This is a genomic window from Acinetobacter beijerinckii CIP 110307, assembly GCF_000369005.1.
GTDB classification, from domain to species: Bacteria; Pseudomonadota; Gammaproteobacteria; order Pseudomonadales; family Moraxellaceae; genus Acinetobacter; species Acinetobacter beijerinckii.
On the sequence record NZ_KB849764.1, the window covers coordinates 315,086 to 545,771 of the forward strand.

A 230,686-nucleotide genomic window follows, 5' to 3' on the forward strand; every position below is an offset into this window, starting at 1 on the left:
GGCGATAAAGGTGATGTTGGCGCAACAGGCGCGACTGGAGCCCAAGGCGTTCAGGGTGACAAAGGCGATAAAGGTGACGTAGGTACGACAGGAGCTCAAGGTATTCAGGGTGACAAGGGCGATAAAGGCGATGTAGGCGCAACTGGAGCTAAGGGAGACAAAGGTGATACTGGGGCTAACGGTAAGAGTGCATATGAAGTTGCGGTAGCTAATGGTTATAACGGTACCGAAAAAGAATGGTTAGCAACGCAGGGTGGTAATAATCCGTATCTTGATGCAAATCCGAATGCTACTTCAACGGGTGCTAAAGCGACTGGAACAGGTGCGACAGCATTAGGTGATGGAGCAGTAGCCGATGGGAATAATAATACTGTTATAGGTTCAGGGGCTTCTGCCAAAGGTGAGTCAAATACTGTAGTGGGCAAAGGAAATAAAGTTGAGGGTAATCGTTCAGGTGCATTTGGCGATCCAAACTTAGTTCAAGGTGATGGAAGTTACGCCGTTGGTAACGATAATACGGTTAAAGGTGATAACAGCTTTGTTGTAGGCAATAATGTTAATACTTCAGCCAAAAACTCAGTTGTGTTAGGTAATGATTCTGCATCTGATCGTGACAATACAGTATCGGTAGGGGCATCAGGTAAAGAGCGTCAAGTGATTCATGTTGCAGCAGGTGTTCAAGATACTGATGCGGTTAATGTGAAACAAATGAAAGATGGCAATGCTAAAGTATTAACAGATGCTAAAACGTATGCTGATGCTGGTGATCAGGCAACATTATCGAGTGCTAAAGGCTACACTGACAGTCGTGAGGTTGTGATGCGTCAAGAATATAAAACTGCTGATGCTAAAGTGTTATCGGATGCTAAAGCATATACCGATACTAAAGTTTTGGATTTAGAAAATAACTTTAGAGACGTTTCAAATCGGTTAGACCAAACGAACCAAGATGTGCGTAAAAACCGTGAAATTGCTGCACAAGGTATTGCAGGTATTACTGCAATGACTAATATTCCGATGCCAGCAGAACAAGGTGCATCCACTGTAGGGGTTGGTATGGGGCATTACGATAGTCAATCTGCAATTGCTGTGGGTGCGAGTCATTATTTTGAAAATGGCGTTGCAGTTAAAGGTGCTTTCTCAACAGGGTTTAACAATGGCAATACTACTGCCGTAGGTGCAGGTGTTTCTTATTCTTGGAAATAACTAATCCATTAAAAATATAGTAAATAGCCAAGCTTCTTTTTACAGCTTGGCTATTTACTTTTTGAAATTTAAGAGAGGATCACATACTTATAATTAGGAATTGTTTAATCTAAAAGCATTAAAGCAAAGACTCTACAAAATAAGCCTATGTCAAGCATGGTGTTTTGTTTAGCCTAAGCCTATAATACTGCTACTTGGAAATCAGTAGACTGTGATTGGTATGTTATATTCATTGGCTCGCCCTTTGTTGTTTACTTTAGCACCAGAGCGTGCACATGAACTTACACTTTCAATGCTTGATAAAGCTCATAAATTTGGACTGATGCATCAAAAAGTTGCACATAAACCTGTGACTTGTATGGGAATCGAGTTTCCAAATCCAGTTGGCTTGGCTGCTGGTCTAGATAAAAATGGAGCACATATTGATGCTCTTGCTGCTTTAGGTTTTGGTTTTATTGAAATTGGAACCATTACTCCTCGCCCTCAAGCAGGTAATCCTTTACCTCGACTATTCCGTATCCCAGAAGCAAAAGCCATCATCAACCGTATGGGATTTAATAATGATGGTGTTGATAAGCTCATTGAGAATGTAAAGGCATCGAAATTCCGAGGTGTTTTAGGAATTAATATCGGTAAGAATGCTGATACGCCTGTTGAAGATGCTGTCTCAGATTATTTAATTTGTTTAGAAAAAGTTTATAACTACGCTTCTTATATCACAGTAAATATCTCATCACCGAATACAAAGAATTTACGTAGTTTACAAAGCGGTGATGCGCTCACAGAGCTGTTACAAACTTTGAAAGATCGACAACTAGAACTTGCTGAACAATACAATCATTATGTTCCTTTGGCACTTAAAGTTGCACCCGATTTAGAATCAGAAGATATTCGCTTTATCTCAATGCAATTAATTAAATTTAAGATTGATGGATTGATTGTGACGAATACAACCTTAGGTCGAGAAGGTGTTGAAAATTTTCATAATGGTAATGAAGCAGGGGGATTGTCTGGCGCACCAGTCTTTGAAAAAAGTACAAAGTGTCTAAGCCAATTTGCAGAGATTCTAGCTGGAAAGATACCTTTAATTGGTGTTGGTGGAATTGTATCTGGAGAACAAGCTGTAGCAAAACAGCAAGCAGGTGCAAGTTTAGTACAGGTCTATAGCGGACTCATTTATACAGGTCCAACCCTTGTAAAAGATTGTATTGATGCGATGACAGTGTGAAATGAACACCCTTGATATCATCATCCTGATCATATTGCTCATTGGAGGGCTTAACGGTTTGCGTCAAGGATTTATAAAAGCCTTTGCGAACTTGATCGGGTGGATATTCGCATTGATCATTGGGGCAAAATACGCAGTTATGTTGGCACCGGCTATGAGCAGTTTGAGCCAAGACCCTGTTGTGCAAAAAATTGCAGCGTTTGCTTTTATTGTCCTGATTATTGTTGTGTGTACTTGGGTCGTTACCGCGCTGTTAAATGGGCTCTTGAAAAGTTTAAAATTGGGCCCATTAAATCGTTTAGCAGGTGGAGCATTTGGCTCATTAAAAGGTTTATTGATTGTTCTAGTTACAATGCAGGGTGTAGGACCTTGGGTTGATAGTTCTCCCCATTGGAAACAGTCCAAATTTGTACAAATTCTTTTACCGTATGCACCTGTAGCAACTGAAATATCTAAAGATGCTGCAAATGAGGCATTAAATCAAATGACATCCGAAGGCGCGTTATTACATCGCCCTTCAACTGAAATGGAAGATTCAGAACAAGCTTCAGTAGATCAACGTTCTGATCATTCTACCAAGAATCCTTTTTATTAATTGCTAGCTCGTTGCGAGGTTGCTATGTGTGGAGTTGTTGGGATTGCTGGTAAATCACCAGTAAACCAAATGTTATTTGATGCCTTGACGATGTTACAACATCGCGGACAAGATGCAGCAGGGATTGTAACTTGCGATCAAGGGCGTTTATTTCTCCGCAAAGATAACGGTATGGTCCGTGATGTATTCCATACTCGTCACATGCGTGCCTTACTTGGTAATTACGGTATTGGGCATGTTCGTTACCCAACCGCTGGTTCATCGAGTAGTGCAGAAGCGCAACCCTTTTATGTCAACTCTCCTTACGGAATTACGCTTGCACATAATGGTAATTTAACCAACGCAGCAGAAATTCATGATGATCTGTTTAAAACAGATCTACGACACATGAATACCGATTCTGATTCTGAAGTTTTACTGAATGTATTTGCACATGAACTACAGAAAATCGGCACATTAAATCCAACACCTGAAGATATTTTTCATACCGTAACGCGTGTTCATGAGCGTTGTAAGGGTGCTTATGGTGTAGTGGCGATGATTACCGGACATGGTTTAGTTGGCTTCCGTGATCCAAATGGTATCCGTCCATTGATTTATGGTTCTAGAGAAACTGATCAGGGTCTTGAATACATTATTGCATCTGAATCTGTTGCTATTACAGCATTAGGTTTCAAAATTGAGCGAGATATCGCGCCTGGCGAAGCAATTTTTGTTGATAGCAAAGGGCAATTATTTACTAAACAATGTGCGGTAGAACCTGAGTATCGCCCTTGTATTTTTGAATATGTGTATTTTGCGCGTCCAGATGCGATTATAGATGGAATCTCTGTTTATAAAGCTCGTTTAAAAATGGGTGAAAAGCTTGCCTATAAAATTTTAAAAGAATGGAGTGAGCAACACGATATTGACGTTGTGATTCCTATTCCAGATACGAGTCGTACTTCTGCATTAGAGTTAGCAAATATTTTAGGTGTGAAATTCCGTGAAGGGTTTATGAAAAACCGCTATATCGGACGTACCTTTATTATGCCTGGTCAACAGCAACGCAAAAAATCAGTGCGTCAAAAGCTGAACCCTGTAGAACTTGAGTTTAAAGGTAAAAACGTTTTACTGGTCGATGACTCAATTGTACGTGGTACAACTTGTAATGAAATTATTCAGATGGCACGTGATTCTGGTGCGAAAAAAGTATTTTTTGCATCTGCTGCACCTATGGTGAAATATCCAAATGTGTATGGTATTGATATGCCAGCAAAATCTGAACTTATTGCATCTGATCGTACTGTTGAAGAAATTCGTGACATCATTGGTGCGGATCGCCTTATTTTCCAAGATTTGGAAGATCTGAAAGATGCAGTTCGTACTAGCAAAGTTCCAGATTTAAGAGAGTTTGATTGCTCTGTTTTTGATGGTGTTTATGTCGCTGGTGGAATTGATAGTGACTATTTGATTAATCTTGAGCAGAAGCGTAATGACACAGCTAAGAAGAAAGCTGATGGTTATATCGATGTTAATATCGATGCTTCTTCTGTTGATTTGACAGGGATTAAAGAAGAGTAATTACTTTAATCAGTAGAAAAGCGGGAATTTCCCGCTTTTTTATTTTATGATAGGTAAGGCAATTAAGCCGTTGACGAAGACAATGTAATAAGGAAAATTTACATTGAAAGAAATGAGCCATTACTTAATTGAAAATAAAAATATTGCTTGGTCAGTAAGCTTTTGCATTCTTGCAATGTTGCTCACTGTTTTTATTCTGAACTTAATTCTGGGTTTGGTGGTTCATTTTTTTGATTATACGCAACCGATTTGGTGGCATGTTCTTAGTCCGTATTTTATTGCAATTTTATTTTTAGTACTTATCTGGTCGGTGGGAGCAGAACTTTATGTTTTGCGCGAAGGCGGACACTCACTTGCAAAGCAACTTAAAGCAAGACGCTTAGTCTTTGATGAAAGCACACCAGAGGAAAGTACTGCTTTAAAAGTTGTCGAAAAAGTTGCCCAAAGTTTTGCGATTGATACCCCCGCTGTTTATGTCTTACCAGATGAAGTCGGTGTTAATGCTTTAACGGCTGGTTTTAAATCACAGGATATTGTGATTATTTTAACTTGGGGAGCATTACAAAATTTAGATGAATTAGAGCTTTATGGTTTATTAAGCTATGAATTTAATCAAATTTTGTCAGGTGAAGCGGTTGAAAATACCAAATTAAAAATACTATACAGTGGTCTAACCACCTTTAGTCAGTGGGGCAGTAAATTAGCTCAAGCAGGGTATAGTCCTTATGCAACATCTTATCGTAATAAGTTTGAAACTATTTTTGTTGCGATTGGTGGTGTGATTTGGTTGATCGGTAGTTTAGGCATTTTAATTACTCGATTGATTAAATATTTAACATTGAGCGGCCGTACTTTCCGTAATGATTTAAAAACTATGCGTTTGATGAATAATAATGCCAATATTCAAACCTTGTTACGGATTTATGTGCATCATTCAGGTTCACAAATTCATAGTGCTTACTCAGAATCGATTTCACATATGTGTTTTGCAAATTCGCTTAGTCCACAAAGTTGGATGAATATTCATCCAAATATTAAAGATCGAATTTATGAGTTGAATCCAACACTATTACAGGATTTACAGCTAGAAAATTTAAGAAAATTACGTAATCGCCCTTTATTTAGTCTATTTCGCTCTTTAGAAGAGGAACTAACAGATCTCAGCGTACCTTGGAGCTCGCCTCAGCCATTACCGTTGTTGCGATTATCTCCAATTAGCTTTGCATTGAATGATGCAATTAAGCCACTTAATTCCGAAATGCGAAAAAATAAAAAACGCCCTGAACTAATTCAGCGCGCCATGCAAACGGCAACTGGTTCAAGAGAAGTGATGGTTGCGATTTTAATGATACGACAATATCGTGAATTTATTCCGCAAGATGCTGCTGTGAGCCATGCAATTGTCGATGCCTTATTAAATCTAGATGGTCGAATTCATGTGCAGATTTTTCATGATGCTTGTAAGAATATTGGGCATATGCCAACCAGTATTGCACGTCAATTTTTGACGAAACTCGCATGTATTATTCAAGAAGATGGTGAAGTGGGTTTGCTTGATGCTTTGTTGCTTGAGCGAGTCAAACATGAACTTAATTTGATGCCAGCGCATCTACCAACTTCTTTTGAAGACGTAAAGTCGCAAATAGTACATTTAATTGATGCTTTATTGCATGTACAACAAATTAATAGCCCAAATCAACTTGAAGTCAGAGAGCGGATTCTACAGCAAATATTAGCACCACATGAGATGCGAATTTATGCAGATATTTCTGATGAACCGCTTGATTTAGCTGAAATATTAAATGATGTTTCTGGATTGCTGCTGAGAGATCGTTTAAATATTTTATCTATAGCCGAACGTTGTTTGTGGAGCGATCGTATTATCACGCAAGATGAGTTAGATGTTTTAGAGCTATTGTACTGGCGTTTGGGTTTTGACACGCGTGAAGTTGTGGAACAAATGCAGAAAAAAAATAGCTTAATGATTATCTAAATATAGTGATCTTTGGATAAATGATTCATTAAAACGTTACGTGACAGTCACATAATTTGATTTAAATTCGGGTTAAGCTTGCCTCTAATTTTTTTAGCTATTTTATATTACGTGCTTTTGAGTAAGTTATGGAACATATTGAAATTTTAAAGGCCTTATTTTTAGGTTTTATTGAGGGTCTCACTGAGTTTTTACCTATTTCGAGTACAGGGCATCTGATTTTATTTGGTCATATGATCGATTTCCATTCAGACGATGGTCGTGTATTTGAAGTTGTTATTCAACTTGGGGCAATTTTAGCTGTATGTTGGTTATATCGTCAGAAGATTTTCGATTTACTTAAAGGCTTTTTTAGTGGCGACGCAGAAGCACGTCATTTTGCATTTAGTGTTTTAATTGCATTTTTCCCTGCAGTTGTGATTGGGATATTTGCAGTAGATTTTATTAAGAGTGTTTTATTTAGTCCCTTAGTCGTTGCTGTCGCATTGATTATCGGTGGTTTGATCATCTTCTGGGTAGAGTCCATTAAATTTGAACATAAAACCACAGAAGCAACCAAGATCACTTATAAGCAAGCATTTTTAGTGGGCTGCGCGCAATGTGTGGCGATGATTCCTGGAACTTCACGTTCTGGTGCAACCATTGTCGGAGGGATGTTCTCTGGTCTATCTCGAAAAGCTGCAACAGAGTTCTCTTTTTTCTTAGCAATGCCAACAATGCTTGGTGCAGCGGTTTTTGATTTGGCTCGTAATGCAGATGTACTCACACAAGACAATATGTTGAATATCGCTGTAGGCTTTGTGGCAGCGTTTATTGCGGCATTGTTGGTTGTCAGTGCATTAGTAAAATTTGTTGAGCGTCATACATTACGTGTTTTTGCATGGTACCGAATTGTACTTGGTATCATTTTATTATTTATTTTTCTATAAAATAATACATCTCCCTTTTAGGAAAATGACTAAAAGGGAGCACTTCTAAGATAAAATTGCGGTTCTTTATTTTTATATCTCACTAATGGTTCAACTGTAAAAATGACAATAGCAAAAATGAATGCACGAGATTTAATTATTGATTTACTTCTTGGGCTACAGGGTCGTGAGATCTCAATTAAGCAAATAATTATTGCAGCGAAACTTTTCGACATTAGTGAAAATAGTATTCGTGTAGCGGTTACTCGCTTGTCAAATGAAGGTGTAATTGAAGCTATTGAACGAGGAATATATCAGTTCACGGCTCAATCACATGAGTGGGCAGACGTGATGCTCAATCGAAAGAATGGTATTAAACAAACTAAACCGTGGAATCATCAATATCTTGCTGTTTTAACTGGGGTGCTCGGGCGAGTCGACCGTACCGCATTGAATCGTAGAGAAAGAGCACTGAAGCACTTTGGTTTCAAAGAGCTTGAGCAAGGAATTTATATACGCCCTGATAATTTGGCAATTCCTTTTAAAGCACTTTTTTTAGAATTACAGACATCTGGTTTAGAGAAAACAGCAAAAATTTGTCAAATTAATGATTTTGATGAATCAACGTTATTCAATATTCCAAAATTGTGGCCGACTCAAACTTTGAATGAAAACTACAAAAAATATAATGGAATGATTCAAAAATGGTTGGATACCGTAGATCAATTAACTCTAGATATTGCCGCTAAGGAATCATTATTACTTGGTCGACAAACGATTTCCTTGCTTATGAATGATCCTTTGTTACCTCAAGATTTTGTCGATGTTGAGTTGCGTCAGGAATTTGCATCAAGCGTACAACGATTAGACCAAACGGGATTGCTCTTATGGCAAAAATTTTATGAGTCTCATTTAATCTAAAATATTACAATAAAATTAATTTTAATATATTGACAGAAATATTACTTGTTTTAAAATAAAACTATAAATTTTGTATTTTTTAAAAATTAAAACAAATATAGGTTAAGGATATGAATACACGTACCGCGATTAGTGATTTATTTTCACGAGAAGAAATCACTGAGTTAACATCAAAGTCTGATATACATGGCAGTTGGGCTGTTTTATCAACATGGGCGGTTATCGGTGGAATTTTCGCAGCTGTAGCAAGTACATGGGAGTATTTACCTGCATGGGGTAAACTACTGATGTGCATCGCTGCTTTAATCGTTTTAGCAGGTCGTCAGCTAGCGCTTGCTATTATTATGCATGATGCATCACACCAAAGTTTATTTAAAACAAAGTGGTTGAATGATGTCGCGACAGATTGGCTATGTGCACGACCAATTTGGAATGATTTGAAAAAGTATCGCGTACATCATATTCGTCATCATAGTAGAACTTCTACTGTGGATGATCCTGATTTGTCGCTAGTAGCTGGTTTTCCAACGTCTAAAAAATCGTTAATGCGTAAATTTTTAAGAGATATTTCAGGAATTACTGGTTTTAAATTTGCTGTTGGTCGTGTTCTAATGGATACAGAGAAAATGGAATGGACTGTGTCGAATGATCGTCGTTGGATTTCCCAAGAAGGTCGACATTGGGCTGACTACGCAAAAGCTTTTTTAAAAAATAGTGGCGGCGCTATTGCAACCAATGCGGCATTATTTTCTGTGCTTTGGGCAGCAGGACATCCAAAATTATATGCACTTTGGGTTTTAGCTTATTTAACACCATTTCCACTATTCCTACGTGTACGCTCAATGGCAGAACATGCAGGTATGCCAACCAGTAATAGTGCTTTGACCAATACTCGTACTACTAAAGCAGGCTACATTGCACGTGCTTTGGTTGCACCAATCCATGTCAACTATCATAAAGAACATCATTTGATGGCAACGGTTCCATATTTTAAATTACCTCGAATGCATCAAATGCTCAAAGATAGAGGTTATGTGTCTGAGCCACCAACTTATTGGCAAGTCTTAAATGAGTTATCAAATAAAGCTGAATAATGATTGCGGTGAATTTTTTAATCAAAATAAATTTTAAAATGTGGAATAAAAAAATGGCGATTGATAAAAACGAAATCATTAATTTTTTAGCGCAAGAGTTTCCTCAAGCGCTCGAAAAAACCAGTATTCAAGAAATAACGGATAGAGGTGCTGAATTATTATATCGTGTTGATCAGAATGATTTACGACCAGGGCAAACAGTTTCTGGCCCGACATTAATGTTAGTTGCAGATTTCGCCCTTTATGTCGCAATCATGGGGCATCTAGGTTTAATTGCGATGGCAGTAACCACAAATATGACGATAAATTTTTTTCGCAAACCGAATGGAAATCAAAATATTCGTGCAGTGTGTAAATTAATTAAGGTCGGACGAACACTAGTTACAGGTGAAGTTTGGTTATATTCAATCGGTGATGATGAACCGGTAGCACATGTGATAGGAACTTATGCTATCCCGACAAAACCGATCCAATAATTGAGTTTCCAAAACAATCATTTTATCAACATGCTTAGAAACGATTTTATCAACCCATGAAATAACAATTAAAACATATGCTTAAAAACAATTGACTTTAATTGGTCTGAAAATATTTATGATGTCATAGGAACATATTTGAAAATGGAGTGAGATGGATATCTATAAAAATCTTTTTCGGGAGGAATGAGATGATAAATAAAAAATTATTGGTCGGTGTGCTATTTTCAGGTTTGGCGTCTTTTACTCAAGCGAAACAAATTGTTTGCATCTTTGATCCAGTTGGTAAATCAGGTGATGCCTTTGCATTAGCTAAAGATTATGCTTTAGAAGCGAAGAAGTGGGGTGCAGATATCGAATTACGTGCTTACGTAGATGAACGGATTGCAGCAGAGAATCTCAAAGTTGGTCATTGTGACGGAGCAATTATTAGTGGTTTACGAGGCAGGCAATTCAATAAATATATCGGCTCATTAGATGCAATTGGTGCATTAACAGATATGAAAACCGCAATTCTTGCATATCAAATTTTGTCTAAACCTCATGCAGCTCAAAGCATGATCAATGGTTCTTATGAAATTGCAGGTTTAGGTACAATTGGTCCAGCGTATCTATTTGTCTCAGATCGAAACATCAATACTTTAGCGAAAGCTGCGGGTAAAAAAATAGGTGTATTTGCTTATGATGAAGCTCAACCTCGTTTAGTAGCTCAGGTTGGGGCGCAAGCTGTATCTGTTGATGTCACAACAGCCGGGCCAAAATTTAATAATCATCAAATTGACATTGTGCCTGCTCCGATTGTTGCTTATAAGCCACTTGAGTTGCATAAAGGGTTGGGTGAAAACGGTGGTATTGTTAAATTTCCACTGACGCAAATATCAGCTAATTTTATTATTCGAAAAGAAAAATTTCCTGAGGGTTTTGGGCAGAAATCAAGAGAATGGGTCGCTGGTCAATTGGGTCGAACTTTCAATATTATTTCCAAATATGAAAAAGAGATTCCAGCGAAATATTGGATGAATATTTCAGCTGAAGAACAGGTTAATTATATGAAAATGATGCGTGAAGCACGGATTTCATTAACTAAAGCTGGCGTTTACGATCCGAAAATGATGAGTTTCCTTAAAAAAGTTCGGTGCAAACAAAATCCAAATAGTTTTGAATGCGCATTAAATGATGAATAGTCGATGAGATGATTCGGTAATAAGCCTTCTTAACTTATTGTGGTTGAGAAGGTTTTGCTCAGAATAGCTAGGACAATATTAAAAACATAACAACATTTAAGTATGCGAAAAATCAATAACATGCTAAAACTAAATATGTTCAGATTTCTTTGTTGTTACTCGTTTTAATGATATGGCTACAGCACTCGACTTAACACCTTTATCGCAAATTGAGTCAAATCAAGACCATATTTTGGCGATTAAGCGTAATGATTTATTGCCTTTGCTCAATGATCCTCATCTTTTAAATCATTATGCCGATCATTTGGTACAGGCTCAAAGTGTATTGTTGAATGGTGTTGATCCTAAGCTGAATCAACAACTAAGTGAAGTAATTACACAAATTATTCAGCAATTATCAGTGTCCAAAAAATATTTAGGTGGTCGTCGCTTTAACGCATTGCAAAAATGGTTGGGCATTGATATTGAATATGATGCCGGGCAAGTGAAATATATTAAAGACTTAGATCGCTTAATTAATGAAGCCAATCATTTAAGTCAAAAATTACAGATTGAAATTCAAAAATCACAATCGAGATTACAACAAGCACTTGGCTTAAGGGAACAAATGGCAGCTTATATTTTTGCTGCTAATGAGTTTCTAAATGAATATCCGCAGTTTAGCAAACAACAAGTGCTTGATCATTTTGTGGAGCGCTTATCAAAAAAAATTAATACGTTACAAACTTTACAAAGCAGTAATGACATTGCGATGAAACAAATGCAATTGTCACAGCATTTATCATTTAGCCTATTAGATCGTTTTAAAGAGGCTCAACAAGTTTTGATTCCTGCATGGCAATATCATTTGAAGCAAAGTCACGAATCTCATTCAGCTGCGACGCTTGAAGAGTTAGACAAGAGTAGAGAAAAACTGATCCAGAATTTGAAAAAATCATTACAGAAATAAGAGGGGAATATGATGTCAGATTTAGAACTTAATAAAGTCTCAAATGAGGTTGTACTAAAAGAAGAGCAACGCTTTGAGCAACTGAACTTAAAAGAATTAGGATTGCAACCGCAAGATTTTTCAGAAGTAATGGATGCTCATAAAGAACTTGCAGATATCAGCACAACAGTAGTTGCTGAGTATGGTAAAAATATTGCGAATAAAACCTCTACTTATACAGATGAGTTATTAAATCTTGTTCAAAATAAAGACTTGGATGCGACAGGTCAAAAATTGAATGAGGTTGTGCAAGTGGCTCAGCAATTGAACACTTCAAGTATCTTGAATAAGTCTAAAAACTCTGGCTTTTTCGGAGGCTTACTGAGTAAGTTTAAAGGCGCTAAACAAAGTTTTGATCAGCATTTTAATACCACGAAAGAACAAATCGATGTGTTGGTGAAAGAGATTGAAAGCTCACAGTCTGGTTTAAAAGCACGTGTTGGAACGTTGGATAAAATGTTTGATGCTGTCCAAGAGGAATATAAACAGTTGGGTGTTTATATCGCTGCTGGGCAATTAAAACAACAGGATATTCAACAACAAATATCAAGCTTGACGACACTAGAGCAAGATCAAAAAACCACGCAGCAAATTTATGATTTTAATCACTTGGCAAACAACCTTGAAAAAAGAGTGAGTGATTTACAAGTTTTACAGCAGTCTGCGATGCAAACTTTACCAATGATTCGTATTATTCAATCAAATAATTTGATGTTAGTTGATAAGTTCTATGCAATTAAGAATATTACCTTACCTGCATGGAAGAATCAGATTAGTTTAGCGATCTCTTTGCAAGAGCAAAAGAATAGTGTGCAGCTCGCAAAAGCTATTGATGACACCACAAATGAATTGTTACGACGAAATGCAGAATTATTACATCAAAACTCAGTTGATACTGCTAAAGCCAATCAGCGTTCAGTAATTGATGTGGAAACACTTGAACATGTTCAAAACACCCTCATTAAAACAGTAAATGATGTTATTCAAATTCAGAAAGAAGGTATGCAAAAACGAGCAGAGGCAACAACGCGGTTACGTGCATTACAAGAGAGTTTGAATCATTTAGTTCTGGAAAATAGCGGACAAAATACCCCTAAGTCTTAGATTAAATTTACTGAAGGAAAGATCATTGTCACCCATAGATGAATTTAGTGTGCAACCCATTGACCAACGTTTGGATGTTTTAAAAAAGCGTCAACGTCATTTGATGATCTGGTTTTTTCTAACCGGTGCGTTAGCAGTTGTTACTATTGCATTTTTATTTTTGCAAAAAGAATTTATCTATCGTTTCTATGATCTTTCAATTTATGTACAAGCTTTAGATCTACCTTATCATGTTCAGGAATTAGTTCCTTTTAAACAGCCTATTGATTATTTTTTTAATTTAATCTCATGGTTTGGTTGGCTATTTCTCAAAATATTTGGTGCATTTATTGGTGCATTTGTTGTCGTCAGTTTGCTAAAAAAAATCAGTTTTTTAAAGAGACGCTTACAGGGCTGGACTCAAAAGATTTTGGCATGGGTGATTGGTTTTATTTTGATTTGGTCCAGTTTGGCTTATATCCAATATGACTGGAAAGATGAAACTAAGCAGGCATATCAGCAATGGATGAGTTATGAAAATAATATTGCTGAAAGTCAGATCGCGCAAGATTTGTATCAAGCTGATGTTAGCTCAACCGAAAAAGCTTATGTATTGGCTCAAGTCGCTTTATTACATCAGCCTGTAGATCGAAAAACATCAAATATCTATGTTAATCAACTCATTAAAGCCGAAAAAAGTAATCCATCTAAATTTCAAGAATATGATTTTAAGCCAGAACAGTTGTGGGTGATGCAACAACAACTCTATGGCAAAAGTATTACTTCGATAACACAACCTTTAGATTTACGTGCTCAACAAGCTGAGCGTATTTCAATGATTGTGAATGTGATTTTATGGATTTTTACTGTTCTAATGTTAGCTATGTGTGGAATTTTTTATCTACTTGCGAAACATTTAAAAAATCGTCGTTATCGAATTGGGCATAAATTGGAAATCTAATAAATAGATTTCCAATTGATTGTTAAATTTTTTCTAAAAAAGTCTGAATAACTTCACGAGATTTGCTCTCTAATTTTTTTGCATAAAGTTTGTTATCTTCTCTTAATTGAGGGATTGATAAGCCTGCATGTCGTATCTCACAAGTATGGCCAATCAACCACTTCTCAAAACTTTCTTCAATCATTTCAAGATGAAATTGTAAGGCTAGAATATTATTTCCTACTGAAAATGCCTGATTCGGATAAATGGTTGAACTTGCAAGTAAAGTCGCATTATTTGGTAACTCAAAAGTATCACCATGCCAGTGTAAAACTTTGATATTTTCAAGTGATGTTAAGACATTACTATCACTATCTAATGACTTAATTTCTAATTCGCTCCAACCTATTTCCTTTTGATGTCCTGCATATACTTTAACACCAAGTGCATGCGCAATAAGTTGGGCGCCTAAGCAAATACCTATGGTAGGTTTGTTTTCTAGCAATCGCTGCTTCAGACCTTCAAGTTCATCCTTTAGAAAAGGATAGTCCTCTGTTTCATATACACCAATTGGACCACCTAAAATAACGGTGAGTCCTTCATAATTGAGAGCAGGTGTTAGATCATCAACACCAGCTTCAAAATACCTGACACGAAAACCAAAATCATAAAAAATATTTTCTAAGGAACCTAAATCTTCAAAGGCAAGATGTTGAATCGCATATATTGTTTTAGGAAGGGATGTTTGTAGGCTCATATCAATACTTCTTGTTTATTCAGGCTAAATCATAACGGTTCAATACATGATTATATTCAAAAATAAATAAGTATTAATGTTGTTTAGTCGTATTCCAATCAGATAATAATAATCCGTATTGTAATAAATCATGGTGTTGATTTGACCAATAGCCAGCTTCTCTAAGTAAGCCTTCATTCCTAAAACTTAAATTTTCGATTAAACGAAGAGATTGTACATTTTTAGGATGAATGAGCGCTTCGATTCGATTTAACATCATTTCAGTAAAACCCCACGGGATAATTGTATTTAGTGCTTCAAACATGTAGCCATTCCCCCAAGCAGATGAAGCAAGTTCATAGCCAACGCTACATTTTTTCCAATTTGTGTCCCAACGGAACAGACCACAAGTTCCGATTAAATGATCTTCTCCTTTTAGCTGTATACCCCATCTTGTACCTGAATTAGCCTGAATTCTCCAGTTTGCAAAAAGTTCGATAATGCTTTGTGCTTGTTCTGATGATTGGATTGGATTTGTACCAAACCAACGCATTGCTTCAGTATCACTGTAAATTTCAAAAATTTGTTGAATATCAGTCTGAGTAATTTCACGTAGAATCAGTCTTTTGCTTGTAAGCGTAGGAAAGGGAGTCGATGGCATCGTTATTTGTCTTAAAAAAGTAATTGAGATGAATCTGTTTGTTGAATGCTAGGAACTTGATGTTCATCTTTTAAATCAACGCCAGAAAAACCAAGCTGTTTTGAATTTTTCATCAACTTAATCAAGCGTTGTGTTGCAATTGGGATACTCAGTCCAGCGGTTCGAACATTTGAAATACAATTACGTTGGGCATCTGTCGAACCTGTATGCGCATCCCATGTATAGTACACGCCCATGCTATCTGGAGAGCTCAACCCTGGGCGTTCGCCGATGAGCATGACCAGCATAGGTGCTTTCAAAATTTCCGCGACATCATCTCCTAAAGCGACTCTACTGCCAGTTGCAATGATGACAGGAGCAAGTGCCCAATCTTCTTGTTGAATTTGTTTTGCTAAAGACAGAATAAAAGATATTGCATTTGATTCGATTGCACGGGCAGACAATCCATCTCCTACAACAATACAAACATCGTATTTCTCAGCTTTATTGCTAAATTTATTTACTAAGCGTTCTTTTGAGTCTTTCGATAATTGTCGCCCTAAATCAGGTCGCTTGAGATATGTTTGTTTGTCTTTAGCATTACTTTCTACATGGATACTTTCTATAAACTGCTTAGATAAATGTTCAGATAAATAATGAGTGTCTAATTTCTGGTAAACAGCATCCTGAGCTTGAGCATGCGCTAATTGAAAATCTAATAATACTTTGGTTGGCAAACTACATCCCGTACGACCCAAAGCGATTCTTGCATCTGTAAATTGCTTTAGTTTTTCCCATTGATCTTGATGTGTTGATGATGGGTATTGAATATCAGGAGTCAGCTTCATTGTATTGCTCCTAGTTCATGAGTAAACGAGAGAACTGTTCAGGCATTTGTTCTGCCCAATGAATATGGGCATTTTGCTGTTTAAAAATACCTTGTTGTTCTAGCCATTTAGAAAATTCAGGGGTAGGTTTCAGGCCCAATAATTGTCTTAAATACAATGCATCATGGAAAGATGTCGTTTGGTAGTTCAACATAACATCATCCGAACCAGGTATACCCATAATGAAATTCAGCCCAGCAGCACCAAATAGAGTGAGTAATACGTCCATATCATTTTGATCAGCATCAGCGTGATTGGTATAGCAAATATCACAACCCATTGGTAAGCCGAGTAGTTTTCCACAAAAATGATCTTCTAACCCAGCTCGAATAATTTGTTTACCGTTATAAAGATATTCAGGTCCAATAAAACCAACAACTGTATTGACTAATAAAGGTTGATATTTTCTCGCTACTGCATAAGCCCGTGTTTCTAGTGTTTGCTGATCAACTCCATGATGAGCATTACTTGAAAGCGCGCTGCCTTGTCCAGTTTCAAAGTACATGACATTATTTCCTAAAGTTCCTCGGTTTAATGCCAAAGTCGCCTCATAACCTTCTTGTAATAACGCTAATGAGATACCAAATCCTTCATTGGCACGTTGTGTTCCTGCAATAGACTGAAACATCAAATCAATAGGTACATTTCTTTCTGCTAATTGAATTCCTGAGCTAATGTGGGTGAGTACGCATGATTGAGTTGGGATTTGATATTCTTGAATCACATGATCCAAAAGCTTTAAAAGTTCCGTTAGATTATGCAAATTATCCGTCGCAGGATTAATCCCAATAACAGCATCGCCATTGCCATACATTAGCCCATCTAAAATACTTGCAGAAATACCTAATAGGTCATCCGTTGGATGATTGGGTTGTAATCGAGTGGAAAGATGACCTTTTAAACCAATTGTATTTCGAAATTGTGTAATTACTTCGCACTTGCTTGCGACATAGATGAGGTCTTGGTTACGCCTGATTTTACTCACAGCAGCAACCATTTCTGGAGTGAGTCCAGATACTAAAGCAGTAAGTGTTTCTGAAGTTGCCTGCTCGCTAAGTAACCAGTTGCGGAAATCTCCGATAGTAAAATGTGAGATAGGATTAAATGCCTGAGCATTATGCTCATCGATAATCAATCGTGTCACTTCATCGATTTCATAGTCGACGACAGCCTCATTGAGAAATGTTTTTAAGGGAAGATCAGCCAATGCCATTTGTGCGGCAACACGTTCAGTTGCATCGAATGCAGCAACACCCGCAAGTTCATCACCTGAGCGTAAAGGTGTTGCTTTTGCCATAAGTGTTTTCAAATCTGCAAAATGATATTGTTGATTGGCAACTATAATTCGATAGCTCATTTTTCATCCTTAATCTTTATAGTGTTTTCTCGGCAGCTTTAATATTTGCAAATTCTTCTTCTGGCGTACCTTTTACTAAATGATAACGGCTATAGAGTAAAAAGTAAGCAATAAAGCATGCATAAATAAGTGCTGCAATGAACCATATTTTCGGATTAACAACAAAGCCTGCAACGACGGCAGCAATTGCCATGATAAGTGCAAGAGAGGAAGTTATTATTCCTCCTGGCGTTTTATAAGGGCGGGGCATATCTGGTTTGGATAAACGAAGCTTAATATGAGAAAGTAAAATGAGGACATAAGAAATTGTTGCACCAAACACGGCAATTAAGATTAATGAATCACCTTCTTTAGTCAAAGACAGCAAGAAGCCAATAATCCCTGGAATAATGATAGCTAAATAAGGTGCTTTATTTTTATTGGTTAATGATAATGATCTTGGTAAATATCCAGCACGAGACAAGGCAAAAATTTGTCTTGAATATGCGTAAATAATTGAGAAAAAGCTCGCGATTAAACCTGCTAAACCCACAAAATTAACAAATGTAGCAACCCATATTTCAGTTCCATACACTTTGATCAGAGCATCGACTAACGGGGCGCCTGAGTTTTGTATATTACTTGCTCCCGCAGCGCCCACACCTAATATCAAAATAAGCAGCGCGAAAGCAGTTAAAATAAACATCGCACCCATGAGTCCGCGTGGTAAAGATTTCGCAGGATCTTTGGTTTCTTCGGCAGCAAGTGGTACGCCTTCAACTGCTAGGAAAAACCAAATTGCGAATGGTACAGCAGCCCAAATACCGATATAACCATGTGGAAGAAAAGCGCTGGCTCCAAATGCATTACCGACAGGTATATCAAATAAATTTTGTAGATTAAAATGAGGTGCCATAGCGGCAATAAAAACCACTAGAGCAATAACAGCAATAAGCGTAATGGCAAATATAATTTTAAGTGCCTCACCAGCACCTTTTAAGTGAATTCCCATAAAGACGAGATAGCAAAATAGATACACCATCCAACCATTTAAACCAAATAACGACTCACAATATCCGCCAATGAAAACAGCAATTGCAGCAGGGGCGATCGCGTATTCAATTAAAATGGCAGTTCCTGTTAGATAACCTCCAAGAGGACCGAAAGCTGCACGTGCAAAACTATAGCCTCCGCCAGCAGTTGGCATCATCGTTGACATTTCAGACATCGAAACGCATAAACATAAATACATGATCGCAACCAGTACGGTTGCGATAAACATTCCACCCCAACCACCTTGAGCAATACCGAAATTCCAGCCAGCAAAATCCCCAGAAATGACGTAGGCTACACCCAAACCGATCAGAAGAACCCATCCGACTGTACCTTGTTTCAATTGTCGTTGTGAAAAATATTCAGCTGATGAGATTTCAGTTTGGGAGGAGGTGCTTGATACAGTGTTTGATTGATTCATACAAGATTACTCATCAGAGTGAATTTGTATCAAACAGTGCAAAAGTAATGCCCAATTTTGAAAAAAAATCTAATAGTCTGCTTTTTTTATTCCAAATGATAAAAATAGTAATTTTTTCAGAAGCTTTTGATTTTAATTTGATGACTGAATTGAAACTTTAGGAATCAAGCTATCGTGCAACGATCTATAATTTATCTAACAAATATATGGTTGCGCACCAAGATGATGCGCAACACAGAATAAAAAGAACTTCAATATATTTGTATATATGAAGCTCTTTTATAAATTTACTTTTAGAAAAATTAACTCTAAGCGATCTTTTGATCAAGCCAATCAAATAATGCCTGATAGACTTTTTCACGAACAGGAGGTGAGGATAATACAAGGTCATGTAGACCATTGTGTATTGCGAGTGTTTGTATATCACCTTTCATTTTTTTAGCGTTATTAGTCATGTCTTTAACGTCAAGAATGACATCACTTTGTTGGGCATCTAATCCCCATTTTCTAGGATATTTAGATTGATGCGAGTGCATAATCAATGTTGGGATATTTAATCTAATGCCTTGATGTACTTCTTTTTGAGCTTCATGGATTGCGTGTACAAAGCACAATCTAACAAATGGAACCGATTTTGGTTTCCAATTTAAATTGAAGTCCCATTCTCCATAAAAGTCTTGATGTAAACTTGGTGTGTACCACTGATTTAAACCGCTTGGAAATTTTGCGTTGGGTAAACGTTTGCCAATTTCACTTAAAACAGGAATTCCAACTTTTTTCTCTAAGAGACTTTTATAGAAATCATAAAATGGACTATTGGTCCATAAGGCTTTAATCAGACGATGGTCTGGATAATGTGCTGCGTACAAAGTAGTAATTAAGCCACCAGTTGAATGCCCAGCAAGTAAAACTTGGTTGTGGTTTTCTTGACCAATAATTTCCAGTGCTTTGCTTATTTCAGCATCATATTCACGTAAATCAAGGACATAATAAAGCTTTTGATGTGGTAATTTTGAACGTCCATATTTTCTTAGATCAAGAGCGTAAAAATCATAACCATGTTCATTGAATTGCTCAGCCATTTCTTTTTGAAAGAAATAATCAGCAAATCCGTGGATATATAAAACTGCCTTCTTTGTTGCTTGTGCTGCTTTTTTTCTAATTAATGTTGCAATGACTTTACCATCGTAGTCATCAGCAAAATTTAAAGTCATTTGCTGATAAGTATCACCCAATATATCTGTTTGATATGTATAAAGATTTGAAGTAGGCATTTTTATATCAAGTCTGAATTCATTTACAAACACATTAAATGAAAACCTTTGGATGTCAATGTAAAAATGAGATATATCGAGTTCTCAAATACGCTTTGAGTTTTTACTTTTCATAAAAAATCGTTAAGCTATGTGCTGTTGTTTTTGACTGACGAAATTATGAAACAAGAGACTGCACTAAATTTACTTAAAGCTGGAGAAAATGTTTTTTTAACGGGTTCGGCTGGTGCAGGTAAAACGTACACACTTAATCAATATATTCATTATTTAAAAGCACGAAAAGTTCCTGTTGCGATTACTGCTTCTACTGGAATTGCCGCGACGCATATGAATGGTATGACCATTCATACATGGGCAGGCATAGGTATTAAAGATAGTTTGAGTGATGATGATCTCAAGCGTATGAAAGAGCGTAAATATTTAAAAGAGCATCTAGAAAATGCCCAAGTGTTGATTATTGATGAAATTTCAATGTTGCATGCTAAGCAACTGAATTTAGTGAATCAGGTCTTAAAATACTTCAAAGAAAGTGATGAAGCTTTTGGTGGTATCCAAGTTATTGTCGCTGGAGATTTTTTCCAATTACCGCCAGTTGGTAAAAAAGAAGAAAGCAATCGAGATAAGTTTTGCTTTATGTCAGATGCGTGGGTAGAAGCGAAATTTCGAGTTTGTTATTTGTCGGAACAACATCGTCAAGATGATGAAACGCTCAATAAAATTCTGAATGCAATCCGTGCTCAGAATATTCAAGATCATCATGTTAGTGCCTTACAGCAATCACGTCAGCACGATATTGGCGATACCTTTACTCGTCTCTACACTCACAATATGGATGTTGATAACATCAACTATCAACACTTGAATGAGATTGATAACGAAAGCCATCAATTTAATGCTGTACTTGATGGTAATGATAAGTTGATTGAAACGCTAAAATCCTCAGTTCGCGCACCAGAAGAGTTAACGCTTAAAAAACATGCCAAAGTGATGTTTGTTAAAAATAATTTTGATATGGGGTATATCAACGGTAGTTTGGGTGAGGTGATTGGCTTTGAAGAAGATGATAAACAAGGCATTTTACCTAAAGTTAAATTAACTGATGGAACAACGCTATTAGTTGAACCTGAGACGTGGTCAATTGAAAATGAAGCAGGTAAAGCAATTGCAAGTTTTCAACAAATTCCATTACGTCTAGCTTGGGCAATTACCATTCATAAAAGCCAAGGTATGACATTAGAAGCAGCAGAAATTAACTTAACGCATACTTTTGAAAAAGGTCAGGGTTATGTGGCTTTATCACGATTAAAGTCCATGACAGGACTGAAACTGCTCGGATTTAATGAACAAGCACTTGAATTAGATAGTTTAGCGATTAAAGCTGATCGTCGTTTTCAAGAACTATCTAAGGAAGCTGAAGTTAATTTTGAAAATATTGACTTAACCACACAACACAATGCATTTATTCGACATTGTGGTGGTACATTAAATGCGACAGAAATTAATCGTAATGAAAAGAAACTTTCTAAAAGCACGAAGCAAAATTACGCAGCAGCAACACTAGACGAAACGCGTGCATTATTTGAAGATGGATATGAAATTGAAGATATCGCACATGAACGTGGCTTAACCCCAGCTACGATTATTAACCACTTAGCGCGTTTACAAAAAGAACAAGGCTTAGATATTTCAGTTGCTAACCCTGGCGAAGAAGTTATTGAAGAAGTTCGTAAAATTTATAAACGCTTACATAAACGCAAGAATCCTGAACATTTTACCGATGATGGTGCAATCAAGTTGCGTCCAATCGTTGAAGCAACAAGTCCACGCATGGCTTATGATCAAGTCCGTTTAGCGCTTTTATTTATTGAATAGGAAGTTAAAATGCCTCATCTGATTGCTCACTATTCAGCAAATTTAATTGAATTAGATCAGCATGCCTTACTCAAAGTTGTGAATACTGCATTGATTGAAACTGATTTATTCAGTGTTAGTGATATCAAATCGCGCATTTTCAAAGATGACGTGTTTTTGATTGGTTTAGAAGAAAATCAAGAAGCCTATATTCATCTGAAACTTTATCTCTTGAGTGGACGAACTGAAGCGCAAAAACAAGTGGTGGGTGAGGCATTACTTGGTGTACTTGAGCAAAAAAACTATATGAAAGCTAAGATTGAAAACTCAATACAAGTTTGTGTAGAGGTCATTGATATGCCAAGAGAGTTTTATTTTAAAAGCGATAATTGAGCCATAATTAGAAAGTAAAATTCGGAAAGAACTTTGACGAATTGATGTAAAAGTTAGTCCTTTGATCTAAAAAACTTCAAAACTTTGTTTACTATGTACATGAGTCAGATTTTGATTACAAACTTTTATTATTTCAATAATTTGTGAGCTCTGCTAAAACAGAGCTACATTAAAGAATCACGATATCCACATATTGCCGAATCAAATTATCATCCAACATATGTACATAATCTAAAAACGCTACATTGAAGCTACCCACAGTCTGAGCGTGTTCAAATGCCAGTTTTCCTGCAATTGAAAAATGAATATGTGAGGCGAGGGCAGCAATTGTGGGATTGCTTACAGCGTTATATGCTGCTGTTAATGCCCCCAAAGCACAACCTGTTGCTGTGATTTTGGGTTGTAAATAACACCCCCCATTCACCTGAATAACGCTATCAAAATGTTTGGAAATGATATAGTCAGATTCACCAGAAATCGCAACACACTCAGTATGCTGTAACAAGCTTTTTGCTTGAGCATAAACATCTTGGCTATTTAATGTACTGTCTACACCTTTAGATTGATTTTGACTTCCTGCTAGCGCACTTATTTCTGAGGCGTTGCCACGAATGATACTCGGTTTAAATTCTAAAAGTTGCTCAACAGTTTCACTACGCCATTTTAAAATTGCTCCATAACCAACTGGATCAAGTATCCAAGGGACTTGATGTTGTTGAGCAGTTTTAGTTGAAATTAACATGGCTTGAGTTTGTTCAGTTGTTGGTGTCCCTAAATTAATACTCAAGGCAGAACTGATTTTTGTAAAATCTTCAGCTTCAAAAGGATTATCAATCATTGCAGGTGATGCACCAGCTGCAAGTAAAATGTTCGCGACATAATTACTGGCTACGCTATTGGTGATACATTGTACAAGTGGTGTTTGACTCTGCAAGGAATGCCAAGCTTCGATGACTTGTTCAATTAGTTGTTGTTTTTGTGACATCTTGCAGCCCCTTGAATGCACTCAAAAAAGGTATTTTAACGTGTAAAATAATGATCTTGATGTTTACACTTACGACAAATGAGTGAAACATAGTCATCTGCATCATAATCCACAATAAGATCATTTGAACCACAATACATGCAACGTTTGACTGAATAAAAATTAAGTCTAGGTTCTATTTTTCGCCAAGATTTCCAAATCGGCTGAAAGAAAACACTTTCATCATAACCTAGTAATTTAAATAATAAAATCTCACTCATTTTACTCAATGGAATATTGTGTGGTCTTGGTAAAGTTGTGGTTTCCCAGCGTTCTGCTAAGGCACGTTCACGATATTGTTCCAATGTTTTTTTCAGTAAATTGGTATTAATAAATTTATCATTTCTAGGTTGTAATACCTTTTGTTTGTGTAAGTATTCCAATGCTGTTTGGATTAAATAATAAATTTGCCCCACTGCTAAACCTTCCATTAAACGATAGCAAAAGGCTTGGAAGGCGCGATTTCCAGCAATTTGAATCCCCCAAGTTCTACAGTAAAACTGCATGAACTGAACGATTTCTTGATAGAGCACTAAATAAAGTACATCCTTCACTTCATCAGTGCTTTTAAAAGGGATGCCCAAGCTTAAATTTTGATAAAACCAATTACGCAATTGTTGAGTGATACTATAAAGACTGGGATCAGAATACCCATCGAGTCGAATATTTAAATAAAAGTTTTCAGTTTCACTGGTTGATTCTTTTAACTTAAAGATACCAAGTTTAACCAACTCTTGAACGATTTGATTTTGAAATAAATAATTAGGTGTGAAATCATAGTACTTAATTTTTTGCCAATGGATTGTTTCATCATGTTGGACGTCTTCGCGGGCATAATTATCGAGCAAGCTAAGTAAAAATAATTTATGTAAAAAACTCAGCTGATTTAAGCTATAAACCACTTCATCCTTGATTTTGTATTTTCGTTGTTCTTGTAAGATTGTCTGTTGAGTTTGCTTTTTTCTCTGTGCAGTACATTGAGCACAGTGGCAATTTAACTTACTGTCGCTTTTAAAAACGCGGTGCTGACAATGACTGCATTCATGAAATTGAAATTCTTGTGAATATTGTTCTGCTTCGATCCAAAACATGGAGGCTTGGCATAAAGGGCAATGGCTACTTTCATCTAACTGTTTTTGTAGAATCTGTAAATCCATTCAAATAAAACTCACTTGCTATAAACCTAAGATTATACATGTTGAATGATCCTTGAGATGGAAAGTTTATACTTAAAAAAAGAAAACCTAAAATAGGATACAATCCACTGAAATTTATATAAAAGTTATTTAGACTACTTTGTATTTTTTGAAAATATAGTAAATTTCTACGTCAATTAAAATTACATTTGAATCCAAACTTAAAAAATTGAAAAGGAATGGGGAAATGGGCGTATCATCGAAAGTAAAACAGGAAAAGTATATAAAGTAAAAGCAAGTTTAAATAATGATGGGAAGCGTTTAAATATGCGCGGTTATGTTGGGATTTCGGCTCTGGGTCGGACTGTGGTATGGATTAGAACAGACAGTGCCAACCCATAATCATTTATTATTAAATGTGTGAATTGCTTAAAATTTTAATGAATATTAAGCAATTAAATATCCATTAGTCTTGTTGACTGTCAGGGTTCATTAGAATAAAAGTGTATAGGAAGGATTGCTTTGCATTAAGGAGAAATTTATGCAAAAAAACTCACTCATGAAAGGAATCATGGGAATTTCTTTTGCTTTATGTACAACAACAACTTTTGCGATTACTCCTGAGGGTTTTTGGAAAAGTATTGATGATCGTACAGGTCAACAGCTTTCGATTGTAGAAATCAAAAAGAAACCAGACAATACATACACAGGAACGATTGTATATCGTTATCCGGTTTTAGGTGGTGGAACTGTATTGACTCATTGTGTGAAATGCCCTGAGCCATATAAGAATAAACCCATTTTAGGCTTACAAATTGCTTCTGATCTAAAAGAAGATCCAAAAAAACCAAATCATTATATTGATGGTCGTATACTAGAGCCTAAGACAGGCAATATTTATAAAGGCAAAGCTCAACTAAGCCCAGATGGAAAACGTTTGCGTATGCGAGGATACATGGGTATTTCTGCGCTTGGACGCACTCAAGTATGGATTCGAACTGACAGCGCGAACCCTTAGGCTTTGCTAAAATTTATTTGATTAATAATGAGAAAATTATGATAAATCGTATACTTATGAAAGGAATCATAGGCGTTTCGATTGCTTTTATAAACATCACTACTTTTGCAACTTCTATTGAGGGCTATTGGAAAAGTATTGATGATCGTACCAGTGAGCAACTTGCAATTGTTGAAATTAGAAAAGTTGAGGATGGTACATATCGTGGTAAGACCGTTTATATTTATCCAAGCGTAAGAAAAGGAGCAGACGTTACACATTGTGTAAATTGTCCACCGCCTTATACAAACAAACCACGTTTAGGTTTGGAGTTCATGACACAAATTATTCAAGATCCTAAAGATCCAAATAATTATATAAATGGAAAATTGCTAGATCCAGCTACTGGTAAAATTTATAAAGGCAAGGCTCGTTTGAGTAGTGATGGCAAAAGATTGAAGTTAAGAGGCTATATTGGAGTCTCAATGCTAGGACGTTCAATCGTTTGGATTCGTACGAATAGTCCAAATCCTTAATGAGATATATTTAATTTGTACAATGCCTTAAGGATCACTTTTGGCATTTTTTTTCTGCTAAAGAATCATGATTGTTGTATTAAATTTTAAATAAAAACTGTCACTTAGTGTACAAATGAACTGTAGCGTACAGTGTAACTTAAATAAAAATGTGATACTTTTCGAATATTAAACTTATAAAGATGAATAAGTTACTTTTTTAAATGACGGGGTCAATATGCTAAATCGTATACTCATGAACGGAATCATGGGAATAACTATTGCTTGTGCAAGTGTGTCAACTTTTGCTGCTTCTATCGAAGGTTATTGGAAAAGTATCGAAGAACGTACTGGAGAACAGCTTTCTATTGTCGAAATTCGCAAAGGAAGTAATGGACGTTTTCATGGAAAAATTATATATCGTTATCCAAACTCACATGGCATCGCACTCACAAATTGCACTAAATGTGCAGCACCAAACACGAATAAGCCAATTTTAGGTTTGGAGATATTATCTGGATTTAGAGAAGATCCAAATAAACCAGACTCTTATATTGATGGTCGTGTTTTAGAACCGACTTCAGGTCGAGTTTATAAAGGTAAAGGTGTTGTGACTGGCGAAGGTAAGCGTTTACGTATGCGTGGATACATGGGTGTTTCCGCACTTGGTCGTACTGTGGTGTGGATCAGAACTGATAGTCCAAATCCTTAAAATAATTTAAGCCTAAAAAAACCTCGAAGTTTCGAGGTTTTTTGTTGATTGATGATTAAACAGGGCATGGTAAATTTTCGTCCTCCTGACCAATTTTTTTTGCAGCAATGAGTGCTTGTACCTTTTTACTTGGTAATTTTTCTTTACCAAGCGCGTCGTATGTATTCACAATATTAGTTACTTCTAGTGCTGTTAGTTCAATTCCTTCCGCTGTTAAAAAAACCGAGATTACGTGGTGATCAACACCTGCCTTTGCAAGATCGTGGATCGCTTTAATATTTTCTAAACGATATAGATGTGCTTTCAATTCCATAGTCGTAGCCCTCGCTTGTTATTTTATATACCTACATTGGCATATATGATTAAGCAATAACCGTGCACAAAATGTTAAGTTGAAGAAAAAAATGTAAATTAAGCAATGAAAAGGGCGGGCTTCTGTATTTTTTATTTAAGAATAGAAAACTATGTTGTAATTTTGTCTAAACGAACCTTAAATTCTGCTCTTGTATTTGAAAAAAGAACAATAAACATCATAAAACTCTTAAATGAGATAGTTGTGTCTAAAGACAGGTTTTATAAGTTGGCGTATGATTTGCTAATCAAGAAGTCTTGCCAACAAGACCATCTAACGACATGACGAAAGATAAGGAATACTGATGAATATCGCGGCGCAACCTCCTGTACAAGCAGATCAAACCATTTATTTGAAAGACTATCAAAAACCATCTTTTTTAGTTGAATCAATTAATTTAGATATTCAAGTTTATGATGATCATACGATCGTTGATTCAACATTGGTGATGAAGCGTCAAGCTAGTGGAGCATTAGTATTATTAGGACGTGATTTAGAGCTGAAATCCATTCAACTCAACGGTAAATTATTAACTGCTGATCAGTATGAGCTAGATGCAGAGCAATTACAGATCACTGATGCACCAGATGAGGTCATTATTCAAACTCAAGTGATCATTCATCCAGAATCAAATACTCAACTGGAAGGTTTATATAAGGCGGGTGATTTATTTGTTACTCAAAATGAACCCGAAGGTTTCCGTAAAATTACCTTCTATCCAGACCGTCCAGATGTTTTATCCGTTTTTACGACCCGTGTAGAAGCAGACAAAAAATATCCTGTTTTATTGGCAAATGGTAATTTACTTGAAACAGGCGAGGCTGGTGAAGGTCGCCATTTTGCAATTTGGCAAGACCCAACCAAGAAACCAAGTTATTTATTTGCCTGTGTCATCGGTGATTTAGCGGTATTGAGAGATCGTTATACAACTTCTGAAGGTCGTGATGTTGCACTAGAAATTTACGCGATCGAGAAAGATATTCCGAAATGCCATATTGCGATGGAAGCATTGAAGCATTCGATGCGTTGGGATGAGGAACATTATGGTCGTCCTTATGATCTCGACAATTATATGATTGTTGCCGTCAGCCAATTCAATATGGGCGCGATGGAGAATAAAGGTTTAAATATCTTTAATACATCTTGTGTACTCGCTGATGAAGAATTTACGACTGATGCAGCAATCATGCGTGTTCAATCAGTAATTGCACATGAATATTTCCATAACTGGACGGGTAACCGTATTACTTGTCGCGATTGGTTCCAGCTTTGTTTAAAAGAAGGTTTGACTGTATTTCGAGATCAATCATTCTCTGAAGATTTACAGTCGGCAGCAGTACAGCGTATCGATGATGTTGCTGTATTAAAAGCACATCAATTTCCTGAAGATGCGGGTCCATTATCTCATCCCCCACGTCCAGATCATTTTGTCGAAATAAATAATTTCTACACAGCGACGGTTTATGAAAAAGGTGCGGAAATTAACCGCATGATGGCGACACTTTTAGGTAGAGAAAAATACCGTAAAGGCACAGACGAATATTTCCTTCGCCATGATGGTCAAGCGGTGACAGTTGAAGATTGGGTTGCAGCACTCAGCGCAGGATCTGGTGTAGATTTATCAAAATTCCTTACCTGGTATAACCAACCGGGTACACCTAAGCTAGAAGCGAAAGGTGAATACGATGCAACTGCAAAGACTTATCGTTTGAGCTTGAAACAAAGCTTAAAGGCACATCCTAAATATCCAAACTTAAACGCAGTGCCAATTCCTGTAGCGCTTGCTTTATTTAATGCAAAAACAGGTGAGCAGTACACTTTGCATAGTGCTGATCTATTCGTAAATGATGTGAAAGATGGTGTTTACTTATTTGATCAAGACAAAGCTATTATTGAATTTACAGATGTGACCGAACAACCAGTCGCTTCATTACTACGCAATTTCTCTGCACCTGTGAATCTAAGTTTTGATTATTCTAATGATGATCTAGCGTTCTTGATTCAACATGAAACCAATGGTTTTAACCAATGGCAAGCGACTCAAACGTTGCTAGAACGCATTTTATTAGAAGATCACCAAGCAGATACCTACATTCAAGCGATCAAGAATACTTTGCCTGATTTGGTTAATAAAGATCCTTTGCTTGCATCACGTTTGTTTGATGTACCAAGTGAAAGTTATTTGGGTAGCCGTATCGATCAAGATTATGAACCTGAGTTAGTACGCGAGAAACGTGAAGCAGTTATAAATCGTTTGGCGCGTGAACTTGGCTCGTTCTGGAAAGAAACCTATTTAGCGCTTGATCCTGACTTGCAGAAAGAATTTTCTTTGGCAATGGGTGTACGTGCATTGAAAAACATCATGTTAAATATGTTGGCACGTCAAGGTGATGAATCTGCTTTCGATTTGGCTTATCAGCAATATCAGCAAACAGGGAATATGTCTGAGCGTTTAGGTGCTTTGCGTGTTCTCGTGTGGAATGATGCACGTCAAGCTCAATCGGTACTTGATGATTTCTATAATCGTTTTAAAGATGAAGCTTTATCTTTAGATCAATGGTTTACCATTCAAGCATCTAATCCTAATGCCACTGCTGAAACGATTGCATATCTCACCAAGCATCCTGATTACGATTTAGGTACCCCGAATCGAATTCGCTCTGTGAGTGGGGGATTATCGAATAGTCCAGTGAATACATGGAGTTTTGGGGTAGAACATTTCATTAACCTAGCGACTTATTTAGATGAGAAAAACCCAATTTTAGGTTCTCGCTTATTACAAGTGTTGTCACGTTGGTACACCTTAGCTGAACCTCAGCGTTCGCAGGTACAGCAAGCACTTAAAGCGATGCAGACGAAAGTTAAATCGAAGAATGTATCAGAAACATTAAATTCTTTACTCAGTATTTAATCTAAAGTAAGTTTTAGCTTTAACCACAATCGTTTACGGTTGTGGTTATTATTTTTTTATTCAGCATTTATAGAATTTCCCTCAATTAAAAAAATTATAAAAAATAGAAATGGGAGCGTTATAGGAATAATGACACATGGCTTTGAGTGTATTTGATCTTTTTAAAATTGGTGTAGGTCCTTCAAGTTCACATACTGTCGCACCGATGCGAGCAGCATATCGTTTTGTCGAGGTATTGCAACAACGCCGTGATTTAGAAAAGGTCAAACAGATTAAAATTTACTTATATGGTTCATTATCTTCAACAGGAATTGGTCATGCTACAGACAAAGCAACTTTACTGGGGCTAATGGGGAATGATCCTGAGACAATCAATATTTCAGCAAGTGATTTAACGCTAGAGCGCGATTTAAAATCTAAAATTTTAAAAATTGCAGGGATTCACCCAATTCCATTTGATGTGAATCAAGACATGCTCTTCATCGATGAAGCTTTACCTTATCACCCGAATGCAATGAAGATAATTGCGCTTGATCAGCAAGATAATGAAGTCTATGCCAATACTTATTATTCGATAGGTGGTGGTTTTATCTTAGATGAAAGTCATATAGACCAAGGAAGTTTTATTGAAGATAAAACTCAGATTCCATATCCATTTCAAAGCGCAAAAGAACTGTTAGCACTTTGCAAAAAGCATCAGTGCAGTATCAGTCATTTGATGTTAGAAAATGAGAAAAGCTGGCGAACTGAAACTGAAATACGTGCCAAAATCATAGAAATTTGGCATGTGATGCAAGCGTGTATTCAAAGTGGTTTACAACATGATGGCATTTTGGCAGGTGGATTAAATGTAAAACGTCGCGCGAAAAGTATTCATCAACGTTTATTAAGAAAAGAACATACTAATCTGATTGCGACCACCTTTAATGCAATGGAGTGGGTGAATTTATTTGCACTTGCAGTAAATGAGGAAAATGCAGCAGGCGGAAGAGTCGTGACTGCACCGACCAATGGAGCGGCTGGAATTATTCCCGCAGTTTTATCCTATTACGTAAATTTTTCCGAAGATGAATCTGAGGAGACGATTGTAAAATTCTTTTTAAGTGCCGCAGCAGTTGGGATTTTATGTAAATTGAATGCTTCTATTTCTGGAGCAGAAGTGGGCTGTCAGGGTGAGGTCGGTTCAGCATGTGCAATGGCTTCAGCAGGTTTAGCTGAAATTTTAAATGGAACACCTGATCAAGTTGAACATGCTGCCGAAATTGGATTGGAACATAATCTAGGATTAACTTGTGATCCTGTAGGTGGCTTAGTACAAATTCCTTGTATTGAACGTAATGCCATTGCTGCTGTAAAAGCCATTAATGCTGCACAGATGGCGCTCAATGGTGATGGCCAGCATTATGTTTCTTTGGATAAAGTCATTCAAACTATGAAAGAGACAGGTAAAGACATGTCCGATAAGTATAAAGAAACCTCGAAAGGTGGTTTAGCTGTAAATTCGATTGAGTGTTAAATACCATATAGACGATTGCTAAGCTGACATAAAAAAAATTGATAAAAAAGGATATTGATGGATATCCTTTTTTATTTGACAATTTGTATTGTCATAAATAGTATGTGATGAAATCTAATACGAAGATGGATCGCTGAGATGGAAATAAAAACAATCACATTACCCACCCGTGACATAGAAGTAGAAGTTTATGCACCTGCTGAAAAATCAGATAAAGTGCCTGCAATTTTATTGCTACATGAGTTATTTGGCGTACTTGATGTTTATCGTGAAGATGCTCAAGATTTAGCAGATCGTGGTTATTTGGTCTATGTACCCAATTTATTTAGTGGTGGTGCAGTTAAATACTGTATTCGCGCAATGGTTAGTAAGGCTGGGCGTATAAATGCTGCGGATAGTGATGTTAATCAAGAAATTCATGTGCTACTTGATGCATTAAAGGCTGACCCACGCTCAAATGGTCGACTTGGTATGCTTGGTCAATGCTTAACAGGTGGTTACGTTATCCAAATGGCAAAACGTGAGGATATGCTTGCACCTGTGGTTTATCATCATTCTTTGGGCATTCAGGGTGCAGGTGTACCGAAAAAAGAATCCTTGGATGATATCCGAATTCTACAAGGTCATTGGTCAACTGTAGACCCATTTTGCCCAGCATCAAAACGTAATAAACTCATCAATCAGTTAGGTGATCGTGTAGAGGCTTATACTTATAATATGCCACATGGTTTCCGCAGTGTCAGTCGAGGTTTACCCGAGGCGAGAGTCGTTTGGCAGCGAACGGTTGATTTTTTCGATCGAGAATTAAAACAAATAGGCGTATAAATGTTATTCTCAAAATAGATCATGAATAAGTGTTTATTTTTATAAAAAATAAAAGGTGAGAGAAAATGTCTTCTAAATATGAATATGCTGGGTTTTGGATACGCTTGGGCGCCTCTATTATTGATAACATTATTATTATTGTCGCATTAGTACCGATAGGAATGTTGATGGGCTGGAACTCCATGTATTCATCTAATATGACATCAGCCGTAGATTGGATTTGGCAAATTCTAATCGCTGCTTTTTGTATATTCTGTTGGGTTAAATTTGCGGGCACGCCTGCAAAACGTTTACTCCAATTAAAAGTACTTGATGAGAAAACAGGTGAAAATATCACTGTGGTTCAGGGGATTATTCGTTATATAGGCTATTTCCCATCAATACTTGTGTTATTTATTGGTTTAATCTGGGTTGCTTTTGATTCTAAAAAACAAGGCTGGCACGACAAAATGGCAAAAACTGTTGTGGTCAGAGAGCTTTAATTTAGAGCGAAATTTTATCATGTAATAAAAAATTCATATGATAGGGCTTGTGAATCAATTCGCATGTCCTATAATGCCGTTGAGTTTATTCACGGAGATCCTAAATGGGAAGTTGTTCGAGGTTCGGGTTTAATAAAGGATTAAGCCAAAGCGAATACTGAGCAAGTGAGCTATTTAGGTCGGCTATCTTGCAATGAGATAGCTTTGTTAAAAATTATCCAAACCTTCCTATAAAATTTTGCTGTATCCACAAAATTTATTCTATTGACTACGTCCTGTTTAGTTTCTCACCTAAAATAGGGAGAAGCCTATGTTTTTTCATGCTTCCATTCAATGGCTTGTTGTTCTTAACGTATTTATTTTATGTGGATTATTGCTGCCCCAAAAGAGTAAGGCTGGCTCACTCATCAACACCGATGATATTTCTATAACAGCAGCACAGCAGTGTCAGCTAGAAAGTACTTATAATTATAATCGAGACGGAACGTGGTCTTATCAAGTCGTACCTGCCTGTAATCTCAATCAAAATTTAGAAGTATCTTTGGGCTATCATTCAAGTAAAGACCACGATCAGATTCATGGCTTTTCGCTTCAAGCGAAAAGTATTTTAAAGCCAATCGAAAATGATTGGGGTATTGCCAGTAGTTTACAGCTATCCCGTGATGATGTAGCTCATCATGGGGATTTAAACTGGTTTTTGAATGTTCCAGTCAGTTTTCAACTCTTAGATCAACGTTTAGCATTGGATACTAATCTCGGTTATCAACAGGCCGATGAGCGTCTAGTTCGCTGGGGAATTGCTTCAACTTATACGCTGACCGAGCATGTTGGTGTAACACTGAAACTTATAATCAAGACCGTCAAGCGCCATTTTTTCAAACAGCGCTGCAATACAGTTTGATTCCGAATGTACTTACTTTAGAAGCTTCCTTTGGCGATCGTCTACATCGTTTAAAACAGCATTGGTTTGGACTCGGTTTAAGTTATACACCGTCATCATAATTAGCTTAAATTCAGTTGATCTATTATTAGACTTATTGATGAAAATATAGGTGTAAGATGCAATTAAAATTTTTACAAAATATTGATTTATCGAATATTGCTGACACTTTGGTCAGTCTATCTGTTGCTTTTATTCTCGGTGCATTAATTGGTTTTGAACGTCAGTATCGACAACGTACGGCTGGACTCAGAACCAATGTTTTAGTCGCTGTTGGTGCTGCAATTTTTGTCGATATTGCCACAAATTTAACTGGTGCAGAAGGTGCAGTTCGTGTGATTGCTTATGTAGTTTCAGGGATTGGTTTCTTGGGCGCAGGTGTGATTATGCGCCAAGAAGGCAATATTCATGGTTTAAACACGGCAGCAACTCTCTGGTGCTCAGCCGCCGTGGGCGCTTCTGCGGGTTCAGATCTTATTATTGAAGCAATATTGGCAACGGCTTTTATCTTGGCAGCCAATACTTTACTAAGACCGATTGTTCATGCAATAGACCGTCGTCCATTAGATGACGAAACTGAAGTGTTACATGTGATTTATATCATTTGTGATCGTGTACAAAGTAAAGTTGTAATGGATGAATTAAATCTGACGCTGAAACATCATAATTATCCAGCTAAAGATATTGAAGTCACTCCATTTGGTGAAAAGGAAGTGGAAATTGAGGTGACGTTGATTGCGACTTCGATCGAAAGTGAAGATGCACAGCATATTATTAATCATTTGAATGCGATGCCACAGATTCGTCAGACATTCTGGGATAAAAATGCCGTAACATAATATTTGTGTATCACGGTTTATAGATTTTTTAGCTATTTAAAATCATGGATTTGAGATGGATTGTCTCATAAATAATATATAAGTCTTCTATTGTTTCACATAAAATGATTTCAGATTGATAAAAATGAGAACAGTATGAGTTCAGAAGCACATTCAATAAGCTTGATTGCGCCAGTGGTTTTATTGGCAGCTGCTGTTGTCGCAGTACCTATATTTAAGCGTATAGGGTTAGGGTCAGTTTTAGGATATCTAATTGCAGGGCTTATTATCGGGCCATTTGGTTTTGCATTTTTCCATGATTCTGCTTCCATTTTGCATATCGCTGAATTAGGGATCGTGATGTATTTATTTGTGATTGGGCTGGAAATGCAGCCTTCTCATTTATGGGGATTACGGCGAGAAATCTTTGGCTTAGGAACTTTGCAAATTGTGGCATGTTCGTTGGCGCTTACTGGTGTGGGACTTTCATTCGGCTTTACATGGCAAGTTGCATTTATTGGCGCTGCTGGTTTTGTATTAACTTCAACTGCGATTGTGATGCAATTACTTGGCGATCGAGGAGATATTGCTCAACCGCATGGACAGAAAATTGTCTCGATTTTATTGTTTGAAGATTTATTGATTGTGCCTTTGCTTGCGATTGTAGCATTTATGGCACCAAATCATGTTGTCGAAAGCACATCCACTCGCTTAGAAAATATAGGAATAGGACTTATCGCGATTGCTGGATTAATCGCAGCAGGTTATTGGTTACTCAACCCCTTATTTAGATTGCTGGCTGCTGCAAAAGCAAGAGAAGTGATGACTGCGGCTGCGCTTTTAGTAGTTTTAGGTGCAGCTTTGTTGATGCAGGTGAGTGGCTTATCAATGGCAATGGGTGCTTTCTTAGCTGGCGTTCTGTTATCTGAATCTACATTCCGACATCAAATTGAAGCAGATATTGAGCCCTTTAGAGGGTTGTTACTCGGCTTGTTCTTCCTTGGTGTTGGCATGTCGCTTGATTTATCAGTAGTTGCTCAAAATTGGCAGCTCATTATTAGTGGTGTTTTGGCGTTGATGTTTGCTAAGGCACTGATGATTTATGTGATTGCTCGTGTTACTAAGAGCTCTCATTCAGAGGCTTTAGATCGAGCATTATTAATGGCACAAGGTGGAGAATTCGCCTTTGTATTGTTCACCGCAGCGGTGAGTGCACAAGTTATTGATAATACAGTTAAATCTAATCTTACCGCGATTGTTGTTTTATCCATGGTGTTGACGCCAATCATTGGAATTATTTTTAGTCGATTTACCAAGACAGATGAGACAGTTTCATTGGAAAATGTCAGTGTTGCAGAGGGTCTATCTGGCAGTGTCTTAATGATTGGTTTTGGTCGTTTTGGTCAAGTTACAAGTCAATTATTACTAGCGCGCGGCGTTGATGTAACGATCATTGATAATGATATTGATATGATCCAAAACGCAGAAAAATTTGGCTTTAAAATCTATTATGGTGATGGTTGTCGTCTAGATATTTTGCATGCATCAGGTGCAGAGTCGGCACAAGCAATAGTGGTGTGTGTAGATAGTAAAGAAACAACCAATCGAATTGTTGAGTTGGTTACGCATGAGTTCCCACTTGCTAAGCTACTCGTTCGATCCTATGACCGAGAGCATTCACTTTATCTAGTGAAACAAAAAGTTGATTACATGATGCGTGAAACCTTTGAATCAGCAATTAAATTTGGTGAAGTAATATTACAAGAACTTGGTGTAGATGAAGATGAAGTTCGTATTATCTCTGATGAAATTCGAGATCGAGACAATGAACGCTTTGAGACGGAAATTGCAGCTGATGATGTTTATGCAGGTGCGGGTATGCAATATTCGCACACTCATCCTCGCCCAACTGCGCCATTAATTCGTCCTAAACAAGCTGGACGAATCTTAAATGATGAAGAGACACAAAAAGATTTAGACGAAAAATAATTCTTAATATTTTGAATAAGCCTTAGTCTAGTCCAACTAAGGCTTATTTTTTTGTTTAAATTTGAATAAAATTAAAACAAAAATACCTAAGATCAAACCCCAGAAAGCTGAACCAATCCCTAAAAATTGTACACCCGAAGCACTGCATAAAAATGTCAGGAGCGCTGCTTCACGTTCTTCTACATTTGCAAATGCCACAGCGATGTTATGACTAATGGTAGCAAAAAGTGCAATACCAGCAAGGGCAACAATAAAAATTTGTGGGAATGACATCAACAAACTTACAAGTGTCGCCGCAAAAAGTCCCATTAAAATATAAAATAAGCCACAACTAATCCCTGCGATATATCGTTTGCTTGGATCAGGATGCACTTGATCATCTAAGCTTACTGCTGCACTGATCGCCGCTAAATTTATTGAAAAACATCCAAAAGGAGCAAAAATAGTATGTGCAACACCTGTCCAACCGACCAATTGATTTACATGCGGGTGATAACCATAACTTTTGATCATCGCAATTCCTGGTAAGTTCTGCGAGGTCATATTGATCACAAACAGTGGCAAAGCTAAACCAAGAATTGCAGACCATGAAAATGAAGGTTGCATCCATACAGGTTGAGTAAATGACCAAGTAATCGATTGCAATTTAAAATCAATAAACAACGGACAAATTGCTGCGCCTAAAATTACTGTGAGTACGATGCTGTAACGAGGAAACAAGCGTTTAGACACAAGATAAATAATAAGCATGCTCAGAATAAATCCCAAGTGGCCTTCTAAACTGCTAAAAATTTGGATACCGAATTTTAACAAGATGCCAGCAAGCATTGCACAAGTTAGACTTTGAGGAATATGCGCTAATAGTTTCTGAAAAATGCCAGAAAATCCAACCACAGCAATTGCAATACCGCAAACAACAAATGCACCAATCGCTTCATAAAGATCATAATGACCTGTAGATGCAATAATTAAAGCAATACCTGGCGTAGACCATGCCGTTGCTACGGGATATTTATACTTCCAAGATAGAATTAAACCAGATAAACCAATCGCCAGACCTAAAGCCCAAAACCACGAGCTAATTTGTGCAGTATTTGCACCTAGCGATTGAGCGCCTTGAATTACTAATATTGCAGATACACTAATACCAATTAGGAAGGTAATAAAACCAGCAAACACCGCAGGAATTGAAAAATCTTGGATGAGACGTTGCATCTATACATCTACATTTATTTAAAATTTGTTGAAAAGTATATCGTTAATACACACTAAATCGTAGTTCTAAAATCATCAAATCAATAGATCAAATTTAATTTAGGTGAGGGTGGACGTAGCGAGTCTTAAACCAAAACCAAAGAATAGAATACCGACTAAAAAAATCCCACTTGCTGCAAGTTTGTAATTATGTTTAAAAAAGTTAGCTAATTTAATACCTGAGAAAATTAAAGCAGTTAAATAGCTAAAACTAATGATTTGCAAAATAATAGCTAGGATTAAAAAACTAAATGCAGGATAAGCATAACTAGGTTCAACGAATTGAACAAAGAAAGACAGGAAAAATAGGATTGCTTTTGGATTGAGTAAGCTAATACTGAGTGCCGTACGATAAGGGTGAATCTGATCAAGTTTAGGTAAATCAGCGAGTTCGGCGTTATGAATTGGCTTATTCCACGTCTGGTACGCAGATTGTAATAGCTTAAATCCTAAATAAGATAAGTAGCACGCGCCTGAAAGTTTCAGAAGAACAAATAAAATAGGAAAAGCTTTAAGGAGGGAAGCCGCACCTAAAACAGTACAGATAATTAAAATAAAATCACCTGTAAAAACACCACAAGCAGCAGCATATCCTGTACGAATTCCATAGCGCGAAGCGACAGACATCACATACAAAGAATTCGGTCCCGGCAATAACACAATTAAGATTGTACCAATAATGTATGTGGTTAAATCTGTTATGCCAAACACGATGAACTCATTAAAAAACCGATTTTTGCTAATATAACAAAAATCGGTTTTTATAGGTGAAAAATCGACTAATTATGCTTTAATTTCAGCATCAATACCGAAAGACTGACGTAGCAATAAACTCAACTGATCACGTGCTTTGATGAAGCCATCAATTCCACCTTGAAGTAATTGGAAAGCCATCAAATCTTGTTCTAACTCAGCTTTAAAACTTTCTTTGGTTTGCAGCGCGCGTTCAATTTTATCAGCTTGTAGCGCTGCTTCTTTGGTCAATTGCGCTTGAATAGCTAGTGGGTCTTGTTTCAATTGTGCCAATAAATTCGGTGCAATCGTTAATAAATCACAACCTGCCAAACCGAGTACTTGTGCTGTGCTACGGAAACTCGCACCCATAACTTGAGTTTGAATATCATGTTGTTTGTAATAATTATAGATTTTCTTAACAGATAAGACACCAGGATCTTTTTCGATCGGGTACTGATCAACACCTTCAGCTTTCTTATACCAATCTAAAATACGACCTACAAATGGAGAGATCAAAGTGATGTTTGCATCTGCACACGCCTGCGCTTGATGTAAACCAAATAACAAGGTGAGGTTACAAGGAATACCTTCAGCCTCAAGTACTTTTGCTGCTTGGATACCTTCCCAAGTTGAAGCAATCTTGATTAAGATACGTGATTGTTCGATTCCGTATCCTTGATAAAGTTTAGACAGTTCACGAGCTTTAGCGATTGTTGCTTCGGTATCATATGAAAGAGAAGCATCTACTTCAGTTGAAACACGACCATCAATTAACTTTAGAATTTCTACACCAAATTTTACAGTCAAAATATCAATAGTGCGTTCAATCAACGCATCACTTTGATAGCCTTCTTCTTTGGCTTGATAAAAGGCATCTTCAATCAGCTCTTTACTTTCAGGCTGTTCAGCCGCAGCGGTAATGAGTGAAGGGTTTGTTGTTGCATCTAATGGTCGAAACTTTTCAATTGCTTCAAGATCACTACTATCAGCAACAACGGTTGTTAAATTCTTTAATTGGTCTAATGCATTCTGGGTCATTGATATAACGTTCTTAATAAACAATATTATTGGTAACTTCTTTTATAACACAATCTGACTGAAAGCAAAGTACAGCTTTCGTTTGATGGATCAGTATTAAATAAGTGGTTGTTATTTAGCCTTATCATGGCGTTGTGCTCTAATATGATCAATTAAAAAACGCGCCGCAGCACCTAATTCACTTTCTCTACTCCATACTAAATCAACGAAATATTCGAATTTCGGGGTGAAATCATACAGTTCTAAGATTTTCAATTTCTTCTTTAGCTCAGGATTTTCGTTAAACATTTCAAGTGGAAGTACGCCCCAACCTAAATTTCTCACAATCATCATACAAGCAGAGTGATGACTATCAGTACGCCAATAATCTTTAGAAAACAGTAATTCTGGTTTAATACTGTTATCCCGACTTGCGACAACAATTTGACGCGTTTGCACCATTTGCTCGAAAGAAACATTCTCTAGTTGTGCAAGAGGATGATTCTTAGCAAGTACTGGAACCAAAGCTTCTCTTTTTAACTCTACAAATTGTTCCCGACTATCCAGTTGTTCTCGCTCAAACATCAGTGCAAGTTGTGCAGTTTGATCAAGTAACATTTGTAGAGCATCTTCTTGAGGCGCTGAAACGATATTGATTGCTAAACTGGGAAAATTTTGTTCTAGCAAGGTGATGTAATCAGTCCAATTGGTATGGAGTAATTCTGAGACAATAACGATATTTAGTGTTGATTCAAGACCATTGCTCAAGGCATGCGCATGTTGCTTCCATTGATTCATTTCAATCAATAATTGCTGAGTTTTTTCATACAGCACTATTGCCTCGGCTGTCGGTGTTGGTTCACGACCAATTCGTTCGAATAAATTGAGATTGAGATCAATTTCTAAATTGGCAATCGACATGCTCACAGCAGAAGGTACTTTGCCTAATTTACGTGCAGCAGCAGAAAATGAACCTGTTTCAATCACGGTTTGGAACATTAAAAGTTGTTCTTGATTTATATTCATCTGTCAAAAAAACTGAAAGAATCTGATTGGATTAATCAATATTATAAAAATAAAATGGCTCATATCCAAACAAGTGAGTGTTATAGAAATGTTGATTTCCAAAAGAAGACTCGTTCATGCGATGAGCTATGAAGTGATTTTATTGGTCATCATCGCAATCGCGTTAAGTTTTATTTTTAATATGCCTTTAGAAGTCACTGGTGTTTTAGGTGTGATCATGGCGGTGATTTCTGTGGTGTGGAATATGATTTTTAATCATTATTTCGAGAAAGTTGAATATAAATACCAATGGAAAAGGACCATCCCAGTTCGTATTCTTCATGCAGTCGGCTTTGAAGGCGGTTTGATGCTTGCGACCATTCCGATTATTGCCTACATGATGAAAATGAGTTTCATTGATGCATTAATTTTAGACTTTGGTTTAACCATGTGTATTTTGGTTTATACATTTATATTCCAGTGGTGTTATGACTTGATTGAAGAACGCTTCTTTCCGAATGCCAAATTAGCAATGTAAATAGTAATATTCTAATAAAATCATAGTAATAATATTAATTTAAAAGTTGATTCAAAGAAATTTGGATCAACTTTTTTGTGCTTAGTTTAAGAGGAGTCTTTTATTAGACCAAACCAAAACCATTTTAAAAATTTGGGTTTTGAACTAAAACAAAACACGACTATTAACTTTAAGTTAATGAATTTGCATTTAGGTTGATTGATCAAAATCTCGAAAAAGTTTTTTATAAGAATAGATCAAGACATAACCAAGGAAAAGCACATGGAAGGTTCTGTTCAGCATAAAGAACGACTATGGACAAAGCGTCGGCATAGTAAACAACTCAAGTTGGAAATGGCAAAAAAGTATACAGACGGCGTAGTTATTCCAACACAAGATATTATCAAGGTTTTAGAAACCCTTATTACACCTGGTGATCGAGTTGTACTCGAAGGAAATAATCAAAAACAGGCAGATTTTTTATCACGGTCATTGGCAAAAACGAACCCCGATATTTTACATGATCTACATATGATTATGCCCAGTGTAGGGCGTCCTGAACATTTAGATTTATTTGAAAATGGTATTGCACGCAAATTAGATTTTTCATTTGCAGGAACGCAAAGTTTACGTATCAGTCAGTTGCTTGAAGATGGATTGCTTGAGATAGGTGCGATACATACTTATATCGAATTGTACTCACGTTTGCTGGTCGATTTAATCCCAAATGTGGTGTTGTCAGCTGGGTTTATGGCAGATCGACAAGGCAATATTTATACAGGCCCTAGTACCGAAGATTCGCCTGCATTGATTGAACCAGCAGCATTCAGTGATGGAATCGTGATTGTACAAGTCAATGAGCTCGTTGATGACGTGAGTGATCTGCCGCGTGTTGATATACCCGCTTCATGGGTGGACTTTATCGTTGTTGCAGATCAGCCATTTTACATTGAACCTTTATTCACACGTGATCCTAAACACATTAAACCAGTACATGTGTTAATGGCGATGATGGCTATTCGAGGTATTTATGAAAAGCATCAGGTGCAATCTTTAAATCATGGAATTGGTTTTAATACCGCTGCGATTGAGCTTATTTTACCGACTTATGGTGAATCCTTAGGTTTAAAAGGAAAAATTTGCCGTAATTGGACTTTAAACCCTCATCCAACTTTAATTCCTGCGATTGAAACAGGTTGGGTTGAAAGTGTGCATTGTTTCGGTACTGAGTTGGGAATGGAAAAATATGTTGCGGCACGTCCAGATATATTTTTCACAGGTCGTGATGGCTCTTTAAGATCTAACCGAATGATGTGTCAGCTCGCAGGGCAATATGCAGTTGATTTATTTATTGGCGCAACGCTTCAGGTAGATGGAGACGGTCATTCTTCAACAGTAACCAAAAGGCGCTTAGCCGGTTTTGGTGGTGCTCCCAATATGGGACATGATCCACGCGGTCGTCGTCATGCTACACCAGCATGGATGGATATGCGTATTGCGGGCAGTACAGATACTGACACCTATTTGGCGCGTGGTAAAAAGCTAGTCGTTCAAATGGTTGAAACCTATCAAGAAGGCGGCAAACCGACATTCGTTAAAACTTTAGATGCTGTAGATGTGGCAAAAAAATCTGGAATGGATTTAGCGCCGATTATGATTTATGGCGATGATGTTACTCATTTGCTGACCGAGGAAGGCATAGCCTATTTATACAAAGCTCGAAGTTTAGAAGAACGCCGTGACATGATTGCTGCTGTTGCAGGGGTCACAGAAATTGGTCTAAGCCAAGATCCTAAAAAAACACAAAAATTGCGTCAAGAAGGATTAGTTGTATTTCCTGAAGATTTAGGTATTCGGCGCACGGATGCAACGCGTGAGCTGTTAGCAGCCAAAAACATCGCAGATTTAGTGACTTGGTCTGATGGATTGTATCAACCGCCTGCAAAATTTAGGAGCTGGTAATGAACGCGATCCTAAAAACCACTAGCTTTTTTAGCACTACAGAATATCTAGCAGATATGGCTGTAGAAGCATTATTGGCTGAAGTGAATTTAACTCCTAAACCAGCATTGGTCGATCAACGCGGAAGCGGAGCGCATGATGATTTGACGCTTGAACTAATGGAGAAATCAGCACGTAGTTTGTTGCCTATGTTCAAAGCCATGGCTGAAGCTGCTGAATATCATGGTCAAGTTTGTCAGAGTTTAAGAGAGGACATTGGTCAACTCGGTAGACAAGGCGAACAACGGATGTTGCAAGTCACGAAAGGTATCAATACACATCGTGGCGCAATTTGGTCAGTTGGTCTTGTAGTAACTGCTACTGCATTACGAGTTCGAAATCAGCAACCTTTTCTTATAGATAATATTTGTGCCACAGCCAGCCAAATAGCGCAGATTGAAGATCGTTTTATTCCTCAGCAAAGTCTGAGTCACGGTCAAAAAATAAGACAGAAATTTGGCATCAATGGCGCTAAACAACAAGCTCAGCAAGGTTTTCCAATGATTACTCAATTTGGAATCACCCAGTTAAGACTGAGTCGTGAGCAAGGGATTAAAGAGTCTGAGGCACGTTTGAATGCTTTGTTAGCGATGATGGCACAGCTGACGGATACTTGCGTCATCCATAGAGCAGGACTTGAAGGTTTGAATCTAATGCAAACCGGCGCCAAACACATATTAGAGCTAGGCGGTTGTTCGACTGTTCAAGGACGGAATCGACTTGAACAATTAGAACAGGAGTTATTGGCAATAAGAGCTTCAGCAGGTGGAGCAGCAGATCTACTAGCCACACTTTTATTTCTAGATGAAGTTGAACAATACAACTGGGCTTGATAACAGGGAATATATCAATGGAAATACTGAATTTTGAATTTAATGCAAATCAATCTTCACAAAAATCTGCCTTAGTTGGTTGTGTAGGCTCAGGTGATTTAGAAATTTTAATGGAGCCTAGCACCTCAGGAAAAACAACGATTCAAGTGATGACTTCTGTGGATGGCAGCGAGCAACGTTGGAAAAATTTATTTGAACGTATTTTTCTAGATCCAAACACGCCCGCTGTGAATATTGATATTCATGATTTTGGTGCTACGCCTGGGGTTGTCCGTTTAAGACTAGAGCAAGCATTTGAAGAGGTGCAACATGGCTGATATCGAGTATTTACTCAGTAAGCAAAGTTTTATCGAACTCAGTGTACGTGAGCGAGCAAAGTCATTATTTGATAAAGATCAATTTAAAGAACTACTTGATCCGTTCAGTCGCATGATGTCACCTTGGCTATTGAAACAGAATATTGTGCCACAAGCGGATGATGGCGTTGTGATTATCAAAGGTTTGATTCAACAAAAGCCAGTTGTGGTGATTTCAATAGAGGGCGTATTTCAAGGCGGCAGTTTGGGTGAAGTGGGCGGCGCTAAAATTGCTGGTGCATTAGAGCTCGCAATTGAAGACAACCAAAACAATATTCCAACCACTGCAATTCTATTGCTAGAGACTGGTGGAGTCAGATTACAAGAAGCGAATTTAGGTTTGGCTGCGATTGCTGAAATTCAATCCGCTATTGTGGAGCTGAGACAATTTCAGCCTGTTATAGCTGTCATTGCAGGTAGCGTAGGCTGCTTTGGAGGAATGTCTATTGCTGCTGGATTATGTAGTTATCTGATTATGACTCAAGAGGGACGTTTAGGTTTAAACGGTCCTCAAGTGATTGAGCAAGAAGCAGGAGTAGAAGAGTATAACGCCAAAGATCGTCCATTCATTTGGAGCATTACTGGTGGCGAGCAACGTTTTGCAAGTGGTCTTGCGGATGCGTTTGTCGAAGATGATCGTGACCAAATTAAGCAGCAAATTATTCATTATATGCAACAAGGACTCCCTAAAGTTCAACGTAGTACCCAAGCTGCATTTTATTTGTCAAAACTTTCTCAAGTAGATACTTCAGATCAGGTTTCACCGATGCAAGTACAAAAACTATATCAGGGAGAACAAGCATGAACATGGATGTAAATGCGGTGAGAAGTTCAATCAGAGGAAAACATTGGTTCAATGTTTTAACTCAAAATTTTGAAGCTATTGATACTGGTATAGCGTCATTACATGTTGCAAATGGGCAGCTCGATGGGATGGAAATCAGTGTGCTTTCTATCGTAGCTGATGAACATAATCTTTATCCAAGAGCACGACAAGGTGAAGTTGGATTACTTGAAGGTTGGTCTTTAGCGCTTGCCGTAAATCAGATTATTCAAGCTGATCGAGAGCTTGAAAAAAAGCGTGGCATTGTTTGTATTGTGGATGTACCAAGTCAGGCATATGGTCGTAGAGAAGAAGTATTTGGAATTCACCAAGCATTAGCGGGTGCAGTAGATAGTTATGCTCGTGCACGTTTGGCAGGACATCCGCTTGTAAGTTTGCTGGTAGGTAAATCTATGTCTGGGGCTTTTTTAGCACATGGTTATCAAGCAAATCGAATCTTGGCATTAAATGATCAGGGTGTAATGGTACATGCTATGGGCAAAGAATCAGCAGCACGTGTGACTTTGCGAACTGTCGATGAATTAGAAAGTCTTGCTGCCAATATTCCACCAATGGCTTATGACATCGAAAGTTATAATTCATTAGGCTTACTATCAAATTTATTAAATGTGAGTAACGCGGACGAACCGACTGACGAAGATATTGAGTACATACAGCAAGCGCTAAAAAATGCTTTTGAAGATATTACTTTGAGCGGTGTAAATGATTTAAAGCATCGTCTTGATGCAGAGAATCGCAGTATGTCAAAACGAGTTCGTGAGTTGTTGAGGGAGCAATGGACATGATGCATTCTTTCCAACCTCATGATCTTCTGTGGGGCATGACCACAAAGTTATTGCCTGATAGCGCTCCACAATGGGTGGTTGATACGATATCCGAGCAAAAGCCTGTGGTGGTAAGACGTGCTGTGTCAGTGTGTAATATGGTTGCTGTTGGAATACGTGGAATTCAGCGGAGTCAAAGATTTGCAACTGAGGTGCCGATCAATGTCATTACAAAGTATATACGACCAGAGTGCTTAATAGAACAGGATTTAAGCTTATTTCCTCACTTACAGTTGAAGTTGCAGAAAGTTTATAACGTGATGCAAAGCTTTAATATGACATGGGGTTATACAGGTAGTGTTGGATTTGAATTGGCTACTGGATTGAGAACAGTCACAGAAAATAGCGATATTGATTTACTCATTCGAGCAGATGAGCCTGTTTCAAAATCGCTTGCTCAAACTATTTTACTTCAGTTAGATCATCTCAATATGAAGCTTGATGTGCAATTACAAACACCTCAGGGTGGTGTCGCACTTAGGGAATGGGCAGGCAAAAAAGGGAGCGTTTTACTAAAGAGAAACGATGCTGCTGTTTTGGTCGGAAATCCTTGGTACTAAGGGAATAATAACATGAGCTCAATATGGGTATATCCAGGACAAGGTGCTCAAAAGATCAATATGTTACATGATCTTCCAAAGGATGCTTTGGTGAATCAGTATCTTGAACAGGCATCAGATGTTTTGAAAGAAAACGTCATGTTACTTGATCAGGTTGACGCGTTAAAGTCTACCTATGCAGTTCAGCTTTGTTTATACATTGCTGGTGTTATTAGTTCCGCTTTATTACGAGAGCAAGGGTTACAACCAAAGTACGTTGCGGGTTTATCGATCGGTGCTTGGGCTGCGGCAACGGTTGCCAATGTTATTCGCTTTGAAGATGGGCTTACTTTGGTTGCCAAACGCGCAGAATTGATGCAACAAGCATATCCGAATGGTTATGGAATGACTGCAATTATTGGCGCTGATCGTTTTCAAGTTGAGTCATGGATTGCAAAAGTAGCATCAGATAGTCAGAAAGTTTTCATTGCAAATTTGAATACTGAAAATCAAGTGGTGATTTCAGGTTCATTTGATGCAATGCAACGAGTAGCAAAATATGCAAATGAGAGTGGAGCAATTTCTAAAAAAATTGAAATTAGTGTGCCATCACATTGCATGCTTTTGGAAAAACAAGCACAGCAACTCGCGTGTTTGGTGAAAGGATTAAACTCGCAACAACCAACTATTCATTATTTGAGTGGTACTTCTGCACGGTTACTCAGAACAAATACTCAAATTATTGACGATATTGTTTTTAACATGAGTCGGACAGTGGATTGGCAGAGCACCGTTCAGGTCGCATGGGAGCGAGGTGTGCGCTTACAGATAGAGGCTTTACCCGGAACTGTTTTAACGGGTTTAGCTCGGAAAGTATTTAAAGAAGGAACAGTCTTATCCTTTCAAAATACACAACTTGAAAGTCTGATTAATGCAATGCAAAAGGAAGAAGATTTTGTATAAAGCATAATCAAAAAATGATGCAACTCAAAGGATAGAGGAAACGGAAAATGATTATATACGGAACAGCAATTTTAGCGATTTGTCATTTATTGGGTGATTATTTTGGTAATACGCTAGGCATGCTTTTGGGTGTAAAGGCAAATGTTGGTGGTGTAGCCATCTCTATGATTTTACTTATATTGGCGAAAGAGTTATTAGCGAAAAAAGGTTATCTTCCTCAAGTCACACAATTCGGGATTTTATATTGGTCAGGGATGTACATTCCAATCGTTGTCGCGATGTCTGCGGGACAAAATGTTGTCGCGGCACTATCGGGTGGTTTATTAGGAATTATCGTATCTGTTGCTTCACTTATAGGTACAGTGTTGGTTATTCGTTATTTGAACCGTATGAGTGGTGACTATGAAACATATGAATGGTCATTAGAAACAACTGAAAAAACGGCTTAAAAAATAATATAAAGGATTGATGAAATGGAAGATTTAATAGCGGTTCTCAGTAAAAATGCACTTGTCACAGCACTTGCGGTTACTGGCTTGATGATGTTTGTATCGCATTTATTGTCTAAATACTTAACCAAAGGAAAGTTACAGAGTTCAGCAATTGCAATTACATTAGGATTGGTTGTGGCATATTTTGCAGGCGTATATACCAATGGCACCAAAGGTATTTCTGATATTGCAATATTTTCAGGGTTTGCATTATTAGGTGGAGCAATGATCCGCGATCTTGCAATTGCATCAACAGCTTTTGAAGTCGATGTGAAAGAGGTGAAAAAAGCTGGAAAAGTCGGATTAATTGCTTTGACTTTAGGATGTGTTGTGCCATTTGCAATTGGAGTTGTTGTAGCTTGGTGTTTAGGTTACAAAGATCCAATTTCAATGACTACAATTGGTGCCGGTGCGATGACTTATATCGTGGGGCCGATTACAGGTACTGCCATAGGTGCAAGTTCAGATGTAATTGCATTGTCAATTGCGATTGGTTTAATCAAATCGGTGTTCTTTATGGTTGGAACGCCTTTATTAGCAAAGTTTATGTATTTAAAAAGCCCTAGATCAGCAATGGTTTTTGGTGGCTTAGCTGGAACAACTAGTGGAACTGCTGCTGGTTTAGCTGGTACTGACGTCCGTTTAGTTCCATACGGTGCTTTAGTTGCTACCTTTTATACAGGATTAGGATGCTTACTTGGACCTTCAGTTTTCTTTCTAACCGTCAATGCAATTTTTAGTTAATTGAAATTGAAGACTAAAAAGGGTAGTTAATTAAATATTAACTACCCAAATAATTATAAATATTGTCGCGCAAACATCCGACATTCAGCGATTAATGCCAATAGGTTTGGATCCCTTTCTTTACTCTTTAGAAAAACGAGTCCAATTTCCTGTTTGATTTGATAAGGTGCTTGTAATGGAATAAGTTTGACCGAACTTTCATAAATTGTAGAGATACGGCCAGGTAGTAAAGCCATGCCTACACCTGTACTGACCATACTGACCAAGGTGAAAATATCACTTACCTGTAAGAAAACTTTTGGATCAATACCTGCTTTTTCAAACACAATATCGCTGTCATGACGTGTTGCAAAACCTTTAGAAAGTGTTAAAAAAGTTTCGTCTTTCAAGGTACTTAAATCGATTTCCTCTAAAGTTGATAGCGCTGAGTTTTTGTTGACAGCAAGATATATATTGTCCTCAAACATCGCTAAGCTTTCAAAATCAGGATCAGATGTTGTTTGATTTAATGCAACGATAATTGCATCTAACTCGGTTGTTTTTAACTTTTTGACTAGGTCTAGGTTTGAGCTGAGTAGCAATTGAATATCTAATTCACCTCGTCGTAATTTTAGACGACTAATCACATTCGGAATGGTGTTTACAGTCAGCGAGTATAAAGAACCTAAATGTAAAACTTTGGCTGCAAATCCAGCCGCTTCTCTCGTTTTATTAACCGTTGTGACGATGTCTTGCACGATTTTTTGAGCATGCTCTTGTAGTACATAAGCGCTTTTTAATGGAATTAAGTTGCGACCTTCATTTTTAAATAATGGACAGCGCAGACTATTTTCTAGGGAATGCAATGCCTTGTGAACACTGACATTACTGATTTGCATTTCTGTCGCAGTTTTTGAAAGGCTGCCACAGCGCATGAAAGCTAGAAAAATTTGAATTTTTCTTAAGGTTAGGTCTTCATCAATTTCCATATCAATCATGCTCGTAGCGAATTAACTTTACTTTAAATTGACATTTATATTAGGTCTAAAAGCGCTGTTATGTTCATGATATAGACTAAAATCTTTGAATTAATTTAATAGCGCGTAAGTTCTAGTAATGGTTGCATACTTTTAAAAAGCTTTAATTGTGAAAAATAGCCTAAGCATAAATTCAGGATGATGATATTTATCCGCATAACAATTCTGTGCTTATGTTTTTAATTTCTGAGTTGCTCATAAACATATAGTTATATAAATTGTGTGAGTATTGTTCAAGTTTCAAATTGATCAGTTAAGATGGTCTAAACCAATGCGATTAATAATGCTTAAAACTTCCAACTAAGTTTATAACGAAACGGTAGAAATCCTACGTGAGTCAACTGACATCTGAGCAACGATCTGAGCTTTTAAAAAATAAAGATCTTCATATTTTTGGAGAGGATTTATCTCAGTTGGAATTAGTGGGTTGCGAGGAATGCGACACGATCTATCGTAGAGTTGATTTAGCCGCTGGAGAGCGGGCGTATTGCGAGTGTTGTGGTGCAGAACTTTATAGACAACCCAAATCGTTTACTTCACTGTTAGCTTTGGTAATAACTGCTTTTATTATTTTTGTTATTGCTAATAGCTTTCCTATAGTAAAAGTTGAGCTACAAGGGAATTTTTCCCAGACGACATTGCTTGGTGCAGCATGGACAATGTTTCAGATTGATCGAGCTTTTGTGGGTATTTTAATTTTAATAACCACATTTATCGTTCCCTTAATTGATTTGATGCTTTTAATGTATGTACTCACTTCAATCGGAATTTTTAAAACCAGACCTAAATTTTTAAGATTGACATTAAGAGTGCTGTTCTTATTTCGAGTATGGGGAATGGTTGAGGTTTTTCTTATCGGTGTATTGGTCACTCTTGTAAAGTTAGTAGGGATGGTTATTGTCATTCCAGGAATTGCACTTTGGGCATTTGGCATATTAAGTATATTGCTGGTCTATATATCTTCAATAAAAATTAAAGATATTTGGGACGAAATTGATAGGTGTTTATCATGAAAAATCAGCATGTAAGCGCCAACAAATATAATGATGAATCGGTTGGAAATATTAAACTCTACCCAAGAGCGAAAGATTTTTCACTCTTACAATGTCATTGTTGTGGTCTTTTAAATCCGCAACAAAATGTGGATGGTGATGATCAATATTGTTCACGTTGTCATACTGCATTACATCTTCGCAAACCTTATAGTTTAGATCGAACTTTAGCATTAGTAATCGCTGCGAGTATTTTATATATTCCAGCAAATGTATTACCGATGACAATGACGGATTCATTGCTTGGTCGTCAGCAAGATACAATTATGAGTGGTGTGATCTATTTCTGGAAAAGTGGTGACTATTTGGTATCTGCCGTAATTTTTATGGCGAGTATCTTTATTCCTATGTTAAAACTACTGATCTTGTGCTTCCTATTAATTGCAGTACGTATACAATCATTTTCACGATGGAGTTTTTCTCCTGAACAATGCACATTGCTATATCGTGTTGTCGAATTTATAGGTCGATGGTCGATGATCGATGTATTTGTAGTGGCTTTATTAACTGCGCTCATTCAGATTCAATCGCTTGCGACAATTTTAGCTGGACCAGGTGCTGTTGCATTTGGAGCAGTTGTTGTTCTCACTATGTTTGCATCTTTGAGTTTTGATCCGCGAATTATTTGGGACAATTATTACGCAAATGAAACTCGTGATCGCCAGCAATCTATAGAGAAAACTTCGACAGTAATGCACATGGAAAACTCCATTGAATAAACAAATTTTTAACTTTGACCAAGAAAAGAATCATAAGTATGTCTGAGAATACGCCGAATAACGAACAGTCTGTCTTAAGTTCTTCAGAGTCAAATTTGAAAGAGCAAGGATTACCTGAACCTCAGAAAAAGAAAGATCGTTGGAGACCAGCACTAATTTGGTTGATTCCATTTATTGCATTATTAATTGGTCTTTCACTTGCAATAAAAGCTGTTTTGGATACAGGTCCTACGATAGATGTATCATTTAGAACGGCTGAAGGTTTGGTCGCTGGTAAAACAACAGTTCGTTATAAGCAGGTGGATATTGGACTAGTTCGACAGATTGATTTATCTGAAGATCGTTCGCATGTGATTGCTAAAATTGAACTAAGAAAAGATGCCAGTAATTTTGCAGCTAAAGATTCTCGGTTTTGGGTGGTACGACCAAGAGTGGGAGTAGGTGGTATATCTGGTATTGATACTTTACTGTCAGGTGCATATATTGAAGTTGATGGTGGTAAATCGCCTGAAAAAAAAGAAAATTTTTCTGGGCTTGAAGTTCCTCCCGTGATTTCATCCGACGTACCCGGCAAAGTCTTCTTTTTAAAAGCACGTGATTTAGGTTCTCTTGATATCGGTGCGCCGATTTATTATCGCCGTATTAATGTTGGTCAGATTACAGCATATAAATTAGCTCAAGATGGTAAAAGCGTAGAGCTGCAAACATTTGTACAAGCACCCTATGATAAGTTCGTGACAACAGATGCGCGGTTTTGGCAAGCGAGTGGTGTCGATGTGACTTTGAATGCATCTGGATTTAATTTAGACACTCAATCACTTGCAAGTATTGTCGCGGGTGGTATTGCTTTTGGTTATCCTGAAACATCTAGCGCTGCTTCGGCTGAAAATAACAGTCGCTTTAACTTGTGGGATTCACGAACTGAAGCGATGAAAGAGCCAGATGGTAAAGCACATCAAATTTTAATGTACTTTAATCATTCATTACGTGGTTTAGCTGTTGGTGCACCGATTGATTTTATGGGTATAGAAATTGGCAGTGTTAAATCAATTAATGTTGAATTTGCCCCAAGCTATTCACAACTTCGTATGCGTGTTGACGCTGTAATTTATCCTTCACGTCTTGCAAATGGTAAAGAGTTAGATCCAGATGGTGAAATATTTAAACATTTCATTCAAAAAGGCTGGCGTGCACAAATGCGAACAGGGAATTTACTTACAGGGCAAAACTATATCGCTTTTGATATGTTCCCTAAAGCCAAATCAGCAACTTTAATAATTCGTGCTGATGGCAAAGCAGAAGTACCAACTACGCCAACTGAATTAAGTGGATTACAAGCGCAAGTTTCTCAAATTGCAGATAAAGTGAGTAAGTTCCCATTGGTTGAGATTGGTCAGGATGTTCGTAAAACATTGAATAATATGAATACGACCATTGAATCTACAGATAAATTAGTAAAACAGTTAGATGGTAAAGTTGCTCCTGGCTTACAAGCTGCTTTAGACGATGTGCGCAAAACCATGCAATCTACTGAAACAATTTTATCGAGTGATGCACCAATGCAGCAGGATGTGCGTCGAGCACTTCAACAAATGACACGAGCTGCCGCCTCATTACAACTTATGGCAGATTATATTGAACAACATCCTGAATCACTGATTCGTGGAAAAAGACCAGAGGCTGACAATGATAAGTAAAAGCATTAAAAAATCATTTTTCAATGAGAAAGTGATTGTCGATAGTGGTCTAGTTTTAATGACGATAATGTTGAGTGCCTGCTCTAGTTCGACTACACCCAACTACTATACATTGGCGCCTAAAGTGACGCCAATAGTGAGTTCTAATGTTCGTGTGATTGAAGTATTGCCTGTAGGTCTACCTGATCGTTTAAATAGAGCACCTTTGGTAGTTCAAAATAATAATGGACAGTCCAAAGTGTTAGATAATGAACGTTGGACTTCGACATTAAGCGCTGAATTACGAGATGGTTTATCGGCTGGGTTACAGCAAAAATTAGGTGCTGTCGATAGATATAGTAGTGGCATGACAGGTGGTAAAGTGTCATATCGTATTGCAACAGATTTTTCACGTTTTGATATAATCTATAATCATGCTAGTGACAAATATAATCGAGCCGTTGAGATCTCGGTTGCATGGATAATTAAACGAGAAGACCCTTTTAAAGTTTTATCAGAAAAAACCAACCCAAACACGACTAATACGATTCATCAGTTCAGTTGCAGAATGTCATTCACCCAACCTGTTTTAAATGATCTTAATAAAACTCAAGATGTTGTAAATGCTTCAACTATCGGGTTGAGTCGTGTTATTGATGCAGTTGCTGCTTCTGTAAATATGGTGGATGAAAAAAGAATAATGACGATAAATGGTGTGACTTGTTCGTAATATTAATTGGAGTTCAAAGTTTTGCTTATAACAGCAGGTTTAATTTGAAATTGAATGGATTCATTTTCTATAAATGTGATCAGTATGTTTAAATAGAAGGCATTTAAACATACTGATTTACTTCGCTCATGCTTTTTAGAAATGTCATAATAGTCTCAATTCTTTGAATGACATATCCTTAAGCGAATACTCTACAATTATCACTGTCGGTTTCTAAAATTGTAATTCAATTGTTTAATTTAATAGCAAATATCCGTTTTTTTCATTTCTTCTCATTAAAAAAACTTGTATTCCTATTTAAAATTCGCTACCATCCTTTCGGTGTTAAAACTTGCAAATACAAGAGTTTACACTATAAAGGGCCTATAGCTCAGTTGGTTAGAGCAGCGGACTCATAATCCGTTGGTCCCGTGTTCAAGTCACGGTGGGCCCACCATATAAAACAACCACTTAGGTGTACTAATCCTAAGTGGTTTTTTAATATTTGAATTACGAATAAATTTTAATTGTTTACTTAATGCTCGGTATTGAGTGCTTAATTGATTAAATAAATCACATCAAAGTTAACATCAATCGACATGAAGATAAGTTCGGAATTTAAATGTGTATTCACAACTTCTGAGATTTGACTTACTTCATTTTTTTCATAAGCTTTTAATTCTCTGATTAAAATATCACAAGCTGTATTAAACTCGTTAATATTCCAATCTTTATTAAATAAAAATTTAATCGAAGTATTCTCATTTACTTCATACATGAACGTATGATGAAGAGAGAAGCCCTTGTCATCGATGATTTTACGACTTTGGAAAAGAGTAGGTTCGTTCTGATTGGCTTTTATCAATAATAGAGAGTTAACGATTTGATGAGTTAATTCACTATCAAGACTAATAAAGAAACCAAAAGAAAACATTGTAATCACGGCAGCATCCATCCACACAGATACTTTGTTTTTAGTCGGTTCTAATTTTAGGTCAATTAGTTCAGGTTTCGAGTGAAAATTCGCCATTTGTGTAAATAGCGAGTATTCATTTTCATTTTTGAATTTTATTGATGAATGTGGCATGGAACTTACCTGTTCTTACACTATATAACAATACTACTACAAATAAATTTTATCATATATTAAATTTTTATTAATTTTAATTCTTTATTTTTATGAATTTAGATGATTTCAATTGTGAATCCATTTGAAAAAAACGGTAAAATTTAGTTTAAAAGTCTATTAAATTGAAAATATTAAAGTTTTAAATTAAAGATGTGTAAAAATTTGAAATGTATAGGTAATGAAGACAAATTATTCAGATAGGAAACTAATTCTTGACTTTATTAAATGATAATTATTATCATTTGTGAAGTATTTTGTTTTGAGTCAAGTGATTGTGAACAAAACCCCTATGCTTGTAGATCAGTTATACAGAAACCATAGAGGCTGGCTTCATCAATGGTTGAGACAAAAAATAGGCAACACTGAGCAAGCCGCAGATTTGGTGCAGGACACCTTTATTAAATTACTGCAAACACGTGATGAGCTGTTGGGGATTAAAGAACCTCGTGCTTATCTAACTTCTATTGCAAAAAACTTACTCATTGACCAAGTCCGTCGCAAACGTATTGAACAGGCTTATTTAGATGGCTTGAGCCAGATGGAATACATGCTGGATGCGGTTGCTTCACCAGAAGATCAAATGCAAATCATTCAGGCTCTTGACCAACTTTGTAAAGCCTTGGAAGATGTTTCTGCAAAAGCACAACAAGCATATATCTTGCATTATCTAGAAGGCTATACCCATAAAGAAATTGCAGAGAAACTGGGCGTTTCGACCAAGATGATTCAAAAATATCTGGCAAGCTGTCTAATACGCTGTTATCAAACCCGACTAGATATGGATGTGAGCATTTAAATGGCTATCGATAAACAAGATCACAATCAATTGGTCGAGGAAGCGGCATTATGGATTGTGCAGTTAAGTTCAGATGATGAGCCGACACGAAAAAATGCACAATTAAAGTTTAATCAATGGAAGCAACATAGCCAACAACATCAAAAAGTAGCGGCTGATATCGAGCAATGTATTCGCTCAATCCAAAAAGTATCTCAAACAGCACAGCATAAAAAAGTGGTCAAGTCAGCACTCAAAGCAGGTTTGGGTTCTGCAAAAGCATATAAACATGTTCGTGCGGGGAGTGCATTTGTCATTGCATTCGTTATCATCAGCGGTAGTTCTCTGTATGTATCTGATACTTCTATTGCCTATCTAAGCGCTGATGTTCGCAGCGATTCGGCACAGTGGACAACACAAACCTTACAAGATGGTTCTCGCTTAATTCTGCGGGGGAAAAGTGCAGTCAATATTGATTTTCAGGCAAAGCAAAGAGTGGTTGAATTGGTTCAAGGGCAAATCTATGTTGATGTTGCCAAAGATCCGAATCGACCGTTTTTAGTTAAAACCAAACATGGGCAGATTCAAGCACTTGGAACAGCTTTTAGCGTGGCTTTTAGGCCTTCAGCGACAGAGTTAAAAATGTTGCATTCGCGAGTCCGTGTACAGTCTACAGCGCATGGTTATGCAACTCAGCAGGTAATAGTCAATGCAGGGCAAGCCGTCAGTATGAATCAAAATGGCGTGCAATCATTACCCGCACTGAATATTTATAATGAACAACAAAAATGGAATAAACATCAATTGATGGTAGAGGATTTACCGCTTGACCAAGTATTAAAAGAATTAGATCAAAATTATAAAGGCAAAATCGTGTTTAATGCCGAAGCACTGCGAGATATCCAAGTGAATGCCGTGTTGCCATTAGATCAGACACAAGATGCACTTAAATTATTAGCAACTGTATTTCCCAACTTAAAGGTATATCAAGTTACACCATATCTCATTTTTATTTCATTAAAAAAATAAAAAAATCTGTATTTTCATAGCCCAAATGAATGCGTTTTAAAAAAATTTTTAATTTTTTTTCAAATTGAGGTTCCACTTTTTTCAAAGCTATTCGTCATAGTAAGTAGAAGCAATAAATTTGGGATCATTTTATCTTAATAGATTTAATGATTCTTATTTACATTTACTGGGGCGGGCAAAAATGAAGAAAGTCGGAGATGGTCAAATGCGAAGTCGGAATTTATTTCGACTTTCAACACTCGCATTTGCTGTACATTCAGCGTGTATTGCGAGTTTAGCTTTACCCATGCAACATGCTTATGCGGAAACCGTTGCGGCAAAATCTTATAATATCCCAGCGGGAACCTTAGCCAATGTCTTGAATCAATTTGCTGAACAATCTGGTACCGCTATTGCAATTGATGCCCAGCAATTAAAAGGGCAATACAGTTCGGGTTTAAAAGGAAACTATGCAATAGAACAAGGCTTTCAACATATTTTAGCATCTTCAACATTTTATGCAGTCAAGGTGGGACAAGGTTACACGCTGGCGAAAAAAACCACTCAAAATGCCAATACTGCGTCAGTTGCTGCAACTGCGGTTGTGAACAAGACAGCGTCTGTACCAACTCAGGATGATGAAGTTTCAGTTCGTTTGACCCCACTTATTGTTTATGGGCAAGAAGATCGAGATATACAGGGGAGCAACAGGGTTTACGATGCCAATCGATCTTCAGTCTATGCAGGAAAAGATTATATTGAGCGCTTTAAAGGCACTAATCCAGCCGATGTTTTACAAGGTATGGTCGGTGTTTATAGCGGTGATGCCCGAAATAGTGGGGCATTGGACCCGAGTGTTCGTGGCGTACAGGGTGTAGGTCGTGTTCCATTGACTATCGATGGCACTGAGCAGTCGATTGCAGTATGGCGCGGCTATAATGGCGTGAATAACCGAAATTATATCGATCCGAATCTGATTGCTGGCATTGAAGTTATTAAAGGCCCATCGTTAGAACGAAATACCACAACTTCAGTCGGTGGTGGTGTAGTGGTTAAGACCTTGGAAGCGGATGATATCGTTCGCCCAGGTAAAACATTCGGTGCGGAGTTAAAAGTAGAAGGTTCAACCAACTCTATTGACCCATCGTTACCTGATATGAGCAAGGTCGGCAAGAATTATAATGATACGACTCCTTGGAATGATGTGGATGGTAAAAAGTATGATCCCGACATTTACAAAAAGAATCGAACTAAAAATGATAATTCCAACTTCTCGGGGGATGACCTAGCAGGCCGACTTGCGTTGGCAATGAAGCAGGATAAATTTGATTTATTGGCAGTTTATGCGGTTCGTGAACGTGGCAACTATTTTTCGGGTACGCATGGGTCGGGCTACTATAAACGAGCAGAACCAAGTAATAGTCTCGATTTTATTCCTTATTTTGCTCATTCCTATAAGCCAGGTGCTGAGGTTCCGAATACTTCGAGTCAAATGGAGTCTTGGTTATTCAAAGCTAACTATCGACCAACGGATGACCAAGCCCTAAAATTGACCTATCGAGACACCAAAAATAGATTTGGTGAAATCATGCCTTCACGGATTGAATGGGGGCTAACACCTGAAATTGGTGTACCACAGTGGCCTCTCAGTGACATTCGTTCCAAAGCTTATAGCTTGGAGTATAAGTTTAAACCCGAAACGAATCAGTGGGTCGACTTCTATGCCAATATTTGGCAAACCGATACAGAAAGCCAAACCTATACACGCGGTGGTTGGCCAACGACGATTGATTTTCGGGACAATCGCATTATCAATACGGCAATTAGCCATTCTGACAACCGACGTCAGGGCATTAATATCAGCAATAAAGCCCTATTAACAGACAAACTCAATTTAACCTTGGGCGGAAGCTTCTTAAAAGAAAAACTGACTTCTGATGATGTCTATGGTGAATACGGTCCAATGTATAGTCTATTTCAGGCTTTACCGCGTGCAGGCCGACGTGAAGAAAAAACCTTTGACTTTAATTTTAACTATCGTCCTGCCTCTTGGCTTAGTTTTGATGCGGGTATGCGCTATCGCTCATACTGGGCCTTTGATGATTTCTTAAATAAATCCTTGAGAGATGGGGTCGATCCTGCATTAAACCCATTATTTACCAAGAAAAGTAAACTCAAAGAATATAGCTTTGAATATGTAACGATGCCTGAAAGTTACAATGCTCAGCAGCAACGTCTGCTGGATCGGTTCTCACAACGTTATGCCGCCAAAAATCCAGACTGGGATGGTAAGTTAGAAAGTGTTCCTGCATCTGAAACGACTTTGTATAACCTCATTTGGATACAGAAAAATACACTCACTTGGAAAGCAGATGAAAATGGTCATTTGGCTTTGGCTGATAATGTAATAGATCGACTGAATGCCTTAGGTCAAAAATATGTAATTACTGGCAATGGCAATCTTAGCCCTGCGGTGATTGAGCAGGTTCCAATTGAGTCTGTTCAGAAAGTAAGAGACAGTGGTTGGGCACCTCAGCTCGGTGCATCTATTCATTTAACTGATAATAATAGGCTCTATGTACGTTATGCAGAAGAGTATCGCTTACCCAGCTTATTTGAAAGTACGGTCGGTTTCTCTGCGATGATACCATATCAAGCGATTAAACCTGAACACGCTTTTAATTATGAAGTGGGTTATGTCTATGACATGCGTGACTGGTTAAGCTCAGCACGAAATGCCGATATTAAACTGGCATATTACTATAACAAAACCAAAAATGTGATTGAGCGAAATCAAAATCTGCTTTTCACCAATATGGATGAGCAAAAACTTTCTGGTCTAGAACTGCAAAGCCGGTTTGATAATGGTGCTTTCTTTAGCGATTTAAGTTTGGCTTATAACCTCAAAAATGAAGTTTGTGACACTAATAGTGCCATCGATAAAATGATTATCAGTGGGACTGTACAAACAGATCAGGGAATTCAATTTCGTGATGCATACCAACGTTGCGTCGATGATGGTTTTCCCAATGGTTATCTTGTCACCATGTCGACACCAGAACTCAGTGCACATGCCTTGTTAGGCGCACGTTTTCTAGATGAAAGATTGGAACTGGGTGCCCGAGCAACCTTCTACAAAGGCTATGAAAGTCCGCTACGTAAAAATAACGATGCGGGTATCAATAAAGGCTATTACCTCAACGTACCACTGGCTTGGGATGATACTTGGATTTTTGATGCTTATGCACGCTACCAAGTCGATACCTATAACACGGTTGAATTTGTTGGAAATAACCTTTCAAACCAGTTCTATATCGATCCTCTCACTCGGAGTGCAATGGCTGCACCAGGCCGCACGCTAAAAGTCAGCTGGACAACTAAGTTTTAACACAGAATTTAATTTCCTCTTTTAAAAAGTGGGAATTAGATGGATGTAAATAATAAATTTGAATGATTATTATTTACAAAATCAAGAGCAGTAATAGATCCAACTGTTCATACAACTAAATAGATAACGACATCGTTATCTTTATTGAAACAATAACTTAGCTTTAGAAAAATGGAGTAACAATAAATGAAAATCTCTCAACTGTTCATCGGTCTTGTTGCATGTTCTGCTGTATTTGCTCATGCAGGTATTGAAGGTGCTTCGAGTAACGAAGCAAATATCAAAGTCGGTGCGGCAGCAAGTGCTAGTCATCCGGGTGGTGCGGCTGCAGTTTCTGTGCAGGCGGCAGGTGCACCATATAACGCTTTTACTGGCTTTAGTTCACTCAAAGGTTTAGCGCAAGCATTTTCTGCGCAAGGCACAAGTAATACGAATGTCACTGTAGGTGCCAAGACATTTAATATCTCCCATATTCCAGTATCGGCAATGCCGCCTTCACACAGTGCTTTAGGTAATTTTAATTTTGGTCAAGTCGGCACACAAGAAGTTTATTTTGGTGAATGGTGGAAAGCGGGTGATACACCTGCAAGCGCAAGCCATACGGTTTATTACGCGGGTGACAATACCAATACCACAGTACCCACTGCTGGGATTGCGACGTATACCGTTGCAGGGATTAACGGATCAGCAAGCAATCTGTTGAGTGGTAGTTTCACTGCAAACTTTGGTGCAGGTACTTTGGAAGGTTCATTAGCTGGAACAGGTACAACCGTTTCAAACGTAACGCTTGATGGTGTGACCTTTAATCCAGGTTCAGCTGCGTTTAGCGGATTTGCAGTAGCAAATGGTACGGCTGGCTTAAATGACTCAGGTATTGTTCAAGGACATTTCTTTGGTGCAAATGCGGCTGCTTTAGCGGGTATCGCAAAATTTGACAATGTTTCTTATAACACTGCATTTGGCGGTGCGAAGAACTAATTATAGCGAAAGGAATCTACAACTGTAGATTCCTTTTTCTTGTTTAAGACTTGATGATTTTATTTTGTGTTTTACGGTTTTTATGAAAAGAACATTGCTGTGCTGTCTGACTTTATTGGCTGCTTCATCACTCTATGCAGATGATGATACTCAACTGCGCCTGAATCAAAGCTTAGATCAAAATTTATTACAACAACAGCATCAACTACAACAACAAGGCACAATTCGTGATACCGAGAAACTACCCAGTATTCTTATCAATGGCCAAATTTTTGCGGTAGAGAAAAATCAGGATGATTTGGCAAAAGCTCTGTATTTGGCAGTCATGCAAAAACAATGGGGCAATGCTGCGGTTTATTTAAAGCATTATCAGCAATATCAAGACTATGATCAGGCTTTAACTGATTTTGCCGAAGGGGCATTGGCACGTGCTCAGGGGCAACTCAAATTAGCCGAGCAAAAATTTCAAAGCAGTCTCAATAAACAACCCAATAATCTGATTTGTGAACTAGAGTTAGCGCGCGTGCTGTTTGAACAGCAGAAGAACAAAGAAGCAGCACGCCTTTTTACATCAATTCAAAACAAACTGGGACAGAGTGATCGTGCGGTGATACCGCCAGAAGTAGAACAAACGGTTAATCTGTTCGTCAAAGCACTCGATCAGCGGGATTCATGGCAAGGCAGTGTCGCGATAGGTCCATCCTATGCCACAAATCTGAATAGTTCTTCTGAACAAAGTAAAACATGGACGTTATTTGGCATTGACGATAAGGGCAATGCGACTCCCATTCAAGAAATTACCCGTGGCAGCCCTAAAGCAGCATCAGCAACAGGTATGGACTATGAAACCAGTTTAATGAAACGCTTTTCTCTCTACGGCAATCATGGGGTTTCCTTACGTGGGTTAGCTTATGGACAATCTTATGATGATCATGCTGACTATAACGAATCCACCTTAAATATTAATGCAGGCTATAGTTTTTTCGATTTAAAAAATCAGATCAGCATTGCACCATTGTTTGAACATAAACGTTATGCAAATGACGGTTTATATAATGCATGGGGTGTACGTGCTGAATGGATGCGATTTATTGCCGCAGACAAAGCATTCAAACTCGAAGCTGAAATCAAAGATCTGGACTACCAAAAATATAAAACATTAGATGGTAAAGAAAGCTCAGCGATGTTCACGTTTTGGAAGATTCTACCCAAGCAATGGACATTATTTAGTGGACTAGACGTGCTTGATCATGACACTCAAGAAAAATATATGGCGGCCTATCAACAACAAGGGGTCCGTTTAGGGTTGAGGAAGTCTTGGAATGTTGGGTTGAATACCACTTTATTCACTTCGTATCGCTGGCGGCAGTTTGATCGCTATGCTGAAAGTCTAGAAGCCCGTCGTCATGATTTTGAACAAAATTATACCTTTGTTGTACAGATGCCTCGATTTAAATTTTATGGTGTGACGCCAAACCTTACTTATCGTTATAACCAAAACAGTAGCAATGTGGATTGGTTGTATTCTTATGAGAAACATAATGTTAGCTTGAAGCTTGAGCATCGTTTTTAGGGGGATGACGATGAAATCAAAGCTCCAGTATCCAGCTTATGAATTGACCTCAAAACCACCATCTGTTTTGGTTTTGGCACATTCCTATCATAAGTCGATCATTGTATTGCTGGTCATTGTGATGCATCTAATAGGATTATGGTTTCTAAGTCATTTTATTGAACCTTATACTTTGACCGCTTCACCGAAAGTAAATGCACTCAAGATACGCTTTGTGTCTTTAGCCCAATCAGAAAATCCATCTCTTCATACAATGGCTCAGCATGCTATTGCTCAGCCACCCAAGCAACACTTACAAAAAGAATCTGAACTTCCTGCTACACAACAAAGTGCTGAGAGCATAGAGCAAAAGATATTCACCAGTCAAAATGCAACAAATACGGTGCAAAAGAAACAGCCGAATAAAAAAGATCACGCCGTCGCATCTCAATCAGCACAAACTGTTGCCGTTCAGTCATTAGAAAGTAAAGCGTTTAAACAACAGACACAGACTGATCAACAATCTACTGCTACTGCTACTGCTACTGCTACTGCTACTGCTACTGCTACTGCTACTGCGGTGAATGAAAATCAGCAAATGCATAAAGCGCAATCTGAAGAAAATCAATCACGCCCGAGTGGTGTAAAAACACCCGCAGCGCAACAGCAGCTAAGTCGAGCAGCTGAAAGCCAAGTTCAGCATGATGAACCTATCCAAGTCAGTCGTGTCGATGTGCTCAGTTTTGGAAAGTTTAGCTACGATGATCGGGAGCTCAGACAACAAACTCGTATGGTGGAGTTACGTTTACGCATCAATGAAAACGGACAGCCTATCGATATCCAATTAAAACAAAGTTCAGGTATTGCCAGTTTAGATGAGCGCGTTCTAAACGCAGCCCGTCAGTCCAAATTCAAACCCTACAAAGTCAATGGCCGAGCAGTGGCTATTGTCGTTGATTTCCCAGTGCAACTTAACCTCAGTCGGGACAGCCGATGAGCAATATTCTTTATTCAGGAGAATGATAATGAACGCAGCAACAGAACAAATGGTCGCCAATAGCGTTGCTCAACGTCTAAAGCAAGAAACGGCAGCAGAACATGAACGAATGCATCGCTTAATGGCTCAGGCAGATGTCTTTGCAAGCAAAGAAAAATATGCACAATTCACTTTGTCTCAATATTATTTTCAGCAAGAAATTGAGCATCTTTTTGAACAAGAAGGTGTAGCTGGATTAATTCCAGATCTCGGTATTCGTGGTCGCTCTCAGCAAGCTTTTGCAGATTTACAAGATTTGGGTATTCAACCCGCAGGGCAACCGTTGCAAAGTGCAGCGGTTAAATTACCTGAAGCTCTCGGCTGGATTTATGTATCAGAAGGGTCAACTTTAGGCGCAGCTTTTTTATTTAAACAAGCCCAAAAAAGTTTAGGTTTCTCTGAAACATTCGCGGCGCGTAATCTCGCGGCGTATCCAGAGGGACGCGCTAAGGTTTGGAAACGCTTTGTTCAAGCATTGGATGATGCTGACTTTGACTCAGTTTTACAGGATCGAGTGGTGCAAGGTGCTTTAGATGCTTTTGGCTATTTTGGAAATGCATTAATCCAGTTAGATGAGTTGAAATAAACAAGTGCATTGAGCATTGCTAGGGATGGAGAATATTGATCGCATGAATAATGATGTGAAAACAGATATTTTGTCACAACCGCCACAGCCAGCAAGCAAATTAGCACGCTCAGTTTGGTGGCGATTATTATTTATCTGCCTCGCTTGGTTGTGCATTGGACTCGGTATTCTTGGAGTTTTTATTCCGGGTTTACCGACCGTTGATTTTATTTTATTGGCTGTTTTTTTTGCAGCTAGAGGCTCAGAAAAGCTGCGTCAATGGTTTCTAAATCATCGTTTCATCGGCCCAATCATCAAAGAATGGCAAGAAAATAGACGTATTCCCCAAAAAGCAAAATTCATGTCGACGTTCAGTATGAGTCTAGCTGCCGGGATTATGATCTGGACTATTCCACATCCTTGGGTCGTTTATCCTCTTGTGGCATGTATGGTGGTTGTTTTAGGATGGATGTGGCTTAAAGCTTAACAATACTAGACACTATCTAATCAAGTGCAATGCGAATTTATTAGAGTATTTAGAACATAAGGCAACATAGGATCAATCTAGGTTGTTATCGATACTGTCTTAATATGTCTTGTATTGCTATCACTTCAAAGAGTATTTAGTTAGACACACCAAATATCATAAGCTGAATTGCAGCTTTGCTATATTGTTCTAGAAATTTTGCTTCTTGATTTGCCAACAAAAATTGTAAAGCCCCAGCGATAATGATTCCAACAACGGCATGTCCAGTCATCTCGGTATTTAAATTTTTATTTAAATAGCCACGATCAATTCCGTTTTGAAGATAATTCGCCGTGAACAATCCACCCACCTGCAAAAGCTTACTTACTTGCGCTGTCATCTCTTTATCAATTGAGGTTGCTTCTAATAAGATGAGACGAAGTGTCCGTGGATTTTCACGTGCAAATTCCTGAAATTTAAATGAAATTCGTTCACATTGGGCAATATAGTCATCTAAAGTTGATACGGCATTCGGCGCATTTTCATCTGCCAATAAAGCCGTTATTTTGAACATGGTATCGACAATGACTTTATCCAGAATGTCTCTTTTATTCTCAAAATGACGATAGAAAGTACCGTGACCAATACCGAGTCTTTTGGCAATGTCAGAGATTGCAGTTTGATGATAACCGCGTTCAGAAAATTCCAAAAAAGCAGCTTCAATAATTTCTGCTTGTAGTTGAATACGTTGGCGTTCAGCACGCGAGAGAGTTGTTTGATCATTCATGCTAAAAATTTTATCAGAACTTTATTGGAAATACGATAAAACAAAATCAATTAAAATTGACACATAATTCCGTAAATGACATTATGTTCCGTATTGGTGATTTTTTGACTAATTAAAGGAGCTGAGCATGGGAAAAAAATACAGTTTTTTAAATAAAGTGGTGTTGATCACAGGTGGTGGGCGAGGGATTGGTTTAGCCACAGCCGTTGCCTTTAGAAAACTTGGTGCCAAAGTGGCGATTGGCGATATTGATCTAGAGTTGGCTCAGCAAGCTGCTACTAAAGTGCAAGGCTTTGGCGGCTATTTGGATGTACGTTCACAGAACTCATTTCATGACCTCATTGTGCAGATTGAAAAGCAATTGGGTCCCATCGATATCTTGATAAATAACGCTGGGATTATGCCAATGGGAGCGATGGTCGAGGAAAGCCAAGCCATCAGCGATGCGCAAATTGATATCAACTTACGTGGGGTGATTCATGGCATGAAAGCGGTATTGCCTAAAATGCAGGAGCGACAAACGGGACATATCGTTAATGTGGCTTCTCTAGCAGGTAAATATCCGATTCCCGGTGCCAGTATTTATTGTGCGACCAAATTTGCTGTGGTGGGTTTAACTGCATCGATGCAGCAGGAGCTTAGAAACACACCGATTGGCATATCGGCAGTGTTACCGTCCAAAGTCTTGACTGAGTTGTCTTCTGGAACGGGGGACAGTTTGCCGATTCCGACGGTAGAACCACAAGATGTGGCGAATGCGATTATTCAAGCCATCGAACATAATCTTGCCGAAATTGCGGTACCGAATTATTTAACGCATACCTCGAAAGCCTATGGGTTGGTGCCGCATTGGTTAAATACTGGATTCCGAAAACTGATCGGAGATGACCGTATTTTAAAAGGTTTGGATCAGAATGATCGCAAAGCATATAGCCAACGTTTAAGCCAATTGGCACAGACAAAATAAGGATTAAAACTCATGGCGAAGATCGAAAAATTTCATGTGGTGATTATCGGGGCTGGCTTTGCAGGGATTGGTGCAGCAATTAAATTACAAGAAGCAGGTTTTACAGATTTTGTGGTTTTGGAAAAAGCCGATGAAATTGGCGGTGTCTGGCGTGCCAACATTTATCCAGGGTGTGCTTGTGATGTACCATCAGCTTTATATTCTTATTCTTTTGCACCAAATCCACAATGGAGTCGGGTGTTTGCGCAGCAGCAAGAAATTAAGACCTATATACAAAATGTTGCGCAGCAATTCGATGTGAAAAAGTATGTGCGCTTTGGCTATGAAATGCTGGAAAGTGCTTGGGATGATCAGGCTAAACATTGGGTGGTGAAAACCAATCAAGGCCTTATCCATGCCCGTTTTGCGATTATGGCGGGTGGGCCAATGCATCAACCTGTATTGCCTAAAATTAAAGGTTTAGAGACATTTAAAGGGGCTCAGTTCCACTCGGCAGAATGGAATCATGATTTTGACTTAAATGGTAAAAAGGTTGCCGTTGTTGGTGCAGGTGCATCTGCAATTCAATTTGTACCTGAGATTCAAGCCCAAGTTGAGAAACTCACTTTGTTACAGCGTACCCCACAATGGGTATTGCCAAAAATGGATCAAAGCCTACCAAAACTTGCTCAGGCACTGTTTAAAGTGCTTCCAGTCACTCAGCGTTTAACGCGTTATGGCGTTTATGGCGTATTTGAATCGTTAAATTCCAGTATGCACCATCCAAAACTGGTCAGCCAGATTGAACGCCTAGCCAAATTGAATATTCGTTTAGGGGTGAAAGATCCTGAGCTACGAGAAAAACTATTGCCTGACTTTACCATCGGTTGCAAACGGGTATTACAGTCTAATCAATGGTATCCAGCATTGGCAAAGCCGAATGTAGAGGTATTGCGCTGTGGGGTAGAAGAAGTGCGTGGCAATACTTTGATTGCCAGTGATGGATCGCAACATGAGGTTGATGCGATTATTTTTGGCACAGGCTTTGAAGTCAGCAATCCACCGATTGCCAAACAAATCCGTAATAAACATGGCAAAAGCATGGACGAAGTATGGCAAGGCAGTGCCAAGGGTTATTTGGGTACAGTGGTCGAAGGCTGCCCAAATGCCTTTGTCATGTTTGGCCCTAATATTGCGGTCAGTTCATCGGCACTGATTATCATTGAAGCACAATTGACGTATATCTTGGACATGCTGAAAAAAGTACAGGCGCAGCAGATTGAAACCGTTGAAATTCGTGCTGAAGTATTGGAACAATACAATGATGAAATCCAAGCGGCATTAAAAAATACGGTCTGGAATACCGGTGGGTGCAGCAGCTACTTTATCGACCGTAATGGACGTAATAGTACTTTATGGCCGTGGACGACTTTTGAAATGCGATCTCGCTTAGCATATTGTGATCTGAACGATTACTTACTTGGCTTTGCTGAGGCCGAAACCAAGAAAAAAGCCAGTTAAATTCTGATTCGGTATTGTATCTCTAATATAGTCAAGCCTCACCGAGCAGCCTATTCCTCGTGAGCTACTCGGTGAGGGAAACATAACACGCTCTCTTTTTATTAATGATCGTGTGAACTGTGCAGTGGTGCTTCATGCACAGCTGCCGAATGCAGTTTATGTTTGCTATTCAGGGTACGAATCAACACATAGAAGGCAGGAGTCAGGAACAAACCAAAGAAGGTTACCCCAATCATACCAAAGAACACCGCAACGCCCATGGCATGACGCATTTCAGCACCAGCACCTGTTGATGTGACCAGTGGAACTACACCCATAATGAAGGCGATTGAAGTCATCAGGATCGGACGTAAACGTAATCGACTGGCTTCAACTGCAGCATTGAATGCGGTCGCGCCTTGCATTTCCAGTTCTCTGGCAAATTCCACGATCAAGATGGCATTCTTACAGGCCAGCCCGACCAGTACCATCAAGCCGATTTGGGTAAAGATATTGTTATCACCGCCTGTGAGCCAAACGCCTGTTAGTGCAGCCAAGATACCCATTGGGACAATCAGGATCACGGCCAATGGCAAGGTCAGGCTTTCATATTGAGCAGCCAAAACCAAGAACACCAACAGCACACTGATCGGGAACACCCACAATCCGGCATTACCTGCCAAGATCTTTTGATAGGTAAGATCGGTCCATTCAAATTTCACCCCACGCGGTAAGGTTTCAGCGGCAATCCGTTCAACTGCTGCTTCAGCTTGGCTAGATGAATAACCTGGTGCAGGACCACCATTAATATCCGCTGCGGTATAGCCGTTATAGCGCACCACCATTTCTGGGCCATAGGTTTGAGTGACATTGACCAGAGAAGACAGCGGCACCATTTGCCCAGCATTGTTACGGGTTTTAAGCTGTAAAATATCTTCAGGATTGGCACGGAACGGTGCATCGGCTTGAGCACGTACCTGATAAACACGACCAAAGCGGTTAAAGTCATTCACATATTGTGAACCGAGATAAATCTGCATGGTGCTAAATACATCGGTCACGGCAACGCCTTGCTGTTTGGCTTTGACCCGATCCAGATCAACATTTAATTGCGGTACATTGATTTGATAACTGGAGAACATGGGCCCCAATTCAGGTGCAGATTGTGCTGCCTTCATAAAGGATTGCGCTGCGTTATTCAATTCGGCATAGCCTAAAGCACCGCGATCTTCCAGCTGTAGTTTAAAGCCGCCCATGGTGCCGAGACCCATCACCGGTGGTGGTGGAAATACTGCAATATAAGCATCTTGAATCGCGGCGTATTTCTGATTCAAAGCACCTGCAATGGCATTGGCAGAAAGATCAGCTGCTTTACGTTCAGCAAATGGTTTTAAAGTGACAAACACAATCCCTGCACTGGAACTGTTGGTAAAACCATTAATGGATAAACCTGGGAAGGCCACCGCACTTTCTACGCCGGGTTGTTTCAGTGCTGCATCACTCATTTTACGAATCACGGTTTCGGTTCGATCTAGTGAGGCGCCATTCGGTAACTGGGCAAAGCTGATCAGGTACTGCTTATCTTGTGCGGGTACAAAGCCACCCGGAACGATATACGAAATCCCGATGGTCAGGCCAAGCAGGGCTGCATACACACCCATCGCTGAGGCTTTATGGGAAATCACCCGACTGACGCCACGACCATATTGATCCGATGCGCGTGAGAATACGCGGTTAAACAGGGCAAAGAAGCGTCCAAAAACACGGTTCATCACACGGGTCAGGAAGTCAGGTTTGGCATCATGACCTTTCAGCAACATGGCAGCCAACGCAGGAGACAAGGTGAGTGAGTTGAAGGCTGAAATCACGGTGGAGATGGCAATGGTCATGGCAAATTGTTTATAGAATTGCCCTGTTAGGCCTGTCATAAAGGCCAGCGGGACGAACACGGCAACCAAGGTCAAGGCAATGGCAATGATCGGTCCACTGACTTCACGCATGGCACGGTAGGTGGCATCCCTTGGACTGAGTCCTGCTTCAATATTCCTTTCGACGTTCTCGACCACCACGATGGCATCATCGACCACAATCCCGATGGCGAGCACCATCCCGAACAGTGACAGGGCATTGATGGAATAACCAAAGGCCAGCATCAAGGCGAAGGTACCAATGATGGAAACAGGCACTGCCAGTAACGGAATAATTGAAGCACGCCATGTTTGTAAGAACAGGATCACCACCACAACCACCAGTGCAATCGCTTCAAGCAGGGTATGAATCACCGCTTTGATACTTGAGCGTACGAATTGGGTCGGGTCGTAAACGATGTCGTATTTAATTGAAGATGGAAAATCTTTGGACAGTTCCGCCATGGTGCTACGCACTTGGTCAGAGACCTGTAAGGCATTGGCACCCGGTGCTTGGAAAATTGGAATCGCCACCGCCTGTTTATTGTCCAGCAATGAACGTAAACCATATTGTGAAGCGGCTAGTTCAACACGCGCGACATCACCCAAACGCGTTACTGCACCATCCGCAGCCGTTTTTAAAACAATATCGGAAAATTCCTGTTCGGTACTTAAACGACCTTGTGCATTCACCGAGAGCTGTAAGGGTGAATTGTTCGGCGCTGCACCAATTGTTCCTGCAGCCACCTGAATATTCTGTTCACGAATCGCATTGACGATTTCAGTCGCAGTGAGGTTCCGTTGCGCCACTTTTTGTGGGTCTAACCACACGCGCATGGCGTAATCGCCTGAACCAAATAGACCAACTTCACCCACACCTTGTAAACGTGCCAGACGGTCTTTGACATTGAGTACGGCATAGTTACGCAAGTAGGTCATGTCATAGCGATTATCCGGTGAGGTCAGATGCACCACCATAGTCAAGGTTGGTGAACTTTTTAGCGTGGTCACACCGAGACGTTGTACATCTTCTGGCAAGCGAGGCAAAGCTTGAGAAACCCGATTCTGGACCAGTTGCTGCGCTTTGTCTGGATCAATCCCGAGTTTGAAATTCACGGTAATGGTCAGGTTGCCATCGCTGTTGGCCTGAGACTGCATATACAGCATGTTCTCAACGCCGTTGATGGATTCCTCCAACGGAGAAGCAACGGTTTCAGCGATCACTTTAGGGTTGGCACCCGGATATTGGGCACGGACCACGACAGAGGGTGGTACCACTTCTGGATATTCAGAAATGGGCAATTGGAAAAGAGAGAGTAGACCCGCAAGTAGAATCAGGACGGACAGTACCCCAGCAAAGATCGGACGATCAATAAAAAATTTAGAAATATTCATGAGGATTAACCTTTTGCCGAAGTTGGGGTTTTTTCTGTAGGCTGAGGTTGTTGTGCTGTGTTATCAGTGATGATTTGAGGATTCGGCATAGAGACCAGATGTGGACTCACAGGATCGCCCGGACGAATACGTTGTAAGCCATTCACCACGATACGATCACCCACTTGCAGACCACTATTGATGATTTGCAGACCATCTTGTTGTGCGCCGAGTTTTACTTCACGGTATGCAGTTTGATTTTTCACATCAACCACCACCACAAAACGTTTGTCCTGATCGACACCAATCGCAGTTGGGCTAATCAGAATGGCTGCGCGAGGTTGTCCGCCGCCAAGACGAATGCGGGCATACAGTCCAGGGAGCATCATGCCTTTGGGATTATCAAATGTGGCGCGAACACGAATGGTGCCTGAGGTGGTATTTAAATTATTATCGATCGAACTGATAAAACCTTCACGGCTAAAACCAGATTCATTGGCAAGACCTAAATAGACAGGAACTTGGGCTGAATTCCGTTGATTGCTGATGTATTTTAGATAAGTTTGTTCATCAACATCGAAAGAAGCATACAGACGTGACACCGAAACCAAACTAGTGAGGACTTGGGCGCCATTGCCTGCTGAAACCACGTTACCGACTGTGACTTCGGCACGGGAAATACGTCCACTGACAGGTGCGGTAATACGGGTGTATTCCAGATTTAAACGGGCGGTTTCGACTGCGGCTTTGGCTGCTTGCAGGTTAGCATTGGCTGAACGCGCTTCATTTTCCGCTTGATCAAGTTCTTGATGGGCAATCGCATTACTTTGGATTAAGCGCTGGTTACGACCCAAATTTGCTGAAGAGTAAGTGACTTGTGCTTCCGCAGAAGCCAGTTGCGCTTTGGCACGATTCAGCTCTGCTTCAAAAGGACGCGGGTCAATGGTGAATAATAAATCCCCTTTGTTGACCAAGCTACCATCTTTGAAGTGAACGCCAATCAGTTTTCCTGAAACTTGGGGTCGAACATCGACTTGATCAATGGCTTCCAGACGTCCGGAATATTCTTGCCAGTCGGTAATGGTTTGGCTGATAACATTTGCAACATCCACGGTTGCAGCTGGCGGTGCGTTTGCTGTTGAGGTGGCTTTGGCATCTGCATTTTCTTGGAAGAGAATAAAACTGCCGCCCGTTGCAAAAATAGCAACGATGACGGCAGACAGCGTTAGCTGTTTGCGAGAAATTGACATGGGATGCTCCTGACTATTTGAATCCCTGTTTTCAGACTTTTTGTTGTGGTCTGTATGGGAGAAACAGGTTTATGGAATGAAAGGAGCATAAAAGTTTGTCAATTACGAATAAATACATTAAATTTGATAACACTATTCGTATTTTTATAATAATTGATTTGTAAAGTTCCTTTATGCATTGATTAGGAGTGGTTGAGTGGATCTATTTCATGCAATGAAAGTCTTTAATAAAGTGGTTGAAACCAACAGCTTTAGTTTGGCTGCTGATAGCCTTGGACTACCACGTGCATCGGTCACGACCACGATTCAAGCTTTAGAAAAACATCTTCAAGTTCGTTTACTCAATCGAACTACACGTAAACTGAGCCTTACACCTGATGGTGCGGTTTATTATGATCGTACCGCAAGAATTTTAGCCGACGTTGAGGATATTGAATCTTCATTTCACAATGAAGAACGTGGTCCTCGGGGGCGTTTGCGTATTGATGTTCCTGTATCAATTGGACGTTTAGTTCTGATTCCAAGACTGCGTGAATTTCATGCACGTTACCCTGATATTGATTTGGTAATAGGGTTGAATGATCGCCCTGTAGATTTGGTCGGTGATGCTGTTGATTGTGCTATACGTGTTGGGGAATTACAGGACTCCAGCTTGATTGCACGCCGTATTGGCACGTTCCAATGTGCGACAGCAGCATCACCATGTTATTTAGAAAAAAATGGTGAGCCAAATAGCATTGAAGATTTACAAAAGAATCATCAAGCGATTCATTTCTTTTCTAGTCGTACAGGACGCAACTTTGACTGGGACTTTGTTGTTGATGATTTAATCAAAAGTGTCAGTGTTAATGGTCATGTATCTGTAAATGATGGTGACGCTTACATTGATTTGGCATTACAAGGATTTGGTATTATTCAAGGTCCACGCTATATGCTGACTAATCATTTAGAATCAGGTGTATTAAAAGAGGTTTTACCACAATGGACGCCTGCTCCTATGCCGATTTCAGCAGTATATTTACAAAATCGACATTTATCTCTCAAAGTTAGAGTATTTGTTGATTGGGTTGCTGAATTATTTGGGGCTTGTCCATTATTAGGAGGTAGTGCTTTACCTTTAGATCAAAAATGTGAATTTGTTTGTGATCAGAAAACGAATCATGAATATACGCTTCGAACTTTGGTTGAACAGCATAATATTGCAGAGGCGAGAGTACTTAAAACATAGTTAATATATGCCACTAAATCATTTGGTAGATTTTCCATGAGCTGAAAAACTATAAATAGTGATAAAGTGGTTTTGTGAGTTTTTTTGAATCTTTAGTAAAAGTTAAAGATACCATTGTTCTTATAAAATTTTGATATTTAAATTAAAATTAAAATATGTTTTTAATATTGAATCTTTCTAAGTTTTTTCTTTATAGCATTGTGTAATGTTTTAGTAGTTTATCAAGAAAATAAAAAAACTATCGGTACAATCAAATTTCACTCTTTATTCACTTATTAGATACTAAGTTAAATCATAAAGTTAATTACAAATATCTAATTTTTCTCAATTCAAGTTGAAGGCAAAGGAGTAACCATGACTCTATTATTGATATTGCTTAGCTTGTTGATTCAGTTTGTTGTGTTATGGGCTGTATTTTATTTCGAACTAAATCGAACAATCGGTAGTATTGTTTCTATTGGAATCGCTGTTCTCTGTGGCATTTTGATAACACCATGGAGTTTATTGATTGGTATACCTATCATATTAATGAGTGTGGTATTGCTTATTCCAGCGCTCAGAGAAGCTTTAATAAGTAAACCTGCATTTAATATTCTTTCCAAAGCAATGCCTAGCATGAGCACCACTGAGCGTGAAGCCTTGGAGGCGGGTACCAGTTGGTGGGAAAAAGAATTATTTATGGGGGCACCTGATTGGGAGAAATTCGATCAATATCCTTATCCTAAGCTTTCCTCAGAAGAACAATCTTTCATTGATAATGAAGTTCAGCAGCTTTGCGCTATGCTTGATGAATGGAAAATTCATCATCATGACAAAGATCTCCCACCTGAAGTCTGGCAATTTATCAAAGATAAAGGTTTTTTAGGTCTCATTATTCCTAAATCATTTGGGGGTAAGGAATTTTCAGCTTTTGCCCAAAGTCGTATCATGAGCAAAATTGCTTCACGTTCTTTAACTGCTGCGGTAAGTTGTATGGTTCCAAACTCACTTGGGCCAGGTGAATTATTACTTCATTACGGAACGAGTGCTCAAAAACAACGTTACTTACCGGGCTTAGCTAATGGTACAGAAGTCCCTTGTTTTGGATTAACCAGCCCAGAAGCTGGCTCTGATGCAGGCGCGATTCCTGATACAGGTGTGGTTTGTTATGGTTCTTATCAAGGACAAGAAGTTCTTGGTTTAAAAATGAACTTTTCAAAGCGTTGGATTACGCTTGCTCCGATTGCAACAGTGATTGGTTTAGCGTTTAAACTGTATGATCCTGATGGATTGTTAGGTGATAAAACCAAAAATGAATATGGCATTACCTGTGCATTGATTCCTTCTAGTCATGAAGGCATTAAGATTGGCGCACGTCATAATCCAGGTGCTCCATTTATGAATGGAACTGTCGAAGGAACTGATATTTTTATTCCTATCGACTGGATTATTGGTGGTCAGCAAAATGCGGGTAAAGGCTGGCGTATGTTGATGGAATGCTTAGGCGTAGGTCGTGGTATTTCGCTACCAGCATTAGCAACTGCTGCCGGTGAAATGAGTTATCTTTTAGTTGGTGCATTTGCAAGTGTAAGGCAGCAATTTAAAGTGTCTGTTGGGCATTTTGAAGGTGTGCAAGAAGCGACCAGTGATATTGCCAGCGATGCTTATATGCTTGAGTCATTCCGATATATGGTGACTTGTGGTCTAAATCAAGGTGGTACACCAGCAGTGATGACTGCAATGGCAAAATATTATGCTACGGAGACTATGAGAAAGGTAATTAATCATGGTATGGATGTGGTTGGAGGACGAGCAATTCAACTTGGTCCACGTAACTTCCTTGCTCTGACCTATCAATCTATTCCAGTTGCAATCACCGTAGAAGGCGCAAATATTCTCACACGTTCTTTGATGATTTTTGGTCAAGGTTCAATGCGTTGTCATCCTTATCTATTTGAGGAATTGCAATTACTGCAATCTGAAGATAAGGCTTATGCATTAAAACAATTTAATTCATTGTTATTTAAACATCTTGCCTATACCTTCAACCGTGGTGCTAAAGCTGTCGCTTTTGGTCTCACTGGAGGGAATAGCGATGGTTCAGTTCAGTCTGATGATTTTTCTAGACCATACTATGCAACCATAAATCGTATGAGCGCCGATTTCGCCCTTACAGCTGATATGGCGTTGGGAATATTAGCGGGTGATCTCAAACGAAAAGAGATGTTGTCTGGACGTTTGGCTGACATCCATTCTCATTTATTTATCGCGACTGCAATTCTTAAATACTATGAAAATGGTCAAAGAACTGAGGCTGATCAAAAGCATGCTGAATTAGCATTGGGCAAGGCGTTATATAATGCACAAGAAGCATTTTTTGGATTCTATGAAAACTTCCCGATGAAAATTGCTTCTAGCTTAGTGAAATTGATTTGTTTCCCATTTGGTCGTCCAATTGCTAAACCTTCGGATGAGCTTAAACAACAGGTTGCTCAATTGCTGCTGCAAGAAAACTCTTTCAGAGCAGAATTGAAAAAACATGTCTATTACACCACTGATGAAACTGATGTCATGGGGCGCATGGAATCAACATTCCAAATGTTACTCAGTGTGCAGCCACTTTGGGATAAGTTCAAAAAAGCTGAATCAAAAGATAAGTTTAAAGGACTGACTTTTGAAGAGCATATTGCTGATGCGGTTTCAACAGATTTTATTACTACAGATGAAGCACAACAGCTTTTGAAATATAATGCTAAGCGCTATGACAGTATGCTCACTGATGTATTCGATGAGCATTTAGAAAACGATTTACCACTTGAGAACCCTCATCTAAGAAATTAGATGAGGTAATTAAAAAAGCGAGGTAATGATTACCTCGCTTTTTTATAGTCCAAATTTTTTACGATAACGCCATAAGGTTGTGCGACTCATATTCAATGCTTCTGAAGCAAGAACGAGATTATAATCATATTTAACTAAAACATTTTTTAGCGTTTCTTTGTTTAGCTTTTGAGATAATTGTGGCTGTTTGATATGTGTGATCGTTGAACTGGATTGATTGATATGAAAAGGATTTTCTATAATTTCATCTGGTAGATCACAGCTATCAATTTCTAGTTTTTCACTTGCCATTGTTAGAGCATAAAGTAGGGTATTTTTTAACTCACGCACATTGCCTGGCCAATCATAGGCAATTAAAGCTGTTAAAGCACGATCTGATAATTGAGGTAAATGTTTTAAAACAGATTGATGCTGTTGCAGTATATATTCTGCAATTAAAGGAATATCCTCTTTGCGATCACGTAAAGGCGGAATAAAAATGGGGATGACTCTAAGACGATACAAAAGGTCTTGACGAAAACGTCCTTGCTTAGCTTCTTCTCTCAATGCACGATGTGTTGCGGTGATGATTCGCACATTGGCTTTAATCGATTTTTCACCACCCAAAGGCGTAAACTCACCAGTTTCTAAGACACGCAAAAGTTTAGCTTGTAACTCCAGTGGAATTTCAGCAATCTCATCTAAAAACAGTGTTCCACCCGCAGCACGTTCGAAAACACCTTTATGCTCACGAATCGCGCCTGTAAAAGCACCTTTGACATGTCCAAACAATTCACTTTCTAAGATATTTGCATTTAATGCAGCACAGTTGATCGCGATAAATACTTTATTTTTTCGCTGACTGTGGTCATGAATGGCTTGAGCCACAAGTTCTTTACCACTTCCAGATTCACCACGAACTAATACTGGAAATTCAGTAATTGCCACACGTTCAATGATTGAAAACATACGTTGCATTTCAGCTGATTGGCTATGAAATGTTTCTGCTAAGCTTTGAAATCTTTGTTCTATTGGTGTTATTTCAGTCTGTTGTAAGAGCTGGACTAAAAACAATTTTCCAGTGAAATGTTGATCAGAAACATTGATATTGTGTTGATGACATAAAAGTTCAATTGAAGTTGTGGCAGATTGCAGATGAACTTTCCCAGTTTCTAATAGATTGTTCAGTATTTTTTGTTTAGTCAATTCTGCAATAGAAGGATTAAAGCCAGTTGATTTGAAATCATAAATAACAGCTACATTCGATTGATCAACGATAAAAAGGGCACAGTCTGCTATGACTTGTTGTAAATAGCCCAAGAAATTTTCTAAATCCTGTTGAGTTTTAAAACCAATCATTTGATTCATTACATTTCATTTTATGTTTCATATATTGTTTATTGAAACATTATTTGCACCTAATTTGAAACGCTATCGTTAAAAAATAATTAATTATATTTAATAATATATTGTTTTATTTGAATATAATAATTTGTGCATAAAGTTGGCATCTTGTTTGCAATTTAAGAATATATAAATAAGCAAATAGAGATCGATGCGTATGATATTCCATCAATTTTTTGAAAATGAAAGTTCAACATATACTTATCTCATTGCATCTGAGCAAACACGTGAAGCGGTATTGATTGACCCAGTAGCATCGGAAATTGAACGTTATGCGGACATGCTTAAACAAAATAATTTGAAGTTGGTTTATAGCCTTGATACGCATGTCCATGCAGATCATGTCACAGCAGCAAATCTGTTACGTGAACGTTTCGCATGTAGAACCGTCTTACACCGTAACTCAGGTGTTATTTGTGGCGATATTTTCATTACAGATGGTACTGCGATTCGCTTAGGTGAAATTCTAATTGAGGCTCGCTATACACCAGGGCATACCAATGCATGTACCAGTTATGTGGTCGAGGGTATGGTATTTACCGGTGATGCACTACTTATTGACGGTTGTGGACGAACTGATTTCCAAGAGGGCGACGCAGCGACTTTATATGACAGTATCCATCAACAGATATTCACTTTAACTGATGAAACTGTTGTATATCCGGGCCATGACTATAAAGGGCGTTTGTCATCTACCGTAGCACAAGAGCGACTTTATAATTCTCGATTGGGAGAGGGCAAAAGTAAGCAAGACTTCATTATTTTGATGGAAAACCTCAATCTTCCTTATCCAAAGAAAATTGATATTGCTTTACCTGCGAATAAAGCCTGCGGTCAATAATAGGAGAGAGTGGCATGCAATTAAAACAAGTGAATCAAGAATTTTATGTTGCAGATCAAATTTCTCAACTAGATGTGGCTGAACTTGCAAATAAAGGTATCAAAACAATTATTTGTAATCGTCCTGATGGTGAGGGTGCTGATCAACCCAATATCATTGAAATACAAGAAGTCGCATCTACTCACGGGATCCAAGTTGAGTATTTACCTGTGGTCAGTGGTCGTGTGACAAATGAGCAGGCTGAAGAATTTAAATCGCTATACCAAGCAGCTCAGAAACCAATTTTGGCATTCTGTCGTTCGGGTACTCGCTCAATGACGCTTTGGGGTTTATCTCAGGTTTCGGGTTTAAGTATAGATCAGATGTTACTTGTCTCCAAAATGATGGGCTATGATTTGCAAGGTTTAGTGCCAAGAATCCTCAATCAACATCCGACACAATTAAATAATGTGCCTAAATTTTCGGTGGTGATCGTAGGTGGAGGAGCTGCTGGGATTTCGGTTGCTTCAAGCCTACTTGCTCGTCAGCCAAATCTTGATATTGCAGTTATCGATCCTGCGGAAATTCATTACTACCAACCGGGTTGGACGATGGTCGGAGGTGGAATTTTTACGCCCGAAAAAACAGTTCGTACTATGGCGAGTTTGATGCCCAAGCAAGTACAGTGGATAAAAGCGGCTGTGGCTGCCTTTGATCCAGACAATAAACAGGTATTGTTAGAGGGCTGTAAGCCGATCAACTATGAAGTATTGGTAGTTTGCCCAGGTTTGAAACTCAACTGGCATGGTATTGAAGGTTTAGTTGAAACACTGGGAAAAAATGGTGTGACCTCGAATTATCGCTATGATTTAGCGCCATACACTTGGCAATTGGTGAGTAATTTGAAACGTGGCAAGGCTATTTTCACTCAACCACCTATGCCGATTAAGTGCGCGGGTGCACCGCAAAAAGCAATGTATCTTTCTGCTGACCATTGGCAAAAACAAGGGGTATTGAAAGATATTCAAATAGATTTCTTTAATACAGGCGCGGTTCTATTTGGTGTTGAAGCCTATGTGCCTGCACTGATGGAATATATAAAACGCTATAACGCCAATCTGCACTTCAATCATCAATTGATAAAAATTGATGGTGAGAACAAACGTGCTTGGTTCAAGATCAATCAAGGTGAAAGTTCATCGCTGTTTGAAACTGACTTTGACATGATTCATGTTGTCCCACCGCAACAAGCTCCTGATTTTATTCGCGCGAGTAATTTAGTCGATGCCGCGGGTTGGGTGAGTGTCGATCAACATACTTTGCAGCATAGTAAATATCCTTACATTTTTGCACTTGGAGATGTCATGAATGCTCCGAATGCGAAAACTGCTGCGGCAGCGCGTAAACAAGCACCAATCGTTGCGGTGAATGTATTGCAGTACTTAAAAGGTAGTGATCAATTTGCGCGGTACGATGGTTATGGATCATGTCCTTTGACCGTTGAGCGAGGCAAGATTGTACTTGCTGAGTTCGGTTACGGCGGGAAGCTGCTTCCGAGTTTTCCAACGTGGTTTTTGGATGGTCAAAAACCTTCACGTATGGCATGGCTGTTAAAAGAGCAAATCCTACCCCCGATGTATTGGGATGGCATGTTAAAAGGGCATGAGTGGCTGGTAAAACCTAAACTTTAATGTAATTCATTAGATTATAAAATCATTAACTTAGCTCTAAATCTAGAGCTGAGTCAGGTATTTTCACACTTGAAAAAGTGTATCTCATTTCTCATGAGGTCCTTTATGGATATGTGGTTATTAGTCTTAGAAGGTCTAGCAATCGGATGCCTACTTGGCTTAACGGGTGCGGGAGGGGGAATTTTAGCCGTTCCAGCACTGATGGCGAGCCAAGGGTGGACTGTCGCACAAGCAGCACCAGTCGGACTACTTGCTATTACACTTTCATCTTTTGTGGGGAGTGTACAAGGGTTACAAAAAAAAATCGTACGCTATAAAGCTGCAATTTGGATTGCATTAATCAGTATTCCTTCAGCTAGATATGGCGTTCATTTATCAAATATTATCTCGCCGAATTGGTTAAGTTTGGCATTTAGTCTTGTCATGTTGATTGTCGCCTATCGAATTTTCTTCAATAAAGTTCATGATTTTGAAGATCCGCCATGTAAGGTCAATCAATCAACAGGAAAGCTGATTTGGAATGTAAAAACAGCCAGTGTCTTGGGTCTTATCGGTATTGTTGCGGGTTTATTGACTGGACTTTTAGGTGTTGGGGGCGGTTTTGTGATTGTGCCTGCTTTAAAAAAAGCAACTGATCTTGATATGCATAGTATTGTTGCCACCTCTTTAATGATTATTTTTCTGATTGGTGGCGTCAGTATTTCAGCTCATATGATTGATGGTTATCAATATCCAATATTAATCACCACTAGTTTTGTGCTGGCATGTATTGTCGGAATGATTGTTGGAAGAAAATTAATCAATTTGATTGAACTCAATACTGTACAGAAGGTTTTTGCAACAGTTGTAGTTGGAGTTGCTATATATTTAATCTGGTCAAGTATTCGTCTTCTTTGATTGAATATTTGGGTTGAGATATTGGATGAAGCAAATGTATTAGAGTCTAATTTGATATGTATTTAGACTCTAATAAAATAATAAATTTATGTTTATACAAACAATTTATCTTATAATAAAAGATATGATGTAGGTAATAAAATAACGCTTCACATTAATTTCATACTAAACTTACTACTATGATAATTATAAAAAGAGATGGGTCAGGAAGAATCAATGTTTAAATTTTTTCTGCGATGGATAGATAGTTGGTCAATTCCCAATAGGTCTAAATCTAATGAAATTGAAAGTTCAATAGCCATCAAAGATACTCAAATTCAATGGTTGAGAATTATTCCGTTTATTTTGCTGCATATTGCCTGTCTGGCTGTTTTTTGGGTCGGGGTTTCATGGTTTGCACTTATATTCATGTTTGCTTTTTATTTGATTAGAATGTTTGCAATTACAGGGTTCTTTCATCGTTATCTTTCGCATAAAACCTTTCAAACTTCACGACCAGTTCAGTTTTTTTTCCTACTTATTGGCACAATGAGTGCACAGCGTGGTCCGTTATGGTGGGCAGCTCATCATCGTTATCATCATCGGTTCACTGATACTGAACAAGACCCACATTCATCTACACATGGATTTTGGTACAGCCATATCGGATGGTTCTTAAATGACCAAAACTTTACGACAAGAAAAGAGGTCATCAAAGATTGGTTAAAGTTTCCTGAAATCGTATGGTTAGATCGTTTTAGTTTACCCGTGGTGTTACTGACTGCTTTATCAATTTATGGTTTGGGTGAGTGGTTAGCTGCTGCTTATCCCAGTTTAGGTACATCGGGTTTGCAACTATTGGTTTGGGGTTTTGTGGTTTCAACCGTTTTATTGATTCATGCAACTTTATGTATTAACTCTCTTGCTCACTTGTATGGAAGTCGAGATTTTGAGACTAACGACAACAGTCGAAATAATTTATTCCTTTCGATTATTACATTAGGTGAAGGTTGGCATAACAACCATCATTACTATGCGGGTAGCACTCGACAAGGTTTTTTCTGGTGGCAAATTGATATTACCTATTACATTTTAAAAATCATGTCTTATTTAGGTTTAGTTTGGGCGATCAAACCTGTACCGCAACGTATTTATGATGCGCATAAAAGCCATCAATTAAATCTAAAAATGAACAGAAATAAAATTCAAACTGAGGAGTCTTGATGAAGATTGCAATCGTAGGCTCTGGCATTTCAGGTATGTATGCTGCATGGAAATTATCACAGCAGCATCAAGTCACGATCTTTGAAAAAGAAAATTATTTCGGAGGACATACCGACACGCATGATCTTTGGATTGATGATCAAAATGTCGCAGTGGACAGTGGGTTTATTGTATTTAATGACTATAACTATCCTTTATTCAGTGCAATGATTGCTGAACTGGGTATCCAAGCACAGAATAGTGATATGAGCTTTTCTGTGAATAATCAGGTTACTGGTCTACAGTACAATCCATCTAAAAAATGGTCATTATTGACTCGCCCGCAAAATTTTTTAAATAAGAACTTTCGATTGATGGTATCTGATCTGATCAGGTTTTATCAGGAGAATAAAGATGTTGTCGTGGATCAATGTGATGCTGAGTTAAGTATTGAAAATTATCTAAATCGAAATGACTACTCTCAGGTTTTTAGAGAAGAACATCTTTATCCAATGTGTGGTGCACTATGGTCAAGTCCAGTTGATCAAGTTGGAAAGATACCCTACAAATTTGTGGTCAGTTTTTTTCAACATCATCGTATGTTGCAGTTGGCTGATCGACCACAATGGCAGACAGTAAAAGGTGGTTCAGCTTCTTATATACGAGCGATTCAAAAAGCTTGTCCATCGATTATTTGGAAGAAAGCGCAAGTTCAACAAGTGATTCGTGAAAATGATTTTGTTCATATTGTCACGAATCAAGAACAAGAAACTTTTGATTGGGTTGTGTTTGCGAGTCATGCTGATGACACGTTAAAGCTGATTCAAAATCCTTCGGCAGATGAGCGAGATGTATTAGGTTGTTTTGACTATCAAGATAACTTTATGGTGGTACATCGCGATACTTCGATTATGCCGAAGCGTCAATCTCAATGGGCGAGTTGGCATGTGCATGTCACTGCTCAAGAAAAAACTGAAAAAAATAGCAAAGCTCATCAAGTACACTATGGATTTACCTATTGGATGAACAGTTTGCAAAATCTACCGTGTAAAACGCAGGTATTTTCTACACTGAATCCGAATATGCCGATCGCAAAAGATAAGATTTATGTCGAACGTCATTATCGTCATCCTGTTTTTGATAAAAAAGCAATTGAGTCTCAAGCGCTTTGGGAACTGATTAATGGTCAAAACCGCAGTTCATTCTGTGGGGCATATTGGGGTTGGGGCTTTCATGAAGATGGAGCGAGAAGTGCTCAGCGTGTAGTAGATAAGCTATTAAGAATTAAAGACTAATTTGGAGGTGATCACATGTTTGAAGATTCACTTTCCATAGCCAAAGCTCAGATTAGACATCGGCGCTTTCATCCCAAAGTACACGATTTTCAGTCTAGTTTGAGCTATTTATGTTTTGATCCAGATCGTATCGATCAAAACCTAGATCGTTCATGGCTTTGTTCAACTTCGCGTTGGAATATCTTAAATCTTTATGAAAATGATTTTCTAAAAGGCTATACAGGTTCGATCAGAGAACGAATTAAGAAAATCCTTTTGCAGCAAGTGGACACGATTTTATCGACTCAATCAGAAATTCGTGTCCTTGCATTGCCAAGAACTTTAGGATTTAGTTTTAATTCAGTCATCTTTTATTTTGTACTCAATCCTCAAAAACAACCTGTTTTCATATTGAGTGAAATCACCAATACCCCTTGGAATGAACGTAAAGTTTATGTGCATGACTGCCGTCAAAAATTAAAAGAGCACAGTCATTTCAAAAGTTATGAGTTCGAATTTGAAAAGAGTTTTCATGTGTCTCCATTTATGCCGATGGATATTCACTATAAATGGTGCTTTAGCTTTTCAGATGAACAAAATGTGATTCATATGCAGCTTTATCAATCAGATAAATTTATCTTTGATGCAACGATGCGTTTCACTTTAACTAGCATCACAGTTCCTTCACAACTGAATCGTTATGCTATTCATCATATCTTTGAACCTTTCAAGATGTTAGCTTCGATCTACCTTCAAGCTTTTCATCTATGGCGAAAGAAAGTTCCATTTTATCGGCACCCTAAAAAAGATAAGGATTTAAAACAACATGATGAAAACGCTTATTTTCGGTGAACACGATTCACTGCCTTTGGTTCTTCGGAGCTTGCTCAAACTTCGTCATGGTCAAATTCATTTTCGTGGAGAATGGAATGGTACCGTGGGAGAGCTTTCAGATTTAGAAGCTACGATAGATATTCATAATAAAGAATTGATCGATCTCATTTTTAAAAACGGTGTACTTGGTGCGGCTGAAGGTTATATTCGCGGCTATTGGAGCAGTGAACACCTCGTTGAAGTCATTCAAATTTTGGCGAGAAACCGTCATGTGCTTGATAAGATTAATCAGAATGTGATTTCTCAAGCCAGCCAACTTGTATTAAAAGCTTGGTACAAAACACGTAAAAATTCATTGTCAGGAAGTCGAAAAAATATTGCAGAGCATTACGACCTGAGCAATGACTTTTTCAAACTCTTTCTTGATTCTTCAATGATGTATTCCAGTGCAGTATATAAGCACAAAGATATGACTCTAGAAGAAGCTTCTGATTATAAAAAAGAACTGATTTGTCAGAAATTACAACTCAAACCGATGGATCACTTGGTTGAGATCGGTAGTGGTTGGGGCGGATTTGCGATCTACGCTGCTCAGCATTATGGTTGTAAAGTGACCACGATCACCATTTCTCAAGCACAATACGATGAAGCAACCAAACGTATCACCGATGCGGGTCTCAGTCATCGTGTCAATGTTCAGCTTAAAGATTACCGATTGTTAGAAGGCAAGTTCGACAAGTTGGTTTCGATCGAAATGATTGAAGCGGTGGGTGAGCAATATTTATCGACTTACTTTAATAAATGCCGATCCTTATTAAAACCGAACGGTTTGGGATTGATTCAAGCTATTACGATTGAAGATGCACGCTATAAAAAAGCCTTGAATACCGTGGATTACATTAAACGCTATATTTTCCCAGGGAGCTTTATCCCTTGTATCAGCGTTTTAACTCAAGCGGCATCTGAACAACAGCTACGCTTAAAACATCTTGAAGATATTGGTTTGAGCTATGCTGAGACGATTCATCAATGGCGTGAGCGTTTCTTAAATGCTAAAGAACAAGTTTTGGCTTTGGGATTTGATGAAAACTTTATTCGGATGTGGGATTTCTATCTTTGCTATTGCGAAGGTGGCTTTAAAGAAGGGGTGATCAGCGATGTACACCTTTTATTTGAAGCAAGTCCTTATTAATTTCTCATTATTTTAAGCATCAAGGAGGCAGTTATGATATGGCAATTGTTTTTACTTGATGCCCTTGTGATGACGCTTTGTTGGTTGTGGGCAACAGTAAACCATCGTGCAGGTATCGTAGATGTTGCATGGAGTTTCTGTATTGTTCTCAATATTGCCATTACAGCATTGTTTGTTGAGATCGCTCCGTTAAATGTCAGATTGTTTCTCGGCGTATTCAGTTCAATATGGTTCTTGCGGCTAACTTTGCACCTATTCCGTCGTTATTTAGCTGAGCATGAAGAAGATCGACGATATGCCAACATGCGCAGAGCAATGGGCAAATATCAACATTTTGGTTTCTTTCTATTTTTCATGTTTCAGGCTGGATTAGCCATTTTATTTAGCATTCCGATGTGGAGCTTGCTCAATGTGCCAAGCATGTCTTGGAGCATGGATACCAATGATTATCTGATTATTGCAGGTTTAATTATGTTTGTTGCATTCGTTGGCGAGACGGTTGCAGATCAACAATTATATCGGTTCAAGCAGAATCCCAATAATCATGGCAAAACAATGGATCAAGGTCTGTGGAAGTATTCAAGGCATCCAAACTACTTCTTTGAATGGCTGCATTGGTTTGCTTATCCCATCATAGGAGTAGCGGCAGGATTATTAAGCTTGTGGATCTATCCAATTTTGATGTGGTTATTCTTGTATTACATCACGGGTATTCCATTCAGTGAGCAACAAGCATTAAAAAATCGAGGTCAAAATTATCTCGATTATCAAAAACGAACTTCAATGTTTATTCCGTGGAAACCCAAACAGTAGGTACTGCACATGGACTTTATTATTCAAAAATCTTTAAAACTCGTTGAAAGCGGTTTAGTTCCAGATCAGGCGATTCGTGCAGCAATCCGTGCATTGAGTAAAAAGCGTTTGATTCAAGAAGGGCGTTATGATCCTGAGCAAGGTGCACAGCGTTATATGGACGTGCTCAATATGTTGAAGCATAGCGAGATTGCGATTGAAACAGACAAAGCCAATGAGCAACATTATGAGTTGCCGACTGCTTTCTTTCAGGCTGTACTAGGGAAACGTTTGAAATATAGTGCCTGTTTCTTTCCACATGACCACACCACCTTAGATGAAGCCGAAGAATTTGCATTGCAAATATATAGTGATCGTGCACAGTTACTGGATGGTCAAGAGATTTTAGAATTGGGCTGTGGTTGGGGATCATTTACCCTATGGATGGCTGAGCGTTATCCAAATGCGAAGATCACAGGTGTTTCAAATTCGGCAACTCAACGTCAGCATATTTTAGCTGAAGCTGAAAAACGTAATTTGAACAATATTGAAATCATCACTTGTGATGTCAATGTACTTGAATTGAAAACAAATACGTTCGATCGCGTAGTTTCAGTGGAAATGTTTGAACACGTTAGAAATTATCAGAAACTCTTTGAGAAAATTCAATCTTGGCTTAAAGAGGATGGTATGTTGTGGTGTCATATTTTCTGTCATCGCTTCTTACATTATCCTTTTGAAATCAAAAGCGAATATGACTGGATGTCACGTTACTTTTTTACGGGTGGTCTGATGCCATCTACCTCTACATTCTTACATTTCCAAGATCATTTAGAGCTTGCGCAGCATTGGCAGTGGTCAGGCACACATTATGAAAAAACATCTAATGCTTGGTTAGAAAATATGGATCGCCATGCTGATGAGTTAAAACCTTTGTTTGAACAAGTCTATGCACAAGATACAGATGCATGGTGGCAACGTTGGCGTATATTTTTTATGGCTTGTGCAGAGTTATTTGGATTTGAACAGGGACAAGAGTGGGTGGTTGGTCACTTCCTGTTCAAAAAGAAAAGCGTATAATTTAATTACTCTTTAGTGCAGATTAGCCTATGTTTACACGCAATAAAAATGGCGAGCAAAATCACCCATTGGGTGAAATATTCAATCGCCATTATTGGCTGCAAATTGGGCTGATTGCACTTTCAATTATTATTGGAATTGCGTGTAGTGCATGGGTGATTAAAGGTTCTTTACTTAAAACTGCACTTGAACAAGAGATGGAGCATTATTGGATACGTGTTGAGCGCGATCCAAATGCAGATCTTCCAGATACTAAAAATTTATATGGTTATCGTTGGAAGAGTGAAAATCCGCCTTCAGCATTTAAACATCAAGTTTTAAAACAGGGTGTTCACAGAATATTTGTTGATGGCAAAGACCGTATGACCGTATATGGCGAACAAAACGGACAGCATGTATTGCTTGTGTTTGGTGAAAGCAACGTTAATAAAATTGTTTGGATGTTTGGCCTAGCACCGCTTATGTTCAGCTTAATTGTGCTATATAGCATTCTGTGGTGGTCAAATCGCCGTGCCAAGCGTTACTTTTCACCGATTACACGATTAGCAAATGCGTTGGAACATATTGATTGGGCACATCAAAATATAGAGGCATCACCTTTTGAAGGTATAAATACCAATGGCAATATGGAAGCTGAATATTTAAAACAAGCACTGGAAAAATACCATCAAGTCCTCACTGAATTTATTAATCGAGAAAGAGAATTTACGGGCGACGTAAGTCATGAACTCAGAACGCCACTGACGATTCTAAAAGGGAATATTCAACTTTGTCAGGCAAAATATGGTGAGGATAAATCCTTCAATCGCATTTCAAATACCATCGATGATATGCAGTTATTAGTTGATACTTTGTTGGCAATTGCTAGAAATACAACCAATACCTTGAATGCTGAACAGATGCTTTTATCAATTATTATTCGTGATTTAGTCAGTGATTTGGAGCCAGTTAGTCAAACAAAAGGAATTGATATATTTGTCCAATATGATGCCCAAGAATTTCCTAGAGTCATTTATCCATCCATGACGAAAATGGTGCTCAGCAATATTTTACGTAATGCTCTCAATTATTCTCAAGGGACACATATCCATATTATCCAAAGAAAAAATAGTATTGTAATTGCGGATAATGGGATTGGCATTGAGATGCCAAATGAATCAAAAAATAAAGAATTAAGCACGACCAAATTGCAGCTAAATGCCAAAGGACATGGGATTGGTTTGCAGCTTGTTCAAAAACTCTGTAAACAATTAGGCTGGCGAGTTGAATTATTTGATCGTCAATATTATCTCAGCAGCCATAAATATCTTGCACTTGAAAATACTACAGGTCTAATCGTTGTCGTTTATATGAATTAACTTTTAGTTCTGTCCTTCAATTGCGACTTTCAGCCCGACACCAGAAACCGTGTGGATGAGTTTCTGTTCAAATGGTTTGTCGACCATTTTTCGTAAGTTATAAATATGGCTACGTAATGCATCACTTTCAGGTTCTTCGTCTCCCCAAAGTTCAATAATAATTTCTTGCTTAGTAATTACTTTTGGTGAGTTTCTCATTAATATTTTTAAAAGTTTGAATTGAATGCGTGGTAAATCAATCTGTTGACCTGCACGAATAATGGTTTGTGTGGAACTATCTAAAATTAGGTCATGGATTTGAATTTTATTGTTTGAAACCTCGCCTAATGAACGTTTGATTAATGCTTTGATTCTCATCACTAATTCATTGAAGTCAAACGGTTTAACGAGATAATCATCTGTACCCGCAACAAAACCTTTTAATTTGTCATCTAAAGTATCTCTTGCAGTTAGCATGAGCACAGGAATATCTTTTCCTTGGTCGTTTCTCAACCATTCGCAAAGATCATAACCTGAGCCATCAGGTAAGTTGATGTCTAATAAAAGTAAATGATAAGGCTGGTTTTTTAAAAAATTACGAGCAGCATCTAAATTACGAGCATGATCAATCACAAAGCCATGTTGCTCTAAAAACTCGCATACGGTCGCCGCAAGTTCATAATGATCTTCAACCATAAGGATAAATTGATTGCTCATAATAAATTTCAAGTTATTGATTTAGTAATTGTTGCTTTAATTTAGCATTAAATGGCGAACTTCCAAACCAAATTTTGAAATACTGATTAGATTGTTGATCCGTGATTGCACCGAGTGATTTTTGGTTTAGCGATAGGCTAAGTGTCTTACTATTTTGAGTATAACTTAAAGAGTAAAGATCACCTTTTTTTACTGGCCTATAGAGTTCAGTAATCGTATTTAATGAAGAGTCATCAGAAAAAGAGGGAACATTTTTCTTTAAAAAGTAAGTTGCAGCACGTTTAAAAGCCCATTCGGGAATATTTTGGCTATAAGAAAAATCTAATTTTATATTCTGTGTTTCCCAATTTTTTTTACAATCATCTGCATAGTAGGATACAGAACCAACATTTTTTTTAGTTACTATCAGCGGTGCTGTTTTACAGAGTTGAACATTTGCAAATGCTGGATTGAAAATCGCTCCAAAGCCCAAACTACAAGATAATATTAAAATATTCTTTTGATAAGTTTTCATACAAATCTCGCATGTGAAATTGCTATGTTTTTAAAATATCAAAATAATTTTTTAGTTGTGTAAATATTTTTAAGATTAATATTTAAGCAAACCCAATCATTTGATTGGGTTGAATCGCTAGAATTTATATCACATTTAAAAATTAATCGTATTGGATTGTAACTGTTGCCATTGCACGAACAGTACCAGCGGTGACATTGGTTGCTGTCTGATAATAGCGAGCTGATAATGGAATGTTGTATTGAACAGTTTGATTAGAGTTAACCGTTCCAACTTGTAACTTATCACCTTTACGAATAACTTGATTATTGTTTTGATACTTCCACATTAACTGAACACCCACACCATTTGCTTTAGTAGAGTTTGGTGCGGTATTTGCCATGACCTGATTATTAGTACCATCTTGTGGAAAATCAAAGTCTAAGCTAATCTGATTTTTTTCCTCATATCCGGTTGGGTTTTGACCACCATTACAAAGAAGGTTTAAATCAAAAGATTGCTCGCCTTGAGTTGAACCAACACCACTAAAACCTGATTTCATAACAGTGGGAAGTTGAACGACTTTGTTAATATTACCTTGTAGCTCACAAGATGAAGATGCAATCGTAATAGCATTAGCAAGTACTGTACTCGTCAAGAAGGGCTGTTGAGCATTACCATTAGTATAATAACTACTATATTGTCCAGGAACCAATGCACCCGAGCCTGTTTGTTCTGCTATTTTAACAATTTCAACGACAAAATAACCATTGGCTAAGTTATATGTGGTGTTATAGTTCAGCCCGCCACGTGTATAAGGGTAATAACCAGAAAAATTACTGGCATTTTCAGCTTCTCGATAAAGACGAATTCCAATTCCAGGGATATTAGTATTATAGATATTATTCCCCTGAGAACTAAGCGGATAACCTTGATTCAATTCTGCAATAAGGTAGTCGCTAGAATTACAGTAGCGAGCTCTAGTGTTTGTTGGACCTATGGAAAAAGTAGCTTTACGTAAGATTTTTCCAACCTCATCACTTGGACGAACAACCACTCGACCTACAGACATTTTCACATCGTTAGGTTGATAGTTATAAATAGAGCATCTTGCATTTGCTTCACTATAGATACCAAGACCTGCGGTAAGCAAAACACTATTTAAGAGTAATTTTTTCATTTGCATACTGCCTCGGTCATGATCATGCTTTGCTGATCGTTAGAAATTTGTGCTGTAACGTCATAATTAAAATTGCACTTTTCATTGGCATCATCGCCCCATTTTACGTACAAATCACCTTTTGGTTCTTGAGTACGTAAATACACCATACTACCTTGAGCAACGATTCCAATTGCTTCGTCTTTATCGTTAAAGACTTGAGCAGCAAAAGGTAAACTTTCACCAGTTGCAGTTTTTGTATTGATGTAAATGGCATAACCTTTCTTGGTTGAGAAATCAACTTTTGCAATTGCACCTGCAAAAGGAGCAATACGTTGGCTCGTTTCTTCTAATTCAACATTGGTTGACATTTCTTGTGGGTCAAGGGTGATGTCATTCAAACGGTACGGTGTTACGTAAGGAATAACAGCATAACCTGATTTATTAATACTCAAACCAGTCGTATTATTTACTTTTGCCCCAGCAGCATCAGGTGCATAAACCAGTACCATAGTTTGACCTTGTTCTGGACCAAATAGGATACCTTCAGAGTGCGCAACAATATTACCACTAACACTGACCATTGCTTGTTGATATGTATCCGCAACGCTATAAGAACCGCCAACTGTAGCAAAGTTAGTACGATAACGAGCATTGGCGTTAAAGCTTGGGCTCTGTCTATCTTGGTGTGATACCGACGAGCCGTAGCTGAAACGATCGCCAACCATACCACTGAAACCTACTGTACGGCTGTCTTCAGAAACGTTGGCGTTAACATTAACTGAGCTCTTTCTGAAATTAATCGGGAAAGATAGGGTCATCAAATATTCAGTGTCACGTGTTTGACTACGCGAACCATATTCAACTTCACGATTGGTCGCAGAAAGACCATAAGTTAAGCCATGATAGTTATTACTATAACCGATCTGATATTGGCGACTCGTTTCATTTCGATTCCAATAGTCATTCCAAGAACCAACCATATACACGTTACCCCAACCATCAGGTAAACCTTGGTTCAAGGTAATTTGGAACTCGCTACGTTGTTTACCAACTGCAAAAGTATTAACACCTTTATTTTCAAGGTCTCGAATTAATAGTGCATCGCGTAATTTATAATAGTTTTCAGTAGAATAACGATACGCCGCCAAGGTTAAATTGGTGTTGGTTGGAGAAATAAGTTTACTGTAGCTTAAACGGAAACTCTGACCAGATTGTGAACCTTGTTTGTCAAAATCTGCATTTGAATGGGTTGCATCAAGTGATACTGCACCAATCGGGGTAGCAAAGGCTGCACCCAATAATATAGCGCTATAGTCTTCAGCCAACTGAAAACCAGTATATCCTGTCAAATAGTTATTAATACCGCGTTGGTATTTACCTTGAGTTGTCCAAGGGGTTAAATCAATATCGCGATCACGAAATTCACCAGCCGTTAATGAGTAGCGGCTGAGCCCAGGACGTAGCATTTGTACAACTGAAGCATATGGAACAGCGAACTTTTGAACCTCTCCATTTGACTCAATAATAGAAACTTCAAGCTCACCACCAAAACCAGTAGGGTAGAGATCATTAATTTCAAAGCTACCCGGTGCTACAGTCGTTTGATAGATCAATTGACCTTGTTGGCGCACTTCAATTTTTGCATTGGTTTTTGCATTACCACGAATACGCGGTGCGTAACCAAGCATACTATTTGGTAACATGCGATCATCGCTTGAAAAATCTACACCACGATAACCAAATGAATCAAACAATTCACCGTTGGTAAAACTATCACCGAGCGTTAAAACACCACGATATTGTGGGAAAGCACGTTGTAAATAAGTGCTGGTTGATTCGTAATTAGATTTTTTCTTGGTTTTTGAATCGAGTTCACTTTGATTGCCATCTTGCCATTGCCACTGACCATTGTGACGAAGTTGCCAACCTGCAATATTTGCTCCAGCAGAAAGAGCCATGAAAGCATTTGTGGTTTCTTTATTGTCATTTGCACGATTAAAAGTTTTATACGCGCTACCACTATAAGATAAAAAGCCTGCATTAATGCCGCGATCCCAAATACTTGGATCAACATAGCCTTGTGCATTTTTCTGTAGTGCAATTTGTGGAATAGAAATGTCTACACGTAGGCGAGAAGTATCAAAATCATAATACGCATTTTCAATCCATTCTTCGATCTTGTAACAAGCATTTGGAGCGGCTGACTCGGTACGATTGACCAGTACTTCTTGTTTTACACCGTATTCAAGTAATGAACCTGAAGTAAAACAGGTAAATGCATTTTGATTTTGTTCAGTTGAACGGAAAACCATTCTTTTTTTGCCAAACCAGTTGCCATTGATATAAACATCAACGCTATATTCACCGGGCAAAACAGGATTACCGTATTTGAAACGGGAAACATCAACTTTTTGTGCATCACCTATGAGAAAGACAGAATCAAACTCTGCTTCCATTGGCGCTTGTTCTGCTGTCTGTTCTACCGCATATACAGCCATAGGCATCGTAATTGTGATTACCCCAGATGTGAGGTAATAACAAACTCGACGCTTTAAGAATTTAGCTGTTGCATTTTTCTTTGACATAATACATTCGCCTATTCAACGATAGGTACACAATCATCTATTGAGTGGGAGTAAATTTACTTGTTATTGAAGTTTGATTGGGTGTTCGATACGACCACCGTAATCATTAATATTAATAAAACTAAGTTTTTCGATACCTGCAGTTTTCAATTGGACTTTGTCTTCAGAAAACGGCGCGAGCATTAGACCTTTAGGAAGTAGGTCGACAGTTTTTCCTGCATTATGCTGATATATCGATGTCATTGTGACATGAAACGGTGTTGGGTTTTTAACCGTCAAAGTTTGTCCGCTTCTAGACCACTGTAGTTTTTCTCCTGCTAGATTTGCATCTTCTTTAATACTTGCAGGACGATAGAAAAACTTAATACGTGAACGAATCGCTAGTTGGAGAAAGTTATCAGGAACTTCATCTTTTGCACCAGCTTTAGGACGAGGTGGAATATCCAGCACGTTTAACCAATAAACCGTTTCTTTTTTCTGATCGATTTGAGCTGCATTTGGCAGAGCAGTGATACGAAGAGATTGACTCTTGGTTGGATCAACCCGAGAAATCGGTGGTGTAATCATAAATGGAACTTTTGATTGGTCTGGTGTACTTTTAGCATCACCTTCATCAATCCATGCCTGAACAAGAGATGGTTTAGAACCATTGTTACTTACTTGCAAGGTAACTTCACGAGCATCAGAAGGATAGATCACTCGAGTACCATGTAAGATAATTTCTGCATGTGTGCTATTTGCGACAAGAATAGAAGACATCGCTAAACCAAGCAAAAAATTGTAACCGTTCAGTGCCATTTATATTTACTCTACAGTTGCATGTTTTTTATTGAAAACTGCGAGTTTTTAAGTGCATAAAAACTCGCAGAGATTTATCAAAGATTATTGATAAATGATTGTGTACTGAACTGAAGTATTTACTTGACCAGCAGTAGAAGCGCCAGTTGCATAGTATTCAGCATAGTAGTTAAGGTCAGCAGTACCGCCTTCTACAACGTCAACCCACTGAGAGTTAGATTGAGCACCAGAAGCACCAGCAGCAAGTACTGGAATTGCTTGGTTGTTGTCACCTAATAATTGAACGTCAACGTTTTTAGCACCAGCAGCGTTTTGGTTAAGTAAACGACCAGTATTAAAGTCAACAGTAGCACCTGGTTCGAAGTAAGTAGCAACTTTACCTTCTGAACAGTTTCCTAAGTTGATTTGGAATGGTGTACGACCAGCAACATCACCTGCATTAGCAAGAGTTTGTTTAGATACAGTTGGAAGAGTTACAGTAAAATCTTTACCCGCTGGAGTTACGATGTCACAAGTTTTGTCAGTTACTAAACCATTAATCGTAATCGTACCGTCAGCAGCTTGTACGTTAGCAATACCAACAACTGAAAGAGTAGCGATCAAAGCAAGTTTTTTCATAATAATTTCTCGAATACATCAGCTAAAAGTTTGAATTAAATTACTTTTCCAGATATTTTTTTGCGCTGAACAAGTAATGTGCGAAATATACCAGTTATTTGAAAAAATGCAAACTCCATCACAAATTTAATATTTCTTAAAATATTCTTAAGCAGATTAAATTTAACTCATTGTTTATTTTTTATTTTTGCTTTTAAAGTTTTCTTGATTATGTGAATTTTACACAAATATTTGTTGATCTTAGGATTGTTTTTGTAAGTAATGTTGCACTGTTTGTTTGTTTTTTATACAAAATGACTAACTTTTTTTATTAATTTTTTATGACTGTTCACAAAATTGTGACTTTTTTTGCCTATTAGGTCTGACATTTTTTTCAAAATTAACATGGTTACAAAAACGCCAAACTTCTTTTAAGAATTTTTTAAGGTTAAATTCTTACTGTTTTAGTCATGATTAGATGAAAAATCATCCTAACTTAAGGAGCTTTCAATGAACATGCTTTATACCCATAAACCGAATTACTATTTTTTTGCACATAAATTTGTATTGTTCTTAGAAGACCATCTTAAAACGCATTCTTATGAACATGAAACAAGTTTTAATCTACAAACCATCTATGATTTATTTGGACATGACCGCGCTTCAAGTACGACTAATTTAGAAGGTATTTTAAATATTGCTGATGAATATGTACTTGAAACTGATGAAGGGCAGCAGTCATTAATTCGTTCTTATCATGTGCACTTAGATAATCACGTGCTTAATTTAGAATTTAATACTAAAGCGGTTGAAAGTTTAAAAGCGGGTCAAACAATTGTTAGTCCGCAAGCGGCTTAATTAAAACTCGGAAATTTCAGTTCCTCGTTTATACACTTAGTCATCAATCTCCTTTGACTAAGTGTTTTTTTATGCTGTTTAAACCTGTTCTATTGGTTATGATAAACATATCTTGATGTACAAAGAATGATCTATATGACTAAAGATTTTAATTTAGAAACATACACTGTAGACGAATCTACTGCCGATACAATTTTATGGCTTATGCAGCATCAAGATATTTTTGATTCGTTTCATTTTGATGTGCATACCCAAGAATTATCAGTAACACATGCCGCTGGTGTCGATATCATTCGTGTAGGAATGTTTTTAAACGCAAAATATGGAATTTTAGTGACTTCTATTTAATTATGGACAGATCTGAAAAAGCCTTGTCAGACGACAAGGCTTTTTGATTTATGCACTCATGGCATCTATAGAGAGCTCTGAAACTGTAGGTTTCGGTTTTTCTGCAGTTAAACCTAATTTTTCAAATAAAATTTGATCTTTACCTTCGCCTGCATTTGGAGTGGTGAGGAGCTTATCACCAGAGAATAATGAATTTGCTCCAGCCATAAATGCGAGGGCTTGATCAGAATCACTGAGAGATTCACGTCCAGCAGATAAGCGAATATAGCTGTGTGGCATGATAATACGTGCTACAGCAATGGTACGAATCCATTCTGTCACATCAAGCTTTTCTACTTCTGCAAGTGGTGTTCCTTCAATCGGTACAAGCATATTAATTGGTACAGATTCAGGATGTACTGGCATCGTTGCAAGTTCATGTAATAAACCAATACGGTCATTACGGCTTTCACCTAAACCAACAATACCACCACTACATACTTTCATACCCGCTTGACGCACATGATCCAATGTATCAAGACGATCATCAAAAGTACGTGTACTGATAATATGCGAATAGTATTCGCGAGAGGTATCAAGATTGTGGTTGTAGTAATCTAAACCAGCATCTTTTAATCGCTCTGCTTGAGATTGATTTAGCATACCAAGTGTCATACAGGTCTCTAAGCCTAATGCTTTGACTTCGCGAACCATTTCAAGCACGTATGGCATATCACGCTCATGTGGGTTACGCCATGCTGCGCCCATACAAAAACGAGAAGAACCAGATTCTTTTGCAGAAAGAGCTTCACGAATTACCTTGTCAACAGCAATACGCTTTTCAGCTTCTAGTTTTGAGTCATAGCGTGCAGATTGGGAGCAATACTTGCAGTCTTCAGGACATTTACCCGTTTTAATTGAAAGAAGTGTACTGACCTGAATCGTATTTGCTTGGAAATGTTGACGATGAACACCTTGTGCTTGGAATACTAAGTCTAAAAAAGGTTGGTCGTACAAAGCTTGGATTTCGTCACGAGTCCAGTCATTACGTAGGGTCATTGTTATATCCATGATAATTGATTACAAAGATTGAGATTAATCATACAGAAATCGTGCCAAAGCCATAGGGCAAAAAACATCATTTTTCTATTTGGTGAACATTTGATTGATGCATTTGTTGTTGAATTGCCCAATCAATATGAACATTTACAATCTCATCGTGCCAAGTTTTTGCTTCTTGCAATTTGGCTATGATTTTATCTGAGTATGGCGCATTTCCAAGCCCGATTGCAATATTACGTTTAAATGATTGATAGCCTGTGCGTCGTATTGGACTACCTTCTGTATTGGCTAAAAATGTTGCCTCATCCCATTGCCAAATATCTAATAAAAGAATGTTATCTAAACCATGTCTAGGGTCAAAGTCTGAAATGGTAGCGGTTTTGGCAAATCCATTCCAAGGACAAATTAACTGACAATCATCACAACCAAAAATTCGATTTCCTATGCCAGCACGTAATTCTTCTGGAATAATACCTTTATATTCAATGGTTAGATACGCAATACATTTTCTTGCATCTAACATATAAGGTTCAACGATCGCTTGAGTTGGGCATATATCAATACACGCTGTACAAGAGCCACAATGTGCTGTTGCAGGCTGATCAAAAGGAAGATCAAGCGATGTAAATAATTCACCTAAAACAAAAAAGGATCCTGATTTTTTATGGATGAGTAATGTATGTTTTCCAGTCCACCCCATGCCAGCACTTTCAGCCAAAGATTTTTCAAAAATAGGTGCTGAATCAGCAAAAGGACGTGACTCAAAATCGCCCACTTTTTCTTTAATTCGATTGGCTAAGGTTTTGAGTCGTCCACGCATCACTTTATGGTAATCACGACCTCGCGCATAGCGTGCGATAATGGCTGAATTTGGTTCAAATGGTACATAACGGGGCTTGGGTGATGCCACAAGATAGTTCATTCGCACACAGATGATGCTTTTTGTACCTGGAACAAGTAAGGTTGGATCAGCTCGCTTTTCCAGATTTTCCTCTAAATAGTGCATATCCGCATGGTAACCACGTTCCAAATATTCTTTAAAACGTGGCATTTGATCTTGAGCATCTGGTTTAGCAATGACACAATCAGAAAAGCCTAAGTCCAAAGCTTGTGCTTTGATCCACGTTTTGAGCTGTTGAGGATCAAGCTGTTGAATCTCAATCTTTTGAGATGAAGGAGTGAAAGCCATAAACCAATAATAAGGAGAAAACCATGCAACGTTCAGTTTACCATAGTCCAGTTTACGACAGTCAAAGTATACAAGCATGGGAGCGTCGTTGGTTTGCTCAGCACAATTCATCTTTGGGATTAATGCAGCAAGCGGCTTGGACAATATCTCAGCGATTAAATGAACGGTTTCTGCTAAAGGAAATTCAGAATATCGCAGTTTGGTGTGGGCATGGTAATAACGCTGGTGATGGCTATTTTATTGCAGCATTTTTAAAGCAGCAGGGCTATAAAGTAACGATTTTTGCAACTGAGCTAGGTCAATCTTCTGATTTACAACAAGCATTTAAGTATGCACAAAGCCAACAAGTTGATATTCAAACGATTGATTATTTATTGACTGAACATGAAATCCAGCAAGATTTACCAATATTTGACTGCTACATCGATGCTTTATTTGGCATAGGTTTAAACCGAAAACTTGATCAAAAGTGGCAAAATATTATCCAACTTTTTAATAGACAAACAGGATTTAAAGTCTCGATTGATATTCCGAGTGGATTACATGCCAATACGGGACAAGCTTTATCGTGTGCTATTCAAGCAGATCTGACTTTTACAATATTAGGATACAAGGCTGGGTTGTTTACAGGTCAAGGTAAAGAATATGTTGGAATACTCGATCTAGTTAGCCTTATTCCTACTGATTCAGCATTAACACCGATTGCTTATTTATCACCACAAGAAATTGCTCTACGTAAACGCTTAGCTTTTGGTCATAAAGGAAATTATGGTCATGTTCTCGTAGTGGGTGGGCATGCAGATATGGGGGGTGCAGTCATTATGTCTGCTGAAGCAGCTTTTCATGCTGGCGCTGGCAAAGTTACAGTGGTTTGCCATGCTAAACATCATCAAGCAATTTTATCGCGTTCACCTAATATTATGGTTCGAGACATCAATGTTCTAGATCAAGAGGCTATTCAACATCTATTAACACAAGTCGATGCTGTATGTTTTGGTATGGGATTAGGACGCGATCAATGGGCTGAATCAATATATTTAAAATGGTTTGAGTATCTGGATCAGAATTCACATTTAGAATGTGTACTCGATGCTGATGGACTTTGGTTTTTGGCTAAACATCCGCAACAATTAAACAATCATATTTATGCAACACCACATTCAGGTGAGGCTGCAACATTGTTGGGTTGTACAGTAGCAGATATTGAGCAGGATCGAATTGCAGCGATTTATAAGCTTAAAGAAAAATATTCAGCAAAATGGATTTTGAAAGGTGCAGGAAGTTTAACTTTGGATAATCATTTATGGATCTGTACGCAAGGCAATGCTGGTATGGGAAGCGGAGGCATGGGTGATGTGTTAGCAGGAATGATTGCTAGTTTAAAAGCTCAGTTTCATCAACAAATTGCTTTACATCAAATTGTTAGCTTACATGCACAAGCGGGTGATTTACTTGCTGAAAATGGCATGAGAGGTTTACAAGCGCATGACATGAGCAAAGTGATCTATCAAGTAGTGAATAATAATTAGATAGTTAAATATTTATGAGTTGGTTATTGATTTCTAATTTCGAAGGACGACGTATTTTTCAAGTATTTGAGGAGGTATTGTACGCTTTGATAACTAATCGATAACACGAACGATCTAGACAGGATTGTCTACTGTTTATAAAATGCGCGAAATTTAAGCCAATATTCAAAAAAGATGTTCAATAATATATTTCAAGCTTTAGAGAGTTTAGGTCTTACCGCACAAAAACGTGCCATTCATATCCAGTTTTCTAATCAAAAATTAAATACACAAATTTTTTTGCAACGTATCGATGGTCAACATCACCTCAATCAAGGCTTTAAAGCAGAACTGATCTGCCTATCCACCAATGCCACCATTCCCTTAAAACAATTCATTGGTAGTCAGGTTGCGATAGATACAGTGACCGATCAAGGTCAGTTGACTCCTGTCACAGGCATCATCATCCAAGCCCTACAAGGACAATCGGACGGCAGCTTAACACTATATAAACTGACCCTCGAAGACCCCACCACACTATGGAAACAACGCCGTAACAGCCGCGTATTTATGAATAAAAGTGTGCCTGATGTAGTGGAAATCATCTTCAAAGAGTGGCAACAAAAAAGCCCACTGTTTGCTTCAAGCCTAACTTTAGATTTAAGTGGCCTCAGCCAAGACTACGATGTCCGCCCATTCATCATGCAAGCCAATGAAAGTGACTATGACTTCCTAACCCGATTAATGCGCAGTGAAGGTATCAATTGGCTAATCGATGAAGCCGAGCGAATTGTTGCACTCAGCAGCGCTGCTATCCAAGCACAAAAACTTCGACTCATCGATGACAATAGCCAATACCAAGCACTCGAACGAAGACAGATTCGCTACCACCGCAGCAGTGCTACAGAACAATACGACAGCATGACCAGTTTGGTCGGGCAGCGTTCACTACAACCCAGTAGTGTACATGTACAACGCTGGCAAGCCGATGCCTTAGAACAAGAAGAAGGCGCAGGCAGCGTCCAAAGTACCCATCTACACAGTGAGCAACATAACAATGCCAGTCTAGGACTAGAACAAGCATGGCACTTCTCACCCGCATGGATGCAAGACTTGAATGGTGAAGATGGATCAACTCAATCAGGCAATGCTCAAATTGAAAAAATCAATCAGAACCTCAGCCAATACTACGACTTACAATCCAAACAATTTATAGCCCAGACCACCGTTCGAGATACCCATGTCGGTTACTGGTTTGAATTGATAGAACACCCTGAAATAGATCAACACGATGGAGCAGACAAAGAGTTCCTCATTACAGGCAAGCAATTTTATAACCAAAACAACTTACCGAAAGACTTGAACCAACAGATTAATCAACTATTAGCGCAAAGCAATTGGCAGCCAACCCAACCAAATAACACCGAAGAACGCCAAGCCAACCAGTTGACACTACAACGTCGCAATATCAAAACCGTACCCGAATATTACCCATTACAACACCGTCCAGCAGCTTCACCACAACGTGCCAAAGTGGTTGGGCCAAGTGGTGAGGAAATTCATGTCGATGAATGGGGTAGGATAAAAGTAAGATTCCTATTCACAAGAAATGAAGACCATAGCCACGATGGCGGTGCAGGCGCGAATAATAACGACACCGATTCAGCGTGGGTGGATGTACTGACTCCATGGGCAGGAGAAGGCTATGGTGCACGCTTTTTACCGCGTATCGATGAAATCGTAGTGATCGATTTCTTTGATGGAAATATTGATCGTCCATTTGTCACAGGACGGATTCATGAAGCACACCGCAGCCCGACCAAGTTCGATAACTCAGGTAAGCTACCTGATACCAAGAAACTGGCAGGGATCAAGTCCAAAGAATATCAAGGCGAAGGTTTTAACCAACTACGCTTTGATGACACCACTGGTCAAATCAGTGCACAACTACAAAGTAGCCATGCAGCCAGTCAGCTGAACTTGGGTAAACTGAGTCATCCCAAAGACAAGGCTGAAAGCGAAGACCGTGGAGAAGGCTTTGAACTGCGTACTGACCAATGGGGTGCAGTACGTGCAGGGCAAGGTTTATTGCTTAGTACCCAAAAGCAGGATCAAGCACATGGTGAGCATCTGGATGCACAAGTTGCTAAACAGCAGCTTGAGGGTAACCAAAGCAACGCCAAGGCACTGAGCGAAGTTGCTAAGAATCAGCAGACTGATGAGATTGAGTCGATTGAGCAATTGAAAGCTTTTTTCGAATCCATTGAAGCTGATATTGCCAAGTTTAATAAAGCAATGCTGTTGCTTAGCTCACCCAATGGTATTGGACTCAGCACCAATGAAGATATTCATTTATCAGCGGATGGACAAATTAATCAGTTTGCGAGTGATAGTATCAACTTAAGCACCCAAAAGAATCTGATCGCACATGCAAGTGCTAAGGTAAGCCTGTTTGCAGCGCAGAATGGCATTAAGCAAGTTGCGGCAAAAGGTAAGTTTGAGATGTTGGCACAGGCTGATGGAATGGATCTATTAGCCAAGCAAGGGATTCAAATCATCTCGACGGAAGACCGCATTGAAATCACTAGCCCAAAAGAGATTGTGATTACCGCAGGCGGTTCACAAATCAAGATTAATGGTTCAGGTATTTTTCCGACCACGGGTGGTAAGTTTGAGGTGAAGGCGGGGCAGCATTGGTTTATGGGTGGGGCGAAATCGGTATATGAGCTTCCAATATTACCAAGTTCAGACTTTGAGCTAGTTCTAAAAAGTATGAAATTTGATCTAAGTCAATTGGATATGTTATCTGATTTTTCTCAATCAAAATATAGAATTTATATGAATAATGGGGCTTTCCACGAAGGGTTTCTAGATGCAAAGGGTCGAACAAAAAGAATTTCATCTTCTGAGATGGAAGAATTGGAGTTGATTATTGAACATCCTGATTTTGTTGTCGAAGAAGAATTTTTCGTAGAACCAAATGATAATTTGGAGAACTGAAGTTGGCTAAACTAAATTTCCGCATCACATTTTTTTATTTTGGCTCTAAAGAGGTTGTCTCTAACCTTGAGTATAGGATTCAAACGAGTAATGATATTCTTAAATTGACACCTGAATTACAAAAAAAATGGGTAACCCCTACGATAACGCCTCCCAAATTTATGAAAGTAACAAATAAGAAGGGTGAGACAGAACCTTTTACAGTGAGTGGGGTGTGCACCATTGAAGTTTATGTGAAAGGAACACCAACATCATATAGACAATGGACATTGGTAAAAAAAATACACGTCAATGAAAATTATCTTCATATGAAAAGTATTGAATATGCTTTAAGAGTACAAATTCCTTTTAGTAAGCTGGGGAAAGCTGTTACAGCCGATAAAGGTGCATCTAACCATCAGTCTGACTATTACCAAGTACAATCTAGAGATACTTTAAAAACAATTGCTCAGAAATTTAAAAAAGATATCCAAGTGCTTATGAGCAATAATGATATAAAAGATCAGAATAAAATTAAGATTGGACAAAAAATTTATATTGGAGATGCTGTAAAAAAAGAAAAAATATCAATTAAATCAAGTAATCCAAATGATTTTGTAGATATTGTCTATGAAGTTAAGGCAGGGGATACGCTATCGAGTTTAGCAAAAAAGTTTAAAGTTAATCCTAGTCTGATTGCTATGCAGAATAGTATTCCTTTGTATGAGATGAATACACTTCCAGTTGGAAAAATTTTAAAAGTAAAAAATAATCGAGATCGCTATATTCCTGAAATTTTAAAAAAAGAGCTGATGTTTTCAAAAGCAAAAGGTTTAGCAATCACACAGTATCAAGCCAAAGAACCTTCAGTTAAACAAATATTTATAACTTTTAGTGGAGCACTCTATTTTATTGGAAGTGCGTTAGATATTGGGATTGCTTATGATGATAACGGAGACTGGATGCTATTTGTTTCTGTTGGTATAAGTGGTGAAGTTGACCCAAGTAAAGTCCCTCATTTAGCCAATGGTGGAAATATAAATGAATTATCGCAATTACTAAAAGATGAAAAAAAGCTTAAAGAAAGCTTAAAGAAAGATGTGAGTGTTTCTATGGGAAGTACAACGTTGAATGTGAAAGCTAAGCATGTTTCTGACCTGACTGGTAGTGGGCTAACTTTGACTAATACCTTAAACGTTGGTACTTACTCAATCAGTCGAGCAAATAGTTATGCCACAGTAGATGATGTTGATAGCCATGGAAATGCTGTAAAAAGGGATGTAAGAGGACAAGGTTTTACGGCAGGTGCTGCTTTAGAAACGAAAAAAGCAAAGCAAATGGTTAGTAGTAAACCTTTTGGAATAACCCATTCTGTTGCAAAATCATATACCATTCCTATTTTATTATATGATCGAAATGAGCGCCTAATGAAGGGCAAAGGAAAAGGTATTCAATATGTGGATTAAGACTAAAAATAGTGTAACGTTATTTGTTCTCGCTTTCTTCTTGTCTTCATCTCTTTTGGTTGCTTGTGGAAATTCCACAAATACAACGGAACCGAAAAATAATAGTAGCCAACAAGAGATTGATACTTTGTTTAAAAATGCTGAAGTTTTATTTGAGGAAGATAAAAATTTTGAAGCTTACAAAATATTTAAGCAACTTGCAGAGCAAGGTGATGCTAAATCTCAAAATGCTTTGGGGAGTGGTTATCAGCATGGTTTTTGGGGCGAGATTGATCTAAAACAAGCTAAATATTGGTATCAAAAGTCAGCAGATCAAGGTTTTAGAGAAGCTATTTATAATATAGGAGCACTTGATTTCTTAAATGGTAATCATAAACAAGCTTTACCATATTTTGAAAAATCAGCAAAAATGAATGATCCTAATGCTTTAAATATGCTAGGTCTTTATTATAGTAATGGAATTCTCTTTGACCAAGATTACGACAAAGCATTAGAGTATTTTCGTAAATCAGCAGAGCAACAAAATCGTGATGCTGAGTTCAATGTTGGCCAAGCTTATTATTACGGAGAAGGAGTCGAGCAGGACTATAACAAAGCTTTTATATGGATTAATAAATCGGCAAATCAAGATTATAGTCTAGCGCAGATTCAATTGGCGGAAATGTACTTTAGCGGTAAAGGTGTTAATAAAAATGTAGCGAAAGCTATTGAGCTTATTAAGCCTTTGGCAGAGTTAGGTGATCCAAAAGCACAGCAAAACTTGAAGTGGTATATTGGTCATCCAAATTAATTAATATCAGTTGCTTAATGTAAGGAAATTAGGTCGAATATGAAGATTAAGACAAAAAAGGATTTTTTCTTGGTTGTTCTAACTCTGTTTTTATCTTCATTTTCTTTAATGGTTCGTAATAACTCTAGAAATACGACGAATCTGAAAAGATAGTCATAGCCAACAAGATGTTAACCCCATTATTCCAAAAAACACAAAATTTATTTGATCAAGATAAATATGCTTATAAGATATAGGCCTGTAGTAGATAAAGTTAAATTTGACTCCAATTTAATAGTGTTTCCAATTGTCGCTTTGGGCTGCCATATATAAATCGAAACCTTGAGAAGCAGTCTTTCTCATCTTTAATAAACAATGAAAAAGTATTTAAGCTGATACGATTTAATATATCAGCTCAGAAAAACGAAAAATGTGTCTTAGGTTTACTCAGGTTTTTTGTTTAAAACGGTGTTTGCATTTCAGACAAAGATAGTCTTGAAAAATATTCTTATCGATCACTACACCTGCTTTTTTTCCGAAAATATTACCGACAACTCCACCAGTTATCCCGACACTAATCGCCCCTACGAAAGTTCCAATAGTCCCACCAACAATTACCCCTAATGGACCTGCTACAGTACCAATTGCAGCTCCAACGGATGCACCAGTTGCAGCACCACCTACGGTTCCAGCAGTTGTACCAGCAGCAGTCATTAAAACGCCACCTGTTGTTCTCAGTAATTTGTCATGATCACGTACTTCAATTTCTGCAGAACCACATTTGGGACATTGTAGTGTTTTTTCCATAAAACTAACCTTTCTTCATCATTTGGCTAAATCCTTGTAGCGAATAGAGCACTCATTGTTTATGAAACGATAATTTCTTCATTCAAGAAAGAGCTATCTATTTCCATTCTAGCTAAACGTTGGAAAAAAATATTTATAGATCATGTAAATAGAGGTGAAATAAAATTCATTATATTGGGTTTTATAAAATAAGAAATATATCTACAGTTTAGAGACATGGCTTTTACTGGCTGTTGTGATAATTCTTTTTTATATTTAAATTTTAATTGAGTAAGTTCATTAGAGGTTGAATAGCATTAAATATTGATATTTAATGCTATTTTTTAAATTTGATGGATCGCTACTTTATTTTCTTAAAAATAAAGTCATTGATTTTATGCCCCGATTCTAGACCACGACGCTCGAATTTCGTGACTGGACGCCATTCAGGGCGAGGGTAGCTATTGCCTTTACCTGCCAAGTTTTCCATATCTGGACGATTATCTAAAATATCAAGCATCCACTCTGCGTATGGTTCCCAGTCAGTTGCTGAATGGAACGTACCACCAAGTTCCAACTTCTGTTCAACCAATTGCATACGCTCATGAATCACAAAGCGGCGTTTAAAGTGTCGCTTCTTTTGCCATGGATCTGGGAAATAAAGCTGTACACAGTTAATGCTGTTGTCTGGCATTTCACGTAATACTTGAATTGCATCAGCATCCAAAACAAACAAGTTCTTTAAGCCAGCCATACCTGCTTCATAAACACACTGTGCGATACCAGGCACGTGAACTTCGATTCCGACAAAGTTACGTTCTGGATTGGCTTTTGCCATGAGCACCAAAGAACGACCCATACCAAAACCGATTTCAACGGTTAGTGGACGCTCAGGATGTTCAAAATGTTGACGTAAATCACCAACAGGATATTCCAAAATTAAATCACGATAATCTTCTAAAGCAGTGCGTTGTGAGGTATTGAGCGGAGCTGAACGACGCATAAACGTCACAATTTCACGGTGCTCAGGCAAATTGTCGAGTTCCGTAATTTGCGTTTCTAACTGATCGTTTGACATGATTCTGGAGATATAAATATAGAAATGCCGTATTTTAAGTGTTCAGGTGGTCAAGTCAAACTTTAAGTGATTTTATTTAACTGATCATTTCTGAAATTACTTAAAATTTGTCAAAAAAGCTTCATAGAGTTGTCATAGAAGTTGCATAGCCTAATTGCAATTTAAAACACTTAGTAAAAAACTATGAAAAATTTTAATTACCATTCGCTTGCCATCTGTTTAGGTTTGATGGGTGCTTCTTCAACATTTTCTATTGCGCATGCGCAACTCATGTTTAGCCAATATGTTGATGGCAGTAGCAATAAGAAAGGACTAGAAATTTATAATCCTGATACAACAACAGTGAATTTAGCTGATTATGAAATTCAGCAGTTCAATAATGGAGGCACTGTCAAAACAGTTGCTTTTTCGCTACAGGGAACTTTAGCCAGTAAACAAAAATTCTTGATTGGTCGTTCTGAATTAAAGGCACAATTGGGCGATAAGGTTAATCAAGTTGCGGGATTATCTTTTAATGGTGACGATGCCATTGTGTTGCTTTATCGTGGTACACCCGTAGATCGTTTTGGTCGAATTGGTGAGCGTCCAACGGCAGGTTGGGGCACTACAGTGTTGAGTATTGCGAATAGCTTTAAACGCATTCAAACAGATAATCCTGTAGTCAGTGTTGACCCGACCAGCGCATTTGATCTTGATCAATCTTGGCAGGCATGGACAGATCGTAATGACTTTTCGAATTTAACAGGTTCAACCACCACACCGCCTGTGGATGCGGTTAGTTGTAGTAGCAACGATACACCAATTGCAAGTTTGGCAGAATCGTCTCAGAATCAAAACTATACCATTCGTGGTGTGATCACTGCGGACTACCGCTATAGCAATGGTTTCTCAGGCTTCTATGTACAAACGCCTGATAGCAAAGCAACGCCAAATGTCAGCAATGCCATTTTCGTCTATATTCCTGTCAATAGCGCAGTAAAAGGTGGACAAGTTGGTGATGAAGTTATTCTGCGTGGTCGTTTAACCAGTTATCAGAATCAACTTCAAATAGATCAATTACAGCAAGATGTGCAAAGTTGTAACCAAAATATGGCATCGCTAATTCAGCCGCTTGATCTTAATTTGCCATTTACGAGTTTGACTGAAAATACAGGTAACATACCAAAACGCTATCAAGGGATGTTGGTGAAACTACCGCAAACTTTAACCGTCAGCGAGAACTATAATTTGGGGCGTTATGGTGAGTTGTCCCTGAGTCTTGGTCGCCTATTTATTCCTACGAATCTATATCCAGCTTTATCGAATGAAGCAAAGGCGTTGGCGCAACAAAACTTACTTTCTAAGATTATCTTTGATGATGGTTATAACAATCAAAACCGTGCACCGTGGTTGCCACAAAACTTTAGTGCCTTAAATACACTGCGTTCGGGTTATCAGCTAAAGAATACACAAGGGATTCTAGAATATCGTTTTAATGCTTGGCGTGTACAACCCATTGTTGGTGCAAATTTACCTGAAGTCGTGACCAGCTCTAATCCACGTACCACAATTGCTGCAAAACAAACGAAACATATTCGCGCTGCTGCATTTAACGTATTGAACTATGATAATGGTAAGAATGGCTTTCCAACGGAGCGTGGTGCCAACAGTCAGGCTGAATTTGATAAGCAACATGCCAAAATCGTCAATGCATTAAAATCAATCGATGCGGATGTTTATGGTTTGATGGAGATTGCCAATAATGGCTATGGCAGTGATAGTGCAGTTGCTAACTTGACTAAAGCGTTAGGAGCAGATTGGAAATATGTCATTCCAGAAGGACTAAATCAGCTTGGTACTGATGTGATTGCAGTTGCAATTATTTATAACAGTAAACGTGTACAGCCAGTGAATAAACCTGCGGTATTGGATTTAGGTGATAAAAACCGTTCGACTATTGCTCAATCGTTTAAACCTGTACAAGGCGGACAGATTTTTACTGTGATACCAAACCATCTAAAATCTAAAAGTTGCTCAGGTGTTGATGCAAACTCTTTAGATGCAGACCAAAAAGATGGACAAGGTTGTTGGAATCCAACACGTATCAAAGCTATCGAACAGCTAACACAATGGATTGCAAAGAATCCAACTCAAGTCAAAAATCCAAATATATTATTGCTTGGTGATATGAATAGTTATGCCAAAGAAGATCCAATTTTAAGTTTTGAGAAAGCCAACTTTAAAGTTTTGCTCAATGACAGCAAAGTCGGCGAGGGAGCTCAGGCATATAGTTATGTCTTTGGTGTGTCAAGTAATACTGAGGGTTATGGTGGTGCAGGTAACCTTGATCATGCGATTGCCGATGCGAATTTGTATAAGCGTGTGATTAAAGCTTTTGCATGGCATGTCAATGCCGATGAACCAACAGTATTGGATTATAACGAGGAATATAAAACCGATGAGCAAAAAGCGTTGTTCTTTGCAGGAGATGCTTATCGTTCTTCAGATCATGATCCTGTGATTGTTGATTTAGATATGAAAAGTTCAGACGCTCAACTTGAGCCTAATCATCCTAAGAATATTATTGTTGAGTTTTTGGACTCACTATTTAAGTGGTTAGGCAAAATATTTGGTCGGGCGTAACTACGTTTCCGTGACATTGATGTTCGTTCTTTCATAAATTAATCAATCGTCACGGAATATAACTTGCAAGGTAGAAAAAAATTCATTAATAGTAGATGTGTAGATGTTCTTAGCATGAAAGCTATTATAAATTTTTAGTTTTATCTGTTCTCGAGTTTCAATAGAACGTCCTAGAGCATAAGTAGTTAGATAACAAGGATCAATTATGAAGTTGTATTATTCACCTGGTGCATGCTCATTGGCAGCCCATATTATTTTAAATGAAATAAACGTAGATTTTGATTTAGAACGAGTTGATCTAAAAACACATAAAACCTCAAAAGGTGTTGACTATTACGAGATTAATCCTAAAGGTTATGTGCCAGCTTTAGAAATTAATCCAGGTTTGATTTTAACGGAAAATGTTGCAATTTTACCTTTCTTGGCTCAACACGATCCAAAGCAAGATCTTATTCCGCCATCGGGTATGGGGCGTGCTAAAGTATTAGAATGGCTAGGTTATTTGAATTCAGAATTACATGATGCCTATGCTGTATTTTTTGGCGGTAAACTCAGTGATGATGAAAAAACTAAAGCTTATGCAGAAGTAGATCGTTTATTAAAATATATCGATAATTATTTAGCTGAATCTGATTGTGATTATTTAGTTGATGATAATTTTGGTCCAGCGGATGCTTATTTATTTGTTCTCACAAATTGGTCAAATCACATTGAGCATGATTTAACACCGTATATCCATATTATTGCATTGCGTAATAAAGTGGCTGAACGTCAGTCCGTACAAATTGCGATGCGTGATGAAGGCTTATTAAGTTAATTCACACTCGAAAAAAAGCCTCTGTAAACAGAGGCTTTTTTGTTTCAACAGATTATTGTTGAGCTTTTTCTTTTACATCAGCAGCGCCTGATTCTACAGCACCAGCAACTTTAGCAGTTGCTTCACGTGCAGCAGCTTCAGTTTTTGCAGCAGCTTCCGCAGTAGCTGTTGCAGTATGATCAGCAGCAGCATCAATCTGATCACCAGCAGTATCTACAGCAGTGGCAACATTGTTAGTAGCAGCTTCGGTCGCATTTTTAACATCAGCACCAGCTTGATCAGCAGCGTGTTCTAAATGCTCGCCTGTTGTTGCACCTGTTTCAGGTGCTTTATCTTTATTACAGCCTACAAGAGCAACAGTAGCAGCGAGACCTAAAGCAACAAGTAATTTATTCATTGTCATGTTTCCTTTTCATTGTGGCATCCAAATGGTATGGATATGCAAAATATAAACATAAAATGTATGAATAATAAAGTTGAGAATTTGTTGAAAACTTGTAAAAACACGCACTTACATTTTAAAAATGTAAATGCGTGCACATGTTTATTGGTTAAAATTACAGACCAGATCGGATCATATAATCAAAAGCGGAGAGTGAAGCTTTTGCACCTTCACCAGTGGCAATGATAATTTGCTTGTATGGCACTGTGGTACAGTCGCCCGCAGCAAACACACCTTTAACATTGGTTTCATTACGATCATTGATCACAATCTCACCACGATTACTCAGTTCAACCGCACTGTTCTTTAAGAAATCCGTGTTTGGTAATAAACCAATTTGCACAAAGATTCCAGCAAGTTCGACAGTGTGTTCAACATCTGTGGCACGATCTTTATATTTCAATGCAGTGACCTGAGCACCATCACCGACCACTTCCGTACTCAATGCATTTAAGATCACGGTGGTATTTGGCAAACTGTTTAATTTATCTTGCAACACTTGGTCAGCACGAAGTTTGGTATCAAACTCAACCAAAGTCACATGCTCCACAATCCCTGCAAGATCAATTGCAGCTTCGACACCAGAGTTACCACCACCAACCACCGCAACACGTTTGCCTTTGAATAATGGACCATCACAGTGTGGGCAGTACGCAACACCACGAGTACGGTATTCAGCTTCACCCGGTACATTCATTTCTCTCCAACGTGCACCTGTTGAAAGAATGATGGTTTTAGATTCAAGCTTGGCGCCATTTGCCAATTCAACTTCAACCAGACCATTCGCCGTTTGATCAGCACCAGTGATCTTGCTGACACGTTGCAAGTTCATGATATCCACGCCGTATTCACGAACATGCGCTTCCATATCTTGAGCAAACTGAGGACCCACGGTTTTTTGAACAGTGGTGAAGTTTTCAATATCCATGGTATCCATGACTTGACCACCAAAGCGTTCAGCCACGATACCTGTTTTAATGCCTTTGCGTGCTGCATAGATTGCTGCTGTACCGCCTGCAGGACCACCACCAATTACCAACACATCAAATGCATCTTTGGCATTGATCACTGCTGCATCTTTCTCAGCAGAATTGGTGTCCAATTTCGCTACGATTTCTTCCAAAGTCATACGACCTTGACCAATATGTTGATTATCTTGGAAAACCATGGGTACAGCTAAGATTTTACGTTCTTCAACTTCATCTTGGAAGAAACCACCATCAATCATGGTCGCGGTGGTATTTGGATTATTAATCGCAATCAAGTTCAAAGCTTGAACCACATCTGGACAGTTATGGCAGCTCAAAGAGACAAACACATCAAAATTTGCAGTTAAGTTTAAACCTTTGATTTGATTAAGTACTTCATCAGATACTTTAGGCGCATAACCTGAGACTTGTAATAATGCCAAGATCAAAGAGGTAAACTCATGTCCCATTGGTAAACCAGCAAAGAACACACGTGGTTGTTCACCTGCTTTGGCAATACCAAAACTAGGACGGCGAGCGTTTGAACCGTCAAAACGCGCCGTAACTTGATCAGAAAGTTCTGCAATTTCAGTCACGAGTTTTTTGATTTTTGCAGCTTTGTCTGATTCATCTAAAGCAGCAACCAACTCAATTGGACTTTCTAAACGTTCTAAGTAAGCTTTTAATTGCGTTTTAATATTTTGATCTAACATATATTTCTCCATATTCTAAGCAGTACAATCAGCTAAATTCTTTCAATGAGGCTATAGTACGCAAAAATACTAAATAGGTGAAACAGTATGTTTTTATTATTTCAATCGGATTTTTGAATTAAAATATCAATCTGCAAAAATTTTTGTGCAAGCAACAACATAAAAATTTGAATCGAATAAAACTTGTTATATAACTGCAATTATTTCATGGCATATATAAAGGAGCAGGAAATGGTGTTGCAACGTGGTATTTATCAGCACTACAAGGGTCGACTATATCAAGTGTTTAATGTGGCTCGCCATAGTGAAACTGAAGAGCAACTTGTTGTATATCAATGCTTATATGGTGATTACTCAATGTGGGTACGTCCATTATCTATGTTCATCGAAACTGTTGAACTTGAAGGTGGACAAATCATTCCACGTTTTAAATTAATACAAGCAACCTAATTTATGGTCTCGCTTTAAGTATTACGGAGATGAAAGATGACGAGCACGGTTTTTTTACAACGCATTGCTAATTTATACGATGAGTTTAAACAACATGATGCTCGCCAATCCGATCGTTTAAGACGTTACAGAAATATAGAAGCAGAATCTGCAAAGTTGTTGGGAATGTTGGTTCGTACTCAGCAATCCAAGCGAATTTTAGAAATAGGAACGTCGACGGGTTATTCAACTTTGTGGTTAGCTGAAGCTGCAAAAGCTGTTGGTGGTCAGGTTAAAACCTTAGAAATAAATGCATTTCGTAGTGCTCAAGCTAAAAAATACGCAGAAGATTTTGCTTTAGAAGATTTTATAGATTTTTGGGTAGGAGATGCTTGTGATTATTTAAAACAAGCAACCGAATCCTATGATTTAATTCTACTCGACGCAGAGCGTGGCTGTTATGTTAGTTATTGGCAAGATTTAAAACGTTTATTGCAATCTTCTGGAAGTACTTTGATTGTCGATAATGTTATTTCACATGCAGCAGAAGTGAAAGATTTTCTAGAATTGATTAAAGCAGATGAAAACTATATGAGTAGTATTTTAGCTGTCGGTTCAGGGCTGTGTATGGTCGTGTTGAAATAGTGATATTTTATTTAGATGTTCTAGGCGATAGTATTGCGGACTACATCCGACCATTTTATGAAACGCACGAGTAAAATTGGCAGGATTGGAATAACCTAACTCATAAGCAATATGGGTAATAGTAAAATGAGAATTTTCTAGTAAATCGATTGCACGCTCGGTACTGATTTTTTGTTTTAAAGACTGAAATTCGACACCTTGTTGCTGCAAATAGCGTTGTAAAGTTTTGGTGGAAATATTTAAGACCTTGGCACACTCAGTTAGGGTAGGCACTTGATTGGCTTGTCTTAACATCATGCTTACCCATTCAACAATTTCACCTTGATGATAAATTCTTTGAATTTGCTCCTGACAACGTTGTTCGACTACTTTCAAGCTATGCGCATCAGCCAAAGGTAAGGGAAGCGCGAGCTGTTGTCGATCAATCACGACACGAATACCTGCTATCCATGTGTAATTAAAATGAAAACCAGCTTTAACTAATTGTAAATAACGTTCGGCATAAACAGGTTCAGGTACACTCAAATGAATCTGGTAGCGCTGGAGTTGCTGTCCCGCAAGTTCTAATAAACTGTAATAGAAACCGACAGCAATCGCCTCAATATGAAAGTTCAAACATTGTTTATTCATTTGTAAAATCGGTTCGAATAAAAGCTCAACTTTTTGCGGATCAGATGGAAATTGAATACTCAGTTTAAAACTCGGCATGATGAGTCGAAAATATTGCGCAATTAATCTAAGGGCATGCTCTAAGTTTGGACTTGTCATAAGTGCATAACCAACCAAGCTATGTGAACTCAGTTTTAGATTTTTACCGAGTTCAAAAGCTAAATCTTCGGTATTGGGTAAACTCAGTCCCAGTTCAATAAATTGCTCAATCTGTTGAATGGATAACAGTTCAGCTTTAGAAAGTTCATTATGGAATGCGTTTAATAAATCGTTATCGTACTGGTTCGTACCAATCAAAATCTCGATTAGTCGCAAGTAATATCGTGACGGGATAACAGGAATTTGCTGCTTCTGCACAATAAAAATCCAGTAAAGTCTTAAAATGATAATATCAAGTCTTAAAATGATAATATAGAGCTGATTCAAAAGAACACAATCAATTCAAGCAAAACATGATCTGATTGATTGAGGATTTTCTAATGAATATGCATACTCAACTGGATGTAGAGCAAGCTACAACAACTTTTAAAGATAAAAAACGTCATTTGTGGCTATTGGGTTTGGCTGTACCCACCATTGCAATGGGTGGTTTAGCTGGTTACCAATTTGGTCCGAAAAAAACCAAGAAATTTTTCGCGTCTTTTGGTCCATTATTTATTCACGGTGTGATCCCAACTTTAGATAAGTTAATTGGCGAAGACACTGAAAATCCACCACTTGATGCGATTGCAGATTTAGAAGCAGATCCGTATTACGCGCGCATTGTTAAGCTGTTCATTCCATTACAATATGCAACCAATATCTATGGAACTTACTTAGCCAGTCGTAAAGGTACCTCGATTGCTGATCAGGCTTTACTTGGAACATTGGTCGGTATGGTAAATGGTATTGCCATTAATACTGCACATGAATTAAGTCATAAAAATGGTCGACTCGAACATTATTTATCGCATTTAGCATTAGCACCATCAGGTTATAACCATTTCCGTATTGAACATCCATATGGTCATCATCGTCGCGTGGCAACACCTGAAGATCCTGCATCTTCACAACTGGGCGAAACCTTTTGGAAGTTTTTACCTAGAACCGTTATTGGCAGTTTCAAATCAGCGATTGAAATTGAGAAAAATCGTTTAGAGCGTAAAAAATTACCATTCTTCTGTAAAGAAAATGAGTTGATTCATGGATGGGCAATGTCAGCAATTTATCATGCTGCCATGTTCAGTAAGTTTGGTGTTCGTTCTGTACCATTCCAAATGACACAAGCAGCGTATGCAATCACGCTATTTGAATCGGTAAATTATATTGAACATTATGGTTTGATGCGTGCAAAAAAAGCCAACGGTCAGTATGAACGTACTATGCCAGAACATAGCTGGAACAATAATAATGTCGTGACGAACTTGTTCTTGTATCAATTGCAACGTCATTCAGATCATCATGCAAATCCAACACGAAGCTTCCAGACTTTACGTCATTTTGAAGATGCGCCGCAATTACCAGCAGGTTACGGTGCGATGATTTTACCTGCGTTTATTCCATCGTGGTGGTCAAAAATTATGGATGATCGCGTTGTTGAGCATTACAAAGGCAATTTAGAGAAGATCAATGTTTACCCTAAAGCAAAACAAAAAATCTTAGAAAAATATGCAGAACAAGCAGAAATTACATAATGTGATTTAAAAATGAAAATCAGCCCTATGTGGCTGATTTTTGTATTTAAGATGCCAAAAGACAAAGTCGTTTAAAATGAAGGTCAAATTCTAAATATTTTTGAACGAAAGCTGTTTTATCTGTAGTACGCAGTAAATTATTATAAATAAACTCTGGAACAGGATGATAAAGCTCGGCTGTACCATTGTTATAGAAAATTTTTAAATAACGCGAAGAAACATCATATTTCCAAGAGGTTACAACAACAGCATTTTCCATATATTTGTCCCCATTCTAGATCGATTATTTAGTACATATCAAAAAACTCTTTTGCTTCATCATTTGACATTACTCCAAGTTATGAGGATTGACAATTCATGAATGAATTTTGCTATGAAAATATAAGTATAAGAATTGTTAAGAATTTAATAATAAATTGAAGGCTGAAATTGATTTTAGTTTTTATAAATTTTACAAAAAGAAACCACTCTAAAAAGAGTGGTTTCTTGACTGTTTTGTCAAATCTAAAGAATTAGATTTTACCAACTAAGTCGATTGAAGGAGCTAAAGTTGCTTCGCCTTCTTTCCATTTAGCAGGGCAAACTTCGCCTGGGTGGCTAGCTACGAATTGAGCAGCTTTAAGTTTACGTAAAGTTTCTGATACATCACGAGCAATTGCGTTGTCATGAATCTCAGCAGTTTTGATCACGCCTTCAGGGTTGATGATAAATGTACCACGAAGTGCTAGACCAGCTTCTTCAATATGAACATCAAAAGCACGTGTTAATTGGTGAGTAGGGTCACCGATTAATGGAAATTGAGCTTTACCAACAGCTGGAGAAGTTTCATGCCATACTTTGTGAGAGAAATGAGTGTCAGTTGTTACGATATAAACTTCTGCACCAGCTTTTTTGAACTCTTCATAGTTTTCAGCAGCATCTTCAACTTCTGTTGGGCAGTTAAATGTAAATGCAGCTGGCATGAAAATAAGAACAGACCATTTGCCTTTAAGATCTGCATCAGTTACTTGAATGAATTCACCGTTACGGAACGCATCAGCTTTAAATGGTTTAACTTCAGTATTAATTAAGCTCATCATTGTCTCCATGATTGAGGTTTTATTGAGAGGCTTAAAGCCTTACTTGTTTACGGGATCAAGAATAAATAATTTTTAGTTATTGGGGAAATAGTATTTTTACATGACTAAAATCGGAAAATTGAATGGATCAATATGAAACGATTTTCACCCAAAGATATATGCCTTATTTGACTTCACTGAGATGAAGAAAAAATGACAAAAAATCTCAAAACTAACTTGCATAACAACATGAAGTCTAAGCGTATAAAATTCAAGGGTAAAATTGAAAAAAACTAAAAAATATATAGAAAACGATAATATACGATTAAAACACCGTCTAATTTCATTATTTTTTGAGCATTGTACTTAGAATACTGTTTGTTTAAAATGCGCAATATGCCATCGAAATACTTGATCGTATTTTGTGATAAAAATTAAAACTTTATGTGCAAGATACTTTTCTTCTCATGACTAGAGTGAATTGAATACTAAAAATGACTGATCAATTAAGAGCCAAGTTTGAGAACTTAGAACTCAATGCGGGCTTAGGGAAAATAAGTGCCTTTATATCAATGTCTTTGGGTCTTTTAGGCATTTTTGGTGCGCTATGTTTTTTATTTCCGTCCGTGCTAACCATGCCAGAACTACGTCCTGTTTATTCAAAGCATTACGATATTTTTTATTTAAGCTTAATAATTGGTATTGTACTCAGTGTTATTTTTGGTGCTTTCAGTTCCATTGTTCGCCAAAATCGCTACGGTTTTTATGGACTTTGTTTGGCGCTAATTGCAGCAATTTTGGGTTGTGGTTTGATTAAAGCGCCAACTTTACCGAGTTTGCCTTTTTATGCAGGGATTGATTATTTTATATTGACGCTTGTAATTTTAGCGTTGATTTTTATTCCGCTTGAAGGCTTTTTTGCCAAGAATACTGATCAAAAAATTCTGCGAGTTGGTTGGGTGACGGATATGAAATATTTCATGTTTAGTCATGTCGGCATTCAACTTTTTACGTTTTTGACGGTGATGCCAATTCAATATTGGATTACGCATTTACCGAATAATCCAATTGTTCCTTATGTGCAAGCTCAGCCCATTTGGTTGCAATTTATAGAATTACTGATCGTAGTAGATTTTGTGGTGTATTGGCTACATCGAGCTATGCATGAAGTAGATTTTTTATGGCGATTTCATGCAATTCATCATTCAACAGAATATATGGATTGGTTAGCATCCTCACGTTTACATGTAGTTGAAGTGTTGATGACACGGTTTTTAGCAACTTTGCCTATTTTCTTACTTGGTTTTCATACATCAGCAGTGTTTGCTTACCTCATTTTTATTTCTTTTCATGCCATCTTTATTCACTCAAATGTACGTTTTCGTTTTCCCTATTTACGCTGGCTGATTGCTACACCTGAATTTCATCATTGGCATCATTCATCTGAAAAGCCTGCGATTGATAAAAACTACGCTGCATTTATTCCGCTGTATGATGTGATTTTTAAAAGTGTCTATATGCCAAATCATTTGGCAAGTGTTTATGGAACGGTAGGCTATAAAATTCCAAACAGTTTTATTAAACAATTTACGTGGCCATTTAAAAAGTATATCAAAAAACTTCGCAATCGCTTCGATCATTCATCTAAACCATAAATTTATAAAATCGACTACATCAATATTCGTATAGATTGATGTAGTTTCTTTGCATAGCAAGGCTTTAAGGCGTAAAATAGCCGATTATTTTATTTTTCAGGAAAGCTGTTCAGTGCAGAGTCATTTAAATGTAGACCAATGGGTTATGGCACGTGACCGTCACCGTTTAAATCGACTGCGCAAAGATAAAAAGACAGCAACAGCAGAAATAGAAAAGCTGATTGAGCAATCAAACCACAAAGTTAGACAACGTTTAGCGCGACTCCCAAAGATCAAACTCAATCAAGACTTGCCTGTTACTCAATATGCAGATCGTTTGATCGATGCTATTCAAAAGCATCAAGTGATTATTGTGGCTGGTGAGACGGGTTCAGGTAAAACCACTCAGCTTCCTCAAATCGCAATGCTCGCAGGTCGTGGTCTCACTGGCATGATCGGTCATACTCAGCCTCGTCGGTTGGCTGCCCGTAGCGTATCGCAACGTATTGCTGAAGAGGTAGGCGAAAAACTCGGTGAGTCGATTGGTTTTAAAATTCGCTTTAATGAGCAAGGTTCTCAGGACTCTATTGTCCGTTTAATGACGGATGGTATTTTACTGGCTGAATTGACCAACGACCGATTTTTATCTAAATATGACACGATTATTATTGATGAAGCGCATGAACGCTCTCTTAATATCGATTTCATTATGGGATATTTAAAGCAGCTTTTGCCGAAGCGCCCTGATTTAAAAGTAATCGTTACTTCAGCAACGCTAGATGTAAATCGTTTTAGTCAATATTTTAATCATGCTCCAATTTTTGAAGTGGAAGGTCGAAGTTTTCCTGTTGAGTTACGTTACCGTCCGATTTCAGAGCTTAGTATTGTCGGCAGTGATGATGACGAATTTGATGATTTTGAAGAAAACTTACCTCGTGCAGTTGTACAAGCTGTAGAAGAATGTTTTGCTGATGCTGAAAGTAAAGGTCATCCTGAATATGCGGATATTCTAATTTTTGCCAGTACAGAGCAAGAAATTAGAGAGTTACAGGAAACTTTGCAGAAATATGGTCCTCGTCATACAGAGGTTTTACCTTTGTATGCGCGTTTAGCGATTGCAGAGCAACAAAAGATTTTTAGCCCAGGTGGAAAGGGGCGACGTATCATTATCGCAACCAATGTTGCGGAAACAGCACTGACTGTACCAAATATTCGTTATGTGATTGATAGTGGTTTTGCTCGTATCTCCCGTTATAACTATCGCTCTCGTGTTCAACGTTTACCCATTGAAGCCATTTCACAAGCAGCAGCTAATCAACGTAAAGGACGTTGTGGACGTATTGCGGCGGGCGTATGTATTCGCTTATATAGCGAAGAAGATTTCCAAAGTCGTCCTGAGTTTACTGAGCCTGAGATCAAACGAACTAACTTGGCTTCTGTAATTTTACAAATGCAAAGTTTAGGGTTGGGTAATTTAGAAGACTTTGACTTTATTGAACCACCTGATTTCCGATTGGTCAATGATGGGCGTAAGCTCTTGGTTGAGTTAGGTGCATTAAATGAACGTAAGAATGATTTAACTAAAGTCGGTCAAATGATGGCGCGCATGCCGATTGATCCGCGTTTAGCACGAATGCTTATTGGTGGTGCACATTTTGGTGTACTCAAAGAAACATTAATTATTGTCAGCGCACTAGCAATCCAAGACCCACGTGAACGTCCTGCTGATAAACAAATGCAGGCGGATCAAAAACACGCATTGTTTAAAGAAGCCGATTCTGATTTCTTGTTCTATTTAAAGTTGTGGAATACGATTCAAACCAGTCCAGATACACAATCTGAGAGTAAGCGTCGTCAATTTGCACGACAGCACTTTTTAAGTTGGTTGCGGTTGCGAGAATGGAAACAAACTCATCAGCAGTTAGTTGAATTGGCTGAAGGTTTAAAACTAAGCTTTAATGAAAAATCAGCCAATTATGAAAATTTACACCGTGCGCTACTCACAGGTTTACTTTCATTTATCGCCAATAAAACGGATGAACGTAATACCTTTATGGCGGTACGCCAACAAAAAGCAAAAGTCTTTCCAGCCAGTACGTTGCATAAGACCAATACTGCTTGGGTAATGGCATTTGAGATGGTCGAAACCTCTCAAGTGTATTTGCGGACGTTGGCGAAAATTGATCCTGAATGGATTTTGTTGGCTGCTGGTGATTTATTGAAACACCACTATTTTGAACCGCACTGGTCGAAAAAAGCAGGTATCGTCAATGCCTATGATCAGATTTCATTATTTGGTTTAATCATTGAACCAAAACGTCTGGTGAATTTTGAGAAGGTTGATCAAGCTGCGGCGCATGAAATCTTTTTACGAGACGCACTCACTACTGGTAAATTGGGTATTACACCACCGTTCTTAAAACACAACTTGTTAAAACTTGAAGAAGTTGAGCGTGTTGAAGATAAATTACGTCGTCGTGATTTAGTGGTCGATGAAGAAACTATTTATCAATTTTATGCTGCCAAAGTACCGACTGAAATTGCCAGTCGCAGGAGCTTTGAAGATTGGCGTGCCACAGTTGAACCAGAACATCCACGATATTTATTTGTGGATGATGATGCGCTGTGGATGAATGATCGACCAACTACGCAGCAATTTCCTGACTATTTACATAATGGACAACTGCGATTAGCTGCGAGTTATCGTTTTGATCCAAGTCATGATGAAGATGGTGCAACGGTTAAAATTCCTGTGCAAGCTTTGCCTCAAGTGGATGAAAAGCAATGGTCATGGGGAATCCCAGGTTGGCGTCAAGATTTGATTGAGGCATTACTTAAAGCTTTACCAAAAGATAAACGTCGCAATTTAGTCCCAATTCCTGATACAGCCAAAAAGTTAATGCAGGGTGTTGATGCTGTTCACTTACGAGAGCACCTGTTTAATTACCTCGCTTTTGCTCTACGAGGCGAGCAGATTACTGAAAAAGATTTCTCGTTTGAACGTATCGATCAATACCTTGTTGCTTTTATAAAGGTGATTGATGAAAAAGGAAAGTTAATCGCGCAAGGTCGTGACTTAGATGAACTGAAAACAAGATGTCGGGTTGAAACGCATCGACCTGTTAAACAGCAGGCAGGTGAATTTCAGACTTTCCCTGAAAATTTCATTTTTGAAGCGTCACAGAAAGTGACTGGCGTTGTTGTAAAACAATATCAGGCATTAGTTCCAACCAAGCTATTTGTCGATTTAGATGTTAAAGATGAGTCAGGAGTAGTGATTCAAACCTTTAATGATCAAGCTGAAGCGATTAAGCAGCATCGTGAAGGTGTGATTCGTCTAGTGCATATGCAATTAGGCGATTTAATCCGCCAGTTGAAAAAACAAATCTCAAAACCGCTAGCCTTGGCATATTCGCCATTGGGTGATCGAGCCAAACTCGAACAAATGTTGGTGTATGCAACATTGCAAGTTTCAATTAGAGAACTTCCTAAAGACTCACAAGAATTTAATCAGCTATTAACTGAAGTAAAAAAACAATTCTTGCTAGATGGTCAAAAGGTACTTTCTGATATTACAGATATTTTTACCCAATGGCAGCAAATACGCCGTGAACTATTGCTTTTAGATCAAGGGATATTTGGACGAAGTATAGATGATGTTGAAGATCAACTGGATTTAATGTCTTTGGCGAACTTTGTATATAGCCGACCTGCTGAAATTTGGCAGGAATATCCAAGATATTTAAAGGCGTTGCTATTGCGTTTGGAGCGTTTGCCAAATAATCTACAACGTGACCTTGCTGCAATTGATGATGTCGATCCGTGGATGGACAAAGTTTTTAAATTTAAAAATGATTCTAAAATCAAAGAAATGTATTTGATGTTGGAAGAGTTTAGGATTTCTTTGTTTTCTCAACCGATGAAAACAAAGCTGCCTATTTCACCAACTAGATTACAAAAACTATGGGATCGTTTGGCAATCGGTTAAACTGGACAATGATGAAAGTTAGAACCATTCTTTACAGGAGTTTTACATGGGCATCCGTATAACAGGTACAGGTTTATTTCACCCGACAGAATCTATTTCCAATGCAGAGTTGGTTGAAAGCCTAAATGCTTATGTAGAACAATTTAATCAAGAAAATGCTGAGAAAATTGCAGCAGGCGAGATCGAAGCACTACGTGGCTCAAGCCCTGAATTTATTGAAAAAGCATCAGGTATTCAACGTCGTTATGTCGTCGAAAAATCTGGAATTCTTGATCCAAAACGTTTACGTCCACATTTGCAAGAACGTAGTAATGAAGAACTTTCACTTCAAGCGGAGTGGGGTGTCATTGCTGCGAAGCAAGCAATGGAAAATGCAGGTGTAACGGCTGAAGATATCGATGTCGTGATCTTAGCATGTTCAAATATGCAGCGTGCCTATCCAGCGGTTGCGATTGAGATTCAGTCAGCGCTTGGCATCCAAGGTTATGCTTATGATATGAATGTGGCTTGTTCTGCTGCAACCTTTGGTTTAAAGCAAGCATATGATGCGGTGAAATGTGGCGCGCGCCGTGTATTGTTGCTTAATGTCGAAATTACCTCAGGTCATTTAGATTATCGTACTCGTGATGCACATTTTATTTTTGGTGATGTCGCGACTGCTTCAATTATTGAAGAAACAGAAACTAAGTCTGGTTATGAAATTTTAGATATTCATTTGTTTACTCAATTTTCAAATAATATCCGTAATAACTTTGGTTTCTTAAATCGTAGTGAAGATGCAGTAGTTGATGACAAACTATTCCGTCAAGATGGCCGCAAAGTCTTTAAAGAAGTTTGCCCACTTGTTGCCAAAATCATTACAGCTCAGCTAGAAAAATTGGAATTGACACCTGAGCAAGTGAAACGTTTTTGGTTGCATCAAGCTAATGCGAATATGAATGAACTAATTTTAAAATTAGTTGTAGGTAAAGAAGCTGATTTAGAACGCGCACCCATTATTTTAGATGAATTTGCAAATACGTCTTCTGCGGGTGTAATTATTGCGATGCATCGTACTGGTGAACAAGTTGATAATGGTGAATATGCTGTCATTTCATCATTTGGTGCTGGTTATTCTGTGGGTTCAATCATCGTGCAAAAGCATATTGCATAATAATTATCTCTATTTAAATAAAAAACACCACAATCAAAGTTGTGGTGTTTTTTTATGTGTTCTAAGTTCTACTTAAATAAAATTGCTAAATCAATCACTTGAGGTGTGGTGTTAGTTCCGATTGTAGATGCATTTAGATTTGGTGATCCATCTACACTAATTGCTAAATTTGCTCGAGGTGTTGTTATTGTTGTATCGCTATTTAAATCAATACGATATAACACTGATGGACCAGAACCACCTGACACTGCCGCTAAAGCTAAACCATTATCGCCACCAGCAATATCAAAACCATTATCAGTGCCAAGATTAATACCTAGATTTCCAATCAGGCTCAAGGTGCCGTTATTCGGAGGATTCTGTTTAGTTAATGTTTTATTGGTTTGATCGAGATCAAATAATTCGGTAGCAAGTGTAGCTACAGGAGTTTTAAAACTGTTGGTATAAGCGGCTGCCGTTACTTGAGCACCTGAAGCACCATTAATATCACCATCTTTAATGGTGTCACCTGTATCTACATTGATTCGTAGATTTTGACCAGTATTACTGATGACACGTAATCGATCAGCGGTTGGATTGAAATCAACAGCAAAGCTGGTTCCATCCAATGCAGTAAAACTACTTCCTGCTGCTGGTTTTAATGTGCTTACTAAGCTTGCTAAGCCAGATTCAGGATTAATGGTGTATAAATTCGCTTTGTTGGTTAGTCCGTAAAGTTTACCCGAATGATCAGTTGTTGTTCTCAAACGATAGTCAATTCCAATAAATCGCTCATCAACGAGCAGACCAGTTAATGATTTTTCAGAAACTGAGTTTGGATTATTTAGAGCAAAGTTTAATAATTTATTATTCGCCGTTAAACCGAAAGCTTGCGCCGTAGAATCAGAAGCTCTTTTTAGAGCAATTCCACGAATTCCCATGGTATTAAAACTATTATTTAAATCGCTAGAAGCAAAGACGGCATCATTACTTGTTCCAACATTAGCAAGATTGATTTGAAAAAATTTATACGCACCTGATGTGAGTTTGAGTGCTGCAAATCCGATGTTACTAACTGGGTCGATGTCTAGCCCACCACCGCCATTGGTATTTATATCTGCACCAAGCGCTGCTGAAACCCCAAGTATTCCTGCATTCGCATTTTGCAAATAAATTCGATCTGAGTTTTGGTCAATGCTGTACAGTTTGGTAGAAGCAGTTCCAGCAAATGCATTGGTATAAGCTCCTGCAACTACTGCCGCTGTGTCTTCAGCTAATTTAATTGTGCCGTCAGTGATTGTAACGCCTGTATCGACATTGATTCGCAAATTTTGACCTGTATTCGATATCACACGTAAACGGTCTGCAGCAGGGTTGAAATTCACTGTGATGAGATTGGCGTCACCCATAATTTTGCTGAAAGGTGCATCATCACTTGAATCAGCAATCAACTTTCTAAGAAAGCTTGCTTTGCCTGTATTTGGGTTTAATGTATATAGGTTTCCTAACAAGCCAACGGCATACAGTTTTCCATCTTTAGGACGATAATCGATACCTACAAGTTCATCACCACTTTCTAAACCTGTGATTTTAAGATTTGAAACAATCTTATTGGGTGTTGCGCGATCAATGGAACTGATCATTCCATTGCTTGTTAAAATTAATGTATCACCAGTAATTGTATTTGTAGTTTCTGTATCGTTGTTAGAATCATTATTACAACCCAATAATATTAGGCTACCCAGAGTTGCTGCGGTCAAAGTTAATGCTCGTTTATTCATAGTCGTTTATCCTGATACATATTTTGGTTATAAGAAGCTTTTGAGAAGTATTCCCTGTTATTTATTAACTGCGAGCTTCTTGTTATTGGGTTGCTGTAATGGGTCTAGCCTTAGAAAAAAGATTTCGACTTTTATTTTTAAATGAATAATTTAAAAATCTTATATTTACTTTTGTTAGATTAAGTGGGGCAAGGTCGAAAGTAAATTAGTGTTTTTAAGTGATTTTTTCGTATTTGAGTTTTGAGTTGTAATTATTCACACCAACTTCACGGCAGCTAAGAAACTCTAAATTATTAAAGTAATTGTTATGAAAAAAAATATAATATTTAAAACTCAAAAATAAAAAATCGAGAGAATTTTAAAACTCTCTCGATTTCGATATATTTATTGCTTACGCTTCTACAGTTTGAACTGCAATTTTTTTCGCTGGATCGACTTTACGACGTACTGCAGGAACAGGTTCACCATGATATTGACGATCTGCAAAGTAGCTTGAGCGAACCATTGGTGCAGACCAAATGTTTCTAAAACCTAATTTACGACCATGTTCAGCATAACGCTCAAACTCTTCTGGTGTAACAAAACGATCAATCGGTGCATGCTGTTTAGAAGGCTGTAGATATTGACCAATGGTTACATAATCTACGTCATGTGCACGCAAATCATCGAGCAAAGAAATCACTTCTTCTTCAGTTTCACCAATACCAACCATCAAACCACACTTGGTTGGAATATCAGGGCAGTGTTCTTTAAACATTTTCAAAAGAGTCAAAGAATGTTGGTAGTCAGAACCTGGACGCATTGCTTTGTATAAGCGAGGCACAGTCTCGATGTTATGGTTAAAAACGTCTGGTGGACATTCAGTCATGATGCGTAAAGCAATATCCATACGACCACGGAAGTCGGGCACTAAGATTTCCAATAATGTTTTTGGACTCAACGCTCGTGCTTCTTTAATGCAATCTACGAAATGTTGAGCACCACCATCTAAAAGATCATCACGGTCTACTGAGGTAATAACTGCATATTTCAAACCCAAGTTTGAAATCGTTTCAGCCATGTGACGTGGTTCATCAGCATCGAGTGCATTTGGTCGACCATGTGCAACGTCACAGAAAGGACAACGGCGAGTACAGATATCGCCCATAATCATAAAAGTCGCAGTACCACCACCAAAACACTCTGGAAGGTTAGGGCAGGCAGCTTCTTCACAAACAGTATGGAGTTTTTGCGAACGTAGAGTTGTTTTTATACGCTGAACCTCTTCAGGTGCAGTCATTTTGACGCGAATCCAGTCTGGTTTACGAGGTACTTCAACCGTAGGTATAACTTTTACAGGAATTCTAGCGACTTTTTCTGCGCCACGAAGTTTTATGCCCTGTTCAGGTTTACGGTGTTCAGACATCTTATTTTCTACAACCTATTACTTGAGATATTGGATTATTATAGTCAAATTTACAGGTTTATAGGATGAAATAGGTATTCATTTTGAAAATGTGAATATATAAAAATATATGGTTGAGAAATACATCAACCCATAGCATATTAGTTATCATATATATAAGTAAACAGCGAACAGATAAAGGAGCTTTGAATGCCACGTAAGAAAGAGGTCGTTGGTGGGAATGTTGTAAAATTTGATGCAGTCATTCTCGGTTCTGGCCCAGCTGGTGAAGGCGCGGCAATGAAGCTAGCTAAAGCAGGTAGAAAAGTAGCAATCGTTGATGTGCGTGATCAACTCGGTGGTAATTGTGCACATGTCGGTACAATCCCAAGTAAAGCATTGCGTCAAACCGTTTCAAGTATTATTCGTTATCAACGTGATCCGATGTTTCAAAAAGTGGGTGAATGGAAGCAATTCACTATGAAACAGGTATTACGCAACGCACATAAAGTGATTCAACAGCAAGTTGACACGCATACACGTTTTTATGATCGTAATAAGATTGATGTTTTTCATGGTCGTGCATATATCCAAGACAAAAATACGGTTTTAATTTTTGGTCAGGATGGTATTAAAGATACGATTATTTGTAAGCAAATTGTGATTGCAACGGGTAGTCGTCCTTATCAACCGCAAGGACTGGATTTTAATCATCCGCGTGTCTTTGATTCAGACAAGATTCTTGATCTGGATTATTCAATTCAAAAAATTATTATTTATGGTGCTGGTGTTATTGGTTGTGAATACGCATCGATTTTCATCGGTTTAGATCATAAAGTTGATTTAATTAATACGCAGCAAAAATTATTGAGCTACCTCGATGATGAAATTGCAGATGCATTGTCTTATCACTTACGTGAACAAGGTGTGCTAATTCGTCACAATGAACAAATTGATCGCCTAGAAACCTTTGATGATCATGTGGTATTACATTTGCTTAGTGGTAAGAAAATTAAAGCTGATGCCATCTTATGGTGTAACGGTCGTTCGGGTAATACGGATGGTTTAGGACTCGAGAATGTAGGTCTTGTACCAAACAATCGTGGTCAGTTGATGGTGAATGATCAATATCAGACTGAGGTTGATAATATATTTGCTGCTGGTGATGTGATTGGTTGGCCATCACTTGCATCTGCTGCTTATGACCAAGGACGTTGCGCTGGCGCAAATATGGTTGGTGAAAAGAATGTTAAACCCATTAAAGACGTGCCAACAGGAATTTATACCATTCCTGAAATTTCGTCGATTGGTAAGACAGAGCAGGAACTAACTGAAGAAAAGGTTCCTTACGAAGTTGGACAAGCATCATTCCGCCATCTTGCTCGCGCACAAATTACGGGTGATACGGTAGGTGAATTAAAGATTCTGTTCCATAGAGATACTTTAGAGGTATTGGGTATTCACTGTTTCGGTAACAATGCGGCTGAAATTATCCATATTGGCCAAGTTGTGATGCATAGCCCAAACAATACATTAAAGTACTTTGTTGAAACGACATTCAACTATCCAACCATGGCAGAGGCTTATCGCGTGGCTGCTTTAAATGGGATAAATCGTCTATTCTAAAATTTATAGTCCTTGTATGATCAAAATGCCAATCGATCTGATTGGCATTTTGCTGTTTCATGAACAATAAAAGGTTAAATATGAAAATTCAAAAAAATAATTTAATAATCGTTGTTGTGATTGTTATTTTGATGACTGTTTATTTAGGTTTGGACTTAAAGCAGCAAGATCAAATCACTGATAAGTCACAAACAGAGCAGAGCAACACAGCAGTTTCAATCTCTGATGATCAGCATAAGATCATGCAGGCTTATCAACAGCAAAGCAGCAATATTCAAGTTCAAGGGCACGGTGTAGTAAAAGCAATTCTTCCTGATGATAATGATGGATCTAGACATCAAAAAATGATTCTCAAGTTAGAGAATGGTTTAACTATTTTAATTGCTCACAATATTGATTTGGCACCCAGAATAGAAGGGTTAAAAAAAGGTGAAACTGTTGAGTTTTATGGTGAATATGAATATAGCCAAAAGGGTGGTGTTATCCATTGGACGCACCATGATCCGCGTGGAAAACATATTGATGGATGGCTAAAATATCAAGGAAAAATATATCAATGATATTCTTCCTTGATAAGTTATCTGCAAGATACGCGCTAAATTAGCTTGTAAGCCCCAATTTTTGACGAGATTTCCATTTAGGTAGGACTTTAGCTAAATATGCATCCATACACCATACAGGACCAATCAAGAGAAATTGTAGATCTTTAAAGAATGAAGGTTTCTTGCCTTCAACTTTATGCCCATAGAATTGCCCAATCCAAGCGATCACAAAGACACCAATATAGAATCCTACACCTACTGGTAAGATAATAATTAACCATGCCATGACTGCTAACAATGCTGCCATTGCCACCGCTAAAACAATATCTAAGCGTGCATAAAACACTAAAGTGAGAACGAGTAGTAAAGCAGTTAGTAAGGTACTAAAATGAGCGAGAATGCCAATAATTGAAAATAAAATTGCAGGAACACAAACCCAATGAATTTTCTTGTTGCTTTGATTTTGATGACTATCACTGTATTCATCAAACCATTCATCGATTGATTTCATTGTGCTCTCCGTACTTTGATAATTTTTATCCATTCAATATACCGAAGATGACCCTAAGCGTCAAAATGAATCAAACCAATTTTTATAATCATTAAAAAACAAAAAACCACACTAGGTGGCTTTTTCATTTAAGCTTGTAATTTATGAGTTAGGTCCATCAACACGTTCGATGCTGACATTACCTGTACCTGAACTAGACATTCCAAGTTGCTTAGCAGCACCATAAGATAAATCTAATACACGGTTACCATGGAAAGGGCCACGGTCATTTACTTTTACAACTACGCTTTTACCATTATCTTTATTGGTAACGCGGATGTAACAGTTTAAAGGCAGACTACGGTGAGCAGCGGTCATCGCATTCATATCGAATGTTTCACCACTCGCCGTTTTACGACCGTGGAATTGACGACCATACCAAGATGCAACACCATTTTGGCTAAACTTACGCACAGTGTTAGATGCAACTGCATTCAGTTTTTCAATCACTGAAGGCTCTTCTTCAGGGATATCGATTTTTGCTGCAATCGTCTGGCGACGTACTTGGTCACCTGAACGCTCAGTGATTGAAAGACTATTAACGTTAGAAAAACGAGAATTAAAATTTTGAGAATCTTTACTCAAAACGCGGGCAGCTAAATTAGAACCTTCCACATCATTAGTAAGTGATGAAGACTGAACCATTTCAGCATGTAACGGGCTTAAACTTAAGCCTGCCGTCAGCGCTATAATATATTTTAGCGAAAACTGCATTGTATAAACTCCTAGAGAACATGCTTTTCTATTTCAATAAATACTCTGAAATATAGTGCACATGTCTAATTATTCACTTTTGCAATTACTTTAACTTGGGTGGATAATATTCATCGCTTACGAAGTGTGTCTAGTCTTTAACGATAAATAGTTACAAAAAGGGTAAAAACTTACAGTTTTGGATTAAAAAATAATCAATATTGTAACAATTTATGTATTTTGCTGAATATATATACTTTTATGCGAAGAAAAAGATTGACTTTTTGGTTGTGTATAAAAAAGCTAGCCTAACGGCTAGCTACTTCTGTGCCTAATAACCATACTGCTGTCGCATACATACGGCTTTTATTGTAGGTCGTAATCACTTGGAAATTTGGATAAGTGATGTAGTAAATTGGACCGAATTGATCTTGTAATTGAATGACATTCACTAAGTCTAAATCATCAATTTTTACCACTGGATCTATGGGTGCAACACCCAATCTTTTTAATTCACCATAAGGTCGTGGTTGAGTCAAATCTTTTGCAATGATGCTATCTGGATTATTGCCAAGATACCGAGCGGGGAAGCCGATTGGACGGTCACGTTCCCAACCATACTGAGCTAAATAATTTGCAATAGAACCAATGGCATCGGTGGCAGAATTTCTTAAATCAATGTGCCCATTGTCATCATAATCGACACCTAATTTTTGAATATTACTTGGCATAAATTGTGGATAACCAATCGCACCAGCATACGATCCAACAATACTATTTGTTGGATAGCCTTCTTTATATGTCCATGAGATTAATGCAGCAAGCTCATCACTAAAATATTCTGCTCGGCGTGGATAACCAAAGGCTAAAGTTGCTAATGCGTCACGAGTGATGAATGAGCCTTTATTTGCTCCATAACCTGTTTCAACCCCCAATATTCCTAAAATAACCGCTTTAGGGACGCCATACTGTTGTTCTGCGCGATTCAGTACATCTTCATATTGGTTTTTGAAACGAATACCACGTTGAATGGTACCTTCAGCTAAAAACATCGAACGATACTCGTACCAAGGCTTACTTTCACCTGGGCGAGTCATAATGTTTAAAATATTAGGTAAGTTGCGTGCACCACTCATTGCGGCATCGACTTGCTCACTGCTTAAACCATAAGTGCTCATGGTTTTTTGCTTGAAGTTAGCGTAATTAGGATCATTATAAAATTCATTTGCTTGTGCCCAATTACTGCTTAAAAATAAACTGGCACTCAAAGTCATAAATTTAAAAGTTTTATTTAAAGTTGGATGAAACATATGTTTATAAAATTCCTCGTTATCGATGCGTATGAATAGACATAACCAGTCCAAAAGTTGACATAAGAGTAATAATTGCAGTTCCACCATAACTCATGAACGGCAAAGGCACACCTACTACTGGTAAAATACCACTGACCATACCTGCATTTACAAATACATAAACAAAAAATGACAAACCAAAGGCACCTGCAACCAAACGACCATAGTTATGGAAGCTTTGTAAACCGATTTGGAAGGTTCTAAAAATAATTGCACAATAAAGAAGAATGAGTAGGGTGACACCAATCAGTCCAAACTCTTCTGAATATGCAGCAATAATAAAATCTGTATGACCTTCAGGTAAAAAGTGAAGGTGTGATTGAGTACCTTCCAAAAAGCCTTTACCTGAAAAACCACCTGAGCCAATTGCAGTTTTTGATTGGATAATATTCCAGCCTGTACCAAGGGCATCGGCTTCGGGATCTAATAGTGTTAAAACACGCTGCCGTTGATAATCATGTAGTAGAAATTGCCAAGCGATAGGAATAATAATTGCCACCACTCCAGCAGCAGCAGCAATGAGTTTCCACGATAGTCCACTTAAAAACAGTACAAAAATACCGCTTGCAAGCACAAGTAAAGATGTTCCTAGATCGGGTTGTTCTGCAATTAATAGAAATGGCACGACAATCAGCATCAAGGACAAAATGACTTGAGTGAAACTTGGAGGTAGAGCTTTGCGCGATAGGAACCAAGCTACCATCATTGGCATGCCAATTTTCATAAATTCACTGGGCTGTACACTACCAAAACCAGGAATATCGATCCAACGCTGTGCCCCCATACGAACTTCACCAAAAATCACTACTGCGATAAGTGACAATACGCCGAAGATATAAAAGTATGGTGAAAAGGCTTGATAAACTTTTGGTGGAATTTGGGCAAGTCCAAACATTACCACAAAACCAATTCCGAAACTCATGGCTTGTTTACTGACTAGACCAACATCTTGAGCGGAGGCGCTATATAAAACAGTCAGTCCAAGTATTGCATTTAGAACTAAAAAAAGACAAAGCCATGGATCTATATGGAGTTGTTGCCAACGAGAAGGGTGGTTAGCTGTGCTCAAGCCATCACGTGGTGCTTGGCGTAAAAATTTGTACTGTGAGCTTGGGGCCATGCGATTCTAAATCAACTCAATCAACGCTTCGCGAATGCTAACATAAACCCTGATTTAGACAATGCAAATTTAGAATTTGTGACACTTATAATCTTTGATTTTTTAAAAATATAAAAAAAGGCGACGATATGAATATCGTCGCCTTTTAGAGCTAATCTGAGCTTACTTTTGTACCAATAACTGATCGAAGTGTTTAGTAAATACTTCGAGTTCAACTTGGCTTAAACTTGGAATCAGCTTTTTGATAACAATATGTACTGCTGTTTCAACACCGCTGGTTGCAACACTTGCAACACCACGTTTTACCATGCCTAAACCTAATGTTTTATTATATTCAGTCATGAAGTGTTGGATAAGCGCATCTGCAAATGTCTTAAACTGTTGTGTTAAAGCATCACGTTGCTCTTTACCATTTCCTGCTGCTACTTCAGCAAAGCTTTTTTTCATATCATTAACAAGGCTATCAGGAAGTACAGTACCAATACGTTGTTTGCCTTCATTGTCGATAAACAAGCTTTTTTCCATGAACGCTAATGATTCTAAGACTTGATCATTAGAGGTTTTACCCAACAATTGTTTCATTAACGTTGAAACGATGCTGCGAATTTTTTGAGCAAGTTCTTCAGTTGTATCTCGTTTATCACTTGGTGGAAATTGTTGAACCAAATGTACCAACATGGTGTCAATTAACTCATCAGTAAGCTGTAGAGAAATTTTGTCACGTAAAGGGTATTGTGGCTCTTTACTGTTACGGTTGGCTTGTGCAAGTTGAATATCCTGACTCAACGTTGCCGATGGAAGAATACCGAAATAACTGGTCATTGAAGAACATCCTCTATATCAAATTTATTCGTTTTATTGTCGCGCCAAGCGAGTTGGCTCGGGCATCCATGTCAAATCAGATACTCGGCATGGGTTAATATCCAAGCCCCCTCGACGAGTATACGTTGCATAGACCATCAGCTTTTCTGGTTGCAGCAATTGCCAAATATCAGCAAAGATTTGCTCAACGCATTGCTCATGAAAACCATTATGCTGACGGTACGAGATAATATAAGCTAATACGCTGCGATAACAAGGTTTTTTACCCTTAAAACGAATAAAAACCGTACCCCAATCAGGTTGTCCTGTTACAGGGCAATTACTTCTTAAAAGATGCGAATACAATTCAATCTCTACATCATCTTCCGCTGTATTATCTAATTGCAATAAGCTTGAGTCTGGGTGTTCTGAAAGACGTTCAGGAGTTAAATCGTCAATACAAATACCTTTCGGTTTAGAAATCTCTAAATCATCGACTTGAAATAGTTGAAGTTCAACTTTCCCACCAGCAGCATTTGACAGATCACGTTCTACGGTTTCAATGAAAGTATTTTGAGACTCAAATTGAGTGAAGTTCATACTATTGAAATAAAGTTTAAGTGACTTTGATTCAATCAGATTAGGTGAGCTCGCTGGCAACATTAAACGACCAATCGCAACCTGTGGTAAACCAAGCTTATTTAGCCATGAAATTTCGAATACATGCCACCAGTCTTTGCCTTGGCTGATTCCTTCAACGTGTGCATATTGTTGACGGGACTCAGCACGGGCTATTGGAAATAAAACCTCTGGCTGATATTGAGTAGGGTATTGGGTGTCTTTACCCAATAAAGAATGTTCAACACTCATTCACGCATTCCTGAACCACGAGATAATAAATGATAAGCAACCGTATAAAGCACAACACAGCATAGAGTAACGATACTCAATGAGAAGGTTACATTGACATCACTGTGTCCTAAGATGCCAAAACGGAAGGCATTGACCATATACACAATTGGATTAATTAAAGATAAATTTTGCCAAAATGGACTTAAAGCACTAATTGCATAGAACACACCACCTAAATAGGTGAGTGGCGTCAATACGAAAGTCGGAATAATCGAAATATCATCAAATGACTTCGCATAAACTGCATTAATGAAACCACCAAGCGAAAATAATAATGAAGTAATAATGACTGTATATATAGTCACGAAGAAATTATAAATTTCTAAGTGAGTAAAGAATAAACTCATGATGGTTACAATTAGACCAACCAAGACACCGCGACTAACGCCGCCAATCACATAACCCCAAAGAATTAAATGTAATGGCACAGGACTCATGATCAGTTCTTCGATGCTTTTTTGGAATTTAGCACTAAAGAAGCTTGAGGAAACGTTCGCGTAGCTGTTTGTGATCACTGCCATCATGATTAAACCAGGCACAATAAACTGCATATAGCTAAAGCCACCCATTTCACCAATGCGTGAGCCAACTAAATTACCGAAAATCACGAAATAAAGGCTCATGGTGATCGCAGGCGGTAACAACGTTTGTGGCCAAATTCGCATAAAGCGACGAATTTCTTTAACAACTAAAGTCCATAGGGCGGTTCGTAATTGATTGAAATTCATTGATCCGCTCCTGCAAGATTTTTCTCCACCATTTTGACGAACAATTCTTCTAAGCGATTTGATTTATTACGCATACTACTGACTTGAATATTTTGCGATTGTAAAATTAAGAATAAATCATTCATGCTATGAGCTTTGTCCATCGTGACTTCTAAGGTCATGGGATCAATTAAATTAAACTTAAAACCAATAATATCAAGCTGGAATTCATTTATTGGTTCAACAAGGTCACAAATAAATGATTCTTCATTGAGTTGATTGAGGAAACCTTTCATTGAGGTATCTTCTTTGATCACGCCACGATCAATAATCGCGATACGGCGACAAAGCATTTCGGCTTCTTCTAAATAATGTGTTGTAAGAATAATAGAAGTGCCTTTTTCATTCATTTCGGTGAGGAAATCCCACATTGAGCGACGTAATTCAATATCTACACCCGCAGTCGGCTCATCAAGAATAAGAAGTTTAGGTTCATGCATCATGGCGCGTGCAATCATTAAACGACGTTTCATACCACCTGATAACATACGTGATTGAATATTACGCTTTTCCCATAAGCCAAGTTTTTCTAAATAGAACTCTGCACGTTGTTCAGCCAGTTTTTTGGGAATTCCGTAATAACCCGCTTGTGTCACTAAAATATCAAATGTTTTTTCAAATTGACCGAAGTTAAACTCTTGAGGAACAACACCAAGACATTGTTTCGCATGGGATGGATGGGTATCTAAGTTATGCCCAAAGATTTCCACTGTACCCGATGTTTTTTTGGTTAAAGAGCTAATAATACTGATCGTGGTAGATTTACCAGCACCATTAGGACCTAATAATGCATAAAACTCACCTTCTGGCACGGTTAAATCGATACCTTTTAACGCCTGAAAACCATTACGATAAGTTTTGGACAAACCGCTCAACACCAAAGCATCAGTCATAAACGTCTCACGTTGTTAAATAGAATGGGTATTTTGAGCGATATGAAAAAATAAACCAAGTAGAAAAATAGGTTTATGGCGTGTTAAAAACAGAACGTTGTTTTTTGAGCTTGATTCAAGGGTAAGAAGATCCGTTTCTGTTAAATTAAACTGTTTAAAAGTAATTAGATAATTTTATAAGATTGAAATCGTTGGTTTAATAGACAATAAACATTTTTGTTTAAGGCTATGTATTTACCAATATGCTTTTTTTGCCTATGATGTGCATCGCATGCGCTCATAGCTCAACTGGATAGAGTACAGGTCTCCGAAGCCTGTGGCGTGGGTTCGAGTCCCGCTGAGCGCACCAAGATAACATTTTAATTTCTCTTATTTTTAATAATTTTCTGATAAAAACAAATCCTTCATAATTAGATTTGAGGGATTACATTTGTTTTGCTAATTTTGTCATATCAAATTATTTCTATATTTTATGAATTATAAATGTTGTACTGAATAATTAATGAGCTTTAATGTTTGATTCAATTGGCTTGGTGGAATTCGAGATTCTTGTAATGAGGTAATCCATTGCATTTGGCAAGCTTTGAGTTGTTGAATCGTTTTTATAGATTGGATTTTTTGCACCAATGGGCGAGCCATAAGCCCACAATAGGTTGTGAGTGTTTGAATCATGACTTGTTGAATTTCAATAAATGGTAATTTTTCTAAGTTTAATACTTCATTTTCAATATTTTCTGTTAAGTTTAATGTAATTGGTTGGATTTGCTCTGATTGGGTTGCATTTAATATTTGTTCATTATCATTTTGATCAGCATTGATTTCACTTGTATTTTTTTGAGCTGTTTGTTCTGCTAATAGTCCCATTTCAATCAATTGCTGAACCAATTCATTGGGTGCAATTCTTTGTTTATAGTCTTGATCTAGTTCTTTAAAATCCTCATGATCAATTAAAAGTAGTAGACGACGTTGACGTGCAGTTAAGGCAATACTACGTTCTTGGAGGGCAGTTTGCCCAAGCTCTGTTTTAAAAAAATGTGACATCTCTTAATCTCCCCCAATCAAGATCTAGACGGAGATTAAGATAAGGTTAAAAAATGACAGTTACGTTAACAAATTATTAAATATCATTGTCTTGTTTCGAGTAAGTGGAAAATAATCTTGATTATTTAATTTCCATTACTTGAGCAGCTTATTTTCTAAGGCTTTTCGCAAATACGGATCAAGATCATCTTGGCGAAGTAACCACTGAATATAGTCAGCAGGTAAATCTTGAATTGAAGTACCTTTGTGTTTACCAAAAGTGATACTTTTTGGAATGCGTGCTTGTTCAGAAGCTATATAGAGTTGTTCAATATTTTCAATGTTTAATTGATGAATGATATGCATCAAAATATTGGCAGTTAAGATAATATCCGCGTCTGCTCGATGAGCACCTTTAAGCATTTCGCGTGCTTTTTCACTTCCCTTTGAGATTAAATAAATAAGTGCAGAAATGTTATGTGCTTCTGCATCCTCCCAAACATGACGGGCGAGAGCAAGTGTGCATATTGGTTTTAATTTAGAGGTATCTACACCACATCGTGCGATTGCAGCAATATCATAATCAACATTATGTCCAATAATATAAGTTGTCTCTGACGGGAGCTTAAATTCCTTATAAAAAGGTTGATCCGCTAGGTCTGATTCTAATATGTGATGCACCGCCATCGCAGCGAATGAAATAGGTTGTCCCACTTGGTAAAGCTGATCAAAGATTTTTTTCTTATCTAAGCTTAATTTTCCGTTTTCAATTTCGATCGACGCATAAGCGATTTCAATTGGCAAACCATTCAATGTATGTGTTTCTGTATCTAAAATGATGGTTTGCATAAAGTAGACTCAAGTTTGATAGGATTTGATTATCTTACAAGAAATTTTCTCATAATCCGTTTCAAAAACACTCCAGATTTTGATTTTTTTAAGTTTTGTTGATGTTTTGAATAAATAAAAATCAAAAAATAAAAACAACTTGAAACATGATGAAATTAGGCGTAATTGTAATAAACGTTGTTAAAACCTTAGAGCATTCAGTCTAAGGATAAAAATGAAAAATAGTTAAGGAAAAACTAGATGAAAATTAAACTATTAACGGTTGCGATGCTGAGTAGCACTTTGTTCTTGGCAGCATGCGGTGGTGATGATAATGGAACGACAATATTTGTTCCAAAACCTGAGATTCCTGAAAATAATATCAAAGATCCTGTGGTTGGAATGCCAACAGCATATACCAAAAGTGATTTTAGTCTTGTAGCGTCAGAAAGCTCTGTTATGACTTATAAAATGTTAGGTAAAAATGGTCAAGAAACGATGGCAACGAGTTTGGTTTTTGTTCCTAAAGGAACAATGCCAGCTGGTGGTTGGAAAATTGTGGCGTGGGCGCATGGAACAACTGGTGTGGCTGATATTTGCGCGCCGAGTCGTAATGTAACTAATGAATATGTTCATGGAATGATTAGTAAATTTTTAGCAGCGGGTTACATCGTCGTTGCGCCTGATTATGAAGGGCTTGGCGAACCGAGCGGGCGTGAACTTCATCCATTTTTAAATGTAAAAAGTGAGGCCTATTCGATTACTGATGCTGTAGTTGCAGCCAGATCTTATTTATCTAGTCAAGGAAAAATGACATCACGTCAATGGGTGTCGGTCGGGCATTCACAAGGCGGGCAAGCCGCATTAGGAGCAGCTCAATATGCGAGCCGCGCAAAATTGGATTATAAAGGAACGATTGCTGTAGCACCTGCATCTAATCTTGGTGCAATTTTAATAAATGGAGAGCAATCTGTAAAAGATGCGCCTGTAAACTTTCAAACTCCAGTTTATGCACAACTTGATACTTTTACTGCATTGATTACTGCAGGTCTAAGAAATAATAATTTAACGTTCAGTTATTCAAGTGTTTTTAAATCACCAACTGACTTAATTGCGAGTAAAGCTGAGTCAGACTGTTCAGATGTATTAGGTAGTAAGTTTTTTGGCGCAATGCAAAATTATTTAAAAACAAATGTCGATTTGAAAAATTATCCCCGTACTCAAACAAACTTTATGGCCTTACCTATAGTGAAAGAGTTTTTAGAAAAAGATTCTCAACCTGCACAAGTTAAGCTTAATCAACCTGTTGTTATTTATCAGGGAGCAAAAGATACCACTGTACCTAAAGAAGCAACTGATGCTCTAGTTTTTGTTGCCGCTAGTAAAGGGTCTAGTATTCGATATGTAACAAATCCTGAATGGGATCATGGAACGGCATATGGGCTTAATATTGAAAATATTGTGAATGATGTCAAATCAGTAATGCCGCCTAGTAATTAAGATTTTAAGTTTTATCAAAGCCCAATTTTCGTGATTTGAGGATTGGGCTTTTCTGTCTATTTCTTAATGACCACGGTCTCCCAACCGTCATATTCACCATTTAACTGATTTGCTAATTGCGAAAGCTGTAATGTACAGTGATCTATTGATTGTTGATCAACAAATTCAGTTTTACAAATTTGTAATTGGTAAGGAAAACCATCATGTTCCTCTATTTCATTTTTTTGATTTATTTGAAAATCCCACGATAATATTATTTCTACAAATTTATTGAGATCCACTTCATTTTTAAAATATATCCAATGATCTACAGCTCGAGCAACTTCAAGATTATCTCCATGATTTTGAAGATTTTCAATTACAGATCGATTCGAAATGGTTTGCATAATTTCTTTACTTGGATACATATAATTGAAATATGTTGACCAATCTGAATCAAGTTTCTGACCAAACCTATAACTATATTCTGGATAAAACTGCATTACCTCATTAATGATATGTTCTGGATCTGTTCCATCTTCACAATAAAAATATAAATCTCTTAAATGATTATGTGTTAAACGACCAACATACAAGATAGCAAGTTCGCTTGTAAGAGCAGGAATAATTTGATCTTCTATTTGAGCGAGATGTTCAAATTCTTCACTTGAAGATAACCCATCCTCTCTTGAGCAGTTCATCTTTATTTCAACCCAAAGTAGGGTTGATCTATTGGTTATAGGGGCAATTTTAGCTAGAGCTAGATTTAGAAAGTAACTTGCAGGAACTTCATCTATTTGGCACATATAAAAGTTCCAGTTTTCTGGAACTTCAAGAGCTAAATCAGGTGAATCATTTTTTTGTAAATCTTCTTGAAAAGTATTGTTTTTTTTATGCCAAAATTTTAAGAAAGAAAACATATTTAGCTCTAGTGAATTTTTATCGATAGCTTAACAGCTAAATTCAGTCAAATTCACTAATAATTAAATAAATATCAAGCTTTGTAATAGTAAACTTCATGCTATAATTCGCACCAATCTTTAGCACGGCTTAAAAGCCCTAATTTATAGGACCCTCCGCTAATGTTTGCCAATATCTCTATTGCTGAATTTGATCCAGAATTAGCTCAAGCGATTGCTTCGGAAGGCGACCGCCAAGAAGCTCACATCGAGTTAATTGCTTCTGAAAACTATTGCTCTAAAGCTGTAATGGAAGCTCAAGGCTCGAAACTTACTAACAAATATGCAGAAGGCTATCCGGGCAAACGCTATTATGGCGGTTGTGAATATGTTGACGTTATTGAGCAACTTGCAATTGACCGTGCGAAAGAGTTGTTTGGTGCAGATTATGCAAACGTACAACCACATGCAGGCTCACAAGCAAACTCAGCAGTTTACTTAGCGCTTCTTAATCCTGGTGATACAGTATTAGGTATGAGCTTGGCTCACGGTGGTCACTTGACTCACGGTGCTAAAGTAAGCTTCTCTGGTAAAACTTATAATGCGATCCAGTACGGTTTAAACCCTGAAACAGGTGAAATCGATTATGAAGAAGTTGAGCGTTTAGCTTTAGAACATAAGCCACGTATGATCGTAGCTGGTTTCTCTGCTTATAGCCGTGTTGTAGATTGGCAACGTTTCCGTGATATCGCGGATAAAGTTGGCGCTTACCTTTTTGTTGATATGGCACATGTTGCTGGTTTAGTTGCTGCTGGTGTGTATCCAAACCCAGTTCAAATTGCTGATGTAACGACAACGACTACACATAAAACACTTCGTGGTCCACGTTCTGGTTTAATTCTTGCGAAAGCAAACGAAGAAATCGAGAAGAAGCTTCAATCAGCTGTATTCCCAGGCAACCAAGGTGGTCCTTTAATGCACGCAATTGCTGCTAAAGCAATCTGTTTTAAAGAAGCTATGGCACCTGAATATAAAACTTACCAACAGCAAGTTGTTAAGAATGCTCAAGCAATGGCTGAAGTATTCATTGCTCGTGGTTATGATGTTGTATCTGGTGGTACTGATAACCATTTATTCTTATTGTCTTTAATTAAACAAGAAGATGTAACGGGTAAAGATGCTGATGCATGGTTAGGCGCTGCTCATATCACAGTAAATAAAAACGCTGTTCCAAATGACCCACGTTCTCCATTCGTAACTTCTGGTATTCGTATTGGTACACCAGCTGTAACAACTCGTGGTTTTGGTGAAGCTGAAGTTCGCGACCTTGCAGGTTGGATCGCTGACATTATTGATAGCAAAGGTGATGAAAAAGTTATCGCTGATGTTAAAGCTAAAGTTGAAACGGTTTGTGCTAAATTCCCTGTATATGCAAACTAATTTGTATATCTAAAAAAAGCGCCGTAAGGCGCTTTTTTTTATTCAAATTTTTCAAAATTCCGAACAAAGTGCTTTTTGCAAAGCATCATATTGGTGCTAATTTTTATCTATTTTCTTAAATCGTCCCTAAAAATGATCAAATAAGTATTACGAATATGAAAAATAGTAATACTTATTTGGCATGTCTTTTGCTTCATCTAAATATAGTTAAAAGTTGTCTAGGGTTCCGATGTTGATCAACATGACTGGTCCGAGAGATAACGGTTCGACAGAACTACACGGAGGGATAAAAGCCCGGGAGATCAGGCATTTTGCCATTACGAGGTTAAATTATCCGCAAGAGGTGTGTTATGAATCAATCGTCTTATCACGACAATAAAATACTTTGGGATGAAAAATTACCGGGCGGACATCATTGGTCTGGTCGCATTCAAAGAGGGACTGTTTTACAACTCGAAGCACTCAATCAAAATGCCAATCTTGCTTTGTTTTGCGTAAATTCAGAAGAAAAACTAGAACGTTTTAATATGCCAGACAGCTTAAAGGCACAGCACACTGCGTTTTTGTCAACGGGCCATGTTTTATATTCAGATTTAGGTCGGGTAATGGCATCTATTGTGAAAGATGATCATGGTTGGAATGATGTTTTTTGTGGCCCAAGTACAGCAGCACAGATTGAAAAAAAATATGGAAAGCAAAATTTCCAACAAGCACGTAATGATATGTTTCAAAATGGAGTCGACAGTTTATTGGTTGAGCTGACCAAATTTGGTTTAAGACAAGCTGATTTGACTGCCACAGTTAATTTATTTTCTAAGGTTCAACCTGATGATAATGGAAAATTAACTTATCTCAAAAATGATAATCGTCATCAAATAATAGAGTTACGCTTTGAGATGGATTGTTTGGTCTTTCTTTCTGCGACACCACATCCTTTAGATCAAGCAGAAACTTATCAACCTGCTGATATTCAGCTGCGATTATTTAAAGCCAATCCTCTAACCGAAATTGATATTTGCAAAGATTCATGCCCGCAAAATCAACGTGGTTTTGCCAACAATAAACGCTATTACGCATTATCAAATTAAGGATTGGAGAACTAAGATGTCAGCATTACAAAAACTCAAAAAAGCAGTCCTTGATGAAGTATGCCCAGCAGGTGAAGCATGGATGTGTGAGGTCAAAAAAGGCCAGTATTTTAGAATTGTAGATTTAGAAGGTAATCAAGCTGTTGATACTTTATTTATCAGCGCAGAAAACCCAGATGAACGATACAGTGCCACAGATACACTAGCGCAAAATCAACAAATTTATCTTGAAAAAGGCACCGTGCTATTTAGTAATTATGCTCGTCCTATTGCGGTTATTGTGGATGATAACTGTGGTAGACACGATACATTGGGTGGTGCGTGTTCATGTGAAAGTAATACGGTGCGCTATGCACATGATAAATATCCAATGCATAGTTGCCGTAATAATTTTATGTATGCCTTAGCTCAGCATCCGATTGCAAAAAAACATCAACTGAACGTCAGTCACATTGGTCCGAACATTAACTTTTTTATGAATGTTCCTGTAACCACTGAAGGACATTTAAAGTTTGAAGACGGCGTATCAGCAGCAGGTAAATATGTAGAGCTTCAAGCAGAGATGGATTTGATTGTTTTAATTTCGAATTGCCCACAATTGAATAATCCATGTAACGCCTACAACCCGACAAAAATTCAATTAATTGTACGTGAAGCTTGAGGGGCGAATTATGTTTAATAAAGTATTAATTGCCAATCGTGGTGCGATTGCCTGTCGAGTCATCCGTACATTAAAAAAATTAGGTATTCAATCTGTTGCAGTCTACTCAGAAGCAGATCGAGATTCTTTACATGTCACATTAGCAGATGAAGCGATTTTTATTGGTCCTTCACCTGCGCAAGAAAGCTATTTAAATATTGATAAGATTCTAGCTGCTGCAAAAGCATCAGGCGCCGAAGCGATTCATCCGGGTTATGGTTTTTTATCAGAAAATGCGGCTTTTAGTGAATTATGTGAGAAAAATGGAATTGCTTTTATCGGGCCAACTGCTCAGCAAATGCTTGATTTTGGTCTTAAACATACCGCTCGTGAATTAGCAATTCAAAATAACGTTCCTTTATTGCCCGGTAGCCAATTATTGCTTGATCAAGTTGATGCGATTCAACAAGCAGATTTAATTGGTTATCCCGTCATGCTTAAGAGTACCGCAGGTGGTGGCGGTATTGGGATGCGTTTGGTTTGGAATGAAACCGAGTTGAAAGATGCTTATCAAACGGTCTCATATCTTGCACAAGCAAATTTCAAAGATGCTGGATTATATTTAGAAAAATTTGTTCAAAATGCACGTCATATCGAAGTTCAAATTTTTGGTGATGGCAAAGGAAATGTCATTGCCTTAGGTGAGCGTGATTGTTCGGTTCAGCGTCGTAATCAAAAGGTGATCGAAGAAACACCAGCACCTCATTTAGATGATCAGCAACGTCAATACATTCAAAATGTTGCCATCCAATTGATGCAATCTGTGCAATATCGTTCAGCGGGTACAGTTGAATTTGTCATGGACACCGATAGTCAAGCGTTCTATTTCTTGGAGGTTAATACTCGCTTACAAGTTGAGCATGGTGTAACTGAACAAGTGTATGGCGTTGATTTAGTAGAATGGATGGTGACCTTAGCAAGTGGCGATTGGGAAGCACCCAAGCAAAAATTGCAATCTTCAGGGCATTCTATTCAAGTCAGATTATATGCTGAAGATCCAATTAAAAATTTCCAACCGAGTGCAGGCTTGTTGACGAATGTTGCATTTGATCCAGCCGCTCGTGTGGAAACTTGGGTTGAAACTGGATCAAACGTTTCCTCTTTTTATGACCCAATGATCGCTAAAATTATTGTGACAGCCAAAGACCGTGATTATGCAATATCGGCGATGCAAAATAGCCTAAGTATTACTGAGATTGCAGGGATTGAAACAAACCTAGAATACTTACAGGAAATTATTGATTCTGAGACCTTTAAGCAAGGTACTCAAACAACACGTTTTTTAAATACTTTTGCATGGAAAACACAAAAAATAGAAGTATTACAGGCAGGTATTCAAACAGCCATCCAAGATGTGACGGGACGATTAGGGTATTGGGACGTCGGTGTTCCACCTTCGGGAGCTATGGATGCATTAAGTTTGAATGTAGCCAATCAACTACTTGGTAATGCATTTAACACGGCTGGTTTAGAGTGCACGTTGCAAGGACCGACGCTGAAATTTCATTGTAATAGCCAGATCGTATTGACGGGTGGCGACATGGAAGCCAGCCTAGATGGTCAAGCTATTCCAATGTGGTCAACGATTCATGTTTTAAAAGGACAAGTTTTAAAATGTGGTCGTGTCGTTACGGGTTGCCGAAGTTATATTGGAATAAAAGGGGGCTTTAATGTTCCTGAATATTTAGGCAGTTTAGCGACATTTACGTTAGGGCAATTTGGTGGTCATGCAGGTAGAAATCTACTTACTGGCGATATGTTGCCAATATTTGCATCGGAGCAGACTGAATCAATCTCCTTAAACCCAGAGCAAATACCGGCATTTCAAACTAACTGGGAAATTGCGGTGATGTATGGCCCACATGGGGCACCTGACTTTTTCACCAAAAATGATATTTCTATGTTTTTTGAGCAGGAATGGGAAATCCATTTCAACTCAAGTCGTACAGGCGTTCGCTTAATTGGACCTAAACCTGAATGGGCTCGAATTGATGGTGGAGAGGCAGGATTACATCCTTCAAATATCCATGATAATGCTTATGCAATCGGTGCAATTGATTTTACAGGGGATATGCCGATTATTTTAGGACCTGATGGCCCAAGTTTAGGCGGATTTGTGTGTCCTGCTGTGGTTATAAACTCTGAATTATGGAAGCTCGGACAGTTAAAAGCAGGAGATAAAGTAAAGTTTATCCTTGTGAGTTACACGCAAGCACAACGCTTAGAACAGCGTTATCAAGCTTCAATGGCGAATGAAACCACAGCAAAGCTCAATTATCAGCCACAAATTGAAGCAGAAGAAATTACATTAGCAAATGCAGTCTTGGCGACCTTAGATCAAGGTGATGATAAACCAAATGTAACGTATCGACCTGCTGGGAATCATTATTTATTAGTTGAATACGGAGAACTGGTTTTAGACTTAAATCTGAGATTCCGTATTCATGCTTTGATGCAGTGGGTTCAACAACAAAATATAAAAGGTATTATTGATCTCACACCGGGCATTCGATCTTTACAAATTCATTTTGATTCAACAATTTTAGATCAGCTTGAATTATTGAAATTATTGCAGGCAGCAGAAAGTGAGTTACCAGACATAGAAAACATGCAGGTTGCATCGAGAACGGTATATTTGCCACTCGCTTGGGAAGACTCTCAAACTCAACTTGCTACTGAAAAATATACGCAATTGGTAAGACCAGATGCACCGTGGTGTCCTGATAATATTGAGTTTATTCGCCGTATTAATGGTCTGGAATCGAAGCAGGCAGTTAAAGATGTGGTGTATAACACGTCATATCTTGTGATGGGGCTAGGTGATGTTTACCTTGGTGCGCCTGTAGCAACACCATTAGATCCTAGACATCGTTTGGTGACGACAAAATATAATCCAGCACGTACATGGACACCTGAAAATGCAGTCGGGATCGGCGGTGCATATATGTGTGTGTACGGCATGGAAGGACCAGGTGGTTATCAGTTTGTTGGGCGAACGACACAGGTTTGGAGCCGTTATCGCCAAAATCCTAATTTTGAACAAAATAAACCGTGGCTATTACGATTCTTTGATCAGATTCGATTCTATGAAGTATCTGAACAAGAACTGTTAGAAATGCGTGAATCATTTAAAGCGGGTCGTTTACAGTTACGCATTGAAGAAGGTGTTTTGAACCTTAAAGAATACAATGCATTTCTCAAAGAGAATGAGCAAAGTATTGGAGCGTTCAAACAAGTTCAGCAATCAAATTTTGAAGCCGAAAGACAAAGATGGCATGAAGCGGGTCTAGCTGAATATGTCTCGGATCAGGTTGATGTTTTGATTGATGATACTGAAATTAGTATCCCAGATGGTGGGATGCTCGTGGAATCACACATGCCGGGATCAGTTTGGAAAATTGAGTGTTCAGTGGGAGATATCATCGAGGAGGGCGAAACTCTTGCTGTGATTGAAGCTATGAAAATTGAGATTCCAATCATCGCACCTGCAAAAATGAAAGTAGATACCATTCTAATTGATAAAGCACAAACGGTAAAAACAGGGCAAGCTTTGTTTACTCTTGTGCCAGCATAAAATCAAAAAAATCATGATGCAGAAAAAGCCCTACGATGAAACTTAGGGCTTTTTTTATGTGCATTTTTTCATCTTTTTTAAATGATTTACCCATCAAAAACATAGTAAAAACTGGCATGGATACTGCATTTAATATTACGAATATTTAATTTGGTATTACTGGAGCGGTCATGAAAATCAAAAAAATTCTAGTTCAGTATTTTCACATTGCTACAAAAGTGCTGATTGAGTTGCTTTCTGTGAGAGCAGGTTTGTATGTAAAGCAAAATCAACTTCCTAAAAAATAGCTGAATGAGTATGAATGCAAAACCTAAGCTAACACGTATTAGCATTACAGTTCCTGAAAAAACGGTTGAAGCTTTAGATCAAAAAATTGTTGAGGAACATTATGAAAGTCGTTCTCAAGCGATTGTTGACATGATCAATAAGCATCTCATTCATCAATACACCACCGAAAATTCAGTGATGGTGGGCACATTGACACTACTTTATCAACGCAGTTCAAGCAACATTCGTGTTCAGTTAAGTGATTTGCAACATCAGTTTTTGGAACAAGTGATCAGTTCTTTAAGTATTCAACTCGATCAGCAAAAGATTCTTGAAGTCATGCTTTTACAAGGAAAAAGTAATGACCTCAAACAAATAAGCCAGCAGTTCATTGCACTAAAAGGTGTGATCAAAGGGCATTTAGAACTCATGGATGCGGTCATGCCACCTTTACAGCAAAACGAGTAGAAAACTCAATTGGCTAAAAGCCAGATGAGTTGATTGGTACACAGATTTATCAATGGAAATTTAAAACTTTTTTGAACGACAAATATGGGGTTATACAATGAAGCGTGCAATATCTTCTTTATCAGTTTCAATTCTTTTAGCGATGTCTGTGGTGGGATGTGATAACTCTGCCAAGGTACCAACAACAGATAAATCAACTGAAACAAAAAGTTCAAATTCAGCCACACCGATTACGATTGGATATAGTGATTGGCCGGGTTTTGTGGCATGGCAAGTAGCGATTGAAAAAGGTTGGTTAAAAGAAGTAGGTTTAAATGTAGAGTTTAAATGGTTTGATTACTCGGCTTCGCTTTCAGCTTTTGCTGCAAATCAACTTGATGCAGTTTTAGTCACCAATGGCGATAATCTTGTCAATGCATCGGGCGGTACCAAAGGCATGATCATTATGGTCACCGATTATTCTGCGGGCAATGATGTGATTATTGCTAAAGAGGGCATTCATAACATCAATGATTTAAAAGGAAAGTCGGTCGCAACTGAGAAGGGTTTGGTTGATCATTTATTATTGGCGACAGCACTAAATGATGCAAAAATTCCATCGACTGATGTGAAATTAGTAAATTCAGTGACCAATGAATTACCTCAAGTTTTTGCGAGTAAAGATATAGCAGCAATTGCAGTTTGGCAGCCAGTAGCCAATCAAGCACTTAAAGCTGTTGCAGGTTCAAAAATTATTTATACCTCAAAAGATAAACCTGGTTTGATTTATGACACTTTAGCGGTCAATACCAGTCACCTATCTATTCATAAAGATGAATGGAAGAAACTCATCCAAGTGTGGGATAAAACCGTAAAATATATTCAAGACCCTGCTACACATGATGATGCTGTAAAAATCATGGCAAATCGCGTTGGTGTTGATCCACAACAATATGAGCAATTTATTGATGGTACTCATTTATTAGATGTTGCTGCCAATAAAAAGGTATTTGTAAAAGGAGAAGGTTTTGATTCAATTTATGGATCAACTTATCATGTCAATAAATTTAACGTCAGTAATGGTATTTATAAAAGCGAAGTGGATGTTGATGGTTTGATCTATCCTGCACTGCTAGATGAACTGAAATAATAGGTTCTCAAAAGTAAAAAAACCGTTCAAAAATGAACGGTTTTTTAATGTCTTAAATATGGGTACTGTTGGAGAAAACGTTGATTACAATAATTCCAGCCAGCATCAGACCAAGCCCGATGATTGCAGCTAAATCTAAATGTTGTTTGAAGAAAATCCATCCAACCGTTGAAATTAGTACAATGCCTGCACCAGACCAAATCGCGTAAGCAATACCAACAGGTATGGTTTTAAGTGTAAGTGATAAGAAAAATAATGCGACTGCATAACCTAATATCGTAATTATAGAAGGCATCAACACGCTAAAACCTTGTGAAGCTTTCAAAGCTGAAGTCGCAATTACTTCAGCAATGATTGCAATGGTCAAAAAGAGATAGGACATAAATCGCCTATTTAAAGTTAGAGAACATGAATTGAACTTTTTAACAAGTGATCCTTCTCATGATCGAACCATTGTTCCGATGCAGAAGTAGTGGAGCTTGAATGACTAAATTCAAAATATGGTTGATAGACATCGATAGTGAAATAAAGTCGATATTTCTCACCCTCAATCACTTTGAACTGTGAAATGGTATTGCTATCAATTATTTCAAAGTGATCCAATTCAATGAGCTGATCAATTTTGTCTGACTGAGTACTAAAATGAATAGTTGCATCATTTAAGGTAATCGAGACTTCATAGTTTTCAATGGAGCTGTTTTTATCTTGCAAATCATAGAGCGAAGCTACATTTCCAATCTGCTGCTGATGATATGGCAGACGAGATTGTGCATAGGCAATATGTTGATCTGTAATAATTAAACCACCATCCATCGTGATTATTTCTTGGCTTGCTAAATGTTGCATTTGAAATAATCTGAGTCCGAGAAACAAACCTTTTTTAGCTTGTTGACGCCAATCTTCGACATAAGCATTCGAGGGCGAAAATTCTAAAATGCTATTTCCAATCTGATAAATTTTTGCGGGCTCTGGCCACTGCACATGATTTTGATAATTATGTTTGATATGCCATGACAAAAGTTCAGTTTTCGCATCCCATATCGTGTCCCCAATCCATCCTTGACGTTGATAGATAGAGGTATTGTTGCCATCAACCAGTCTTAAATCGATGCTAAAAGATTTGGACTGAAACCAATAAACAATGGTCTTTTCATCCGTCATCCCATTGAAAAAAGTAATACTTTTTCGTCTAAAACTTCCCATTAAGTATTGAGGTAATTCTATATCGCTTAAAGTAGTGGGTTGTAATTGTTCTAAAAGTTGCTCTAAATTCATGGTGTTTCTCCTTTTTCTTGCATACCAAAGGAGTAGAGTGGACGAGCATTTTCTAAAACAAGCTCACCTGTTTCTATTCTTTTTTTCAGATACATGAATGTTTGAGCAGTTTGATTAAACAAATGTTCACCACCTTTCATGGCGGAATACTGAGGTGCTTCATTCTCTACGACTGGCTGAATGATATAGTCGTAATCACATGAGAAGAATAAAGGAAAAGAGTAACGTTCTTGTTGAACTCGTTTAACCCGATGTTTTGTTGCTAAATAACGGCCATTCGACAAAATTTCCATCATGTCACCGATATTCATCACCATGGTGTTTTCTATCAGTGGAATATTAATCCATTCTCCTTGTTTATTGAGGACTTGCAGTCCTTCAGCGGTCGGGAAGAGTAGGGTAAAGCATTCATAATCTGTATGCGCACCAATTCCAAATTGATCTTCTGCTGCTGGATTATAGGGATAATGAATTAGTCTTAATTGGCTTGGCGCATGTTGTGTATGTTGTTCAAAAAAGTCTTCATCTCGCTCTAAGGCTAAAGCGAAAGCCTTAAATAACTGCTGACCTATTGCTCGAATATGCTGATAATAATTTAAAACGACAGCTTTAAATTGAGGATGGTCAGGCCATAAGGTAGGGCCTAATAATGGTCTTCTATAAGATGTATCTGAATAATCATAATTCACATCATAGGATTCTTTTAAATCGTAAACATTTGCCTTGAATTGTTCTTCACCGATAGGAACATAGCCACTATGATTTTCAGAAAGGCCAATATAGTGGCGCATTTTGGTCGCTTCATCTTGAGCAAAATAACTTTGCGCAATCTGTTTCAGTTGTTTAAATAATTCAGGTTGAAATTGATCTCCTCGAATATATAAGAAACCAATATCTTTACAGGCTTGATCAAGCGCTGTGACAACTTTGATTCGATCTTGCAAGCGATCACTTGCAAGCAGTGAAATATCAATCAGCGGCAGTGCATAAGCATCATGAGATTGACTCATAAGGTTCACCATAGGCTGGTCGTCCAGCAATAAATGAAGCAAGTTGGGTCGTCCCAATTGCTATTTTTATTTCTATGTACTGATTTTGGTCATACGAGGAATTTTAGGCAGATCCTCTAAAGCAGGGTCAATGTCTTCTTCCTGAGCATGGACGAGTTGATCTACTTGCTGACGTAATTGTTTAAATTCAGGGGAGTGGATTAAATCTAATGATCGTGGCCGTGGTAAATTCACTTCAATAATTTCTTTGATTTCACCAGGATTTGCTTTTAAAGCCACAATACGATCTGCCAATAAAATGGCTTCATCCATATCGTGTGTGACAAACATAATCGTGATGTCGATGTTTTGCCATAAATCCATCAGATGCTTTTGCATTTTTTGTCGGGTATAAGGGTCTAGAGCACCGAAGGGTTCATCCATTAATAAAATTTTAGGTTCATTGACCAAAGCTCTGGCAATTGCCACACGTTGCTTCATTCCACCAGATAGCTCATGCGGAAACTGATTTTCGTATTTTTCTAAACCAATAATATTGATCCATTCACGTGCCATTTCCTCAGCTCGAGTTGGACTCACGCCTTTCATTAATGGACCAAACATCACATTTTCTTTGACGGTTTTCCATGGGAAAAGGGTATAACCTTGGAACACCATGCCGCGTTCGGAACTCGGTCCTTGAATTTTTTCCCCTTCAACTAGGACTTCACCACTGTGAAAATCATCCAAACCTGCTACGACACGACTTAAAGTTGATTTACCACAACCTGACGGTCCGATGACACAAATGAACTCACGTTTGTGAATGCTTAAATGAATGTTATTTAAAACCACTCGCTCAGTATTTCCATGCCGGAAAACTTGACTTAAATTCTTGGTTTCAAGCATGACAGGTCGAGCATAAATAGTGTCGAAGTAGCTTTTTGAATCAAAAAATTCATCCATATTCATACTCCTTTTTTCCACTTAAATAGACGTGCGCCGAGTTTCATTAAAATCAAATCACAAACGATGCCAATGAACCCAATGATGAGAATTGCTGCATAGACATTATCAAAGTTTTGATAGCGAGCTTGTTGAGTGATAAACCATGTGATTCCTGAGGTTGCACCAATTAATTCCGATACAATTAAATAAGTCCAAGCCCACCCAAGTAGAACACGCTGATCTCGATAAATATCAGGAAGTGCTGCGGGAATAACGACATGGAATAAGCTTTTAATCTTATTAGTACCTAATGTATAACCCGCTTCTATGAGACCTCGATCCACCATTCGTGTTGTATTCGCGATAATTAAGATTTGTTGGAACAACGTACCAATCACAATAATGGCAATTTTAGGTGCATCATTGATACCTAATATAGCAACGGCCAATGCACCAAAGGCAGGTGCGGGTAAATAACGGAAGAACTCGACAAAAGGCTCTGTCAATCTTGAGATGGTTTTTGAAAAACCACATAAAATTCCAAGCGGCACACCCAGCAAAGACGATATAAAGAAAGCCGTAAATACGATCTTAATACTATGCCATAGGCTCTGATGTAACCACGGAGAGTCAGCTTGCTGTGGTGGTGTCGTAAATGAAGTAAACAGTGCTTTTGCGACTTCATGTGGTGCAGGTAAATAGATAGGATTGACTAAGATGCCTGTAGGAGGGCTTTTCCCTTGATCAACGATATTTTGCGCTTCAGCATAATAAGCATCTTTGGCTAAGCGAGTTCCCACTTGTAAATAGGACGCATCACCTGAATTTGTGATTTGAACTTGAGGATGCCAAATAAAAGGTAAATAACTGACACAGCTCCAAATCAGTAAAGGAATTAAAAAAGATCCTAAACTTAAAAAAAGCTTGTTCTTATTTGACGCGGATGAATGGTGCATAGGCAAACACCTGTAGTAATACTAATTGTTAAAAACGTAATACTACTTAGCAAGTTTGATGCCAGTGTTTTGCCTATGTTCGTAAATATTGCTTTATTTTTAGAGGTGACAATCGATGCTTGATAAGCAATCGAGTTATTCCCTTAGATTGTATAAGCCTCTAATTACCTAATAAATTTAAGCTATTAAATTTAATTTGCAGTTGATCCTTGCTCTCTATGTGTAAAGGATCAGGTTTAATACAATCAATAGGGCAAACCGCAATACATGTGGGTGATTCGTAGAAACCGACACATTCAGTGCAACGTTGTGGGTCAATTTCGTAAATTTTTGCACCTTCATAAATCGCTTGATTAGGGCATTCTGGCAAGCACATATCACAGTTGATACATGCTGTAGTAATCAATAGCGCCATATTTAATCTGCCGAATATGCAAGTGCATCTGTTTTTAACTGTGTTTTGGCGTGTGGAAGATTACGTATTAATAAGGCATAAGTAATATCGATATCTGCTGAAAGTGGGATTTTCACAATATGTCCAGAACCTTTTGCATTTTCGATTGGATAACCTTTTAAATCACGCATTTCAGTCAAAGTGAAGACAAGATTACCTTTAGGAGTCATGAGCTCAAGTGTATCGCCAACTAAAAATCGATTTTTAACTTCTACTTGAACATAATCGCCATTGCGCTCAATTACCTCACCACAAAACTGTTGATAGTCGAAATGTGATGAACCATCCTCATAATTTTGGTAATCGCTATGAACATGGCGACGTAAAAATCCTTCTGTGTAACCACGATTGGCTAAACCTTCAAGTTGATCCATTAGACTTGAGTCAAATGGTTGACCTGATAGCGCATCATCAATTGCCTTACGATAAATTTGAGCTGTTCGAGCACAGTAAAAATAGGATTTTGTTCGTCCTTCAATTTTAAGTGAAGCAATTCCCATATGAGTCAAACGATCAACATGTTGAATGGCACGTAAGTCCTTCGAGTTCATAAAATAAGTACCATGTTCATCTTCTTCAGCCGCAAACATTTCTTCATCATTACGCTGTACTAAAACACTTTGAGTAGGGGCATCTTGAACTTTATTGGAACAGCATTCTTTTGATTGTTCTATCTGCTGAACAGGAATTACGTCACCATTCACATCTTCTTGTGCTTCATGAATTTTATATTCCCAACGACAAGCATTGGTACATGCGCCTTGATTTGCATCTCGTTTATTCATATACCCAGAGAGTAAACATCGTCCTGAGTAGGCCATGCATAGTGCGCCGTGGACAAAAACTTCGAGTTCAATTTCTGGTACATTTTTCTGTATTTCTTCAATTTCTTCTAATGCTAATTCACGAGAAAGAATGACTCTGCTTAAACCATAGTTTTTCCAGAATTTTACAGTTGCCCAATTAATCGCATTGGCCTGTACAGAAAGGTGGATAGGCATATCAGGGAAATGTTCGCGAACCATCATAATTAAGCCAGGATCCGACATAATTAATGCATCAGGTTGCATCGCAATAATTGGCTCGATGTCACGAATAAAATTTTTAAGTTTGCTGTTATGTGGCTGAATATTGGCAACAACATAGAATTTTTTGCCTAATGCATGTGCTTCATCAATTCCGATTTTTAAATTTTCATGATCAAACTCATTATTACGAACACGGAGACTGTAACGTGGTTGTCCTGCATAAACGGCATCTGCACCATAAGCAAAAGCATAACGCATGTTTTTAAGTGAACCAGCAGGAGAGAGTAATTCAGTATTCATGATGCAAAAGGCATATAAAAAATAGGGAATTATTTTAAAAATATAATCGCATAGATTCAACCTAGCATTTTGCTCGGAATTTTAAATATTTAAGTAAGTATTAACTGAAAAAAAGCACCCGAAGGTGCTTTTTGTATTAATGACGACGATGCTTTTTCTTCTTTTTATATTTCTTCGATTGGTAATTGTCATAGTCTCGGTCTTGACCAACTTTACGACCTAGTGCTGCACCACCTGCTGCACCAGCCGCAGCACCAATATAACCACCCGTTGTGCCGCCGACGTTTCTACCCACTGTGTAGCCACCAACGCCGCCTAAACCACCACCAATCGCAGCTTCGGTACGGGTACGTTTACTACTTGCAGCCGCAGCACCACCAGCACCACCAAGCGCAGAGCCAATCATAGCGCCATTGTTACCACCCATTTCTTTACCGATAGCAGTACCAACAACACTACCAAGAGCAGAAGTTGCAGCAACGCGTGTTGCATTATCAGCATATACATTGGTTGCTAAAGTTGAGCTCGCTAAAACTGCACCTAATAATAAAATTTTCGCTTTCATTTTTGACTCCATGTTCCTACTGATAGGACATCTTTCTAATGGCTGCAAATGTAACAAAGTTTTAGAAAGAAAATGTGGAGAAGCACTCGCTAATTATTACTCTTTGGTGTCTTGATTGTAGAGTTTTGTTTCAATGATGGAGGTGGAGTGAGAAATTAAGCAGATTTAACAATAAGATAGTTAATCTGCTCACATCATAAAAATCAAAAAATGGAGATGTCCCAAACGCATTTCTATGCTTACTCAGCATTATCTTGTTTAGAAGTTGATTCATCTAATCTGATTTGGCGAGGATTTAATTCAGTTTGTAAGCGTAAATAATTTAGGTCACGAATATTTTTCTGTGTAGCAACTACACCAAATAAACTGAGTAAGAATGACATGATATAAAAGCCTTTTTCGCTTATTGCGAGATCTGCATTCCATAAACTGATCAGTAATAAAACAATACATACTGCCATGGATGCCCAACACAAGCCATAATAAATTTGAGTCACAGGGATTTCTTCCAGTTGATCTCGTACAGCTTTCTGTAATGAGGCTGCTGAAAATAATCCATAGAGTAAAATAACGAAATAATAGCCTTTTTCGTGCAGAGGCATATTGGCATTCCATAAACCAATGATGAAACCAACAGCGCCAGCCAGCAATGCGACCCAGCTTGCCGCTATAAATGCCGATGTTGGGCGGTTTATAAAGTTATTCATAGTTCATCCTATTGTTTTATCTTTTTATTTATCCTGACTAATTTATATCTAAGCACCGATAAGAGAACAAGTGCAAACAACAAAACTGAACAATTTGTGATGAAATGATGGTAGATAAGTAAGTTCATAGCTTTGACTATGTCTTTTAATCCATAGAGTCTGTAAACTATGCGCAATTTTTTGATTTTACTCATGCTTCAAGGTTTTGAATTGCATTGAGTCTTTAAATTTTTGAGATATTTCACCCATGAAAGCATCACTCCGTTTAAGACTAGATCAACTTTGTGATCGTCATGAAGAGTTGACTGCATTACTTGCTGATGTAGAAGTAATTTCAGACAACAAACGATTCCGTAAACTCTCACGTGAGCACAGTGATTTAACTGAAATTACTGAGGTATGGAAGAAATATCGTCAAGCTGAAGAAGATATTGAAACTGCTGAAATGATGAAATCTGATCCTGATTTCAAAGATATGGCAGAAGAAGAAATAAAGGAAAATAAAGCACTATTGGTTGAATTAGAAGATCAATTAAATGTGCTTATGATTCCTAAAGATCCGAACGATGCCAATGCCGCTTATCTTGAAGTGCGAGCAGGAACGGGTGGTGATGAAGCTGCGATCTTCTCAGGTGACTTATTTCGTATGTATAGTAAATACGCTGAAACACAAGGTTGGCGTATCGAAGTGCTTTCTGAAAATGAAGGTGAGCATGGTGGTTATAAAGAAATTATTTGCCGCATCGATGGTGAAGGTGTTTATGGTCGTTTGAAATTTGAAAGTGGCGCACATCGTGTACAACGTGTACCAGCGACCGAATCACAAGGGCGTGTTCACACCTCAGCTTGTACCGTTGCCATTCTTCCAGAAGTTGATGTCGATACCACTGTAGAAATTAATCCTGCTGATTTGCGTATTGATACCTATCGTGCGTCAGGTGCGGGTGGTCAGCACATTAACAAAACTGATTCTGCGGTACGTATTACTCACATTCCATCTGGAGTCGTGGTTGAATGTCAAGAAGAACGTTCGCAGCATAAGAACAAAGCTAAAGCAATGGCGTTGCTTGTATCGCGTTTAGAAAATGCAAAACGTGCAGCGGCTGATGCGGCAACCTCTGAAATGCGCCGTGACTTGGTTGGTTCGGGTGATCGTTCAGAGCGTATTCGTACTTACAATTATTCGCAAGGTCGTATGACTGATCACCGTATTAATCTAACTTTATATAAGTTAGATGCGATTATGGAGGGTGATTTAACCGAGTTACTTGATAGTTTGCATCGTGAATATCAAGCTGATCAGTTAGCGATGCTTGCACAGGAAAATGGCGGCTAATGAACATTGCTCAAGCCTTAGAACTTAAAGGTGAAATTGATAGCTATGAACGTCAAGAAGCGGCATGGTTACTGGAACATCTTTTGGGTATTCAGGCTATAGAGTTAAAGCTGAGACTTGAGCAGGATTTAACGGAAATACAAGAGCAAGCATATTTAGATGGTCTTGCTCGAATTGAGCAAGGTGAGCCTTTGGCGTATGTCACGGGTTCTCAACCATTTTGGACTTTAGATTTAAAAGTCACCCATGACACATTAGTACCACGTCCTGATACCGAAATTTTGGTTGAAACAGTTTTAAAGTTACAACTTGATCAAAAAGCAAATGTTGTAGATTTGGGTACTGGCACGGGGGCTATTGCTTTAGCTTTGGCAAGTGAAAGACCTGAATGGCAAATAACAGCAACTGATATTTTTCAGCCTACATTAGATGTTGCTCAAGAAAATGCTGTTCGGAATGGTTTAATACGAGTTCAATTTTGCTGTGGTGCATGGTTCGAGGCTTTGAGTGATCAAAAGTTCGATTTGATTGTTTCTAACCCTCCTTACATCGATCCTGATGATGTACACATGCAAATGCTCAAATCGGAACCTGAGCGTGCATTAATTTCAGATAATCATGGCATGGCTGATATTGAAATCATTATTCAGCAAGGTAGAAACTGGCTCAAAGCAAATGGCTGGATTGTACTTGAACATGGTTATGATCAAGGAAAAATTGTAAGAGACACTTTTGAGCAACAAGGTTTTCAGCAAATTAAAACCATCAAAGATTATGGCGGTAATGATCGTGTCACGCTTGCTCAATTTTATGCATAATTATCTAAAAAGCGCATAATTTCTTTAGCTATAGTTGTACGGTATCTAATGTCCATAATCTTCTAATTCAACGATTTGTAGATTTGGAATCAATTTTTTATAACGTGCAGCCATCTGTTGAACAAAGCTTAAGTAACTATATATAGTTAATTACTTATCACATAAATTTTAAGGGCAGTTAATCCTGAATATATTGCTGTAAGGCTTGTCCTAGAAGACAACCACCTTGTTGTTCTAAACCTTCTACTACTCCTAAAGCATCACATTTATCACGATTTTGACTCAGTTTGAATTTTCCTGTCATTTTATTAATTTTGATTTCAATTCCAACAATGCCTTGAAGTTGCTGAGCTATATATTCACTTGGTGCATCAGACATTTTCCAAGGCACTGTTTGTTTAGCTTCATGCGTACGTGTCAGTTTGGCTAAAATACCTCGTAAAGATTTTTCATCAGATAAAAAGGTAATGGTTCCTTTGACGTGAACTACCTGATAGTTCCAAGTCGGTACGTGCTGGTGATGTTGCTGTTTACTTGGGTACCAGTTCGGCGAAATGTAGCCTTGTTCGCCTTGAAAAATAATCAGTACATCGGCACCATTTTCGATTTGGGTATGCAGTAAATTATTTTTTGCAATATGAGCAATTAAAGAAGCTGTGTTCTCATCTTGATTTTGAATCAATTGAAAAGGTAGGTGATTCGCTTCAATTCCTTCTGACGTATTGCAGATCATGGTCGCAAAGGGATAATTTTGAATGAGTGAAAATAACTTTTCTTGATCTTTTTCTTCGAAAATTTCTGGTAAATACATCTTTTAACTCCGGTTATTATTCCAAATGACCCGAAAGGCTTTTCTTCGTCGGCGAGGATTTTCGATAGCTGCCAGGACTAACACCTGTCCATTTTTTAAATGCACGGTGAAATGCACTTGGATCATGAAAATTGAGATCATCACTAATACTTTGAATAGAATCTAAAGTTTTGCTTAAACGTTCAATCGCGATATCACAGCGAATATCATTTTTGAGTTGCTGGTAACTGACGCCTTCTTGTTTTAATCGGCGTTGAATGGTTGCTGTTGACATGTTTAATTGCTGAGCAATGTCTTTAAGTTCTGTCCAATCACATGGGGGTTGTAACAGTAATTGACGGCGAATTTGCAAGCTTAAAGAATTTTCATTTTTAAACCTTACGATTAAGTTATAAGGTGTTTGTTTCAGAAAATCATTTAACGCTTGTTTATCTTTTTTAATTTTATGTTTGAGATAATGTGCATCAAATTCAATTTTATTTTGATCTGCGTTGAATTCAATATTTTCACAAAACCGAATACGATAATCTTGCAATTCTAGCGGTTGATGACATTTAAACATCATGTGCTGAAAATGAATACGTTGATCACTTAGCCAGCACATCAAACTATGCACAAGCATTAAAAAAGTCGCATAGGTGAACATCCTTTTGGGCTGTTCCCGATCATGCAATACTAAATAAGCTTTTGAACCGTCTTGAATTAATTCACCTTGAATATCATCTAAGATCAGGCTGAGAAACTTAAAAATTTCATGAATTGCTTGTTCTAAGGTTTCAGCTCCAAAAGCTATTTGAGCGAGTAATTTATAGCTTCCACGCCGCATTGGATGTGAATCCATACCTAAAAATTCATCATTTAGCATTTTTGCTGTTTCAATCCAAAGCTGTGCGCATTGGATGACGGGAACACGAGCTTTGGTTGAAGTGAGTAATTCTGCTGAAATACCTGCACGATTGGCAATATTGACAATGTTCAGACCTCGACTTGCAGCAACACTCAATGCCTCACGTATTAAAGCATTTGAAATGGTGTCTTTAGCAGAGTTCAATTCAATGTGCGGATTTTTGCTCATATTTAGATAAAATATAGGAGATAAATTAGGATGAATGCTCAAAAGTTGCATTAAATTTGCTACTTTTTGGAATTGTATCGGAAAAAAGTTATCTTTACTCTCGCTTATAAAAATATATATCTTTAATTTGATAGGAAACGTAAATGAAAATTCAAGGAAAACATTTTGTTATTACTGGTGGCGGTTCTGGACTTGGTGCGGCTACAGCTGAATATTTAGTAGAGGAAGGCGCATCAGTTACATTAGTGGATATGAATGTTGAAGCGGGTGAGCAACAAGTACAGGTTTTAGGTGACAAGGCTGACTTTGTGAAGTTGGATGTGACCGATGAAAAAGCTGCGGAACAATTCTTTAAAGAGGTTGTTGCAAAACATGGCAGTGTCCATGGTTTAGTAAATTGTGCAGGGATTGGACCATCTGCAAAAGTTGTAGGCAAAGAGGGTGCACATGACTTAGCAATGTTCTCTAAAACTTTGCAGATCAATGTAACGGGTACATTTAATATGCTTCGTTTAGCAGCAGAAGCAATGAGTAAAAACACGGTTGCAGAGGGTGATGAAGATCGTGGCGTGATCGTTAATACGGCCTCAGTTGCGGCATTTGATGGTCAAATTGGTCAAGCAGCTTATTCAGCTTCTAAAGGTGCTGTAGTGGCAATGACTTTACCGATTGCACGTGAATTATCGCGTCACGCAATCCGAGTTATGGTGATTGCCCCAGGTATTATGGAAACACCTATGCTCAAAGCTTTACCGCAAAATGTGCAAGATGCTTTAGGGCAAATGGTACCTTATCCATCACGTTTAGGTCGCCCAGAGGAATTTGCTCGTTTAGTTGGGCATATTGCTGAAAACTCATATTTAAATGGTGAAGTCATTCGTCTTGATGGCTCTATCCGCATGGCTGCTAAATAAAATTTCAAAGCTACAAAAAAGCGATGATTGATCGCTTTTTTTGTATTTAAGCTATTTAGAAATGTATTGATTTATATACTGTTGTTTGACCCAAGGCTCATTTATCTATATGTTGATAATGAAAACGATTATCAATAAAGGTGTGTGATGCGAAATCTTCAGAAAGGATTTTTGTCTTTAGTTATATGTTCTAGTTTTAGTGTTTCAGCTTTTGCAAATTTTACGCAAGCGCCGTTACCTTATAAAACCAATGCGTTAGAGCCTGCTATTGATCAACAAACCATGGAAATTCATTATGGAAAACATCATAAGGCTTACGTGGACAATCTTAATGCTCAGATCAAAACATATCCTGAGTTAGATAAACTAACAGTTGAACAAATTCAAAAGCAAATTTCTAAATACAATGCTACTGTTAGAAACAATGGTGGCGGTCATTTCAATCATGCATTTTTTTGGGAAAGCTTAGCTCCTACCAATAAAACGGGTAAGGTAAGCCCAAAATTATTGAAGCAGATTACTCAAGATTTTGGTTCATTTGAAGCTTTTCAAGAACAATTTAACCAAGCTGCAACTAGTCGTTTTGGTTCAGGTTGGGCATGGTTAATTGTCAACCCAGCGGGCAAATTAGAAATTACATCTACACCGAACCAAGATAATCCATTGATGGATATTGCCGAGAAGAAAGGACAACCATTGTTAGGCTTAGACGTTTGGGAACATGCGTATTACTTGAAATATCAAAACCGTCGCGCAGATTATACGAAAGCGTTCTGGAGCGTAGTGAACTGGAATAAAGTTAATCAACGCTATGAGCATGCAGTTAAATAAATCCGAGAATAATTTGAATAAAAAGAGATGGCTATAGTCATCTTTTTTTTGTTTTTATATACTGGCTTTGACTTCATCACCGATCAAATAAAATGTTCCACCAGCGATATAGTGCAAGCTTTTCAATTCTTTTTCGACGTTTTGAAAATGCCAGTGCCCATCTTTAAACACACGTGGGTCTGCCCATGCTGCAATCACTGATCCAATAAATAGATCATGTGTTTGTTGGATATATGGTTCAGGAATCACTTTACAAATCAGCCATGCGAGGCTGTCTTTAACTAAAGGAACATCAAATCCTGCTTGGTAGAAAATCTGAGTATGACAATCTTCTAGTTTGTTTGGATTATCAAATTTACTTATCGTTCCTAATTGATGCACCATGTCTATTTGCGCGTAACAAGGAACTTGTAAAGCAAAATATCCACTTTGCTCAACTAGTTGCCGTGTTTTGGTACTTTTATCTAATACGATAGTCACCTTGGCAGGCGTCAGTTCTAAGGCACACGCCCAAGCTGCCGCCATAACATCGGTATCTTGTTCGTGTTGTGCAGAAACTAAAACTGTAGGACCGTGATTCAGTAAGCGATAAGCTTTAGGTAGATCTACAGGCAGCATCTTATTTTCAGACATATCTCATCCGATCAGTTTCATCATCAGCACTTATTGTGACATAGGATTAGTCTGATTTATTGATTTTCCCAACGTTTATAGGCACGACTAAAGCTTGATGTTGATGAGTACCCCAAATTTTTTGCAATTTCATCTTTGGTAATGAATGGATTCAATAATAATTTTTGAGCTTTAGTCCTACGAACTTCATCATAGAGTAATTGAAAGCTTCTTTCTTTCTCTTTCAACATACGTTGAAGTGTTCTTTTGGTAAGATTTAATTTTTGGGATACTTGATCAATATTAAGTAAGCCATCAGTTTTATCATCTATAAGATATTTAACGCGTTGAATAATATCTTGTGTAGCAACAAGATCATCTAATTCTTTTTGACACAGTAGTCTAAATTTTTCTGAAGTCAGCGGGTCTGACATGCTCAGTGGCATATCTAAAAATTTTGCAGAACTAATAATACGGCTACAAGATTGCTCATAGCGTATTTCTTCAAAAGTTGTAGTTAGAATGTCATTGAAACGCGTGAAATATTCGGGATATTTACACTGTAGTTCTACACATGGTTTAAAACTAGGTATAAAAAAACGCACTAAATGTACAAAACCGATGAGGAAAAATACACAGCTAAATTCATAGGCTTGTAAATCTGTTGCATCATTAAAATTTAATACAGAGTGATCGTATGTAATTCCATAATAAGCAAGGTCATTCTCTACAGTAAAATTTAGTTCCACAAATGAACATTGCAAACGAACAAATTGGTTAATAGTTTCTATTGCTTCAAAAGCATTTTTTGATATGGCAACGGTAAAGCCAAGTAAACCATGAGAGCTTATTTTGAGTTGAGTGCCGGCGTAGAAAGCGATTCCATCTTCTTGAGTAAGCTCTATAGTACGAGCAATCACTTTCTTGAAAGAACTCAGACTAATTTTATAATTTAGATCATTTAATTGTTTAACATCGACTCCAGTACCCCAGAATAATTCTTCAGATGAAATGTTCCACCGAGACACAACCTCACTGAGTAAATGTACATAAGAGCCACTAATAAAATGCTGATACTGAAGACGGGGAATACTCATAATGTTGAACAAATTCCATTGAAATACTTATTCCATTCATCGTGAAATTAAAGCAGTGAAGCGCATTTGAAAATGTACATTCATCGGAATTTTGCATTTCAACAAAAAAAATGGCGTGTATTGTTATGATTTTGGCGCGGTTTGTTTTAGTCTAAAATTCACACAATATTTCTAGGGAGTATAATTTTCGCAGTCTTTTGTATGTATGGAATGATTCCGCATACAAAGCTTTAGGACTAAACGTTTGTAATAAAAATGAAAAATGCTAGGAGCAAAAACGTGAAGAAAAAACACTTCAAGACTATGGCGTTAATGGCGGGCATGCTAGTGAGTAGTGGATCTGTTGTACATGCAGGTTTATTCGATTTTCTAGCGCCAAAAGCATCATGGCAAAACTGTAATGTAAATTCTTGTTCAGTCGGCGGTAGTACAAGTGTTACATCAAGCTATGCAAAAACTAAATATCCAATTTTGTTGGCACATGGAATGGCAGGTTTTTCTGCGGTCGGACCATTGCAATATTGGAATGGCATTACAGAGGATCTAGTTGGAAACGGTGCAAATGTATTTGTGGCGCAACAAGCTTCTTTTAATTCATCAGAAGTTCGTGGAGAACAATTATTACTTCAAGCTAAACAAGTGCTGGCGATCACAGGTGCTCAAAAAGTTAACTTGATCGGGCATAGTCACGGTTCACAATCAATACGATATGTGGCTGGTTTGATACCTAATCAAGTTGCTTCTGTAACATCAGTGGGTGGTCCCGCTAAAGGTTCAAATGTAGCAGATGTGGTTTATGCAGTAACGCAATCACCTATTGGGCCAGCAGCTTCACCTATAATTGCTGGTGCGGTTAATGCATTCTTTTCTTTAGTTGGGATTGGCTCTGGTCATTATTATGATCAAGATGCGATTGCAGGACTTAATTCATTAACGACTGCTGGTTCAGCTAATTTTAATCAACGTTTTCCTGCTGGTGTCCCAACGACCGCTTGTGGAGCAGGTACTGAGCTTGTAAATGGCGTTCGTTATTATTCTTGGAGCGGAACAGGGGTCTTAACCAATGTTTTAGATCCGATGGATTATGGTCTTGCTGCTACATCTCTACTTATCCCCGGTGAAAATGATGGTCTAGTACCAAGGTGTTCAAGCCATTTGGGAACAGTTATTCGTGATAATTATGCATTTAACCATTTAGATGAAGTGAATCAAATATTAGGTTTAGTAGGCTTCTTACAAAATCCTGTTACACCATTTCGTACTCAAGCAAATCGGTTAAAAAATCAGGGTCTTTAATAAATAGGCTAAAGGGGTAAATTTAACTCCTTTAGCCTCAATATTTTTTAGAATGAATAATAAATAGAGTAAAGGATGATGAGTAATAAGGTTTTAAATAATAGAATAATCTTTTTAGGCTTAATGGTCTGTTTATTGCTATTGCTGGCTTTTATATACTGGTATTTTAAACCAGAGGGACAAAAGGAGCAGAATCATCTAAATCAGCAAACTCAATTACAATCAAAAAATGATTTGTCCAATGAAAAACAAAATAATCAAAAAGGAAAGATGCCTATACTCGCACAGTCACTGCAAGGAACTGAAATAGATTGTCCAATCCAAGTAGATGGGAACGGTAAACTAATTTTAACGGTAGGTCTGAGAAGTTGTTTTGATTATTTTTTCTCAAGTTTAGGAGAAAAAACAGAATCTGAACTGATTTCTGATATTAAACAATACCTAACAGCAACTTTGCCAGATACTGCTTCAAACTATGCAATTTATTTATTAGATCAGTATGTTGCCTATACACATGCTTTAAAAAATCAAAAACCAAGAGGGAATTTTAAATCTGGAGATGTTGAGGAATTTCAAAAAATTATTGATCAGATGAATAAGCTACAGCAACAGTTTTTCAATCAGGCTGAAATTAATGCTCTGTTTGGAAATGAGCGGAATCTGAATCAGTTTAATATTGAGCAAATGAGAATCCATTCTAATAAGAATTTATCAACACAACAAAAAGCCATAAAGATAGCTGACTTGATTAATGAGCTGCCATCTACTTTAGCAGATGGCGTTCGTGTGTCGATGCAATTTGCAGAATTACAGCAACTTACTCAAGAAATAAAAACGAAGGGTGGCTCTGCTCAAGAACTGCGTAATATGCGAGAAAGTTTACTCGGGCCTGAAGCGGCAGATCGTTTGGAGAGAGTTGACCAAGATGAAGCGAATTGGCAAACACAAGTAAATAGTTATTTGTCTCAACGTGATCAAATTCTAAAAAGTAACGCTAATGATGCAACCAAACAAAAATCTATTGAACAACTTCGGAACAGTACGTTTGCGACAAAAGAAGATTTACTTCGAGCGCAGTCATACGAAATTATGAATGATCAGAAGAAACTTAACTAAATTATATTTCTTTAGGTGTTTTGATCATTGTCTAAGCAACCTGTGCGCCAGTGAACTTAATCCTCAGAGTATTAGGACTTTATTCAAATTTCTAAGCTGCCTATGTGGCAGTGAACAATCTGCGGTAAAAATTGCCATCACGATTTTGTTTCTAAGCTGCCTATGTGGCAGTGAACAGTAAGATATCATCAATATAATAAGCTAAAACATAAACTTATTAAAAAAATTGAAGAATATCCAAAGTTTTTAACCTGAGTTATAACTTGTTGATTTTATTTAACTGTTAATGAGTGTGTAAAATATTGGGGTAAAAAATGGGTATTGTCAAAGTTAAATTCTATAAATGCTAGAATCTTCTTTCATAAACACACTCATATACTTAAAATCTAGCCAGTTAAATGTAAGTTAGGGAATTAATGTGTCAGACCATTTAGAAAACGAATTTGAGCTAAGTAATGAGGAAATGCATCTCTATAGTCGTCAGATTTTATTAGATGGTTGGGATATAGAAGCACAAGAAAAATTAAAACTCGCGAATGTATTGATTATTGGTGCTGGGGGAATAGGTTGTACAAGCGCTGAATTGCTTGCACGAGCAGGTGTGGGAAAAATTACAATTGTTGATGCTGATACGATTGAGATTAGTAATTTACAGAGGCAGATTGCTTTTACTACAAATGATTTAGGTCGATATAAGGCTGAAATACTCGCAAAGCGTATACAAGAGATTAATCCTCACATACAAGTCAGCTATCAAAATATACGATTTGATGTAACGAATGCTGATGATTTCGTACAACATCAAGATGTAGTGTTAGATGGCTGTGATAACTTTACAACTCGATATTTGGTCAACAGCATATGTAAAAAGTATCAAGTACCATTGATTAGCGCTTCAGCAATAGGATTTGAAGGACAGTTATTTATGGTGGATTCTGATTCAGCCTGTTATGAGTGTTTATTTCCAAAAGCAGACAATGCTAATGAAGGTCTAAGATGTGCAGAATCTGGCGTACTTGCAACTACACCTGTAATGATGGCGTCATTACAAGCACATCACACATTGCTGTTTTTAGGTTTGGGGTTGATGCCACTGAGAGAAAAACTCTTAGTTTGGAATGGTTTAAATTTAACTCAACGTATTCTCAAATTTGAAAAAGATGTAAATTGTCCAGTTTGTCAGGCAACTTGATCGGTAAAATGAGCAAAATTTGCTAAACTACAATAATCTGTGAGGCAAGAAAGATTATGAAAAGAAATATTTTATTCGATGGATTACGATCTGTTGCACGTATTGGTGAAACAGTGGTTGTTGCGGCACAAGCAGGTGTAAAATACGCAACTGAAAAACCAAGTAACGCAAAGCTCATGCGTGAGACTTTTGAATCATTGGGTTCGACGTATATTAAATTGGGACAATTTATTGCCAGTACGCCTTCTTTATTTCCGCGTGAATATGTTCAAGAGTTTCAAGGCTGTTTAGATCAAACTCCAACTTTACCATTTACCTATATCCAGAAAGTATTGGCAGAAGAGTTCGAAGGTCGTAATCTCAATGAAATTTTCAGTTTTATTGACGAAAAACCTTTAGCATCGGCTTCGATTGCTCAAGTGCATGCAGCAAAATTAGTGACGGGTGAAGATGTTGTATTAAAAGTGCAAAAACCTGGTGTTGAAACTATTTTATACACTGATTTAAATGTAGTGCATTGGGCAACAAAATTACTTGAAAAAGCAGTACCTAAAATAAAATTTGCATCTCTTTCTGAAATTGTTGATGAGATCAAAACACGTATGGTACGTGAAGTTGATTTTATTGAAGAAGCACAAAACTTAGATGATTTTATTGAATATTTAAATATCTCAGGCAACCAAGCGGCTACTGCACCAAAAGTTTATCATCAATTTTCTACACGTCGTGTTTTGACCATGCAGCGCTTGTATGGTGTTTCATTGACGGATTTTGATGTTGTAAAAAAATATGCGAAAGATCCAACTCAAGTTCTTATTACAGCAATGAATACTTGGTTTGGTAGTTTGATGCTTTGTAAAAGTTTCCATGCAGACTTACATGCAGGGAATCTCATGCTACTTGAAGATGGTCGTATTGGATTTATCGATTTTGGTATTGTTGGACAGTTAAACCCTGAAGTTTGGTCTGCGTGTATGGCATTTATGGATGCATTACAACATACCAATTACGTTGCTATGGCAGAAAATATGCTCAAAATGGGCATGACACATCATAAAGTTGATACACAAGTGCTTGCAGATGACTTAGAGCGTTTATTTAGCGGTGTTTTGTTGGCAGATCCACAAGAAATTTTAAGTTCAAATCCTGCTGATCTTAATGACATTATGATGGATATGATTGGCGTCGGTGAACGTCATGGGATTAAATTCCCACGCGACTTCGCCTTATTGTTTAAGCAGATGCTATATTTTGATCGTTTCATGCGTGTTCTTGCACCATATACCGATATTTATGCTGACCAACGTTTGAAAATGGTTCACAATATTGAACCTGCTTCATTTTTAAAGCATTAAGAAGAATTCCCCTAAATCCCCCTTTATTAAAGGGGGAATTATTAAGTGATGTAAATTATGGATGCCATTATTATTGAGGGGCTAAAGGTCGATACAGTGATTGGTTGTTTCAATTGGGAACGTCAAATTATTCAACCTTTAATGCTAGATTTAACCATTCATAATGATCTGGCACAGGCTGCAACTTCAGATGAGTTAGAAGATACGCTTAACTATGCTCAGATTTGTGAGCTTGCAGCTCATGTTATCCAGACAGCTCAACCAAAGTTAATTGAACATGCTGCACAGCTCGTCCTAAATAGTTTGTTTTCTACTTTCCCTTCGATCGAATCGATCAACATTACCATTCGTAAACCAGCCATCATTGCACAAGCTAATGCAGTAGGAATTCGTCTTGAACGCAACAGAAACAATTTTTGCGCTCGCACTGGCGAGTAATGTTGATCAGCAAAAGAATTTTCTTTTTGCTTATGATCAGATTGCTAGTTTAGGTCGTGTTGAATTTTCTCCAATTTATGAAATTCCTTGCCGAGATAAAATTGGTGCTGATTATTGGAATTCTGCATGTCTATTAATAAGTCAGCTTAATTTTGATCAAATAGTTGAAAAATTAAAAAAACTTGAAGCGCAGTCAGGGCGAGTGCGTCCTTCGCACAATATTAGTTTAGATATTGATGTAATTGCATGGGGTAACTCTCTAAAGCATATGCAATTTAATCCAAAAAAGTTACCATTGGCTTTAGATGTTAAAATCCCATTATTCGATTTATGGCGACATAATGATTTAATGTATCAACAGCAGAATGCTTATCCTGTCATTACAATGTAATTAATTTTGTTGGAACACTATAATAATAGGAATTTTTTATGAAAAAAATTTTATGCTTATCAGTTTTAACGGTTTTGCTTTCTGGTTGCGCTGCTATGAGTGTCGATCAATGTAAAACGGCAAATTGGTTTAATGTTGGTGAGAAAGATGGTTCTGCTGGGCATGATTCACGTTTAGATAAATACTATTCATCTTGTCAAAAAGCGAATATTGTCCCGAATCAAAGTTTATATGAGAAAGGTTACCAAAAGGGCTTAGGATATTACTGTCGCCCTGAAACCATTTTTAATGAAGCTTTAGACGGACGTGGTGATTTTAGAGTTTGTCCAATCGAAAAACGTGAGTCATTGCGTAATTATTACCAAGTTGCAAATGCATATTATCAAGCAGACTCAGAATTTAATCGTTCGCAAACTGACATAAATCATTATCTCAAAGAATTGGAACGCAAAGATCTATCGGTTAAGGATCGTGATGATTATAAAAAGCGTTTGTATGATTTAAGAATGAACAGTAGTCGGGTGCAATCGCGTTACCAAGATGCAGTTCGAAATTTAGAGCGTTTTAAAGCTGAACATGGTTTAAACTAATTTCTTAATTTTTTAAAAGCCTATGATTCATCTCATAGGTTTTTTATTTTTAGGCTCAACATTTAAATTACAGACCTATTTTAAGATTGATGTTTAAATAAATGATTGATGAATAAAATATAAAGGTGCTCTATGCAAATAAAGCTGATGATTGCGGGTTTTATCTCATGTGGCGTTATGAACTCTGCTTATGCAATTGATGCCAAATATAGACAACAATTGGAATATTCAGGCTGTACACAAGTCAGTGAGTTGCAAGGCTGTGATATTAGCAAAACCAAAGAAGAAAACATTAAAGCTGGGTTAGTTGAATCTAATAACGTTGTAACAGATCAAAATGCATCAATAAGTCAGCCACAGTGGATTGCTGAACGACAAGATGGTACATCTTTAGCTCGGATTAAAATTGATCAGCAACAGCGTGTTTGGGTCAATGATTTAAGAGTTATAGCGGTAAAAAATCGTGATCAAATCAGTTTTAGACAAGGGAAAATTAACTATACGATTTTTACGGATACAGAAAAGCAATCTCAAAGCTTTTGGTATGACCGTTATTCACATGATAAGGGCAAAATTGTATTTAAATGAATCTCTTAATTTTTTGAAAAAATAGGGGAATTATGATTTCACAATTCCCAAGCCTATTTTATAAATAATAACTTGTTTTAGTCATTAATTTTGAAATTGCAGTCATGGTGATACGAACAGGAACAGGCAAATCAACACCTCCTGCATTTAGTGCAGTTTCTCTATGATGCAGTTCATCTTCATTCATTTGTACGAGTATTTTACGTGAGCGCTCATCATGAGCAGGCAGTTGCTGAATGTGCTCTTGCAAATGTTGGCTGACTTGGCGTTCAGTCTCAGCGACAAAACCTAAACTGTATTTATCACCTGCAATACCTGCAATTGCACCCATTCCATATGATAATCCGTACCAAATTGGATTTAAAACACTTGTGTGGCTATCTAACTCTTGTAAGCGATCTTCACACCATGCTAAATGGTCTTGCTCTTCAATAGCAGCCTGTTGCATTTCTTCGCGAACATGGGGGAGTTTTGCAGTTAATGCTTGTCCATGGTAAAGCGCTTGTGCACAAACTTCTCCACTGTGGTTTACTCTCATTAATCCAGCAACATGACGAGCGTCACTCACACATAATTGTGAAGGTTCATCACTTGAAGGGTTAGTTCGTTGAGCACTGGTTGCACCGGGTACTAAGCTTCTTAAAGCTTGATCAAAAGAATTAATAATTTTATCGAGACCAGTGTAATGACGCATATATTAATCCTCTAATGTGTTGGGTGCATCTTTCAATAAAGGCTTTAAGCGTTTTAATAACCAAAATGAAAAGATTGCACTTAAAACAGCAGTAATTGTAAATAAGATTTTAATATCAATTTTCAAAATGCTTAAGATTAAAATTGAAAAAATTGCTGAGGAGACCATAAATACAGCATTTAAAATGTTATTCGCGGCAACAACACGTGCTCTGTGTGAACGTGGCGAATAGGCTTGCATCATGGCATAAAGGGGGACAATGTAAAAACCACCACTAATTCCAAGTAGCGTAACCGCTAGCATGACATGATAATAAACTGAACCCTGAGTAAAGATATCTTTCAATGTAAGTAAATCGCCTGTGCGCTCTGGAACAAAAGCTAAACTTGCCGCCAAATAAAGTGCGAAAACTGTCAGACCAATTGCACCATACGGCACCATTTTGATATTGATTTCAGTTCCACCAATTCGTCTACACAGTAGTGAACCGACCCCTATACCAACCGAGAAAAAAGTGAGGAGTAAACTGACAACATTTTCTGAGGCATGTAAATTTTGTTGGGTAAGTTGAGGTATTTGTGTGAGATAAGTTGCGCCGTAAAACCAATACCATGAGTTACCGAGCAAAATGACAAATACAACAGGAATACTTTTCGCATATTTAATTGTTTGAAAACTAGTACGCACAAAATTCCAATCAATTTTTAAATCAGGTGCGGCGACTTTCTGAGGAAGGATAAAGCGACTGCATAAATAGCCTAAGCAAGCGATCAACACAACTGTAATACTAATCCACAATAAATTTCCTTCAGAAGAGGCAATGACTGCACCACCAACGATCATACCCAAAAGTATGGCAATCGAAGTTCCTGATTGAAACAATGCATTGCCAGACATCAATTCATGAGGTTTTAGAATTTCTGGTAAAATTGCGTATTTAATTGGACCGAAACAAGTTGAGTGTGTTCCCATTAAAAATAAAGCGAATAACAAGAGCCATAAATTACCAAGTAAAAAGCCCGCTGTACCAATCAGCATAATCACGATTTCTAATATTTTAATAAATCGTATAAGTTGAGATCTTTCATATTTATCAGCAATTTGCCCAGCCGTGGCGGAGAAGAAAAAATATGGCAAAATGAATAAAAGTGCTGCTAAATTATTTAATGTGCTAATTGGAGCGCTTTGTTGTTGAATCCAGCCATAAGTTATGACTAAAAGAAGTGCTTGTTTATAAACATTGTCATTGAGCGCCCCAAAAAACTGAGTGAAAAACATCGGGGCAAATCGGCGTGATGTCATTAAGCGGTCATCTTGTTTCATCATGTGTTCACTTCATTGTGTTTTATAAAAAAATGTGACGTAGTGTAAAAATAGTAGAAAATGCATGTATGATACTTTCAATGTTTGATTGGATGAAAATCAATTATTTGAACGTTATTTCAGCCATCAACACAACATAAATTAAAATAAGTTTAGAGCCCAACATGCCATCAAAAGCTAAGTTTAAACAGTCGACACTGGTTCATTCTATGCATTTAATTTTTAAAATGCAGGATTTTCCTAAACTTATTTGTAGTAGTTTTTTGATTAGTTCTTGTATATCAGTTGCTTGGGCTCAAGAGCAAGCGCCAGTTTTGTCTGAAAATGAATCAGTTTTACAGCCTCAGGTTTCTGCTGACTTGCAATCAAGTGTCAGTAGTATTGGTTATACGCCATCTTCAGAAGTTCAATATTCTCAATACAGCAGCTCAGATTTTGATAGTCTTGCAGCTTTGCAACAACAAGAACAATCCCTAAACCAAATTAATGAATTAAAGCCAATTGAGTTAGATGATAATTTAGAAAACTTACCTGTGTTGACCGTAGATCAAAACATGGCAGATGAGATCTTTCGTGTTGCTGAAGATGCAAAAAATGAGGCAAAAAATTATAAGGATAGTGCTTCGAAAGTCCCAGAAATTTCGGTGAATGATGCTTCTCAGTCAGAATTAACACAGATTACTCAAGCGCCTGTTAATATTGATCAACTGATGCAACAGATTCAAACAGATAGTAAGATTGTTGTTGAAGCAAATGAAACAGGTAGAACACTTGCAGAGCTTCAGCCCAAAGAAGAACAAGCACAAGAAAAAATTGGTTTCTTTAAACGAATATGGACGCGTTTACGTCCTGAAAATTTATTAAATGCCGATAAAGTTCCACGTATTACAGCAGATGTTTCAGGAGCACCACCTGAATTAGCCACCAATATTAAGGCCAAACTTTCTAGTTTTACTCAGGAAGCTTTTGAAGATTTCAGTGTGGCGCTACCACAACTACGATCCTTGACAAATCAAGCTGCTCAAGCTGTTGGTTATTATAATGCTGAATTTAAGTTTGAGAGATTGAGTGACAGTAAGGTAAAGGTGAATGTCGTACCTAATGAGCCTATCATTATCAAAGATCAAAATATTGAGTTTACAGGTGCAGGTGAGAACTTACCCCAATTTCAAGTTATACGCTTAGTTCCAGAACAAGATGTTGATGACATCTTTAATCATGGCAAATATGAAGCGACTAAAAACAAAATTGTGAATACTGCAACTGATAACGGTTTCTTTGATTCCTTTTGGCGATTACATGATGTCAAAATTAGCCAACCAGAAAAAGTTGCTGATATTAATTTAAAATATGAGACAGGTGAGCGCTATAAGCTGAAACAAGTCGAATATCGCATGAGTGATCCAAACAAGCCTTTACCTTTAACACAAAAGGTTTTAGACAGTTTGGCACCGTGGAAAGAGGGTGATGATTATGCTTTTTGGCGTGTTAATCTCTTGGCGAATAATCTGACAAATACACGCTATTTTAACTACACTCTAGTCGATACGATTAAACCTGATCCTATCCAACCGCCGTTAGAACTTGCTCCAGATTTACAAGTATTGGTTAATCAACAAAAAATTCAAGAATCACAATTATTAAATAGCCAACAAAAAGAAGATTTGGCTAGACAAAAAGTCACCTCAGCGCAAGAAGTTACTCAGGATGTGGTTGATGAATCACAGTTCTCTGGTGGGCAAGCAGCGCAGCCTTATGCTTTAGCAAGTACGATGCCTTTATCTCATGATCACGAAGATGAAGATGATGCGCGCCAACAAATGGAAGAACAAGCAAGAATTGATAAAAAGATTCCAGTTGTGGTGACTTTAAATGCAGATCGCTTGAATAGTCTTGAAACAGGTATCGGTTATGGAACTGATACAGGTGCACGTATTAGAAGCCAGTATAGACGTGCAATCGTAAATAAATACGGTCATGCGTTTGATGCGAACGTTGAAGTTTCTGAAATTCGTCAGTCAATAGATGGACGCTATAGCATCCCTTATAAACATCCGTTGAATGATTATTTTAACCTTGTAGGAGGTTATGAACGTGAAACACGCGATGATATTGGACCGAATATTAATCTGTTGGTTGAATCCGCTGTACTAGGTGGTGAACGAGTGATTAAGAATCCATTGGGTGATTGGCAGCATACTATGGGGCTACGTTATCGTTTGGACCGTCTAACCAAACAGGGTGATATTGATGTTAATGATTTGCCAGATGCCTTTAGAGTTTCAGGTATTGATTCGGAGCAAGAATCACTCTTGTTCGGTTATGAGTTATCTAAAACTAATTCTAATTCTCGCTTGAATCCGACCAAAGGGTTTAAACAAACATATAAAGTTGAGCTAGGTACAGAATCGTTACTATCAGATGCGAATATGGCAATCCTAACTGCAGGATGGCGCTTTATTTATTCTTTAGGTGAAAATGAAGACCATCAATTTGTCGGGCGCGGCGATGCAAGCTATATCTTTACAGATGACTTCAATAAAGTGCCATACAACTTACGGTTCTTTACTGGAGGAGATCAATCTCTTCGTGGTTTTGATTATAAGAGTCTCTCACCTGAAGAAAATGGCTATAAGATTGGTGGACAAGCATTAGGGGTAGGATCTTTTGAATACAACTATCAATTTAAAGATGGCTGGCGTGCAGCAATTTTTTCTGACTTCGGGAACGCTTATGATAAGCAATTTAGTAATCCGACAGAATATAGTATTGGTGTAGGTATTCGCTGGAAATCACCGATTGGGCCAATTCGTTTAGATGTGGCGTCGGGAATTTCAAATGATAATAATCCTATACGATTACATTTCTTTATTGGTCCACAACTTTAATAACTTTTAAAAATTCCTTCGAGAAGGTCAAACAATTTTAGGTCGATTATGTCGGAAGTAGAACAGCAACCAACAGCTCCAATTGGACCAAAACAAAAGCGGCATATACTCCGTAGTATTCTGCTGATTGTGCTTATCATTTTTTTACTCTTTATAAGTTCATTCCTTGTCATGATGTCTACGGATAAGGGAAGTCGGTTTCTATTAGATCGTGTTCTCAAGAGTCAAACCATCATTACTTATGAGTATGAGAGCGGCAATTTACTCAAAGGGATTATTCTTAAAAATGTTTTATTGAAGCTCAGTGCTGTAGATGTGTCACTTGATCGTGCTGATGTATCTTTGGGCTGGCGTGCAATGCTCAATAAAGAAATACATTTAAGTCATGCCGATGTTCGAAACTTAAAGGTTATAAACAAAAAACCACCTTCAGATAAACCATTTGCATTTGATGCCATTAAATTACCTTTTGTTTTGCGCATAGATGAGGCGACTTTAGATCATTTGCAAATTAAAACTGCAACATCTAAAGTTGATTTTAATGATGTTTATTTAAAAGACGCACTTTGGTCAGGGACTAAACTTGAGTTTGAAGATTCTCGAATGGATATGGGCTATCTAGCAGTTAAAAATGCCAAGGGTAGTATGGACTTTAGTGGCAAATATCCAATCGATGCCAAGGCAGATGTAATTATTCCGTCTTTAAAAAGTTTAGATATACACACAATAAAACTGGTAGCGACAGGTACTCTAGATACTTTAAAAGCAGGAATTGCAACCACTACACCTGATTTACTTACAGGCTGGGTAAGACTTCACCCAGTACGTGAACATGTTCCTATGCAGGGTGAGTTGTTGTTTAAAAACTATCATTTACCGCTAATGAAAGAACAAAAATTATTTGCAAAAGATGGTGTAGCTAGATTTAGCGGTGATATTGAAAAGTTAGTGCTAAATTTAGACACAGATCTAAAAGGTGAGCAAATTCCAGAAGGTAAATATACTGCGATTATGGATACCGATCTGGTGAATCAATTAAATATCCGTGATTTTAACGGACAGTTGATGGGTGGTTCGGTTGCGCTAGCAGGCTTGGTGAATTGGCACGATCATGTGTCGTGGGATATTAAAGGACGTTTAAATCGTCTGAATCCTAAAGATAAAACAGTTCCTCAAGTCGCGCAAGATTTTTTACCGCCGAATTTGGACGCAAATCTAAGCACCTCAGGTTCGATGGAAAAAGGCTTGGCTCTAATTGCCAATCTTGCCTTTGATCAATACGAAACGTGGACAGTTAGACTAGATCAAGCCGCTTCAAAAGATAATCAATCACAGCCGATGTTGTTGAATGTTGCTTGGCAAGATATTGATCGCGCTGTGCCTTATATTGGCTGGCTAAGTAGTGATGAAGGTCAAACCAATGTAACTTTAAAAGATGGTCAGCAAGATGTATTTGTTTCAACGACGGTTCGCCCGCATGAGCAAACATTATTGCCGACAGGAAAATACGAAGCTCGACTTGATTTGAAAGATAACCTTTTAAATGTGGAAAATTTTTTATATCAAGCTGATAAGGGTAAGTTAACAGGTCAAGCAAAAGTTAAATTACCAAATGAAAAGCAACAATTGGTTTGGAATGCGGATTTAAAAGCCGAGAATTTTAACCCTCAAAGCATTTCAACTGCCGCGCCAGTGAATTTGTTAAATGGTCAGATCAAAGCGAATGGTTTTGCAAAACCAAATCAACAAATCATTAAGTTTGATCAAATTGATTTAAAAGGACAAATTCCTCAAGCTGGTAAAGTTGAGACTGTTGCACTAAAAGGTAAAAGTACTGCGGCTCTAATTTTCAATGATCAAAAGGCTGGTGGCGGTTTCAAAAGCTTTGCAGTGAATTATGATGGTTCATTGAATGCTTTGAATCAAGGCAATGGGTTATTGAAAATCGATTTAGCAGGTACACCTGAATATATTAAAATTAATGAATTAAAGCATGATGGTGTTGCGGGTAAAGTATTTGCAAAAGGTGCAGTAAATCTAAAAGATAAAATTGGATGGGATATTCAAGCTTCGCTAGTACGATTTAAGCCACAATATTTCGTTTCAAGTGTAAAAGGTGAAATTTCTGGAAATGTAAACTCACAAGGTGTGTGGTCTGATAAATTAAAACGAATTGATATTAGACAATTAAATGCTGCTGGTTTGATTAATAACAAAGCCATACGTGGCCGTGGTAATTTATCATTATTACTAGACTCGAATCAAAAAGGCTTTTTACCTCAACAGTTTGAAGCAAATGATTTATTTCTTTCATATGCTCAAAATCAGTTGCAAGCAACGGGTAATGCTCAAAATTTAAGAATCAAATTAAATGCACCTGCGTTATATGAACTTTATCCTGGATTACAAGGTCGTGCATACGGCATTTTGAATGTGCAATCGCAGCCAAGGTTAAAAGCCACTGCAAATATTGCCGTTGATAATTTTGCGTTTAATGATTTAGCCAGTATCAAATCATTACGTATACAAGGTGAGTTGCCAACTTCAGAAACAACACCGACTTTATTAACTGCAAAAGTTGATCGCTTGCGTAACGGTAATCGAGAAATTGAAAATGCGACGATCAGCTTGGCTGGTACACGTAAAGCGCATTTATTAAAAGTTGAAAGTAAAAACCGTCAATCGAATTTTTATGTACAGCTAGCAGGTGGTTTTAACCAAAATAATGATTGGTTAGGGCAACTCCAAAAAGGTAATTTTAGTTCGCGTCGTGTCAATCTTGTACAAAACCAAAGTGCACCGATTGTTTATTCAACTGCATTGTCTGAGTTATTTGTAGGGCAACACTGTTGGCAGAGTTCAAGTAGTCAAGTTTGTTTGGATCAGTCAGCTCGCATTAGTAAAGCCAAAGGTAATTTCTCAGTCATTACCAAAAATCTAGACTTAAATGATTTTGCTGCATTTATGCCTGAAGGATTAGCAGTTACTGGATTATTAAATGGTTATGCGAGAGCATCTTGGGTGAGTGGTGCTCGTCCAAAAGTGGATGCAAGCTTAGTGACTCGTAATGGCAAAATTGGTTTAGCCGCAGCAGATCCGCAGGATATTGCGACAACAGTTACTTACGATGAATTAAGTCTTTTAGCAAAAAGCGTGACTGATGGATTGTTATTCCGTGTTGATATGAAAACGCCTGATATCGGAACAGGTTATGCAAACGTCATTATTAATCCATTCCAAAGTACGATGCCAATGCGTGGAGAAATCGCTTTTGATGATGTGCAACTCAAAATTTTCAAACCATTTATTAAAGATGTACGCTCAATGGGCGGTACATTAGCTCTGGCAGGTAAGGTGAATGGAACACTGACTCAACCACAATTTACAGGTGAAATGCGTTTAAAAAATGGTGCAATCAGTATGATTTCATTGCCTGTAAATTTAAACAATATTCAGCTTTACTCATCTATCCGTCAAGATTCTGCAAGTATTGATGGAGCATTTAATAGTGGTCAAGGTGTTGGTCGACTTAAAGGTAATTTTGATTGGAAAGATAATCCGCATCTCGCATTGACTTTAAAAGGTGATAATTTATTAATTCGCCAAGCACCGATGATCACTGCAATTGTAAAACCAGATTTAAGTCTTGATGTATACCCGTTTGATCAGCGGTTAAGTTTAAAAGGCACAATTGATGTTCCGCGTGCTCGTATTTCAATGCCAGAAAGCTCTGCAACAGTGGTTAATGTTTCGCCTGATGTTCGTGTTGTTCAGCAAGGTCAAGACTTATTGGCGACCTTAAAAGCTGCAAAACCTTGGGATATTCGTGCTGACATGACAGTGACTTTAGGTAATCAAGTTATTTTCCAAGGCTTTGAAAGTAACATTCCTTTAGTGGGACGTTTACATCTTTCACAACGTGGCTTAGAAACAGCAATGCGTGCTAATGGTGCGATAGGTGTGAGTCAAAAAGTGAAAATCGAAGCCTATGGTCAAAGTCTGGATTTGAATAGAGCGATTGCACGTTTTAATGGGCCACTTGCCAATCCAACATTGGATATTGATGCCAATAAACCAGTACAAGGTAGCATGGTGGGCGTGCGCGTTACAGGTACGGCAACGGTTCCAAATATTCAAGTGTACAATGATGCAGGTCTATCTGAACAAGAAGCGTTAAATGCATTACTGACAGGGCGAATAAATGAAGGTAACAGTGGTTTAAGTAATACAGAGGGCTTTAAATCTGATGTAAACAATACAATTGCTGCTGCCGGTATTAGTATGGGCTTGGGTGGTACGCGAGCATTGACCAATCAAATTGGGCGAACTTTTGGTTTAAGTGGTTTAGCACTGGATGCGCAAGGTACTGGTGATGACACTCAAGTCAGCCTAACAGGCTATATCACACCAGACTTATTCATTCGTTATGGTATTGGTGTATTTACGCCGGTGAATAAACTGACTTTACGATATCAGATGAACCGTCGACTTTATTTGGAAGCAAGTCAGTCATTGGAACGAGCATTAGACGTTTTCTATAACTGGCGATTCTAATGATCTAACATTAAAAGCCTGTTTTATATTGATAAAGCAGGTTTTTTTTCGACTATTTTTTATAATAAAAAAGTGATAAAATTAATTTAAGTTATTGAAAAATATATATTTATTGACAATTTTTGGAGTTATGAGATGAAATCTGTCACTTTTGGTCAGCTTTGGGCAGTCATTGGTTTAGGATTAATGTGTATTACAAACCAAACCTATGCCAAAGAATACTATAAGTGGGTAGATGCTCGTGGGGTAACGACGTATTCCGCTACACCGCCACCAAGTCAAAAGAAAGAACCACAACTTGATCCGCTTAAAAAAAATACAAATGCTGTTTCAGCGGAGCAAGCAACAGCGATGTCCAATAGTGCAGCAGTGAAAGATACCAAATCAGTTAACTCAACATCAGCTATTCCAACGAATGTTATAAATAAGCCAGTTGTCACAGCTTCTAATGATAAATTAAGTGCCGCTAGTGAAGTACTCACTTCGATCAAAAGCTGTAATGGTGTGAGATGCTGGGATGCAAAAGGTAAGATTTTTAATTTAGTTGCAGGTAACACCTATCTTTCGTCAACAGGTGGAAAATGCCAAAAAATTGCAAATAACATGCGCTGTAGTAAATGATTTGTATATTTTTATTACCAACTGAATCTTTTTAAAGGCTTCCTTTTTGCAAAATGAATCAGTTTGAGTATGATGTGTGCATCAAATTAATCGCAGTATGATGATGAAAAAGGTTTTGTTGATTGCAGTCGGTTTGGTTTTAGGTGGTTGTGCAGATAAAAAGCCATTAACACCAGAACAGCAATGGCATGGATATTGTGTTAGTGTGGGTAATGCGGCTCGCTCAATTACTTTAGATCGCCAAAATGGAATCGAGCAAAAACAAGCCAAAGAACACGCGGCTAAAATTGAAGATGAAACTACGCGTAAATTTATCTTTGAAATTTTGGATGAAGTGTATGCAATTCCTGTTGATCAGCTTAAAGCCGATCCTGATGCAATACGCGAACAGCTCAAGCAGAAATTTATGAATCAATGTTTGGAAACACCGCACGATAAGCTTCCAAACTATAAATCATTTTAATGTGTTAATGAAAAAGGCAACACCAGTTGTCTTTTTTTATGCGTGTAATTTGTTGTTTTATTGAGCTTTGATCTAATACCAAAGCGGTATTTAAAACAGATGAACATTTCGCTATAAAATAATGGGCATCACGTAGAAATACGGTAGTTCGATTAACTTTTATCGCGAAGTCTAGTAAAATTTTGCTGTCCATATTACTTGTGAAGCTTGTAGAAAGCTGGAACTTGCGAGTAATTTTTTAAAAAAGAGGAATAACACTGTGCTAGAAGCTTACCGCCAACACGTTGAAGAACGTGCCGCACTCGGAGTCCCACCGAAGCCACTTGATGATGCTCAAACTGCTGAACTTGTAACTTTATTAAAAAATCCACCAGCAGGCGAAGAAGCTTATTTAGTAGATTTGCTTGAAAATCGTGTTCCAGCAGGTGTTGACCAAGCTGCTTATGTAAAAGCTGCATTTTTATCTGCTGTTGCAAAAGGTGAAGCGACTTCTCCGCTAGTAACTAAAGAGCGTGCAGTTTATTTACTTGGCACAATGCTTGGTGGTTACAACGTAGCTCCTCTTGTTGATCTTCTTGATAATGCTGAACTAGCAGAATTAGCTGCTGAAGCATTAAAGAAAACACTTCTTGTATTTGATGCATTCCACGATGTAGCAGACAAAGCAAAAGCAGGTAATGTTGCTGCTAAAGCTGTATTACAATCTTGGGCAGATGCAGAATGGTTCACTAGCCGTGCTGATGTTCCAGAAGAAATCAAAATCACTGTGTTCAAAGTAACTGGTGAGACGAATACAGATGACTTATCTCCAGCGCAAGATGCGTGGAGCCGTCCTGATATTCCATTACATGCAAATGCAATGCTTAAAAATGAGCGTGATGGTATCAATCCTGAAAAACCAGGTGAAGTTGGTCCATTAAATCAAATCAAAGAATTGATCGCGAAAGGCAACCAAGTTGCTTATGTTGGTGACGTTGTTGGTACGGGTTCTTCTCGTAAATCTGCAACTAACTCTGTTCTTTGGTTCTTCGGTGACGAACTTCCACACATTCCAAACAAAAAAGATGGTGGTGTGTGCTTAGGTTCTAAAATCGCTCCAATTTTCTTCAATACAATGGAAGATGCAGGTGCATTACCTGTAGAAATCGACGTTGCCAACATGAACATGGGCGACGAAGTTGTATTGAAAATTGATCACGCTGCTGCAAAAGTTACTGCTTTTAAAGATGGCGTACAAATTTCAGAAGCTGAACTTAAAACACCTGTACTTTTAGACGAAGTACGTGCTGGTGGTCGTATTAACCTGATCATTGGTCGTGGTTTAACAACTAAAGCGCGTGAAGAATTAGGTCTTGAACCGTCTACATTATTCCGTACTCCAGTACAACCTGCTGACACTGGTAAAGGCTTTACACAAGCTCAGAAGATGGTTGGTCGTGCATGTGGTTTAGCTGAAGGTCAAGGTATCCGTCCGGGTACTTACTGTGAACCTAAGATGACTACAGTTGGTTCTCAAGATACAACTGGTCCTATGACTCGTGACGAGTTAAAAGACTTAGCGTGCTTGGGCTTCTCAGCTGACTTAGTGATGCAGTCTTTCTGTCACACTGCTGCGTATCCAAAACCAGTTGACGTTACCACTCACCATACATTACCTGACTTCATTATGAACCGTGGTGGTGTATCTTTACGTCCAGGTGACGGTATTATCCACTCTTGGTTAAACCGTATGTTACTTCCAGATACAGTCGGTACTGGTGGTGACTCACATACTCGTTTCCCAATTGGTATTTCATTCCCAGCGGGTTCTGGTCTTGTTGCGTTCGCAGCTGCAACTGGTGTTATGCCACTTGATATGCCTGAATCTGTACTTGTTAAGTTCAAAGGTAAAATGCAGCCTGGTATCACTTTACGTGACCTTGTACATGCAATTCCTTACTACGCGATTCAAGCGGGTGACTTAACTGTAGAGAAGAAAGGTAAGAAAAACATCTTCTCTGGTCGTATCCTTGAGATCGATTTATCAGAAATGGAAAATGACTTGACTGTTGAGCAAGCATTCGAACTTTCTGATGCTTCTGCTGAGCGTTCTGCTGCTGGCTGTTCAATCACACTTTCTGAAGAGAAAGTTGCTGAATACTTACGTTCTAACATTACTATGTTGAAGTGGATGATCGCAGAAGGTTATGGCGATGCTCGTACAATGGCACGTCGTGCTGAAAACATGCAGAAGTGGTTAGACAACCCGAGCTTGTTAAAAGCTGATGCTGATGCAGAATACTTAAAAGTTTACGAAATCGATCTTGCTGATATCAAAGAACCAATCCTTTGCTGCCCGAACGATCCAGATGATGCGAAACTTCTTTCTGACGTTCAAGGTGACAAAATTGATGAAGTGTTCATCGGTTCTTGTATGACCAACATCGGTCACTTCCGTGCGGCTGGTCAGTTACTTGATAAAGTACCAAGTGGTTCATTAACGACTCGTTTATGGTTGGCTCCACCAACACGTATGGATGAACATCAGTTGATGGAAGAAGGCATGTACAACATCTATGGTCGTGCTGGTGCGCGTACTGAGATGCCAGGCTGTTCATTGTGTATGGGTAACCAAGCACGTGTAGCACCGAATACGACATGTGTATCGACTTCTACTCGTAACTTCCCGAACCGCTTAGGTCAAGGTGCAAACGTTTACTTAGCTTCTGCTGAGCTTGCATCTGTAGCTGCTGTTCTTGGTAAATTACCAAGCCCAGAAGAATATCAACAGTACGCGTCGCAAATCGACAGCGCTGCTGCTGACATCTACAAATACTTAAACTTCGACAAGATGAGCGAATATACAAAAGAAGCTGATCAAGTTGATACCAAGAAAATCCAAGCTGCTCAATTGACTTAATGAGCCTAGGATCAAGAAAAGCGAAAGGCTTTTCCTAGCGCAAAAACAAAGCTATGTTTTGTTTGAGCAAAAAGCTAAAATAAGGGCTGAGTAATCAGCCCTTATTTTATGTTGTGCTTCCTAAGTAAATTCTTTAGAATTTTTATAACTAAAATTTCGATTTCTATAAAATGGCAAAACCTAGAATTTTTATTAGTTCAACTTATTTTGATTTACGTAATATTAGAAGTGATTTAGATCGATATATTAAAGAAAGAAATTATGAGCCGATCCTCAATGAAAAGGGACATATTGCTTATTCAAGCCAAGCAAGATTAGAAGAATATTGTTATAAAGAAATAGAGAACTGTGATATTTTAATATCAATTATTGGTGGAAGATTCGGTTCAACTGCCTTCGAAAGTGGTGGTTATTCAATATCACAAAAAGAATTAAGAACAGCATTAGAAAAAGGAAAACAAGTTTATATTTTCATTGAAAAAGCAGTATTACATGAATATAGAACTTATGAGCATAATAAAGAGAATTCTGACATTATTTCCATGATGAAGTTTTCAGCAGTTGATGACTTGAAAGTTTATCAGTTTCTAGATGAAGTTTTCGCTTTGCCAATTAATAATCAATATACAGGTTTTGAAACATCTAATGATATAGTGCAATACTTACAAGAACAGTGGGCTAGTTTGTTTCATAGTTTATTAAGTGATGCTGCAAAGCAAAAAGATGTAAAAATTATAGAGGAACTCAAAGATACTGCAAAAACTTTAAAACAACTAGTTAGTTATTTGACCAGTGAAAAAGAAAAAGGAAATGAGGCTATTAGAGAGATTCTATTTTCTAATCATCCTGTTTTTAGTATAATCCAAAATGCAATAGGTACTAATATTAGAGTATATTTTACTAATTTAGACGAATTAAAAAATCTTATGGATGCTTTTGGTTATCATTATCTTGATGGTTTATTTGATTCGGATACCTATTTTGAATGGCGTTATAGTAACAAGATTATAAAAGTAAGTAAGAAAATTTTTCTTGATGATATGAAATTAAAACCAATGAACGTTAATGATTGGGATAATGAATTGGTATTGATTACGAGCTTAAAAGCTCAACAACATGAACTTGATGATGACTTACCCTTCTAGGTTATACAATAAATATTGTATTTTATGCTTTTAATTTATCTGATATGGCATTACAAATGTCATGCCATATTGCTATCTAGAAATCACCAATAACCCAATACTTTCCACCAAAGTCCGCCAATCATCACAAAGATGATGATATTAACGACACTCATAACAAAGCCCGCTTTCCACCATTCACCCAGTGTGGTGTAACCCGAACCGAACACCACAGGCGATGTGCCTGTTGCATAATGGGTTAGAGTCATCATGATGCTTGATGCTGCTGCCATCATTAAGGCAAACAACATCGGTGGCGCACCTAATGCTAGTCCAGCCGTATAGAAGGCAGCAAACATGGCAGTGATGTGTGCAGTGGTACTGGCAAACATATAATGTGCATACAGATAAGCAAGCATCAATAATAAACAGGCAGGCATCCAGCTCAGTCCTAAATGACCAATACCTGTTTCTAACACACCTGAGAACCATGTGATTAAACCGAGTTTATTTAAATAAGTCGCCATCATCACCAAGGCAGCAAACCACGTGATGGTATCCCATGCGCTTTTTTGCGTCAGGATATCTTCCCAAGTCAATACGCCAGTAATCAGCAGCAAACCCAAACCAATAAAGGCTGTCGTGGTGGGATCAACCGCCCAAGCCGAACCAAAAATCATGGCAGGGATGCCTGCCCATAACAGCAGTAAAATTCCAAATACACCCAGCATAATGATTTCATTTTTGCTGACGGGGCCCATTTCTTTTAACTTGGTTTTGGCAAATTGAGCCGCATTCGGGGTTTCTTTGACTTCAGGCGGATACATCCAGTACATAATCAACGGCATGATGATCAAGGCAATCAAACCAGGTAATAACATCGCCAGTGCCCAAGTACTCCAGCTCAAGGAAATCTGACTGTTGGTTGCTTTCGCTACCAGATCAACCACCAAAGGGTTTGGGGCGGTTGCGGTAATAAACATGGCAGAAGTAATCGGGTTGGCTTGATAGTTCACCAAAGCTAAATATTTCCCCATACGACCCTCAGTGCCTTTGGCAGGGTCAGAGTCATAACTGGTAGAAATTGCACGGACAATTGGGTGAATAATCCCGCCACCACGAGCCGTATTACTTGGGGTAACTGGTGCAAGAATCAGTTCAGACAGCACCATGCTATAACCAATACCAATGGTTTTCTTACCCCACACCGCGATAAATAAATAGCCTAAGCGTGCACCCAATCCCGTTTTTTGCAAACCTTTGGAGATCATGATCGAAATGCCGATCAACCAGATTAGAGGGTTGGAAAAACTACTGAGCGCATCTTGAATCGCACCACTTGGATTGTCATTAGTAACACCTGTCACTGCGACCAAAGTAATGGCAATAATCGCAATTGCACCAATCGGCATAGCTTTACCAATAATAGCGGCAATCACACCAACAAACATTGCCAGCAAATGCCAAGCATTAGGATCAACACCTGCGGGCACAGGAATAACGAACCAGATCAGTAATGCAATAAATAAAGAGATAAGCGTCGGGAGAGCTTTAAATCCCATGTAATTTCCCCTTGTTGTATGGGTTTAATAAAATTTATAGTTCTTTATGAATGAATCGTTAAAGAAAATAGCCACTAAGTCTTTATTATCATTGAAGAGAGTGTCGAACTGCAAAGAGAGTTTTGTTGAAACAGCGTTATATTAGGCAGTGAATAGACAAATGATTTGCTTGTATAAAAGGAAATAGCTATTGGGAACAAAATCTCTTATTAAATTTTTGAGCAACATGCTACATTTTCTACTTGCTTGATCAAATAATAAGTATGGTATGACTCAATTTTCATTACAGCAATCAAGACGTTTTGTTTATAACATTCTCCACGACGATGATTATAAAACTAAGATTAGTATTTGTATAAATTATTTATTGATTGCTTTGATTATTGGCAATGTTGCAGCGGTATTATTAGAGTCAATCAATGAAGTCTATAAGTTGTACCAGCCTTACTTCAATATTTTCGAAAATCTTTCGATCTTCATTTTTAGTGCTGAATACCTTCTTAGGTTTTGGAGTATTGCTGAAAAAGACCCAACTCAATCTGCTTGGAAGCAACGCATACAGTGGATGAAAAGTGGCGGTGCAATAATTGATTTGATGGCAATTTTACCTGCCTATTTAAACTTCATTGTGCCGATTGATTTGCGTTTCTTACGTGTTCTGCGTTTAGTGAGGTTACTCAAACTAACGCGTTATTTTGTGTCATTACAAATTCTTTTACGCGTCATTCAACGCGAAAAAGGATCATTCCAAGCAGTTATTTTTATCTTATTCATTATGATTGTGATGACAGCCTCTGCAATATATGTTGTGGAAAATAAAGCTCAACCAGAGGTTTTTAGTTCGATACCGCAAGCAATGTGGTGGGCTGTGGTTACTTTGACTACTGTGGGTTATGGCGATGTCACACCTGTGACCAATTTGGGTCGAATACTCGGCGCATTTATTACCATTCTTGGTGTTGGAATTGCCGCTTTACCAGCGGGTATTTTAGCTTCTGGTTTAGCTAATGAGTTAAATCAACGCAATCAACGGCTTGAGCAAGAATTCCGCGAAGTTTTACAAGCTAAAGGGTTGGATTTGCTGCATGATCAAGATGAAATTGAAAGGATTAGAAAAAAAGTGGGCTTGCCTAAAGAGCAAACGCATGAAATTATTATGCAATTGGTTCGAGAAAAGTTAATTGAAGATCAGGAGCAAGAAAACAAACAATATCGGTTTTGCCCGCATTGTGGGGAAAAACTATCTGAATAGTTTGAAATGGATGATGAAATTGAATGCTTAAGTGCAAGCCTATGTTATTTATTCTTATGTAGTAACGAAAAATTTGACATAAAGTAACTCATGTACGCTGAGTCTTCGTACAAATTTATCATCGAGCATCTTAAAAAAATGTAGATAGATGACTTGAATAGAGATGCAATTCAGACATTTTATAATCAATCTCCGAAGTATTGTCTTCGGATTTTTTATATGATGCTATGAAATAAACAATACATATATAAGCTAATGCGTTTTTCTTTTTTATGCTTTGGTACGATGATTCTGGTCATTTTATTAGTGATTTCTGGCATACAACCTTTTGATCGAATCACTTGGTGGCTTGAAGTCATACCTGTATTGATTGTGCTACCGTTATTATTTGCCACATATAAAGCTTTTCCACTGACTGCGATTTTGTATGTGCTTATTTTCTCACATGCGATTGTATTAATTGTTGGTGGGGCATATAGCTATGCACGTGTGCCTTTGGGTTTCGAAATAGCGCAATGGTTTAGTTTGGATCGAAATCCTTATGACAAGCTTGGGCATTTTATGCAGGGCTTTGTGCCTGCCATAGCTGTGCGTGAAATTCTGATTCGTAATCATATTCTAGCCAAAGGCAAAATGCTCAGTTTCATTGTGATCTGTATTGTATTGGCAATCAGTGCCAGTTATGAATTGATTGAATGGGCGGCGGCATTGTCTTTGGGGCAAGGTGCAGAAGAGTTTTTGGGAACGCAAGGTGATGAGTGGGATACGCAATCAGATATGTTCTTTGCACTGATTGGGTCGATCACAGCCTTACTGTTGTTATCTCGATGGCATGATCGACAAATTGCAAAGTTAATGTAGTCATAGACAAAGCGATGAATCTGCCTTTAAGAAATGACAGATTCACTTTTCTTTGAATATTTAGCATAAGCCAAAGCAATTAATAAGATGGCTAAGCCACCTAAACTTAATACAAAGCCAACCCAGATCGGTGCTAACCACCCCATATTATGACTCAACACCCAACCGCCCAAGAATGCACCAAGTGCATTTGCCAAGTTAAATGCTGAATGGTTTAGCGAAGCGGCTAAGGTCTGCGCATCACCTGCGATATCCATTAAATGAGTCTGCAATGCACCACCTAATCCTATGACGGTAAAGCCAATCAAAAATAGTGCTGTAATTGCGGTATAAAGATTAGACATCATAAAACTTGCTGCTACAAACGCGAGTGCAGAACTCACTAAAATTCCAATCATGGTTTTAAATAGGCTTTTATCTGCTAACCATCCAGCGATTAAGCCACCAATCACCATACCGACTCCCCAAATAGCTAAAGCTACAGGAACGATACGGATATCAGCATGTGTATATTCAGTCAAAATTGGTGAAACATAACTATATACAGAGAACATCCCACCAAATCCAATCGCACCCACGGCAAGAGTGAGCCACATATTGATATTTTTTAAACCTGCCAATTCAGCTTTGATACTGGCAGTTTTTTGTAATGGAATATTGGGCACAAATAGACTGACACCTATCAGTGTGATGAATGCAATCGCGGCAGAAAATTCAAAACCTGATTTCCATCCAAATTGTTGACCCAACCATGTAGCAATTGGTACGCCGATCACATTGGCAATCGTTAGACCCATCATGACTTGTGCAATCGCGGTTGCGCGACGTTGTTTTCCAGCCAATTCAGCCGCTACTAATGCTGCTACACCAAAGTATGCACCATGTGGAAAACCTGCAATAAAGCGAGAAATCAGCATAGTTTCAGAGGTGGTTGCAAAAGCTGTTACCGCATTTGCCAACCCATAAAAAAGCATCAGACTCAACAAAAGTGTCTTACGGGGTACTTTTGCTCCCAATATTGCAATAATAGGGGCGCCAACCATCACGCCAAGTGCATAAGCACTAATGAAATAGCCTGCATGCGGAACACTGACATTTAAATCAGTGGCAATTTCCTGAATCAGCCCCATTACCACAAATTCTGTCGTACCAATACAGAAACTACCAACAGCAAGGGAGAAAATAACAAGGAATAGAGAATAATTGTGTGAGGGCGAGTTTGGTGAGGACATATAACTTGTAGTCTAAAAGTGCCATCGTATTATATTCAACTTGCTTTCAAAAAGGTGAAATGGAACACAATTTTATCTTAATCAATTTTTAAATATAGCTTATTAGAAAATAATTTGAATGATAATTATTTTCATTTATGTATAATGCAAAGCAGACGTTTAAATGAAGATATTCAAAGGGTGGAAATAAAATGAAAAAATTATTAATCAGTTCATTACTGCTTGTTTCAGGTTTTAGCTTTGCTCATGAACCCTATGTCGCACCGCTCGCATATACCACTGGACAAACCCAAGTCGCTATTATTTCAGGTTATGCAGAAGAAGCTTTGCAAAGTGAATATGCACTAAAAGATGCGAAATTTGAAGTGACTAGCCCAAATAATGCCAAAACCACAGTTGCAGCAGAGTCTAAATTGGGTTCGGCAACCGTATTTGATTTAAAATTGCCTGAAGCTGGAACTTATAGCATTAAAACCAGCGCTAGTTATCCATTGAAATATGTACAAGATCAAAAAGAATGGAAAATGTTCTTTGATATGCCAGCAGACAAAGCACCTGCCAAAGCTGAACGTGATTTTGTTATTCCTTCTGACTTAAAATCGAAAAAAATTACGCCTGTTGAAATTACTCGTGAATGGACATTATTGACTTACGTGTCTAAAGACAAGAACACACCTGTTCAAGCAAGTACAGCTCCGATTCAAGTTGACTTTTTAACACATCCTAGTGAGCTAAAATCCAATCAAACCGTCAAAATTAAGGCATCTAAATCGAATCAAGCATTGGCTCATGCTAATGTGATCATTCGTGCTAAAGGTGCAACTGACAAGCAAGGTATTAGTTTAAAAACAGCCGCGGATGGTAGTGCTGACTTGATATTTGCAAAAGCAGGTGAGTATCTGATTGAAGTTAGTGAGGCGGTTGACGCGAAGCAAAAGCCAAGCAATCAGTTCTATAGTATTATCAGCGTTGCTGTAAATTAAGAAACGAAAAGGCTAATTCAAATGAGTTAGCCTTGTATTTAGACAAATTCTTAAAAATTACTAATTCGCCTAATTTGACTCATCATCCATTGCATTGCTATAAAACTTCACACCTAATTGGATACGGTCACGACCATTACTCATACGCCAGCGATTGCTATCTCTGAGTGAATAGACACAGCCACAGTATTCTTGTTGATAGAACTCTTCTCGCTTACTGATTTCAAGCATACGTACCGCACCACCATATTTGCGCCAGTTATAATCCCAATATTGAATATTTGGATAATGCTCCGCTGCACGTAAACCACAGTCATTGATTTGCTGCATATTTTTCCAGCGTGAAATGCCGAGCGAACTACTGATTAGGCTAAAGCCATTTTCAAAGGCATACAGCGCTGTGCGTTCAAAGCGCATGTCAAAACACATGGTGCAGCGAATACCTTTCTCAGGCTCATTTTCCATGCCTTTGGCACGGGCAAACCAGTTGTCAGTGTCGTAGTCACAGTCGATAAATGGAATATTATGCTTCTCGGCAAATCGAATATTTTCCTCTTTACGAATCAAATATTCTTTCACAGGATGAATGTTTGGGTTATAAAAAAAGATCGAAAACTCAATGCCTGACTCTATTAAAGTTTCCATGACTTCACCTGAACATGGCGCACAACATGAATGCAGCAACAGTTTTTTATGCCCTTCAGGTAGCGTGAGCATTTGGCGTTCAAGTGTCTTTTGACTTTGTTGTGTCATATCAGCAATGTTTGAAAAGTGAATCATCTATTGTAAAAGTTTTAAATACTTGGAGGGTTTCAATTTAATGAAATGTTCTCAGCTCTAACTGAATTTTTTTTAATAAGCAGTACAATTTTAACAGTCTGACAATTAACTGAGCATTAAACGACTAAGGCGTTATATATTTTTAAAGCATGAATGTTAATGCAATAATCAAATATTATTCTTGGTGAGACAAACTCATTAATTTAATGATAAGATGAAATAAATTCAATTTTGGTTTGGCTTGTGTTAGAACTTCGTCATTTAAAAACACTTCATGCTTTAAGAGAGCACGGCTCATTAGTCGCTGCTGCCTCAGATTTATGTCTTACGCCATCAGCTATTTCACATCAGTTAAAAGAATTAGATCACTGGTATGGCGTTGAAGTAGTGAATCGTCGTAGCCGTCCAGTTAGCTTCTCGAATGTGGGGGAGCGTCTACTCAAATTGGCAGATGATATATTGCCACAAGTGCAAATTGCCCAATCAGATATTACTCGTATTGTACATGGTCAAACTGGACGAATAATTTTCTCATCAGAATGCCATAGTTGTTTTGATTGGTTAATGCCTCTACTTAATCAATATCGTCAACAATATCCAGATGTCGACTTAGACTTTGCAGCAGGTTTCGAGTCTAATCCGCATGAGTTATTACAAAATGCAGAATTTGACTTATTGATCACAGCAGATCCAATTGCATTAAAAGATATTGAATACTTCCCAATTTTTGAATATGAATCTCGTTTAGTGCTGTCAAATACGCATCCACTGGTACGCTCAGAACACGTTACAGTGCAAGACTTAGCGGAAGAAACCTTAATTACGTATCCTGTTGATAAACATCGACTAGATATCATGGCGCATTTATTTATTCCTGAAAATATTCAACCAAAGCATATTCGAACTACAGATTTGACTCAGATGTTAATTCAGTTGGTTGCGAGTGGTCGCGGTATTGCAGCATTGCCAGATTGGGTGGTGAATGAATATGAGCAAAAAGGTTGGGTCGTCAGTCGTCGATTGGATTGTGTCTCAGAAAAAGGTTTAAGACGTACTTTGTACGCTGGTTATCGAACTGAAGACAAACAAAAAAATTACTTTGAAGGTTTTCTCAAACAATTAGAGAAGTTTTCACAAAAGAGAGCGATGTATTACGATCGATAAATAAAATTGCATATTTAATTAGCGACGGCGGAAATAAGAATGTTTCGCCGTAGCCCTTAGATCAATCTAAATCTCAAAAACTTTTGAGTTAGGACTTTCCAATCAGCAAAGATAATATTCCAGCAGCGATGAGTGGACCTACAGGAACACCCCGTAAAAGCGCAACGCCTGCAACCGTTCCAATTAATAATCCAGCTACAACATCAGGTTGGTGTGTCATAAGTTTTACACCACGACCACCTAACCATGCCACTAAGAGACCAACAGCGATCGCTAGTAAAGATTTAACACTAATAAATGATTTTAAAATGCTTTCACCACTAAGTTTTCCACTTGCGATCGGAGCAAGAACACCTATAGTTAAAATAATAATGCCGATATTGAGACCATGTTGTTGTATATAAGGGAAAAATTCAGCGAGAGGTGTGAGTTTAATAACGATCAAAACGCCAATTGCTATAATAATTGCAGTGTTTTGACTAAAAACGCCGAAGCCTAATAAAATTAGCAGAACCAGTAAATTGACATCAAGTTGCGATAACATATTAGAAAAATCAGACATAAGAAAGTTGAATTGTACAGTAAATGACAGTGTGATTTTGTTCAAATTTGAATATTAACTTAGTTCAATCTTATAAAAAATTTACTTAATCTTTTAAACTTCAATGATGTAATTCTTTATTGCAAATTTGATCAAATTGTAAAGCAAGATCAGCAAGGGTAGTGGACTTTAATTTTGACAATAAAATCAATTGTGCTTGATTCATAGCATCATCCAAGGCTGCATTGACCACTCGTTCAACTGCACAGTTTGGATTGTCTCTTTCATTTCCGATTGCAAATATTGTGGGTTCACCTACAGCATTGTAAATATCAAATAAAGTAATGCTCTCTAAATTACTAATCAGTAACCAACCACCTTTAGGTCCTTTCTCGGATTGAATAAAACCGGCTTTTTTTAAACCAGCCATAGTACGCCTGACCACCACAGGATTTGTAGATAACATCAGAGCAATTTCATCAGAAGTAAAAATTTTATTGTTTCTCGACATATGAAGCAGAACATGAAGCATCCGAGAAAGTTTACTATCAGTACGCATAACAGAATCAGCATAAATAAAATATTAATGTAACATTAAAAGTTGCAAATTAAAATGAAAAGCATTAGTGTAACTTTAAAAGTTACTTAATGGTGTTGGTATGATTTATGATGTGGCAATTATTGGTGGTAGCTATGCGGGATTGGCGGCTGGATTACCATTAGCCCGAGCTAGAAAAAATATAGTTGTGATTGATGCGGGGCAAAGAAGAAATCGATTTGCGAAGTTCTCACATGGATTTTTAACTCAAGATGGTACTGACGCTACAGAAATTGCGAGAGTGGGTAAGCAGCAATTATTGCAATATGAAACTGTAGCTTGGCAAGATGGATCGGTAAAACGGATTGAAAAAAGAGATGATCAATTTCATATTTGTATTGATGCTACGCATGCGGTAATTGCCAAGAAAATCATAATCGCAACGGGCGTGACTGATCAATTACCTAATATTAAAGGCTTAGTTGAGAGGTGGGGCGAAACTATTTTTCATTGCCCGTATTGTCATGGTTATGAGTTGAATCAAGGCAGCATTGGACTAATTGCGAGTTCAGAGCATTCAGTACATATGGGGATGATGTTACCAGACTGGGGAAGTGTTACATTTTTTTTAAACAATCAGTCAATTGAAACTGATGTGCGAGAGCAATTAATAGCAAGGGGAGTTAGCATTGAAGATAGACCGATTAAGGAAATTATCGAGCAATCAACCCTTGTTTTAGAAGATGACAGCAAAATGAAGATGGATGGCATATTTGTAACCAGTAAATGTCTGATTTCGCAAGATTGGATCTATAAATTAGGCTGTGAAATTGAACAAAATATTATGGGTGAAATGATTAAAACCAATGCATTAAAAGAAACTTCTGAAATGGGTATTTTTGCCTGTGGGGATGTCGCCCGTTTAGGTGGGTCAGTTTCGCTCGCTGTTGGTGATGGTACGATGGCAGGCGTAGCGGCTCATAGATCACTTATATTTTAAGTTTAAAAAACCTTCTCTATACAAAAATAGAGAAGGTTCTTTTCTAAATTTAAGCCAATTTACGAAATGCTTCATACTGATAACTAACAATTTGCTCATCCCAAAATTGTTGCCATAAGTCACAATATTCTAGACAGATTTGACGAATCGAGCTGTAGTCAGATTCTACACAAGCTTGAGCCAAAACAAACCATAAGTCATCTTCATGATCATCATCAGCTGCTTCCGCAGTTTCATCATGAGAAACGCCATGCACAAAGTAATAACCGCTATCAACATCAAAGCCAACGGCACTTGTTGCTTGACGTAAAGCAGGGCTAAATAAAATAACTTCTTCTTCAGCCACAGCCAACAGAGCAGCTACTGCATGATAACAATCAAATGAGTCTTCTAAATAGTTACGAACTTGTTGAGCAATAATTGAAGGTTGATAGTTATTTCGCTCTGCTTGAGTTAGATCAAACTCATTTAGAACATCTTCAAAAAGCGGATAATGCGCGTATTGAGGATTACCTGAATAGTATCCATCTTTGTCTAGGGCTGGACGGAAACCAAATTCGTCAAGAATGTTTAGATTAAGTAAAAAGCGTGGAAACATTTTTGAACCCGATAACAATCGTGGTTCAAGTTGCTTAGTTTGGAATTGAGCCATTAATAAAGCATCAGTGAATACTTGAACAATGGCATGGCGATATTCTAAATGAATGTGTTTCAGTGTTTCTTTATCTATTAAACCATCATTTAGCAGTTGGATAGCAGGATGCTTTGAAACAGGATGATTGGAAATTTCTGCTCTTAAATCACTCAGAAATTTAACATTCTTGTTCCATTGTTCTTCAGAAATACTATTTTTCATTCCGTCTATAGCTTTCTGTCTTGGGTTATCAAAATCTTCAAATTGTTTTGGCATAGTTTTGTACTCAATGAATTAATATTATTGCTTTTCCAATTATATAGTTTAGATTTACTTTGGTTGCTTTTGAATATAACTATTAGTTCAACCAAATATCTTTTTATTGGATAATTTAAATATAAAATGATTTTTTTGTGAAATCAATTTATTAAGCAATCTAAAAAATATAAATATAGTTCGTTAATTAACCTAAATTTTAGCAAAAGGTGATATACTTCACTATATATTTTAATTTTTTTAAAATAGAAAAATTTTTTTACAAATGATCTTGTTTGTTATTCAATTTTTGCTTAATTTATAAGGTGAGACAATAAAGAAAAATTTCATATTTTCTAGAATGTTCTTAAAAGAATATAAATTAACATAGTTGCCAGAAATCACCAGCTTAACTATGTCTAAATAATGCATTAAGTTTTTTGATAGAATTCTAAAAGGATAATAAAATGTCAAAAAAAGAAGATATTATTGCAACGGCTCTGAATCTCTTTAACCGCTATAACTACAGCTCAGTTGGGGTGGATCGTATCATAAGTGAATCAGGCGTCGCCAAGATGACCTTCTATAAGTACTTTCCATCGAAAGAAAACTTGATAGAAGAGTGTTTGTCACGTCGGAATAAAAGTATCCAAGAGGCTATTGAAAGTGAAATCAGTTTAAAAGATGAAGATGACTACTTAGGGAAAATCAAAGCAGTTTATTTTTGGCATTTAGCATGGTTTAACTCAGATGACTTTCATGGATGTATGTTTCAAAAAGCATCACTTGAAATATTGCAACAGTATCCATCTATTATTGGTCCTATTGTTGCTTATCGAGAGTGGTTAATGACATTGCTCGAAGATTTATTTGAAAAAGCGAAAGTTTATCAACCTCATGTATTAACATCTATGTATATAAATATATTGGATGGAATGACGGCTTATGCCAAAGTGAATAAAGATCATGCTCAGATAGAGGAATGTTGGTATTATATTGAAAAACTCATTAATCTAGATGCTGCATAATATATTAAGTATTTCTTAATAAACTATCTTATGGTGATTAATATAAATATATTCTTAATTATTATTTATTTAAAATTAAAAAACCGAGGTAATCACCTCGGTTTTTTAATACCGTTAAAAATTATTTTTCAACAAACGCTCGTTCGATTACATAATCACCCATAACGCCCATGCGTGGAGATTCGACTAAACCATGTTGATCAAGTAAAGCAGCAACATCTTTTAGAAAAGCAGGGCTACCACAAAGCATTGCGCGGTCTGTTTCGCGATTGAAACGTGGTAAACCTATTTTCTCAAATAATTCGCCAGTTTCAATTGCTGTCGTAACACGACCTTGAGTGTGGAATGGTTCACGAGTAACAGTTGGGTAGTAAACTAATTTATCTTTGATACCTAACTCTTCGAAAAACTCATGATTTGGTAATTCATTTAAAATCAAATCTTGATAAGCAAGCTCTGATACATAACGTGTACCATGTACCATGATCACTTTTTCAAATTTTTCATAAGTCTCTGGATCACGAAGAAGTGAAAGGAATGGTGCAAGACCCGTACCAGAAGACAAAAGGTACAAGTTTTTACCTGGTAATAAATCATCATGTACTAAAGTGCCTGTAGGCTTTTTAGAAATAAGAATTTCGTCGCCCACTTGTACTTTTTGTAAAATAGAAGTTAATGGACCGTCTTGTACTTTAATCGAGAAGAATTCTAGTTCTTCTTCATAATTTGCACTCGCGATCGAATAAGCGCGCATTAAAGGCTTACCATTCACTTCAAGACCGATCATCACAAACTGACCATTTTTAAAACGTAGGCTTGTATCGCGTGTCGTTTTAAAACTGAAAAGTGTGTCATTCCAGTGGTGAACATGAGTAATGCGTTCAACGTTAAAAGCAGCCATTAAAGGTCTCGATCACAGTTAAAAGAAACAGGTTGCTATTCTAATCTAAAATCATTCTCGATAAACTGAATATATTTAATTGTGTTTATAAGAAAAAGTGATGAACGATTCTGTAGTGATGCCGATAATCGGTTACATGAACTCTCCTTATCGAGAGAAATTTGGTATTCCAAGACAACCTAACTTGGTTGAGATTGAGTCATATATTGAAATGAGCGAGCCTTACAATGATGTTTTGGCGTTTGATGGAATTGAAGAGTTTAGCCATTTATGGTTGTTATGGCAGTTTCATGAAAATAAAAATTCAGATAACTCTTTGAATCAAATGTCTAAATTTCGTTCACAAGTGCGACCGCCAAGACTTGGAGGCAACCAGAAAATAGGTGTTTTCGCTACACGAAGCATGTATCGTCCAGCTCCAATTGGTTTATCGGTAGTACGATTTAAAAGAGTAGAAAAAATTGGCAAATCTATACGGCTTTATGTTTCAGGTAGTGATCTATTAAATGGAACACCAATTTTAGACATCAAACCATATATCCAATACTCGGACGCGATTCAGGATTCAATCAGCGGGTATGCCCAAGATGAGCCATCGAGAAAAGTTGTGGTTTGGACGCAAAATGCTCAACTACAACAAAGCCAATTATTGAAGCAATCTATTTTGAATAAAAAAGTACTTGATGAACTAGAACAAGTGTTATCTTTAGATCCTCGACCTGCGTATCAAAATGATGCAGAGCGAGTCTATGGAATGTGTTTTGCTGAAGTGAATATTCGTTTTACTGTGGACGATCAGAATGTCACGGTTATAAATGTAGAGCAAACAAACTTAAAAATATAAATGATTCATAAATTTGGGGAATAAACGGTTATGCAAGCGCAGGCGAAATTTGCAAACTTTTCATTTACGATCGATGTAACGTGGTGTTTAGAGCAACTACAAAAAGATGGGCGAATTACAGAAAGAGATAAGCTTCTTATTCAAACCACTCATCGTCAAAAGGATCAGTTGAAATGGCATCCGTTGCAATGGATTGCGAGCTTTAACTTAAAAGATCAGTTAAATGTACCAAATACTTTAACCTTGAATCGTTTGTGTCTATGGTTAGCAGAAAAAGCAGAAATTCCGCTGTTTGTGATTGATCCACTCAAAGCAGATGTTGCAGCACTAACAAGTGTGATGTCGCAAGAGTTTGCTGTTAGAAATCATATTTTAGCTGTTGAAGTCCAAGCGGATAGGATTTTAATTGGAACAGATCAGCCCTTTACAACAGAATGGTTGAACAATTTAGAGCGAAGTTTAGCGCCTCGTAAAATCGAAAAAGTTTTATTGAGCCCTGAACAATTACAACGCTATATTGTTGAGTATTACCAAGTTAGTCGAGCAGTCAACTCATCACAAAGTACGACATCATTTGATCGAGATAACAAAGGTGTAGAAGCGCTATTACAACTCGGTGATACACAAAATCCCGATGCCAACGATCAACATATTGTGAAATTAGTAGATTGGGTATTGCAGTTTGCCTTTGAACAAGGTGCAAGTGATATTCATCTAGAGCCACGCAAAGATAAAGGTAAGGTGCGTTTTCGTATAGATGGCGTTTTGCACACGATTTATAATATGCCAGCCAATACACTTACTGCTGTTATTTCTCGTATTAAGATTCTTGGTCGTATGAATGTCGCTGAAAAACGCAAACCTCAAGATGGTCGCTTAAAAACCCGTACCCCAAAAGGACAAGAAACCGAACTGCGATTATCAACACTACCAACCGCCTTTGGTGAAAAGTTGGTTATGCGTATTTTTGATCCCGAAGTATTGGTACGTAGTTTTCAACAGTTGGGATTTGAAGGGCATTTACTACACAGTTGGCAGCAGCTGACGCAGCACAGCCACGGTATTATTTTGGTCACAGGGCCAACAGGTTCGGGGAAAACCACAACCTTATATTCTTCATTAAAACAATTGGCTACCGAACAAGTCAATGTCTGTACGATTGAAGATCCAATTGAAATGTTGGAACCAAGTTTTAATCAGATGCAGGTCAATCCGAATATTGAACTTGGTTTTGCTGATGGTGTACGTGCTTTAATGCGCCAAGATCCAGACATTATTATGGTCGGTGAGGTTCGAGATCATGATACTGCAAATATGGCGATTCAAGCGGCTTTAACAGGTCACTTGGTCTTATCAACCTTACATACTAACGATGCTCCCTCAAGTCTTACACGCTTACATGATTTAGGTATTCAACCATTTTTGACAGCAGCCACTATTTTAGGCATTTTGGCGCAACGATTAGTGCGTAAACTTTGTCCTCATTGTAAACAACAAACACAGATGAATGAGCAACAATGGGAGCATCTGACCTTTGATTATATGATGGATATGCCAGAGACTATGTATAAGGCAGTTGGATGTGAAGTTTGTCGTCAAACTGGTTACAAAGGTCGTGTCGGAATTTATGAGTTCATGCCTGTTAGTTTAGAGTTAAAGTCGATTATCAGTGCCAATGGCACATTGAATGACTTAAAAGCACAGGCAAAAAAAGAAGGTGTTGAACCTTTGCGTATTGCGGGTGCGCGTAAAGTGATTGAAGGTATGACCACATTAGAGGAAGTATTGCGAGTGGTGCCTTTGAATTAAACAGAAAATTTTAATCTTCAGATTCGCCTCATTTTCATTTGTTTTAATGACTACATCGAAATGATGAACAATGATGAGGGTATAAAGATGAACCTATTTTCTAAAGTTGCAGTTGTTGCTGGTTTAGTTGGTGTTACAACGTTTGCAGTTGCAAATACAGGTGCAGTTAACCAACAAGCTTTAGCACCAACACAGACAACAACTGTCAAACAGGCGTTAACGTTAAAAGATGATACACCTGTGCAATTGAAAGGCTATGTCGTTAAATCCACAGGTGATGAAAAGTACCAATTCAGTGATCAAACTGGCAGTATTACTGTCGATATTGACGATGATTTATGGCAAGGGAAACCAATTTCAGCTAAAACACCTGTGACCATTATTGGCGAAATAGACATTGACTACAAACCAGCGAAACGTGTTGAAGTTGATGTGGATCAAGTTCAATTCTAATCACAGATTGTCAATAGAAAACCACATGATATTCATGTGGTTTTTTGTTTATGCTTTAATTCAATATTGAAAATAAAATGAGAGCGTTTATTGATGCGAATTTTATTGGCTGAAGACGATGCTTCTCAAGCAGAAAGCATTAAAGACTGGCTGGAAATGGATGGTTACAGCGTCGATTGGGTTGAGCGAGGTGATTACGTGATTGCTGCAATCGAACAACATCAATATGACTGTATATTATTAGATAGAGGTTTACCTCAGGCATTGGGAGACGACATTCTAAAAACGATACGTCGCCAAAATATGAAAACACCTGTCATTTTTATCACAGCAAAAGATCATGTTCATGATCGTGTTGAAGGATTAGATTTAGGTGCAAATGACTATTTGGTTAAACCTTTTAATTTAGAGGAGTTGTCCGCTCGTGTCCGTTCCCAGTTGAGACACCATCACTCAGAAGTTGGTCAGTATCTTAATTTTTTAGATTTACAACTTGATCCTCAAGCGAAAACACTTGTGAAAGCAGGTAAACCCATCAACCTTACTGCCAAAGAGTTTCAGATTTTGTATAAGCTCATGCAAAAAACGAATCATATTTTGACACGTGAGCAGCTTGAAGAATCACTTTATGCATGGGGAGATGAAATTGAAAGTAATGCAATTGAAGTTTTTATTTATCAAATTCGTAAAAAAATTGGCGGACATTACATCAAAACCATACGGGGTTTAGGCTATCGAATGCATCAGGAAGAGTAGAATGAAAGTTGTCTCTTTACAAAGCAAACTGATCAAAACATCTGTAGCAAGTTCAGTCATCGCTGGAACTTTGGCATTACTTTTATTTATTATTATTTCTATCTATCAAACCATGCAAATTCAAGATGAAATCATGGATGAGATTTCTGACATGTTACTGATCGCAGATTTAACAACCGCATCAGGTCAGCAAATAGATGAATTGAGTGAGCAGTTTGATATTCAATATCGATTAAGTAATCCGCAATACACTTTGACTCAATCTGAAGATTTTAAACTAGATCAAACCTACTATCGATTAAGCACTGGAGACGAAAATTACGGCTTTATTTGGCAAGATCATCAGCTATGGCGAAGTTATACAGCTACAGATAAGCAGTCAAATATGCAAGTGCTATTGATACAACCTTTAGGAGAGCGTTTTAAAGAGTTACTTCATAATTTCTTATGGTATTCATTCATTTTAATCATGGTTTGGTTCATCCAATGGTTGATTTTACATTTTTTGATTAAGCATCAATTTCGTGTCATTCATCAATTATCAACTGAAATATCTGAAAAAAATGTAGATGATCTTAGCCCCATTCAAGCAAGAGAAATTGAACTAAAAGAATTACAACCGATGCTCAAACAATTAAATCATTTATTGGAGCGTTTGGATCAATCTTTACAAGCCGAACAACGATTTACTGCTGATGCATCACATGAGTTGAGATCGCCATTATCTGCTATACAACTGCGATTACAGTTATTACAACGCAAATATCCTGAACGTGCTCATGACTTTGTACAAATGCAGCAAGATGTAAGTCGCGGTATTCAAACATTAGAGAACTTATTATTATTGGCGCGTTTAGATCCAGAGAAGCCAGAAAATCTGCCTAAATCATCTTTTGATATACAAGAAACGATTGATGAAGTAATCCAAGCTCTAACTTTTTTTGTAAATGAGAAGTCGATTAAGTTTATTCAAAAAAGTAGAGTTGAAAATTGCATGATCGTAGCGAATCAACAACTCATTTTTACCTGTATAAGAAATATCTTAGATAATGCGATTCGTTATACACCCATTGGCGGAAATGTTTATTTAACTGTAGAACAGCAACTTGAGTTTCTAGAACTTACATTCGAGAATGAAGGGCAAGGTATTAGTTCAGAGGTTTTGGAGCGATTAGGAGAGCGTTTTTATAGAGCTTTGGGTACTAAAACGCAAGGTTCAGGTCTCGGTTTATCAATCTGTAAAAAAATTATAGATTTGCATCACGGCAAAATTTTATTTATGCATTCTGAGAATGGTAGTTTAAAAGTTGTTATTCGATTGATGCGTTAAGTTATATGTTTTTATTAAGACATAAAAAATAAAAAGCAGTATGCGCTGACATACTGCTATTTCCACGTTTATTATTGTTCCGTTTTTATTATTTTACTTAGTTAGAATTAAGCGATTGTTACGTGTTAAACGTAAGCGATATTCTTCTCCTGCGTGCATGATTCGAATTTCACGACCTAATGCAAATAAGTTATTTGAATGTAGCATCGGTAAAGAGTGAGCGGTATCAGTACTACGAGTAAATAGGCTAAATGGTGCGTTCATTTGTTATGCTCCGTGGTGTGTTTTTTAATGTTTTAAATGATAATCATTATCGAATAGGCCTGTCAACGGAAATTTAAAAAAATTACAAAATCATTCATTAATTATGTTTTTTAACATGTGAATTGATGGTCGTTTTACTTAAAATTAATATGAAAATATGAGAGATTTTAAACTGTTATGTCTAAAGCTACAGTTGATGTTGCAATCGCAATTTTATTACATAAATCCAAAGTTCTTGTCGGTTGGAGGCAAGTAGATCAGCATCAAGGAAATAAGCATGAATTTCCTGGTGGGAAAGTTGAAGCAGGGGAAACACCTGAACAAGCCTGTCGTAGAGAGGTTTATGAAGAGGTTGGTATTGGTTTAAAAGAATGGCATTCCTTTGATCTAATATGCCACGAATACGATGATGTGATTGTTAATCTACATCTATATCATGCTTATGTGCCTGATGAATTATTAGAGCTTATTCACCAACCGTGGACATGGTATAGCCGTGGTCAATTGGCGAGTTTAAATTTTCCAAAAGCAAATAAAGCAATATTAGATCGTTTGATATGGTCACATTTGATTAAAATTAGTGATCAAATGAGTGATTTACCTGAGAGTAATGCAGAATTTTATTGGCGTGTAGAATCTGATGAAATCAATGCTATTGAACAGCAATTACTTGGTTTGACGTCTGAGCAATTGAATAAATTAATTTTAAACTTCGATATTTGGAACAAGCTTAATTCAGAATTAAAAACAAAAATTAAATCTATTCATCTGAAGCAATCGCAGTTAATGCAATTGAAAAAAGGTGACTTGGTCACAGGTAAAAGATTTATCGCTGCTTGTCATGACGCTGTTTCTTTACAGCATGCCCATCATGTTGGATGTGATGCTGTATTTCTAAGTCCTGTATATGCAACTCAAACGCATATTGATGCAAAAGTATTAGGGTGGGATGGTTTTATAGAATTAGCAAGGAAAAGTGATATTCCTGTGTTTGCTTTAGGTGGTGTTAACCCATCAGATTTAGAACAAGCCCAAAAACATGATGCTTATGGGCTTGCGGGCATTCGAGGGTTTAGCTCTATTGTATGAATTAAAGCGCTTGAATGGCTTTTTTAGCTTCTTGCGCTTTCATTGGATGGTTGCGTGCTTCGCTTGCTCTAAGAACAATGTACCAAAGTTGTTTTTTCATAACATTGCTTTGTGCATAACTCAAACCACGACGTGCTAATGCTTCAGCATTGGCATATTGTTTGCGCTGATTGGCAATCATTGCTAAATATAAATAAGTTTCTGAAGCTTGAGGTGCAATACGTTGTGCTTGTAGTGCATAACGTTCAGCTTCGGCAAGTTGCTGTTGTTTATAAGCAACTTGAGTTTTTTGCATCAAAGTTCTAAATGCAGGTAGTTGGCTACCATCATTAAATTTTTGCTGCACTTTTTGTTGGGGTACAACAACCTGCACATTTTGACGTTTAATTTCTTTCTGATTATATGGTGTGATCTTTACGCCAGTTGAAGGTGGAGTCACCTTCTTTTTCTGTGTATTGGTCGTTGGGGTTTGATTTGAGGGCGAAGTCGATGTTTTTTGAGGTGTAGTGGTACAACCTGCAACGACCAACATGCCCATAATAACCGTTAATTGCTTAATCATGTCCAATCATCCTTTTAAATTAGTTATCACCGTTATAACTACCGCTTGAAATAACGCGGGTTGAGGTGTGATTGGATAAATCTGTATCCATTTGATTTTCACTTTCTCGAATATAATTACCTATGCCATCATTAGATTCATCAGCGTTCGATTCATCAGTTTGTGGCATATAGGTAGGTTCAACTTCATAATGCGATTGTCCACAAGCCGTAGCACGGCGAGGAACTGTTTGGCGAAGCAAAGGAATATACATTGCACCATCACAGCCTTGAGCAGATAAATCGCCACTTGCACTATCAATCCATTGCCATTGAACATTATCAGTTTGACGTAGGTTTACAGGTTCCTGACGAAGTTGTTTCATGACATTCGTCCATACAGGCAATGCACCTGATGACCCTGTTAAGCCAGTCACTTTATTATCATCAAGACCTAGCCACACTACAGCAACATGATTACCTGAATATCCTGCAAACCATGAGTCACGAGTGTCATTAGTTGTACCTGACTTACCTGCTAAGTTTAAAGACTCAGGTAAGCTCGCATAGGCAGAACGTCCAGTACCTGAGCGCATGACTTGCTGTAAACCGTAATTCAAAATATAAGCCGCAGCAGGATCAATGGTTTGTTGAACATTTAAACCATAGCGATCTAACAAATGTCCTTTAGCATCGACAACAGTACGAATCGAACGAGGAGGGTATTTAAAACCGCCAGTTGCAAAGTTGCCATAAATACTGAGCACTTCCATTGGTGACATATTTACAGCACCAAGATAGATAGATGGATACGCAGGAATATCCGAACTCACGCCAAATTGTTTTAATTTATTGCTAAATGCAGACAATCCAAATTCATTTGCTAGGCGGACAGTGGAAAGGTTATAAGAATTTGCTAAAGCTTGTTGCATAGGCACAACACCATGTTCACCACCACTGTAGTTTTTCGGTGTCCAGCTCTTATCTCCATCAATTGGAATGTTTACCGCACTGTCTTCTATAGGTGTTGCCCAAGTATAACGACCTGACTCAATTGCATTTAAATAAATAATTGGTTTCAGCAAAGATCCAACTTGACGTTTTGCATCTAAAGCACGGTTAAAACCAGTAAAATCTTGTGTTGATCCAACAGCGGCGATCAGTTCACCATTATCAGGATGCGCAACAAGAACGGCACCTTGCAAGTTCTTTAAGCGAGCTGGGTTCGCTTTGGCTAAACGCTCAACAGTAGTCTTAAAGGCATTTTGAACTTGGGTTTGAGCAATAGGATCTAGCGTAGTGAAAATTCTTAAACCTTGATTGGTAATATCGCTTTCTTGATATTCAGTACGTAATTGACGGCGGACGATATCGAGGAAATCAGGAAATTTGGCAGGCCCTAAAGCTGGTTTACTAACCACATTTAAAGGACGCGCAATTTCATCTTCATATTCAGCTTCGGTTAAATAACCCATTACCTTCATGTTATTCAAAACGACATCACGACGTTTCTTTGCAGATTCTGGATTACGCCAAGGGTTATATAGTGAAGGGCCTTGTACTAAACCGACTAAATATGCCTGTTGAGAAATATTGAGTTCGCGTAATGGCAAACCAAAATAAAACTGCGAAGCTAAACCATAGCCATTAATCGAATAGTTGCCGTTTTGTCCTAAGTTAACTTCATTTAAATACGCTTCAAGAATCTCATCTTTGCTGTAATGTAGTTCAATTAGCACCGCCATTAACGCTTCATTAACTTTACGTTTAAGCGTTTTCTCTGGTGAAAGGTAAAAGTTTTTGACCAACTGCTGAGTTAAGGTAGAACCACCTTGGCGTTTACCACCAGTTGCATTACTCACTAGTGCACGAGCTGTACCGCGAATGGAAATACCATGATGATGATAGAAGTTTCTGTCTTCTGTAGAAATTAAAGCTTCTATTAGAGGTTTTGGTACTTTATTTAATTTTATAAGTACACGGTCTTCATTATGCTGAGGATAAATACCGCCAATTAATAAAGGTTCTAAACGTGCAATACCAGTGCTAGAAGGTTTTGTAGAGCGAATTTCACTGACTTGACCATCTGTAAAAGCAAGCTCAATAACTTGTTCAGGTTCGCTACTATCACCATAATCAAAACCACGTGTATGAACATACATTTGGTTGCCTTGCACGACATAACTACCAGATTTGTCATAGTTAGCTGTATTTTTATAACCTAGTAATTTTAACTCTTGAGTAAAATTATCTTGGGTAATAGGTGCATTTGCGTAGATTTCTAATGGGCGAGCGAAAACCTTGGCTGGGATATCCCAACGCTGTCCTTCAAACTTGTCACGAATAATCGTATCTAAACGAATCAGATAGATGCTAAATGCAACAAATACACCAATCACTAAAATTGAAAAAATGAGTGCTAGGAAACCAATACCACGTTCAAACTTCATAGATTTGCGTTAAAACCAAAACAATGGTGGTAATGATGCGATAGCTTATTGTCATTTTGCAATCATAAAACTGTGAATAAATAGCAACATGGGATAAAAAGTTTAAGAATGTGTTGACATTAATCGTATAAAAAAACAACGAATAGACATTTTTATACTTTTTAATCAATCATCAACGCAATCTGAGTTGTTAATGATATGATAGCCAGTAATCGCAACGGAGCTGAATTATTCGTGCAAATTTCACATAAATCCTTTCGAAATATTGGTCTAATTGGGCGACCAGATAAGTATTCTGTAGTAGAAACGTTATGTTTAATTCATGATCATTTAATCACTTTGGGCTTAAATCCCGTATTTGATCAAGAAACAGCTAAATTGGTCCCTTATAGTCATGGACAAACAGTCAGTCGCAATTTACTTGGGGAAGTTGTTGATTTAGTGATTGTTGTAGGTGGTGATGGTTCACTCCTCCATGCGGCTCGTGCTCTGGTGAGACATAACACACCTGTACTGGGTATCAACCGAGGTCGACTCGGTTTTTTAACTGACATAAAGCCTGCCGAAGCGATTTTTAAACTAGATCAAGTTCTACAAGGTCAGTTTCAACTCGATCGCCGTTTTCTATTGGAAATGGAAGTTCGTACAAATAATGAAACGATCTATGATGCTATTGCTTTAAATGATGTGGTTTTACATTCTGGTAAATCCGTTCACATGATTGATTTTGAGCTGAGTATTGATGGACAATATGTTTATCGTCAGCACAGTGATGGTTTAATTGTTTCAACACCAACTGGTTCAACTGCTTATGCATTGTCTGGTGGTGGTCCTATTTTGCATCCAAGCATGGATGCAATTGCTTTAGTTCCAATGCATCCTCATACACTTTCTTCAAGACCGATTGTTGTTGGTGGTCATAGTGAAGTTAAGATTACGATTAGAGAAAATCGTGTGCTACCAATGGTCAGTGCAGATGGGCAACACAGTGTTGCATTAAATGTGGGTGATACCGTGCATATTCGGAAGCATCCATTTAAACTAAGCTTATTACATCCACCTGGTTATGATTTTTATATGGCTTGCCGTACTAAACTAGGCTGGAATCAAGATTTTGAATCTTTTCAACAGGATGACTCATGAATATTGAACAAATGCTCGCTATTTTAAATCCTGAGATTGTTGAGCGCCTGAAAACTGCTGTTGAAATTGGTAAATGGCCAAATGGTATTGCATTGACCAAAGAGCAACGTGAAACTTGTATGCAGGCTGTGTATGCGTGGGAAATGGAAAATTTACCGAAAGAACAGCGTAGCGGTTATATCGATCGTGGTACGAAAGAAGAAGGTGAAGAGTGTGATGACGATCATCACAAAAATGAGCCTGAATTTAAGCCGATTCGGTTTGTATAAATTTAAAGCCCAGTAATGACTGGGCCATTTTATGATTAAAATAAAATGTTGGGAAACATCTCATCAAATAACTATTCATAGTAAAAACAATTTTACAATGCTGTATGCGCTACTATTTGATACGAGTATTCCAAAGCTCTTTCGCTTTAATCATTGCTTCATCATAACTATTCACAGTACCCATGGTATACAAAGCGATTCCCATGGTTTCAATTACTGCCATTTCGCCATATTCGTGAGATTGTTCACCCAACCAAACAGCTTTGAATACAGCAAGGTCGAGTTCTTCTTCAATCGGGCTGCGGTCAGGTGTTAATTTGGGCAATTCATATTCGTACAATTCGCCATTTTTAATTCCACAAATTAAAGTCTTTGCATCAGGATTACGTTCAAATTCACCACCTTCACCTTTAATCACGGCACTGTTTTGATAGCCTAAACGGAAGGCTGTTTGCTGGTGTGAAGTACGATAAGCAGGGTGGAAAATCGCTTGCAATGTCGCTTTAGCATTAAATGGATTAATTAAACGCGCTAATGTATGAATCGGAGAGCGTAGCCCCATTACATTTCGTAGTGAAATCAAATCACTTAGAATTGGTGAGATTGCTTCAAGTGGCAGATAAGCAAAGTTGTGTTGTTGAAGTTGTTCACGAACATCTTGTTCGTTGTGGCAGATAGAATAGCCTAAGTATTGTAAAACTTGTTCTGTGTAGACGCGGTTAATCGTGTGACCAGAAGCACCATGCATCACAATCTTGTAACCATGATGCGCTAAAGTCAGAGCAGCCAATAAAAACCATGGATAATGTTTACGTTTACCTGCATAAGACGACCAATCTAAGTCTATTTTAAGTGGTTCAAAATTCAGTTGATCACGGGTTGCTTGTACAAAACCTGCAAGTTCATCTACAGACTCTTCTTTAACGCGTAGTAGCATCAAAAAAGCACCAAGTTGTACGTCTAGTACTTCATTTTTTAATATCATGCTAAAAGCTTGATAAGCTTCTTCATAACTTAGCGATCGAGAACCTGTTTTACCTTTACCTAAAATACGAACATATTGCGCAAATGGATGTTCAGCAGTTTGGTAGATATTTCGTTTAGTATTCATCGTGGTTTATAAATCATCGCTAAGAATAGAATTAATATGACATAAAAGGAGCTGATTGCACGTAAAAAATAACTAGAGCTGTCTATAGATTAAACAATTGTTTATGCTCATGGTTGAATTAAAAGTAAAATATTGACCGAATCAGTCTAGTGAAATGATGTAAACGGAACATGACATTATGTCTAAAAATCATTAGCATGGCTTCGGAACAATTTTTAAGAAAAATGAAAGCGAAAGGAAATAAAGATGTTAGCTTATGATGCAGATTTGGAACTCTTCCGTGATAACTTTAAACGTTTTATGAGTGAGCAGGTCGCACCGCATTATGACCAATGGGAACGTGAAGGAATCATGCCACGCTCAGTTTGGACAGCGCTAGGTGAAAATGGCTTCCTGTGTGTGGATGTGCCTGAAGAGTATGGTGGCTATGGTGTTCCTACTCATTATTCATTAATGTTAGTCGAAGAATCAGCGCGTGCAGGGTATGGAGCTTTATCAACTGCAATTTCTTGTCATTCTGAAATTGCTGCACCTTATATTCAGCATATTGGTACAGAACAACAAAAACAGCATTGGTTACCAAAAATGGTATCTGGTGAAGCTGTAGGTGCTATTGGTATGACCGAACCAGGCGCAGGTTCTGATTTACAAGCGATGCGTACTAGTGCAATTCTTCAAGATGATCATTATGTATTAAATGGCTCTAAAACCTTTATTTCAAATGGTCAACATGCAGATGTTGTGGTTCTAGCCGTGAAAACTGATCCTCAAGCTCGGGCTAAAGGCGTTTCCTTAATGCTGGTGGATACACATTTGGACGGCTTTAAAAAGGGAACTAATCTCGACAAAATTGGTTTACATTCACAGGATACTTCTGAATTGTTCTTTGATAATGTCAAAGTGCCGAAAGATCAATTGTTAGGTAGCGCGGGTCAAGGTTTTGCTTATTTAATGCAAGAATTACCTCGTGAACGCACAGCAATTGCATCTACTGCTTTAGGCGCAATTCGCGGTGCGATTGATATTGCAACTCAATATGTAAAAGAGCGCCAAGCTTTTGGTCAAGCGATTGGGAATTTCCAAAACACGCGTTTTGTATTGGCTCAAGCAAAGATTGATGAGTTGGCAACAGCAGCTTTCTATAACCAAAATGTTGCCTTATATAATGAAGGTAAATTGGATGTGGAAACAGCAGCGGCATTGAAGAGCTTCAGTACCGATATGCAAATGAAAGTGGCAGATAACTTGCTTCAATTATTTGGTGGTTACGGTTATATGACTGAATATCCGATTTCACGTTTCTTTGTTGATGCACGTATTCAACGTATTTACGGTGGTACAAATGAGATCATGAAAGAAATTGTGGCTCGTGGATTGATTGGGAAAGCTTAAAAAGAATTTTCAGCTTACTTTCGAGTAAGCTGAAATCTACCCAATAAAATTTATTTATTGGGGTTGTAAATAACAGGATAGCTTTGTTGTTTCGGCAGTTTCTGTAATGCTTGATTTATTTTTATTAAAAATTCATCTGCTTGATCCTGATTCGGCCAATGTTCATTATATTGGCTTCTTTTTTGAATATTTACGCCACAACCACGAATTTCCATATTTTCAGGATTAAAAGACCAATCATTTGGATCTTTTAAAGTGATATCTAGATCACTTGCGCAACTTTGCCATAGTTTAATAAATTCATTTTGACTTATCGGTGTAAATTTTTCTGCTGGGTAAACTGAAAAGCCTCTCATTTCTGAATTAAAAAATTTAATAAACATATAAGAGGGCATATCGCCCCAAAGTATTGCTGTATCAGGCGCTAATTGAATACCTGTAATGTCTTTTTCTTTTAGAGCTTTCATTTGTTGTTCTTTTTGAAAAGCATTTTGAGACTTGTATTTTATTTTACTTTGAGGTGGAAGCGTAATGCCACGGACCTGGGTGGTTGTTTGGGTAATGTAATAGGGAGAGGTATCACGGTTACAACCTGTTGGATTGTAGCAACCAATACAGCCAGTCAAAATGATGCTGCTTAAACCAAGCGTTGTAATCGATAAGATTGTATTCATTTTAAGTTACTATTCTTATTTCATTCGATTTCATCATAACTCAATATTCAAGAACAAATGTTCAAATATTATGGAGTCAACTCATCAAATAAAGCTGGACAATTTTGAGTGTGGCATCCTGCTAACATGATCGCTTTGGGTAGGCTCGCATACATATTGGTCAGATGTTGTTCTGCGGGATGTTTGAAATTCCAAAATAAAAATTGATCAGAGCGTTGTTTATTCATGCTTTGATAAAAATCAAATTGTTTTTGAGTTGATTCAGTTATATTAATATCACTTTTACGTTGCTCATGACTTCCAACTGTCGTCATCAACATTAAATTGTGTTTGTTGAAATTTTTCTTATTTAACCAGTTTTTTTCTTGATCTAATAAAGCATAGTTATCAAACCAGAGTGAAGGGCTTGCAGCAATATAGCGTTGAAATGTTTGGGATTGATTAAAAAAAGTATGCAAAACAAATAGCCCACCAAAGGAATGCCCAAATAAACTTTGTTGTTGCGGGTTGACTTTAATTTTCGTGTGAATGGCAGGTTTAAGTTCTTTTTCAATGAATTGAATAAATTGATCGGCACCACCATATTGATATTTGGCTTGTTTTTGAAACTCAGAAGAAGTTTTGGGTGTGTAATCTAAAGCACGTTTCTCTACATCAAAACTGTTTTGCTTAGGGTAGCCAATCGCAACAATTGCGACAGGACTTAGACCTAAGCGATTGGCACCGCCACCTACTGACTTAGCAATATTGGCAGCACTATCAAATACGGCGTTGCCATCCAATATATAGAGAATTGGAAAACCTTGACTTGGAACTTCGCCAACTGGAACAAAGGTCTGAATTAAATAATTATGTTTGGTATATTTAGATTTCAATACAAAACTTTGCTTAGTATTATTCTGCTCCTGTAGAGGAGCATGATCTTTAGTTATATTTTCTTGTTGTGCAAATACGGTTTGTATAGTGATGAGTAATGAAAAAGTCAAAATACTAAATTGTTTAAACATAATTTATTCACAAACTTTAAATTCCTTGAGCAATATATAATGAAAATCATTATCAATAAAGTTTATTGATAAAAAGAGTTAAAACTCAGCGTGTTTAATAGCTTAAAGTGTTGTTATACTAGCTCGGATAATCAATTCAAAGATGAATTGTAATCCATTCTTATAGATGATTTTGCTGAGGCTGCATTCAATGGTAAACGATGGACAAAACACATCGACTTCACTTAATTTAGAACAAATTCGCGATGATATTGATAGTGTTGATCAACAAATTCAAGAATTATTAAACCGTCGAGCTTCTTTAGCTGAAGCTGTAGCGAAGGCTAAGTTTGCAGCTGAAGACAATCCATTGTTTTATCGTCCTGAACGTGAAGCTCAAGTATTACGTAAAGTGATGGAGCGTAATCAAGGACCTTTGTCTGATGCTACTATGGCTCGATTGTTCCGTGAAATCATGTCCGCGTGCCTAGCACTTGAAGCACCACAAAGCATTGCATTCTTAGGGCCTGAAGGGACTTATACGCATTCGGCTGTATTGAAGCATTTTGGTAAAGATGCCGTTGTGCGTCCATTACCAACAATTGATGAAGTATTCCGTGAAGTTGAAGCGAGCAGTGCACATTACGGAGTTGTTCCAGTAGAGAACTCATCAGAAGGGATTGTCAACCATACCTTAGATTGCTTTAAATCATCAACGGTGAATGTGATTGGTGAAGTTGAATTACGTATTCATCATCAATTTCTTGTATCTGAAAATACTCGTAAAGACAGTATTAAACAAATTTATGCACATCAACAGACTTTGGCGCAATGCCGTAAATGGTTAGATGCGCATTATCCAGGGGTTGAGCGTGTTGCACTGAATTCAAATGCAGAAGCGGCTCGTCGTATTCGTAACGAATGGCATTCTGCTGCGATTGCATCTGATATTGCAGCGAGCATGTACAATCTTGAGATTTTACATAGCAATATCGAAGATAACCCTGAAAATACAACACGTTTCCTTGTGATTGGTCGTGAGAAGATTCCTCAAAGCGGTAATGACAAGACGTCGTTATTGATCTCTGCACATGATCGTGCAGGTGCTTTATTGGAAATTCTTGCACCGTTTGCCAAGCATCAAATCAGTTTGACTAGTATTGAAACGCGTCCAGCATTACCTGAAAAATGGGCTTATGTGTTCTTTATCGATTTAGAAGGGCATATCGGTCAGGAAAATGTTGCGGCGGCATTGGAAGAAATCCGTCCAATGGTCAAGGAGTTACGTGTACTCGGCTCATATCCAATCGCTGTTTTATAATTCTATTAGATCCTAAGGGTAGATGTGTAAAGCATTTATCCCTGTTAAAAGTCGTCTTATTAGGCAAATATGTTTATGTCTCAACCATTATTTAATAAAGTTGCATTTATTGGACTTGGACTGATAGGGTCGAGTCTTGCTCGTGTGATTGTGGCAGAACAACTTGCATCTCAAATTGTGGCTTCAACACGCTCAAAAAAAACATTAGAAGATGCAAAGACACTTGGTCTTATTCAACACGGTTATGCCACGCCTGAAGAAGCTGTTCAGGATGCAGATTTAATTGTTTTAGCCTTACCTGTTCGTGCAACGCAAAAAGTACTTGAACAGATTAAACCTTATCTTGCAGACAATGTCATTATTACCGATGTGGGCAGCACCAAAGGCAATGTTGTGGACGCAGCTAAGGCGGTATTTGGTGAAGATCTACCTGTCGGTTTCGTGCCAGGACATCCGATTGCAGGTGCTGAGCATACTGGTGTACATGCAGGTAAAGTAGATCTATTCGTTAATCACAAAGTGATTTTGACTCCAGTTCCGACTAGTGCTGATTGGGCAGTTGAAAAGCTGATACAACTTTGGTCTGCTGCAAAAGCGGAAGTCATTTGTATGGATGTTGCTAAACACGATGAAGTGTTGGCACATACCAGTCATTTACCGCATTTAATGGCATTCAATTTAGTTGAGCAACTGGCAAATCGTGAAGATAATTTAGATATTTTTCGCTATGCTGCGGGTGGTTTTCGAGACTTCTCGCGGATTGCAGCGAGCGATCCGCAGATGTGGCATGATATTTTCTTTGCCAATAAAACCGCAATTTTGAATGCTGTTGATGGCTTTGAACAGCAATTATCAGTCTTAAAAAAATTGATTGAACAGGAAGACTCGCAAGCGTTGATGGGCCTACTTGGACACGCGCAAGCCGCACGCCAACATTTTAATCATATGTTAGCCAAAAAACCTTTGATGGAGAAAAACAAGGTGACACAGCAATTTACCATTTTGCCCGGAAAGAAAACATTTACAGGTAAATTCACCGTACCAGGTGATAAGTCTGTGTCACATCGCTCAATCATGTTTGGTGCGATTGCAGAAGGCACAACCCATGTGACAGGCTTTTTGGAAGGTGAAGATGCACTCGCAACTTTGCAGGCTTTCCGTGATATGGGTGTGAGCATCGAAGGACCTAAGAATGGTGAAGTCACTATTCATGGTGTAGGCATGCAAGGTTTAAAAGCCCCAGCGGGCGCATTGTATATGGGTAACTCTGGTACCAGTATGCGTTTGCTGTCCGGCATGTTGTCTGCACAAAAATTTGATTCAGTGATGACAGGTGATGCATCGCTTTCTAAACGTCCAATGGAGCGTATCGCTAAGCCATTACGTTTGATGGGTGCACAAATTCAAACGACTGGTGAGAAAGGTACTCCGCCAGTGAGTATTGCAGGTAGTCAAGTCCTTAAAGGGATTGAATATGATTTACCAATGGCGTCTGCGCAAGTGAAGTCAGGTATATTGTTGGCGGGTTTATGGGCTGCGGGTGAAACTTCAGTGACTGAACCAGAACCAACGCGTGACCATACTGAGCGTATGTTGCGTGCTTTTGGTTATGATGTGAAAACCGAAGGCAATAAAATCTCACTTGTGGGTGGCGGCAAGTTAGTTGGTACTGATATTCAAGTGCCTTCTGATATTTCATCTGCTGCATTCTTTATGGTGGGTGCAGCAATCACAGAAGGTGCTGATGTAGTTCTTGAAGCTGTTGGAATCAATCCAACACGCACAGGTGTGATCGAAATACTGAAGCAGATGGGCGCTGATCTTACGGTTGAAAATGAGCGTATCGCTGGCGGTGAGCCGATTGCTGATATTCATATCAAAGGTTCTCGTACACTTAAAGGTATTCATATGCCTGAAGATCAAGTACCTTTAGCGATTGATGAGTTCCCAGCATTGTTCATTGCTGCTGCTTGTGCTGAAGGTCAAACCGTTTTAACGGGTGCTGCTGAATTACGTGTCAAAGAATCTGACCGTATTCAAGTGATGGCAGATGGTTTGAAAATTATGGGTATTGACTGTACCCCAACTGATGATGGCATCATCATTGAAGGTAAGGGCAAGTCTGGTGACTGGTCAGCCATTTTCACTGGTGGTGAAATTGAGTCACACCATGATCACCGTATTGCCATGAGTTTCAGTATGGCTGGTTTACGTACTTCGGGTAACATCACTATTCATGGTACAGAAACTGTGGCGACAAGTTTCCCAACTTTTACTGAATTGGCAAATGCTGCTGGTTTGGATTTAAAGATTGTGAATCCATAAGCTAATCTGAAAAGGTAGTGTTTAGCTTTATTAATAAGTTAAATGCTGCCTTACTTATAATCATATCAAGAAAAAATAATTGGCTATAGAGAATGATAAAACGCTTAAATAATAAAAATGTTAAGTTTGTATATGTACATATCTAATCAGGTCGAAATTTCTAAAATTTGAACGAGAAGTAAGACAATCGGCTAATCAATTAAAGACAATTGTATATATAATAATTCATACCGCTGCAGTAGGCTTTACTCTGTGATCCAGAGTTAAAAAACATAAAAATAGAGGGAATACCATGAGAACGTTGCAATTCATAGCAGATTGCCCAAAACATGGATTGATCGATCATCCACCAAATGAATGTTACATTACTCAAGAGTATGTAGCAGCTTTATTGTATAAGCAATTAGAACAATATGGTTTTGATGCAGAGCATATTCGTCATGAGCATGAAAAAATTGAAGTGCGTATAGATAACCATCATTTGCCACTCTCTATTTTATGTTCTCAGCAAGGTCCAGAAGGACATATCTTGTGTCAAATTTCAGCTAATCCGCAGCAAGAACAAGCTTGGTTTGAGCGTATTGAGACACAAAGTATTATTCGCCAATTGGCTCAGGCTGTTGAAAATAGCTTGAAAGCAGAACACAGTTTTTCTCAGTTCGTGTGGAAAAGCTAAGTCAATTTTGAGAATAAAATCTTAAATAAAGTGATTTAAGCATCGCTGTTTAGGCGTATATTTGTTTAAACACTTTATTTGAGAGCATAGGTGCATGATACAGGTCGATTTTTCTAAATTATCACCCCAAGTGGTTTGGCAACATTTTGAGACCTTATGTACGATTCCTCGGCCATCCAAACATGAACAACAGTTAAGACAACATTTAAAAGATTGGGCAGAACAGCGCAATTTGGAAACCTATGTTGATGACATTGGTAACCTAATTATTCGAAAAGCGGCAACTGCGGGTAAAGAACACGTTGCTGGTGTGATTTTGCAAGGGCACTTGGATATGGTGACTCAGGCAAATCGTGGAACCCAACATGACTTTTTTAAAGATCCAATTCAACCTGTATTAAAAGACGGCTGGCTAATTGCTGAAAACACGACATTGGGCGCAGATAATGGTATCGGAGTAGCACTTGCACTTGCTGTATTAGAATCAAATGATGTTGCGCATGGTCCGATTGAAGTCCTACTCACTATTGATGAAGAAGCAGGAATGAGCGGTGCTCGTTTGCTTGAGTCGGGTGTTTTAACAGGGCAATGGCTATTTAATATTGATACCGAAGAATGGGGTGAGCTGTATCTTGGCTGTGCAGGCAGTATTGACCTAGAAGTGGGACAGCCACTTGAATATGACGCAGCACCAAATGATTTAATCTTTGTAGATTTACTGGTATCAGGCTTGAAAGGTGGTCACTCTGGGGTTGATATTCATTTAGGTCGTGGCAATGCCAATGTCATTCTAGCCAATTTCCTTAATGATTATTTGGCACAATCCAATGGTCGACTGGTAGAGTTTGTAGGTGGAACAGCACGTAATGCTATTCCACGTGAAGCGGTAGCAACCATTGCAATTAAAGCAGAGCAATTAACTGAGTTAGAAAATGCCGTTGCAGCTGTACAAAAAGAATGGCAAAAAAAGTTACGAGGTATTGATGATCAGTTGCAAATCACCGTGCAGCAAAATTCCAATCAGATCGATGAAGTTATTACATTGCCGCAGCAACAAGTTTGGTTGCAGGCATTGGCAACGTGTCCATACGGCATTGCTCGGTGGAGTCGTACTTTACCTGATGTGGTTGAAACCTCGAACAATATTGGTGTGGCCAAACTGACTAAAGATGAGGCGAAGACTTTAATTATGGTTCGTTCGATGGTGAACCAAGAAGCACTAACATTTGCCCAGAATATCCAACTGCACTTTGCCAATTTTGAAATTCAGTCTGAGTTAACGCCGTTGGTGTCGGGTTGGACACCAAATCCAGATTCAGCTGCGTTGAAATGTCTGCAACAAGCTTATCAATCTGCATTTGAAATTGAGCCAAATTTAAAAGTCATACATGCAGGTTTGGAGTGTGGAATTATTGCTGAACACTATCCAGATTTACAGATAGTATCGTTTGGCCCAGATATTCAAGGTGCACATGCGCCGGGTGAGCGGGTTAAAGTAGATACGGTGGAGAAGTGCTGGAAGTTGTTGGTGACGGCTTTGGAATCTGTAAGATAAATTTTCATAGAAAAAAGAAGCTCTTTGTTGAGCTTCTTAAACTTTGACTGTCACTTGAAATAGATTTTCATTTAGTTCGATAAACTTAATTTCACAATCAATAAATTTTTCAATCATCACGGCTTGTGTGCGGGTATGTTCGCTAATACATTGTGCGGTAAATTCACCACCTTGCCCCAATGCCAAAGGTAATAGTAACTGATCTGCTAAATATTCATCGACAGCAGCATTAGATTCCATATATTGCTTCACCTGTTCAGCCAAATGATTGGCTATTTGTTCTGCACTTTTGCGCATTTCACCTAAAGCCGTGAATAGCTGAATATGTTGTTGATGTTCAACTTTGACATACGCTGTACTGCCTTGACTGATGCCATTTAAATGGAATTGCTGGTGAGTATCTAATTTTAATCTTTTATTTAACGTTGCCAGTTCTCGTTGTGCAATTTGAGCTTCTTCGGAAAGGTTGAGTACTGCTGCAAAAGCCTCTGTGCTTTGCAAAGTACCACGATCTAATAAATTTAGTTTGTTTCGATGTTGCCACGGTTGAATCTTGATTTGAATTTCACCTGCACCAATTGGGAAGAAACCTGCTTTATTTAATTTAAATTCGACTTTTATTCCAAGTATTTCTAATGCTGGTAAAAAGCAATGCTCGATAAAATCTGCAGTTGGCGCAAGCGGGTTGTGAGTGCCGCCAGAAATAGTCAATTCACTTGCTTCATTTTGTAATAACAAAGCAGGTAAAAGAGTTTGCAAAACCAGTGTTGTGCTTCCAGCTGAACCAATCTGGAATTGGTATTTTCCATTTTGTACATGCTGTGGCGCAAAATATAAACGTTGGTTATGGAGTTCAGCACCTTCTACATAAGCTTGGCTGATGTGTTGAGATGCTTGTACACAGACCAAATGCTGACGCATTAAGCCTGGCTTTTTACGCCCAGCACGAATGTTGATTAATTCAAATGCTTGACCTGTAATCATCGAAAGAGCAAGGGCAGTTCTTAAAATTTGCCCGCCACCTTCACCTTGTGAACCATCAATTTGGATGGTCGCTGGCATATTTGCCAAAGCTTTATTCACTTCTATTTTCCTTATTTTCTAATTTAATGAACATACTGTCAGTACATGGTAATGCGAAGTAATGCGTGACTTTGCTTTCGGCAAAGGTTTGCTAGGTACATGGTGCTGAGCCTAATCAGTGAAGATTGATGCACGGCTCACATGCTGCCATAGCCGCCTGAATTATTTTCAATCCCTCAGATCGGAGTAAAGCAGGATCTTGTACTCGCCCAGTATGTCCAAACTGTGCTTGTGAACTCAATTCACAAAATTTGTTGTCTATTTGACTAAATCAATCTGCCAATTGGCTGCCTGAATTTTGATATTTAAATCGCGTAATTTCGCGCTGATATCATCGGCTTGTTTTTGTAAACTAGAAACTGGGATAACTTTCTGCCACTTGATTTCACGAGCGCTATAACGGTCGGGTTCACGATGGGTATTCGCAATCGCATTAATCAGAATCTTATGCTGTTCAGCATAACTATCACGCAAGCTTAATAGGGACAGCAGAATTTTGCCATCCTCCAACCTGGCTTGCGCATTGGTCAAATGAATACGACAAATCAATTGATTGCTTTCTTGGGTTAAAGCAAATACCTGTTTGATCAGTTCATTTGGATCTTCACTGGGTTCATCGCCGTCTTGTACCAATACATTGGCATTGATCCGTTGTTTTAATGAAGCGAGTTTTTTTTGTTGATCGCTTCGAAGTAAAAGTGTTTCTGCGAGTTTCATTTTATTTACCTTTTATTCAATCTGTACAATGATTAATTTTGAAATACTTTCCAATTGCATCCCGATTTTTGCAAACTCAATAACTTCATCTAAAGTTTCATTCTCATGCCAAGTGGTCATAAAACAGGTATCAATTGGCGGTTCATTGTTATAAAAAGCCACATATGTCTCGTCTAAAACATCGTCCCAAATAGAACATTCATGTCCTGTAACCATTGCTTGAATGCATCGTTTTGAATAGACAATCTGTTCACAAAGCTGATTACGCCATTCAGGTAAAATCTGATTAGTATTCACAACTAAGATGATGTAGTAGGATTGCTCAGGTAGAACTAGATCAGTTCTTTCATTCACCCTGATTTTATAGGTTTCAATATCTAAACAATTCTTCTCCATGATTACCCCTTAACACACACTACTTGTCTCAATGTATAAACCACTTCAACCAAATCCTGCTGTGCTTTCATGACATCTTCAATCGGTTTATAAGCTGAAGGAATTTCATCAATAACAGCAGCATCTTTACGGCATTCCACACCTTCAGTCTGCGCAATCTGATCTTCAACAGTGAATCGACGTTTTGCTTCAGCACGGCTCATCACGCGTCCTGCACCATGTGAACATGAGCAAAATGACTCCTGATTTCCAAGACCGCGAACAATAAAGGACTTGGCACCCATTGAACCTGGGATAATTCCATATTGTCCAAGTTTGGCGCTGACAGCACCTTTACGAGTGACCATCACTTCTTCGCCATAATGTTCTTCCTTTTCCACATAATTATGGTGACAGTTCACCGCTTCCAATTTTGCATTAAATGGTTTTGGAATAATTGTTGCTAAAGCTTTAATAGCTAATTGCATCATGATTTCACGATTTTTCATGGCAAAGCGTTGTGCCCAACCTACAGCAAACCAGTAATCATCAAAATGCTCAGTTCCTTCAACTAAATACGCCAAATCTTTATTGGGTAAGTTAATAAAGTGTTTCTGCATATCTTTGCGTGCGAGCTCAATAAAATGGTTGCCGATGGCATTACCGACACCACGAGAACCTGAGTGCAACATAATCCAAACGTGATCATGCTCATCTAAACAGACTTCGACGAAGTGATTTCCCGTCCCTAAAGTTCCCAATTGCTTGCGGTTGTTGGTGTTTTTAAGGCGAGGGTGCTTTGCACAAATCAACTCAAAATCAGCCACTAAGTCCGCCCAAGCCTGATCCACCATTTCAGGTGGGTTTTCCCAAGACCCACGATCTCGTCCTCGGCCTTTAGTCATTCCATGAGGAATTAAACGTTCAAGTTCAGTACGTAATCCGTGTAAGTTATCTGGTAAATCAGAGGCGGTTAAGCTGGTTCGAGTGGCCATCATTCCACAGCCGATATCGACGCCAACAGCCGCGGGAATAATCGCGCCTTTGGTTGGAATTACACTTCCAATGGTTGCCCCTAAACCAAAGTGTACGTCTGGCATTACTGCCATCCATTTATAAATAAATGGCATTTGGGCAGTTTGTAGTAATTGTTGTTTTGAGTTGTCATCAACAAGAACACCTTTGGTCCACATTTTTACAGGCATACTTTTTTCATTTTTTAGAACTTGATAAGCACGTTGTTGCTGTTCTTGTTCAAATTGAGCTTGTTGGTTGATTTGTTCAACGACAGACATTTTCATTTTCCTTTCAAAGCCTGCCTGCCAAGCGTTTGCAGGCAGGTGTTATTCACAAGATCCGAATGATGTTGTGTGCTTATACTATTGCAGTGACTGTGCCAATGTTTTAAAAAGCAAATCAAAATTATTATATGTTATTGATAATAATATAAAATAAAATTTATTCTACTCTGGGTTGAAATATTGGGGTATATTTTTTATATAAAAAATATATTTATATAGATATAAATATATCTTAAAGGATATGTGATCTATTCTTGAATTTTACAGATAGATCGCATAACAGGAGGTGTATTAGGTTTTATCAATTTTTAAGAGTTGACCATTTTCATCTAAGCTAAATTGATCAAAATCATGAGCTAAATAAAAATTACCTTTGTAAAACGCTCTGACCTCCTCGGCGATCGCTTGCTGCCCAGCACTATCTTGATGTCGCGGACTAAAGTGCGTGAGAATGAGATTGCCTAATCCTTGCTGCTGAGCAAATTCAGCCACCATTTTTGCTGAACTATGCATTGGACCTTGACCCACTTTATCCAGAACTGCTTGAGTGTAGGTGCTTTCATGAATCAATAGTTGAGCATCTTGACATGACTGAGCTAATAACTCAGGCTGATCATTGTCACCACCCACTATCGCGTGAACGCGCTGTATATGCGTTTGAATAAAATCACTCGCTTTTAAGGTTTGATCATTGAATTGGATATCTTTACCTTGTTGCAAATCACCCCAAGCTTTATCTTTAGGTACACCAAGTTGAATTAAAGCCTGTGTGTCTAATTTCTTTTGAGTGTATTGCGTGATAATACTAAATGCAAAGCTTGGTACTCGATGGCTAAGTGGGTGAGCTTGAATTGAAAGTTCATCCGTCAATGGCTGTATTTGAGTAGCCTCATTCACATCAATAAAGTTGAGCGGATACGGAAGGTGGAGATCGGTGAGTTCTGTAGTTGCTTCAAACCATTTTTGAATTTCTTTGGGGGCGATAATCGTTATGGGAGCAGTACGTGCATCCATGCCAGCACTTGCCAATAAGCCGACCAACCCATAACAATGATCGCCATGTACATGGGTAATACAGACCGCAATCAGATTTTTTAAAGAAAGTTTGGCTTGTTGAATACGGTGTTGTGTGCCTTCACCTGCATCGACCAAAATCCAGTCTTTGTTTTTACTGTTTCGTATCGCTAAACCCGAAACATTACGAGTGAGTGTGGGTACACCTGAAGATGTACCTAAAAAAGTAAAATGAAGCATATTGTTGGAATTTTTCATCGAATTGCGTATTGTATCTGATAGACATATATAAAATATTATAGAAATTATGCTGAATGCAAAGAAAACTGTCGTCATTGGCTTTGTGGGCTCTACCTTAGATCAAGGAAAGCGTCCTGATCGATGGCAACGCTGGCGTCCGACTTTGAGCCTTCTGATGCATGAAGATTTGATTGTGGATGTACTGGTATTATTGCATGATCGGCAACACCATAATTTGGTCAAGTTTATTGCTGAAGATGCACAGCATGTTTCTCCATTGACTACCGTGTCAGGTCATCGAGTGAGTATTCGTGATCCTTGGGATTTTGCCGAGGTTTATGGTGCGCTATATGACTTTGTAAAAAGTTATCCCTTTGATACTGAGAAAAATGACTATCTTTTGCATATCACTACAGGCACACACGTTGCTCAAATCTGTTGGTATCTATTGGTCGATGCCAATTATTTGCCAGCCAAGCTGATTCAAAGTGCACCCAATCAACAGAAAACGCTAGAAGGTGAATATCGCATCATTGATCTGGATTTGTCTCGCTATGATGTTCTAAAACAGCGTTTTGAAGATGAGCAGCAACAAAACTGGCAGCAACTAAAAGCCAATATTTCAACCTATAACCCCGAATTTAATCAACTGATCACGGAGGTTGAGCTAGTGGCGACACGGTCAAGCGCTCCGATTTTGATTATGGGGGCAACAGGGGTGGGTAAATCACATTTAGCTAAACAAATATTTCAATTAAAGAAAGATAAGTTTCATTTGAGTGGCCGCTTTATTGATGTGAACTGTGCGACGCTGCGTGGTGATAGTGCCATGTCGAGTTTATTTGGACATATTAAAGGAGCTTTTACAGGGGCAGCGGCTTCAAGAACAGGCTTATTAAAAAGTGCTGATCAAGGTATTTTATTTCTGGATGAAATAGGGGAGCTTGGGTTGGATGAGCAAGCGATGTTACTTAAAGCGCTTGAAGATAAATCTTTTTTTCCAGTCGGAAGTGATAAAGAGGTTCAGGCAGATTTTCAGTTGATTGCAGGGACAAATAAAGACCTGAGAACAGAGGTACAAGAAGGTCGCTTTCGTGAGGATTTATGGGCGAGGTTGAATACATGGACTTTCTTTTTACCCAATCTTAAAGATCGAATAGAAGATATTGCCCCGAATATTGAATTTGAGTTGCAACGTTTTGCTGTAAATCATCAGCGTCAATTACGATTTCAACGTGATGCCCTTGATGTATATTTGAAATTTGCCAAGTCTAAAGAAGCATCTTGGCAGGGGAATTTCCGAGATTTAACCGCCAGTGTCACCCGATTAGCAACGCTATCCACTGGTGAGTTGATTCGTTCTGAAACGGTTGAAAAAGAGATTCAGCGTTTAAAACAGTTGTGGTCGATTCAAGCCAAACAAAATCATTCTAAAGATGTAGATATTCTCCTTAAATATTTAGATCAAACGCAGTTGAGTGAAATCGATGAGTTTGATCAGATTCAACTACGTGGAGTACTCCAAGTTTGTGAAAATGCCAAGTCGATGGCTGATGCTGGACGTCAGCTATTTGCTGCTTCACGCCAGCAACGTAATACCACCAATGACAGCGACCGAGTAAAAAAGTATTTGGCTCGGTTTGGCTTGAGTTGGAGTGATTTTCAGTAATTATTCAGCTGGATGATCTTTCTTTATTTGGGATTGGCTAGGTAGAAACTCTAAGTTCCAAAGTTTTTCGGCGTGTCGGCCAATCCACCAGAAAGATGCAGCGAGCAAGATAAAGAAAATGGCTTTGTGCATGCCATTCCAAAAGAACTCAAAATACTTGGTGTAGAGATTAATAAATAAGAAGGTGATACCAAAACCACGTGATGTAGCATCATCATGTTTTAAACCATAGATAATTGCAATGATGGCAATAAATGCGAAGAGCACACCCCAGTGCAAGAGTTCATATTGTTTAACGTTATACCAGCTATTCAAATCACCATAATTGCCAAAGATTGAGAGAATCCATAAGGCAATAAATAGATAGAGCAGTCCCATGACATAAGTTGAATGGGCGAAGTCTCTAAAATGCGTATAGCGTTTAAACAGCAAGCTTAAACCAATCAATACGCCGCCAAAAAAGACAAAACGTAAAGGAAAGTTCATGCCTAGGTAATATGCTCCCCAACCCGACATATAGCCAGTTTCCGTCCCAAACCATGACCCGATTGAAAGTAAGGAAAATAACCAGATCAGTTTAGAAGGGAACCAGAAGGCAAGTGCTGCATAAATAATGGTGGAGAGCAAGAATAGCAAAGAGAAATGCCCACTGCCTGTATCAATCACTTGACCGAAATAGGCGACGGATGCTGCCGTAGAAAGCACGCCTGCAAAAATAATCGCTTCATTGCTAAATTGATGTAAGGGTTTGGTTTTGCGTCGACGATAGGCAAAGCCATAAAAAGCTGCAGCAACCGCAGCGAAAATCAGACAAGGAATGATTTTGGAATCAATAAAGATTTTTTCAATCAACCTCATCAAGTAATCATCAAGTGTGATAGCGGCTATTGCGATCACTGTACAAATCATCGAGATCCAGAATGAATACTTTGCTAGCCGCTCCCAGTCAAAAGACCGAATCGAAAAACTCTGATTTAACTTATTGGCAACATCAGGCGTAATCGTGCCTTGTTGTTGCCAATGTTCAATGGTTTGCTTTAAAAAAAGTCCCTGTTTTTTATTTAATTTCATTATTAAAGAACCCGAATGTCTGTACATCTATACTGATATAACAGACATTCGATTCAAAACACGTATATTTTTCTTAGTAATTTGTTGTTAAGTCTACAGTTTTAAAAAACGAGCAATGACTTGACGCAACTGTTTTAGATAACCTGTAAAGAAATGATTGGCGCCTGGCAAAATTGTGATCGGATGTTTTTGTGGTTTTGCCCAAGCAATCATATCTGAGAGCAGGGTAATATCATCCTGCTCACCGTGAACAAATAAGATATCGCCGTCAATTGCAGGAGTTGTGTAGTGGCGTAAATCCACTACTGAGCCAGTTGGTAGTCCGCAGAGCACTAATTGTTTTGGACGTAATTCTTCACTGAGTTGTGCTTGGCATTTAGCTAATACATGAGAACCGAAACTAAAACCACCTGCATAGAAAGTTAAACCTGCATGTTTAGCACGGGCATATTCAATCACAGCCATAATATCATCAGTTTCGCCATGACCTTGATCATGTGTACCTTCGCTACCCTGTAAACCACGGAAGCTAGGACGATAAACCACACATCCCATTTCATTAAAAATCTGAGCCAATAGGACAGGGACTTTATGATGAGGTGTTCCACCTTGTAAAGGATGTGGGTGGCAAACGACAGCAAAACCTGTGATTTCACCTTGGGGTTGATCGACAAACATTTCAATTTGACCAATAGGACCTTGGATGAATAATTGCTCAGACATAAGATACGCAATGGATAATGGAAGAATCCACTATTTTACCGATAAAACTGAACGAGAACACGAATTGGCATTAAAAATTATCAACTGTTATAGTTTCACCAAGATAATTTTATTTTGATTGATTATGCTTGCTTTAATTTCTCCTGCTAAAACACTAGATTATGAAACTGCTTTACCGACTGATACATATACACAGCCTCGTTTATTAGAGCAATCACAACAGCTGATCGATGTGTGTCGCAAACTTTCGGCAACAGAAATTGCATCGTTGATGACCGTGAGCGAGAAAATTGCCAATTTAAATGTAGAGCGTTTCCGTGACTGGAATGCAGATTTTGATTTTTCCAATGCACGTCAGGCCTTGTTTGCATTTAAAGGTGATGTGTATACCGGTTTAGATGCTTATCATCTAAAAGACCAAGATATTGATTTTGCCCAACAGCATTTACGTATGCTGTCTGGTCTTTATGGTTTATTGCGTCCGTTGGATTTGATGATGCCGTATCGTTTAGAAATGGGTACTAAATTAAAGAATAGCCGTGGTCATAATTTATATGAGTTTTGGGGAAGCATTATTACCGACCAAATTAACCAAGATTTAGCTAAAATTGATTCGAAAATATTGGTAAATTTAGCCTCTGACGAATATTATAAATCGGTAAATGAAAAGAATATTCAGGCAGAAATTATTAAGCCTGTATTTTTGGATCAAAAGAACGGGAAATATAAAGTCATTAGTTTCTATGCGAAAAAAGCGCGTGGTCTGATGGCAAGATACTTGATTGAAAACAAATTAAGCCAAGTAGAACAATTAAAAGCATTTGATAGTGAAGGGTATTACTTTGATGCTGAAAGTTCATCGAATAAAGAATTGGTCTTTAAGCGAGATGAGCAACACGCAGCTTAGATTTGCCTTGGGCAGGGTGGGATGTTAACCAAAGAATATTTATTAAAACACGCAATATCGTCTGATCAAGTTAAAGTTAAAGGACATTTGACAGAACCTCGAAGTTATGGAGTGTATGCATTGCCTTTAGACCGAGATGGTACTCGACGGTTTCGATTTGGTAATCACCCTATGCGCCAACAGGAACTGAAGCATGAGTTTGGTTCCTGTACCTTGTATCAGCTTTTTTTAGAGCGTAAAGATGCTGAATCATTGGCAAAATGGCTGAATAAAGAAATCCAATAAGGATGAGCAATGCAGCAATATTTAACTGTATTAGAAAAATCATGGTTCGAGCTGCATCATCACTACCATTTCTCTGAACCGCAGAAAGTTTTTAATAAGTTGATTGCTGCCTACAGTGAAAAGCAGCGGGCTTATCATACTGTTCAGCATTTGTATGAATGTCTGGTTTTACTTGATTCGATTCAACCTGATTTAAAAGATGCTTATGCAGTTGCATTGGCGCTCTGGTTCCATGATGCAGTTTATGATCCGCAAGCGAAAGATAACGAGTTGAAAAGTGCTGAGCTGCTTGAATATTATTTGGCTCAAGATTTATCAGTTGATATTGTCCAAAAAATAAAGCGATGGATTGTTGCGACGCAAAAGCATGCATCGACAGATGAGTTGGATTTACAGTTTTTACTGGATATTGATTTGGCCATTCTAGCTGCTTCACCAGAGCGTTTTGCGGAGTATGAGCAGCAGATTCAACAGGAATATGCTTGGGTAGATCCTGATGTTTATTCGATTAAAAGAAAAGAAGTTCTAACGCATTTTTATCAGGCTGAACCTCTGTATCAAACGGAATACTTTCAACAGAACTTTGAGCAGAGAGCTATAATAAATCTTGCTGTCTTTAAATTATGAAATAGTGGATGATATAATTGTGTTGAATTTTAAAGTTAATATTTTTAACCTTTCACCAGGAGATCTAGAAAGAAATAATAATTTTTTATCAGTTGATGCGTTTAATTATGTAGTTGTGAATAATAATGCTGTAGATGTTTTTTTTACTGAAAAAATACAGTTGAGAGTATCTAATTTTAAAACAACTGACAGTATGGAGTTGGAGTTTGTTTTTTATAAAAATAATGCTGACTTCTTAAAGTATTCTATTTTTCCTGTCTTTTTTGAAATTTCTAAGGATTAGAGCGTGATTCATTTGGTCAGTAATTTTAAAAATGATGATTTTATTTCACTAGATTTTCTTAAAGAGGTCGTACTTTTATTCTGTGAAAATAGAATAGATCGTCAATATTGGTTTAGTTTAAGTAAAAGTAAAAAAATCGCATATTTAAGGGTGGGTTATTACCATATAGCCACCAGACCTGAAAGTGTGATGGAATTGAGTGAGCAAGTTGAGCTGGATGGTAAATATATTATTTCAAAGCAGGATTTTTTGTGCCATTTAGGAGAGGAGGTTAATGGTATTTTGGGATATTTTGGAGGCTGCTTTGATTCTTTAAGTGATGCCCTAACTGGTGGCTTAAATGAATTAAAAGGTGTTTTGAGGATTAAATGGATAAATTTCTCATTTTCAAAAGAATATTTCGATGATAAAAATGATCTTGAGGTGCTTTTAGAGATACTAAGTCAATATTCTAAATTACAATTAATTGATTAAA

Annotated in this window: 209 protein-coding genes, 2 tRNA genes, 2 pseudogenes and 1 riboswitch; of the genes and pseudogenes, 131 read left to right on the forward strand and 82 right to left on the reverse strand. The window is 37.9% G+C overall.

All coding sequences use genetic code 11. From position 1 onward, the window contains the following. From F933_RS17215 to F933_RS03170, 13 genes are all read left to right on the forward strand, one after another. Positions 1–1,206, forward strand: a 1,206-nt coding sequence (locus F933_RS17215) for a YadA-like family protein (RefSeq protein ID WP_005058434.1), incomplete at its 5' end; no start/stop codon positions are given. A gap of 220 nt (positions 1,207–1,426) precedes the next feature. Further along, positions 1,427–2,434: a quinone-dependent dihydroorotate dehydrogenase gene (locus F933_RS03115; protein WP_005058436.1), complete on the forward strand. Its 1,008-nt coding sequence runs from the start codon at positions 1,427–1,429 to the stop codon at positions 2,432–2,434. 1 nt (position 2,435) lies between these two features. Further along, entirely contained in the window at positions 2,436–3,029 is a 594-nt protein-coding gene (locus F933_RS03120; RefSeq protein ID WP_005058439.1) for a CvpA family protein, read from the forward strand. A gap of 24 nt (positions 3,030–3,053) precedes the next feature. Beyond that, positions 3,054–4,592 (forward strand): amidophosphoribosyltransferase, encoded by a 1,539-nt coding sequence (gene purF, locus F933_RS03125; protein ID WP_005053369.1) that lies wholly within the window; start codon positions 3,054–3,056, stop codon positions 4,590–4,592. Between the two features lie 103 nt (positions 4,593–4,695). Beyond that, positions 4,696–6,585 carry a M48 family metalloprotease gene (locus F933_RS03130; RefSeq protein WP_171065737.1) on the forward strand — a complete coding sequence of 630 codons (1,890 nt, stop codon included), beginning with the start codon at positions 4,696–4,698 and terminating at the stop codon, positions 6,583–6,585. Positions 6,586–6,713: 128 nt separating this feature from the next. Then, positions 6,714–7,514 carry an undecaprenyl-diphosphate phosphatase gene (locus tag F933_RS03135; RefSeq protein ID WP_005053371.1) on the forward strand — a complete coding sequence of 267 codons (801 nt, stop codon included), beginning with the start codon at positions 6,714–6,716 and terminating at the stop codon, positions 7,512–7,514. Between the two features lie 102 nt (positions 7,515–7,616). After that, positions 7,617–8,414 carry a hypothetical protein gene (locus tag F933_RS03140; RefSeq protein ID WP_005058442.1) on the forward strand — a complete coding sequence of 266 codons (798 nt, stop codon included), beginning with the start codon at positions 7,617–7,619 and terminating at the stop codon, positions 8,412–8,414. A gap of 110 nt (positions 8,415–8,524) precedes the next feature. Further along, positions 8,525–9,508: a fatty acid desaturase family protein gene (locus tag F933_RS03145; RefSeq protein WP_005058444.1), complete on the forward strand. Its 984-nt coding sequence runs from the start codon at positions 8,525–8,527 to the stop codon at positions 9,506–9,508. 53 nt (positions 9,509–9,561) lie between these two features. Next, on the forward strand, positions 9,562–9,984 hold the full coding sequence (locus F933_RS03150; protein ID WP_005058446.1) for a PaaI family thioesterase: 423 nt from the start codon (positions 9,562–9,564) through the stop codon (positions 9,982–9,984). Positions 9,985–10,175: 191 nt separating this feature from the next. Next, a complete protein-coding gene (locus F933_RS03155; protein WP_005058448.1) occupies positions 10,176–11,168 on the forward strand; it encodes a putative solute-binding protein in 993 nt (330 codons plus the stop codon). A 172-nt stretch (positions 11,169–11,340) separates the two neighbouring features. Next, complete coding sequence (locus F933_RS03160; protein ID WP_005058450.1) at positions 11,341–12,117, forward strand: hypothetical protein; 777 nt, start codon at positions 11,341–11,343, stop codon at positions 12,115–12,117. 12 nt (positions 12,118–12,129) lie between these two features. After that, positions 12,130–13,260 (forward strand): toxic anion resistance protein, encoded by a 1,131-nt coding sequence (locus F933_RS03165; RefSeq protein ID WP_034710346.1) that lies wholly within the window; start codon positions 12,130–12,132, stop codon positions 13,258–13,260. A 25-nt stretch (positions 13,261–13,285) separates the two neighbouring features. Further along, entirely contained in the window at positions 13,286–14,200 is a 915-nt protein-coding gene (locus F933_RS03170; protein ID WP_005058455.1) for a hypothetical protein, read from the forward strand. A gap of 22 nt (positions 14,201–14,222) precedes the next feature. Here F933_RS03170 and F933_RS03175 read toward each other — a convergent pair whose 3' ends face one another. The 6 genes from F933_RS03175 to F933_RS03200 all read right to left on the reverse strand — a co-directional run bounded on the left by F933_RS03175 (position 14,223) and on the right by F933_RS03200 (position 20,526). Next, the gene (locus tag F933_RS03175) at positions 14,223–14,936 is read right to left on the reverse strand and encodes a glutamine amidotransferase (protein WP_005058457.1); all 714 of its coding nucleotides are present in this window, start codon (positions 14,934–14,936) and stop codon (positions 14,223–14,225) included. Positions 14,937–15,009: 73 nt separating this feature from the next. Then, positions 15,010–15,576 (reverse strand): GNAT family N-acetyltransferase, encoded by a 567-nt coding sequence (locus tag F933_RS03180; RefSeq protein WP_005058459.1) that lies wholly within the window; start codon positions 15,574–15,576, stop codon positions 15,010–15,012. Positions 15,577–15,587: 11 nt separating this feature from the next. Next, a complete protein-coding gene (gene eutC / locus F933_RS03185; RefSeq protein ID WP_005058460.1) occupies positions 15,588–16,403 on the reverse strand; it encodes an ethanolamine ammonia-lyase subunit EutC in 816 nt (271 codons plus the stop codon). A 10-nt stretch (positions 16,404–16,413) separates the two neighbouring features. Beyond that, complete coding sequence (locus F933_RS03190) at positions 16,414–17,799, reverse strand: ethanolamine ammonia-lyase subunit EutB (protein WP_005058461.1); 1,386 nt, start codon at positions 17,797–17,799, stop codon at positions 16,414–16,416. A gap of 16 nt (positions 17,800–17,815) precedes the next feature. Further along, the gene (gene eat, locus F933_RS03195) at positions 17,816–19,252 is read right to left on the reverse strand and encodes an ethanolamine permease (RefSeq protein WP_005058462.1); all 1,437 of its coding nucleotides are present in this window, start codon (positions 19,250–19,252) and stop codon (positions 17,816–17,818) included. A gap of 308 nt (positions 19,253–19,560) precedes the next feature. Continuing rightward, entirely contained in the window at positions 19,561–20,526 is a 966-nt protein-coding gene (locus F933_RS03200) for an alpha/beta hydrolase (protein WP_034710349.1), read from the reverse strand. A gap of 159 nt (positions 20,527–20,685) precedes the next feature. On the opposite strand from F933_RS03200, the gene F933_RS03205 reads away from it, so the two are divergent. Together F933_RS03205 and F933_RS03210 are read left to right on the forward strand one after the other, a co-directional pair. After that, positions 20,686–22,398 (forward strand): AAA family ATPase, encoded by a 1,713-nt coding sequence (locus tag F933_RS03205; protein WP_005058464.1) that lies wholly within the window; start codon positions 20,686–20,688, stop codon positions 22,396–22,398. Between the two features lie 9 nt (positions 22,399–22,407). Then, on the forward strand, positions 22,408–22,770 hold the full coding sequence (locus F933_RS03210; protein ID WP_005058465.1) for a 5-carboxymethyl-2-hydroxymuconate Delta-isomerase: 363 nt from the start codon (positions 22,408–22,410) through the stop codon (positions 22,768–22,770). Between the two features lie 169 nt (positions 22,771–22,939). Here F933_RS03210 and thiM read toward each other — a convergent pair whose 3' ends face one another. Together thiM and F933_RS03220 are read right to left on the reverse strand one after the other, a co-directional pair. Next, on the reverse strand, positions 22,940–23,755 hold the full coding sequence (gene thiM / locus F933_RS03215; protein WP_005058466.1) for a hydroxyethylthiazole kinase: 816 nt from the start codon (positions 23,753–23,755) through the stop codon (positions 22,940–22,942). 35 nt (positions 23,756–23,790) lie between these two features. After that, positions 23,791–24,951: a hypothetical protein gene (locus tag F933_RS03220; protein ID WP_005058467.1), complete on the reverse strand. Its 1,161-nt coding sequence runs from the start codon at positions 24,949–24,951 to the stop codon at positions 23,791–23,793. 222 nt (positions 24,952–25,173) lie between these two features. On the opposite strand from F933_RS03220, the pseudogene F933_RS16965 reads away from it, so the two are divergent. The 4 genes and pseudogenes from F933_RS16965 to F933_RS03235 form a co-directional block, all read left to right on the forward strand. Then, positions 25,174–25,332 (forward strand): annotated as a pseudogene (locus tag F933_RS16965) (DUF2147 domain-containing protein); the annotation flags it as partial. A gap of 139 nt (positions 25,333–25,471) precedes the next feature. Next, on the forward strand, positions 25,472–25,948 hold the full coding sequence (locus F933_RS03225) for a DUF2147 domain-containing protein (protein ID WP_005053396.1): 477 nt from the start codon (positions 25,472–25,474) through the stop codon (positions 25,946–25,948). Between the two features lie 38 nt (positions 25,949–25,986). Continuing rightward, complete coding sequence (locus F933_RS03230) at positions 25,987–26,463, forward strand: DUF2147 domain-containing protein (protein ID WP_005058468.1); 477 nt, start codon at positions 25,987–25,989, stop codon at positions 26,461–26,463. Positions 26,464–26,680: 217 nt separating this feature from the next. Next, the gene (locus F933_RS03235) at positions 26,681–27,154 is read left to right on the forward strand and encodes a DUF2147 domain-containing protein (RefSeq protein WP_005053400.1); all 474 of its coding nucleotides are present in this window, start codon (positions 26,681–26,683) and stop codon (positions 27,152–27,154) included. Positions 27,155–27,209: 55 nt separating this feature from the next. Here F933_RS03235 and F933_RS03240 read toward each other — a convergent pair whose 3' ends face one another. Further along, positions 27,210–27,467 carry a hypothetical protein gene (locus F933_RS03240; protein ID WP_005053401.1) on the reverse strand — a complete coding sequence of 86 codons (258 nt, stop codon included), beginning with the start codon at positions 27,465–27,467 and terminating at the stop codon, positions 27,210–27,212. Positions 27,468–27,810: 343 nt separating this feature from the next. Between F933_RS03240 and pepN the strand changes: the two genes are divergently transcribed. The 7 genes and pseudogenes from pepN (at position 27,811) to F933_RS03275 (ending at position 36,987) form a co-directional block, all read left to right on the forward strand. Beyond that, positions 27,811–30,417: an aminopeptidase N gene (pepN, locus tag F933_RS03245; protein WP_005058469.1), complete on the forward strand. Its 2,607-nt coding sequence runs from the start codon at positions 27,811–27,813 to the stop codon at positions 30,415–30,417. Between the two features lie 136 nt (positions 30,418–30,553). Continuing rightward, a complete protein-coding gene (locus F933_RS03250; protein ID WP_005058470.1) occupies positions 30,554–31,933 on the forward strand; it encodes an L-serine ammonia-lyase in 1,380 nt (459 codons plus the stop codon). 138 nt (positions 31,934–32,071) lie between these two features. Beyond that, entirely contained in the window at positions 32,072–32,758 is a 687-nt protein-coding gene (locus F933_RS03255) for a dienelactone hydrolase family protein (protein ID WP_005058471.1), read from the forward strand. A gap of 65 nt (positions 32,759–32,823) precedes the next feature. Continuing rightward, positions 32,824–33,240, forward strand: coding sequence for an RDD family protein (locus F933_RS03260; protein WP_005058473.1), 417 nt, complete (start codon positions 32,824–32,826; stop codon positions 33,238–33,240). Between the two features lie 310 nt (positions 33,241–33,550). Then, a pseudogene (locus F933_RS03265) lies at positions 33,551–34,242 on the forward strand (hypothetical protein). Positions 34,243–34,299: 57 nt separating this feature from the next. Beyond that, positions 34,300–35,019: an MgtC/SapB family protein gene (locus F933_RS03270; RefSeq protein ID WP_005058476.1), complete on the forward strand. Its 720-nt coding sequence runs from the start codon at positions 34,300–34,302 to the stop codon at positions 35,017–35,019. Positions 35,020–35,154: 135 nt separating this feature from the next. Continuing rightward, positions 35,155–36,987: a monovalent cation:proton antiporter-2 (CPA2) family protein gene (locus F933_RS03275; RefSeq protein ID WP_005058478.1), complete on the forward strand. Its 1,833-nt coding sequence runs from the start codon at positions 35,155–35,157 to the stop codon at positions 36,985–36,987. 36 nt (positions 36,988–37,023) lie between these two features. Here the strand turns inward: F933_RS03275 and F933_RS03280 are convergent, their stop codons facing one another. From F933_RS03280 to aceR, 4 genes are all read right to left on the reverse strand, one after another. Next, positions 37,024–38,202: a benzoate/H(+) symporter BenE family transporter gene (locus F933_RS03280; protein ID WP_005058480.1), complete on the reverse strand. Its 1,179-nt coding sequence runs from the start codon at positions 38,200–38,202 to the stop codon at positions 37,024–37,026. A gap of 99 nt (positions 38,203–38,301) precedes the next feature. Continuing rightward, positions 38,302–38,952, reverse strand: coding sequence for a leucine efflux protein LeuE (leuE, locus tag F933_RS03285; protein ID WP_005053412.1), 651 nt, complete (start codon positions 38,950–38,952; stop codon positions 38,302–38,304). A 72-nt stretch (positions 38,953–39,024) separates the two neighbouring features. Continuing rightward, on the reverse strand, positions 39,025–40,014 hold the full coding sequence (gene tal, locus F933_RS03290; protein WP_005058481.1) for a transaldolase: 990 nt from the start codon (positions 40,012–40,014) through the stop codon (positions 39,025–39,027). Between the two features lie 111 nt (positions 40,015–40,125). Then, positions 40,126–41,019, reverse strand: a complete 894-nt coding sequence (gene aceR / locus F933_RS03295) for an HTH-type transcriptional regulator AceR (protein ID WP_005058483.1) — start codon at positions 41,017–41,019, stop codon at positions 40,126–40,128. An 88-nt stretch (positions 41,020–41,107) separates the two neighbouring features. Here aceR and aceI point away from each other — a divergent pair, with 88 nt between their 5' ends. The 10 genes from aceI to madM all read left to right on the forward strand — a co-directional run bounded on the left by aceI (position 41,108) and on the right by madM (position 49,110). Further along, positions 41,108–41,536 (forward strand): chlorhexidine efflux PACE transporter AceI, encoded by a 429-nt coding sequence (gene aceI, locus F933_RS03300; protein WP_005053415.1) that lies wholly within the window; start codon positions 41,108–41,110, stop codon positions 41,534–41,536. Between the two features lie 261 nt (positions 41,537–41,797). Next, positions 41,798–43,477 carry a malonate decarboxylase subunit alpha gene (mdcA, locus tag F933_RS03305; RefSeq protein ID WP_005058486.1) on the forward strand — a complete coding sequence of 560 codons (1,680 nt, stop codon included), beginning with the start codon at positions 41,798–41,800 and terminating at the stop codon, positions 43,475–43,477. Beyond that, entirely contained in the window at positions 43,477–44,349 is an 873-nt protein-coding gene (locus F933_RS03310; RefSeq protein WP_005058487.1) for a triphosphoribosyl-dephospho-CoA synthase, read from the forward strand. The genes mdcA and F933_RS03310 overlap by 1 nt, the downstream gene beginning before the upstream one ends. Positions 44,350–44,366: 17 nt before the next feature. Then, a complete protein-coding gene (locus tag F933_RS03315) occupies positions 44,367–44,666 on the forward strand; it encodes a malonate decarboxylase subunit delta (RefSeq protein WP_005058488.1) in 300 nt (99 codons plus the stop codon). After that, on the forward strand, positions 44,659–45,510 hold the full coding sequence (locus F933_RS03320; RefSeq protein ID WP_005058490.1) for a biotin-independent malonate decarboxylase subunit beta: 852 nt from the start codon (positions 44,659–44,661) through the stop codon (positions 45,508–45,510). The genes F933_RS03315 and F933_RS03320 overlap by 8 nt, the downstream gene beginning before the upstream one ends. Then, entirely contained in the window at positions 45,507–46,334 is an 828-nt protein-coding gene (mdcE, locus tag F933_RS03325) for a biotin-independent malonate decarboxylase subunit gamma (RefSeq protein ID WP_005058491.1), read from the forward strand. The genes F933_RS03320 and mdcE overlap by 4 nt, the downstream gene beginning before the upstream one ends. Further along, complete coding sequence (locus tag F933_RS03330) at positions 46,325–46,933, forward strand: malonate decarboxylase holo-ACP synthase (RefSeq protein ID WP_005058493.1); 609 nt, start codon at positions 46,325–46,327, stop codon at positions 46,931–46,933. Before mdcE ends, F933_RS03330 begins: the two co-directional genes overlap by 10 nt. 12 nt (positions 46,934–46,945) lie before the next feature. Then, positions 46,946–47,875 carry a malonate decarboxylase subunit epsilon gene (gene mdcH, locus F933_RS03335; RefSeq protein ID WP_005058495.1) on the forward strand — a complete coding sequence of 310 codons (930 nt, stop codon included), beginning with the start codon at positions 46,946–46,948 and terminating at the stop codon, positions 47,873–47,875. 47 nt (positions 47,876–47,922) lie between these two features. Further along, entirely contained in the window at positions 47,923–48,324 is a 402-nt protein-coding gene (madL, locus tag F933_RS03340) for a malonate transporter subunit MadL (RefSeq protein ID WP_005058496.1), read from the forward strand. A 24-nt stretch (positions 48,325–48,348) separates the two neighbouring features. Further along, entirely contained in the window at positions 48,349–49,110 is a 762-nt protein-coding gene (madM, locus tag F933_RS03345; protein WP_005058497.1) for a malonate transporter subunit MadM, read from the forward strand. Between the two features lie 53 nt (positions 49,111–49,163). On the opposite strand, the gene F933_RS03350 is transcribed toward madM, so the two are convergent. Continuing rightward, complete coding sequence (locus F933_RS03350) at positions 49,164–50,078, reverse strand: LysR family transcriptional regulator (RefSeq protein WP_005058498.1); 915 nt, start codon at positions 50,076–50,078, stop codon at positions 49,164–49,166. A 437-nt stretch (positions 50,079–50,515) separates the two neighbouring features. Here F933_RS03350 and F933_RS03355 point away from each other — a divergent pair, with 437 nt between their 5' ends. The 5 genes from F933_RS03355 (at position 50,516) to F933_RS03375 (ending at position 54,739) form a co-directional block, all read left to right on the forward strand. Further along, positions 50,516–51,139 (forward strand): paraquat-inducible protein A, encoded by a 624-nt coding sequence (locus F933_RS03355; RefSeq protein WP_045505159.1) that lies wholly within the window; start codon positions 50,516–50,518, stop codon positions 51,137–51,139. Further along, complete coding sequence (locus F933_RS03360; protein ID WP_005058501.1) at positions 51,136–51,897, forward strand: paraquat-inducible protein A; 762 nt, start codon at positions 51,136–51,138, stop codon at positions 51,895–51,897. The genes F933_RS03355 and F933_RS03360 overlap by 4 nt, the downstream gene beginning before the upstream one ends. 32 nt (positions 51,898–51,929) lie before the next feature. After that, positions 51,930–53,594: a PqiB family protein gene (locus F933_RS03365; RefSeq protein WP_420805075.1), complete on the forward strand. Its 1,665-nt coding sequence runs from the start codon at positions 51,930–51,932 to the stop codon at positions 53,592–53,594. Next, complete coding sequence (locus tag F933_RS03370; protein ID WP_005058504.1) at positions 53,584–54,303, forward strand: PqiC family protein; 720 nt, start codon at positions 53,584–53,586, stop codon at positions 54,301–54,303. The genes F933_RS03365 and F933_RS03370 overlap by 11 nt, the downstream gene beginning before the upstream one ends. Before the next feature lie 359 nt (positions 54,304–54,662). Then, positions 54,663–54,739 (forward strand) — tRNA-Ile (locus F933_RS03375). 99 nt (positions 54,740–54,838) lie between these two features. Here F933_RS03375 and F933_RS03380 read toward each other — a convergent pair. Continuing rightward, positions 54,839–55,369, reverse strand: coding sequence for a hypothetical protein (locus F933_RS03380; protein WP_005058506.1), 531 nt, complete (start codon positions 55,367–55,369; stop codon positions 54,839–54,841). A gap of 316 nt (positions 55,370–55,685) precedes the next feature. On the opposite strand from F933_RS03380, the gene F933_RS03385 reads away from it, so the two are divergent. The 8 genes from F933_RS03385 (at position 55,686) to F933_RS03420 (ending at position 65,200) form a co-directional block, all read left to right on the forward strand. Further along, entirely contained in the window at positions 55,686–56,207 is a 522-nt protein-coding gene (locus F933_RS03385; RefSeq protein ID WP_005058508.1) for a sigma-70 family RNA polymerase sigma factor, read from the forward strand. Beyond that, on the forward strand, positions 56,208–57,215 hold the full coding sequence (locus F933_RS03390; protein ID WP_005058509.1) for a FecR family protein: 1,008 nt from the start codon (positions 56,208–56,210) through the stop codon (positions 57,213–57,215). A 205-nt stretch (positions 57,216–57,420) separates the two neighbouring features. Continuing rightward, positions 57,421–60,582: a hemophilin receptor HphR gene (gene hphR, locus F933_RS03395; protein WP_005058511.1), complete on the forward strand. Its 3,162-nt coding sequence runs from the start codon at positions 57,421–57,423 to the stop codon at positions 60,580–60,582. A 186-nt stretch (positions 60,583–60,768) separates the two neighbouring features. Further along, complete coding sequence (locus F933_RS03400; protein ID WP_005058513.1) at positions 60,769–61,560, forward strand: Slam-dependent surface lipoprotein; 792 nt, start codon at positions 60,769–60,771, stop codon at positions 61,558–61,560. A gap of 82 nt (positions 61,561–61,642) precedes the next feature. Beyond that, complete coding sequence (gene hsmA, locus F933_RS03405) at positions 61,643–63,133, forward strand: hemophilin secretion modulator (RefSeq protein ID WP_005058515.1); 1,491 nt, start codon at positions 61,643–61,645, stop codon at positions 63,131–63,133. A gap of 10 nt (positions 63,134–63,143) precedes the next feature. Continuing rightward, entirely contained in the window at positions 63,144–64,109 is a 966-nt protein-coding gene (locus tag F933_RS03410; protein ID WP_005058516.1) for an energy transducer TonB, read from the forward strand. Positions 64,110–64,134: 25 nt separating this feature from the next. Continuing rightward, entirely contained in the window at positions 64,135–64,734 is a 600-nt protein-coding gene (locus tag F933_RS03415; protein WP_171065932.1) for a biliverdin-producing heme oxygenase, read from the forward strand. A gap of 25 nt (positions 64,735–64,759) precedes the next feature. Beyond that, a complete protein-coding gene (locus F933_RS03420) occupies positions 64,760–65,200 on the forward strand; it encodes a YbaN family protein (RefSeq protein WP_005058518.1) in 441 nt (146 codons plus the stop codon). Positions 65,201–65,336: 136 nt separating this feature from the next. Here the strand turns inward: F933_RS03420 and F933_RS03425 are convergent, their stop codons facing one another. Then, complete coding sequence (locus tag F933_RS03425; RefSeq protein ID WP_005058521.1) at positions 65,337–65,966, reverse strand: TetR/AcrR family transcriptional regulator; 630 nt, start codon at positions 65,964–65,966, stop codon at positions 65,337–65,339. A 127-nt stretch (positions 65,967–66,093) separates the two neighbouring features. On the opposite strand from F933_RS03425, the gene F933_RS03430 reads away from it, so the two are divergent. Next, on the forward strand, positions 66,094–66,933 hold the full coding sequence (locus tag F933_RS03430; protein ID WP_005058523.1) for an SDR family oxidoreductase: 840 nt from the start codon (positions 66,094–66,096) through the stop codon (positions 66,931–66,933). 12 nt (positions 66,934–66,945) lie between these two features. After that, complete coding sequence (locus tag F933_RS03435) at positions 66,946–68,433, forward strand: flavin-containing monooxygenase (RefSeq protein WP_005058525.1); 1,488 nt, start codon at positions 66,946–66,948, stop codon at positions 68,431–68,433. Between the two features lie 101 nt (positions 68,434–68,534). On the opposite strand, the gene adeG is transcribed toward F933_RS03435, so the two are convergent. Next, complete coding sequence (gene adeG / locus F933_RS03440) at positions 68,535–71,714, reverse strand: multidrug efflux RND transporter permease subunit AdeG (RefSeq protein WP_005058526.1); 3,180 nt, start codon at positions 71,712–71,714, stop codon at positions 68,535–68,537. Between the two features lie 5 nt (positions 71,715–71,719). Then, entirely contained in the window at positions 71,720–72,943 is a 1,224-nt protein-coding gene (locus F933_RS03445; protein WP_005058529.1) for an efflux RND transporter periplasmic adaptor subunit, read from the reverse strand. A 196-nt stretch (positions 72,944–73,139) separates the two neighbouring features. Between F933_RS03445 and F933_RS03450 the strand changes: the two genes are divergently transcribed. Together F933_RS03450 and F933_RS03455 are read left to right on the forward strand one after the other, a co-directional pair. Further along, complete coding sequence (locus F933_RS03450) at positions 73,140–74,171, forward strand: LysR family transcriptional regulator (protein WP_005058530.1); 1,032 nt, start codon at positions 73,140–73,142, stop codon at positions 74,169–74,171. Positions 74,172–74,525: 354 nt separating this feature from the next. Next, complete coding sequence (locus F933_RS03455) at positions 74,526–76,991, forward strand: acyl-CoA dehydrogenase (RefSeq protein WP_005058532.1); 2,466 nt, start codon at positions 74,526–74,528, stop codon at positions 76,989–76,991. Positions 76,992–77,033: 42 nt separating this feature from the next. Here the strand turns inward: F933_RS03455 and F933_RS03460 are convergent, their stop codons facing one another. Next, entirely contained in the window at positions 77,034–78,338 is a 1,305-nt protein-coding gene (locus F933_RS03460) for a sigma-54 interaction domain-containing protein (protein ID WP_005058534.1), read from the reverse strand. A gap of 193 nt (positions 78,339–78,531) precedes the next feature. Between F933_RS03460 and F933_RS03465 the strand changes: the two genes are divergently transcribed. The 10 genes from F933_RS03465 to F933_RS03510 all read left to right on the forward strand — a co-directional run bounded on the left by F933_RS03465 (position 78,532) and on the right by F933_RS03510 (position 89,494). After that, complete coding sequence (locus F933_RS03465) at positions 78,532–79,215, forward strand: MBL fold metallo-hydrolase (protein WP_005058536.1); 684 nt, start codon at positions 78,532–78,534, stop codon at positions 79,213–79,215. A gap of 14 nt (positions 79,216–79,229) precedes the next feature. After that, positions 79,230–80,885 (forward strand): bifunctional protein tyrosine phosphatase family protein/NAD(P)/FAD-dependent oxidoreductase, encoded by a 1,656-nt coding sequence (locus F933_RS03470; protein ID WP_005058538.1) that lies wholly within the window; start codon positions 79,230–79,232, stop codon positions 80,883–80,885. Between the two features lie 105 nt (positions 80,886–80,990). Beyond that, positions 80,991–81,782 (forward strand): sulfite exporter TauE/SafE family protein, encoded by a 792-nt coding sequence (locus F933_RS03475; protein WP_005058540.1) that lies wholly within the window; start codon positions 80,991–80,993, stop codon positions 81,780–81,782. A gap of 216 nt (positions 81,783–81,998) precedes the next feature. Next, positions 81,999–82,985: an acyl-CoA desaturase gene (locus tag F933_RS03480; RefSeq protein WP_005058542.1), complete on the forward strand. Its 987-nt coding sequence runs from the start codon at positions 81,999–82,001 to the stop codon at positions 82,983–82,985. After that, positions 82,985–84,259 carry an NAD(P)/FAD-dependent oxidoreductase gene (locus tag F933_RS03485; protein ID WP_005058545.1) on the forward strand — a complete coding sequence of 425 codons (1,275 nt, stop codon included), beginning with the start codon at positions 82,985–82,987 and terminating at the stop codon, positions 84,257–84,259. The genes F933_RS03480 and F933_RS03485 overlap by 1 nt, the downstream gene beginning before the upstream one ends. A 15-nt stretch (positions 84,260–84,274) precedes the next feature. Further along, complete coding sequence (locus tag F933_RS03490) at positions 84,275–85,090, forward strand: DUF1365 domain-containing protein (RefSeq protein ID WP_005058547.1); 816 nt, start codon at positions 84,275–84,277, stop codon at positions 85,088–85,090. After that, a complete protein-coding gene (locus F933_RS03495; RefSeq protein WP_005058549.1) occupies positions 85,065–86,264 on the forward strand; it encodes an SAM-dependent methyltransferase in 1,200 nt (399 codons plus the stop codon). The genes F933_RS03490 and F933_RS03495 overlap by 26 nt, the downstream gene beginning before the upstream one ends. A gap of 33 nt (positions 86,265–86,297) precedes the next feature. Then, positions 86,298–87,077, forward strand: a complete 780-nt coding sequence (locus F933_RS03500) for a DUF1295 domain-containing protein (RefSeq protein ID WP_005058550.1) — start codon at positions 86,298–86,300, stop codon at positions 87,075–87,077. Between the two features lie 9 nt (positions 87,078–87,086). Continuing rightward, entirely contained in the window at positions 87,087–88,136 is a 1,050-nt protein-coding gene (locus F933_RS03505) for an SAM-dependent methyltransferase (RefSeq protein ID WP_005058552.1), read from the forward strand. Between the two features lie 29 nt (positions 88,137–88,165). Then, entirely contained in the window at positions 88,166–89,494 is a 1,329-nt protein-coding gene (locus tag F933_RS03510) for a sensor histidine kinase (RefSeq protein ID WP_005058554.1), read from the forward strand. 3 nt (positions 89,495–89,497) lie between these two features. On the opposite strand, the gene F933_RS03515 is transcribed toward F933_RS03510, so the two are convergent. From F933_RS03515 to F933_RS03540, 6 genes are all read right to left on the reverse strand, one after another. Further along, entirely contained in the window at positions 89,498–90,190 is a 693-nt protein-coding gene (locus F933_RS03515; RefSeq protein WP_005058556.1) for a response regulator transcription factor, read from the reverse strand. A 13-nt stretch (positions 90,191–90,203) separates the two neighbouring features. After that, on the reverse strand, positions 90,204–90,704 hold the full coding sequence (locus F933_RS03520; protein ID WP_005058558.1) for a chalcone isomerase family protein: 501 nt from the start codon (positions 90,702–90,704) through the stop codon (positions 90,204–90,206). A 142-nt stretch (positions 90,705–90,846) separates the two neighbouring features. Beyond that, positions 90,847–91,863 carry a fimbrial protein gene (locus tag F933_RS03525; RefSeq protein WP_005058560.1) on the reverse strand — a complete coding sequence of 339 codons (1,017 nt, stop codon included), beginning with the start codon at positions 91,861–91,863 and terminating at the stop codon, positions 90,847–90,849. After that, entirely contained in the window at positions 91,860–94,430 is a 2,571-nt protein-coding gene (locus tag F933_RS03530; RefSeq protein WP_005058562.1) for a fimbria/pilus outer membrane usher protein, read from the reverse strand. Before F933_RS03530 ends, F933_RS03525 begins: the two co-directional genes overlap by 4 nt. A 63-nt stretch (positions 94,431–94,493) precedes the next feature. Beyond that, positions 94,494–95,228: a fimbrial biogenesis chaperone gene (locus F933_RS03535; protein ID WP_005053478.1), complete on the reverse strand. Its 735-nt coding sequence runs from the start codon at positions 95,226–95,228 to the stop codon at positions 94,494–94,496. An 84-nt stretch (positions 95,229–95,312) separates the two neighbouring features. Further along, complete coding sequence (locus tag F933_RS03540; protein WP_005053481.1) at positions 95,313–95,846, reverse strand: fimbrial protein; 534 nt, start codon at positions 95,844–95,846, stop codon at positions 95,313–95,315. 489 nt (positions 95,847–96,335) lie between these two features. On the opposite strand from F933_RS03540, the gene F933_RS03545 reads away from it, so the two are divergent. Further along, a complete protein-coding gene (locus F933_RS03545) occupies positions 96,336–96,683 on the forward strand; it encodes a hypothetical protein (protein WP_005058566.1) in 348 nt (115 codons plus the stop codon). A 135-nt stretch (positions 96,684–96,818) separates the two neighbouring features. Beyond that, a complete protein-coding gene (locus F933_RS03550) occupies positions 96,819–97,031 on the forward strand; it encodes a hypothetical protein (protein ID WP_034710360.1) in 213 nt (70 codons plus the stop codon). Between the two features lie 48 nt (positions 97,032–97,079). On the opposite strand, the gene bioB is transcribed toward F933_RS03550, so the two are convergent. Then, entirely contained in the window at positions 97,080–98,069 is a 990-nt protein-coding gene (gene bioB, locus F933_RS03555; protein WP_005053487.1) for a biotin synthase BioB, read from the reverse strand. A gap of 79 nt (positions 98,070–98,148) precedes the next feature. Continuing rightward, on the reverse strand, positions 98,149–99,261 hold the full coding sequence (queG, locus tag F933_RS03560) for a tRNA epoxyqueuosine(34) reductase QueG (RefSeq protein ID WP_005058570.1): 1,113 nt from the start codon (positions 99,259–99,261) through the stop codon (positions 98,149–98,151). 23 nt (positions 99,262–99,284) lie between these two features. Between queG and F933_RS03565 the strand changes: the two genes are divergently transcribed. From F933_RS03565 to F933_RS03580, 4 genes are all read left to right on the forward strand, one after another. Further along, a complete protein-coding gene (locus tag F933_RS03565) occupies positions 99,285–100,790 on the forward strand; it encodes a bifunctional ADP-dependent NAD(P)H-hydrate dehydratase/NAD(P)H-hydrate epimerase (protein WP_005058571.1) in 1,506 nt (501 codons plus the stop codon). 174 nt (positions 100,791–100,964) lie between these two features. Further along, on the forward strand, positions 100,965–103,769 hold the full coding sequence (locus tag F933_RS03570) for a type VI secretion system Vgr family protein (protein ID WP_005058573.1): 2,805 nt from the start codon (positions 100,965–100,967) through the stop codon (positions 103,767–103,769). A gap of 2 nt (positions 103,770–103,771) precedes the next feature. After that, positions 103,772–105,214, forward strand: a complete 1,443-nt coding sequence (locus F933_RS03575) for a lytic transglycosylase (protein WP_005058574.1) — start codon at positions 103,772–103,774, stop codon at positions 105,212–105,214. Next, a complete protein-coding gene (locus F933_RS03580) occupies positions 105,204–106,004 on the forward strand; it encodes a tetratricopeptide repeat protein (RefSeq protein ID WP_005058576.1) in 801 nt (266 codons plus the stop codon). The genes F933_RS03575 and F933_RS03580 overlap by 11 nt, the downstream gene beginning before the upstream one ends. A 426-nt stretch (positions 106,005–106,430) precedes the next feature. On the opposite strand, the gene F933_RS03585 is transcribed toward F933_RS03580, so the two are convergent. Then, on the reverse strand, positions 106,431–106,790 hold the full coding sequence (locus F933_RS03585) for a hypothetical protein (RefSeq protein ID WP_005058578.1): 360 nt from the start codon (positions 106,788–106,790) through the stop codon (positions 106,431–106,433). A gap of 340 nt (positions 106,791–107,130) precedes the next feature. Next, positions 107,131–107,847: a tRNA (guanosine(46)-N7)-methyltransferase TrmB gene (trmB, locus tag F933_RS03590; RefSeq protein WP_004654068.1), complete on the reverse strand. Its 717-nt coding sequence runs from the start codon at positions 107,845–107,847 to the stop codon at positions 107,131–107,133. A gap of 183 nt (positions 107,848–108,030) precedes the next feature. Between trmB and F933_RS03595 the strand changes: the two genes are divergently transcribed. Both F933_RS03595 and F933_RS03600 read left to right on the forward strand, forming a co-directional pair. Next, positions 108,031–110,469 (forward strand): ExeM/NucH family extracellular endonuclease, encoded by a 2,439-nt coding sequence (locus F933_RS03595; RefSeq protein WP_005058580.1) that lies wholly within the window; start codon positions 108,031–108,033, stop codon positions 110,467–110,469. Positions 110,470–110,674: 205 nt separating this feature from the next. Continuing rightward, complete coding sequence (locus F933_RS03600; protein WP_005058583.1) at positions 110,675–111,286, forward strand: glutathione binding-like protein; 612 nt, start codon at positions 110,675–110,677, stop codon at positions 111,284–111,286. A gap of 52 nt (positions 111,287–111,338) precedes the next feature. Here F933_RS03600 and F933_RS03605 read toward each other — a convergent pair whose 3' ends face one another. Both F933_RS03605 and ahpF read right to left on the reverse strand, forming a co-directional pair. Next, complete coding sequence (locus tag F933_RS03605) at positions 111,339–111,683, reverse strand: hypothetical protein (protein WP_005053521.1); 345 nt, start codon at positions 111,681–111,683, stop codon at positions 111,339–111,341. A gap of 160 nt (positions 111,684–111,843) precedes the next feature. Next, positions 111,844–113,409: an alkyl hydroperoxide reductase subunit F gene (gene ahpF / locus F933_RS03610; RefSeq protein ID WP_005058585.1), complete on the reverse strand. Its 1,566-nt coding sequence runs from the start codon at positions 113,407–113,409 to the stop codon at positions 111,844–111,846. Positions 113,410–113,640: 231 nt separating this feature from the next. On the opposite strand from ahpF, the gene F933_RS03615 reads away from it, so the two are divergent. Both F933_RS03615 and F933_RS03620 read left to right on the forward strand, forming a co-directional pair. Then, positions 113,641–113,859 carry a DUF1653 domain-containing protein gene (locus tag F933_RS03615; RefSeq protein ID WP_005058587.1) on the forward strand — a complete coding sequence of 73 codons (219 nt, stop codon included), beginning with the start codon at positions 113,641–113,643 and terminating at the stop codon, positions 113,857–113,859. Between the two features lie 36 nt (positions 113,860–113,895). Continuing rightward, positions 113,896–114,483 (forward strand): O-methyltransferase, encoded by a 588-nt coding sequence (locus F933_RS03620; RefSeq protein ID WP_005058590.1) that lies wholly within the window; start codon positions 113,896–113,898, stop codon positions 114,481–114,483. Here the strand turns inward: F933_RS03620 and F933_RS03625 are convergent. Continuing rightward, entirely contained in the window at positions 114,454–115,509 is a 1,056-nt protein-coding gene (locus F933_RS03625; RefSeq protein ID WP_005058592.1) for a helix-turn-helix domain-containing protein, read from the reverse strand. The two genes, F933_RS03620 and F933_RS03625, sit on opposite strands and share 30 nt — an antisense overlap. Positions 115,510–115,631: 122 nt before the next feature. Between F933_RS03625 and F933_RS03630 the strand changes: the two genes are divergently transcribed. Then, on the forward strand, positions 115,632–116,825 hold the full coding sequence (locus F933_RS03630; RefSeq protein ID WP_005058594.1) for an alkane 1-monooxygenase: 1,194 nt from the start codon (positions 115,632–115,634) through the stop codon (positions 116,823–116,825). 46 nt (positions 116,826–116,871) lie between these two features. On the opposite strand, the gene F933_RS03635 is transcribed toward F933_RS03630, so the two are convergent. Then, positions 116,872–117,084 (reverse strand): KTSC domain-containing protein, encoded by a 213-nt coding sequence (locus F933_RS03635; protein WP_005058596.1) that lies wholly within the window; start codon positions 117,082–117,084, stop codon positions 116,872–116,874. A 253-nt stretch (positions 117,085–117,337) separates the two neighbouring features. After that, complete coding sequence (gene ahpC, locus F933_RS03640) at positions 117,338–117,901, reverse strand: alkyl hydroperoxide reductase subunit C (protein WP_005053538.1); 564 nt, start codon at positions 117,899–117,901, stop codon at positions 117,338–117,340. Between the two features lie 476 nt (positions 117,902–118,377). On the opposite strand from ahpC, the gene F933_RS03645 reads away from it, so the two are divergent. From F933_RS03645 to F933_RS03655, 3 genes are all read left to right on the forward strand, one after another. Continuing rightward, entirely contained in the window at positions 118,378–119,538 is a 1,161-nt protein-coding gene (locus tag F933_RS03645; RefSeq protein WP_005058597.1) for a sterol desaturase family protein, read from the forward strand. A 112-nt stretch (positions 119,539–119,650) separates the two neighbouring features. Beyond that, positions 119,651–123,505, forward strand: a complete 3,855-nt coding sequence (hrpA, locus tag F933_RS03650; protein WP_005058599.1) for an ATP-dependent RNA helicase HrpA — start codon at positions 119,651–119,653, stop codon at positions 123,503–123,505. A 46-nt stretch (positions 123,506–123,551) separates the two neighbouring features. Continuing rightward, positions 123,552–124,658 (forward strand): beta-ketoacyl-ACP synthase III, encoded by a 1,107-nt coding sequence (locus F933_RS03655; RefSeq protein WP_005058602.1) that lies wholly within the window; start codon positions 123,552–123,554, stop codon positions 124,656–124,658. Positions 124,659–124,726: 68 nt separating this feature from the next. Here the strand turns inward: F933_RS03655 and F933_RS03660 are convergent, their stop codons facing one another. Continuing rightward, entirely contained in the window at positions 124,727–126,418 is a 1,692-nt protein-coding gene (locus F933_RS03660) for a DUF4394 domain-containing protein (RefSeq protein WP_005058603.1), read from the reverse strand. A gap of 391 nt (positions 126,419–126,809) precedes the next feature. After that, the gene (gene lipA / locus F933_RS03665) at positions 126,810–127,823 is read right to left on the reverse strand and encodes a lipoyl synthase (protein WP_005058606.1); all 1,014 of its coding nucleotides are present in this window, start codon (positions 127,821–127,823) and stop codon (positions 126,810–126,812) included. 189 nt (positions 127,824–128,012) lie between these two features. Here lipA and sthA point away from each other — a divergent pair, with 189 nt between their 5' ends. Further along, complete coding sequence (gene sthA / locus F933_RS03670) at positions 128,013–129,428, forward strand: Si-specific NAD(P)(+) transhydrogenase (RefSeq protein WP_005053550.1); 1,416 nt, start codon at positions 128,013–128,015, stop codon at positions 129,426–129,428. Positions 129,429–129,508: 80 nt separating this feature from the next. Further along, entirely contained in the window at positions 129,509–129,988 is a 480-nt protein-coding gene (locus tag F933_RS03675; RefSeq protein ID WP_005058608.1) for a DUF3465 domain-containing protein, read from the forward strand. A 40-nt stretch (positions 129,989–130,028) separates the two neighbouring features. Here the strand turns inward: F933_RS03675 and F933_RS03680 are convergent, their stop codons facing one another. From F933_RS03680 to F933_RS03715, 8 genes are all read right to left on the reverse strand, one after another. Further along, the gene (locus F933_RS03680; RefSeq protein ID WP_005058610.1) at positions 130,029–130,481 is read right to left on the reverse strand and encodes an Mpo1 family 2-hydroxy fatty acid dioxygenase; all 453 of its coding nucleotides are present in this window, start codon (positions 130,479–130,481) and stop codon (positions 130,029–130,031) included. Between the two features lie 141 nt (positions 130,482–130,622). Further along, entirely contained in the window at positions 130,623–131,234 is a 612-nt protein-coding gene (locus tag F933_RS03685; protein WP_005053557.1) for a septal ring lytic transglycosylase RlpA family protein, read from the reverse strand. A 287-nt stretch (positions 131,235–131,521) separates the two neighbouring features. Next, entirely contained in the window at positions 131,522–132,523 is a 1,002-nt protein-coding gene (mltB, locus tag F933_RS03690; RefSeq protein WP_005058612.1) for a lytic murein transglycosylase B, read from the reverse strand. A gap of 19 nt (positions 132,524–132,542) precedes the next feature. Then, the gene (rodA, locus tag F933_RS03695; protein WP_005058614.1) at positions 132,543–133,685 is read right to left on the reverse strand and encodes a rod shape-determining protein RodA; all 1,143 of its coding nucleotides are present in this window, start codon (positions 133,683–133,685) and stop codon (positions 132,543–132,545) included. A gap of 162 nt (positions 133,686–133,847) precedes the next feature. Then, complete coding sequence (locus F933_RS03700; protein ID WP_005053565.1) at positions 133,848–134,507, reverse strand: hypothetical protein; 660 nt, start codon at positions 134,505–134,507, stop codon at positions 133,848–133,850. A 33-nt stretch (positions 134,508–134,540) separates the two neighbouring features. Further along, entirely contained in the window at positions 134,541–135,356 is an 816-nt protein-coding gene (gene queF / locus F933_RS03705) for an NADPH-dependent 7-cyano-7-deazaguanine reductase QueF (protein ID WP_005058616.1), read from the reverse strand. Further along, positions 135,353–136,126 carry an ABC transporter permease gene (locus F933_RS03710; RefSeq protein ID WP_005058618.1) on the reverse strand — a complete coding sequence of 258 codons (774 nt, stop codon included), beginning with the start codon at positions 136,124–136,126 and terminating at the stop codon, positions 135,353–135,355. Before F933_RS03710 ends, queF begins: the two co-directional genes overlap by 4 nt. Further along, on the reverse strand, positions 136,123–137,058 hold the full coding sequence (locus F933_RS03715) for an ABC transporter ATP-binding protein (protein ID WP_005053571.1): 936 nt from the start codon (positions 137,056–137,058) through the stop codon (positions 136,123–136,125). Before F933_RS03715 ends, F933_RS03710 begins: the two co-directional genes overlap by 4 nt. A gap of 273 nt (positions 137,059–137,331) precedes the next feature. Between F933_RS03715 and F933_RS03720 the strand changes: the two genes are divergently transcribed. Then, a tRNA-Arg gene (locus tag F933_RS03720) sits at positions 137,332–137,407 on the forward strand. Between the two features lie 128 nt (positions 137,408–137,535). Here the strand turns inward: F933_RS03720 and F933_RS03725 are convergent. Together F933_RS03725 and F933_RS03730 are read right to left on the reverse strand one after the other, a co-directional pair. Beyond that, positions 137,536–138,099 carry a hypothetical protein gene (locus tag F933_RS03725; RefSeq protein ID WP_005058621.1) on the reverse strand — a complete coding sequence of 188 codons (564 nt, stop codon included), beginning with the start codon at positions 138,097–138,099 and terminating at the stop codon, positions 137,536–137,538. A gap of 135 nt (positions 138,100–138,234) precedes the next feature. Further along, positions 138,235–138,927 carry a putative quorum-sensing-regulated virulence factor gene (locus F933_RS03730; protein ID WP_005058623.1) on the reverse strand — a complete coding sequence of 231 codons (693 nt, stop codon included), beginning with the start codon at positions 138,925–138,927 and terminating at the stop codon, positions 138,235–138,237. Positions 138,928–139,167: 240 nt separating this feature from the next. Between F933_RS03730 and F933_RS03735 the strand changes: the two genes are divergently transcribed. Next, positions 139,168–140,406 (forward strand): alpha/beta hydrolase, encoded by a 1,239-nt coding sequence (locus F933_RS03735; protein ID WP_005058624.1) that lies wholly within the window; start codon positions 139,168–139,170, stop codon positions 140,404–140,406. 56 nt (positions 140,407–140,462) lie between these two features. Here the strand turns inward: F933_RS03735 and F933_RS03740 are convergent, their stop codons facing one another. Continuing rightward, the gene (locus F933_RS03740) at positions 140,463–141,305 is read right to left on the reverse strand and encodes a DUF695 domain-containing protein (protein ID WP_005058626.1); all 843 of its coding nucleotides are present in this window, start codon (positions 141,303–141,305) and stop codon (positions 140,463–140,465) included. A gap of 162 nt (positions 141,306–141,467) precedes the next feature. On the opposite strand from F933_RS03740, the gene glyA reads away from it, so the two are divergent. The 7 genes from glyA (at position 141,468) to F933_RS03770 (ending at position 149,950) form a co-directional block, all read left to right on the forward strand. Beyond that, positions 141,468–142,724 carry a serine hydroxymethyltransferase gene (gene glyA / locus F933_RS03745; protein ID WP_005053578.1) on the forward strand — a complete coding sequence of 419 codons (1,257 nt, stop codon included), beginning with the start codon at positions 141,468–141,470 and terminating at the stop codon, positions 142,722–142,724. A gap of 207 nt (positions 142,725–142,931) precedes the next feature. Then, positions 142,932–143,027, forward strand: a riboswitch (guanidine-I (ykkC/yxkD leader). A 47-nt stretch (positions 143,028–143,074) separates the two neighbouring features. Continuing rightward, complete coding sequence (locus tag F933_RS03750) at positions 143,075–143,812, forward strand: urea amidolyase associated protein UAAP1 (RefSeq protein ID WP_005058628.1); 738 nt, start codon at positions 143,075–143,077, stop codon at positions 143,810–143,812. A gap of 16 nt (positions 143,813–143,828) precedes the next feature. Then, positions 143,829–144,473 (forward strand): urea amidolyase associated protein UAAP2, encoded by a 645-nt coding sequence (locus tag F933_RS03755; protein ID WP_005058629.1) that lies wholly within the window; start codon positions 143,829–143,831, stop codon positions 144,471–144,473. A 10-nt stretch (positions 144,474–144,483) separates the two neighbouring features. Further along, entirely contained in the window at positions 144,484–148,086 is a 3,603-nt protein-coding gene (gene uca, locus F933_RS03760) for an urea carboxylase (RefSeq protein WP_005058631.1), read from the forward strand. Between the two features lie 170 nt (positions 148,087–148,256). After that, entirely contained in the window at positions 148,257–148,373 is a 117-nt protein-coding gene (locus F933_RS17530) for a hypothetical protein (RefSeq protein ID WP_005053582.1), read from the forward strand. Between the two features lie 10 nt (positions 148,374–148,383). After that, the gene (locus F933_RS03765) at positions 148,384–148,821 is read left to right on the forward strand and encodes a CopG family ribbon-helix-helix protein (protein WP_034710366.1); all 438 of its coding nucleotides are present in this window, start codon (positions 148,384–148,386) and stop codon (positions 148,819–148,821) included. A gap of 97 nt (positions 148,822–148,918) precedes the next feature. Then, a complete protein-coding gene (locus F933_RS03770; protein ID WP_005058634.1) occupies positions 148,919–149,950 on the forward strand; it encodes an ABC transporter substrate-binding protein in 1,032 nt (343 codons plus the stop codon). A gap of 52 nt (positions 149,951–150,002) precedes the next feature. On the opposite strand, the gene F933_RS03775 is transcribed toward F933_RS03770, so the two are convergent. The 9 genes from F933_RS03775 to yiaA all read right to left on the reverse strand — a co-directional run bounded on the left by F933_RS03775 (position 150,003) and on the right by yiaA (position 157,172). Then, on the reverse strand, positions 150,003–150,332 hold the full coding sequence (locus F933_RS03775; protein ID WP_005053589.1) for a DMT family transporter: 330 nt from the start codon (positions 150,330–150,332) through the stop codon (positions 150,003–150,005). Positions 150,333–150,349: 17 nt separating this feature from the next. Beyond that, positions 150,350–151,225 (reverse strand): hypothetical protein, encoded by an 876-nt coding sequence (locus F933_RS03780; protein WP_005058637.1) that lies wholly within the window; start codon positions 151,223–151,225, stop codon positions 150,350–150,352. After that, the gene (locus F933_RS03785; protein WP_005053593.1) at positions 151,222–152,247 is read right to left on the reverse strand and encodes an isopenicillin N synthase family dioxygenase; all 1,026 of its coding nucleotides are present in this window, start codon (positions 152,245–152,247) and stop codon (positions 151,222–151,224) included. The genes F933_RS03780 and F933_RS03785 overlap by 4 nt, the downstream gene beginning before the upstream one ends. A 60-nt stretch (positions 152,248–152,307) precedes the next feature. Beyond that, positions 152,308–153,186 carry an ABC transporter ATP-binding protein gene (locus F933_RS03790; RefSeq protein WP_167539057.1) on the reverse strand — a complete coding sequence of 293 codons (879 nt, stop codon included), beginning with the start codon at positions 153,184–153,186 and terminating at the stop codon, positions 152,308–152,310. Continuing rightward, positions 153,183–154,118 carry an ABC transporter permease gene (locus tag F933_RS03795; protein ID WP_005058641.1) on the reverse strand — a complete coding sequence of 312 codons (936 nt, stop codon included), beginning with the start codon at positions 154,116–154,118 and terminating at the stop codon, positions 153,183–153,185. The genes F933_RS03790 and F933_RS03795 overlap by 4 nt, the downstream gene beginning before the upstream one ends. A gap of 160 nt (positions 154,119–154,278) precedes the next feature. Then, a complete protein-coding gene (locus tag F933_RS03800; protein WP_005058642.1) occupies positions 154,279–154,533 on the reverse strand; it encodes a YfhL family 4Fe-4S dicluster ferredoxin in 255 nt (84 codons plus the stop codon). Between the two features lie 2 nt (positions 154,534–154,535). Continuing rightward, positions 154,536–155,900 carry a prephenate-dependent tRNA uridine(34) hydroxylase TrhP gene (gene trhP / locus F933_RS03805; RefSeq protein WP_005058645.1) on the reverse strand — a complete coding sequence of 455 codons (1,365 nt, stop codon included), beginning with the start codon at positions 155,898–155,900 and terminating at the stop codon, positions 154,536–154,538. 136 nt (positions 155,901–156,036) lie between these two features. Further along, on the reverse strand, positions 156,037–156,465 hold the full coding sequence (locus tag F933_RS03810; protein ID WP_005058647.1) for a hypothetical protein: 429 nt from the start codon (positions 156,463–156,465) through the stop codon (positions 156,037–156,039). A 239-nt stretch (positions 156,466–156,704) separates the two neighbouring features. Further along, positions 156,705–157,172, reverse strand: a complete 468-nt coding sequence (gene yiaA / locus F933_RS03815) for an inner membrane protein YiaA (RefSeq protein ID WP_005058649.1) — start codon at positions 157,170–157,172, stop codon at positions 156,705–156,707. Between the two features lie 247 nt (positions 157,173–157,419). Between yiaA and prfA the strand changes: the two genes are divergently transcribed. Further along, on the forward strand, positions 157,420–158,508 hold the full coding sequence (gene prfA, locus F933_RS03820) for a peptide chain release factor 1 (protein ID WP_005058650.1): 1,089 nt from the start codon (positions 157,420–157,422) through the stop codon (positions 158,506–158,508). Then, the gene (gene prmC / locus F933_RS03825; protein WP_005058652.1) at positions 158,508–159,326 is read left to right on the forward strand and encodes a peptide chain release factor N(5)-glutamine methyltransferase; all 819 of its coding nucleotides are present in this window, start codon (positions 158,508–158,510) and stop codon (positions 159,324–159,326) included. Before prfA ends, prmC begins: the two co-directional genes overlap by 1 nt. A gap of 178 nt (positions 159,327–159,504) precedes the next feature. On the opposite strand, the gene F933_RS03830 is transcribed toward prmC, so the two are convergent. Next, a complete protein-coding gene (locus F933_RS03830; RefSeq protein ID WP_005058654.1) occupies positions 159,505–160,137 on the reverse strand; it encodes an FMN-binding negative transcriptional regulator in 633 nt (210 codons plus the stop codon). Between the two features lie 16 nt (positions 160,138–160,153). After that, a complete protein-coding gene (locus tag F933_RS03835; protein WP_034710465.1) occupies positions 160,154–161,212 on the reverse strand; it encodes an AraC family transcriptional regulator in 1,059 nt (352 codons plus the stop codon). 143 nt (positions 161,213–161,355) lie between these two features. On the opposite strand from F933_RS03835, the gene F933_RS03840 reads away from it, so the two are divergent. Both F933_RS03840 and F933_RS03845 read left to right on the forward strand, forming a co-directional pair. Then, positions 161,356–162,126 (forward strand): 3-hydroxyacyl-CoA dehydrogenase, encoded by a 771-nt coding sequence (locus tag F933_RS03840; protein ID WP_005058658.1) that lies wholly within the window; start codon positions 161,356–161,358, stop codon positions 162,124–162,126. A 147-nt stretch (positions 162,127–162,273) separates the two neighbouring features. Beyond that, the gene (locus tag F933_RS03845) at positions 162,274–162,957 is read left to right on the forward strand and encodes a superoxide dismutase (RefSeq protein WP_005058660.1); all 684 of its coding nucleotides are present in this window, start codon (positions 162,274–162,276) and stop codon (positions 162,955–162,957) included. Between the two features lie 54 nt (positions 162,958–163,011). On the opposite strand, the gene F933_RS03850 is transcribed toward F933_RS03845, so the two are convergent. After that, on the reverse strand, positions 163,012–163,590 hold the full coding sequence (locus F933_RS03850) for a flavin reductase family protein (protein WP_005058661.1): 579 nt from the start codon (positions 163,588–163,590) through the stop codon (positions 163,012–163,014). 56 nt (positions 163,591–163,646) lie between these two features. Beyond that, on the reverse strand, positions 163,647–164,666 hold the full coding sequence (locus tag F933_RS03855; RefSeq protein WP_005058663.1) for a helix-turn-helix transcriptional regulator: 1,020 nt from the start codon (positions 164,664–164,666) through the stop codon (positions 163,647–163,649). A gap of 303 nt (positions 164,667–164,969) precedes the next feature. On the opposite strand from F933_RS03855, the gene F933_RS03860 reads away from it, so the two are divergent. The 8 genes from F933_RS03860 to F933_RS03895 all read left to right on the forward strand — a co-directional run bounded on the left by F933_RS03860 (position 164,970) and on the right by F933_RS03895 (position 171,632). Next, positions 164,970–165,962, forward strand: a complete 993-nt coding sequence (locus F933_RS03860; protein WP_378236446.1) for a lipase family alpha/beta hydrolase — start codon at positions 164,970–164,972, stop codon at positions 165,960–165,962. 78 nt (positions 165,963–166,040) lie between these two features. Next, positions 166,041–167,078 carry a lipase secretion chaperone gene (locus F933_RS03865; protein WP_005058665.1) on the forward strand — a complete coding sequence of 346 codons (1,038 nt, stop codon included), beginning with the start codon at positions 166,041–166,043 and terminating at the stop codon, positions 167,076–167,078. Between the two features lie 463 nt (positions 167,079–167,541). Continuing rightward, positions 167,542–168,270, forward strand: coding sequence for a HesA/MoeB/ThiF family protein (locus F933_RS03870; protein WP_378236447.1), 729 nt, complete (start codon positions 167,542–167,544; stop codon positions 168,268–168,270). Between the two features lie 56 nt (positions 168,271–168,326). Beyond that, complete coding sequence (locus F933_RS03875; protein ID WP_005058669.1) at positions 168,327–169,625, forward strand: ABC1 kinase family protein; 1,299 nt, start codon at positions 168,327–168,329, stop codon at positions 169,623–169,625. Positions 169,626–169,682: 57 nt separating this feature from the next. Then, a complete protein-coding gene (gene folB, locus F933_RS03880) occupies positions 169,683–170,063 on the forward strand; it encodes a dihydroneopterin aldolase (protein WP_005058670.1) in 381 nt (126 codons plus the stop codon). Next, positions 170,020–170,454 carry a 2-amino-4-hydroxy-6-hydroxymethyldihydropteridine diphosphokinase gene (locus F933_RS03885; protein ID WP_005058673.1) on the forward strand — a complete coding sequence of 145 codons (435 nt, stop codon included), beginning with the start codon at positions 170,020–170,022 and terminating at the stop codon, positions 170,452–170,454. Before folB ends, F933_RS03885 begins: the two co-directional genes overlap by 44 nt. A 38-nt stretch (positions 170,455–170,492) precedes the next feature. Further along, positions 170,493–171,044 carry a DUF2799 domain-containing protein gene (locus F933_RS03890; RefSeq protein WP_005058676.1) on the forward strand — a complete coding sequence of 184 codons (552 nt, stop codon included), beginning with the start codon at positions 170,493–170,495 and terminating at the stop codon, positions 171,042–171,044. 132 nt (positions 171,045–171,176) lie between these two features. Continuing rightward, positions 171,177–171,632, forward strand: coding sequence for a hypothetical protein (locus F933_RS03895; RefSeq protein WP_005058679.1), 456 nt, complete (start codon positions 171,177–171,179; stop codon positions 171,630–171,632). A gap of 58 nt (positions 171,633–171,690) precedes the next feature. On the opposite strand, the gene coq7 is transcribed toward F933_RS03895, so the two are convergent. Both coq7 and F933_RS03905 read right to left on the reverse strand, forming a co-directional pair. Then, complete coding sequence (coq7, locus tag F933_RS03900) at positions 171,691–172,326, reverse strand: 2-polyprenyl-3-methyl-6-methoxy-1,4-benzoquinone monooxygenase (protein ID WP_005058680.1); 636 nt, start codon at positions 172,324–172,326, stop codon at positions 171,691–171,693. Between the two features lie 3 nt (positions 172,327–172,329). Further along, the gene (locus F933_RS03905; RefSeq protein WP_005058682.1) at positions 172,330–173,652 is read right to left on the reverse strand and encodes an MFS transporter; all 1,323 of its coding nucleotides are present in this window, start codon (positions 173,650–173,652) and stop codon (positions 172,330–172,332) included. Positions 173,653–173,813: 161 nt separating this feature from the next. Between F933_RS03905 and F933_RS03910 the strand changes: the two genes are divergently transcribed. The 6 genes from F933_RS03910 to F933_RS03935 all read left to right on the forward strand — a co-directional run bounded on the left by F933_RS03910 (position 173,814) and on the right by F933_RS03935 (position 186,219). Further along, positions 173,814–176,537: an autotransporter assembly complex protein TamA gene (locus F933_RS03910; protein WP_005058684.1), complete on the forward strand. Its 2,724-nt coding sequence runs from the start codon at positions 173,814–173,816 to the stop codon at positions 176,535–176,537. Positions 176,538–176,585: 48 nt separating this feature from the next. Next, a complete protein-coding gene (locus F933_RS03915) occupies positions 176,586–181,091 on the forward strand; it encodes a translocation/assembly module TamB domain-containing protein (protein ID WP_005058685.1) in 4,506 nt (1,501 codons plus the stop codon). A 135-nt stretch (positions 181,092–181,226) separates the two neighbouring features. Then, positions 181,227–181,712, forward strand: coding sequence for a DUF4124 domain-containing protein (locus F933_RS03920; RefSeq protein WP_005058687.1), 486 nt, complete (start codon positions 181,227–181,229; stop codon positions 181,710–181,712). A gap of 103 nt (positions 181,713–181,815) precedes the next feature. Then, positions 181,816–182,175 carry a hypothetical protein gene (locus tag F933_RS03925; protein ID WP_034710469.1) on the forward strand — a complete coding sequence of 120 codons (360 nt, stop codon included), beginning with the start codon at positions 181,816–181,818 and terminating at the stop codon, positions 182,173–182,175. A gap of 259 nt (positions 182,176–182,434) precedes the next feature. Then, a complete protein-coding gene (locus tag F933_RS03930; protein WP_005058692.1) occupies positions 182,435–185,074 on the forward strand; it encodes a bifunctional aconitate hydratase 2/2-methylisocitrate dehydratase in 2,640 nt (879 codons plus the stop codon). A 170-nt stretch (positions 185,075–185,244) separates the two neighbouring features. Next, on the forward strand, positions 185,245–186,219 hold the full coding sequence (locus F933_RS03935) for a DUF4062 domain-containing protein (RefSeq protein WP_005058694.1): 975 nt from the start codon (positions 185,245–185,247) through the stop codon (positions 186,217–186,219). Positions 186,220–186,302: 83 nt separating this feature from the next. Here the strand turns inward: F933_RS03935 and F933_RS03940 are convergent, their stop codons facing one another. After that, on the reverse strand, positions 186,303–187,760 hold the full coding sequence (locus F933_RS03940; RefSeq protein ID WP_005058696.1) for a DASS family sodium-coupled anion symporter: 1,458 nt from the start codon (positions 187,758–187,760) through the stop codon (positions 186,303–186,305). Positions 187,761–188,028: 268 nt separating this feature from the next. Between F933_RS03940 and F933_RS03945 the strand changes: the two genes are divergently transcribed. Together F933_RS03945 and F933_RS03950 are read left to right on the forward strand one after the other, a co-directional pair. Next, the gene (locus tag F933_RS03945) at positions 188,029–189,012 is read left to right on the forward strand and encodes an ion transporter (protein ID WP_005058699.1); all 984 of its coding nucleotides are present in this window, start codon (positions 188,029–188,031) and stop codon (positions 189,010–189,012) included. 255 nt (positions 189,013–189,267) lie between these two features. Continuing rightward, positions 189,268–189,873: a DUF2238 domain-containing protein gene (locus tag F933_RS03950; RefSeq protein ID WP_005058701.1), complete on the forward strand. Its 606-nt coding sequence runs from the start codon at positions 189,268–189,270 to the stop codon at positions 189,871–189,873. 26 nt (positions 189,874–189,899) lie between these two features. Here F933_RS03950 and F933_RS03955 read toward each other — a convergent pair whose 3' ends face one another. Beyond that, a complete protein-coding gene (locus F933_RS03955; protein WP_005058703.1) occupies positions 189,900–191,105 on the reverse strand; it encodes an MFS transporter in 1,206 nt (401 codons plus the stop codon). A 191-nt stretch (positions 191,106–191,296) separates the two neighbouring features. Here F933_RS03955 and F933_RS03960 point away from each other — a divergent pair, with 191 nt between their 5' ends. Further along, a complete protein-coding gene (locus F933_RS03960; protein WP_005058705.1) occupies positions 191,297–192,088 on the forward strand; it encodes a DUF4198 domain-containing protein in 792 nt (263 codons plus the stop codon). 69 nt (positions 192,089–192,157) lie between these two features. On the opposite strand, the gene F933_RS03965 is transcribed toward F933_RS03960, so the two are convergent. Next, on the reverse strand, positions 192,158–192,841 hold the full coding sequence (locus tag F933_RS03965; RefSeq protein WP_034710470.1) for an epoxyqueuosine reductase QueH: 684 nt from the start codon (positions 192,839–192,841) through the stop codon (positions 192,158–192,160). A 270-nt stretch (positions 192,842–193,111) separates the two neighbouring features. Between F933_RS03965 and F933_RS03970 the strand changes: the two genes are divergently transcribed. Continuing rightward, complete coding sequence (locus F933_RS03970) at positions 193,112–194,032, forward strand: LysR family transcriptional regulator (protein WP_005053678.1); 921 nt, start codon at positions 193,112–193,114, stop codon at positions 194,030–194,032. Positions 194,033–194,120: 88 nt separating this feature from the next. Here the strand turns inward: F933_RS03970 and F933_RS03975 are convergent, their stop codons facing one another. After that, positions 194,121–194,576, reverse strand: a complete 456-nt coding sequence (locus tag F933_RS03975) for a DUF441 domain-containing protein (RefSeq protein ID WP_034710472.1) — start codon at positions 194,574–194,576, stop codon at positions 194,121–194,123. A 118-nt stretch (positions 194,577–194,694) separates the two neighbouring features. Beyond that, positions 194,695–195,132 carry an Rrf2 family transcriptional regulator gene (locus F933_RS03980; protein ID WP_005058712.1) on the reverse strand — a complete coding sequence of 146 codons (438 nt, stop codon included), beginning with the start codon at positions 195,130–195,132 and terminating at the stop codon, positions 194,695–194,697. A gap of 100 nt (positions 195,133–195,232) precedes the next feature. On the opposite strand from F933_RS03980, the gene F933_RS03985 reads away from it, so the two are divergent. Further along, the gene (locus tag F933_RS03985; protein ID WP_005058714.1) at positions 195,233–196,111 is read left to right on the forward strand and encodes an NAD(P)/FAD-dependent oxidoreductase; all 879 of its coding nucleotides are present in this window, start codon (positions 195,233–195,235) and stop codon (positions 196,109–196,111) included. Between the two features lie 49 nt (positions 196,112–196,160). Here F933_RS03985 and F933_RS03990 read toward each other — a convergent pair whose 3' ends face one another. Next, complete coding sequence (locus F933_RS03990) at positions 196,161–197,021, reverse strand: hypothetical protein (RefSeq protein WP_005058716.1); 861 nt, start codon at positions 197,019–197,021, stop codon at positions 196,161–196,163. 446 nt (positions 197,022–197,467) lie between these two features. Here F933_RS03990 and F933_RS03995 point away from each other — a divergent pair, with 446 nt between their 5' ends. Then, positions 197,468–198,028 (forward strand): TetR/AcrR family transcriptional regulator, encoded by a 561-nt coding sequence (locus tag F933_RS03995; RefSeq protein ID WP_005058717.1) that lies wholly within the window; start codon positions 197,468–197,470, stop codon positions 198,026–198,028. Between the two features lie 121 nt (positions 198,029–198,149). Here the strand turns inward: F933_RS03995 and F933_RS04000 are convergent, their stop codons facing one another. Beyond that, positions 198,150–198,929, reverse strand: a complete 780-nt coding sequence (locus F933_RS04000) for a ferredoxin--NADP reductase (RefSeq protein WP_005053688.1) — start codon at positions 198,927–198,929, stop codon at positions 198,150–198,152. A gap of 118 nt (positions 198,930–199,047) precedes the next feature. Between F933_RS04000 and tsaA the strand changes: the two genes are divergently transcribed. From tsaA to F933_RS04025, 5 genes are all read left to right on the forward strand, one after another. Further along, on the forward strand, positions 199,048–199,773 hold the full coding sequence (tsaA, locus tag F933_RS04005; RefSeq protein WP_171065934.1) for a tRNA (N6-threonylcarbamoyladenosine(37)-N6)-methyltransferase TrmO: 726 nt from the start codon (positions 199,048–199,050) through the stop codon (positions 199,771–199,773). Positions 199,774–199,803: 30 nt separating this feature from the next. Continuing rightward, positions 199,804–201,582 (forward strand): type IV pilus assembly ATPase TfpB, encoded by a 1,779-nt coding sequence (gene tfpB / locus F933_RS04010; protein ID WP_005053692.1) that lies wholly within the window; start codon positions 199,804–199,806, stop codon positions 201,580–201,582. A gap of 87 nt (positions 201,583–201,669) precedes the next feature. Beyond that, positions 201,670–202,035 carry a NirD/YgiW/YdeI family stress tolerance protein gene (locus F933_RS04015; protein WP_005058721.1) on the forward strand — a complete coding sequence of 122 codons (366 nt, stop codon included), beginning with the start codon at positions 201,670–201,672 and terminating at the stop codon, positions 202,033–202,035. A 93-nt stretch (positions 202,036–202,128) separates the two neighbouring features. Further along, a complete protein-coding gene (locus F933_RS04020) occupies positions 202,129–202,791 on the forward strand; it encodes a response regulator transcription factor (protein ID WP_005058723.1) in 663 nt (220 codons plus the stop codon). Position 202,792: 1 nt separating this feature from the next. Next, complete coding sequence (locus tag F933_RS04025) at positions 202,793–204,121, forward strand: sensor histidine kinase (protein WP_005058725.1); 1,329 nt, start codon at positions 202,793–202,795, stop codon at positions 204,119–204,121. Between the two features lie 93 nt (positions 204,122–204,214). Here the strand turns inward: F933_RS04025 and hemP are convergent, their stop codons facing one another. Further along, complete coding sequence (gene hemP, locus F933_RS04030; protein ID WP_005058727.1) at positions 204,215–204,385, reverse strand: hemin uptake protein HemP; 171 nt, start codon at positions 204,383–204,385, stop codon at positions 204,215–204,217. Between the two features lie 177 nt (positions 204,386–204,562). Here hemP and F933_RS04035 point away from each other — a divergent pair, with 177 nt between their 5' ends. Continuing rightward, on the forward strand, positions 204,563–205,474 hold the full coding sequence (locus tag F933_RS04035; protein WP_005058729.1) for a thiamine phosphate synthase: 912 nt from the start codon (positions 204,563–204,565) through the stop codon (positions 205,472–205,474). 1 nt (position 205,475) lies between these two features. On the opposite strand, the gene F933_RS04040 is transcribed toward F933_RS04035, so the two are convergent. Next, positions 205,476–206,036 carry a tetratricopeptide repeat protein gene (locus tag F933_RS04040; protein WP_005058730.1) on the reverse strand — a complete coding sequence of 187 codons (561 nt, stop codon included), beginning with the start codon at positions 206,034–206,036 and terminating at the stop codon, positions 205,476–205,478. 19 nt (positions 206,037–206,055) lie between these two features. Continuing rightward, positions 206,056–208,464 (reverse strand): penicillin-binding protein 1B, encoded by a 2,409-nt coding sequence (mrcB, locus tag F933_RS04045; RefSeq protein ID WP_005058732.1) that lies wholly within the window; start codon positions 208,462–208,464, stop codon positions 206,056–206,058. A 234-nt stretch (positions 208,465–208,698) separates the two neighbouring features. Here mrcB and F933_RS04050 point away from each other — a divergent pair, with 234 nt between their 5' ends. Continuing rightward, positions 208,699–209,607 carry an NAD(+) kinase gene (locus tag F933_RS04050; RefSeq protein ID WP_034710474.1) on the forward strand — a complete coding sequence of 303 codons (909 nt, stop codon included), beginning with the start codon at positions 208,699–208,701 and terminating at the stop codon, positions 209,605–209,607. Beyond that, positions 209,604–209,876, forward strand: coding sequence for a YeaC family protein (locus F933_RS04055; protein ID WP_005058735.1), 273 nt, complete (start codon positions 209,604–209,606; stop codon positions 209,874–209,876). The genes F933_RS04050 and F933_RS04055 overlap by 4 nt, the downstream gene beginning before the upstream one ends. Before the next feature lie 112 nt (positions 209,877–209,988). Here the strand turns inward: F933_RS04055 and F933_RS04060 are convergent, their stop codons facing one another. Next, complete coding sequence (locus tag F933_RS04060; protein WP_005058737.1) at positions 209,989–210,987, reverse strand: glycosyl transferase family protein; 999 nt, start codon at positions 210,985–210,987, stop codon at positions 209,989–209,991. A 246-nt stretch (positions 210,988–211,233) separates the two neighbouring features. Here F933_RS04060 and F933_RS04065 point away from each other — a divergent pair, with 246 nt between their 5' ends. Beyond that, entirely contained in the window at positions 211,234–212,379 is a 1,146-nt protein-coding gene (locus F933_RS04065) for an acyl-CoA dehydrogenase family protein (protein ID WP_005053713.1), read from the forward strand. A gap of 50 nt (positions 212,380–212,429) precedes the next feature. On the opposite strand, the gene F933_RS04070 is transcribed toward F933_RS04065, so the two are convergent. Further along, positions 212,430–213,053, reverse strand: coding sequence for a hypothetical protein (locus F933_RS04070; RefSeq protein WP_005058740.1), 624 nt, complete (start codon positions 213,051–213,053; stop codon positions 212,430–212,432). Between the two features lie 68 nt (positions 213,054–213,121). Further along, positions 213,122–214,060: an alpha/beta hydrolase gene (locus F933_RS04075; protein ID WP_005058743.1), complete on the reverse strand. Its 939-nt coding sequence runs from the start codon at positions 214,058–214,060 to the stop codon at positions 213,122–213,124. Positions 214,061–214,250: 190 nt separating this feature from the next. Here F933_RS04075 and pheA point away from each other — a divergent pair, with 190 nt between their 5' ends. The 4 genes from pheA to F933_RS04095 all read left to right on the forward strand — a co-directional run bounded on the left by pheA (position 214,251) and on the right by F933_RS04095 (position 219,916). Continuing rightward, positions 214,251–215,360: a prephenate dehydratase gene (pheA, locus tag F933_RS04080; protein ID WP_005058746.1), complete on the forward strand. Its 1,110-nt coding sequence runs from the start codon at positions 214,251–214,253 to the stop codon at positions 215,358–215,360. A gap of 75 nt (positions 215,361–215,435) precedes the next feature. Then, positions 215,436–217,685, forward strand: a complete 2,250-nt coding sequence (locus F933_RS04085; RefSeq protein ID WP_034710374.1) for a bifunctional prephenate dehydrogenase/3-phosphoshikimate 1-carboxyvinyltransferase — start codon at positions 215,436–215,438, stop codon at positions 217,683–217,685. A gap of 292 nt (positions 217,686–217,977) precedes the next feature. Beyond that, complete coding sequence (locus F933_RS04090; RefSeq protein WP_005058748.1) at positions 217,978–218,361, forward strand: hypothetical protein; 384 nt, start codon at positions 217,978–217,980, stop codon at positions 218,359–218,361. Between the two features lie 94 nt (positions 218,362–218,455). Beyond that, positions 218,456–219,916 (forward strand): aminoacyl-histidine dipeptidase, encoded by a 1,461-nt coding sequence (locus F933_RS04095; RefSeq protein ID WP_005058751.1) that lies wholly within the window; start codon positions 218,456–218,458, stop codon positions 219,914–219,916. A 36-nt stretch (positions 219,917–219,952) separates the two neighbouring features. Here the strand turns inward: F933_RS04095 and rtcA are convergent, their stop codons facing one another. The 5 genes from rtcA to F933_RS04120 all read right to left on the reverse strand — a co-directional run bounded on the left by rtcA (position 219,953) and on the right by F933_RS04120 (position 224,646). Next, on the reverse strand, positions 219,953–220,999 hold the full coding sequence (rtcA, locus tag F933_RS04100; protein ID WP_005058752.1) for an RNA 3'-terminal phosphate cyclase: 1,047 nt from the start codon (positions 220,997–220,999) through the stop codon (positions 219,953–219,955). A 258-nt stretch (positions 221,000–221,257) separates the two neighbouring features. Further along, positions 221,258–221,716 (reverse strand): DIP1984 family protein, encoded by a 459-nt coding sequence (locus F933_RS04105; protein ID WP_005058755.1) that lies wholly within the window; start codon positions 221,714–221,716, stop codon positions 221,258–221,260. A 12-nt stretch (positions 221,717–221,728) separates the two neighbouring features. Beyond that, positions 221,729–222,112: a DUF7684 family protein gene (locus tag F933_RS04110; protein WP_005058756.1), complete on the reverse strand. Its 384-nt coding sequence runs from the start codon at positions 222,110–222,112 to the stop codon at positions 221,729–221,731. Between the two features lie 2 nt (positions 222,113–222,114). Further along, positions 222,115–223,386, reverse strand: a complete 1,272-nt coding sequence (locus tag F933_RS04115) for an RtcB family protein (protein WP_005058757.1) — start codon at positions 223,384–223,386, stop codon at positions 222,115–222,117. 297 nt (positions 223,387–223,683) lie between these two features. Further along, the gene (locus tag F933_RS04120; RefSeq protein ID WP_005058759.1) at positions 223,684–224,646 is read right to left on the reverse strand and encodes a ribonuclease Z; all 963 of its coding nucleotides are present in this window, start codon (positions 224,644–224,646) and stop codon (positions 223,684–223,686) included. Positions 224,647–224,713: 67 nt separating this feature from the next. Here F933_RS04120 and rtcR point away from each other — a divergent pair, with 67 nt between their 5' ends. Continuing rightward, on the forward strand, positions 224,714–226,315 hold the full coding sequence (gene rtcR, locus F933_RS04125; RefSeq protein WP_005058762.1) for an RNA repair transcriptional activator RtcR: 1,602 nt from the start codon (positions 224,714–224,716) through the stop codon (positions 226,313–226,315). Here the strand turns inward: rtcR and F933_RS04130 are convergent, their stop codons facing one another. Both F933_RS04130 and F933_RS04135 read right to left on the reverse strand, forming a co-directional pair. Beyond that, positions 226,316–227,386 (reverse strand): hypothetical protein, encoded by a 1,071-nt coding sequence (locus tag F933_RS04130; protein ID WP_005058763.1) that lies wholly within the window; start codon positions 227,384–227,386, stop codon positions 226,316–226,318. Between the two features lie 93 nt (positions 227,387–227,479). After that, entirely contained in the window at positions 227,480–228,109 is a 630-nt protein-coding gene (locus F933_RS04135; RefSeq protein ID WP_005058764.1) for an alpha/beta hydrolase, read from the reverse strand. Positions 228,110–228,233: 124 nt separating this feature from the next. On the opposite strand from F933_RS04135, the gene yaaA reads away from it, so the two are divergent. Genes yaaA through F933_RS04160 form a run of 5 tightly spaced genes read left to right on the forward strand, consistent with a single transcriptional unit; the run spans position 228,234 to position 230,685 of the window. Next, a complete protein-coding gene (gene yaaA, locus F933_RS04140) occupies positions 228,234–229,016 on the forward strand; it encodes a peroxide stress protein YaaA (protein ID WP_005058766.1) in 783 nt (260 codons plus the stop codon). 21 nt (positions 229,017–229,037) lie between these two features. Further along, a complete protein-coding gene (locus tag F933_RS04145) occupies positions 229,038–229,301 on the forward strand; it encodes a hypothetical protein (protein WP_005058768.1) in 264 nt (87 codons plus the stop codon). 9 nt (positions 229,302–229,310) lie between these two features. Beyond that, positions 229,311–229,928 (forward strand): HD domain-containing protein, encoded by a 618-nt coding sequence (locus F933_RS04150; protein WP_005058770.1) that lies wholly within the window; start codon positions 229,311–229,313, stop codon positions 229,926–229,928. 19 nt (positions 229,929–229,947) lie between these two features. Then, positions 229,948–230,211 (forward strand): hypothetical protein, encoded by a 264-nt coding sequence (locus F933_RS04155; RefSeq protein WP_005058773.1) that lies wholly within the window; start codon positions 229,948–229,950, stop codon positions 230,209–230,211. A 3-nt stretch (positions 230,212–230,214) separates the two neighbouring features. Continuing rightward, on the forward strand, positions 230,215–230,685 hold the full coding sequence (locus F933_RS04160) for a barstar family protein (protein ID WP_005058775.1): 471 nt from the start codon (positions 230,215–230,217) through the stop codon (positions 230,683–230,685). Position 230,686: the final 1 nt, after the last annotated feature.

Excerpts from the sequence above, each read along its gene's own strand:
- F933_RS03115 (WP_005058436.1), top strand. The coding sequence starts at position 1,427 with ATGTTATATTCATTGGCTCGCCCTTTGTTGTTTACTTTAGCACCAGAG.
- F933_RS03120 (WP_005058439.1), top strand. The coding sequence starts at position 2,436 with ATGAACACCCTTGATATCATCATCCTGATCATATTGCTCATTGGAGGG.
- purF (WP_005053369.1), top strand. The coding sequence starts at position 3,054 with ATGTGTGGAGTTGTTGGGATTGCTGGTAAATCACCAGTAAACCAAATG.
- F933_RS03135 (WP_005053371.1), top strand. The coding sequence starts at position 6,714 with ATGGAACATATTGAAATTTTAAAGGCCTTATTTTTAGGTTTTATTGAG.
- F933_RS03140 (WP_005058442.1), top strand. The coding sequence starts at position 7,617 with ATGACAATAGCAAAAATGAATGCACGAGATTTAATTATTGATTTACTT.
- F933_RS03145 (WP_005058444.1), top strand. The coding sequence starts at position 8,525 with ATGAATACACGTACCGCGATTAGTGATTTATTTTCACGAGAAGAAATC.
- F933_RS03150 (WP_005058446.1), top strand. The coding sequence starts at position 9,562 with ATGGCGATTGATAAAAACGAAATCATTAATTTTTTAGCGCAAGAGTTT.
- F933_RS03155 (WP_005058448.1), top strand. The coding sequence starts at position 10,176 with ATGATAAATAAAAAATTATTGGTCGGTGTGCTATTTTCAGGTTTGGCG.
- F933_RS03160 (WP_005058450.1), top strand. The coding sequence starts at position 11,341 with ATGGCTACAGCACTCGACTTAACACCTTTATCGCAAATTGAGTCAAAT.
- F933_RS03165 (WP_034710346.1), top strand. The coding sequence starts at position 12,130 with ATGTCAGATTTAGAACTTAATAAAGTCTCAAATGAGGTTGTACTAAAA.
- F933_RS03175 (WP_005058457.1), bottom strand. The coding sequence starts at position 14,936 with ATGAGCCTACAAACATCCCTTCCTAAAACAATATATGCGATTCAACAT.
- F933_RS03180 (WP_005058459.1), bottom strand. The coding sequence starts at position 15,576 with ATGCCATCGACTCCCTTTCCTACGCTTACAAGCAAAAGACTGATTCTA.
- eutC (WP_005058460.1), bottom strand. The coding sequence starts at position 16,403 with ATGAAGCTGACTCCTGATATTCAATACCCATCATCAACACATCAAGAT.
- F933_RS03190 (WP_005058461.1), bottom strand. The coding sequence starts at position 17,799 with ATGAGCTATCGAATTATAGTTGCCAATCAACAATATCATTTTGCAGAT.
- eat (WP_005058462.1), bottom strand. The coding sequence starts at position 19,252 with ATGAATCAATCAAACACTGTATCAAGCACCTCCTCCCAAACTGAAATC.
- F933_RS03200 (WP_034710349.1), bottom strand. The coding sequence starts at position 20,526 with ATGCCTACTTCAAATCTTTATACATATCAAACAGATATATTGGGTGAT.
- F933_RS03205 (WP_005058464.1), top strand. The coding sequence starts at position 20,686 with ATGAAACAAGAGACTGCACTAAATTTACTTAAAGCTGGAGAAAATGTT.
- F933_RS03210 (WP_005058465.1), top strand. The coding sequence starts at position 22,408 with ATGCCTCATCTGATTGCTCACTATTCAGCAAATTTAATTGAATTAGAT.
- thiM (WP_005058466.1), bottom strand. The coding sequence starts at position 23,755 with ATGTCACAAAAACAACAACTAATTGAACAAGTCATCGAAGCTTGGCAT.
- F933_RS03220 (WP_005058467.1), bottom strand. The coding sequence starts at position 24,951 with ATGGATTTACAGATTCTACAAAAACAGTTAGATGAAAGTAGCCATTGC.
- F933_RS03225 (WP_005053396.1), top strand. The coding sequence starts at position 25,472 with ATGCAAAAAAACTCACTCATGAAAGGAATCATGGGAATTTCTTTTGCT.
- F933_RS03230 (WP_005058468.1), top strand. The coding sequence starts at position 25,987 with ATGATAAATCGTATACTTATGAAAGGAATCATAGGCGTTTCGATTGCT.
- F933_RS03235 (WP_005053400.1), top strand. The coding sequence starts at position 26,681 with ATGCTAAATCGTATACTCATGAACGGAATCATGGGAATAACTATTGCT.
- F933_RS03240 (WP_005053401.1), bottom strand. The coding sequence starts at position 27,467 with ATGGAATTGAAAGCACATCTATATCGTTTAGAAAATATTAAAGCGATC.
- pepN (WP_005058469.1), top strand. The coding sequence starts at position 27,811 with ATGAATATCGCGGCGCAACCTCCTGTACAAGCAGATCAAACCATTTAT.
- F933_RS03250 (WP_005058470.1), top strand. The coding sequence starts at position 30,554 with ATGGCTTTGAGTGTATTTGATCTTTTTAAAATTGGTGTAGGTCCTTCA.
- F933_RS03255 (WP_005058471.1), top strand. The coding sequence starts at position 32,072 with ATGGAAATAAAAACAATCACATTACCCACCCGTGACATAGAAGTAGAA.
- F933_RS03260 (WP_005058473.1), top strand. The coding sequence starts at position 32,824 with ATGTCTTCTAAATATGAATATGCTGGGTTTTGGATACGCTTGGGCGCC.
- F933_RS03270 (WP_005058476.1), top strand. The coding sequence starts at position 34,300 with ATGCAATTAAAATTTTTACAAAATATTGATTTATCGAATATTGCTGAC.
- F933_RS03275 (WP_005058478.1), top strand. The coding sequence starts at position 35,155 with ATGAGTTCAGAAGCACATTCAATAAGCTTGATTGCGCCAGTGGTTTTA.
- F933_RS03280 (WP_005058480.1), bottom strand. The coding sequence starts at position 38,202 with ATGCAACGTCTCATCCAAGATTTTTCAATTCCTGCGGTGTTTGCTGGT.
- tal (WP_005058481.1), bottom strand. The coding sequence starts at position 40,014 with ATGACCCAGAATGCATTAGACCAATTAAAGAATTTAACAACCGTTGTT.
- aceR (WP_005058483.1), bottom strand. The coding sequence starts at position 41,019 with ATGAATATAAATCAAGAACAACTTTTAATGTTCCAAACCGTGATTGAA.
- aceI (WP_005053415.1), top strand. The coding sequence starts at position 41,108 with ATGTTGATTTCCAAAAGAAGACTCGTTCATGCGATGAGCTATGAAGTG.
- mdcA (WP_005058486.1), top strand. The coding sequence starts at position 41,798 with ATGGAAGGTTCTGTTCAGCATAAAGAACGACTATGGACAAAGCGTCGG.
- F933_RS03310 (WP_005058487.1), top strand. The coding sequence starts at position 43,477 with ATGAACGCGATCCTAAAAACCACTAGCTTTTTTAGCACTACAGAATAT.
- F933_RS03315 (WP_005058488.1), top strand. The coding sequence starts at position 44,367 with ATGGAAATACTGAATTTTGAATTTAATGCAAATCAATCTTCACAAAAA.
- F933_RS03320 (WP_005058490.1), top strand. The coding sequence starts at position 44,659 with ATGGCTGATATCGAGTATTTACTCAGTAAGCAAAGTTTTATCGAACTC.
- mdcE (WP_005058491.1), top strand. The coding sequence starts at position 45,507 with ATGAACATGGATGTAAATGCGGTGAGAAGTTCAATCAGAGGAAAACAT.
- F933_RS03330 (WP_005058493.1), top strand. The coding sequence starts at position 46,325 with ATGGACATGATGCATTCTTTCCAACCTCATGATCTTCTGTGGGGCATG.
- mdcH (WP_005058495.1), top strand. The coding sequence starts at position 46,946 with ATGAGCTCAATATGGGTATATCCAGGACAAGGTGCTCAAAAGATCAAT.
- madL (WP_005058496.1), top strand. The coding sequence starts at position 47,923 with ATGATTATATACGGAACAGCAATTTTAGCGATTTGTCATTTATTGGGT.
- madM (WP_005058497.1), top strand. The coding sequence starts at position 48,349 with ATGGAAGATTTAATAGCGGTTCTCAGTAAAAATGCACTTGTCACAGCA.
- F933_RS03350 (WP_005058498.1), bottom strand. The coding sequence starts at position 50,078 with ATGGAAATTGATGAAGACCTAACCTTAAGAAAAATTCAAATTTTTCTA.
- F933_RS03360 (WP_005058501.1), top strand. The coding sequence starts at position 51,136 with ATGAAAAATCAGCATGTAAGCGCCAACAAATATAATGATGAATCGGTT.
- F933_RS03370 (WP_005058504.1), top strand. The coding sequence starts at position 53,584 with ATGATAAGTAAAAGCATTAAAAAATCATTTTTCAATGAGAAAGTGATT.
- F933_RS03380 (WP_005058506.1), bottom strand. The coding sequence starts at position 55,369 with ATGCCACATTCATCAATAAAATTCAAAAATGAAAATGAATACTCGCTA.
- F933_RS03390 (WP_005058509.1), top strand. The coding sequence starts at position 56,208 with ATGGCTATCGATAAACAAGATCACAATCAATTGGTCGAGGAAGCGGCA.
- hphR (WP_005058511.1), top strand. The coding sequence starts at position 57,421 with ATGCGAAGTCGGAATTTATTTCGACTTTCAACACTCGCATTTGCTGTA.
- F933_RS03400 (WP_005058513.1), top strand. The coding sequence starts at position 60,769 with ATGAAAATCTCTCAACTGTTCATCGGTCTTGTTGCATGTTCTGCTGTA.
- hsmA (WP_005058515.1), top strand. The coding sequence starts at position 61,643 with ATGAAAAGAACATTGCTGTGCTGTCTGACTTTATTGGCTGCTTCATCA.
- F933_RS03410 (WP_005058516.1), top strand. The coding sequence starts at position 63,144 with ATGAAATCAAAGCTCCAGTATCCAGCTTATGAATTGACCTCAAAACCA.
- F933_RS03420 (WP_005058518.1), top strand. The coding sequence starts at position 64,760 with ATGGAGAATATTGATCGCATGAATAATGATGTGAAAACAGATATTTTG.
- F933_RS03425 (WP_005058521.1), bottom strand. The coding sequence starts at position 65,966 with ATGAATGATCAAACAACTCTCTCGCGTGCTGAACGCCAACGTATTCAA.
- F933_RS03430 (WP_005058523.1), top strand. The coding sequence starts at position 66,094 with ATGGGAAAAAAATACAGTTTTTTAAATAAAGTGGTGTTGATCACAGGT.
- F933_RS03435 (WP_005058525.1), top strand. The coding sequence starts at position 66,946 with ATGGCGAAGATCGAAAAATTTCATGTGGTGATTATCGGGGCTGGCTTT.
- adeG (WP_005058526.1), bottom strand. The coding sequence starts at position 71,714 with ATGAATATTTCTAAATTTTTTATTGATCGTCCGATCTTTGCTGGGGTA.
- F933_RS03445 (WP_005058529.1), bottom strand. The coding sequence starts at position 72,943 with ATGTCAATTTCTCGCAAACAGCTAACGCTGTCTGCCGTCATCGTTGCT.
- F933_RS03455 (WP_005058532.1), top strand. The coding sequence starts at position 74,526 with ATGACTCTATTATTGATATTGCTTAGCTTGTTGATTCAGTTTGTTGTG.
- F933_RS03460 (WP_005058534.1), bottom strand. The coding sequence starts at position 78,338 with ATGAATCAAATGATTGGTTTTAAAACTCAACAGGATTTAGAAAATTTC.
- F933_RS03465 (WP_005058536.1), top strand. The coding sequence starts at position 78,532 with ATGATATTCCATCAATTTTTTGAAAATGAAAGTTCAACATATACTTAT.
- F933_RS03470 (WP_005058538.1), top strand. The coding sequence starts at position 79,230 with ATGCAATTAAAACAAGTGAATCAAGAATTTTATGTTGCAGATCAAATT.
- F933_RS03475 (WP_005058540.1), top strand. The coding sequence starts at position 80,991 with ATGGATATGTGGTTATTAGTCTTAGAAGGTCTAGCAATCGGATGCCTA.
- F933_RS03480 (WP_005058542.1), top strand. The coding sequence starts at position 81,999 with ATGTTTAAATTTTTTCTGCGATGGATAGATAGTTGGTCAATTCCCAAT.
- F933_RS03485 (WP_005058545.1), top strand. The coding sequence starts at position 82,985 with ATGAAGATTGCAATCGTAGGCTCTGGCATTTCAGGTATGTATGCTGCA.
- F933_RS03490 (WP_005058547.1), top strand. The coding sequence starts at position 84,275 with ATGTTTGAAGATTCACTTTCCATAGCCAAAGCTCAGATTAGACATCGG.
- F933_RS03495 (WP_005058549.1), top strand. The coding sequence starts at position 85,065 with ATGATGAAAACGCTTATTTTCGGTGAACACGATTCACTGCCTTTGGTT.
- F933_RS03500 (WP_005058550.1), top strand. The coding sequence starts at position 86,298 with ATGATATGGCAATTGTTTTTACTTGATGCCCTTGTGATGACGCTTTGT.
- F933_RS03505 (WP_005058552.1), top strand. The coding sequence starts at position 87,087 with ATGGACTTTATTATTCAAAAATCTTTAAAACTCGTTGAAAGCGGTTTA.
- F933_RS03510 (WP_005058554.1), top strand. The coding sequence starts at position 88,166 with ATGTTTACACGCAATAAAAATGGCGAGCAAAATCACCCATTGGGTGAA.
- F933_RS03515 (WP_005058556.1), bottom strand. The coding sequence starts at position 90,190 with ATGAGCAATCAATTTATCCTTATGGTTGAAGATCATTATGAACTTGCG.
- F933_RS03520 (WP_005058558.1), bottom strand. The coding sequence starts at position 90,704 with ATGAAAACTTATCAAAAGAATATTTTAATATTATCTTGTAGTTTGGGC.
- F933_RS03525 (WP_005058560.1), bottom strand. The coding sequence starts at position 91,863 with ATGAAAAAATTACTCTTAAATAGTGTTTTGCTTACCGCAGGTCTTGGT.
- F933_RS03530 (WP_005058562.1), bottom strand. The coding sequence starts at position 94,430 with ATGTCAAAGAAAAATGCAACAGCTAAATTCTTAAAGCGTCGAGTTTGT.
- F933_RS03535 (WP_005053478.1), bottom strand. The coding sequence starts at position 95,228 with ATGGCACTGAACGGTTACAATTTTTTGCTTGGTTTAGCGATGTCTTCT.
- F933_RS03540 (WP_005053481.1), bottom strand. The coding sequence starts at position 95,846 with ATGAAAAAACTTGCTTTGATCGCTACTCTTTCAGTTGTTGGTATTGCT.
- F933_RS03545 (WP_005058566.1), top strand. The coding sequence starts at position 96,336 with ATGAACATGCTTTATACCCATAAACCGAATTACTATTTTTTTGCACAT.
- F933_RS03550 (WP_034710360.1), top strand. The coding sequence starts at position 96,819 with ATGACTAAAGATTTTAATTTAGAAACATACACTGTAGACGAATCTACT.
- bioB (WP_005053487.1), bottom strand. The coding sequence starts at position 98,069 with ATGACCCTACGTAATGACTGGACTCGTGACGAAATCCAAGCTTTGTAC.
- queG (WP_005058570.1), bottom strand. The coding sequence starts at position 99,261 with ATGGCTTTCACTCCTTCATCTCAAAAGATTGAGATTCAACAGCTTGAT.
- F933_RS03565 (WP_005058571.1), top strand. The coding sequence starts at position 99,285 with ATGCAACGTTCAGTTTACCATAGTCCAGTTTACGACAGTCAAAGTATA.
- F933_RS03570 (WP_005058573.1), top strand. The coding sequence starts at position 100,965 with ATGTTCAATAATATATTTCAAGCTTTAGAGAGTTTAGGTCTTACCGCA.
- F933_RS03580 (WP_005058576.1), top strand. The coding sequence starts at position 105,204 with ATGTGGATTAAGACTAAAAATAGTGTAACGTTATTTGTTCTCGCTTTC.
- F933_RS03585 (WP_005058578.1), bottom strand. The coding sequence starts at position 106,790 with ATGGAAAAAACACTACAATGTCCCAAATGTGGTTCTGCAGAAATTGAA.
- trmB (WP_004654068.1), bottom strand. The coding sequence starts at position 107,847 with ATGTCAAACGATCAGTTAGAAACGCAAATTACGGAACTCGACAATTTG.
- F933_RS03595 (WP_005058580.1), top strand. The coding sequence starts at position 108,031 with ATGAAAAATTTTAATTACCATTCGCTTGCCATCTGTTTAGGTTTGATG.
- F933_RS03600 (WP_005058583.1), top strand. The coding sequence starts at position 110,675 with ATGAAGTTGTATTATTCACCTGGTGCATGCTCATTGGCAGCCCATATT.
- F933_RS03605 (WP_005053521.1), bottom strand. The coding sequence starts at position 111,683 with ATGAATAAATTACTTGTTGCTTTAGGTCTCGCTGCTACTGTTGCTCTT.
- ahpF (WP_005058585.1), bottom strand. The coding sequence starts at position 113,409 with ATGTTAGATCAAAATATTAAAACGCAATTAAAAGCTTACTTAGAACGT.
- F933_RS03615 (WP_005058587.1), top strand. The coding sequence starts at position 113,641 with ATGGTGTTGCAACGTGGTATTTATCAGCACTACAAGGGTCGACTATAT.
- F933_RS03620 (WP_005058590.1), top strand. The coding sequence starts at position 113,896 with ATGACGAGCACGGTTTTTTTACAACGCATTGCTAATTTATACGATGAG.
- F933_RS03630 (WP_005058594.1), top strand. The coding sequence starts at position 115,632 with ATGAATATGCATACTCAACTGGATGTAGAGCAAGCTACAACAACTTTT.
- F933_RS03635 (WP_005058596.1), bottom strand. The coding sequence starts at position 117,084 with ATGGAAAATGCTGTTGTTGTAACCTCTTGGAAATATGATGTTTCTTCG.
- ahpC (WP_005053538.1), bottom strand. The coding sequence starts at position 117,901 with ATGAGCTTAATTAATACTGAAGTTAAACCATTTAAAGCTGATGCGTTC.
- F933_RS03645 (WP_005058597.1), top strand. The coding sequence starts at position 118,378 with ATGACTGATCAATTAAGAGCCAAGTTTGAGAACTTAGAACTCAATGCG.
- F933_RS03655 (WP_005058602.1), top strand. The coding sequence starts at position 123,552 with ATGGGCATCCGTATAACAGGTACAGGTTTATTTCACCCGACAGAATCT.
- F933_RS03660 (WP_005058603.1), bottom strand. The coding sequence starts at position 126,418 with ATGAATAAACGAGCATTAACTTTGACCGCAGCAACTCTGGGTAGCCTA.
- lipA (WP_005058606.1), bottom strand. The coding sequence starts at position 127,823 with ATGTCTGAACACCGTAAACCTGAACAGGGCATAAAACTTCGTGGCGCA.
- sthA (WP_005053550.1), top strand. The coding sequence starts at position 128,013 with ATGCCACGTAAGAAAGAGGTCGTTGGTGGGAATGTTGTAAAATTTGAT.
- F933_RS03675 (WP_005058608.1), top strand. The coding sequence starts at position 129,509 with ATGAAAATTCAAAAAAATAATTTAATAATCGTTGTTGTGATTGTTATT.
- F933_RS03680 (WP_005058610.1), bottom strand. The coding sequence starts at position 130,481 with ATGAAATCAATCGATGAATGGTTTGATGAATACAGTGATAGTCATCAA.
- F933_RS03685 (WP_005053557.1), bottom strand. The coding sequence starts at position 131,234 with ATGCAGTTTTCGCTAAAATATATTATAGCGCTGACGGCAGGCTTAAGT.
- mltB (WP_005058612.1), bottom strand. The coding sequence starts at position 132,523 with ATGTTTCATCCAACTTTAAATAAAACTTTTAAATTTATGACTTTGAGT.
- rodA (WP_005058614.1), bottom strand. The coding sequence starts at position 133,685 with ATGGCCCCAAGCTCACAGTACAAATTTTTACGCCAAGCACCACGTGAT.
- F933_RS03700 (WP_005053565.1), bottom strand. The coding sequence starts at position 134,507 with ATGACCAGTTATTTCGGTATTCTTCCATCGGCAACGTTGAGTCAGGAT.
- queF (WP_005058616.1), bottom strand. The coding sequence starts at position 135,356 with ATGAGTGTTGAACATTCTTTATTGGGTAAAGACACCCAATACCCTACT.
- F933_RS03710 (WP_005058618.1), bottom strand. The coding sequence starts at position 136,126 with ATGAATTTCAATCAATTACGAACCGCCCTATGGACTTTAGTTGTTAAA.
- F933_RS03715 (WP_005053571.1), bottom strand. The coding sequence starts at position 137,058 with ATGACTGATGCTTTGGTGTTGAGCGGTTTGTCCAAAACTTATCGTAAT.
- F933_RS03725 (WP_005058621.1), bottom strand. The coding sequence starts at position 138,099 with ATGTCACATTTTTTTAAAACAGAGCTTGGGCAAACTGCCCTCCAAGAA.
- F933_RS03730 (WP_005058623.1), bottom strand. The coding sequence starts at position 138,927 with ATGCAAACCATCATTTTAGATACAGAAACACATACATTGAATGGTTTG.
- F933_RS03735 (WP_005058624.1), top strand. The coding sequence starts at position 139,168 with ATGAAAATTAAACTATTAACGGTTGCGATGCTGAGTAGCACTTTGTTC.
- F933_RS03740 (WP_005058626.1), bottom strand. The coding sequence starts at position 141,305 with ATGTTTTCTTTCTTAAAATTTTGGCATAAAAAAAACAATACTTTTCAA.
- glyA (WP_005053578.1), top strand. The coding sequence starts at position 141,468 with ATGTTTGCCAATATCTCTATTGCTGAATTTGATCCAGAATTAGCTCAA.
- F933_RS03750 (WP_005058628.1), top strand. The coding sequence starts at position 143,075 with ATGAATCAATCGTCTTATCACGACAATAAAATACTTTGGGATGAAAAA.
- F933_RS03755 (WP_005058629.1), top strand. The coding sequence starts at position 143,829 with ATGTCAGCATTACAAAAACTCAAAAAAGCAGTCCTTGATGAAGTATGC.
- uca (WP_005058631.1), top strand. The coding sequence starts at position 144,484 with ATGTTTAATAAAGTATTAATTGCCAATCGTGGTGCGATTGCCTGTCGA.
- F933_RS17530 (WP_005053582.1), top strand. The coding sequence starts at position 148,257 with ATGAAAATCAAAAAAATTCTAGTTCAGTATTTTCACATTGCTACAAAA.
- F933_RS03765 (WP_034710366.1), top strand. The coding sequence starts at position 148,384 with ATGAATGCAAAACCTAAGCTAACACGTATTAGCATTACAGTTCCTGAA.
- F933_RS03770 (WP_005058634.1), top strand. The coding sequence starts at position 148,919 with ATGAAGCGTGCAATATCTTCTTTATCAGTTTCAATTCTTTTAGCGATG.
- F933_RS03775 (WP_005053589.1), bottom strand. The coding sequence starts at position 150,332 with ATGTCCTATCTCTTTTTGACCATTGCAATCATTGCTGAAGTAATTGCG.
- F933_RS03780 (WP_005058637.1), bottom strand. The coding sequence starts at position 151,225 with ATGAATTTAGAGCAACTTTTAGAACAATTACAACCCACTACTTTAAGC.
- F933_RS03785 (WP_005053593.1), bottom strand. The coding sequence starts at position 152,247 with ATGGTGAACCTTATGAGTCAATCTCATGATGCTTATGCACTGCCGCTG.
- F933_RS03790 (WP_167539057.1), bottom strand. The coding sequence starts at position 153,186 with ATGAATATGGATGAATTTTTTGATTCAAAAAGCTACTTCGACACTATT.
- F933_RS03795 (WP_005058641.1), bottom strand. The coding sequence starts at position 154,118 with ATGCACCATTCATCCGCGTCAAATAAGAACAAGCTTTTTTTAAGTTTA.
- F933_RS03800 (WP_005058642.1), bottom strand. The coding sequence starts at position 154,533 with ATGGCGCTATTGATTACTACAGCATGTATCAACTGTGATATGTGCTTG.
- trhP (WP_005058645.1), bottom strand. The coding sequence starts at position 155,900 with ATGAATACTGAATTACTCTCTCCTGCTGGTTCACTTAAAAACATGCGT.
- F933_RS03810 (WP_005058647.1), bottom strand. The coding sequence starts at position 156,465 with ATGAAAGCGAAAATTTTATTATTAGGTGCAGTTTTAGCGAGCTCAACT.
- yiaA (WP_005058649.1), bottom strand. The coding sequence starts at position 157,172 with ATGAATAACTTTATAAACCGCCCAACATCGGCATTTATAGCGGCAAGC.
- prfA (WP_005058650.1), top strand. The coding sequence starts at position 157,420 with ATGAAAGCATCACTCCGTTTAAGACTAGATCAACTTTGTGATCGTCAT.
- prmC (WP_005058652.1), top strand. The coding sequence starts at position 158,508 with ATGAACATTGCTCAAGCCTTAGAACTTAAAGGTGAAATTGATAGCTAT.
- F933_RS03830 (WP_005058654.1), bottom strand. The coding sequence starts at position 160,137 with ATGTATTTACCAGAAATTTTCGAAGAAAAAGATCAAGAAAAGTTATTT.
- F933_RS03835 (WP_034710465.1), bottom strand. The coding sequence starts at position 161,212 with ATGAGCAAAAATCCGCACATTGAATTGAACTCTGCTAAAGACACCATT.
- F933_RS03840 (WP_005058658.1), top strand. The coding sequence starts at position 161,356 with ATGAAAATTCAAGGAAAACATTTTGTTATTACTGGTGGCGGTTCTGGA.
- F933_RS03845 (WP_005058660.1), top strand. The coding sequence starts at position 162,274 with ATGCGAAATCTTCAGAAAGGATTTTTGTCTTTAGTTATATGTTCTAGT.
- F933_RS03850 (WP_005058661.1), bottom strand. The coding sequence starts at position 163,590 with ATGTCTGAAAATAAGATGCTGCCTGTAGATCTACCTAAAGCTTATCGC.
- F933_RS03855 (WP_005058663.1), bottom strand. The coding sequence starts at position 164,666 with ATGAGTATTCCCCGTCTTCAGTATCAGCATTTTATTAGTGGCTCTTAT.
- F933_RS03860 (WP_378236446.1), top strand. The coding sequence starts at position 164,970 with ATGGCGTTAATGGCGGGCATGCTAGTGAGTAGTGGATCTGTTGTACAT.
- F933_RS03865 (WP_005058665.1), top strand. The coding sequence starts at position 166,041 with ATGAGTAATAAGGTTTTAAATAATAGAATAATCTTTTTAGGCTTAATG.
- F933_RS03870 (WP_378236447.1), top strand. The coding sequence starts at position 167,542 with ATGCATCTCTATAGTCGTCAGATTTTATTAGATGGTTGGGATATAGAA.
- F933_RS03875 (WP_005058669.1), top strand. The coding sequence starts at position 168,327 with ATGAAAAGAAATATTTTATTCGATGGATTACGATCTGTTGCACGTATT.
- folB (WP_005058670.1), top strand. The coding sequence starts at position 169,683 with ATGGATGCCATTATTATTGAGGGGCTAAAGGTCGATACAGTGATTGGT.
- F933_RS03890 (WP_005058676.1), top strand. The coding sequence starts at position 170,493 with ATGAAAAAAATTTTATGCTTATCAGTTTTAACGGTTTTGCTTTCTGGT.
- F933_RS03895 (WP_005058679.1), top strand. The coding sequence starts at position 171,177 with ATGCAAATAAAGCTGATGATTGCGGGTTTTATCTCATGTGGCGTTATG.
- coq7 (WP_005058680.1), bottom strand. The coding sequence starts at position 172,326 with ATGCGTCATTACACTGGTCTCGATAAAATTATTAATTCTTTTGATCAA.
- F933_RS03905 (WP_005058682.1), bottom strand. The coding sequence starts at position 173,652 with ATGATGAAACAAGATGACCGCTTAATGACATCACGCCGATTTGCCCCG.
- F933_RS03910 (WP_005058684.1), top strand. The coding sequence starts at position 173,814 with ATGCCATCAAAAGCTAAGTTTAAACAGTCGACACTGGTTCATTCTATG.
- F933_RS03915 (WP_005058685.1), top strand. The coding sequence starts at position 176,586 with ATGTCGGAAGTAGAACAGCAACCAACAGCTCCAATTGGACCAAAACAA.
- F933_RS03920 (WP_005058687.1), top strand. The coding sequence starts at position 181,227 with ATGAAATCTGTCACTTTTGGTCAGCTTTGGGCAGTCATTGGTTTAGGA.
- F933_RS03925 (WP_034710469.1), top strand. The coding sequence starts at position 181,816 with ATGAAAAAGGTTTTGTTGATTGCAGTCGGTTTGGTTTTAGGTGGTTGT.
- F933_RS03935 (WP_005058694.1), top strand. The coding sequence starts at position 185,245 with ATGGCAAAACCTAGAATTTTTATTAGTTCAACTTATTTTGATTTACGT.
- F933_RS03940 (WP_005058696.1), bottom strand. The coding sequence starts at position 187,760 with ATGGGATTTAAAGCTCTCCCGACGCTTATCTCTTTATTTATTGCATTA.
- F933_RS03945 (WP_005058699.1), top strand. The coding sequence starts at position 188,029 with ATGACTCAATTTTCATTACAGCAATCAAGACGTTTTGTTTATAACATT.
- F933_RS03950 (WP_005058701.1), top strand. The coding sequence starts at position 189,268 with ATGCGTTTTTCTTTTTTATGCTTTGGTACGATGATTCTGGTCATTTTA.
- F933_RS03955 (WP_005058703.1), bottom strand. The coding sequence starts at position 191,105 with ATGTCCTCACCAAACTCGCCCTCACACAATTATTCTCTATTCCTTGTT.
- F933_RS03960 (WP_005058705.1), top strand. The coding sequence starts at position 191,297 with ATGAAAAAATTATTAATCAGTTCATTACTGCTTGTTTCAGGTTTTAGC.
- F933_RS03965 (WP_034710470.1), bottom strand. The coding sequence starts at position 192,841 with ATGACACAACAAAGTCAAAAGACACTTGAACGCCAAATGCTCACGCTA.
- F933_RS03975 (WP_034710472.1), bottom strand. The coding sequence starts at position 194,576 with ATGTTATCGCAACTTGATGTCAATTTACTGGTTCTGCTAATTTTATTA.
- F933_RS03980 (WP_005058712.1), bottom strand. The coding sequence starts at position 195,132 with ATGCGTACTGATAGTAAACTTTCTCGGATGCTTCATGTTCTGCTTCAT.
- F933_RS03985 (WP_005058714.1), top strand. The coding sequence starts at position 195,233 with ATGATTTATGATGTGGCAATTATTGGTGGTAGCTATGCGGGATTGGCG.
- F933_RS03990 (WP_005058716.1), bottom strand. The coding sequence starts at position 197,021 with ATGCCAAAACAATTTGAAGATTTTGATAACCCAAGACAGAAAGCTATA.
- F933_RS03995 (WP_005058717.1), top strand. The coding sequence starts at position 197,468 with ATGTCAAAAAAAGAAGATATTATTGCAACGGCTCTGAATCTCTTTAAC.
- F933_RS04000 (WP_005053688.1), bottom strand. The coding sequence starts at position 198,929 with ATGGCTGCTTTTAACGTTGAACGCATTACTCATGTTCACCACTGGAAT.
- tsaA (WP_171065934.1), top strand. The coding sequence starts at position 199,048 with ATGCCGATAATCGGTTACATGAACTCTCCTTATCGAGAGAAATTTGGT.
- tfpB (WP_005053692.1), top strand. The coding sequence starts at position 199,804 with ATGCAAGCGCAGGCGAAATTTGCAAACTTTTCATTTACGATCGATGTA.
- F933_RS04015 (WP_005058721.1), top strand. The coding sequence starts at position 201,670 with ATGAACCTATTTTCTAAAGTTGCAGTTGTTGCTGGTTTAGTTGGTGTT.
- F933_RS04020 (WP_005058723.1), top strand. The coding sequence starts at position 202,129 with ATGCGAATTTTATTGGCTGAAGACGATGCTTCTCAAGCAGAAAGCATT.
- F933_RS04025 (WP_005058725.1), top strand. The coding sequence starts at position 202,793 with ATGAAAGTTGTCTCTTTACAAAGCAAACTGATCAAAACATCTGTAGCA.
- hemP (WP_005058727.1), bottom strand. The coding sequence starts at position 204,385 with ATGAACGCACCATTTAGCCTATTTACTCGTAGTACTGATACCGCTCAC.
- F933_RS04035 (WP_005058729.1), top strand. The coding sequence starts at position 204,563 with ATGTCTAAAGCTACAGTTGATGTTGCAATCGCAATTTTATTACATAAA.
- F933_RS04040 (WP_005058730.1), bottom strand. The coding sequence starts at position 206,036 with ATGATTAAGCAATTAACGGTTATTATGGGCATGTTGGTCGTTGCAGGT.
- mrcB (WP_005058732.1), bottom strand. The coding sequence starts at position 208,464 with ATGAAGTTTGAACGTGGTATTGGTTTCCTAGCACTCATTTTTTCAATT.
- F933_RS04055 (WP_005058735.1), top strand. The coding sequence starts at position 209,604 with ATGAATATTGAACAAATGCTCGCTATTTTAAATCCTGAGATTGTTGAG.
- F933_RS04060 (WP_005058737.1), bottom strand. The coding sequence starts at position 210,987 with ATGAATACTAAACGAAATATCTACCAAACTGCTGAACATCCATTTGCG.
- F933_RS04065 (WP_005053713.1), top strand. The coding sequence starts at position 211,234 with ATGTTAGCTTATGATGCAGATTTGGAACTCTTCCGTGATAACTTTAAA.
- F933_RS04070 (WP_005058740.1), bottom strand. The coding sequence starts at position 213,053 with ATGAATACAATCTTATCGATTACAACGCTTGGTTTAAGCAGCATCATT.
- F933_RS04075 (WP_005058743.1), bottom strand. The coding sequence starts at position 214,060 with ATGTTTAAACAATTTAGTATTTTGACTTTTTCATTACTCATCACTATA.
- pheA (WP_005058746.1), top strand. The coding sequence starts at position 214,251 with ATGGTAAACGATGGACAAAACACATCGACTTCACTTAATTTAGAACAA.
- F933_RS04085 (WP_034710374.1), top strand. The coding sequence starts at position 215,436 with ATGTCTCAACCATTATTTAATAAAGTTGCATTTATTGGACTTGGACTG.
- F933_RS04090 (WP_005058748.1), top strand. The coding sequence starts at position 217,978 with ATGAGAACGTTGCAATTCATAGCAGATTGCCCAAAACATGGATTGATC.
- F933_RS04095 (WP_005058751.1), top strand. The coding sequence starts at position 218,456 with ATGATACAGGTCGATTTTTCTAAATTATCACCCCAAGTGGTTTGGCAA.
- F933_RS04105 (WP_005058755.1), bottom strand. The coding sequence starts at position 221,716 with ATGAAACTCGCAGAAACACTTTTACTTCGAAGCGATCAACAAAAAAAA.
- F933_RS04110 (WP_005058756.1), bottom strand. The coding sequence starts at position 222,112 with ATGGAGAAGAATTGTTTAGATATTGAAACCTATAAAATCAGGGTGAAT.
- F933_RS04115 (WP_005058757.1), bottom strand. The coding sequence starts at position 223,386 with ATGTCTGTCGTTGAACAAATCAACCAACAAGCTCAATTTGAACAAGAA.
- F933_RS04120 (WP_005058759.1), bottom strand. The coding sequence starts at position 224,646 with ATGCTTCATTTTACTTTTTTAGGTACATCTTCAGGTGTACCCACACTC.
- rtcR (WP_005058762.1), top strand. The coding sequence starts at position 224,714 with ATGCTGAATGCAAAGAAAACTGTCGTCATTGGCTTTGTGGGCTCTACC.
- F933_RS04130 (WP_005058763.1), bottom strand. The coding sequence starts at position 227,386 with ATGAAATTAAATAAAAAACAGGGACTTTTTTTAAAGCAAACCATTGAA.
- F933_RS04135 (WP_005058764.1), bottom strand. The coding sequence starts at position 228,109 with ATGTCTGAGCAATTATTCATCCAAGGTCCTATTGGTCAAATTGAAATG.
- yaaA (WP_005058766.1), top strand. The coding sequence starts at position 228,234 with ATGCTTGCTTTAATTTCTCCTGCTAAAACACTAGATTATGAAACTGCT.
- F933_RS04145 (WP_005058768.1), top strand. The coding sequence starts at position 229,038 with ATGTTAACCAAAGAATATTTATTAAAACACGCAATATCGTCTGATCAA.
- F933_RS04150 (WP_005058770.1), top strand. The coding sequence starts at position 229,311 with ATGCAGCAATATTTAACTGTATTAGAAAAATCATGGTTCGAGCTGCAT.